Consider the following 230686-nt stretch of genomic DNA (forward strand, 5'->3'; position numbering starts at 1 on the left):
GCACTTAACGGCATCAGTTTTAATAAAGGCTGCTACACAGGTCAGGAGATGGTGGCGCGGGCAAAATTTCGCGGCGCCAACAAGCGGGCACTCTATTGGCTGGCGGGTACTTCACCGCGCGTGCCAGAAGCGGGCGAAGGCTTGGAACTGAAAATGGGTGAAAACTGGCGTCGCACCGGTACGATACTCGCCGCCAGCCAGTTAAGCGATGGCACACTTTGGGTGCAAGCGGTACTGAATAACGCTCTTGAAGCGGATAGCATATTGCGCGTGCGCGACGCAGCGGAAAGTCAGTTGAGTCTGCAACCACTGCCTTATTCATTGTCTGAATAATTTCACCACTGAGCACCGTTTCTGTTTCATCAAGAAACGGTGCCAGAGTGATATTTAGCGGCTAAACGTAAAGGTAGATCGCCAGAAAATGGCACAGACTGCCACCCAGCACAAAACCATGCCAGATGGCGTGGTTATACGGGATACGTTTACACACATAAAAAACCACGCCTAAGGTATACACTGCACCGCCCACCGCCAGTAAGGTGACACAACCCGGTGCTAACACCTGCACCAACTGATAAATCACAATCAGTGACAGCCACTCCATCACCAGATATGTCACCAGCGACAGCACTTCAAAACGATGCGCAAACGCCAGTTTAAATAACACGCCCACCAGCGCCATGCTCCAGATGACAATCATCAAGCGATGCGCCAACGGTGAATCCAACCCCACCAGCAAAAACGGCGTGTAGGTGCCCGCTATCAACAGATAGATGGCACAGTTATCGAACCGTTTGAGCCAGGGTTTAGCCCGTGGGCTGGGAATCGCATGGTAGAGCGTGGAGGCCAGAAACAGTAGAATAATGGTGCCGCCGTACAAACTGTAGCTGGCGATAGCCGTGCTCGTCGCGCCATTGTCCACCGCTTGCACCAGCAGCAGCACCAACCCAACAATCCCCAACACCACGCCAGCACCGTGACGGATACTGTTGGCTATCTCTTCCGCCAACGTATAACCCGCATTACTTTCTGATTTCACCATATTCCGTTTTTACTCCCGGCACGATTGGCTGTACAAACTTCATGCAATCTCATCGGGAAGAGTGTAATCGAGAATAGTTTCAGTGTACAAGTGTACGCTGAAACTATTATTCGATCTGCCTCGCTACTGAGCTTGAACAGAGACCGGTATCGGTCCGTGTTCCCTTTCGCCAGGAATAACATCATCAATACGCTGCATCATGTAGTCATAGAAGGGGTTGGAGGAAAGGCGCAACAACGTATCCAAATCAAGAATCAACACCCCGCGTTCTCCGCGCGCGGCAATACGCCCGAGTGGAATACCAAACTCATACGGCGGCGTAGAGAAACGGCCATAAAGCGAATCGCTGTCAGAAAATGGCAGCGCTACGTGCGATAACGAATAGACATCTTCAGGGTAATCCATCCCGAGATCGCGGCGCGTGACCTCCATGCTACCTGCTTTGGTGTCAAAGGCGACCGCCTTTGCGCTTTGTACCGATGCGTTAGTGATCACCGTGGTGCCGTACAAACGGGGGGTCGGCGGCAACCATTGCCCAATCGCCGATGCGGACGCATCACGCAGTAACAGACCAAAATTGATGGTGCGGTTGACATCAAACAGCACCAAATCATTGTCGTTTTTCGGCAACAGATTATAGAAGGCGCTGATCACCGCCCGCGTGCTGACGGTAAAATCCATCACCGACTGGAAGGTTAAAATCGGCGGCAGTTCCGATAGCCTGCGCTGCCGCGCTTCCTGTTCCAACTGTGACTGCAACACGCTGGTGAGCAGATAAGACTGGCGCGCACCGTTCACCGGGAAAGAGTTGTACTTGAACGGGTTGAATTCCGGCACAATACCAAGCCATGCCGCTTTGGCAAACGGCGGGAATATCGCGGGTAACCCAGCCAAACCGGCAAAACGCGCGTAAGCCGTAATGCCAATCATCGGAGAGATCAGGACCAGACGATCCGCCTTGGGCAACTTAGGATCGCTGAGCGTATCGAGCGCGTATTTCAGCGTTAGCGCCCCGCCGTTAGAAAAACCAACGATATGCAGCGGTAAGCGTTCTCCACCGTTCGCGGGCGTCACATAACGCGCAGCCTCGCGCACTGCTAAACGCGTGGCAGCCAACCAATCTTCCCAACGGACTTTGGTTAACGCACCGGGCACAGTACCATGCGCCGGAATACGCAGCCCGATAGCGACAAAGCCGTGCTGGCGATAAAGCTCAGCCACATTTCGCATACTGTAGGGAGAGTCGGTTAACCCATGCAAAAGCACCACCGCACCTTTGGGTTCGCCTTCCGGCATCAGTTCATAAGAGTGGTTCCAGTTATGAGCGAAGCGCCCCGGATAAACTGGGCTGCCGACAAAATAGCGGTTTAAGGCAACCTGCTCATCCCTGTCCAGCGTCTGGGTCACCTGCTCGGTCATCTCCTGAAACAAGTGATCCTCATGAGCCAAATATTGCTCCCAGTTGGCACGATCGAGTTGGTCAGGCGTCATCTCTGTCGGCACATAAATATGCCAGGGAGCCAGTGCGGGTCCCCGTTGTGAGTCAAACACCCGAATAACCAGAAACGTCAACGCAATGGCCAACACGATAACCACAGCATATTTGATCGTGCGTCGAATGATACGAATAGGCATCATTGCCCCCTTATTATTAGCGCTTTTATTGTGATTTTTACTTCGCCTTGTCACGGGCTCAATGCCAACCTCGCCTTGTGCATTGCGCACAGTGCATTTGGGAAGACCGGTAAAGCAGATTGTTTTGTGCCATGACTATAACGATAGTCGACAATTTTCCCTCCCGAAAGGTCTGTTATCAGACGGAATAGTCAGTGCCAAAGGGACATCATCGCGGAATAAAGCGTGTAAATTCTCACCAGCTTCCCCTACAATGAGCCGGTTTTGTTTGACTGCGCAGTGTTTGATACAGCCGCGTTTGACACATCAATGGATGTAAGGTGGTTTTGATGTCCCTGGCTTTACCCACTCTCGAGTTTGGTACGCTGACTGAAGTAGTTGGTTTCCTGATGGAAATTGATAAGCTAAAAAGCGTACAACGTCGTTCAAAAATCATCGGCAGTTCCCGTCACGAAGATTCCGCAGAGCACAGTTGGCACTTTGCCGTTGCCGCGATGAGCCTGGCACCCTACGCCAGTCAGGACGTGGATATTCAGCGCGTGATTCAAATGGCCTTGGTGCATGATATCGTCGAGATCGATGCTGGCGACGTGATGGTCTACGATCTGAGCGCTCGAGAAGCGATTCAGGCGCAGGAAGAAACCGCTGCGGTTCGGTTATTTGGCCTACTGCCCGAACCGCAACGTCAGCATTTTCTGCAACTGTGGCAAGAATATGAAGCAGGCGACACCGCGAACGCGCGTTTTGCACTGATGATCGACCGCATTATGCCTATCCTGATGAACCTGCATAACGGTGGGCAAAGCTGGGTGGAAAACGGCATCCGACTGGAGCAAGTATTGGGACGCGCCAGCTTTATCGCCGAGATCAATCCCGAACTGTGGCGCTACCTGAAAGATCATCTGGAAACCGCACAGGCCAAAGGGTGGTTGGGGTAATTCTCCGGCTTGCCTACCTCTGTCATTCCCGCGTAGGCGGGAATGACGAGAGAGTGCGAGTCATTGCGCAGGAAGCTACGCGTAATCGCCAATCGGTACGCAAGAGCAGAACAGGTTGCGATCGCCGTACACGTCATCGAGGCGTTTTACGCTCGGCCAGTATTTATGCTCAGCCCCCGCCGGAAACACCGCCAGTTCTCGACTGTAGGGATGCGACCACTCACTGACGATCTCCTGCTGGATATGCGGTGCATTCACCAACGGGTTGTCTTCCAGCGGCCATTCACCTTACGCCACCCGCTGAATTTCTGCACGGATCGCCAGCATCGCATCAATAAAGCGATCCAGCTCTACCTGACTTTCTGACTCCGTCGGCTCTTCCATCAGCGTTCCCGCCACTGGGAACGACATGGTCGGCGCGTGGAAGCCATAGTCGATCAAACGCTTGGCGATATCCATTTCGCTGATGCCAGTGCTCTCTTTCAGCGGACGAATATCCAGAATACACTCGTGCGCCACGCGGCCATCGCGGCCGGTGTAGAGCACCGGATAGGCATCCTTCAAACGCGTTGCAATGTAGTTGGCATTGAGGATCGCCACCTGACTGGCATTCTTCAGCCCTTCAGCACCCATCATGCGGATATACATCCAACTGATAGGCAGAATGGAGGCGCTGCCAAAAGGTGCGGCAGATACCGCGCCCTGCGTGGTGAGCAAACCCTCAATATGTACCACCTGATGCCCCGGCACGAACGGAGCCAGATGCGCTTTCACCCCGATCGGTCCCATACCCGGCCCGCCGCCACCGTGCGGAATGCAGAACGTTTTATGCAGGTTAAGGTGCGACACATCCGCGCCAATGTAGCCCGGCGTGGTGATACCTACCTATGCGTTCATGTTCGCGCCATCCAGATACACCTGTCCGCCGTGTTGATGGACAATCTGACACACTTCACGAATGGTCTCTTCATAGACACCGTGCGAGGAAGGATAGGTCACCATAATGCAGGAGAGGCGATCGCCCGCCTGCGCGGCCTTCTCCCGCAGATCGTGCAGATCGATATTCCCTTGTTTGTCACAAGCCACCACCTCTACCGCCATCCCGGCCATCTGTGCCGATGCCGGGTTAGTGCCGTGCGCAGAGCTTGGAATCAGACACAGCGTGCGCTGATCGTCACCTCGACTCTCATGGTAACGGCGAATTGCCAGCAAACCGGCATACTCGCCCTGCGCACCCGAGTTGGGCTGCATACACACGGCATCATAGCCAGTGAGTTGCACCAGCCAACCGGAAAGCTGTTCGATCATCAAACGATAACCTTGTGCCTGTTCCGGCGGGCAGAACGGATGCAGTTCAGCAAATTCGGGCCAAGTGATCGGCAGCATTTCCGCCGCCGCGTTCAGCTTCATGGTGCAGGAACCCAGCGGGATCATGGCACGGTTCAGCGCCAGATCTTTATGCGCCAAGCGATGCAGGTAACGCATCATCTCGGTTTCGCTGTGATAACGGTTGAACACCGGGTGGGTCAGAATGGCATCCGTGCGCAATAGCGCAGCAATGGACAGACCGTGATCGTCTCCCAGCAGCACGTCAAATAGCGCTGCGACATCTTCACGGGTTGTGGTTTCATCCAGCGTGATACCGACCCCGTGATAAAGATCGGTGCGCAGGTTGATCCCGGCATTCTGCGCGCGGGCGATAATGGCGTTCTTGTCTGTGACCTCAACCGCCAGCGTATCAAACCAGGTGGAGTGCCACAATTTCAAGCCGCCCTGTTGCAACCCGGCGGCCAGAATATCGGTTAAACGATGAATGCGTTCAGCGATACGCTTGAGCCCCTGCGGTCCATGATAAACCGCATAGAACCCAGCGATATTCGCCAGCAGCACCTGAGAGGTGCAGATGTTGGAGTTGGCTTTTTCGCGGCGGATGTGTGCTCACGCGTCTGCATCGCCATACGCAGCGCCGTATTACCTGCCGCATCGCGCGAAAAGCCGATAATACGACCCGGCATGGCGCGTTTATACTCATCCTTGCAGGCGAAGAAGGCCGCATGCGGACCACCGTAGCCCATCGGCACACCAAAACGCTGGGCGGAACCAAACACAATATCGGCTCCCTGCTTGCCCGGTGCGGCCAGCAGCACCAGAGCCATGATATCAGCAGCGGCGCTAACGATGATCTTGCGCGCATTCAGTTGCGCGATAAGATCAATATAATCATTCACTTAACCATAGGTGTTCACCTGCTGCAACAGCACGCCAAACACGCCTTCTGTTTCCAATGCGGCGGCGGCATCGCCGACCACAACTTCAAAACCAAAGGTCTTTGCACGAGTGCGCACCACATCCAGCGTTTGCGGATGCACATGCTCTGCCACGAAGAAGCGGTTAGCCTGCTTCAGCTTGCTGACGCGTTTGGCCATTGCCATCGCTTCCGCTGCCGCCGTCGCTTCATCCAACAGAGAGTCGGAGGCAAGCTCCAGTCCGGTCAAGTCCTGCGTCATCTGTTGAAAATTCAGCAAGGCTTCTAACCGCCCTTGCGAGACTTCAGGCTGGTAAGGCGTATAGGCGGTATACCAGCCGGGGTTTTCCAGCAAATTACGCAAGATCACCGGCGGCATATGCACAGCGGTGTACCCCATGCCGATATAGCTCTTATAGCGCTGGTTGCGGCTGGCAATCGACTTGAGCTCCGCCAACGCCTGATGTTCGGGCAGCGCATCACACACGGCTGGCGGGTTGGGCAACTGAATATCTGCCGGCACAATCTGTCGAATCAACGCCGACAATGAATCCGCACCGAGCGTTTCCAGCATGTGAGCCTGCTGCGCGGGCGTAGGGCCGATGTGACGCTCCACGAAAGCGGCGTCATGTTCGAGTTGGCTGAGAGTCTGGGTCATTAGGGATATTTCCTGCTTCAAGCGATTGTTATAGCAAGTGAACGTTCATGGCAAACAACAAGTGCGAACGCGGTAGACTGCGCTCAGTGTCTTACATTCTGACAAATCGGTTTACCCCGTGATGCGCAATAAAACCATCACGGGGTGACAAGATTATTCGTCTTCTTCTAACAGCGCCTGATAAGCCGTAGAATCCAGCAGATCGTTCAATTCGCTTTCATCAGATGCTTTGATGCTAAACAGCCAACCGTCGGCATAAGGCGCACTGTTGACCAGTTCCGGCTGCACTTCCAGCGCATCGTTCACTGCCACGATCTCAGCGCTCAACGGTGCATAGATATCTGAGGCGGCCTTGACCGACTCAGCAACAGCGCAGTCGTCACCCATCGCAACCTGAGTGCCAACGTCAGGCAAATCGACAAAAACCATGTTCCCCAACAGTTCCTGGGCATGTTCGGTAATACCGACACGATAGACACCCTCGCCTTCGGCCTGGACCCACTCATGGGATGAGGTGTATTTCAACTCGGTTGGGATTGTGCTGCTCATTGCCTGCTCTCCTTAAAAATCGCTTCGTCGTATCGAATCGCGCGATATCCGCCTTCCTGAAACGCTAAGGTGTTGCGGCATATATCGCGCTAACGTTAATCAATAATCATGGTCAGATCGGGGACAGCGTCAAACCAGTGCCTTTCCGCCACGAATAAATACCGGTTTGGTCACCTCTACGGGCACTTCGCGCTGGCGAATTTGCACCAACGCCGTTTCACCAATACCTTGCGGCACGCGAGCCAGCGCAATACTGAAGCCCAGCGTTGGAGAAAAGGTCCCGCTGGTTGGTAATGACTCCAATTAGTAGAACATGTGTTTTTCGATGAAGGCTCCGATGACTTTTTCGCGGATCTCGACGGAGCGCGAGAAGCAAATCGTTTTACGCGCCAGTCGTTTAATGCGGGTACGGAGCGTCAGGTTATTGCGCTCTATGCGTTGCGTGAAGATCTTGCCAGTCAGATGTTTCTGCTTCGGAACCTCTCTTGCATAGCTGCCCCAGTTGTCACTGGTAATCATGCCGATGTTGAACGGTGTCAACAGAGCCAGCAATTCACGGCAGGTCTCATCGGTTCGGGGGCCAAAAGTGTAGGCCAGAACACCGCCCGTTTTGGTATTGTAAGCGTACCAGAGCCAGTGCTGTAGTGCCTTATTGCCAACGAAGCTCCATTGCTCATCAAGTTCACAGATAAGGGCGACGTCGGCGTGAGCAACGGGAGAAGACGTTATCCTGCTGGGCGAGAGCTTTTTAAAGCCCGGATGACCGTATTGATGCCGATTTTCAACGTTCTGGCGGTATCGCGAACACCGGCACCGTTGAAGGCCATATCAACGATCTGCTCTTTGACTCCCGGCTTTCGCGCTTCATAGCGGTAGGTAAGCTGGAATACACGGCGACAGCACTGACACCGGAAGCGTTCGCGCTTAGTTGGACTAAGGCCATGTCGATAAACTTTATCTGAATGGCAGCGAGGGCAATGAACAAAAATAGTAACCACGTGGAAACCTCAAATAGCGGCAGAATATCACAAAAGCCAACTATTTGAAGGCATTACCGATTATGTCATGGTGCCAAAAACGCTAAAGATGACGACGATCACACCCACCTTGCGCTCACTGCCACCGCGTCACCACTGATGGCAACGAGGGGAAGGCAATTTTCCTGCCACATATCCATACTTATTAAAAGGGTAATATCCATTTATCAGCGATGCATCACGGCCTTTCCGTTATTGATGGCATAGAAGCTAACTCTATGAGGATTAACATTTCGCGCCATGAGGGCGTTTCCCGCCCCGATCGCTCGCGCTACCCGACCCTTTTCAGCACCCATTTAAAATCATAAATGTTATGGATATTACGACGATGACCCAAAGAATGATCCTTAACGAAACCTCGTATTTTGGTGCGGGGGCGGTTAACCATATCGTGGAAGAGATAACCCGGCGTGGTTTCCACAAAGCGTTGGTCGTCACTGACAAAGACCTAGTGAAATATGGTGTGGTGAGTAAAGTCATCACTCTGCTTGATCAAGCGGGCCTGCCCTACGAGGTTTACGATGACGTAGTGCCTAATCCCACTATTCGCGTGGTGACCGCAGGTATTGAGCGCTACAAGGCAGCGCAGGCCGATTACCTGATCGCTATTGGCGGCGGTTCGCCACAGGATACTTGTAAAGCGATTGGTATCATCATCAACAACCCGGAATATGCCGATGTACGCAGTCTGGAAGGCGTTGCGCCCACACGTCGTCCCAGTGTACCAATCTTCGCGATCCCGACCACCGCAGGCACCGCTGCAGAGGTCACGATTAACTACGTGATCACCGACGAAGAAAAACGTCGCAAATTCGTCTGCGTCGATCCGCATGAAATTCCTATTGTCTCGTTTATCGATGCCAACATGATGGCCAGCATACCCGCCTCACTGAAGGCGGCAACCGGCCTGGATGCCTTGACGCACGCGATTGAAGGTTTTACCACCAAAGGCGCGTGGGAGCTGACCGACATGCTGCATCTGAAGGCTATCGAAATCATCAGCCGTTCGCTGCGAGATTCCGTGGCAGGCCATGCCGCAGGCGTGGAGGCAATGGCCTTGGGACAGTACGTCGCCGGCATGGGCTTCTCCAACGTGGGTCTGGGATTGGTTCACGGTATGGCACACCCGTTGGGCGCTTTCTATGACACCCCGCACGGCGTGGCAAACGCAATCCTGCTGCCTCATATCATGGCGTTCAATGCTGACTACACCGGCGATAAATTCCGCCAGATTGCCGTTGTAATGTGCGTCCCGGGTGCACAAGAGATGCCGATTGCGCAAGCGCGGGAAGCCGCCATTGCCGCCGTGAAGCAACTTTCTCAGGATGTGGATATCCCAGCATGTCTGCGTCAAGTGGGCATGAAAGAAGAGGATATTCCGGCGTTGGCGCAGGCCGCTTTCGACGATGTTTGCACCGGCGGCAACCCACGTGATGTGACACTGGAGCAAATCAAGGCGCTATATCAGTCAATCTACTGATTCTCTCTCCGCAGGTTTCCCTTCATTATTTCCAGTCCCCCGGCATCGCTTGCCGGGGCTTATGCCAGTCCGTAAATGATATAAATTCACATATAATAGTGGTTGTCATTATCAATCATGAGTTTCATCATCCATAGAGGAGCGCAGCCATGCTAACCGCAATGATTACCGCATGCGGGTTATGGACATATCGTTATACACATCTTTCTAACGCACTGTTTAATCAATGAGTTACGGGTTTATCTCAGAGTGGCATTTTGAACCTCAAAAAGCCAATGGGATGGCTTGAATGCCTTAATTCACGGGGTTCTGAGCATCCTGTTCAAAAAATGGCCAAAAGATGTGTATAACGATATGGGTTATGGAGTGCCAGTTGGTGTCTGGGTAAACGCCTGAGCAGTGCCTGGGGTATTCTGCTACCCGCCGCACAGATGCCATTGCTCTGCTCGATCTTCAACTCAACAGTTGGAAGCTGATCGTAGCGATTGCGCTACTGGCGACCGACGTCATGCTGTTCCATCCTCGTTTGCGCCATTACCTGCTGCTGCCTTCCTGCATTGCACTGGCGGGCGGATTGAGCGCGTTGGTGGTGGCATTCCAAAGGACGTGGCCATAACGGACAATACGTCATGCAGTACCAAGAAAAATGTTTGATCGACACGAAGAAATAAAAATAAAAAAGAAGGGAAAAGCATTAAAAAATGGTGCGAAGAGAGGGACTTGAACCCTCACGTCCGAAGGACACTAACACCTGAAGCTAGCGCGTCTACCAATTCCGCCACCTTCGCAACGCCGTCACACGATATGCATCGTGTCACCACGGGGGCGAATTCTAGAGATTTTTTCAACAACTTCAATGATTATTTCCGCTTGGGTGCTGGGTTTGCTGCAAAAATCGTCATATTGACCTTATAAGGGACGCGCGAAGCACTCCCACAGCCAATCGATAAACACGCTGACGCTCGGCGCCAGGAAATGCCCTGCAGGGTACATGATGTACAACGGCATATCCGGTGGCGGCATCTCAGGCAGAACCTCCACCAGTTCACCGCTTTCCAGCCAGTGCCGCACGCCATAGCGCGGAGACTGGATCATTCCCAACCCGGCGCGACACGCCGCCACGTAGACATCCGCCCCGCTGACATCAATCTGGCTGTGCAGAGTTCGCTGCTCGCACACCCCCTGTGACATAAAATCCAGCGGATAGTGACGAGTCGTGCGCTGATAAAAATAGCCTACTGCCTGATGTGTGGCTAAATCATCCAGCATTTGCGGCATGCCATAGCGCTCAATGTAGTCTGCCGACGCACAGGTTACCTGCTCCAACGCGGGCAAATGGCGTGCAATCAACGATTCATCTTCCACCTGCCAGGCCCGCAGCACGCAGCCTACGCTCTCGCGCAGCACATCGATCGCTGCATCATTAGCGCTCAGACACAGCGTGATCTCGGGGTAGCGCTGATAAAACTGCGGCAGTGCAGGAATCACAATCTCACGCGCCAGTGAGTGTGGCATATCGACACGAATGCGCCCGGAAGGGCGCAATTTCTGGCGTGAGAACAGCGTATCCGTTTCGTCTATTTCCGCCAGCAATCGTAGGCAGCGCTGATAGTAAATCTCGCCTTCAGCCGTCACCTGTACCTGACGCGTGGTGCGCAGCAACAGTCGGACACCGAGGCGTGCCTCGAGTCGCTTGATCGTATGGCTGACAGTGGCACGCGGTAAATTCAGCTTTTCGGCTGCCCGACTGAAATTGCCCAGTTCGATAATCCGCACAAAGGTGCGCATCGCCTGAATATGATCCATCGACATCCTAATTGTTGGTGATTTTTGAACAGTGTTGCACATTATCCGCTATTTATCTTTATTCTCTGAACAATCACACTGCTTCCATCTTACGAGCGAGGGAGAACACACAATGCAACAACGTCAACTTGGCAAAACAGGACCGCTGGTTTCCAGCATCGGGCTTGGCTGCATGGGCATGAGCGATTTTTACTCGACCGCGCAGGATGAAAAAGAGGCCATCGCCACGCTGCACCGCGCGCTGGAACTGGGCGTCACGCTGCTGGATACCGCCGATATGTACGGCCCACACACCAATGAAGTGTTGGTTGGGCGCGCCATCAAAGGCAAACGCCAACAGGTGGTCCTTGCCACCAAGTTTGGGATAAGGCGCGATCCAAGCAACCCGCATGCACGCGGTGTCTGTGGTCGCCCGGATTATGTGCGCCAAGCGGTCGAAGGCAGCCTGAAGCGTCTTGGTGTCGACGAGATCGATCTTTACTATCAGCACCGCGTCGATCCGAGCGTACCGATTGAAGAAACCGTTGGCGCATTGAGCGATTTGGTGACCGCCGGCAAGATCCGCTATATCGGATTAAGTGAAGTGCCGGTTTCATTGTTGGAGCGCGCACACCGTGAACACCCGATTACCGCGCTGCAAACGGAGTATTCTCTCTGGACGCGCGATGTGGAAGCCAAGATCCTCCCGGCGTGCCGCCGGTTGGGGATTGGTTTTGTTCCCAATATCCCGCTCGGGCGTGGTTTTTTGAGCGGTACGTTACGCAGCCCGGAAGATTTGGCTCCGGATGATTTCCGCCGCACCAATCCGCGCTTTATGGGGGATAACTTTGCCAAAAACCTAGCGCTGGTTGAGCAAGTAGAAAAACTGGCGCGAGCAAAAGGCGTCACCTCTTCGCAGTTGGCACTGGCATGGGTATTGGCGCAGGGTGACGATATCGTGCCAATTCCGGGCACTAAACGCCGTCGCTATCTGGAAGAGAATATCGCCGCACTGGACGTTCAGCTAACACCAGAGGAACTGGCAGCGATTGAAGCCATCTTCCCCTTCGCCGCAGCAGCGGGCGATCGTTACGGCACGGAGAGCATGGCTACCATTAATAATCTCAGCTAACAGCGATGAGCACAAAAACACGCTGTCAGGTTACTGATAAACCACTTAAAACAGTCATTCTCGCCTACATCCCGTCATTCCAGCGCAGGCGGGAATCTCGTACAAACTAAACGCGTTTCTTCTGACAGAGATCCCCGGCTTTCGCCGAGGATGACAAGAGAGAAAGATCTCATCTTTATCAACCTGAGGCCTCGGTGTATCACCGAGGCCCCCATATGGTTAGCGCGCAGCCGGTTTGGCATGCTTACTGGCACGCGTTAATGTGGCCTGATACACCTTAAAGCGTCCGGTTTGCGCCAGTACTTCGTGGTTACCAAAAGTGGCATCCAGCAATGCCGGATAAGGCAGGAAGGCGTTAGCGACAATGCGTAACTGCCCGCCAATATTAAGGTGCTTGGGGGCTTCACGAATCAGACGATCGGCCGCACTCATGCTGGTTTGCAAGCCATCATGGAACGGTGGGTTGGAGACGATCAGGTCAAAACGTCCGGCAATATCCGAGTAGACGTCACTGGCAATCACATCGCCTTCCAATTCGTTTAATGTCAGCGTCGCACGGCTGGTCAACAACGCCGCCGCGTTGACATCACTCAGCGTCAAACGCAGCTTTGGCGACTGTTTTGCCAACACCGCCGCCACCACGCCACTGCCGCTGGCAATATCCAGCACCTTGCCTTTCATGTGCGGCGCAAAGGTAGATAACAGCAGCGCGCTGCCGACATCGAGACCATCACGGCTAAAGACACCGGGCAAGGTCGCGACCGGCACATCCTCAACGTAATAGCTGTCTTTCCAGTCATCAAGATTAAATTCAGCAGAAGCCTCTAATCGGCCATGATAAAGCCCACAGCGCCGCGCGCTGTCAATCTTGGTTAACGGTGCAAAGTCTTCGAGAATACCTTCCGCGCTACGCACACCGCTGCGGTTCTCCCCCACCACAAAAATCTCGCTGCCAACGGCAAGATGCGATAACAGGTTGGCGAGCTGGAACTGCGATTCCTGTTTGCTCTTCGGCCAGTAGTAAATCAGGGTATCGCAGGTGGCCACCTGCTCAGCATCCACCAGAAAACCAAACTGCGCGTTGTCGCCCATGGTTTTGTTCAGCGGCAGCCAATGGTTATATTGCGTGAGATGCGCGTGCACCTCCGCCGCGTCAAACTGCGCTGGTAACGTGTCTTGAATGTCGCCGGCAAACAGCACACGGCGGGAAATAAATTCGTCACTGTGGCGCAGTATCACTTCACTGGCGGGGGTTAATGCTGACATCAGGTGTTCACTCCTCAAAAATAGAACGGCGATTATACCCTAAATTATCCCGGTTGCAGGGGAGCAAAACGGCAAGAACGCTAACACAACGCAGCTGCCAGCCTTGAAGATGACGCACAGGTACACGAGATGACGCTCTATTAAGCCAGCGTTTATCAACGCGTTTGGCTGACCCGCTATTATTCCCATCGTTGGAACCTACATCGAAGGTGATGTAGCCCCCTGTAACACCAGACAGTAGCTGTATCTCCAGATAAGAGATAGGCTTAGATATATGTCTAACAATCATGCTAATTTTGAAATGACCGGGATCCTGTTAGGGCAAGAAGTCCGTAAGCGTAAAACTCCGCAAGAGAAAATCGCCATCATTCAGCAGACAATGGAGCCGGGGATGAACGTCTCCCATGTAGCCCGCCTGCATGGCATCCAGCCCAGCCTTTTGTTTAAGTGGAAGAAGCAATACCAGGAAGGAAGCCTCACCGCCGTTGCGGCCGGAGAAGAAGTGGTTCCAGCTTCGGCGCTGGCGACTGCCCTCAAGCAGGTCCGGGAGCTACAGCGCCTTCTGGGTAAGAAGACGATGGAAGTTGAGATCCTCAAAGAAGCAGTGGAGTACCGCCAGTCGCGAAAATGGATAGCGCACGCGCCCTTGTTGCCAAAGGACGGGGAATAGCTCTGGTCAGCCGCGCCATGAGCGTGTCGCGTGCGCAGCTGTCACTGCGGGTTAACCGTTCTGCCGACTGGCTGGACAGGCGCAGCAACCGGCGTAATGACGAAGCTGATGCTGAGATATTATCGGACATCTTCTGTATCATCAGCGACATGCCCAGTTACGGTTACCGCCGAGTGTGGGGTATCCTGGGTAAGCAACGTCGTGCAGAGGGACTTCCACCGGTGAACGCCAAACGGCTTTACAGGATAATGAGCGAGCATAACCTGCTGTTGTTGCATGATAAAACTGAACGTCCGAAGCGGGAGCATAAAGGCAAAATCGCGGTAGCAGAGAGCGATATGCGCTGGTGCTCAGATGGCTTCGAGTTCGGTTGTGACAACGGCGAGAAGCTGCGGGTGACGTTCGCACTGGACTGCTGCGACCGGGAGGCCATAGACTGGGCAGCGAGCACCAGGGGTTATGACAGTTCAACCGTGCAGGATGTGATGCTGAGGTCGGTGGAAAAACGCTTCGGTAGCGCGCTGCCGGATAAACCAGTGCAATGGCTGACGGATAATGGTTCAGCGTACACAGCGCATGAAACGCGGAAGTTCGCCAGAGAACTGAATCTGGAGCCCTGCACAACAGCAGTGAGCCGTCCACAGAGTAACGGCATGGCAGAAGGGTTCGTGAAGACGATGAAGGAAGATTACATTGCCTTCATGCCAAAACCCGATGTGCGAACAGCGCTGAAGAACCTTGCAGCGGCGTTCAATCATTACAATGAAAACCATCCGCACAGTGCGCTGGGATACAACTCCCCAAGAGAATATCGGCGCCAGCGGGCATCGTTAACTTAAGAGACAAAAGCTGTCCGGAGATGGTGGGTCAAGATCATTGGGAAAATAAACGTTCCCCTTTCAGATATGCCTCTCATCTGTAAGAAAAGTATCAAATCAATGTGATATTTAGAGAATTACACCAAAAAACCACCAACAATGAAAAAATAACCACATAAGTGTAAACAAATTTAAATATGCACTCTCTATAGTGGCCGCTTTGCTTTGGCAGCTAACCATTCCGTGGTGGCTGCCATCTTTGGGGACCCAATCATACTTGCGTGTCATCGCCAGACGCCAACGACGGGAAGAGAGAAAATGAGAAACTGGAACGAACCAAAAAGAAACAAAGCCCATATTGAGTTGATCCCAATGATCGACGTCATGATTTTTTTACTGGTGTTTTTCGTCCTGATCAGTATCAACGTCCTTCCTGCCACGGGTCTGAAAACCCAGCTTCCCTCTGCCAGCAGCGCCCAACAGCTAAAACCGAAGAAAAAAGCCATCGTCACTCTAGGTGAACAAGACCAACTGCAACTGGACGGTTCACCCATCCTGATTACCGATTTGGTCAGCACCTTAAAACAGCAGCAACAGGCTGGAGAGATCACCACCATTATCGTCAACAGCGATAAGCAGGTGGCGGTTGAGCGTCTGGTTACGGTGATGGATACCCTGCGTCAAGGTGGGTTTACCTCATATCGTTATACACATCTTTCTAACGCACTGTTTAATCAATGAGTTACGGGTTTATCTCAGAGTGGCATTTTGAACCTCAAAAAGCCAATGGGATGGCTTGAATGCCTTAATTCACGGGGTTCTGAGCATCCTGTTCAAAAAATGGCCAAAAGATGTGTATAACGATATGGCTTCACGCCTGCTGGCGGCTCAATTTCCTTGGCTATCACACAAGTCACTGCCAACCCGCAACGCAGCGACACTCGCTTCACGCGCAGCGCCTGTTTCACCGTACGCGCCTTCTGCCCCGCGCGAGCCGCCATAACGAATTGGATTTCTCCCACCGGCACGGTCTTTCCAACCTTCTGCCAAAGCTTCTCATTACAGTCCAGACTGCGATTATGAGTCGAGCGGATCAACCAGTCAGCCGGAGTGCCAAGGTCATCAGCGAGCTGCATCAACGCCTTGATATCCGCTTCGCGATCGGCTAAGTACACCAGACGTGTGTTTGGCAACTCCGAGGCGAGTTCAGCAACTTGCTCGTATCCCTCGAGCCAGCGCGTACTCTCCTTGAGCCCATCGCGTTTTCCGTCTGCATCCTTCGGCTCTCTTGCCCACATCCACGCATCCAGTACGCCCAACCCCACGCGATCCGGACTGACCGCGTAGGTCGGATGCAGGTACAGACCACGCCTGGCTTCGTAGTTCAAGGGACCCAAGCCTTGGATTTGCTGCCCGTTGAAGTCAAGCTCGGTAGTGTCTTGGATACACAGCACAACCTCGTGTTCTCGGATCCTTTCCTGCGTACGCTGCCAGTGAGGTTGCAGAATGTCTCGCCATTCGAATGCTTGGTTCTCCATGAAGCGGTAAGCACCCAGCGTCTCAGACCATCCGAGGCACGCATGCGGAATGCTGGCTTGCGGATTCTCAGCCAGTCGTATCAAAAGCCCTTTGGCGCGCTTATTGAGCCTCGTGTCACCAAGATTTACCCCTTCCAGTTCTTGGTGTGCCCAGCCATCTGAATCCCGTGTCATTTTTCAGCGCCGTAAATGGCGATAGTACACGTCGGTTTCACTTCATTTACAACCCCACCGGCTGCCTATTTCAGCCCGCTAACCCTTGGCATATAAGGCGTTGCGGACTTGTGTATAACGAGGTGGGTTTACCTCGGTTTCAATCGCAACGCGGAAGCAGTGACATGTATTGGCTTTATCGTTCACGTCATACCATCAGCTGGTTGCCGCTGCCCGTAGTGGCTGCATGTCTGATGGTGATGACACAGCAAAGCGCGCTCAATCAGCCCCAGTATGACGACAGTGTCATGGAGCTGTCGCTCGCCGATATCACACCGCCTGCGCCGCCCGAAGCGGTGATTCCCCCTGAACCGGAAATGCCCCCCGAGGAAACGTTGCCAGAGCCGGAGCCTGTCGAGACGCCAGAACCGATCGTTGAGGCACTGCCACCGAAAGCCGAACCGAAGCCGGAGCTCAAACCCGAGCCCAAACTGGTGCCCAAGCCAAAGCCTGCTCCAGCACCGCGCCTGTTACCACGCCCGTAAAAGCTGCCGTGGTAAAAGCCGCTGCGCCGCCGAAAGTGAACGCTCAGGCGTTGGAAAACAGCTATATCCAGGCGTTGCGTGGCCAGATTGAGCAGTTGAAGCGCTATCCAACGGGGCGTCAGGCGTCATTGGAGCGCCCGGAAGGAAACGTCGAAATCTGGCTGGAGGTCGATCGCAACGGCCGCGAGCTTAACAGCGGCATTAATCAGAAAACCGCCAGCATGCTGCTCAACCGAGCGGCAACCAGCACGTTACAGAGCATCACGCAGGTCAGGCTCTTTCCGGCAGAGGCGTTTGCCGGGCAAAACACCAAACGTTTTTTAGCCACATTCCACTATCAAGCGCAGTGAGCGCCTATACACAACATTGAATCAGGGTAATTAACACAATGAAATTATTCACAGATTCAAAGATATCTCTCTCCGTCGCGGCCGCGTTGTGGTCGGGAACCGTGCTGGCAAACGATGCAACAGACATCGGCTCCATTCAGGTAAAAGGTGCGCCGTTGGGTGAGGGGATGATGATTCAGGAAGAGAGTGCGAAATCTCGCTCGACGGTAACCAAAGAAGCGATGGATAAGATGCCTGCTACCGGTAACGCCATCGATAAGTTGAAATACACCGCCGGCATGAATGTCAGCAGTAATGACTCTACCGGCATGAGCGGTATCGATTACACCATGCGCGGTATGAGCAATGACCAGATCGGTCTTTCGGTTGATGGCATCCCGATGAACGATTCGGGCAGCTATAGCGTGTATGCCAACCAGTTGGGCGATGCGGAAAACTTTGAGCAGATTTTTGTGACCCAGGGTTCTTCAGAGATGAATGGCCCGCATATCGGCTCTAGCGGCGGCAATATCGGTCTGGTGACGAAACGTCCAGCCAAAGAGTTTGGCGGATTCATCAAACAGACCTTTGGTAGCAACAACCTGAGCAAATCACTGATTCGTTTGGAAACCGGGCTGCATGACGGCTTCAGTAGTTGGTTATCCTACTCTTACTCTTACTCTTACTCTTACTCTTACTCTTACTCTTACTCTTACTCTTACTCTTACTCTTACTCTTACTCTTACTCTTACTCCTACTCCTATACCGATGCCGATAAGTGGCGTGGCAAAGGAACCACCCGTTCCAACAAGCTGGAATGGAACGGCCTGTATGAAGATGACAACGGCAACAGCAGCAACCTGCTGGTTAAGTACAACAAGCAGGACATGAATAACTACAATACGCTGAGCAAAAGCACTTTCCTGAATCAGGGAGACCCTGTACATGATTCTGTGTAAATGCCTTTCTCAGTAGTGACCGTCCAGGCGGTCACCGAACTCGATAATAAAACGGCTCATTGCCATACGTCAGTCCCGCAGTGGCATCGTCCATTTCTGTTAGGCCGACTGGATTGCCAGCCACACCACCTTTTTCACTGCGTCGTCAGTCGGGAACACCTTGCGTTTTTTAATCGCATGCCGGATCACACTGTTCAGCTACTCGATGGCGTTGGTTGTGTCGATGACTTTGCGGATATCTGCCGGGTAAGCGAAGAACGTTGCCAGATTGCTCCAGTTCGTCTGCCAGCTCCGGCTTATCTGTGGATAGCGGCTGTCCCATGCGCTGGCGAATGCTTCCAGCGCCTGCTGACCTGCTTCTTCCGTAGCGGCCTGATAGATGGCTTTCAGGTCGCGTGTGACGGCTTTGTAGTCCTTCCAAGAGACGAACCTCAGGCTGTTGCGTACCATGTGCACGATGCACAGCTGGATGCGGGCTTCCGGATACACCGCGTTGATGGCGTCCGGGAAGCCTTTCAGACCGTCGACACAGGCGATGAGGATATCGTTCAGGCCGCGGTTTTTTAGTTCTGTCAGCACATTGAGCCAGAACTTCGCGCCCTCGTTTTCGGCCAGCCACATACCCAGCAGTTCTTTCTGGCCCTCGATGTTGATACCCAGTGCCAGGAACACGGATTTATTGATGACGCGACTGTCCTGCCGGACCTTCAGGATGATACAGTCAAGGTAAACAATGGGATAGACTGCATCCAGTGGACGATTTTGCCATTCAGTAACCTGTTCCATCACGGCGTCGGTGACCTTCGAGACCAGCGCCGGTGAGACATCCGCGTCATACAGCTCGTTGAACGCAGACGCTATCTCGCGGGTGGTCATCCCTCTGGCGTACAGGGGCAGGATTTGGTTATCCATCCCGGTGATCCGGGTCTGGTTTTTCTTCACCAGTTGTGGTTCGAAGGAGCCATCACGATCGCGCGGAGTACGTAGTTCCAGAGAGCCATCGCCGGTGGTCACGGTGTTTGTGGAATAGCCGTTGCGGGAGTTGGCCCCCGGTTTGGGCTGATTTTTATCGTAGCCCAGATGGTGGGACATTTCGGCGTTGAGAGCAGCCTCAACGCTGATTTTCTTCAGCAGGCGATCGAATTGGCTGAGATCGTCAGGGGGTTTTGAGATTTTTGGCCAGTTCGTTAGCCAGAGCCTGCAACTGTTTTTCGTCCATAAATTAACCTTTTTTTGATGTTGGATTGAACATATCAAAATCAGGCAATTACACAAATTTATGTACAGGGTCGCCAATAGCAACTGTATATTGCCAGACAGGCGTGCTCCCTGAGTTGATTCAGCAGCAGCCTGAGTGGTGTTGTCTTGTTGTTGTTGGATCATGGCTGAAATCTCTTGAAACAGCCTCATTTGTATCGGCTGTAACATTTCTATTGCGAGAGATTGCGCATCCAACAGTTGGGCATTTTTTGCCAGACTCACGGTTTGCTGGGTGATGGCGATATAGTCAGCGTAGGTTTTGTTAAAATTGTCGAGAGTTGCGAGCAAGTTCGGCAGCGAGATGTCTTCTTTTAAGCGTGTGAGCAGAAGATTGTTGCCTCCCAGCATTTGTTCGACTACCGCCTCACTTTCTGCCTGACTGTTAATATCATCCTTGAATGCCATGATTAATGCGGCTTTGGTGGCACTGTTTAAGTTATCTTTTAAATCCTGCATTGAAATAAGATTGGTTAAATGGTGTTTCTCATAATATTCAATGTGATCGCTTGTTTTACTCAACGCGATCCGTCCAAAGGCGGCAACCAGCAGGCCGATGACAATAATGGCAGAGAAGCCAGCGCCTAGCAGAACACCGAGAGAGATATTTGGTAATGACTCCAATTAGTAGAACATGTGTTTTTCGATGAAGGCTCCGATGACTTTTTCGTGGATCTCGACGGAGCGCGAGAAGCAAATCGTTTTACGCGCCAGTCGTTTAATGCGGGTACGGAGCGTCAGGTTATTGCGCTCTATGCGTTGCGTGAAGATCTTGCCAGTCAGATGTTTCTGCTTCGGAACCTCTCTTGCATAGCTGCTCCAGTTGTCACTGGTAATCATGCCGATGTTGAACGGTGTCAACAGTGTCAACAGAGCCAGCAATTCACGACAGGTCTCATCGGTTCGGGGGCCAAAAGTGTAGGCCAGAACACCGCCCGTTTTGGTATTGTAAGCGTACCAGAGCCAGTGCTGTAGCGCCTGACTGCCAACGAAGCTCCATTGCTCATCAAGCTCACAGATAAGGGCGACGTCGGCGTGAGCAACGGGAGAAGACGTTATCCTGCGGGGCGAGAGCTTTTTAAAGCCCGGATGACCGTATTGATGCCGATTTTCAACGTTCTGGCGGTATCGCGAACACCGGCACCGTTGAAGGCCATATCAACGATCTGCTCTTTGACTCCCGGCTTTCGAGCTTCATAGCGGTAGGTAAGCTGGAATACACGGCGACAGCACTGACACCGGAAGCGTTCGCGCTTAGTTGGACTAAGGCCATGTCGATAAACTTTATCTGAATGGCAGCGAGGGCAATGAACAAAAACAGTAACCACGTGGAAACCTCAAATAGTGGCAGAATATCACAAAAGCCAACTATTTGAAGGCGTTACCATCGAGTGGAAAGAGATTACCGTCTGATAACGGCAACGGGCGTTATCCCCTTATTCACGCGGCGTTTCATACGCAGGAAGAAAAATTATGATTAACGGTTGGACAGGTAATATATTACGTATCAACTCAACTTGAGCACCGGCACCATCAGCAAAGAGGATTCCAGCCAATATAAAAAGATGGTTGGCGGAATGGGCTTTGGCTATAAAATCATGTACGACGAGGTGCCAGCCGGAACAAAACCTTTCGATGAGGGCAATAAAGTCGTTTTCGCCGTCGGGCCGCTGACCGGTTCCGGCGCACCGTGCAGTTCACGCGTCAATATTACCTCACTGTCGACCTTTACCCGGGGCCATCTGGTTGTTGATGCGCATATGGGGGGATTCTTTGCCGCCTACATGAAATATGCGGGCTACGACGCCATTATTATTGAAGGCAAAGCGGAAAAACCGGTCTGGATTAATATTCAGAACGATGAAGTTAAAATTGAAAATGCCGCTTTCCTGTGGGGGAAAGGCACACGAGCCACCACCGAAGAAATTTGTCGCGCCACCAGTGAAGAAACCTGCGTCGCGGCTATCGGCCCGGCGGGGGAAAATCTGGTACCGCTCTCCAGCATTCTTAACAGCCGCAACCACAGCGGTGGCGCGGGCGTAGGTGCCGTACTCGGTTCCAAAAACCTCAAAGCCATCGCGGTGTGGGGTAGCCACGGCGTTAACATCGCTAATCGCGAAGAACTCAAAGCGCTCAACGAATACATGATGACGCAGCTCATCGGTGCCAACAATAACCACGTTGTCCCGAGCACGCCGCAGGCATGGGCTGAATATTCAGACCCGAAATCGCGCTGGACCGCACGCAAAGGTCTGTACTGGCAAGCGGCGGAAGGCGGCCCGATTGAAACCGGCGAAATCCCACCGGGCAACCAGAACACTGTCGGTTTCCGCACCATGAAATCCACCTTCGATCTGGGGCCAGCCGCGGAAAAATACACGGTGAAAATGGGCGGATGTCACTCCTGCCCGATCCGCTGTATGTCGCAGCTTAACGTGCCGCAAGCCAAGCAGTTTGGTGGGCCGACCACCGGCGGCAACACCTGTGTAGCCAACTTTGTGCACACCACCATTTTCCCCAACGGCCCCAAAGATATCGCTGAAAAAGGCGATGGCAACGTGGTCGGAAACCTGGTCGGTCTGAGCATCTTCGACGACATGGGATTGTGGTGTAACTACGGTCAATTGCACCGGGACTTTACCTACTGTCATACCCACGGCGTGTTCAAACGCGTATTGCTCGCCGAAGAGTATGAATCTATTCCCTGGAAGTTGATGGAAGAAGGCGATCCGAACTTTATCAAGGATATCTATACTCGATTAACTTGAAGTTGCATTTTTCAGCGTCTGGAAGTTGTCATTAATCCTGCGCGACAAGCCCCCCGCCAGTCCCGGTAATATATTGCGGAAGAAGTGGTGTATTTCCTGCCGAAACGCCTTTGGTGAAGCGAAGTAGCGGTTGTTTCTCACCTTTTCATTCATCACTTTCCACAGTCTTTCTATCGGGTTCAGATTCGGGCTGTAAGGCGGCAGATAGTGGAGGTCGATATTCATCACATATGCCCACTTTTTCACCAGCTCCGCCCGGTGGTAACCCGCTCCGTCGGGTATGATATGCACCTTCTGTCTTATCGGGTAAGTTTCCCGGATGGCGATAAAAAAGCGGGCGATATTGAGACTGTTGATGCTGTCGTACTCCCGAACCACCGTGCTGCCGATGTCGTTCAGGTTCAGGGCTCCCATGATGTTCAGACGGGTACGACTACCGGTGGTTTCCACTGGCTGAGATTTTTTTCCCGCAGGCATCCAGCCATATGCCAGTTTTGTTCCCTGTGTCGGGTGGACGCCATCGATGAACAGGATGGGTTCATCGTCACCGGCTTTTTGTTTCAGCTCGTTGTAGGTTTCCACAAACGCCTGCTGCGCTTCTGCACTGAATTTATGTGGGATACCGACAGGCTTTCGATAACTGAAGCCGTTGCGGTGCAGCCATTTAGTCATTCCCGGAACGGTGTAGCGGATACCCCACCAATCAACAACCTGTTCAATGATAGCCTGTGTAGTGGGAAGAAGGTTGTTCGTCAGAGATGTGGTGAGTTCAGCGGTTTGCTCTTCGCTGAGATGACTATCAGAGCCGCCATTCTCAGGCGCAAGTTTCTCACCCTTTAGCCAATCATTTAGATGACGGCGTACCGTGGTTTCGTGAATAAGTTGCGATTGTGCAATCATTCCTGGCGTCCAGCCATCGGCAGACAATAGGACACACCGTATCCGATCGCGCACATGATGGTCACGACTTGTTTGGTGAAGATTCCTTAACTTTTTTTTCTGCTCTTCAGTGGGATGAATGTTCATAACCATGAAATGGGTATTGTTCATGGAAAATCAAGCATCTTCAATGATTACGAGTATATCATCGCCTGGCCCACCGCATTGGCGAGTTCAGCCATTTGTCCGACGGATCCTATTTCATCGCGGAGCGCTGGAATCTGGGACCAGAATATTGGAATTACGCCAAAAACAAGCTGTGGTCGCCCATGGGCTTCCCGGTGCACCATGCCAACGAAGCTTCGGCACAGGTGGGGACCATCGTCAACTGCATGTTCAACCGTGATGCCATGACTCACACCCACATCAACTACATTGGCAGCGGCCTGCCGCTCAAGCTGCAAAAAGAGATCGCCGCTGAGCTGTTCGGCTCTGCTGATGCTTTTGACGAAACCAAAAACTACACCCCGATCAACCGCTACAAGATTGATTACGCCAAGTGGACGCTGCTGAGAAGCTGCCTGCACGACGCTGTGACGCTGTGTAACTGGGTGTGGCCGATGACGGTATCACCGCACAAAAGCCGGAACTATCGCGGCGATCTGGCAATGGAGGCGAAATTCTTTGCTACTGTGACCGGCGAAGATAACACCGAAGCCAGCCTCGATCTGGCAGCAGAACGTATCTTCACGTTACACCGCGCCTACACCGTGAAGCTGATGAACACCATGGATATGCGCCGTGAGCACGATCAGATTTGTGACTGGGTGTTCGATAAGGACCCGAAACTGCCCGCGTTCAGCGAAGGCACGGACAAGATGGATCGCGAGGACGTGCAGAAATCGTTGACGATGTTCTACAGCGCCATGGGCTGGGACCCTGAACTGGGCTGTCCGACGCGTGCCGTTTTGGAACGTCTTGATCTGAAAGAGGTAGCAGACGATTTGGCAGCGCACAACCTGTTGCCGGCCTGAGTACAAGGCATCAATCATGAAAACTGTTGTGGATAACGAAACAACGCCTCCTGATGAATTGCCGGATGCGACGCTTGCCGCCACAGAGGACGTTGCAGACAGCGATGCACCGGATATGCGCCGACGCAGGTTGTTGCTGCCGTTAAGCGGCGCACTGCGCGATGCACCGACAGCGCAGGAAACCACGCCGACTGAGGAAGCGCCCAAGGCCCCCTACCTCGTTCTGGCGGATTACCTGCGTGGCTGCTCTGCCAACGGCACGGTGGTGGATCGGCGCGAACTGTTAGCGCCGCCTTACGCGTTAACCGAAGAGGAGTTGGATGTCCTGTTGATGCAGATTCGTGCCGAAGAACAAGGCAGCGATATCGCTGAGATAGCGCAGCAGGACACTTGTTTCTACTACTCCGACCGTTACATGAGCCATAACTACGCGCGGATTTTGATCTTCACGCACGAGCAGGACGCCTGCGCTACGTTGGCGCAGACCGTCCGCTTTGAGTGCGAGACCTATCCGCGTCCGTTCAAGGCCGGCATGTTGGCGCTGCACCCGTATGGATTTGATGACGACAAGATAGCAAGCACGTTGCGCTTTCTCGCCGACACCGAGGCTTATCAGGATATTCACCAGGTGGAAGCCTCCAACGGTGCCATCTATCTGTACAGCGACCGCTACATGAGTGTCGGCAAAGCCCAAGGGCTCTGTGAATGGATTGAGGTGGAACAATATGAGAACCCCTAGCCCGCGCGCCCGGTATGCGTGGATCACAATGAATAACGTACTTTCTGGGAGGCATGGAAGATGACATGCTCACGCCGTAAATTTATCCTCGGCATGGGGTCGGTGATTTTTTTCAGCGCACCGGTTTTCTCGGCATTGGGTAAAGCGGAAAAAGGCGCCCCCGTGCGCTATGCCATGATCCATGATGAAGTGAAGTGCAACGGCTGTAATATCTGTACCGTTGCCTGTCATAAGGTCAATAAGGTACCTACCAGCGCGGCGCGCATGAGCATTGCGCACATTGCGATGACGCCGCCTGAGTCCGGTAATACCTATCACTTTTTCCGTCACTCTTGCCAGCAGTGCGAAGATGCACCGTGCATTACCGTCTGCCCGACGGGCGCATCCTACCGCGACGATAGCAACGGGATCGTGCGAGTGGATAAGCCCAAGTGCATTGGGTGCAGCTACTGCATCTCCGCATGCCCGTATCAGGTGCGCTATCTGAACCCCGTTACCCATGTGGCGGATAAATGCGACTTCTGTCTGGAATCGCGTCTGATGAAAGGATTCCCGCCCATTTGTGTCAGTGCCTGCCCACAAAATGCCCTGATTTTTGGAAGGGAGGACAGAGACGTGGTGCAGAACTGGCTGAAAACACACGACTACTATGAATATCAGTTGCCAAATGTGGGCAAACCGCACCTCTATCGTCGGCCGGGCCCCCATGAAGTGAAGAAGGTGAACGTATGAATATCATGCCTAACGCTGAGCAATTTCAGTCCCAGCTGTATCAGTATGTTTATCTCTACACCCCCGACTATTGGCCTATCTGGCTGATCCTGGCCGGCGTAGCGTTTGTCGGCATGCTGGGCGTGTTGGCGCTGCACGGTTTCCTGCGTTATCGCTTCGCTGCGCCGCATGCTGACGGACACGAGGAGAAGGTGTATCTCTACTCGCGGGCGGTACGTTTGTGGCACTGGAGCAACGCGCTGCTGTTTATCCTGTTGCTGGCGTGCGGTTTTATCAACCACTTTGCGCTGCTCGGCGCGCACGATACCGCGCTGCTGGTGTCACTGCACAGCCTGTGCGGCTATCTGTTGCTGGTGTGCTGGCTGGCGTTTGTGCTGATTAACGCGCTGGGTGGCAACGGGCACCACTACGTTATCGAGCGACAGGGATGGGGCCAGCGGGCTTTTCTGTAAGTGCGCTTTTATCTTTACGGCATTATCAAAGGTGAAGATCATCCGTTCCCGGCCACACCGCGCGCCAAGTTCAACCCGCTACAGCAGTTGGCTTATCTGGGGGTGATGTACAGTCTGGTGCCGCTACTGCTGCTCTCAGGCGTATTGTTGCATAACCCGCTGTGGCTGCCCGCCGGATGGGTCTTGGTGAAAGCCTGGCTGCTGCCGGTGCATTTTATGCTGGCGGTACTCAGCGTGTTCTTTATCTGTGGGTATCTCTATCTGTGCACCACAGGGCGCACGCCGACCCAGACCTTCCGTAGTATGGTCGATGGCTACCACAGGCACTAATGGAGCACCCATGATGCCGACCCATGGAGAACCGCACATAACTCGTGAGCAGTTGCGCGCGCTGCGCGTTAGCCGCGACTTGTATCGCTGGTTCCTGCAACGTTTTCCAACGGGCGGCAGCTATCAGGCGATTCACGAGGCGCTGATTGGCGATGGCCGCAGCGCCTGGCTGGAAAGTTTGGTGGATTATGCCTACGCGCACAACTTTGGCGCTCGGCCGTTTCTCGAACAGGAGATAGGCAGTGCGCGAACCCTGGCAGCGCAGCTGACACGCAGTCAGGCAGAACAGTTGCACATTACCCCACTCGGCCACGCCAGTGGCCGCTTCACGCCGATGCTGTCGTGTACCTTGCAATTTGCCAGCGCCGATCACGCTTTGAACATTGGCTGCTCCGGCTTTCAAAGCAATCTGGCCGCCACCGGCAACGGCAACTTTATCGGTCAATACGGTGATAACGGCAGCATCGCCAGCGCAGGCTACGGCTGCCAGTTGGTGAGCAGCGGCTTTGCCGCCAAAATGAGCAATACGGGACAGAACTGCCGCATCAGCGCGTTGGGCGATCGCGCGCGCATTGCCAACTGCGGCAATGCTACAAAAATCAGCAGCGCCGGTCGTGGCACCCACATCACCAGCAGCGGCAGACGCAATTACCTCGCCAGCCAAGGCGCTTCAACGCGCGTGGCGAATACCGGCGATGGCAGTCATATCCACACGCAGGGAGCGGGCAGTCGCATCACCAACAGCGGAGATAACGTCACGCTATAGGTCAGCGGTGCCGACAGCGTGTTTTGCTCTAGTGGCAGCGTGCAACAGTTCACGCTGGGCGTCGGTGGCTGTGCAGCACTCAGCTACCATGACGGCAAACGCCTGCGTTTTGTCACTGTAGTGGTCAACTAATATTGGCCACCGCATTAGACTGTATGTAGAACAGTCGCTCAGATTCGTTTGGAGTTAAGCCGCCGTTATACCAGTGAGGCCGGATAGCGCTGTAATACCCCGTGATGTAGCGGATAATCGCGTCCTGGGCTTCGCTGAAGCTGTTGTAACCCTTTGTCGGCACCCATTCTGTCTTCAGGCTGCGGAAGAACCGCTCCATTGGCGCATTATCCCAGCAGTTACCCCGCCGACTCATACTCTGCTTTATCCGGCAGCGCCACAGGGCTTGCCGGTATTGACGGCTGGTATAGTGGCTGCCCTGGTCGCTGTGGAACATGACTCCTGTTGGTTGTCCCCGGAGTTCCCAGGCCATCTGCAACGCTTTAACTGTCAGCGCCGAGTCCGGCGACGTCGACATGGCCCAGCCCACCGGTTTGCGGGCGAACAGATCTAGCACCACCGCAAGGTAAGCCCAGCATTTGCCCGTCCAGATGTAGGTCACATCGCCGCACCAGACCTGATCCGGCGCGGTAACCGCGAACTGGCGGTTGAGATAGTTCGGTATTTCAACGTGTTCATTGCCGCCGCGTTTGTATTTGTGAGCCGGTCGCTGGCAGCTGGCGATACCCAGCTCCTTCATCAGCTTGCCAGCCAGCCAGCGCCCCATTTTGACACCGGAGCTGCCGGTGACGATGGTCGCGATACTTCGAGCGCCGGCAGAGCCGCCGCTGGCGTTCCAGGCTTCCATGACGCGGCTACACTTAACCACGCGCTCACCGTCGGGTTCATTAGCGGAAGCCTGCCAGTGCCTGTAGCTGCTGCGATGTACCTCAAAAGTTTGGCACAACGCCGTGACCGGGTATCGCGCCCTCAGCCTGTCGACTACCGTGAACCGTTGAGTGAGTCCGACATTAAGAGCGCCGTAGCCTTTTTTAGGATTTCGTTCTCCATTTCAAGGCATTGGACTTTTTTCTTCATCTCACGCAGCTCGAGCTGTTCAGGGGTAAGAGGAAGTCCCGTTGGCGTTTTTCCCTGTCGTTCAAGGCGAAGCTTATTGACCCAGCGACTAATGGCAGAATGGCTGACATTAACCGCCTCTGCGGCCTTAACGTATGTGTAGCCGTGGTCGACAACCAGCTTTGCGGCTTCGAGCTTAAATTCCGCCGTAAAATGTTTACCCATGAGGTCACCTGTCGTGTTGATGAGGTGAGCATATCACCTCCGCTCAGGTGGCCAGTATCAGTGTGCCACTACACTTCGAGCGCACAGCACTCTATGCCGCGGAAAATGGCTTTACGGTGATCAGCAGTTCGCTCGGCATCTCGCGCTGGAAAAACATGCAGCAAATTAATGATTGCGGCCAGCGGGCCGCCTCACATTATCCGGGTATGGTGTACTGGGATTACAACTGGCGTAAAGGGGGCGGCTCTGCGCGCATGATAGAGATCAGCAAGCGGGAGCAATTTTATCAGCAAGAATACTGCGGTTGCGTTTATTCACTGCGCGACAGCAATCTGCACCGCAAATCGCAGGGCAGACCGCTGATTAAAATCGGGAAACTGTATTACGGTACTGACGAGCAATCGCACGGGTGATCCCGCACTCTACCTGTCATTCCCGCGAAAGCGGGAATCTCCTACAGGGGAAACGTGTTCCTTCTGCCAGAGATCCCCGGCTTTCGCCGAGGATGACGTGGGGGAAGCCGAAGACGATGTGGGGGAAAGCACCATTTCAGTACTCCCCCACCACCGTTACAGCCGTATCGGTTTGATATCCTAGATATCGTCGGCATACTCCTGAATAGTGCGGTCAGATGAGAAGTTATCCATATTGGCGATATTGAGGATGCTCCTGCGCGTCCATTCTTCCTGTGTGCGATAGAGGTCATCCACTCTGTCATGGGTATCGACATAGCTGCGATAATCCGCCAACAGTTGCCAATGGTCGCCAAAATTCACCAACGAATCAAACAAATCGCCGTAGCGTCTTGGATCGTTCGGGCTGAAAACCCCGGTGGCAATCTGCGTCAGCACCCGGCGTAGCTCCTCGTCCTTCTCGTAAATTTCACGCGGGTTATAGCCGTTCTTGCGCAGTGCCTCAACCTGTTCCGTGGTGTTGCCAAAAATAAACATGTTCTCTTCGCCAATGTGCTCCAACATTTCCACGTTGGCCCCATCGAGCGTACCGATGGTCAGTGCCCCATTGAGCGCAAATTTCATGTTACTGGTACCGGAGGCTTCGGTCCCCGCCAACGAGATCTGCTCAGACAGATCGGCTGCAGGAATGATGATCTGCGCCAGACTGACACTGTAGTTGGGAATAAACACCACCTTCAGCTTGTCATGCATGTCAGGATCATGGTTTATCACCGCCGCAACATCGTTGATCAGGTTGATGATGTGCTTCGCCATGTAGTACGCCGACGCCGCTTTACCCGCGAAAATTGCCACGCGCGGCACACGCTTGGCCTTGGGTTCATCCTTAATGCGGTTATACAGCGTGATAATGTGCAACAGATTGAGCAGTTGCCGTTTGTACTCATGAATGCGCTTGATCTGCACATCGAACAACGCTTCAGGATCGATCACCACATCCAGATGCTCGGCCACGTACTCCGCCAGACGTTGCTTGTTCGCCAGCTTCGCCTTACGCACCTTCTGCACAAACGCCGGGAAATCCGCCTGCGGCTTGATATCTTCCAACTGGATGAGGTTGGTACGCCAATTTTTACCAATCGCATCATCCAGCATTTTTGACAACGACGGGTTCGCCTGCGCCAGCCAGCGTCGCGGCGTGACACCGTTGGTCTTGTTGCAGAAGCGGCCGGTATAGATGCGTGCAAAATCCGCAAACAGTGACTGCACCATCAAATCGGAGTGCAGCTCCGATACACCGTTCACCTTGTGACTGGCGACCACCGCCAACCAGGCCATGCGCACCCGACGACCGTTGGTTTCATCAATGATGGAAACGCGCGCCAGCAGATCGTTATCTTTCGGGAATTTCTTTTGCACTTCTTCGAGAAAGTGCTCATTGATTTCAAAAATCAGTTGCAGATGGCGCGGCAAAATCTTGCCCAGCATGTCCACCGGCCAGGTTTCCAGCGCTTCCTGCATCAGCGTGTGGTTAGTGTAAGAGAAGACACTCGTCACCACCTGCCAGGCATCCAGCCATTTGAATTTGTGTTCATCGATCAGCAAGCGCATCAGCTCGGGGATCGCCAACACCGGATGGGTATCGTTGAGGTGAATGGCAAATTTATCCGCCAGGTTGTCATAGGTGTTGTGCATCATCCAGTGACGGCTGAGGATATCCTGCACCGTGGCAGACACCAGAAAATATTCCTGACGCAGGCGCAACTCGCGCCCGGAGTAGGTTGAATCATCGGGATAAAGCACCCGCGACACGTTCTCCGAGTGGTTTTTGTCCTCCACCGCAGCAAAGTAGTCACCCTGATTGAACTTGCCCAGATTGATTTCACTGCTGGCCTGCGCACTCCACAGCCGCAGCGTGTTGGTCGCATCCGTGTCGTAGCCAGGGATTATCTGATCATAGGCACTGGCAATGATCTCTTCGGTTTCCACCCAGCGCGCCTTACTCCCTTCCTGCTGTACACGCCCGCCAAAACGCACCGTATAGCGCGTACTGTGACGCAGGAATTCCCAGGCGTTACCCTATTCCAGACAATAGTCCGGGGATTCAGCCTGCTGACCGTTGACAATCTTTTGCGCAAACATGCCGTATTCATAGCGAATGCCATAACCACTGCCGGGCAGTGCCATCGTCGCCAGCGAATCCAGGAAGCAGGCCGCCAAACGCCCGAGGCCACCGTTACCCAGCCTGGGGTCGTTCTCTTCCTCGATCAGCTCATCCAGATCCAGCCCCATGTCGTCCAGAGCCTGCTTTAGATCCTCGTACAGCCCCATCGCCAGCAGCGCATTCGACAGCGTTCGTCCCAGCAGGAACTCCATCGAGAGATAGTAAACCTGTCGCACATCCTGCGAGAGCTGCGCTCGGTTGGAGCGTAGCCAGCGCTCCACCATGCGGTCGCGCACCGCGAGCAGCGTGGCGTTCAGCCACTCGTGCTTGTTGGCGATAGAGGGATCTTTACCTATGCTGAACATCAACTTATAGGCAATGGAATGCTTTAGCGCGTCCACGCTGAGCGTGGGTGAGTTGTAGATAAACGGAGAGTTCATTACGTTTATTCCCAATCATGAGTGTTACGACAAGCGTTGTTTGACCGAGATCGCTAACGCCCCTGCACGTTGTCCTCACCATGCAACGCACGGCTATACCCGTCATACGTCAAGTTGCAGGTGCGTTGGCTGCGTTCTCTCACCCGAATCACTTACCGGTGTAAGCTCATCGGGATTCCGTCACTTGCCACCTTCCCGCAACTCGAATTATTTAGGGTCATAAGCGCTGGTAAAGTGCACGATATGCCTGCGCAGCTACCTGCCAGCTAAAGTCCATCGCCATCGCCTGACGTTGCACATAACGCCACAGCGTGGGACGAGACCACAACACAAACACTCGGCGAATCGCTCGGGAAAGCGCGCCGACATTGCAATCGCTGAAGGAAAAACCAGTGGCAAGGCCATCGGCCAGATTCTCCAGCGAGCAATCCGCAACGGTATCCGCCAAACCGCCGGTATGACGCACCAGCGGCAGCGTACCGTACTTCAACCCATACAACTGCGTTAGCCCACAGGGCTCAAAACGGCTGGGCACCATGATGACATCAGCACCGCCAATAATGCGGTGCGAAAACGCTTTGTGATAGCCGATTTGGACTCCAAACCTGGCCGGGATATTCTGCCGCCGCTGCCAGGAATCCTTCCTGCAAATCAGCATCACCTGCGCCCAGTACCACCAATTGCGCCCCGTGATCCAACAGCTCCGGCACCGCCTCCAGCACCAAATCCAACCCTTTTTGATGCGTCAGGCGGCTGACGATGGCAAACACCGGGATTTTCTCATCCACGCTCAATCCCATGGAGATTTGCAGTTGGCGCTTGTTATGCGCCTTATTGACCAGCGTTTCACGGGCGTAAGGATGCGACAGTAGCGCATCGTGCGCCGGACTCCAGATGGCATCATCAACACCATTAAGAATGCCCGATAACCGTCCCTCCTCTTCCCGCGTCCGCAGCAGCCCTTCCATCCCGTAGCCAAATTCAGGCAAGGTGATTTCGTGAGCATAGGTCGGACTGACGGTGGTGACATGATCGGCATAATACAGCCCGGCCTTGAAGTAGGAGATCTGCCCGTAAAACTCCAGGCCGTACACCTGGAAAAAGTCACCCGGTGATCTTGACCCACCATCTCCGGACAGCTTTTGTATCTTAAGTTAACGATGCCCGCTGGCGCCGATATTCTCTTGGGGAGTTGTATCCCAGCGCACTGTGCGGATGGTTTTCATTGTAATGATTGAACGCCGCTGCAAGGTTCTTCAGCGCTGTTCGCACATCGGGTTTTGGCATGAAGGCGATGTAATCTTCCTTCATCGTCTTCACGAACCCTTCTGCCATGCCGTTACTCTGTGGACGGCTCACTGCTGTTGTGCAGGGCTCCAGATTCAGTTCTCTGGCGAACTTCCGCGTTTCATGCGCTGTGTACGCTGAACCATTATCCGTCAGCCATTGCACTGGTTTATCCGGCAGCGCGCTACCGAAGCGTTTTTCCACCGACCTCAGCATCACATCCTGCACGGTTGAACTGTCATAACCCCTGGTGCTCGCTGCCCAGTCTATGGCCTCCCGGTCGCAGCAGTCCAGTGCGAACGTCACCCGCAGCTTCTCGCCGTTGTCACAACCGAACTCGAAGCCATCTGAGCACCAGCGCATATCGCTCTCTGCTACCGCGATTTTGCCTTTATGCTCCCGCTTCGGACGTTCAGTTTTATCATGCAACAACAGCAGGTTATGCTCGCTCATTATCCTGTAAAGCCGTTTGGCGTTCACCGGTGGAAGTCCCTCTGCACGACGTTGCTTACCCAGGATACCCCACACTCGGCGGTAACCGTAACTGGGCATGTCGCTGATGATACAGAGGATGTCCGATAATATCTCAGCATCAGCTTCGTCATTACGCCGGTTGCTGCGCCTGTCCAGCCAGTCGGCAGAACGGTTAACCCGCAGTGACAGCTGCGCACGCGACACGCTCATGGCGCGGCTGACCAGAGCTATTCCCTGTCCTTTGGCAACAAGGGCGCGTGCGCTATCCATTTTCGCGACTGGCCGTACTCCACTGCTTCTTTGAGGATCTCAACTTCCATCGTCTTCTTACCCAGAAGGCGCTGTAGCTCCCGGACCTGCTTGAGGGCAGTCGCCAGCGCCGAAGCTGGAACCACTTCTTCTCCGGCCGCAACGGCGGTGAGGCTTCCTTCCTGGTATTGCTTCTTCCACTTAAACAAAAGGCTGGGCTGGATGCCATGCAGGCGGGCTACATGGGAGACGTTCATCCCCGGCTCCATTGTCTGCTGAATGATGGCGATTTTCTCTTGCGGAGTTTTACGCTTACGGACTTCTTGCCCTAACAGGATCCCGGTCATTTCAAAATTAGCATGATTGTTAGACATATATCTAAGCCTATCTCTTATCTGGAGATACAGCTACTGTCTGGTGTTACAGGGGGCTACATCATATGTACCGCTTATTCTCTCATTCCGCTCAGTAATCAGCATAGATACCGCTTCACACACATGTGTGTGTCCTTATTAATTCCTTCGAGCACGGGGCATCGGGCCGGTAAATGAAGCCGATACGCCGGGCGTAATGCTCAAATCCACCCTGCAATCGGGAAGCAAACCGGGATCAACCGTGTTGATCGTCGATGGGCGTTATAGCCCTATCACCGGGAGTGTTTTACTCGATAACGGACAGTCGGATGATGGTGCAATAGCCCGTATCCCCCAAGGGATACGGCGTTTTCTCTTACGACTCACCGCTAGCGTTGGCGAATACCGCCACCTAGCGGTTTGTTCTGGTTAATATTTGCAGTCAATGTATTTTGTAGGTCCTGAATCTTAGAAGATATCTTCTGCTTGCGGGTTGGTGCATCGTGCTTAACCGAAGCATTGTCAGTAATAGACGGTTGCGCATCAAAACGTTTAGCCATTGCCAACACATGTCCCGGCCCAGGGCTGATAGTGCGACGCATAGCCGACAGAGTCTTGTCAGACACACTGGATGACACATTGTCTGGCACAACATTCGCTCTAGAATGCACATTTTCTCTGCTCGCCTCAGCGCTGTACCATTGGGTCGGATGGGACAGAGCTGCATAGTCGAACTTAGAAACGCAATCCCCTGCCCCCGTCACCGTAACGAATGCATTAAAAAGATCTTTGTGTTGTCCATACAGTAAAAATGCGGCCTCTTTTTTATTTGCATTAAACGCATTAGCGAGTGCGTTTCCTGTTTGCATCGCCTTGATATTACGTTGCGGATTTTCGGTCATTTTTTGGCATAGATCGGCCAGACTCGTGAATGTTAGCGTTTTGTCTCGCAAAACCTTCGTGGCGGTTTCACCACGGAACTGCCCATTGGTTCCACTACGCGTATCAATCTTCACCCTGGAGATCGCCCGTCCTTCCATAGGATTGGTGATAAATAAGAGATCGTCACCCTGTCGAACCAGTGAAATATTATTTCATAACCAGCGCAATGAAATTTTAAGGGAACGCCTTTCAGCGATGAGGCATAAACAAAACACTGGCTGCTTGATACAGCAGTCAGTACAGCAATGAAGAATAGTGGCGGAGGCCAGAGAGATAGGCTTTATAGCAGGCCAGGCAATACAAGAATTAAAAAAAGACGTCAATCGACGTCTTTTCTTATTATTGGTACCGAGGACGGGACTTGAACCCGTAAGCCAAATAGGGCACTACCACCTCAAGGTAGCGTGTCTACCAATTCCACCACCTCGGCATCCGAAATCTTTCAGTTACTTGGGAATGTCACTCGCAGCCGCAGCCGGTGCTGCTGGCGTAGCAGGCTGTTCAAGCTGAGCCGGTTGGCTTAGATTATCCCACTCACTGCCGCCCTTGCTCTGATGTGAACTCATGTTCCCTAAGACCAAACTGAGGACGAAAAACAGCGTCGCCAATGCAGCGGTCATACGTGTCATAAAGTTACCGGAACCGCTCGAACCGAACAGCGTCGCAGACACCCCAGCTCCGAACGAGGCACCCATATCAGCACCTTTACCTTGTTGCAGCATGATCAGACCTACCAGGCCTAATGCAACCAACAGGAAAATGACTAAAAGAGCTTCGTACATGATAGTACCCGTAACTGTTTCCCCATCATCAGATGAGGAGGCTAAATTCTCGCGGCAAACCGCACACATCTCGCTCAGCGGACAGCATTTGTCCCTGGTAGAGCGGGTCTGAATACTAACTAAACCCACTGGGTGACGCAAGTGTATTTTAGAAAGATCAATGCGATTGCGGAAAAAAACGGCTAAACCCCTCAATGGGTACAGAGGCTGTCTCCTTTATAGACCACAAAGACAGCCCAATACCCGAGAAATTAATGCGCAGCCTTCACAATATCCGCAATCTGATTGGCAAGGCTGACAACCAGAGCTTCATCTTCCCCTTCGACCATAACGCGAATCAAAGGCTCTGTGCCAGACTTACGCAACAGTACGCGACCGCGTCCCGCCAGCGTTTTCTCCACCTCTGACACCACGTTTTTCACGGCGTCGCTTTCCAACGGATCGCTGCTGCCGGTGAAGCGCACGTTGACCAACACCTGCGGGAACAATTTCATGCCGCTACAGAGATCGTGCAGCGACATATGGTTGCGCACCATCGCCGTCAGCACCTGAAGGCCAGCAATGATACCGTCACCCGTGGTGGTTTTATCCAGCAGAATGACATGCCCGGAGTTCTCTGCGCCGATGCGCCAGCCCTTCTCCTGCATTTTTTCCAGCACATAGCGGTCGCCCACTTTGGCGCGAGCAAACGGAATACCCAGTTGCTTCAATGCCAGTTCCAAGCCCATGTTGCTCATCAGCGTCCCCACAGCACCGCCGCGCAGCTGCCCTTGGCGCAACCCTTCACGCGCAATGATATAGAGGATCTGATCGCCATCGACCTTATTGCCTCCATGATCCACCATGATCAACCGATCGCCATCGCCATCAAACGCCAGACCAACGTCCGCCTTTTCAGACAGCACGCGGGATTGAAGCTGACGCACATCTGTTGCACCGCAGGATTTGTTGATATTCATGCCGTCTGGCTCACAGCCAATGGCAATCACTTTTGCGCCAAGTTCACGCAACACGCTCGGAGCAATGTGGTAAGTAGCACCATTGGCGCAATCCACCACAATTTTTAACCCACTCAGGCTCAGTTCATTCGGGAACGTACTCTTACAAAACTCAATGTAGCGCCCGGCAGCATCCACGATTCGATTCGCTTTGCCCAATTCAGCTGATTCTACGCAGGTCAGCGGTTTATCCAGCTCCGCTTCGATGGCCTCTTCGACGTCATCCGGCAGTTTGGTGCCATCGATAGAGAAAAATTTGATGCCATTGTCGTAGTAGGGGTTGTGTGATGCAGAGATAACAATGCCCGCTTCAGCACGGAAAGTGCGCGTCAGATACGCCACGGCGGGTGTCGGCATCGGGCCGGTAAATGAAGCCGATAACCCAGCGGCGGCAAGCCCGGCTTCCAGCGCGGATTCCAGCATATAGCCAGAAATACGCGTGTCTTTTCCGATAATAATTTTGCGCGATCCGTGGCTCGCCAGCACCTTACCGGCTGCCCAACCAAGTTTTAACACGAAATCCGGGGTGATGGGCGTCTCGCCCACTTTGCCACGCACACCATCCGTACCAAAATATTTGCGGTTACTCATTCGTTATTATTCCTTCTCTGCCAACGTGGCTTCGACAACTCGCATCGCGTCAACCGTCGCTTTTACATCGTGTACGCGAATAATATGCGCGCCCTGCATGGCAGCAATGACCGCACAGGCGACGCTACCATGTACGCGCTGGAGCGGAGGAACATTAAGTAGCTGTCCCACCATGGATTTTCTCGACATCCCAACCAGCAGCGGTAAACCAAAATGATGCAACTCCTGCAAATGTGCCAGGAGGCGATAATTATGCGACAAATTCTTACCGAACCCGAACCCGGGATCCAGCAGCAGGCGATCTTTTTCAATGCCAACCTCGGCGCAACGTGCGATCTGCTGTTGGAAATAGGCGTTTACCTCGGCCACCACATCGTCATAGTGCGGGTTATGCTGCATGGTTTTCGGCTGGCCCTGCATATGCATCAGGCAAATCGGTAGCCCGGTTGCCGCCGCGGCTTCCAGTGCGCCCGGTTCCTGCAATGAACGAATATCGTTAATCAGATGCGCACCAGCCTGCGCCGCTGCGCTAATCACCTCGGGCTTGGACGTGTCAACCGAGAGCCAGGCATCAAAGCGCGCCGCCAAGGCTTCAACCACTGGGATAACGCGATCCAGTTCTTCCTGCACGCTGACATCCGCTGCACCGGGACGGGTAGATTCGCCACCGATATCAATCAGCATGGCCCCCGCGTTGACCATCTCTTGCGCATGGCGGATGGCTTCATCAAGAGCGGTGTATTTTCCGCCGTCGGAAAATGAATCCGGCGTAACGTTTAGAATCCCCATCACTTGAGGATGAGTGAGATCCAAAATGGCATCACGGGCAATTAGTTTCATCACCTTCTTCCTTTAACAGCCGGTTTATCAATAAAGAAAAACCCTGGCAAGCCAGGGTTTTAAAAGAGGGGGTCAACAGCGCTATGACCGGACAACACTGTGCACGCTGTGGGCTGCACTTATCGCTTATCAGCTTGGCTGTGCTGCGGTCGGCGTACCGCCACCGTTGCCCGGTTCATTGTTGCTGGCCGGTGCGCTTTCCCATCCCGCTGGCGGGTGCACGTCACGGCGTGACATCAAATCATCAATTTGCGGCGCATCGATAGTTTCGTACTTCATCAGCGCATCCTTCATCGAATGCAGCACGTCCATATTCGCCATCAACAGTTCACGTGCCCGCACGTAGTTACGCTCAATCAGCGATTTGACTTCCTGATCGATAATGCGCGCCGTTTCGTCAGACATGTGTTTGGCCTTGGCAACAGAACGGCCCAGAAACACTTCGCCATCTTCTTCTGCGTACAGCAACGGCCCCAGTTTTTCCGAGAAGCCCCACTGCGTTACCATGTTACGCGCAATAGACGTTGCCACTTTGATGTCGTTCGAGGCACCGGTGGATACCTTTTCTGCACCATAGATAATCTCTTCCGCCAGACGACCGCCGTACAGCGTAGAAATTTGGCTCTCCAGCTTCTGACGGCTGGCGCTGATCGCGTCGCCTTCGGGCAAGAAGAAAGTCACACCCAGCGCACGACCGCGCGGAATAATGGTAACTTTGTGCACCGGATCGTGCTCCGGCACCAGACGACCAATAATCGCATGGCCCGCTTCGTGATAAGCGGTAGACTCTTTCTGCGCTTCCGTCATGACCATAGAGCGGCGTTCTGCACCCATCATGATCTTGTCTTTGGCTTTCTCGAACTCCACCATGGAAACCACGCGTTTGTTACCGCGTGCAGCGAACAGTGCCGCTTCGTTCACCAGGTTTGCCAGATCGGCACCGGAGAAGCCTGGCGTACCGCGCGCAATCACCGAGGCATCCATATCCGTCGCCAAGGGAACGCGACGCATGTGCACTTTCAGGATCTGCTCACGACCACGAATATCCGGCAGACCAACCACTACCTGACGGTCAAAACGGCCCGGACGCAGCAATGCAGGGTCAAGCACGTCAGGACGGTTGGTGGCGGCAATCACGATAATGCCTTCATTGCCTTCAAAACCATCCATCTCAACCAGCATCTGGTTCAGGGTTTGTTCACGTTCATCATGACCACCGCCCAGACCCGCACCACGTTGGCGACCGACGGCATCGATTTCATCAATGAAGATGATACAAGGCGCGGCTTTTTTCGCCTGCTCGAACATGTCACGTACACGAGATGCACCGACACCCACGAACATTTCAACAAAGTCAGAACCGGAAATGGTGAAGAATGGCACCTTCGCTTCGCCGGCAATCGCCTTGGCAAGCAGGGTCTTACCTGTTCCCGGCGGCCCTACCATCAGGATGCCTTTCGGAATTTTACCGCCCAGTTTCTGGAAGCGGCTAGGCTCACGCAGGTATTCCACCAGTTCGCTCACTTCTTCTTTGGCTTCATCACAGCCAGCGACGTCAGCAAACGTGGTTTTAATTTGATCTTCGGTCAGCATGCGCGCTTTGCTTTTGCCAAAGGACATGGCGCCTTTACCGCCACCGCCTTGCATCTGACGCATGAAGAAAATCCAGACGCCAATCAGCAATAGCATCGGGAACCAGGAGATAAAGATCGATGCCAGCAGGCTAGGCTCTTCCGGCGGTTCACCAACCACTTTCACATTCTTGGTCAGCAGGTTATCCAGTAGCTTGGGATCGTTAACAGGAATGAAGGTGGTGTAGCGGTTGCCATCTTTTCTTGTAACGTTAATCTCACGCCCGTTAATACGTGTTTCACGGACCTGCTCCTGATTCACCTCTGTCAAGAAGGTAGAATAGTCCACCCGGCGGCCATTTGACTCGCTGGGCCCAAAGCTCTGGAATACGGACATCAGCACCACTGCGATGACGAGCCAGAGAATCAGGTTTTTAGCCATGTCACTCAATGGATTAACCTCATATTACAACTGTGTTAAAAAACAGCGTTAGGGTACTACAGTTTTCGCCCTGTCGCTACAATGTACACTTCACGAGAACGAGCACGCGAAGCATCAGGCTTACGAATCTTCACTGTTGTGAACAGAGAGCGAATTTGTCGCAGGTATTCATCAAAGCCATCTCCCTGAAAGACCTTCACCAGAAAACTTCCGCCCGGTGCCAGAACATCCCGACACATTTCCAACGCCAACTCAACCAGATACATGGCTCTTGGAATATCCACGGCGGGGGTCCCGCTCATGTTGGGTGCCATGTCTGACATCACAACCTGAACTTTATTATCCCCTACCCGCTCCATCAAGGCGCTAAGCACTAATTCATCACGGAAATCGCCTTGAAGGAAATCGACACCAACGATGGGATCCATTGGTAAAATATCGCACGCGATGATCCTGCCCGCATTGCCGATCTGCGTCACCACGTATTGAGACCATCCACCAGGCGCAGCGCCCAGATCCACCACAGTCATGCCCGGTTTAAACAGTTTGTCAGTGCGCTGTATTTCATCCAGTTTAAACCAAGCGCGGGAGCGTAGCCCTTTTTTCTGCGCCTGCTGTACATATTTATCGCTAAAGTGTTCCTGCAACCAGCGACTGGAGCTTGCAGAACGCTTTTTATTTGCCATCGGCTTTCCAACTTTTTGTTATGTACAACCAACTTGTCATGTACAACCTACTCGCTATAAAACATCAACGTGCCATTTACAACTGGTATTGCTCAACGACGCCGCTAAAGATCGGCCCATCAACGTCACCAAATTGGTTATAATGGTGAGATGGCGTTAGAATGACCCGTTTTCAATCCCAACCTAAGTAAAAAAGACACATGAATCTAAGCAACAAACAAAAACAGCACCTGAAAGGCTTGGCTCACCCGCTAAAACCAGTGGTTATGCTGGGTAACAGTGGCCTTACCGAAGGTGTTCTGGCCGAAATTGAACAATCGCTAGAACATCATGAGCTGATCAAAGTTAAAATTGCAACTGAAGATCGGGATACTAAGGCATTGATTGTTGAAGCCATTATCCGCGAAACCGGTGCCTGCAACGTTCAGGTTATCGGCCATACGCTGGTTCTGTATAGCCCGTCGAAAGAACGTAAAATTGTGTTACCCAAGTAACCAATTATATCACCGTGTTTCACATTAACGAAAAGGTGCCATGCCCGTTCGTTAGAGAAAAGGCCGCATGCGGCCTTTTGCTTTTCTTTACACAATTTGCCGATTTAATCGGCGAAATTACAGATATTGAACCTTCAGGATCTCATACTCGACCAGACCACCGGGCGTTCTGATGGTCACGACATCATCCTGCTCTTTGCCAATCAGCCCACGGGCAATCGGCGAATTCACAGAAATCAGGTTTTGTTTGAAATCCGCTTCATCATCACCCACGATGCGATAGGTCTGTTCTTCTTCTGTATCCAGGTTCATCACGGACACCGTTGCACCAAAAATGACGCGCCCACTGGCTGGCATCTTTGTCACATCAATCACTTGCGCATTGGACAACTTGGCTTCGATTTCCTGAATCCGGCCTTCGCAAAAACCCTGCTGTTCGCGCGCCGCATGGTACTCAGCGTTCTCTTTCAAATCACCGTGTTCACGAGCCTCAGCAATCGCCGCAATGATTTCCGGACGGAGAGTGCCTTTCAAGAATTCTAGCTCTTCACGTAGCTTTTCTGCACCACGCAATGTCATAGGAAATTGTTTCATATCTTCAAACCTCTAAGAAACTTGTAAGACGTTCATTATCGTCATCCTGACGCTTCAACGAACGATGCGACAGACGGTATGCCAGCGCTCCCTGGCGATAAACAAAAGTAACCTGACCCGGAACAAGGTTTCAGGTCAGGAGCGATTTTGCATTTTGATACGTATTTTAACCCAGAGTTCCATAAGGGTCATCGTTTACTTTAGACCGCATTGCGCCGTAGTATGACCCCACGTTACCCTGTTGTAAGCTGAGATTATGCGTTTTTTATCGACTTTTTCCGGACTTGCCTGCGCGGTTGTGCTACAGAGCGCTGTGTTACCCGCTCACGCAGCAAGCATTAACGATCACATTCAATACCTGCCGGATGGCGCTAATTTGGCGTTCTTGGCACAGAAAATAGGTGCCAGTGGTCCCGCAGTGGCTTACAACAGTGAACAAATGGCATTACCCGCCAGTACCCAGAAAGTGTTGACGGCGTTAGCCGCTTTGCTACAGCTAGGCCCAGATTACCGTTTCGTGACCACACTGGAAAGTCATGGTGCAGTAAGTGGCGGAAAATTGAACGGTAATTTGGTAGTGCGTTTCAGTGGCGATCCTACACTCAAGCGCCAACAGATCCGAATATGATCGCCGAATTGAAAAAACGCGGCGTACAAAGTATCGCCGGTGATGTGATCATCGATACCTCAGTGTTCGCCAGTCATGACAAAGCGCCGGGCTGGCCGTGGAACGATATGACACAGTGCTTTAGCGCACCGCCGGGCGCAGCCATTGTCGATCGCAACTGCTTTTCCGTCTCCCTCTACAGCGCGCCTAAAGCGGGCGACAACGCATTTATTCGCGTTGCTTCTTACTACCCGGTCCAGATGTTCAGTGAAGTGCGTACGCTAGCCAAAGGCTCATCTGATGGGCAATATTGCGAGCTGGACGTGGTACTGGGCGAATTAAACCGTTTCACACTGACCGGCTGTCTGATGCAACGTGCCGAACCGTTACCGTTGGCTTTCGCTATTCAGGATGGTGCCAGCTATGCTGGTGCCATTGTTAAAGATGAGCTTTTACAAGAAGATATCCGTATCACAGGCAGCTTACGCCGTCAGACACTATCAAGCCCCGCGGGTACCGTACTAGCTCAGACACAATCCGCACCGCTGCATGACCTTCTCACTATCATGCTGAAAAAATCCGACAACATGATTGCAGATACCGTTTTTCGCACCATCGGACATGAACGCTTCAGCGTGCCAGGCACCTGGCGCGCCGGAGCCGATGCGGTGCGTCAGGTACTGCGACAAAAAGCGGGCGTTAATCTGGATAACAGCATTGTCGTTGACGGCTCAGGACTGTCGCGCCATAACCTGATTTCACCCGCCACCATGATGCAGGCGCTGCAATACATTGCCCAGCACGATAACGAATTGAAGTTCATCGAGATGCTGCCTTTGGCAGGTTACAACGGTACCTTACAGTACCGTGCCGGATTACATGAAGCCGGCGTTGACGGCAAGGTTTCTGCGAAAACCGGTGCACTGCAAGGGGTGTATAACCTCGCGGGCTTTATCACCACGGCCAGCGGCCAGCGCATGGCTTTCGTGCAATTCCTATCTGGATATGCGGTGCCACCTGAAGATCAGCGCGCCCGCCGTGTACCACTGGCGCGCTTTGAAAGTCGTCTGTACAAAGATCTTTATCAGAACAATTGAGATAAAAAAAGCACGATCCCCAGGAGGGATCGTGCCCAGACGGCAGATAAATTCACTTAACTCTTTGTCATCCTAGGCGAAAGACGGAGGTGGGAAATGACCGTTTTAGGTACATTTCCTCCGTCACAGGAGGATCGCGGCCCGAGAATTATTTCTGGTAGATGATCTCGACGCCTTCGTCGTCATCTTCGTCCCAGTCGTCATCCCACTCTTCTTCGGCTTCATTTTCCACCGCCGCCAGCTGTTCACGATGATAGTCATCCCACATGAACTCAACTTTTTCAGGCCCTTTCTCTTCGATGGCCATGGCTTTCGGCTGTGTTTCCAGGAAGTTCATCACATCCCAGCACAGTGCGTTGACGCCAGAACTGTTGGCAGCAGAAATCAGGTAGTATTTACCTTCCCAACCTAATGCTTCCGCAATCGCTTTGGCACGCTGTTCAGCATCTTCTTTCTCGATCAGATCGACCTTGTTGAACACCAACCAACGCGGTTTTTCTGCCAGAGAAGCGCTGTATTGCTGCAACTCATTGACGATCACTTTGGCATTTTCTACCGGATCGGATTCGTCGATCGGCGCAAGGTCGATCAGGTGCAACAGCACGCGACAGCGTTCCAGATGTTTGAGAAAACGAATCCCCAGACCAGCACCTTCGGAAGCACCTTCGATCAACCCAGGAATATCGGCCACGACGAAGCTTTTCTCGCTGTCCATGCGCACCACACCCAGGCTAGGCACCAGTGTGGTGAAGGGATAATCCGCCACCTTGGGCTTAGCGGCGGACACCGAGCGGATAAACGTCGATTTACCGGCATTCGGCAGTCCCAGCATCCCGACATCCGCCAGCAGCAACAATTCCAGCATCAGAGAACGCTCTTCGCCTGCTGTACCGCTGGTTTTCTGGCGCGGTGCGCGGTTAACCGACGATTTGAAACGGGTATTACCCAGTCCGTGCCAGCCGCCTTTCGCCACCATCAAACGCTGCTCGTGGCGCGTCATATCACCCAGCACCTCTCCGGTGCTTTCGTCCAGCACACGCGTACCAATCGGCACCTTGATGGTGATATCTTTACCACGCTTGCCGGTGCAATCACGGCTTTGCCCGTTCTGACCGCGCTCTGCGCGATAAGATTTCTCAAAGCGAAAATCGATCAGCGTATTCAGGCTCTCATCCGCCAACAGATAAACGTCACCGCCGTCGCCGCCGTCGCCGCCGTCCGGACCACCATTGGGGATATATTTTTCACGACGGAAGCTAACACAGCCATTACCGCCGTCACCAGCTACCACCAGAATGGTAGCTTCATCTACAAACTTCATTCACTCTCTCCGCAACAACCTATAGAGATCACCGATCATCAGACGCCATGCATCAGGACATTGTCGGTGCTCTTTGGCGTGATGCTTTCATGGCATAGCGCGTGAATGATCGCCGCGCATCATGCAAAAAACGGAACTTAACAGAACCAGCCTCGCAAGGGAGCGGCATTGTACCCGCTTCCCGCGTTGATTTCATCTGTATTAAAAATAAACAGCGCACACAACCATCGATGGCGTCAGGCTAACACGCGTTACTTTGGCACCGGTATGACATTATCGCGTTTTCTTCCCGGAAAAAAACGGTGCCCAATCGCGGAAAACATGGCCCCGGATACCACCACAAACGCCCCGATATAACCAACAAGATTCAACGCCGGTGTGGCAAAATAGAGCGGCCACAGGATTGCCAGCAGGTCAGAGAACAACAGCGTGAACAGCGGCGTCAATGTAATAATGGCACTCACCTGGGCCGCCTGCCAGCGCGCCATCGATTCAGCCAATGCACCATAACCAACCAGTGTATTCAAACCGCAAAAAAGCAGACAAATCAACTGCCAGCGGGTCAGTTGAAAGATGGTCTCAGGTTGCGCCCACGGCGTAATACACAATACGCACAGAACATACAGCAGCAGTAAAATCTGTTGTGAGGACAAGCGGCGCAGCAATACTTTTTGTGCCACGCCGTAACTCACCCACACCGTGGCGGCACCCATTCCCAACAACACGCCAAGGGTGTAATCCGTCAGTCGGGTAAAAATCTCGATCAGACTGGCGTTGAAAAACAGCAACATACCGCACAGCAACATGATGGCACCGATAATCTGAGTGCCACGCATTTTCTCTTTCAGAATAAGCACGCTGGCGAACATCATTCCCACCGGGGAAAGTTGTCCAATCACTTGCGATGTGGTCGGGCTTAAAAACTTGAGTGAGGAGCTGAACAGCACAAAGTTACCCAGCAACCCGCCAGTGGCAATCAACAGCAACACCCACCAGCGCCGATGGCGAAAAAGACGCAACGGCGGTAGCTGACCACGAGAGAAAAGAATGATCCCAAGCCCGATCGAGGCCATAAAAAACCGATACCACACCACGGTATAGGGTTCCATGACAACAAGCACCTGCTTCATGGCAATGGGTAGTGCACCCCAGCATACTGCCGTCGTCAAGGCCAGGCTCAGCCCGATGCCAGCCTGCTGTTTCGTCTGCATGGTTCTCTCAGTTTATTGCGGGTGGTGAAAGGATATGGAAATGTAAAAAGCCCCGCAACGAATTGCGGGGCTTTATATCTGTCAGACCCGACGCGAAAAATTACTCAGCAACGATGCTGATGTATTTACGGTTTTTAGGGCCTTTAATTTCAAACTGAACTTTACCGTCAGCCAAAGCAAACAGAGTGTGGTCTTTACCGCAACCTACCTTGGTGCCAGCGTGGAATTTAGTACCACGTTGACGAACGATGATGTTGCCAGCTAGAACACTTTCACCGCCGAAACGTTTTACGCCCAGGCGTTGTGCGTTGGAATCTCGGCCGTTACGAGTCGAGCCGCCAGCTTTTTTGTGTGCCATTTAATCCGCTCTCCTAAGTCTTAAGCGCTGATGCCAGTAATTTTCACGTCAGTGAACCACTGACGATGGCCCGCTTGCTTACGGTAGTGTTTACGGCGACGGAATTTAACGATCGTTACTTTCTCACCGCGACCATGGGCAACAACTTCTGCCTTGATCTTGCCACCATCGACGAAAGGAACGCCGATTTTGATTTCTTCACCATCAGCAACCATCAGAACCTGGTCAAATTCAACAGCTTCACCAGTTGCGATGTCAAGCTTTTCCAAGCGAACGGTTTGACCTTCGCTTACTCGGTGTTGTTTGCCACCACTTTGGAAAACTGCGTACATATAAAACTCCACTTTCCGCGTACTCATATTGATTATTCGAGCACGCTATAAATATTCACAATATGGCGCGAATTCTACGCAAAAAACCTACCGATGACAAGTGCAGATTCGAGAGAATTGAAGAAAAAGAGTACAGGTTCTTCACGACCATTTATCTGTGCAATTTTTCAAGTACAATCAGTCCACAATAACCATTGAAGCCGGTATGGAACCGACCCTAACCACGGCGTACAGAAAAAGCACTGGCACAGATATGAATCTAGAACAGATCACAGCATTAGCTGCCCATGATATGAACGACGTCAATGGCGTTATTCTGGCACAACTCAATTCAGATGTTGTACTTATCAACCAGATTGGCAATTACATTATCGGTGGTGGCGGGAAGCGTATTCGTCCCATGATAGCCGTGCTGGCCGCCCGCGCGCTGGCGTATGAAGGTGATAAACATGTGACAGTCGCAGCATTGATTGAATTTATCCACACTGCCACGCTGCTGCATGATGATGTGGTGGATGAATCTGATATGCGTCGTGGCAAGGAAACTGCCAATGCCGCCTTCGGCAACGCGGCCAGTGTACTGGTTGGGGATTTCATCTATACGCGCGCGTTCCAGATGATGACCAGCCTGGGCTCGCTGCGCGTCCTGGCGCTGATGTCTGAGGCGGTCAACGTCATCGCTGAAGGTGAAGTGCTGCAACTGATGAACTGTAACGATCCGGATATCACCGAAGAGAGTTACATGCGCGTCATCTACAGTAAGACAGCGCGCCTTTTCGAAGCCGCAGCGCAAGCATCTGGGATTCTGGCGGGTGCGACCGATGAGCAGGAAAAAGCGTTACAGGAATACGGGCGTTATCTCGGCACGGCATTCCAACTGATTGACGATCTGCTGGATTACAGCTCCGACGGAAAAACCTTAGGTAAAAATACCGGTGACGACCTGAACGAAGGCAAGCCCACGCTGCCGCTGTTACACGCTATGCGCAACGGCAATAGCGAGCAATGTGCGATGATCCGCAAGGCGATCGAAGAGGGCAATGGTCGCCATCTTCTGGAACCGGTGCTTGCTGCCATGCAACAGTGCGGCTCGCTGGAATACACCCGGCAGCGTGCAGAGCAAGAGGCGGATAAAGCGATTTCCTCGCTTCAAGCGCTGCCGCCGAGCGCCTTCCGAGAGGCACTGGAAGGCCTGGCACATATTGCCGTTCAACGCGATTATTAATGCGTCCGTGCGCTATGTTGTCGATGCGTTGGGATCGCTTGCGATCTCGAGGCTTGACAACATGGCAATCGCGCCTTCGCGCAGCACAAAATCGATCAACGCTTCCTGCTCGTTGATCGAGAGTTTTTCAAATATCTGAATCCAGGAAGCCAGCAGCGGTTTGTCAAGTGTCGTATAAGCTGGCGGTGACATTTCCGCCATTTCACGAATCTGGAGCCGTTTGCGCACCTCCTGCGGTAAACTCTCTCGCGCATATTCAACGGCCCGCCCTTGCACCCCTTTTCGTTTACGTTTTTCCCAGCCTTCTTCTCTGGCGCGTTTGTTAAGGCCCTGTCTCGATTTTGGCAAACCTGCTATACCCAGTAGCTCCTGGGGCGTCAACCATGCTTTTTCCATTCGCAACATCCTCCATAAACGGCATTAACGCACGCCAAGGTGACGGCCGATGATCCACACCGTCGCCTTGGCTTCCAATAATAAAAACAAAAACAACAATAAATTTTCTAATAACGCGTAACCGTTACCGATTAAATTAGCGATTAGGTGTTATATATTGGACTAAAACGCGCGCTGACGTTGAAACGGGAACTGAACAAAGAAGGGAAAAAAATGACAGTCAAGCGGGGCGTACACCATCCGCAAAAATAGGGCATCAGTATAGATTCAGGTAGCAGAGGGGTCATCAGGCGCTGCGTCATCTGACGATGAAATCCGCAACTGAGACAACACAGAGGCCATACCGTAACGCAAAATATGCGCGACCAGCGCCTCTCTTTCTTGCTCAGAGCACTGTTGATAGATCTGAATCCAGACGGCTAGCATATCGGCCTGACGTACTGCGTAGGATGAGGGGGTTTCTTGCAGTGAAAGCGAATGCTGCACCAGCTCTGGCAGGCTATAAAGGGAGTATTCAACGCCGCGCCCTTGAACCCCTTTATGACGGCGTTTTTCCCACCCGTCTTCCCGAGCACGTTTATTTACGCCTTGCCGTGTTTTAGGCAATCCCGCCATCCCCAGCAATTCAGCAGTGGTGAACCACTCTTTTTTCATAGCCTTTCATCCTGATAGTGCGATGCATTACAAAATTTAATTTATTAGGAATGACGTTAAGGGATTTATTGAAAATATAATGCTATATTTTTTCCTAATTCCGTTCACGCATTCCATGCGTTTAACTGACGAGCTTTATTTATACCACCAATGGACCATTATCTTGTAGCAAGAAGGAAAGATTATGAGCGCAAGGAAACACGACTGGCACCCTGCCGATATCATTGCCGCACTCCGTAAAAAAGGCACCACGCTAGCGGCAGTCTCACGAGGAGCGGGATTAAGCTCCTCCACTCTAGCCAATGCGATATCACGCCCCTGGCCCAAGGGAGAATGGCTCATCGCCGAGGCAATCAACATTCACCCTGCTGAAATCTGGCCCAGCCGTTACTACGATCCGAAAAGTAACATGCTGATTGATAGGAAAAAATTTATCAGACCTGACGATCCTCACCCAAAATCCTGATATAAAAAAGCCGGAGCACCTTCTCTCCGGCTTATCACCATCTGGCGTTAAGACACCGATTAACAGCGTACTGAGCCACTCACAAAGGATTCGCCCAATTCGATATCCAGTCTCAGGGTGCCCAACATGTTATCCAGAGCCTGTTTTTCAAACGGGCTCAGTGCGCCAATGGACTTACGTTCAACGATGCCGGATTTGCCCAGCAACAGCGGCTGTGCGAAGAAACGGGCATGCTCGCCGTCACCTTCCACATAGGCGCATTCCACAACCCCATCGTCGCCTTGCAGAGCACGTACCAGAGACAGCCCAAAACGCGCCGCCGCCTGACCCATCGAGAGGGTTGCCGATCCGCCACCGGCCTTGGCTTCCACCACTTCCGTGCCCGCGTTCTGGATACGCTTGGTAAGATCCGCCACTTCCTGCTCGCTGAACGTTACACCAGGAATTTGTGACAACAGGGGAAGGATCGTCACACCAGAGTGCCCGCCAATCACAGGGACTTCAACCTCTTGCGGCAGCTTGCCTTTCAGTTCCGCCACAAAGGTATTCGAGCGGATAATATCCAGCGTGGTTACGCCGAACAGCTTGTTCTTGTCGTACACACCGACTTTTTTCAGTACTTCCGCGGCAATCGCCACCGTCGTGTTAACCGGGTTGGTAATGATACCAATGCAGGCTTTCGGGCTGGTACGGGCAATCTGTTCAACCAGATTGCGCACGATCCCCGCATTCACATTGAACAGATCGGAACGGTCCATGCCCGGCTTGCGAGCGACACCGGCCGAGATCAGAACGATGTCCGCACCGACCAGCGCAGGGGTGGCGTCTTCACCGCAAAAACCTTTGATGGATACTGCTGTAGGGATATGGCTCAGATCAACGGCGACGCCCGGCGTTACCGGAGCAATGTCATAAAGAGATAATTCTGAACCTGAAGGAAGCTGGGTTTTGAGCAGGAGCGCGAGAGCCTGACCGATACCGCCTGCTGCTCCGAGAACTGCAACTTTCATCCTAAACTCCTTATTATCGTAAAAGTAAAAATGCCGTGAATTTGTGCAATAAACCGCCAGACATGAATAAAATCAGGAGGTTTAAACGGCTTACCGAACGGATGCCGGCAATGCCGAGACCTCGATATCAGGTCATGGAAAAGAAAAAACTATGTCATTAATAATAAATCAAAATCTGCCGAGTGATTTGTAAGGTAAGTAAAGTTATAAGTAAGTGAGTAAATAATGCAGCGCGCATCACGTTCAGTACGATGGCGGCTACATTACACCGAACCGTGGCCAGTAAACAACCTCATTTTTATAACATTTTACTCACTTTTATGTAACTAAATGCTCATTTTTTTTCATCGATTACGTCGTTTAAACATTTTAGCGCAATTATCGTACTGCCCCCTACCGAGTCACTTCTTTAAGCGCCCATATTGCATAAAAATTCACCCAAATGCATAATGCACGCATCAACGATCACAACACACGGTGCAGAATGCGTAACTCCACGAAACAGGAAGATTTGGTCAAAGCGTTCAAGGCGCTGTTAAAGGAAGAGAAGTTTAGTTCTCAAAGCGAGATCGTGTTGGCGTTACAAGACGACGGTTTTGAAAATATAAACCAATCAAAAGTATCACGTATGCTGACTAAATTTGGCGCAGTGCGCACACGCAATGCCAAAATGGAGATGGTCTATTGCCTACCCGCAGAACTGGGTGTACCCACCACCACCAGCCCGCTGAAAAATCTGGTGCTGGATGTCGATTATAACGATGCTGTTGTGGTTATTCACACCAGTCCGGGTGCTGCGCAATTGATCGCTCGGTTGCTGGATTCACTGGGGAAATCAGAAGGGATTCTGGGCACCATTGCCGGGGATGACACCATTTTCACCACGCCAGCACGCGGCTTTAGCGTTAAGCAGTTGTTCGACGCCATTTTGACGCTGTTCGAACAGGACTGTAGTGACCCACAAAGATTGCTGACGCAGTGACTCACGCCAGATGAAGGTATCTGGCGTGGGGCTGGGTCAAACGGCAGGCAACTCAGCCAATGGCCAACGTGGACGCACGCTCACGCCCAATTCCTGACTTTGATTGTGTAAAAGCCTCACACTGCCCGCATAGGCAATCATCGCGCCATTATCGGTACAAAACTCAGGCCTCGCATAAAACACCGCCCCACCCCGTTTAGCCATGATCTCTGTCAGGCGAGCACGCAGCGTGCGGTTGGCACTGACGCCGCCAGCCATCACCAGACGTTTAAAGCCGGTCTCATCCAACGCTCGACGACATTTTATTGCTAACGTATCAACCACCGCATCTTCAAACGCGCGCGCAATATCAGCACGGGTTTGATCATCATTGCCATTGGCGCGAATAGTATTGGCGGCAAAGGTTTTCAAACCAGAAAAGCTAAAATCCAGCCCTTGTCTGTCGGTCATCGGGCGAGGAAAGGTAAAACGTGAGGCATCGCCACGCTGTGCCAGTTTGGACAACATCGGGCCTCCCGGGTAATCCAGTCCCAGCAGTTTTGCCGTTTTATCAAAGGCTTCACCAGCGGCATCGTCAACAGATTCTCCCAGCAACCGGTATTCACCGATGCCAGTGACGCTGATTAACTGCGTGTGACCGCCAGAAACCAATAGCGCGACGAAAGGAAATTCCGGCGGATTATCTTCCAGCATCGGGGCCAGCAAATGCCCTTCCATGTGGTGAACCGGAACCGCCGGCACGCCCCAGGCAAATGCCAGCGCACGCCCGACCGTTGCACCGACCAACAATGCGCCCACCAGTCCAGGACCGGCAGTGTAGGCCACACCATCGATGTCCGATGCGGACAAATCCGCCTCTTTCAGGGCTGCCTGAATCAGAGGAACCGTTTTACGCACGTGATCGCGCGAGGCCAGCTCCGGCACGACACCGCCATAATCAGCATGTAGTTTTACTTGGCTGTACAGTTGGTTAGCCAATAACCTGGCATCCGTGTCATAAATCGCCACCCCGGTTTCATCACAGGAGGTTTCAATACCCAATATGCGCATCGTTCTACCTAACGTTCGTTGCCACGCAAGCCGACATCCACTTGCCACTTGCTTCATACAACAGATAGTCTACCATTATCGGTTTGGATTTTCTGCTCTGCGTGCGCGTTGGGTGTTTTATGATCGCCGCAATGCTTTACAAGCGCATCACGTTTGCAGTAGAATTCCGCACCATTTTGAAAAGGCTGGCACAAGGCCAGCACATACCGAATTATTAAGGTGAGAGGCACATGCCGGTAATTAAAGTACGTGAAAACGAGCCGTTCGATGTAGCGCTGCGTCGCTTCAAACGTTCCTGTGAAAAAGCGGGTGTTCTGGCTGAAGTTCGTCGTCGTGAGTTCTATGAAAAACCGACAACCGAACGTAAACGCGCTAAAGCTTCTGCTGTGAAACGTCACGCGAAGAAACTGGCTCGAGAAAACGCACGCCGCACTCGTCTGTATTAATTTCTGGAGTCTTGGCCTCCACCGCGTGATTAATCCGCAGACTTAGCAGTTGCATACGAAGGCCGTGCTTTCCGAAAGGAAGCGCGGCTTGCTGTCGTTTATAAGCTATCGTTTATTTGTATTAAAAACAAGGGCTTATGGCTGGACGAATCCCACGCGTCTTTATCAATGACCTGCTGGCACGCACTGATATCGTCGATCTGATCGACGCGCGCGTGAAGCTCAAGAAGCAGGGCAAGAACTTTCACGCGTGCTGTCCGTTTCACCATGAGAAAACCCCGTCTTTCACCGTAAACGGTGATAAGCAGTTTTACCATTGCTTCGGCTGCGGCGCGCACGGCAATGCCATCGATTTTTTAATGAACTACGATCGCTTGGAGTTCGTTGAAAGTATCGAAGAATTGGCATCCATGCACAGTCTGGAAGTGCCTTATGAATCCGGCACTGGCACCACAGCGCTTGAACGCCATCAGCGTCAAAGCCTGTATGAACTGATGGGGCAACTGAGCGAGTTTTATCAACAGGCGTTAAACCAGCCAACGGCAGCCGCCGCCCAAGGTTATCTGGCACAACGCGGCCTGAGTGCCGAAGTGATTCGCCACTTCGCTATTGGCTTCGCTCCTGCCGGGTGGGACAACGTATTAAAGCGCTTTGGTCGTCACGATGAAGATCGTGAAACCCTGAGCGATGCGGGGATGCTGGTTAAAAATGAGCAAGGACGTACCTATGACCGCTTCCGTGAGCGCGTCATGTTCCCGATCCGCGATAAGCGCGGCCGCGTTATCGCCTTTGGCGGGCGCGTGTTGGGAGACGGATTGCCCAAATACCTGAACTCGCCGGAAACTGAAATTTTTCATAAAGGCCGCCAATTGTATGGCCTTTACGAAGCGCAACAAAATCACACGGAACTAAAACGTCTTCTTGTGGTTGAAGGTTATATGGACGTGGTGGCGCTGGCGCAATTCGGTATTGATTATGCCGTCGCGTCACTGGGCACTGCCACGACCGCAGACCATATTCAAATGATGTTCCGCGTTACCGATCAGGTGATTTGCTGCTATGACGGTGACCGCGCAGGCCGAGATGCCGCCTGGCGCGCCCTAGAAACGGCGCTACCCTATTTGAATGATGGTCGCCAGTTGCGCTTTATGTTTCTCCCTGATGGAGAGGATCCGGATACTCTGGTGCGTAAAGAGGGTAAACAAGCGTTTGAACAGAGGATGGAGCAGGCGCTGCCGCTCTCCACGTTCTTGTTTGATACCCTGCAACAGCAAGTGGATATGAGCTCTCCGGAGGGCAGAACCAAGCTCGGAAGAGATGCATTGCCGTTGATTGGTCAGGTGCCGGGAGAAACCCTGCGGCTGTATCTACGTCAACAGCTCGGCAACAAACTGGGGATTCTTGACGATCGCCAACTGGATAAACTGCTGCCAAAAATGGCAGAACAGGCGCAGCCTTACCAGCCGCCCCAACTAAAACGCACAACTATGCGTATACTAATAGGGTTGCTGGTACAAAATCCGCAGTTGGCAGCATTGGTGACGGCCCCGGAGGGGTTGGCAGCATCGAAGATGGCCGGTGTGCCACTGTTTATTGAGCTGGTGAAAGCGTGCCATGCGCAGCCCGGTTTGACAACGGGGCAGCTTCTGGAGCTTTACCGGGAGAATAAATCAGGCCCACAGCTTGAAACCATGGCAACCTGGAACCACATGATCGTTGAGGACAAGGTAGAAGAGACGTTTATCGATACCTTGACTACCCTATATAACCATATGTTAGAGGAGCGGCTGGAATCATTGATAGCACAGTCACGTTTGCGGGGGTTGACCGCAGAAGAACGTAACGAAGTGCACATGCTGAACCAGGCGCTTACAAGAAAGAACTGATTACAGAGGCTTAATTGCCGATAACCAGCAGGGTGAAGCCCTGCCAAAGCCGCTAGAAGGGGCTGCGGCGAGAAGAAGAAATACCCCGAATGTTATTGTTGGCTATACCCAATAGCTTTCAACGAACAGGCGAGCGAAAGGCACCTGCATCGTGAAAGATGACCGGTATAATTATGCCGACCGACACCAACCTAATACTCTGAAGTGTGGATACCGTCTTATGGAGCAAAACCCGCAGTCACAGCTGAAGCTACTTGTCACCCGTGGTAAGGAGCAAGGCTACCTGACCTATGCTGAGGTCAATGACCATCTGCCGGAAGATATCATCGATTCCGATCAGATCGAAGACATCATCCAGATGATTAATGACATGGGCATCCAGGTGATGGAAGAAGCACCGGATGCGGATGACCTGCTGTTGGCAGAAACTACGTCTGACACCGATGAAGATGCCGCAGAAGCTGCTGCTCAGGTGCTCTCAAGCGTAGAGTCCGAAATTGGGCGTACTACCGACCCGGTGCGCATGTACATGCGTGAAATGGGCACCGTTGAGTTGCTCACCCGCGAAGGTGAAATCGACATCGCCAAGCGGATCGAAGACGGTATCAACCAGGTTCAGTGTTCTGTTGCCGAATATCCTGAAGCGATCACTTATCTGTTGGAACAATACGATCGCGTCGAGGCCGAAGAAAGCCGCCTTTCCGATCTGATCACCGGGTTTGTCGATCCTAACGCCGAAGAAGATCTTGCGCCTACCGCAACCCACGTCGGCTCTGAATTGTCCAGCGAAGAGATGGACGATGATGACGACGAGGAGAGCGAAGACGACGACGATGCAGAAGAAGACAACAGCATCGATCCAGAGCTGGCACGTCAGAAATTTACCGAGCTGCGTGAACAGTACGAAGTCACACGTCAAACAATCAAAGCCCATGGCCGTAACCACGCTAAGGCCGCGGAAGAGATCCTGAAGCTCTCGGACATTTTCAAGCAGTTCCGTTTGGTGCCGAAACAGTTCGATTTCCTGGTCAACAGCATGCGCACCATGATGGATCGCGTTCGCACGCAAGAGCGTTTGATCATGAAACTCTGCGTTGAACAGTGCAAAATGCCGAAGAAAAACTTCGTCACGCTGTTCACCGGTAACGAAACCAATGACACCTGGTTCTCCGCCGCCAAGGCCATGAACAAGCCCTGGAGCGAGAAGCTGGTTGAAGTGGAAGAAGACGTGCAGCGCAGCTTGCAGAAACTGCATCAGATCGAAGAAGAAACCGGCTTGACTATCGAGCAGGTGAAAGACATCAACCGTTGCATGTCGATCGGTGAAGCCAAGGCACGCCGCGCCAAGAAAGAGATGGTCGAGGCGAACCTGCGTCTGGTGATTTCTATCGCCAAAAAGTACACCAACCGCGGTCTGCAATTCCTGGATCTGATTCAGGAAGGTAACATCGGTCTGATGAAGGCCGTAGACAAGTTTGAATACCGTCGTGGCTATAAGTTTTCTACTTATGCCACCTGGTGGATCCGTCAGGCGATCACCCGTTCTATCGCCGATCAGGCGCGTACCATCCGTATTCCTGTTCACATGATCGAAACGATTAACAAGCTGAACCGTATTTCGCGTCAGATGTTGCAGGAAATGGGGCGTGAGCCGACGCCAGAGGAACTTGCCGAACGCATGCTGATGCCGGAAGACAAGATCCGCAAGGTGCTGAAGATCGCCAAAGAGCCGATCTCCATGGAAACACAGATCGGTGATGATGAAGATTCACATCTGGGCGACTTCATCGAGGACACCACGCTGGAACTGCCGCTGGACTCTGCAACGTCAGAGAGCCTTCGTTCAGCCACCCACGATGTACTGGCTGGCCTGACCGCGCGCGAAGCCAAAGTACTGCGTATGCGTTTCGGTATCGACATGAACACCGACCACACGCTGGAAGAAGTGGGCAAACAGTTCGACGTTACGCGTGAACGTATTCGTCAGATTGAAGCCAAGGCGCTGCGCAAGCTGCGTCACCCAAGTCGTTCCGAAGTGCTGCGCAGTTTCCTGGATGATTAACAGCATCTAAATGGAAATAGGAAAAAGCCCTCACCATTGAGGGCTTTTTTATGGTAATTATAACGATAACAACGGGCTAAATAGCTGTTCCTAATACCGCTACACTTTTGCCTGTCCATGTTTTCCACTGGGAAACGGGCTGACGGTTTCCATGAAGCGGCGAACCTTGTTCAGTCACTGCCACATTGAACAGCATTGATGATTGCGGGTAATGGTTTCATGCAACGCCTGCCATAACCGCTCTACATGATTTACCCATGGTGAGTACACCGGCTGATAAATAACCCTGAATTTCGGGTTTTCTTCCAGCCAGCGCTGCGTCTCCCGGCTTTTGTGAATAATGTAGTTATCAACTATCAGCGTGAGCGTTTTTGCCCGTCTGTACGTTGCTCTCAGATGCTCTAACATACTGATAAACAAACACGAACTTTTACTGTTTCCTCCAACATCGCTGACTTTTCCCGTCCCGCTGTGTAATGCACCCGCCAGATAATATTTCTCGTTCTGGCCCGGCGTCACGATGCGTTTCTGCTTCCCGCGAACCTGCCAGTCCGCGCCAATTTTGGGATTCAGATGAATATCCACTTCGTCTTCGTAAAAGACGGGATGTTCCGCGCTGCATTGTTCCAGCGCCATCGCGATGGCCTCCATTTTTTCTTCCTTATGCGGGTCGCGGATACGCAGCGTAGGAGCTGCGCGTCGCCACACCAGACCGGCAGAAGGCCGCCAACGGCGCACCGTGGAAGCATGCAACTGGCAACCGGTTATCTCATTGATTTTTATCGCTAGCAGTTCCGTGCTCCAGCGCGAACGCTGATAGCCAAAATCATGAGGGGAACGCTTTACGAGCTGGATTAACAGTGCGCAGATCTGTTCAAACGGCCAGCGACGGCCACGACCGGGCCGCAGAGATTTGAGGCCTTCAATGCCGTACAGGGTGAGCCAGTTAATCCATCTGCCGATTGACGAACGGGCGCAGCAAAGCATTCTGGCGACATCGCTCACGCGCTCGCCCCGGTGCAACATCAGGATGTCGGTCAGCCTGCGGGCGTGATTCTTGTCACGCGTTTTATGGAGAGTTTTCTTCATCAGGCGTCGTTCGTTACGGGGTATCGGTGCTATGCTCGACATCGCTCAGTCCGGTTGATGATTTGGGATCTTTATCGATTGATCAGATCGCTCTACTCGGACTGAGTTCCCTTCAGGTGATCTACTATTCGGAACAGTTATTTAGGCTGCATACAAAACCAGCATACGGGCAACGTTGCTCTAGACCTGCCCCGCCATGTTACCGTATAATTCACGCCCACATGGCCCCTTAGCTCAGTGGTTAGAGCAGGCGACTCATAATCGCTTGGTCGTTGGTTCAAACCCAACAGGGGCCACCAAAATTTAGCTGATAAATCAGATGATTAAGCCACTTCTTGCGAGGTGGCTTTTTTGTTGATTGTGAGCATTGCCCTTTTCTGTTTCTCTCAAACCAAATACCATCCAATATTCCTCCCTTGACGCAAGGTTCGAAAAGCGAAAAATGTCCTCTAGTGGGAATGGGCATAACTTCAATTCTAAAGGTCTCTAATATTTTAAATGATAGCGATCAAATCTGGTGACAATCATTCATGAAACAATATATAAATTCCTAACACATTTATACATGAATGTTAAGTGTGCAAAAAACGACCAAAACTAAAATATTGAGATCTGCGAAAACCAAATGAAATTATTAAAAGATCTCAATTTGGAGTGATTTATTCTGTGACGACGAAAAATTGGCCTTTATAAAAGCGTCCAAATAAAGCCGTTCCTCATTAGATAAATCTTCGCGCAAATGAAATTTATGACGGTACGCGGCTTTGTTGAATAATAGGGAATCGTGCTGTTTTACTATGCCCATTTTGGTAGAAAATGCTTATCACCTCAGGCATTCCGTTTTCTCATGATGCTTAACTGCATGATTTTACGTTGCTGGAAACAATCGTTTTACTGGGCTGGTAGCATAAAATCTGTTTATTCAACAAAGCCACGGTACGCTCCTTTCTTCGCTTGCTCTATTTGATTATTTAAGGACGAAACACAGATGAATATTATTAGTCGTAGTGCAGCTTGCCTTCTTGTATCCACAACGCTGGTTCTTAGCGGTTGTGCCAACACGGGAAGTTCTCTGTTAGCAGGCACCAAACCAGATGCGCGATTAACAAGTGGTGAGCAATCGAAATTCTTTAGCGCTTCGGGCGCACAAGGCTGTGGTCTCGGTGCTCTGGCTGGGGCTGGTCTTGGCGCTCTGGCTGGCTCCCTAAAAGGCAATAGTAAAGATGCTTTGATCGGCGCAGCTATTGGTGGTGGTGCCGGTTGTGCTGTTGGTATGACAGCCAACTACTATCTCGACTCATTGCAAAAAGATTACGCAACGACGGGAGATCGCCTGAAAGCCATGGACACGGATATTAAGCTGTGTCCCTTAATTACATAACCTCTGGTAAAACAGGCGGATGCAGCCCAGTTTCAACATTGCCAGATAATTCCTCGCCGTTTTGTCGTAACGTGTCGCAATGCGACGGTATTCTTTCAGACGGCCAAAGCACCGCTCAACAACGTTCCGATTGCGGTAGGCGTCACGATCGAGCTTTGAACGACCATCCACCGCCATTTTTTCAGTGGATTTTCGGGGGATGACAGTTTTTATACCTCTGTTTTTCCGCTCGTTACGTAATACATGCCCGGAGTACGCCTTGTCAGCGAGTACCGCATGACCACGGCGTTTCATACTGCCGTTCTGGCGTTGAACACCAATACCGTCCAAAAGACGTAGTGCAAACTGACTTTCATGAGCCTGACCGGGGCTCAACACGATGTTTAACGGAAGACCACTTCCGTCTGTAGCCATATGGATTTTGGTGCCAAAACCACCTCGAGAGCGACCCAGCCCATTATCTCCGGTGATATCGGGATGTTTTTTTGAGCACCGGCAGCACATTTCAGAGCCCTGATATTGCTACCATCCAGCGCAGTCGCTGACCAGTCCACGAGGCCATGGGCATCAAGTGATGAAAGTAACTTATTGAAAATAATGTTAATGAATCCCGATTTTGACCATCGGTTAAAGCGGTTATAAACGGTTTTCCATGGGCCGTATCGCTCAGGTAAATAACGCCATGGGGCACCTGTAGTGGCACACTGATACTGGCCACCTGAGCGGAGGTGATATGCTCACCTCATCAACACGACAGGTGACCTCATGGGTAAACATTTTACGGCGGAATTTAAGCTCGAAGCCGCAAAGCTGGTTGTCGACCACGGCTACACATACGTTAAGGCCGCAGAGGCGGTTAATGTCATATCGTTATACACATCTTTCTAACGCACTGTTTAATCAATGAGTTACGGGTTTATCTCAGAGTGGCATTTTGAACCTCAAAAAGCCAATGGGATGGCTTGAATGCCTTAATTCACGGGGTTCTGAGCATCCTGTTCAAAAAATGGCCAAAAGATGTGTATAACGATATGGGTTAATGTCAGCCATTCTGCCATTAGTCGCTGGGTCAATAAGCTTCGCCTTGAACGACAGGGAAAAACGCCAACGGGACTTCCTCTTACCCCTGAACAGCTCGAGCTGCGTGAGATGAAGAAAAAAGTCCAATGCCTTGAAATGGAGAACGAAATCCTAAAAAAGGCTACGGCGCTCTTAATGTCGGACTCACTCAACGGTTCACGGTAGTCGACAGGCTGAGGGCGCGATACCCGGTCACGGCGTTGTGCCAAACTTTTGAGGTACATCGCAGCAGCTACAGGCACTGGCAGGCTTCCGCTAATGAACCCGACGGTGAGCGCGTGGTTAAGTGTAGCCGCGTCATGGAAGCCTGGAACGCCAGCGGCGGCTCTGCCGGCGCTCGAAGTATCGCGACCATCGTCACCGGCAGCTCCGGTGTCAAAATGGGGCGCTGGCTGGCTGGCAAGCTGATGAAGGAGCTGGGTATCGCCAGCTGCCAGCGACCGGCTCACAAATACAAACGCGGCGGCAATGAACACGTTGAAATACCGAACTATCTCAACCGCCAGTTCGCGGTTACCGCGCCGGATCAGGTCTGGTGCGGCGATGTGACCTACATCTGGACGGGCAAATGCTGGGCTTACCTTGCGGTGGTGCTAGATCTGTTCGCCCGCAAACCGGTGGGCTGGGCCATGTCGACGTCGCCGGACTCGGCGCTGACAGTTAAAGCGTTGCAGATGGCCTGGGAACTCCGGGGACAACCAACAGGAGTCATGTTCCACAGCGACCAGGGCAGCCACTATACCAGCCGTCAATACCGGCAAGCCCTGTGGCGCTGCCGGATAAAGCAGAGTATGAGTCGGCGGGGTAACTGCTGGGATAATGCGCCAATGGAGCGGTTCTTCCGCAGCCTGAAGACAGAATGGGTGCCGACAAAGGGTTACAACAGCTTCAGCGAAGCCCAGGACGCGATTATCCGCTACATCACGGGGTATTACAGCGCTATCCGGCCTCACTGGTATAACGGCGGCTTAACTCCAAACGAATCTGAGCGACTGTTCTACATACAGTCTAATGCGGTGGCCAATATTAGTTGACCACTACATTGATCTGTCCTTTCTTTAACGCATCCATCACTATAGCCTTTGGACCATCGGCAATAATGCGGCTTTTATCGATAATGATTAAACGATCTACCAGGGCCAGCATGGAAACGCGATGCGTCACCAACAGCAGCGTTTTGTTTTGCAACACTGGCTGTAATGCCTGTTTTAGGCGGTCTTCACTGGTGTTATCCATCGAACTTGTGGGTTCATCTAACACCATGATTGGCGGATCGAGCAACAGCGCGCGCGATGGCAACGGCTTGACGCTGACCGCCGGAGAGTTGCAAGCCGCGTTCCCCCACCTGCAAGTTATAGCCATCCGCATGCAGGCGCGCGAATTCGTTGACACCGGCGATTTCGGCGGCGCGCAGCATGGATTCATCATCAATATAGCGAGCACCGCTGATCAGATTATCGCGCAGAGTGCCGCTGATCAGTTGAATATCTTGCGGTACATAGCCAATGTTGTGGCTCAAATCGCTGACATCCAACTGACGTGTGTCCACGCCGTCGATCAAAATATTCCCTTCGCTTGGGGGATAAAGATTGACGATCAGTTTTTCCAGCGAACTTTTGCCTGAACCGCTGCGACCAATGATGCCAACTTTTTCACCTGCGGCGACAGAGAGATTGATGTTGTGCAAAGATCGGTGCTTCTGTTCAGGATAACTGAAGGTCACGTCACGGAATTCCAGTCCGCCTTGAATGCGTTCGCGTTTAAGCGGCCGCTCATTCTCTTGACGCTCTTGCGGCAATTGCATCATCTCTTCGGTGGTCGTCATGGTTATCTTGGCCTGCTGATAACGCGTGACCAGGCCCGATAGATGACCAAGGGGCGTAAGTGCGCGGCCACTGAGCATATAGCTGGCAATCAATCCCCCCATACTGAGTTTGCCGTCAATCAACAGGTAGACGCCCGCGATGATCATCACCACACCAGCGATTTTCTGGAACCCCAGCGTCAGGTTGACCGCCAGCGAAGAGAGCGCCTTGGCGCGCATTTCCAATCGACTAAGACTGCCCAGCGTTTGTTCCCAACTGTGCTGGCGCTCACTCTGAGCATTATTCACTTTCAGCGCATCCAGACTGCTGAGCGTTTCTATCAGGGTGGCTTGACGCTCGCTGGCCAGATCTATTGTTTTACTGATGGTTGCAACCAGCGGTTTTTGCAGCGCCCAGCTTACGGATAAGGCAATAGGGTAGGTGAGTATTGGCACCCACACCAGAGGACCGCCAATCAGGCCAATCACCAGCAACAGCAGCAGTGTGAACGGGAAATCTATCAGCGTGGTTAAGGCCAGCGATGAGAAGAAATTCCTTAATGATTGAAATTAATTAATATTTTTCGCAAAGCTGCCAACGCGGGCTGGTCGCGCAATCATCGACATCCCAATAATGCGTTCAAACAGTGAGGTGGAGATGATCAGATCGGTCTTTTTTCCTGCCATATCGAGGCAAATGCCACGTAGCGTTTTCAGAATGAGATCGAAAATAAACGCACCAATAACACCGATCGCCAGCACCCAAAGGGTTGCCGTTGCTTGATTGGGTACCACCCTGTCATACACATTCATCACGAACAGCGGCGTGGCGAGTGCGATGATATTGATAATAAAACTGGCCAGCACCGCATCGATATACAAGAAGCGTGACAGTCTCAGCGTGTCCTTGAACCAGGACTTGGTGTGTGGAATAAGCGATTCGTTTTGGATATCAAAGGCATGTCTCGGCTGAGTAAACAGTACCAGACCAAGATAATTCTGCTGAAGCGTGTTGCGATCGACGTGTATCTCGCCGCCTTCCGTCTCACTCGGCATGATGCGCGCTGAACCATCGTCGTTCCAGCCAAGCAGCACCGCTGAACGGCCTTCTCGCAGCAATAACATGGCAGGCAGTGACATGTCGGGAATGCCATCCAGCGGGCGTTTTAGTACCCGGCCTTGCATGCTGGCTGCACGTGGCAGCAATGACATTGTCAGGAGCTGTTTTGCCAAAGGAAGACCCGCAGTGAGCGTAGCGCGACTCGCAGGCTTGCCCTGTAGCGCACACAAAATCAACAAACCATCCAGTAATGGATCGTCATGACGGGTGCGAGGATCGTTGTGTTCATGCGCAACGGACGCTTCCGGAGTATCGATATCCTCGACGGAATGTAACTTCATCTCACTGATCTTCCCTTACATAACACAGTCTGCCGTGCTTACCACACGCGTGATACGTGAGGTAAAACACGGCAGACAAACGAGTCACGGCCTCGTGCAACCCACTGTCGTTTCCGACGCAGACGCTAGGCTGTGTCCCTTAATTACATAACCTCTGGTAAAACAGGCTGATGCAGCCCAGTTTCAACATTGCCAGATAATTCCTCGCCGTTTTGTCGTAACGTGTCGCAATGCGACGGTATTCTTTCAGACGGCCAAAGCACCGCTCAACAACGTTCCGATTGCGGTAGGCGTCACGATCGAGCTTTGAACGACCATCCACCGCCATTTTTTCAGTGGATTTTCGGGGGATGACAGTTTTTATACCTCTTTTTTTCAGCTTGTTACGTAATACATGCCCGGAGTACGCCTTGTCAGCGAGTACCGCATGACCACGGCGTTTCATACTGCCGTTCTGGCGTTGAACACCAATACCGTCCAAAAGACGTAGTGCAAACTGACTTTCATGAGCCTGACCGGGGCTCAACACGATGTTTAACGGAAGACCACTTCCGTCTGTAGCCATATGGATTTTGGTGCCAAAACCACCTCGAGAGCGACCCAGCCCATTATCTCCGGTGATATCGGGATGTTTTTTTGAGCACCGGCAGCACATTTCAGCGCCCTGATATTGCTACCATCCAGCGCAGTCGCTGACCAGTCCACGAGGCCATGGGCATCAAGTGATGAAAGTAACTTATTGAAAATAATGTTAATGACTCCCGATTTTGACCATCGGTTAAAGCGGTTATAAACGGTTTTCCATGGGCCGTATCGCTCAGGTAAATCACGCCATGGGGCACCAGAGCACAGCCCATATCGTTATACACATCTTTCTAACGCACTGTTTAATCAATGAGTTACGGGTTTATCTCAGAGTAGCATTTTGAACCTCAAAAAGCCAATGGGATGGCTTGAATGCCTTAATTCACGGGGTTCTGAGCATCCTGTTCAAAAAATGGCCAAAAGATGTGTATAACGATATGAGCACAGCCCCCAGAACATGCCATTGATAATCATGCGATGCTCAGCCCATGGGCGTCCGGCCTGTGGTGTTGCTGGTTCAGCAGGGAGTAAGGGCTGGATGATAGCCCATGCTTCATCGGGAAGGTCGTAGCGAGCCGTAGATCAAAATTATGTAGAAACAAACAGTTAGTATAACTCATGGGATTAAGGGACACAGCCTAGTTTAACGAAGGCAAATCCACATCTGCCGTGACGTTATCCAAACTTTGTCCTGCTGTTGGGCTCTGAATAGAAAGGTTGCGCAGCAGGTCTCCCATTCTGGCCTTGATACGATATTCGGTAAACCTCTCAATGAATTGAATCTCTACCAGACGACGTTGCGAGGTGAGAAGCTCATTTTAACTGTCCAGCAAATCCAGCAGTGTGCGTTCACCAATGCTGAATTGCTTTTGGTAGGCCGTGCGAACTTTCATACTGCGATCGGCATACTCAGCGGCGATGGGGATGTGCTGGCGGGCGTTATTCAGCGCGGTCCAGGCGAGACGCAACTCTTCGTTCAACTGACGCAGCGTGTTGTTGCGAATATCCTGTGCCTCTTTAATTTGATACGCTTTTGCATCCGCGTTGGCCTTGTTGCTTCCCCCTTGATAGAGGTTGTAACGCATTCTGACCATTGCCTGCCACTCGTTGCTTTGCCCGCGAACGCCATCCACGTTGTTATTCATATTGCGGTCGAGCTCGATGTTGACACGAGGATAATAGGAGGACTTTGCTGCCTCATATTGTTGTTGTGTCGCAGAGATGTCTGATTCGGCGGACTTGAGTATTGGGCTATTGGCCAGCATGACGCGCCGAGCTTCGGCCAGCGAGGCGGGAATGGTCAACAACGCGGTATCTGGTAGTATCAGGTTGTCGGGTTCGACACCCGTAACTCTAAAGTAGTTAGTCTTCGCATCATCAAGATTGGTCTGCTCGGTAAGCAGATAGTTCCTTGCCTGTGCCAAACGCGCCTCAGCCTGCTCGAGATCTGCTAGGCGCGCAACGCCTTGCTGGCTGCGCAGCCGGATCTGATCGTAGATACGCTCGTGGTTGGCGAGATTATTTTGCGCCAGTTTGACGAATTCTGCCCGTTGCAGCACATCGAGATACACCTGAATCGCATTCAAGGCCACGTTCTCAGACGTATTGAGTACCTTGTAGGCTCGTGAATTGACTGTTGCTCTCTGCCTACCAACTTCGCTCGACGTAGCAAATCCGTCAAACAGCGTTTGTTGTAAGGTGATACAGGATTCACTGCGTTGCAGTTCTGTTTTACCGCCACTCGCGCGTGTAGAAACGGTATCTGTCTCCTCACGACCGGTTCCTGCGTTCAAGTTGATTGACGGCAAATACCCGCCCTTGGCAGAGCGTAAATCATGATCGGCGGAAAGCCGACTGTTTACCGACGCGCTGACTTCGGGATGCGTGGCAAGAGTTTGTTTGATTACATCCTGTAAAGTCGAGGCGCTGGAAGGCTGTGCGACCATAATCCCTAAAGGTAAAAAAGCGTATCGAAATACAGGTAGCATAATGCTGTTTTCCTTTATGGCATGTAAACGCTGTGATTAATTTGAATGCTTGGTTTTTTTGTGATTATTCTTAATTTCCCATCCGGCGATTTTTTCTCAATAGAACGCCGTGAGAGTTTTTAAACTCATTTATTATCAGTTAATTGTGTTGTTATCTCATTCTGATTCAATGTTTGAGAAATATTTGATGCTCTTTGTATTAAAGTTTGTAGCAAGAATATTCCGAATTTTTTATGATTATGCTTAGCGAGTCAAGTGATTGACGCCTATACCGTCATTTTTTGCTCTGGCAAACCGGTTTTCTCCATCATGGTTAACCCATTAGCGTGCTAATTGGTTAACATTTTTGGAGCGCCTTTTTTTGCTTAAGCAAGTGTTCGGTCAACGCGCGTTGATTTATGACTGCACAGTTTCAAGGCCAGGAGAGCTAATCGCAGATTTACCCATCAGGATGATGTTGATATCCCCTTACAACAACTCAATATCTGTATAAAAATAATTATATATATCAAGGAGAAGCCGTAGTGAATAGCGTAATCGGTATCATTAAATTCGTTATCGGGCAAGTCTTCGTCATTTCTCTTGATGGCACACAGCGGTTATTAACAGCAGGTGACAAAATTTATCGTGGCGAAGAGATCGTCACGGGTGGCGACGGTTCCGTGTCTATCACGTTGCCGGACGGAAAAACCCTGGATGTTGGGAGAAACAGCCAGTGGAGTGACAACACCAACGTAATGCCGCAGGCCACAGCGCAAGACGCTCAGGATGTGGCAGCGTTACAGGATGCTATCGCACAAGGCGCAGACCCGACTCAAGTACTGGAAGCGCCAGCAGCGGGTAATACTGACATTGGTGAATCGGGCGACGGTGGTGGCAGTCACGTTAGTGCCGCCGATATGGTCTTTTCCCTGACTGGGCAAGTGGTAGAGGCAACCGCAGGTTATGACACCCAAGGGCTGGCATTTGCAGCGACGACCCTGTACATAAATTTGTGTAATTGCTTGATTTTGATATGTTCAATCCAACATCAAAAATAGGTTAATTTATGGACGAAAAACAGTTGCAGGCTCTGGCTAACGAACTGGCCAAAAATCTCAAAACCCCTGACGATCTCAGCCAATTCGATCGCCTGCTGAAGAAAATCAGCGTTGAGGCTGCTCTCAACGCCGAAATGTCCCACCATCTGGGCTACGATAAAAATCAGCCCAAACCGGGGGCCAACTCCCGCAACGGCTATTCCACAAACACCGTGACCACCGGCGATGGCCCTCTGGAACTACGTACTCCGCGCGATCGTGATGGCTCCTTCGAACCACAACTGGTGAAGAAAAACCAGACCCGGATCACCGGGATGGATAACCAAATCCTGTCCCTGTACGCCAGAGGGATGACCACCCGCGAGATAGCGTCTGCGTGAGCTGTATGACGCGGATGCCTCACCGGCGCTGGTCTCGAAGGTCACCGACGTCGTGATGGAACAGGTTACTGAATGGCAAAATCGTCCACTGGATGCAGTCTATCCCATTGTTTACCTTGACTGTATCATCCTGAAGGTCCGGCAGGACAGTCGCGTCATCAATAAATCCGTGTTCCTGGCACTGGGTATCAACATCGAGGGCCAGAAAGAACTGCTGGGTATGTGGCTGGCCGAAAACGAGGGCGCGAAGTTCTGGCTCAATGTGCTGACAGAACTAAAAAACCGCGGCCTGAACGATATCCTCATCGCCTGTGTCGACGGTCTGAAAGGCTTCCCGGACGCCATCAACGCGGTGTATCCGGAAGCCCGCATCCAGCAGTGCATCGTGCACATGGTACGCAACAGCCTGAGGTTCGTCTCTTGGAAGGACTACAAAGCCGTCACACGCGACCTGAAAGCCATCTATCAGGCCGCTACGGAAGAAGCAGGCCAGCAGGGGCTGGAAGCATTCGCCAGCGCATGGGACAGACGCTATCCACAGATAAGCCGGAGCTGGCAGACGAACTGGAGCAATCTGGCAACGTTCTTCTCTTACCCGGCAGATATCCGCAAAGTCATCGACACAACCAACGCCATCGAGTCGCCGAACAGTGTGATCCGGCATGCGATTAAAAAACGCAAGGTGTTCCCGACTGACGACGCAGTGAAAAAGGTGGTGTGGCTGGCAATCCAGTCGGCCTCACAGAAATGGACGATGCCACTGCGGGACTGGCGTATGGCAATGAGCCGTTTTATTATCGAGTTCGGTGACCGCCTGGACGGCCACTACTGAGAAAGGCATTTACACAGAATCATGTACAGGGTCCTGCTACACGTCAGAAGTATTCACTTCCTTCTCATGTTCCTTTCTGTACCAGTAGTAAGCCCCTTTGGCAATCAGGCGTAATTGCAGCACCAGGCGTTCTTCCAATTGCCGCCGCTGCTCAAGTCCAACGTCCAACGCCTCTGCGCCAGCGCTAAACACTATCGTGACCATGGCTTCAGACTGGGCCTCCGCAAATTCACGCGGGATATGATTTTCCACTTCAAGATAGTCCGCCAGTTCCGCAATAAAATGCTGGATTTCACGGGCTACAGCAGCACGAAACGCGGCGGAGGTGCCCGAACGTTCACGCAACAACAGACGGAACGCATTGGGGTTGTTGCCAATGAACTCCATAAAGGTGGCGACCGATGTGCGGATAACGCTGCCGCTTTTGGCAATGCGCTGGCGTGCCTGTCGCATCAGTTGACGCAACATCAGGCCGCTTTCATCGACCATCGTCAAACCCAATTCATCGACATCGCGGAAGTGGCGATAAAAAGAGGTGGGAGCGATGCCCGCCTCACGTGCGACTTCACGCAAGCTCAGGCTGGCGAAACTCCGTTCGGCACTGAGTTGACTGAAAGCAGCTTCGATTAAGGAACGGCGAGTGCGTTCTTTTTGTTGTGCTCTGACACCCATATTTTGTGTTCCGACACCCATATTCAGCTGACACCATCCGCTTTCCTCTCCAGGAAAGCACTATAGCAAACTTTACTTGCGACATACTGAGACAAAGTTTGCCATATTGAAAATGAGACAGAGGATTGTCATACCAGCAGCAGGGATAAATTGGGTTATGCACGCGGCAGTGTTACAATAGCGTTATCGGCTTGTATAAAAACAGGATTACCCTACCATGACACAACAAGCACAAACTCAGCAACCGTTTGATTATGATGCCATCATTATTGGTTCCGGCCCAGGCGGCGAAGGGGCCACGATGGGGCTGGTAAAGCAAGGTGCCAGAGTGGCCGTCATCGAGCGCTATAACAACGTCGGCGGTGGGTGCACACACTGGGGAACCATCCCCTCCAAAGCGTTGCGCCATGCCGTCAGCCGCATCATCGAATTTAACCAGAACCCGCTGTACAGCGATAATTCACGCCCTATTCGCTCCTCGTTCTCCGACATCCTGCACCACGCAGACAGCGTCATCGGCCAGCAAACCCGCATGCGTCAGGGTTTTTACGAACGTAACCATTGCGAAATATTTTCAGGTGAAGCGCATTTCATCGATGAGCACACTGTTGCCGTGCAGTACCCCGATAATATGCAAGATACGCTTACGGCCGCTCACATTATCATTGCCACCGGCTCACGTCCCTACCACCCGACAAACGTAGACTTTGCACATCCCCGTATTTACGACAGCGATTCCATTCTGGAACTGGATCACGAACCCCAGCACGTGATTATTTATGGCGCAGGCGTGATTGGCTGTGAATATGCCTCGATCTTTCGTGGCCTGAGCGTAAAAGTGGATCTGATCAACACCCGCGATCGTCTGCTGGCGTTTCTCGATCAGGAAATGTCTGACGCTCTGTCCTACCATTTTTGGAACAATGGCGTTGTCATTCGCCATAACGAAGAGTTCGAATCGATCGAAGGCACCGCTGACGGCGTCATTGTTCACCTTAAATCCAGTAAAAAGATGAAGGCCGACTGCTTGCTGTACGCCAATGGGCGCACCGGCAACACGGAGACGTTAGGGCTGGAAAAAATCGGTTTGGTGCCAGACGGACGCGGCCAGTTGAAAGTCAACAGCATGTACCAAACGGCACTGGCACACATCTACGCCGTGGGCGACGTCATCGGCTATCCCAGCCTGGCTTCAGCAGCCTACGATCAGGGACGATTGGCAGCGCAGGCCATCGTCAAAGGCGATGCCAGTGCACACCTCATCGAAGATATCCCAACGGGGATCTACACCATTCCGGAAATCAGTTCCGTAGGGAAAACCGAGCAGGAGCTTACGGCGATGAAAGTGCCCTATGAGGTTGGACGCGCGCAGTTCAAACATCTGGCGCGGGCGCAAATCGTTGGCATGAACGTGGGAGGACTGAAGATACTTTTTCACCGAGAAACCAGGCAAATCCTCGGTATTCACTGTTTTGGCGAGCGTGCTGCGGAGATTATTCACATCGGCCAGGCCATCATGGAGCAAAAAGGCGAAGGGAATACTATCGAATATTTCGTTAATACAACTTTTAATTACCCAACGATGGCCGAAGCTTACCGAGTGGCGGCACTTAATGGGTTAAACCGCCTGTTTTAATGCACTGTCCAAATAGTGCTGCATATGTTCCCGCACAGCGTCCGCCAGCTGTTCATAGCGACCGCGCAGTGGCGATCCTGGGCGGTACACCAGCGTGACAGTTCGCTTCGGCTCCGGCTTGTAGCACGGTAAATAACAGACACCATCACGCTGGCGCTCATGAGGCACCGCCAGTGAAGGCAGCAAGGTGATCCCACTGCCAGCGGCAACCATGTTGCGCAACGTTTCCAGGCTGGTGGCGCGAAAATGCGTATCTTCATCTGCCCCTGCCTGAAAGCAGAACCCCAATGCCTGATCGCGCAGGCAGTGCCCATCTTCCAGCATCAGCAGTTTTTCACCGGCCAGATCGGACATGGCAACACGCTCACGGTTTGCCCACGGATGATCCTGATAAATCGCCAGTTTCATTGGTTCATCAAACAGTGGTACTTCGATAAATGCTTCCGATTCCTTGACCATCGCGAGAATGGCGCAGTCCAGCTTGCCGCTATCCAGATGTGCCAGTAGTTGATGCGTCTGCGCTTCATGCAGGTACATTTCCAGCTTAGGAAACGTGCGATGCAGCATGGGAATGATATGCGGCAGTAGGTAGGGTCCAACGGTGGGGATAAGCCCAATATGCAGTGGACCAGACATGGTATCTCCCTGTTGGCTCGCCATCTCTTTAAGCACTTTGACTTCGCGCAGCACGGTCCTTGCCTGTTCGACCAGTAGCAAGCCAGCCTGAGTAAACAACACTTTTCTGCTGGTGCGCTCCAATAACATCACGCTAAGTTCATCTTCCAGTTTACGAATTTGACCGCTGAGTGTCGGTTGGCTGACATGACAGGAGTCCGCTGCACGCCGGAAATGACGGTGTTCAGCTAACGCCACCAGATACTCTAGATCCCGAATGTTCATTTATCATTATCCTTAACACGATAGCCAAAAACGATAGGTAGGATGTCAATCAATGGTAAGCCCTATCAACAAAGAAAACGTTTGGTTCCCGACAACAACGGTATCTTATCGGTTAAAAAATATAACCAGCGACGGCGTTAAGAAAATGAAATTTGTTTCACTATTGAAATTTTATAAAACCTTCAATGCTGGATAATCATAAGATGCCAAATATTAAAAACATACAAAGCCGACACGCTTTACCGAGGTAGTGGTAATAAAATAGCGCATCAATAATGACATAATTATTCTACCCTGCAACATATCAATGAAGCTTGAATAAAAAGTGGAATCGAGCCGGGCGCATCGCAGGCATCAGTAGCGAAATTTAGGCTGTGTCCCTTAATCCCATGAGTTATACTAACTGTTTGTTTCTAAATTATTTTGAACTATGGCTCGCTACGACCTTCCCGATGAAGCATGGGCTATCATCCAGCCCTTACTCCCTACTGAACCAGCAACACCACAGGCCGGACGCCCATGGGCTGAGCATCGCATGATTATCAATGGCATGTTCTGGGTGCTGTGCTCTGGTGCCCCATGGCGTGATTTACTTGAGCGATACGGCCCATGGAAAACCGTTTATAACCGCTTTAACCGATGGTCAAAATCGGGATTCATTAACATTATTTTCAATAAGTTACTTTCATCACTTGATGCCCATGGCCTCGTGGACTGGTCAGCGACTGCGCTGGATGGTAGCAATATCAGGGCGCTGAAATGTGCTGCCGGTGCTCAAAAAAACATCCCGATATCACCGGAGATAATGGGCTGGGTCGCTCTCGAGGTGGTTTTGGCACCAAAATCCATATGGCTACAGACGGAAGTGGTCTTCCGTTAAACATCGTGTTGAGCCCCGGTCAGGCTCATGAAAGTCAGTTTGCACTACGTCTTTTGGACGGTATTGGTGTTCAACGCGGCTTTGTTGAATAAATCAGAACTTGTAACGACTGTGCCCCAGGTCGATTGTTACGTGATGCGAATACTGTTCGGCATTCCTAATAGCGTGATCCGGTTAAGCGCTTTGACCATCGCCATGGCTTCACCCACCTGAGCATCGTAGTCACGCAGACTTAGATGACCACCCAGAAGCGTTTTGAACCGGAACATGGCCGTTTCAGCCACTGAGCGTCGGTGATAGCCCACTTTCTTTTTCCAGGTATCGTTGCTGCCGCTCAGGCGCTGATTTGCAACAGCGTGGTTACGCTCGTGGTAGTGGTCCGGCCAATATTGCGCCCCCCTTCGCGGCGGGATAAGCGGCCTTATTTTCTTCCTCAGCAGAGCATCATGGCAGTAACCTGTATCGTAAGCGCCGTCAGCCGATGCCTCTCTGATTTTCCGGTGGGTCTGGTTTATCAGTGCCGGTAGAGCCTGGGCATCAGTCGTACCACTGAGCGACAAATCCGCACAGATAATCTCATGCGTCGCACTGTCTACTGCCAGATGCAGCTTACGCCACACCCTGCGTCTGTCGGCACCATGCTGCCGGACTTTCCATTCGCCTTCGCCAAAGACCTTCAGGCCGGTTCCATCAATGACCAGATGTGAGATTTCACCACGGGTTGGCGTTTTTATGCTGATGTTCACTGTCTTTGCTCGCTTGCTGAGCAGCGAATAGTCTGGACAATGCAGCGACAATTTAATCAGTTTAAAAATCGAGTCAACAAAACCCTGTAAAGCCCTCAATGAAAGGCCAAACACGCGTTTCATCATCAGGACTGTGGTGATGGCCATATCTGAGTAGTGGAGCGGTCGTCCACGCCGTTCAGTAGTCGTTTTTTCCGTCCATGCAGCAATGGCTGATTCATCTAGCCATACGGTTAGAGAACCGCGCTGCTTGAGGGCCTTGTTATAGGAGGGCCAGTTAGTGATTTTAAAATTTTGTTTTGCCATGGAGACCTGATGTTGAAACAACTATGGTGATCTGATCCGATGATTAACCAAACTTTCTATTTATTCAACAAAGCCGTTCAACGCCAGAACGGCAGTATGAAACGCCGTGGTCATGCGGTACTCGCTGACAAGGCGTACTCCGGGCATGTATTACGTAACGAGCTGAAAAAAAGAGGTATAAAAACTGTCATCCCCCGAAAATCCACTGAAAAAATGGCGGTGGATGGTCGTTCAAAGCTCGATCGTGACGCCTACCGCAATCGGAACGTTGTTGAGCGGTGCTTTGGCCGTCTGAAAGAATACCGTCGCATTGCGACACGTTACGACAAAACGGCGAGGAATTATCTGGCAATGTTGAAACTGGGCTGCATCCGCCTGTTTTACCAGAGGTTATGTAATTAAGGGACACAGCCTAGTATTCCATCAGCTTCAATCGGGTTAATGTCCGAGAAATGCCGTAAACTGAGAAAGAATATTAGGCTTTGTTGAATAAATAGAAAGTTTGGTTAATCATCGGATCAGATCACCATAGTTGTTTCAACATCAGGTCTCCATGGCAAAACAAAATTTTAAAATCACTAACTGGCCCTCCTATAACAAGGCCCTCAAGCAGCGCGGTTCTCTAACCGTATGGCTAAATAACTGTTCCGAATAGTAGATCACCTGAAGGGAACTCAGTCCGAGTTGAGCGATCTGATCAATCGATAAAGATCCCAAATCATCAACCGGACTGAGCGATGTCGAGCATAGCACCGATACCCCGTAACGAACGACGCCTGATGAAGAAAACTCTCCATAAAACGCGTGACAAGAATCACGCTCGCAGGCTGACCGCCATCCTGATGTTGCACCGGGGCGAGCGCGTGAGCGATGTCGCCAGAATGCTTTGCTGCGCCCGTTCGTCAATCGGCAGATGGATTAACTGGCTCACCCTGTACGGCATTGAAGGCCTCAAATCTCTGCGGCCCGGTCGTGGCCGTCGCTGGCCGTTTGAACAGATCTGCGCACTGTTAATCCAGCTCGTAAAGCGTTCCCCTCATGATTTTGGCTATCAGCGTTCGCGCTGGAGCACGGAACTGCTAGCGATAAAAATCAATGAGATAACCGGTTGCCAGTTGCATGCTTCCACGGTGCGCCGTTGGCGGCCTTCTGCCGGTCTGGTGTGGCGACGCGCAGCTCCTACGCTGCGTATCCGCGACCCGCATAAGGAAGAAAAAATGGAGGCCATCGCGATGGCGCTGGAACAATGCAGCGCGGAACATCCCGTCTTTTACGAAGACGAAGTGGATATTCATCTGAATCCCAAAATTGGCGCGGACTGGCAGGTTCGCGGGAAGCAGAAACGCATCGTGACGCCGGGCCAGAACGAGAAATATTATCTGGCGGGTGCATTACACAGCGGGACGGGAAAAGTCAGCGATGTTGGAGGAAACAGTAAAAGTTCGTGTTTGTTTATCAGTATGTTAGAGCATCTGAGAGCAACGTACAGACGGGCAAAAACGCTCACGCTGATAGTTGATAACTACATTATTCACAAAAGCCGGGAGACGCAGCGCTGGCTGGAAGAAAACCCGAAATTCAGGGTTATTTATCAGCCGGTGTACTCACCATGGGTAAATCATGTAGAGCGGTTATGGCAGGCGTTGCATGAAACCATTACCCGCAATCATCAATGCTGTTCAATGTGGCAGTTACTGAACAAGGTTCGTCGCTTCATGGAAACCGTCAGCCCGTTTCCCAGTGGAAAACATGGACAGGCAAAAGTGTAGCGATATTAGGAACAGCTATTTAGATGAATCAGCCATTGCTGCATGGACGGAAAAAACGACTACTGAACGGCGTGGACGACCGCTCCACTACTCGGATATGGCCATTACCACAGTCCTGATGATGAAACGCGTGTTTGGCCTAATGAGATGGTCACCCCCACCCTGTGAGCGGTACGCTGACAGGGTGTTTCTTTATGGAGAAGGCCATCATGCAAAACGTCACGCTTATTGGTATCGATCTCGGCAAACATTCTTTTCACATTCATTGTCAGGATAAATCAGGCAAGGCATTACTGCGGAAAAAGTTTACCCGCACCAAACTCATCGAGTTTCTGGCTACGTGTACACCTACTACCGTTGTAATGGAAGCCTGCGCCGGTGCCCATTTTATGGCTCGTCGGATCAGTGGGCTGGGGCATGAAGTAAAGTTGATCTCTCCGCAGTTTGTCCGCCCTTTTGTCAAGAGCAACAAGAACGATTTCGTTGATGCCGAAGCAATATGCGAAGCCGGATCACGCCCTTCCATGCGGTTTGTGCAGCCAAGAACTGAGGCTCAGCAGGCTATGCGAGCCTTGCATCGCGTCAGGGAGTCGTTGGTCAGAGACAAAGTTAAAACGACTAACCAAATGCATGCTTTTTTACTGGAGTTTGGTCTCAGCATGCCGAAAGGTATTGCGGTAATCAAAAGGCTTTCAGCTGTTCTGGCTGATAATGACTTGCCACCTTATCTGGCACAGTTGCTGCTTCGATTACACGATCATTACCAATATTTGGTTGGGCAGATAGCAGAGCTCGAAAGAGAACTTGGGCAGGCACTCTCTCTAGATGAAACTGGCCAGCATTTAATGACCATCCCTGGTGTTGTACCGATAACAGCCAGCGTTTTGTCATCACAGTTAGGCGATGGCAAGCAATATGAAAACAGTCGTAATTTTGCCGCTTCCACCGGTCTTGTACCCCGCCAATACAGTACTGGAGGTGTAGTGGCACACTGATACTGGCCACCTGAGCGGAGGTGATATGCTCACCTCATCAACACGACAGGTGACCTCATGGGTAAACATTTTACGGCGGAATTTAAGCTCGAAGCCGCAAAGCTGGTTGTCGACCACGGCTACACATACGTTAAGGCCGCAGAGGCGGTTAATGTCAGCCATTCTGCCATTAGTCGCTGGGTCAATAAGCTTCGCCTTGAACGACAGGGAAAAACGCCAACGGGACTTCCTCTTACCCCTGAACAGCTCGAGCTGCGTGAGATGAAGAAAAAAGTCCAATGCCTTGAAATGGAGAACGAAATCCTAAAAAAGGCTACGGCGCTCTTAATGTCGGACTCACTCAACGGTTCACGGTAGTCGACAGGCTGAGGGCGCGATACCCGGTCACGGCGTTGTGCCAAACTTTTGAGGTACATCGCAGCAGCTACAGGCACTGGCAGGCTTCCGCTAATGAACCCGACGGTGAGCGCGTGGTTAAGTGTAGCCGCGTCATGGAAGCCTGGAACGCCAGCGGCGGCTCTGCCGGCGCTCGAAGTATCGCGACCATCGTCACCGGCAGCTCCGGTGTCAAAATGGGGCGCTGGCTGGCTGGCAAGCTGATGAAGGAGCTGGGTATCGCCAGCTGCCAGCGACCGGCTCACAAATACAAACGCGGCGGCAATGAACACGTTGAAATACCGAACTATCTCAACCGCCAGTTCGCGGTTACCGCGCCGGATCAGGTCTGGTGCGGCGATGTGACCTACATCTGGACGGGCAAATGCTGGGCTTACCTTGCGGTGGTGCTAGATCTGTTCGCCCGCAAACCGGTGGGCTGGGCCATGTCGACGTCGCCGGACTCGGCGCTGACAGTTAAAGCGTTGCAGATGGCCTGGGAACTCCGGGGACAACCAACAGGAGTCATGTTCCACAGCGACCAGGGCAGCCACTATACCAGCCGTCAATACCGGCAAGCCCTGTGGCGCTGCCGGATAAAGCAGAGTATGAGTCGGCGGGGTAACTGCTGGGATAATGCGCCAATGGAGCGGTTCTTCCGCAGCCTGAAGACAGAATGGGTGCCGACAAAGGGTTACAACAGCTTCAGCGAAGCCCAGGACGCGATTATCCGCTACATCACGGGGTATTACAGCGCTATCCGGCCTCACTGGTATAACGGCGGCTTAACTCCAAACGAATCTGAGCGACTGTTCTACATACAGTCTAATGCGGTGGCCAATATTAGTTGACCACTACAAGGGAAGAATACTCGTCTGGGTATTAGCAAGCGTGGAGATAAAAACCTTCGCCGATTGCTTGTTCAATGTGCGCGGGTATTTATCCTAAGAATTGACCATCAATCAGGGAGATTAGCTGATTGGGTAAGGTCTCAGTTGGGCAGGAAACATTCTTGCGTTGTGTGCTGTGCATTAGCAAATAAATTAGCTCGAATAGCTTGGGCAATAACGACACGAAATACCGTGTTTGAACAGTAATGTTGGTCTAACAGTCAGCAAGTTAACGAAGTTACCCATCTGGTTTTGCGAAGACTGATTATTGATGACATGAACGGCCTGACGGCCTGATATAAAACCAAAAAATGAAAATGGCTCAATGAAGCCGATGGCCTTTTTAGGAATATCAGGTGCGAAACTCATCGTGGCGCGGGCATCCTTGGCCATAAAGACGCCAGATAGATTTAAGCAAGCCCACCATTAATCAAAGATCAGTGTTGCAAAAATGGGGGTGACCATAGATTCATTGAGGGCTTTACAGGGTTTTGTTGACTCGATTTTTAAACTGATTAAATTGTCGCTGCATTGTCCAGACTATTCGCTGCTCAGCAAGCGAGCAAAGACAGTGAACATCAGCATAAAAACGCCAACCCGTGGTGAAATCTCACATCTGGTCATTGATGGAACCGGCCTGAAGGTCTTTGGCGAAGGCGAATGGAAAGTCCGGCAGCATGGTGCCGACAGACGCAGGATGTGGCGTAAGCTGCATCTGGCAGTAGACAGTGCGACGCATGAGATTATCTGTGCGGATTTGTCGCTCAGTGGTACGACTGATGCCCAGGCTCTACCGGCACTGATAAACCAGACCCACCGGAAAATCAGAGAGGCATCGGTTGACGGCGCTTACGATACAGGTTACTGCCATGATGCTCTGCTGAGGAAGAAAATAAGGCCGCTTATCCCGCCGCGAAGGGGGCGCAATATTGACCGGACCACTACCACGAGCGTAACCACGCTGTTGCAAATCAGCGCCTGAGCGGCAGCAACGATACCTGGAAAAAGAAAGTGGGCTATCACCGACGCTCAGTGGCTGAAACGGCCATGTTCCGGTTCAAAACGCTTCTGGGTGGTCATCTAAGTCTGCGTGACTACGATGCTCAGGTGGGTGAAGCCATGGCGATGGTCAAAGCGCTTAACCGGATCACGCTATTAGGAATGCCGAACAGTATTCGCATCAGGTAACAATCGACCTGGGGCACAGTCGTTACAAGTTCTGATTTATTCAACAAAGCCCAATGCAGGCAGTAGATTGAAAGAACGGTTTTCTGGCGTCATATTCCAATAATAAATGGCATTCGAGTCAGAAACATAATCTTGCACCGTATTCACGTTCAATGCTTTTGCCAGATAGTCGCGGTACGCGGAAATAAACCCGGAGCCGATAGTCATAACCGGATCGTAATCGCTCCGTGCAGCCATTTTATCCAGCGAGGCTCCTCGATAACGGCCGTCAGCACGGCTGACAGTATCGCCCTGCTCTGTCAGCAGTTTTTTAACAAACAGCGGGCCTGAAACGCGCAAATCGGCCTTAACCCATTCCCGTGCGGGTATACCGGTGTAGCGGGCAAGTTGCTCAGCAAGCTCTGCTTTCTGCGATTCTGGCAAGAGATTGCCCTGAGCCAACGCCTGTGCATAAGGACCAAGGGAAAACTGTTCAACCTCAGTCAGCAAATGATCCAGATTTTCTGCGACGTTTGCCGGATGCTGATAGTAATGAGCGATTGCCGCATAGGTTGGCAACGCCAGGTAATAGGGCTGATCGATGCCGGGGTTGGATTCAGGACGATCGATATCAATATCCTGGCTCAAATACGACCCTGTACATAAATTTGTGTAATTGCCTGATTTTGATATGTTCAATCCAACATCAAAAACAGGTTAATTTATGGACGAAAAACAGTTGCAGGCTCTGGCTAACGAACTGGCCAAAAATCTCAAAACCCCTGACGATCTCAGCCAATTCGATCGCCTGCTGAAGAAAATCAGCGTTGAGGCTGCTCTCAACGCCGAAATGTCCCACCATCTGGGCTACGATAAAAATCAGCCCAAACCGGGGTCCAACTCCCGCAACGGCTATTCCACAAACACCGTGACCACCGGCGATGGCCCTCTGGAACTACGTACTCCGCGCGATCGTGATGGCTCCTTCGAACCACAACTGGTGAAGAAAAACCAGACCCGGATCACCGGGATGGATAACCAAATCCTGTCCCTGTACGCCAGAGGGATGACCACCCGCGAGATAGCGTCTGCGTTCAACGAGCTGTATGACGCGGATGTCTCACCGGCGCTGGTCTCGAAGGTCACCGACGCCGTGATGGAACAGGTTACTGAATGGCAAAATCGTCCACTGGATGCAGTCTATCCCATTGTTTACCTTGACTGTATCATCCTGAAGGTCCGGCAGGACAGTCGCGTCATCAATAAATCCGTGTTCCTGGCACTGGGTATCAACATCGAGGGCCAGAAAGAACTGCTGGGTATGTGGCTGGCCGAAAACGAGGGCGCGAAGTTCTGGCTCAATGTGCTGACAGAACTAAAAAACCGCGGCCTGAACGATATCCTCATCGCCTGTGTCGACGGTCTGAAAGGCTTCCCGGACGCCATCAACGCGGTGTATCCGGAAGCCCGCATCCAGCTGTGCATCGTGCACATGGTACGCAACAGCCTGAGGTTCGTCTCTTGGAAGGACTACAAAGTCGTCACACGCGACCTGAAAGCCATCTATCAGGCCGCTACGGAAGAAGCAGGCTAGCAGGCGCTGGAAGCATTCGCCAGCGCATGGGACAGCAGCTATCCACAGATAAGTCGGAGCTGGCAGACGAACTGGAGCAATCTGGCAACGTTCTTCGCTTACCCGGCAGATATCCGCAAAGTCATCGACACAACCAACGCCATCGAGTAGCTGAACAGTGTGATCCGGCATGCGATTAAAAAACGTAAGGTGTTCCCGACTGACGACGCAGTGAAAAAGGTGGTGTGGCTGGCAATCCAGTCGGCCTCACAGAAATGGACGATGCCACTGCGGGACTGGCGTATGGCAATGAGCCGTTTTATTATCGAGTTCGGTGACCGCCTGGACGGTCACTACTGAGAAAGGCATTTACACAGAATCATGTACAGGATCACCGACAGCCATGCTGAGCTCTTCTGCACGCTCGGCCAGTGAACTGGCAGCTGCGGCGGATTCATTCACCAACGCCGCGTTCTGCTGTGTGACTGTCTCCATTTGTGAAATCGCCGTATTAATTTGCCCAATCCCTAAACTTTGCTCATGGCTGGCAGTTGAAATTTCGGTCACCAATGAGGCTACCTGCTTAATCTCCGCCACCACTTCTTGAATGGCATTACCTGCATTCCTGACGACATGGCGGCCTTGGCTTACTTGTTGAACCGAGGCGTTGATGAGCTTAGCCGCACTGGCACTGCGCTGCGCCAGCGAGCGCACCTCTCCGGCTACCACGGCAAAACCGCGCCCTTGTTCACCGGCTCTCGCCGCCTCTACCGCGGCGTTAAGTGCCAGAATATTGGTTTGAAACGATATGCCTTCAATCAAGTTAATGATGTTGGTAATTTTCTGTGATGAAGTCACCATCAACTCCATCGCGGCAGTCACCTCCACCATCATGTCTCCTCCCTTGACGGCCTGCTGAGAGGCAGAAACCGCCAGTTGGCTGGCATGTGCGGCATTGGTCGCATTCAGCGTCACCGACGATGTGATTTGCTCCATTGAGGCGGCAGTCTCTTCCAAAGAACTGGCCTGTTGGTCGGTGCGAGATGAGAGGTCGATATTACCGCTACTGATCTGGCCGGACGCCGTGGCAATGATATCGGCATTGCGGTGAACGCGTTCAACGATGCCGGTCAGGTTCAGCATCATCTCTTGTAACGCCGTCTGAAGCTGCCCCATTTCATCACGCGACGTGATCTCGACCTGGTGTGTAAGATCGCCACCCGCAACGCTCCTCGCCAATTCCACCGCATGTTTGATAGGAACTGCAATCGACATAATCAATCGCCAGCCGGAAAGCGCCACAATCAAGACACCGGCCTGATGTAGCCCCCTGTAACACCAGACAGTAGCTGTATCTCCAGATAAGAGATAGGCTTAGATATATGTCTAACAATCATGCTAATTTTGAAATGACCGGGATCCTGTTAGGGCAAGAAGTCCGTAAGCGTAAAACTCCGCAAGAGAAAATCGCCATCATTCAGCAGACAATGGAGCCGGGGATGAACGTCTCCCATGTAGCCCGCCTGCATGGCATCCAGCCCAGCCTTTTGTTTAAGTGGAAGAAGCAATACCAGGAAGGAAGCCTCACCGCCGTTGCGGCCGGAGAAGAAGTGGTTCCAGCTTCGGCGCTGGCGACTGCCCTCAAGCAGGTCCGGGAGCTACAGCGCCTTCTGGGTAAGAAGACGATGGAAGTTGAGATCCTCAAAGAAGCAGTGGAGTACCGCCAGTCGCGAAAATGGATAGCGCACGCGCCCTTGTTGCCAAAGGACGGGGAATAGCTCTGGTCAGCCGCGCCATGAGCGTGTCGCGTGCGCAGCTGTCACTGCGGGTTAACCGTTCTGCCGACTGGCTGGACAGGGGGCTACATCAAATCAATTTTAATTTAATGCTCATAGAAAAATCCCTGGATAGAAGATTCACCAGCATATCGATCCCAGGATTAAAGTATTCATAGCGTCTCAAAAAAAATTTAAAAAACAATGAACAACCCTATGAGATATATTTACTTGGTAATGCCTTCAAATAGTTGGCTTTTGTGATATTCTGCCGCTATTTGAGGTTTCCACGTGGTTACTGTTTTTGTTCATTGCCCTCGCTGCCATTCAGATAAAGTTTATCGACATGGCCTTAGTCCAACTAAGCGCGAACGCTTCCGGTGTCAGTGCTGTCGCCGTGTATTCCAGCTTACCTACCGCTATGAAGCGCGAAAGCCGGGAGTCAAAGAGCAGATCGTTGATATGGCCTTCAACGGTGCCGGTGTTCGCGATACCGCCAGAACGTTGAAAATCGGCATCAATACGGTCATCCGGGCTTTAAAAAGCTCTCGCCCCGCAGGATAACATCTTCTCCCGTTGCTCACGCCGACGTCGCCCTTATCTGTGAACTTGATGAGCAATGGAGCTTCGTTGGCAGTAAGGCGCTACAGCACTGGCTCTGGTACGCTTACAATACCAAAACGGGCGGTGTTCTGGCCTACACTTTTGGCCCCCGAACCGATGAGACCTGCCGTGAATTGCTGGCTCTGTTGACACCGTTCAACATCGGCATGATTACCAGTGACAACTGGGGCAGCTATGCAAGAGAGGTTCCGAAGCAGAAACATCTGACTGGCAAGATCTTCACGCAACGCATAGAGCGCAATAACCTGACGCTCCGTACCCGCATTAAACGACTGGCGCGTAAAACGATTTGCTTCTCGCGCTCCGTCGAGATCCACGAAAAAGTCATCGGAGCCTTCATCGAAAAACACATGTTCTACTAATTGGAGTCATTACCATTTACTTCTTATGCCCTTTAAAAAGGGGGCTATTCATACTAAAAAGGAAGTGCCTAGAGTTATATTATCAATGCAAGTAAAGTTATCGTTACATCAAAGCCATATGAAAAATAAGGTTTTTTGAATTCAGCGCTTCAAGCTACACTGCCATTATCGTGACTGATAAAGACGCCACCTTAACCATGACAGATGCCTCACACCCCCAATGGCAACTCTATATGCTGCGCACCGCTAACGGCGCGCTCTATACTGGTATCACGCGCGATGTGGCGCGCAGAGTGGCACAGCACCAGGATGGAAAAGGCGCAAAAGCACTGCGAGGGAAAGGCGAACTGACACTGGTCTATCACTGTGAAGTGGGGGATCACACCACGGCTTTACGGCTGGAATACCGCCTGAAGCAACTGAGCAAGCAGCAAAAAGAGAGGCTGGTGCGCGACCAGCCTACGACGCTCTCTGACTATATACGTGCTGATGTTCCCTAAAGCGCTCAGGGGAGAAAACGTTGGAAGGGCACAGCATAATCCACGATGCCACTCACGCCTTCAAAATGGTTATCGGAAAGCGGGTACATCTGGAATGCGTCATCACTATCAGGCCAGCGGCAGCGTAACTGCTGCTCCCGGGCAGGCACAAAACCAAAGCGAGCATAATAAGCGGGAGAACCGAGCACCACTACGGCGGTGTAACCAAACTCGTTTAGCGCATCCAGTCCTTCGTAAACCAGCTTTTCCCCCCATCCTTGACGGCGCAGCGTTTCATCTACCGCTAGCGGCCCCAAAGCGACCCACTGACGATCTTCCTCTGCAATGGTCACCGGGCTAAAAGCGACGTATCCCATCACCACGCCTTCGTCATCCGTAGCGACTACTCCAAGCGTTAACAGCCCGTCTTCCCGCAGTTGATGAACCATTTCGGCCTCTGCCGAGGTGGGAAACGCACGACGCAGCAGCGCATCAATACACGCTGCATCTACCGGAATTTCCACCCGTACTAACATGTGGTGGCCGCGCGATCGTCAGCGTGCATCGCGCCCTCATGTAATCCCGCCTCAACGAAATCGGCCAGACGCAGCAGGCCAATGCGCAACGGCGCTGGCATGGCATCGAGATCGATAGAATCCATCAGGTTTTTAACATACAGCCCCAGTTCAGTATCGCCTTCAATGCGCAAACGACGCTGGAAAAACAGCGTATCGGGATCTTCACGGCGTGCGGCGATCAATACCAGATCGTTGGCTTCAGCACTGAAGCTGACGTCTTCCACTTCATGCTGGCTCACCACCAGGCGATCGTCTCGCAATGTCACAAACCAGGTCAGCCCGACATCACGGACTTCCACTTTCAGCCAGCGTTCTGTCAGAAATGACAGCTCGCCTTCATCCAGCGCCTGCTGAAACTGCCAGCTCAGTACTCGCTCCAACACCTGCCGCTGTAAGGCAAATAGGGTGAACTTCAGAGGCTTACCTAACAAGCCCGGACCTTGACGCACAATCTGTGCCTGTAGTTTTTCCAACACTGATGTACCCCTTATAAAGCCATATCGTTATACACATCTTTTGGCCATTTTTTGAACAGGATGCTCAGAACCCCGTGAATTAAGGCATTCAAGCCATCCCATTGGCTTTTTGAGGTTCAAAATGCCACTCTGAGATAAACCCGTAACTCATTGATTAAACAGTGCGTTAGAAAGATGTGTATAACGATATGTTATAAAGCAAACCGTTCAATCCAAGCCACTCACCCGCTGAACGCAGGGTCCGCTCAGGCCATGCGCACCGCATGTGCTGCTTTTCTCATCACACTATTTTGCCACAGCCCAGTAAAGCAGACGCGATGCCGGGTCAATAATTTCATTATTATGCACGGAAATCTCGGTAATGCATGCAAGCAATCCCTATTCATTACACGATAAGCTGGCCTAAATCAAAGTCCTGCACCAGCGGGTTAATTAAGATTCCCTAACGTTAAAGAAGGGTCGTGCGTTGATATTCCCATTTTCCGCATGTCCCCGCCCTGCATCAGCCCTGACATGACATCAGGCTGTCTGATGAATGAGGAAACCCGTATGGAATTACTGTGCCCCGCAGGGAACATGCCCGCACTGAAAGCGGCAATTGATAACGGTGCCGACGCTGTTTACATCGGGCTAAAAGACGATACCAACGCACGCCACTTCGCTGGATTGAACTTCACGGACAAGAAGTTGCAGGAGGCGAGCGACTATGTGCATCGCCATCAGCGCAAATTGCATATCGCCATCAATACGTTTGCCCACCCAAACGGCTATCAACGCTGGGAGTGCGCTGTCGATATGGCGGCCAATATGGGGGCCGATGCGCTTCCTGGCTGATCTTGCCATGCTTGAGTATGCCGCAGAGCGCTATCCGCATATTGAACGGCACGTCTCTGTACAAGCATCTGCCACTAACGAAGAGGCAATTCGTTTTTATCAGCGCCATTTTGCAGTTCACCGCATCGTACTGCCTCGCGTATTGTCGATCCATCAGGTTAAGCAATTGGCGCGTACCAGCCCGGTGCCTCTGGATGTGTTCGCGTTCGGTAGCCTGTGCATCATGGCTGAAGGTCGCTGTTACCTCTCCTCCTACCTGACGGGGGAATCCCCCAATACCGTCGGTGCCTGTTCGCCCGCTCGTTTTGTGCGCTGGCAGCAAACCGAAAAAGGGATGGAATCGCGCTTGAATAATGTTCTGATCGACAGATATCAGGACGATGAAAATGCCGGTTATCCCACGCTGTGCAAAGGTCGCTATCTGGTGGGCGGCGAGCGTTACCACGCACTGGAAGAACCAACCAGCCTGAATACGCTGGAGTTACTGGAACTGATGGCAGCCAACATTGCCTCAGTGAAAATTGAAGGACGCCAGCGCAGCCCGGCCTATGTCAGCCAAATCACCCACGTCTGGCGACAAGCCATTGACCGTTGCATCGCGTCTCCCGGCACCTTCACCCCGAGTGCGGAGTGGATGTCAGCGCTCGGGGCAGTGGTGGAAGGCACGCAAACCACGCTGGGTGCGTACCACCGAAAATGGCAATAAGCGGCAGGTGAGAGAAGAAAACAGTATGAAATATGCGTTAGGTGCCATCCTCTACTATTGGCAAAAAACGGATGTGGAAGCCTTTTATCATGCAGCCAGCCAGAGCACGCCGATATTATCTATTTGGGTGAATCGGTGTGCAGTAAGCGGCGCGCCATCAAAGTGGGCGACTGGCTCGATCTGGCGAAACAACTCGCCGCCAGCGGTAAGCAAATTGTATTGTCTACGTTGGCGTTAATTCAGGCGCCCTCAGAACTCAGCGAATTGAAACGCTATGTGGAGAACGGGGAATTCCTGCTGGAAGCCAACGATCTCGGCGCGGTAAACATGGCTGCAGACCGGCATTTACCGTTTGTCGCGGGCCATGCGCTCAACTGCTACAACGCCTACACGCTGCGTCTATTGCATAAGCAAGGGATGATGCGCTGATGCATGCCGGTAGAACTTTCCCGCGACTGGCTGAGCGAACTGCTTGACCAATGCGATGAGCTCGGTTTTCGCCATCAGTTCGAGGTGGAAGTGCTGAGTTACGGGCACTTACCGCTGGCTTATTCAGCGCGCTGTTTCACCGCTCGCTCAGAAAACCGCTCCAAGGATGAGTGTGAAACCTGCTGCATCAAGTACCCGCAGGGGCGCGCCATGCTGTCGCAGGAAAACCAGCAGGTGTTTGTGCTCAACGGTATCCAGACGCAGAGCGGCTATTGCTATAACCTCGGCAACGAACTGGCGTCCATGCAAGGTCTGGTGGATATCGTTCGCTTGTCGCCACAGTCCTTGGATACGCTGACCTTGGTCGATAGCTTCCGGGCTAACGAGCAAGGCCAGGCACCACTGCCCCTGACGCAAGATGCCGATTGTAACGGCTACTGGCGACGCGTCGCCGGTCTGGAATTGGTGTCCTGACTGGCGTCGGGCGGTGATCCGCCCGATCGCCCGTTTTGAATATAAAAAAGTGCGGGCGTGCGCAATACTGTGAAAAAAACACAGTGAGCCTGCCGCAATGTCAACCGATACCCAAACAACACTATTTTCTCACGATATCCCGTTTTCCCTTCTGGATTTAGCGCCGATCCCACAAGGGGCGACGCCCAGAGATGCCTTTCATCATTCGCTCGATCTGGCGCAGCACGCGGAAAAATGGGGTTACCACCGCTATTGGTTAGCCGAGCACCACAACATGACCGGTATCGCCAGCGCCGCAACCTCGGTGCTGATCGGCTATCTTGCTTCCGGCACTGAACGCATCCGGCTAGGCTCCGGTGGCGTCATGCTGCCAAACCACTCCCCGCTGGTGATTGCCGAACAGTTCGGTACGCTGGAATCACTCTATCCCGGGCGTATCGATTTAGGCTTGGGACGCGCGCCGGGCACCGATCAGCGTACCATGATGGCCCTGCGTCACCACCAGAATGCGGAAATCGACGATTTCCCCCGCGATGTACAGGAATTACAACGCTATTTTGCTGATACTCAACCAGACCAAGCGGTGCGTGCGTACCGGGTCAAGGCTTACAGGTGCCCCTCTGGCTGTTGGGTTCCAGCCTCTACAGCGCGCAGTTAGCGGCAGCATTGGGATTACCGTTTGCCTTCGCCGCGCATTTCGCTCCGGATATGTTGCTTCAGGCAATGGCGCTATACCGGGAGAAATTCAAACCCTCCAGCACGCTGAACAAGCCCTATGCCATGGTGTGCGTGAACGTGATTGCGGCTGAAAGTGAGCGCGATGCGCGTTTCTTGTTCACCTCGGTACAACAGCAGTTTCTGAATTTGCGTCGTGGGCAACCTGGACCGCTGCCTGAGCCAGTGCAAGATATGGGTTCACTCTGGTCTCCAGCCGAACAGTTTGGTGTTGATCAAGCACTGCGTTTAGCGATCGTGGGTGACAACAGTAAAGTGCAGCATGGCTTGCGTAGTTTGCTGCGAGAGACGAAAGCAGACGAAAGCAGACGAAAGCAGACGAAATCATGATCAATGGGCAGATCTTTGATCATCAAGCACGAAAAGACTCTTTCGAGCGGATCATGCAGATACGTCAGTCACTTTTTGACTAGTCACGGAAGAGCAAGCGACAACGAGCGTGTCATCCCCGGCGTAGGCCGGGGATCTCTAACAGAAGGAAAGCGTTCAGCCTATCAGAGATTCCCGCCTACGCGGGAATGACAAGTGCCATCACCTGCTATCAGCCGTCATCGGCAAGCTGTCAAAGGTGCGCAGTGCCTTCTTACCGTAGGGATCGCCGATCAAACGTTTTGATTCTCGAAACGCAGGGCTGACCAGGCTTTTTTCCTGTTCCTGAAGATCGTAGCTGAGTCCTGCCAACGTTGACCAGGTATGCAGCAGATGCGCATTGCTGTATTTCCGGTTCACATAAGGGGCATAGTCGATCGGATGATCTTTCTGCCACTGTGGCGAATTCCAGAGAATGAATGGCACCGTGTACATGGTACGCGTCGGCGCAGATTCATTGCGTCCGAGCACGTTGTGCGGCGGCGTCTCGTAAACATCTTCACCGTGATCCGAGAAGTAGAGCAGGAAACCATTCGGCTGCGTTTTTTCAAAGGTGCGGATCAGCGTTTCGACCACATAATCGTTGTACAGCTCAGCATTGTCGTAATCATTGTAGACTTCAACATCGCTGTCACTCACGCCGTCAGGAATACCTTCTCGCCCGACAAATTTCGTTGTCTCTTCCGGATAACGAAATTTGTATTTCATGTGAGTACCTAACAGGTGCACCACAATGAACTTCTTCTCAGCGGGATCGGCCAATACCTTTTCAAACGGCGCGAACACCACGTCATCATACTGACGCGCGCTTTGAGTACGCTGATTGTTCATATAGAACTGTTCGTCTGTCTGCTGAGAGAACACTGTCAGCAACGTATTTCGTTTGGTCATGGTCTGCTGATTGGTGATCCAGAACGTTTTGTATCCGGCCTGTTTCATCATGTTCATCAACGAGGGTTTGGTCAGATAGAGATCCGGCTGCAACTCATCGGCAAACGTCAGCGCCTGCTGCAAGATTTCAATGGTGTACGGACGTGAGGTCACGACATCGTTGAACACCACCAGATTGGGATCGCTTTTACGCAACGCGTCTAGCCGCGGCGTGGTCTCACGACCATAGCCATATAGGCTCATGCGGCTACTGGTGGTTGACTCACCGATCACCAGCATCAGCGTGCGCGGCGTATCACCATTCGCGTCTTTCAGGTTTGCCAGCGGGGGCAACGCCGCATTCTGTTTGAGCATTTCTGTCATGCTTGCCAACTGCTGGCGGTACTCAACATAACCTGCAATATACTGCCACGGTGCGGTAGTGGACATACGGCTCGCCAGATAACCGCTGGCCTCTTCCAGTGTCTCACCCTCGTTATGCATTTTTTTATAAAGGGGAATACCAAACAGCACTACGGCAATTAAGGTGCATGCCGTCACTTTATATTTAAACGGCAGGTAAACTGGTCGCACTTTACGCCACAGAAACCCAACTATCACCGTATAAAAAATCAATATAGCCAAAACTTTCAGACTGAAATATTGACTTACATATTCACCAGCTTCTTTGCTATTAGACTCGAACATCACAAACATAACGCTTTGTGAAAACTCTTGTTTATATATCGAGTAATAACCCAGGGCGATCAAAGAGGTAGCCCATAACAGGATACCCAGTACGCTGCTAATGATTTTGGTTCTGGCAGGGAAAACGAAAACAGGGATCAGCCATAGCAAGCTGTAAAGTAACGAATCGCGTAATCCCGTGGTACCGCTATGACCGGTGAGAACAATGACAAGCTGGAGTGCACAGGAGAAAAACCAAAAATAGAGCAAAAGCCATCCGAGCGAACGCCAACTAAAGCGTTCCTTAACAAAGAGTTCAGACATATTTAATTCCACACAAGGTTGTTATTTTTTATGTAGCGCCAAATAGCACTACTTTAATGAGGTCTATTTTTTTAGTACCTCTCTTCCGGCACCGCAATAACCACGCCGAAGAGTTGGACTATCCCTTTAAAACCTTAAAACAAAATTAAGTTCAGCCGGTGAGTCAAAAAAAACGGCCCACCATTATCGGCGGGCCGCTGTTTATACCAAAAAAACACAAGGGTAAAAGTTATGTAAAGGACTATTTTATTCTTAGAAGCGAAGTGTTGAACTTCGCCTCAAAGATAAGCCAATACACCGATTACCTAATGTGATTTTTATTGACCAATATCAGCAGGACGGCGGCGCGGAGCGCGTTGACCTTCACTGCGTTGACCATCACGGTTGAAATTACGGTCACGACGTTCACCCTGACCTTCACGACGAGCATCACCCTGCCCACCGAATGAACGACGGCCACCGTCACGACGATCGCCAGCGCCAGAACGCGGTGCGCCACGGCTGTCACTACGCTCACGGCGTTCGAACGGCTGTGCATCACCGATCAGTTGCATGTTCATCGGCTTGTTCAAGATGCTCGTGCGGGTAAAATGCGTCAGCAGATCGCCCGGCATTCCCTTCGGCAATTCGATGGTAGAATGCGATGCGAACAGCTTGATGTTGCCGATGTAACCGCTGCTGATATCCCCTTCGTTGGCAATGGCACCAACGATGTGGCGAACTTCAACACCATCATCACGACCCACTTCGATGCGATACAGTTGCATCTCACCCACATCACGACGCTCACGGCGCTGCGGACGATCGCCATCATGACCCGGGCGACGATCGCCGCGGTCATTACGATCATCACGATCGTGGAATTCGCGGCGCGGACGACGCTCGATCACCGGTTCTGGCGGCAGGATCAGCGGACGTTCACCTTGTGCCATTTTCAACAATGCAGCCGCCAGCGTTTCAATATCCAGCTCTTCAGCCGGTTGCAGCTTAGCCAGCAACGCACGGTACATATCCAGATCGCTGCTTTCCAGTTGTGACTGCACTTTGGCGGCAAATTTCGCCAGACGGCGTTCGCCTAACAGTTCAACGTTCGGCAAATCGACTTCAGGGATCGTAAGCTTCATGGTGCGTTCAACGTTGCGCAGCAGGCGACGTTCACGGTTTTCCACGAACAGTAATGCACGACCTGCACGACCGGCGCGGCCAGTACGGCCAATACGGTGCACGTAGGATTCGGCATCCATCGGAATATCGTAGTTCACCACCAGACTGATACGTTCCACATCCAGACCGCGTGCCGCAACGTCGGTGGCGATCAGAATATCCAGACGACCATCTTTCAAGCGCTCCAGCGTCTGCTCACGCAGAGCCTGATTCATGTCACCGTTCAGCGCCGCGCTGTTGTACCCGCTACGCTCCAGGGCTTCAGCCACTTCCAGCGTGGCGTTCTTGGTACGCACGAAAATAATAGCGGCGTCAAAGTTTTCCGCTTCCAGGAAACGCACCAGCGCTTCGTTCTTACGCATACCGTGAACAGTCCAGTAGCTCTGGCTGATATCCGGGCGCGTCGTCACGCTTGATTGAATGCGCACTTCCTGCGGATCTTTCATAAAGCGGCGCGTAATACGGCGAATCGCTTCCGGCATGGTTGCCGAGAACAGTGCCGTTTGGTGCTGAGCCGGGATCTGGGCCATGATGCTTTCAACATCGTCAATGAAGCCCATACGCAACATTTCGTCAGCTTCATCCAGTACCAGACCGCTCAGGTTGGAGAGATCCAGCGTACCGCGTTTCAGGTGATCCAGCAGACGTCCCGGCGTACCGACCACAATTTGCGCACCCTGGCGCAGCGCACGCAATTGAACGTCGTAGCGCTGGCCGCCGTAGAGCGCTACCACACTCACACCGTGCATGTGTTTAGAGAAATCATTACAAGCTTCAGCCACCTGCACCGCCAACTCACGGGTCGGTGCCAGCACCAGCATTTGCGGCGCTTTCAGTTCAGGCTTGATATTGTGCAGCAGCGGTAATGAAAACGCTGCTGTCTTGCCGCTACCGGTCTGGGCCATACCCAGCACGTCGCGGCCATTAAGCAAATGAGGAATACATTCTGCCTGGATGGGAGAGGGTTTCTCATATCCCTGATCCGACAGTGCATTCAAAATAGGAGCGGACAGCCCCAGGTCAGCAAAAGAGGTTTCAAACTCTGCCATGTAAACGTGCCTCATAGTGAAATGGCGGCCAGTCTACACGTAACTTGTCGAGAAAATACTCAGTCATTTTCATTGAAAAGTGTGAACCGGCTAAAATTAGATTAAAAAACGAACAAAAAAGCCCTCGCCCGTTAAGGCGATGGAAACGATGGTTCCCGGCTGATTGCGTTCGTCAGCTATTGCTGGTCCGATCCTGATAGGTCGTCTTGCTATTGGCCTAACAATGCCAATTCCAACAATGCATAGCGGTGCTCAACAAAGTTATGTACGTTGTTGGCAACCGTCAGCTTGAACAGCGCCATGGCGTTGTTCTTGTCCCCCAGACTTAGGTAGTGCTTACCTAAATAGAAGTCAGTTTCACTGAGATGCTCAGCGAGCGAAGTGTTATCCGTTGCTTCTGCCTTCAGGCGCTCCATCAGCACAGCTTCACTGATGTTGCCCAGGTAGAATTCGACAATATTCCATCCCCAAGGACCTCTTTCTGCACTGTCATAACGCTTCTTCAGCGCGGCTTTGGCAGTATTGGGATCTATCTCCCGTTCAGCCAAATACAGCCATAACGTACGGAAAGGATCGTTCGGATCGTCTCGATAAAACGCCAGCAGATCATCCTGCGCTAACAGGTAACGACCGCCATAATACAAGGCGATGCCCCGGTTCAAACGCGCATAATTGTAAGTTGGATCAAGCTCTAGTACAGAATCAAACGCTTCATAGGCAGCATCAAAATTGCCTGCCTGCGTTAAATAAATGCCGAGATAGTTAAACACTTCCGGCATATCCGGACGGATTGATAGCGCCTGTGAAAAATCATTACGCGCTAACGCTCTCAGTCCGAGACTATCATACAGCACTCCGCGCTCATATAATAGCTGTGCGCGTTCGTCATCGGTTAACGCCCGACTGGCAAGAATTTGTTCCATGCGCGCCAAAATGACTTCCTGCTGTAAAGCAGGCTGCACTGGAATTGCAAATACCGCGTTTTTACGCCAATCCGTGTTGCTGCATCCTGCCAGCATAAGTGCTGTCGCAACATAACACCAGCGTAAGAAAGGCTTCATTTCCCACTCCCGAAGACAAACATTGGATGAACATCCTGTCCCCGCACACTCAATGTAAGGCTATACGTGCCTCACAAAATGCCCAACTCCCCGCCTGAGCGGGGAGTGGCAAAACAACAGCAAAACGGCTGTTATTCTTCCTCAGAAGGCGCTGTAGCAACATCCTGAGACTGAGCAGTTGCTTCCTTGATACTCAAACGTACACGGCCCTGACGGTCAACTTCCAGTACTTTAACCGGAACTTCCTGACCCATTTGCAGGTAGTCAGTGACTTTCTCAACACGCTTGTCAGCGATTTGAGAGATGTGTACCAGACCTTCTTTGCCGCCGCCAATAGCAACGAACGCGCCGAAATCAACGATGCGCGTTACCTTACCTTGGTAGACACGACCTACTTCGATTTCTGCGGTGATCTCTTCGATACGACGAATGGCATGACGCGCTTTCTCGCCGTCGGTTGCGGCAATTTTCACCGTACCGTCATCTTCGATCTCAATGGTGGTGCCCGTTTCTTCAGTCAACACACGGATCACTGAACCACCTTTACCGATCACGTCCTTGATCTTGTCGACGTTGATCTTGATGGTGTGGATACGCGGTGCAAACTGAGAAATATCGCCACGCGGCGCGCCGATGGCCTGTTCCATCACGCCCAGAATGTGCAGACGCGCACCTTTGGCCTGATTCAGTGCAACCTGCATGATTTCGCGGGTAATACCTTCAATTTTGATATCCATTTGCAGTGCAGTAACGCCTTCACGGCTACCGGCCACTTTGAAGTCCATATCGCCCAAATGATCTTCGTCACCCAGGATATCGGACAGCACTACAAAGTTATCGCCTTCTTTCACCAGACCCATCGCGATACCCGCAACGGCGGCTTTGATCGGCACGCCTGCATCCATCAGCGCCAGAGAAGCACCACAGACGGAAGCCATGGAAGAAGAACCGTTGGATTCTGTGATTTCAGAAACCACACGCACCGAGTACGGGAACTGAGCAGCAGTAGGCATAACAGCCAGCACACCACGTTTCGCCAGACGACCGTGACCAATTTCACGACGCTTCGGTGAGCCAACCATACCGGTTTCACCCACAGAGTACGGAGGGAAGTTGTAGTGCAGCAGGAAGCGATCGGTGGTTTCACCGGTCAATCCATCAATGTTCTGTGCATCACGCTCAGTACCCAGAGTTGCCGTTACCAGCGCCTGAGTTTCACCGCGGGTGAACAGCGCAGAACCGTGGGTTCTCGGCAGCACGCCAGTACGCACATCCAGCGCACGGATCATGTCTTTTTCACGGCCATCGATACGCGGTTCGCCACGCAGTACGCGGCTGCGCACTACATTTTTCTCGATGCTGCCCAGGATGTCCTGAATTTCATTGGCGTCCAGAGAATCATCAGAAGCCAGCAATTCAGCGCTAACCTCAGATTTGATAACGTCGATCTGCGCGTAACGCTCTTGCTTCTCGGTGATACGATACGCATCGCCCAGACGCGTCTCAGACAGCGCCTTCACGCGATCCAGCAGCGCAACGTTAACGGCAGGTGCCTGCCAATCCCAACGCGGTTTACCGGCTTCTTTCACCAGTTCATTGATGTTGTCGATAACCACCTGTTGCTGCTCATGACCAAACACCACGGCACCCAACATTTGATCTTCACTCAGCAGATCCGCTTCGGATTCCACCATCAGAACCGCGCCCTGCGTACCGGCAACCACCAGATCCAGACGGCTCTGTTTCAGTTCGTCAATGGTCGGGTTCAGCACAAACTGGTCATTGATGTAACCAACACGGGCAGCACCAATCGGTCCATTAAAAGGCAGACCAGACAGGCTCAGCGCCGCAGACGCACCGATCATTGCTACGATATCTGGGTTGATCTGCGGATTTACAGAAACCACCGTTGCGATAACCTGCACTTCATTGACAAAGCCATCAGCGAACAGCGGACGGATTGGGCGGTCGATCAGACGAGAAATCAGGGTTTCGCCTTCGCTCGGACGGCCTTCACGACGGAAGAATCCACCAGGGAAGCGACCCGCAGCGTAGGTACGCTCTTGATAGTTAACGGTCAGCGGGAAAAAGTCCTGACCTGGTTTGGCATTTTTCGCCCCGACAACGGTCACGAAAACTGCGGTGTCATCCATGCTTACCATAACGGCAGCAGTGGCCTGACGTGCCATCATGCCCGTTTCGAGCGTAACGGTATTCTGACCGTATTGAAACTTACGTACGATAGGATTTAGCAAAATAATATCCTTTACTCAGGGTTTATCATTCTCGGGTTTACCAGATGCCAGCCGATGTCGTTGTGTTCGGCACAGCGTCTCCCCGTTGATTACAAACCATCTCACTACATCCTCGCGACTAATGACAACCTTCACGTCAGGCTGGAACCAGTCCAGAAAGAGACATAAAGTTTCTCATTAGCCGCGCGAACCTCTGTAGCGAACGGCGACGACAAAGTCGGTAATACATTACTCTGTTTTGCAAGCACTTCCTAGAAGAAAGGGGCCCTATGAGGCCCCTTTCCACTGAAACTCGCCAGATTAGCGACGCAGACCCAGACGCTCGATCAGGGTAGCATAACGCGCTACATCTTTACGCTTCAGGTAGTCCAGCAGCTTACGGCGCTGAGAAACCATACGCAGCAGACCACGACGGCTGTGGTGATCCTTTTTGTGCTCGGAAAAGTGGCCTTGCAGATGGTTAATCTGCTCGGTCAACAGAGCAACCTGCACTTCGGTAGAACCACTGTCGTTAGTGCCACGACCGAATTCTGCGACGATTTTTGCTTTAGCTTCAACGCTTAGAGACATTGTAATACTCCAAAACAGTATAGATAAAAAAAACAGGTGCCGATCTCTAATTCAGCGACCTATGTAACCTATTAAAAATAAGCCGCGCCATTCTACTCTCAGCCATGGCCGATCGCAAGGCAGACACGGTAAGCCTTATTCCGAGAATTCGACCACCAGACGCTTGGGTGCCACGCGTCCAGCATCATCGATAATCCCCATACCAATGAACGCATGGGCATCACCTTCGGTGATGCGCACCATCCCTTCAGCGGGGACGTTAGCCGCCGCAACAGCCTGCCCGAGTTTAAGATAACCCGCCACAACTGGCGGCAGATTCACCTCAGGATAATTGCTGACCGGGCTGTCCATCGGCATCAGCAGCGGATCCAGCACCGCTTCAAGGGATTGCTCTTCCGCTTGCGCCAACAGGGCTTGCAGTTGATCCAATGTGACCATGCGCTCTGCCGGATAAGTGGCAACCTGCACGCGACGCAGATAAGTCACATGGGCACCACAGCCGAGCATTTCACCGAGATCGTCAATGATGGTACGAATGTAGGTGCCTTTGGAACAGTGAATTTCCAACTCCAGATCATCCCCATCGTAACGAATAAACAGCAGTTCATACACGGTAATATCGCGCGCTTCACGCGGGACTGTGATTCCCTGACGCGCATACTCATACAGCGGGCGGCTCTGATGTTTCAACGCGGAATACATCGATGGCACCTGCTGCGTGGTGCCACGAAAACGTTCCAGTGCCTCTGCCAACGCCTGCGCGGTAAACGTCACCGCGCGCGTTTCCACCACATTGCCATCGGCATCAGAGGTGTCGGTACGCTGCCCCAAACGGGCAATCACCCGGTAACGCTTATCCGAATCCAGCAAATACTGAGAGAACTTGGTGGCTTCTCCCAGGCAGATCGGCAGCATTCCGGTAGCCAGCGGATCCAGCGCACCGGTGTGTCCGGCACGGTTGGCATTAAAAATGCGTTTTACCTTTTGCAGCACATCATTGGATGACGCGCCTTGCGGTTTATCCAGCAATAATACGCCGTGGATATCACGGCCGCGACGACGAGGACGACTCATCAATCCTCCCGATCGTCGTCACCGTTGGCAGAACGCTTCTCGGCATCATTGCGCAAGACGTTGGTCACCAGGTTGGACATCCGCATCCCTTCCACCAACGAGTTGTCGTAGGCGAAAGTTAGTTCCGGCACCACGCGCAAACGCATTGCCTTACCGAGCAGTACACGAATAAAACCGGAGGCATCCTGCAATGCCTTGATGCCCGCTTTTACTTGCTCGGGTTCGTTATCGTTCAGAAACGTCACAAATACCTTGGCATACGCCAAATCGCGTGACAGATCGACACCAGAAACTGTCGCCATGCCAATGCGCGGATCCTTCACTTCACGCTGAAGAATAATGGCGATTTCTTTCTGCATCTCTTGCGACACGCGCTGAGTGCGACTGAATTCTCTAGCCATAATCGAGTCCTCAAGGAAAAATCAGGGGGCATTAGGCCATATCGTTATACACATCTTTCTAACGCACTGTTTAATCAATGAGTTACGGGTTTATCTCAGAGTGGCATTTTGAACCTCAAAAAGCCAATGGGATGGCTTGAATGCCTTAATTCACGGGGTTCTGAGCATCCTGTTCAAAAAATGGCCAAAAGATGTGTATAACGATATGGCATTAGGCCCCCTATAAGTCAATACGACGTGCAAACGTTGCGCGTCTCGTCCTACCCTGACAGGTTAGGCGATAGTACGTTTAATCTCGATAACTTCGAACACTTCGATGTTATCGCCAACACGCACGTCGTTGTAGTTCTTAACGCCGATACCACATTCCATGCCGTTACGCACTTCGTTAACGTCATCTTTGAAGCGGCGCAGAGATTCCAGCTCGCCTTCATAGATAACCACGTTGTCACGCAACACTCGAATCGGGTTGTGACGTTTCACGATACCTTCCGTCACCATACAGCCAGCGATTGCGCCAAACTTCGGTGATTTGAACACATCGCGAACTTCGGCCAGACCGATGATCTCTTGCTTGTATTCCGGTGCCAGCATACCGCTCATCGCCTGCTTCACTTCGTCGATCAGATCATAGATGACGGAGTAGTAACGCAGATCAAGACTTTCCGCTTCGACAATGCGACGAGCAGAAGCATCGGCACGAACGTTGAAGCCCAGAATGATAGCGTTGGATGCCGCAGCCAGCGTCGCGTCGGTTTCGGTGATCCCACCAACCCCGGAGCCCACAATCTTCACTTTCACTTCGTCGGTGGAGAGTTTCTGCAACGAATCGGCAATCGCTTCCACGGAGCCCTGAACGTCGGCTTTCATCACGATGTTCAGTTCGGACACTTCGCCTTCGGTCATGTTGGCGAACATGTTTTCCAGCTTGGATTTTTGCTGACGCGCCAGTTTCACTTCGCGGAACTTACCTTGACGATAGAGTGCCACTTCACGGGCTTTCTTCTCGTCACGCACCACGGTGGCTTCATCACCCGCAGCCGGAACACCGGACATGCCGAGGATTTCTACCGGAATGGACGGACCCGCTTCGGTAATTTCACGACCCAGCTCATCACGCATGGCACGCACGCGGCCATACTCAAAACCGCACAGCACGATATCGCCCTTGTTAAGCGTACCTTCGCGTACCAGTACCGTTGCTACCGGACCACGGCCTTTGTCCAGGAAGGATTCAATGACCACACCGCTTGCCATACCTTTACGGATAGCCGTCAGCTCCAGCACTTCTGCTTGCAGCAAAATCGCGTTAAGCAGATCATCAATGCCCGTACCGGCTTTGGCTGACACAGGAACAAACTGGCAATCGCCACCCCACTCTTCAGGGATGATGCCGTATTGCGTCAGTTCATTTTTGACGCGATCCGGATCGGCTTCTGGCTTGTCAATCTTGTTGACCGCAACCACCACCGGCACCTTGGCCGCTTTGGCGTGTTGAACGGCTTCGATGGTCTGCGGCATCACACCGTCATCGGCTGCAACCACCAACACCACGATATCCGTTGCCTGCGCACCACGTGCACGCATCGCGGTAAACGCGGCGTGGCCCGGGGTATCCAGGAAGGTGATCATGCCATTTTCAGTTTCAACGTGGTAGGCACCGATGTGCTGGGTGATCCCGCCCGCTTCGCCCGCCGCCACTTTGGTGGAGCGGATGTAGTCCAGCAGAGAGGTTTTACCGTGGTCAACGTGACCCATGATGGTCACGACCGGTGCGCGCGCTTCCGCAGCGACACCCGTATCACGGTCGCTCATTACCGCTTCTTCCAGCTCATTTTCGCGACGCAGGATGACCTTGTGGCCCATCTCTTCTGCCACTAATTGTGCCGTTTCCTGATCGATAACCTGGTTGATGGTCGCCATGGCACCCAGCTTCATCATCGCCTTGATGACCTGAGAACCTTTCACCGCCATCTTGTTCGCCAACTCAGCAACGGTAATGGTCTCGCCGATCATGACGTCACGGTTAACCGCTTGAACCGGCTTGTTAAAGCCCTGCTGCAACGAGCTAGGTTTACGTTTACCTTTGCCACCGCGAGTTGCGGCACGCGCTTCTTCACGGTCAGCCTTGCTTTCAGACAGGCGGTTGCCTTTCTTCTGCTTGGTGACTTTGACGCTGCGGGTGCGGCCACGAGGATTACTCTCGACTTCACGATCGTTTTCATCTTCTGCAACGCGGGCATGGTGGGAAGTGGTTACGTGATAGTCAGTGCTATCCTCTTCTTCACTGCTCGGCGTCTCGCTAGCCCATTTAGCGGAATTCTCTTCCGCCATGCGGCGTGCTTCTTCAGCAACGCGGCGGGCATCTTCCTCAACCTTCAGGCGGGCAGTTTCTTCAGTTTTTCGCTTCAGCTCAGCAGCCTCTGCCTCACGGCGGGCCTTCTCTGTCGCCGGAACAGATTTCGTCATACTGGTATTTTGATGATTGCTCAATTTGTCTTTTTCCGCTGCGTCACGCTTGGCTTGCTCTTCAGCTTCACGTTTCGCTTTTTCAGCCGCCTCGCGCTGAGCTTTTGCTTCAGCTTCGCGTTGGGCTTGTTCTTCAGCTTCACGTTGAGCCAGTTCTTCCGCTTCCTGCCGTGCACGCTCTTCTTCTTCAGCCTGCTGACTGTTCAGCGGATCGCGCTGAACATACGTGCGTTTTTTGCGGACTTCAATCTGCACTGATTTACTTTTTCCGCCAGTGCTCGGAATATTCAAGGTGCTACGCGTTTTACGTTGCAGAGTCAACTTACCGGCAGCAGAACCGCGTTCGCGATTCAAATGCGCCAGCAGCGTCTCTTTTTCCTGCTGGGACACGTTATCCGATGCAGACTTGGTAATTCCCGCATCAGCAAATTGCTGTATCAGGCGGTCTACCGGAGTCTGAATATCTACGGCCAGCGATTGTATGGTTACTTCTGTCATGCTGTTCCTTTCCTGCTACAGTGTCGTTATTCGTTTTCGTCGCCGAACCAGCAGATATTACGGGCGGCCATGATCAACTCACCGGCCTTCTCATCGTTCAGCCCTTCAATATCCGTCAGGTCGTCAACGCCCTGCTCAGCAAGATCTTCCAGCGTACATACTCCACGCGCGGCGAGAGTGAACGCCAACTCGCGCGGTAAACCCGGTAAACTGAGCAAATCTTCAGCCGGTTGGCCACTGCCACGGCTCTCTTCCTGCGCCAACGCCAATGTGGTCAATGCCGCTTTGGCACGCTCACGCAGTGCTTCGATGGTTTCCTCATCCAGACCATCGATCTCCTGGAGTTCCTTGATAGGCACATAGGCCAGTTCTTCAAGTGAGGAGAAACCTTCTTCAACCAGCACGGTGGCAAACTCTTCGTCGATATCCAAGTGCTTGGTAAAGACGTCAATTGCCGCGTGTGCTTCCGCCTGATGCTTGGCTTGCAGGTCTTCCACGGTCATCACGTTCAGTTCCCAGCGGTCATCTGAACGATGCTGTTTCAGCAGTTGGGAAGCCAGACGCACGTTCTGCCCGTTGCGGCCAATCGCCTGTGCCAGGTTGCTGGACTCTACGGCGATATCCATGGTGCAGGTATCTTCGTCAACCACGATGGAAACGACGTCTGCTGGTGCCATGGCGTTGATGACGAACTGTGCCGGATGATCGTCCCACAGAATGATATCAATGCGTTCGCCGCCCAGCTCGCTGGATACGGCCTGTACACGCGCACCGCGCATGCCAACGCACGCCCCCACCGGGTCGATACGCTTGTCGTTGGTTTTCACTGCGATTTTAGCGCGAGAACCCGGATCGCGAGCAGCCGCTTTGATCTCGATAACTTCTTCGCCAATTTCCGGCACTTCGATGCGGAACAGTTCCTCCAGCATTTCAGGGCGTGAACGGCTGACAAACAGCTGTGCGCCACGCGCTTCCGGTCTTACTGAGTACAGCACGCCGCGAATGCGGTCGCCCGGACGGAAATTTTCACGCGGCAGCATATCTTCACGGCCAATCACCGCTTCTGCGTTGTTGCCCAGATCCAACGAAATGTTGTCGCGGTTTACTTTTTTGACCACGCCAGTGACAATATCGCCTTCCTGCTCACGGAACTGATCGACCACCATGGCACGTTCAGCTTCACGTACTTTCTGTACGATAACCTGTTTGGCCGTTTGTGTGGTGATACGGTCAAACGTGACCGATTCGATCTGGTCTTCAATGTAACCGCCGAGTTCAATGCTCGGATCTTCAAATTGGGCCGCTTCCAACGTGATTTCACGCGTTGGTTGCGTTACTTCGTTAACAGCAACCCAACGGCGAAACGTATCGAAATCGCCGGTTTTGCGATCGATGCAAACTCGAACATCAATTTCCTGTTCGTATTTTTTCTTTGTCGCTGTCGCTAGCGCAGTTTCCAGTGCTTCAAAAATTTTTTCGCGCGGAACGGCTTTTTCGTTGGAAACTGCTTCAACAACAGCCAGAATCTCTTTGTTCATCCTAGTTGCCTCATCCAAACTTTAAAAGTGGGGTACCAGGTTCGCCTTCTGGATGTTGCTCAGTGCGAACACTTCATCTTTGCCTTCCACTGTTACGGTAATCATCTCACCTTCAACGGATTTGATAATTCCCGCCCATTTACGACGGTTTTGTACCGCCATGCGCAGCACCAGGGTCACTTCTTCGCCGAGGAAACGCACGTAATGTTCTGCGATGAATAAAGGACGATCCAGGCCAGGTGATGACACTTCCAGGTTATAGGCAACCGTAATGGGATCTTCGACATCCAGCACCGCACTCACCTGGTGGCTGACATCAGCACAATCATCAACTGTGATGCCGTCTTCACTATCAATATAGATACGCAGCGTCGATTGGCGACCACGGACAAACTCAACGCCCACCAATTCGTAGCCTAATGCTTCAACGGGTGCCGAGATCATCGCTGTCAATTTCTGTTCTAATGTGGACAAGCCCACCCCCAAGACATAAAAAAAGGGCTAAAAGCCCAGTCATGTTGTTGCCAAATAACAAAAAACCCCGAAATATCGGGGCTTTATGCAACTGGACCCTATATACCGCAACAGGCTGCGGCATTACTTCTCGCAAGGATTTTTTCAAAAAACCGCTGTGGGTGTCATAACCGCCACTCACAGTTCATTTGAAAAAAAACTTAAGCGAAAGAAGTGATTTGGTTGCGGGGGCCGGATTTGAACCGACGACCTTCGGGTTATGAGCCCGACGAGCTACCAGACTGCTCCACCCCGCGTCCGAAAACGTGGCAAATAGTACGCCGCCAAACGTGAAAAAGCAAGCTATCAATCAGAGATGATGCGAGGACAAGATCTGAAATCTTTCTCTATTTTATTGAAAAGAAAAGACAGTTGTCAACCCTTGAAAAACAGCCCGCCGCGCGCCCACAAAAAACAGAGAAAAACGGCTCATTCAGCCACGAAAACGCTGAAAAAAACAGCATTAAAGTCGTATGCCTTTTTTTAAGAAACCAAATTAGCAAAAAACGCTCCATATCGTAGTGCCGCGTGCCATTTAACACAACAAATAGCACACCGAATCAGCATTTAATCCTTACACATCGATCGCTTATTAATTTTGTAACCCAATGACTAAAAATGTAAATTTACCGTAAAATTAGAGCGTGATAATAAGGAAACGAAATTTACAACTATCACCATTTTTAGGAATTATGCTAATGACATCACCTTTTTTAGTAACATCTTGTTATGCGCAGCACAGCAAAATTAACACCAGGTTCAACAAACGTATCATCGCACTCTTGGTAAGCACCGCTATCACCGCCCCCACACTGGGCGGAGAGTTGCCTGGCGATGCCACGGTCGCAGCGGGTAACGTGTCGATTGGCGGAAACGGCAATGCGATGACGGTAACTCAGCAATCCAATACGGCCATTGTGAACTGGAGGGTCTTCTCTTGTTGTGGTGGCTGAAGGCATGATAATGGTGCATTTAATCGCCAGAGGTCACCGCCATGGACGAAAAGTCTCTCTACGCTCATATTCTCAACCTGTCCGTTCCGTGGCAGGTAAGGTCCCTTTCTCTCGATGAAAATGCCGGTTCTGTTACTGTCACTGTGGGAATCGCTGAAAACACCCGGTTAGCCTGTCCGACCTGCGGTAAATCCTGTTCTGTTCACGATCACCGTCATCGTAAATGGCGGCACATCGATACCTGCCAGTTCACCATGTAGTGGCACACTGATACTGGCCACCTGAGCGGAGGTGATATGCTCACCTCATCAACACGACAGGTGACCTCATGGGTAGACATTTTACGGCGGAATTTAAGCTCGAAGCCGCAAAGCTGGTTGTCGACCACGGCTACACATACGTTAAGGCCGCAGAGGCGGTTAATGTCAGCCATTCTGCCATTAGTCGCTGGGTCAATAAGCTTCGCCTTGAACGACAGGGAAAAACGCCAACGGGACTTCCTCTTACCCCTGAACAGCTCGAGCTGCGTGAGATGAAGAAAAAAGTCCAATGCCTTGAAATGGAGAACGAAATCCTAAAAAAGGCTACGGCGCTCTTAATGTCGGACTCACTCAACGGTTCACGGTAGTCGACAGGCTGAGGGCGCGATACCCGGTCACGGCGTTGTGCCAAACTTTTGAGGTACATCGCAGCAGCTACAGGCACTGGCAGGCTTCCGCTAATGAACCCGACGGTGAGCGCGTGGTTAAGTGTAGTCGCGTCATGGAAGCCTGGAACGCCAGCGGCGGCTCTGCCGGCGCTCGAAGTATCGCGACCATCGTCACCGGCAGCTCTGGTGTCAAAATGGGGCGCTGGCTGGCTGGCAAGCTGATGAAGGAGCTGGGTATCGCCAGCTGCCAGCGACCGGCTCACAAATACAAACGCGGCGGCAATGAACACGTTGAAATACCGAACTATCTCAACCGCCAGTTCGCGGTTACCGCGCCGGATCAGGTCTGGTGCGGCGATGTGACCTACATCTGGACGGGCAAATGCTGGGCTTACCTTGCGGTGGTGCTAGACCTGTTCGCCCGCAAACCGGTGGGCTGGGCCATGTCGACGTCGCCGGACTCGGCGCTGACAGTTAAAGCGTTGCAGATGGCCTGGGAACTCCGGGGACAACCAACAGGAGTCATGTTCCACAGCGACCAGGGCAGCCACTATACCAGCCGTCAATACCGGCAAGCCCTGTGGCGCTGCCGGATAAAGCAGAGTATGAGTCGGCGGGGTAACTGCTGGGATAATGCGCCAATGGAGCGGTTCTTCCGCAGCCTGAAGACAGAATGGGTGCCGACAAAGGGTTACAACAGCTTCAGCGAAGCCCAGGACGCGATTATCCGCTACATCACGGGGTATTACAGCGCTATCCGGCCTCACTGGTATAACGGCGGCTTAACTCCAAACGAATCTGAGCGACTGTTCTACATACAGTCTAATGCGGTGGCCAATATTAGTTGACCACTACATACCGTTACCCAACTGGTTATTAGCCACTGTCACGGTGGCTTTTTTATTTCTGCTTGGCTGGCACATGGAGCAGAAGAACGCCCTATTCGCTTTCATTGGTGGGGCCTGTTTCTTGTGGTATCTGGCTGAACTCGTTAAGCGGCTAATTGAATACTTCAAAGCAAGGTGATTGACATGGATGATTCCGACAACTTCCTCACTTTAAGGCAATTCTCCAAAAGGATAAATGTTTCTCCTAGGCTGTGTCCCTTAATTGCATAACTTCTTGTAAAAGAGGCGGATGCAGCCCAGTTTAACCATCGACAGATAATTCCTCGCCGTTTTGTCATAACGTGTGGCAATACGGCGGTATTCTTTTAATCGGCCAAAACATCTTTCCACTACATTGCGATGACGGTAAGCGCCACTGGCGAACCGTGAGCGCCCGTCCGAAGCCATTTTTTCATTCGTTTTTCGGGGGATGACTGCCTTTATCCCCTTTCGTTTCAGCTCGTTGCGTAGTACATGCCCTGAATAAGCTTTGTCAGCCAGCACCGCATAACCACGACGCTTCATGCTGCCATTCTGGCGCTGAACACCAATACCGTCCAGAAAACGTAATGCGAACTGGCTTTCGTGAGCCTGTCCGGGGCTCAGCAGGATGTTTAACGGGAGACCACTTCCGTCTGTTGCCAGATGGATTTTGGTGCCAAAACCACCGCGAGAGCGACCCAGACCGTTATCTCCGGCGATATCGGGATGTTTTTTTGAGCACCGGCAGCACATTTCAGCGCCCGGATATTACTGCCATCCAGCTCCGTGGCAGACCAGTCAACGAGACCATGCGCATCAAGAGCAGAAAGTAACCTGTTGAAAATAATGTTAATCACACCCGATTTTGACCACCGATTAAAGCGGTTATATACGGTTTTCCACGGACCATATCGCTCAGGTAAATCACGCAATGGAGCACCTGAGCACAGAATCCAGAACATACCATTGATGATTTTACGATGTTCTGCCCATGGACGTCCGGCACGTGGTATTGCTGGTTCAGCAGGCAGTAAAGACTGGATGATCATCCATGCTTCATCGGGAAGGTCGTAGCGAGCCATAGTTCAATATACTTTGGAAACATACGGTTACTATAACTCAGGTAATTAAGGGACACAGCCTAGTGCCATATACAGAGATCCTTTGCGCTACCACATGTTCAAAGTTGGCAGTAGATGGAGGGCCAACAAAGAAAGTCTGGAAAATTTCTATCGCAAAGTTAACAATGTTATCCGGCTGGCTGTGGTCGGTAAGGAAAAGAAATGCCGATCTACAAAAGAGGTAAAACGTATTGGGTGGACATCTCAGCGCCAGACGGATCGAGAATTAGACGATCTGCTTGCACCGAGGAAAAAGTAAAGGCGCAAGAGTATCACGATAAGCTAAGGCATGAAATGTGGCAGGTGTCTAGGCTGGACAAGATACCTGACCGCTTTTTCGAAGATATCGTCATACTCGCCTTGCGAGATGCGGAGAATCAGCCTTACTTTACCGACAAGCAAATCCAGGCCCGTTAATGGCTTTATGTGTTCCGGGGGAGGGTGATATCTACGATCTCAAGCGAGGAGATAGCGAACAACTTGCCAACGCATTCAACCGCTAGGAGGGTTAAGCTTTCCAACGCAACGCGCAATAGGTACAGGGCGTTCATCATGCGGGCTTTTTCTTTGGCAGTTAAAGCCGGTTGGGTGAGAAGCGCCCCGCACGTATCGTCTCAGAGGGAGCCAAAGGTGCGGGTTAGATGGATAGAAAAAGAGCAAGCAAGAGCGCTGATCAACTCCCTACGCCTTGGATGGATGAAGAGGGTTGTTGCTTTCGCGCTACTAACCGGGGCAAGGAAAGGAGAGATTTTCTCTCTTAAATGGGAAAGCGTCAACCTGTCACGCCGCATAGCTGTAGTGACTGCCGATAACGCTAAATCAGGAAAAGCCCGCCCGCTACCGCTAAACGATGAGGCGGTGCGTGTGATCACGGAGTGCAGCAAAGACTGCGATTATGTGTTTTCCGTTGATGGCAAGCAAAGAACGCAAATAAGTCGTGACGACTTTGCTAGGGCGCTGAACCTATCTGGGATCGCTGACTTTCGTTTTCACGACTTGCGGCACACATGGGCAAGCTGGCACGTACAGAACGATACGCCACTGATGACGCTAAAAGAGCTTGGCGGTTGGCAGAAACTTGAGATGGTCAATAAGTACGCCCACCTCAGCACCGAACATCTAAACAAATTTAGCGGTATTGTCACATTTTTGGCACAGAGCGATGCGTCAGGTGACGGACGACCTTATTTGTCAGTCGTAGGAAATTGATAACAAACGCATTAATTGTATTAGCTCAGACCTGATCTGACAGTTACCGGTTATTTATACAGGTGTCTGTCAGATTAAATCTGGTTCAGATTTTTTTCTGCCCAGACTCGTTTACCATCAAGTAACGTGGCCATTGGCGTACGCCCGCAGCACATTTTACCCTGATGAGTTCGCTCATTATTGTAATGCCACAACCAGTTGTCCAGATCCTTTTGTAGACTTTCTAGGTCCTCGTATAACTTCTTACGGAACGCAACCTGATAAAAATCCTGCAAAATAGTTTTATGGAAGCGCTCGCAGATACCGTTTGTCTGCGGAGACATCGCTTTCGTTTTCGTATGGTCTATATCGTTGATAGCCAAGTACAGCTGATAGTCATGTTGTTCCACTTTACCGCAGTACTCCGTCCCCCCTGTCCGTCAGTATTCTTAGCATTGGCAGCCCCTGAGCTTCGTAGAACGGCAGCACGCGATCATTGAGCAGGTCGGCGGCAGAGATCGGTGCTTTACTCGTGTAAAGCTTGCAGTGCGCCACTTTCGAGTACGTATCCACGAACGTCTGCTGGTAGATACGGCCAACACCTTTCAGATTACCCACGTAGAAGGTGTCCTGCGACCCCAGATAACCCGGGTGAGCAGTCTCTATTTCACCACAGGCTTCGTCGTCGTGCGCCTTCTTCTCCAGTGCAGCGATTTGAGCATCAGTAAGTACAATGCCTTCTCTGGCAACTTTTTCCTCAAGTGCCTTCAGGCGCTTACGAAAGTTTTCCAGATCGTGTCGTTGCCAGATGGAGCGCACACCGCTGCCAGAAATGAAGACGCCTTTTTTACGCAGCTGATTACTGGTCCGGTGCTGGCCATGAGCCGGGAACTCAATGGCGTAATCAACAACCGCACGTTCAGTGGCTTCATCAGCACGGTTTTTCAGGTTGGGAACCCGGCGGTTTTGGTTAACCAGAGCGTCAATGCCGCCTTCTGCCGCCAGTTCCTGATAGCGATAAAACGTGTCGCGTGACACCCCCATGATTTTACAGGCTTTTGATACGTTACCGAGTTCTTCGGCGAGATTGAGCAGGCCGGCTTTGTGTTTGATGATGGGATTGTTAGTATGAAGCATGAGAGTTACCTCGTGTTTTGTATAAGGATTCGACACCCATATCAAAACCGGTAACTCTCAACCTTTCAAGGTCCAGTGTCAGATCAAGTCGCGACTAATACACATTAATTAGTGTCGCATCTTTTTAACAAGCAACTTACACCGGAAAAACAGTCCGATGTTGTTATTGGTAAGTCAGTCAACACGCCAACAGATTGCACTCTGCGGCGCTATTATGCGTTTGTTTTCAAAAAATTTAAGCGTCATTGTCCGCCGCACTGGCGATGTGCTCCGCTTCAGCCACGGGATTATGCGTAATAAACATGGCATCGCCGTAACTGAAAAAGCGATACAGCTCGTTCACTGCCGCACGGTAAGCCGCCATGGTGTGCTGATAGCCCGCAAACGCTGACACCAGCATGATCAGCGTTGATTCTGGCAGATGGAAGTTAGTCACCAGCGCGTCGATCACGCGATAATGATAGCCGGGATAGATAAAAATTCGGGTATCATCGAAGAAAGGGGCAATCAGCGCATCTTGTGCTGCCTGCGCCGCACTTTCCAATGAACGCAGCGACGTGGTGCCAACAGCGATCACGCGATTACCGCGCGCTTTACACGCCAGCACAGCATCTACCACGTTCTGCGGCACTTCAGCATACTCCGCATGCATGATGTGATCTTCGATGGTATCAACCCGCACGGGCTGGAAAGTACCTGCGCCGACGTGTAGGGTGACAAACGCCATTTCAACCCCTTTCTCGCGCAATGCAGCCAGCAGAGGCTCATCAAAGTGCAGGCCCGCCGTCGGTGCGGCAACCGCACCGGGGCGCTGGCTATACACCGTTTGATACAGTTCACGATCGGCGTCTTCATCCGGTCGGTCAATGTAAGGCGGCAGCGGCATATGGCCGATGTCGTTTAATATCGTCAGCACATCGCGCGTATCATCAAAGTGCAGCTCAAACAGCGTATCGTGGCGCTGGGCCATCACCGCTTTGACGCTGCCGTCCTCTCCCAGCAACAGTTCCGTTCCCGGTTTGGGCGACTTGGACGCTTTAACATGTGCCAGCACACGCTGCGTATCCAGCACGCGCTCAACCAGCACTTCAATCTTGCCACCGCTGGCCTTTTGACCAAACAAACGAGCAGGAATGACGCGCGTATTGTTAAAAACCAGCAGATCGCCCGGTGCCAGCTTATCCAGCAAATCGGTGAAAACACCATGGGTCAAGGCTCCCGTCGGTCCGTCCAGCGACAGCAATCGGCAGCCGCTACGCTGCGCCTGCGGATAGTGCGCAATCAGCGCTTCGGGAAGTTCAAACGAAAAATCAGAGACTCGCATGGCTATTCACTTGGTTGTGCTATTTATAAAAGAGTGTTCGACAGGAACAGGTAAAAAAACGGCGGTCTAGTCTAGAGCCGTAAGCGCGCGGCTGCAACAAATAAGCAAACGGTGCATGAAATTGATGTAAACTGGCAGAATGAATTTTCTTGCTCATCTTCACTTGGCCACGCTAGCCGATAGTTCGCTTCTCGGCAACCTGATGGCAGACTTTGTGCGCGGTAACCCGCAACAAGGCTTTAGCGATGACGTGGTGTCAGGTATCCGCCTGCACCGCCGCATTGATGTGCTAACGGACAGCCAGGCCGAAGTAAAAGCCGCCGCCGCCCATTTCAGCGCCGATTACCGCCGCGTGGCGCCCATCACGCTTGACGTACTATGGGATGTAGTGGCACACTGATACTGGCCACCTGAGCGGAGGTGATATGCTCACCTCATCAACACGACAGGTGACCTCATGGGTAAACATTTTACGGCGGAATTTAAGCTCGAAGCCGCAAAGCTGGTTGTCGACCACGGCTACACATACGTTAAGGCCGCAGAGGCGGTTAATGTCAGCCATTCTGCCATTAGTCGCTGGGTCAATAAGCTTCGCCTTGAACGACAGGGAAAAACGCCAACGGGACTTCCTCTTACCCCTGAACAGCTCGAGCTGCGTGAGATGAAGAAAAAAGTCCAATGCCTTGAAATGGAGAACGAAATCCTAAAAAAGGCTACGGCGCTCTTAATGTCGGACTCACTCAACGGTTCACGGTAGTCGACAGGCTGAGGGCGCGATACCCGGTCACGGCGTTGTGCCAAACTTTTGAGGTACATCGCAGCAGCTACAGGCACTGGCAGGCTTCCGCTAATGAACCCGACGGTGAGCGCGTGGTTAAGTGTAGCCGCGTCATGGAAGCCTGGAACGCCAGCGGCGGCTCTGCCGGCGCTCGAAGTATCGCGACCATCGTCACCGGCAGCTCCGGTGTCAAAATGGGGCGCTGGCTGGCTGGCAAGCTGATGAAGGAGCTGGGTATCGCCAGCTGCCAGCGACCGGCTCACAAATACAAACGCGGCGGCAATGAACACGTTGAAATACCGAACTATCTCAACCGCCAGTTCGCGGTTACCGCGCCGGATCAGGTCTGGTGCGGCGATGTGACCTACATCTGGACGGGCAAATGCTGGGCTTACCTTGCGGTGGTGCTAGATCTGTTCGCCCGCAAACCGGTGGGCTGGGCCATGTCGACGTCGCCGGACTCGGCGCTGACAGTTAAAGCGTTGCAGATGGCCTGGGAACTCCGGGGACAACCAACAGGAGTCATGTTCCACAGCGACCAGGGCAGCCACTATACCAGCCGTCAATACCGGCAAGCCCTGTGGCGCTGCCGGATAAAGCAGAGTATGAGTCGGCGGGGTAACTGCTGGGATAATGCGCCAATGGAGCGGTTCTTCCGCAGCCTGAAGACAGAATGGGTGCCGACAAAGGGTTACAACAGCTTCAGCGAAGCCCAGGACGCGATTATCCGCTACATCACGGGGTATTACAGCGCTATCCGGCCTCACTGGTATAACGGCGGCTTAACTCCAAACGAATCTGAGCGACTGTTCTACATACAGTCTAATGCGGTGGCCAATATTAGTTGACCACTACAGGGACCATTTTCTTGCCCGTCACTGGACACGCGTGTGTCCGCAACAATCGCTGGAAGCGTTTGTCGCTACCGCTCGCACCCAGATAGAGCAACATCTGGCTGACACGCCGGAACGCTTTCAAAACCTGAATCACTATCTGTGGCGTGAACGTTGGCTGGAGCGCTACGCCGAATTGCCCTTTATTGCTGATGTGCTGCAACGCATGGCGATACGCCGCCCCCGGTTGGCGGCATTAGCAGGCTCATTTGAGGATATCGAGCGCCACTACACCGCCTTTGAAGACTATTTTTGGTGTTTCTATCCACGTATGATGGAACAGGCTCGTTTGCAACAACTGTAACGCTGTCGATTTATGCTGGGTATGACCAATCAATTCAATAGACAAAACCTATCTCATCAATCGGTCTGTTAACCTGTATTCATGAGGAAAGAAACCCTATACTGCCTGTTGTTTTTTCATCCTCGTCCTTTTAATCACTTTTATAGGAGTTATTATGGTCCTGGTAACGCGTCAAGCCCCTGACTTCACCGCTGCTGCCGTATTAGGCAATGGTGAAATCATTGAAAACTTCAATCTGAAAAAGCACATCAGCGGTAAAGCGGCAGTGATTTTCTTCTGGCCGATGGACTTTACCTTCGTCTGCCCGTCAGAACTGATCGCCTTTGACCACCGCTATAAAGAGTTTCAAGATCGCGGTGTAGAAGTGGTTGGCGTCTCTTTTGACTCCGAATTCGTTCACAACGCCTGGCGCAACACGCCGGTGAAAAGCGGCGGTATCGGCCCGGTGCAGTACGCCATGGTCGCCGACGTGAAGCGTGAAATCCAGAAAGCCTACGGCATTGAGCACCCGGATGCGGGCGTGGCACTGCGCGGTTCTTTCCTTGTCGACAAAGAAGGCGTGGTACGCCATCAGGTTGTCAACGATCTGCCGCTGGGCCGTAACGTTGATGAAATGCTGCGCATGGTTGATGCCCTGCAATTCCACGAAGAGCACGGCGAAGTGTGCCCGGCACAGTGGGAAAAAGGCAAATCCGGTATGGGCGCATCGCCAAATGGCGTTGCAAAATACCTTACGGAAAATGCCGACAAGCTGTAATCTCGTCCTTTTCCGCGACAACAAGCCGACGCTATGCCGTCGGCTTTTTTATTAGTAATGTTCAGAGAATAAAAAACGGGGCTTTCCGCCCCGTTTTTTCATTGCCGCTCAACCACGCTTACGCGTTGCCATTCGCCAGCTTCTGCCGTTTCTGTTTAAAGGCATAACTCAACAGCAGCAACGCAATCCACAACACGCCTACGTAGAGGGAAACACGCGTTTCTTCAAAGTAGCCAATCAGTCCGATAATAAACACCAGGAACACGATACCCACTACCGAAGATGCCACCCCACCCGGCAGCGGGAATGCCAGTGCCTTCACCTCGTTCTCACTCAAACGACGGCGGAACGCAATTTGCGAGCACAGGATCATGATCCACACCCATACGGTGGCAAAGGTTGCCAGCGATGCAATCACCAAAAACACTTTGCCCGGCATAATGTAGTTAAGGTAAACCGCCACCAGCAGCGCCGCCATCATTACAACGACCGTGACCCACGGAATACCGCGCTGCGACACTTTGGCAAAGACCTTGGGCGCGTTGCCCTGCTCAGCCATGCCGTGCATCGTGCTGCCCACGCCAAACACGTCGCAGTTAATCGCCGACAGAGACGCCGTGATGACCACAAAATTCAGAATGCCCGCTGCTGCAGTAATGCCGAGATGCTGGAAGGTCAACACAAACGGACTGCCGTTGGTACCCACCTGATTCCAGGGATAAATCGACATGATGACAAACAACGTACCCACGTAGAACCATATCGTTATACACATCTTTTGGCCATTTTTTGAACAGGATGCTCAGAACCCCGTGAATTAAGGCATTCAAGCCATCCCATTGGCTTTTTGAGGTTCAAAATGCCACTCTGAGATAAACCCGTAACTCATTGATTAAACAGTGCGTTAGAAAGATGTGTATAACGATATGACGTAGAACACCAGGATGCGCCACGGTGATCTTGACCCACCATCTCCGGACAGCTTTTGTCTCTTAAGTTAACGATGCCCGCTGGCGCCGATATTCTCTTGGGGAGTTGTATCCCAGCGCACTGTGCGGATGGTTTTCATTGTAATGATTGAACGCCGCTGCAAGGTTCTTCAGCGCTGTTCGCACATCAGGTTTTGGCATGAAGGCGATGTAATCTTCCTTCATCGTCTTCACGAACCGTTCTGCCATGCCGTTACTCTGTGGACTGCTCACTGCTGTTGTGCAGGGCTCCAGATTCAGTTCTCTGGCGAACTTCCGCGTTTCATGCGCTGTGTTCGCTGAACCATTATCCGTCAGCCATTGCACTGGTTTATCCGGCAGCGCGCTACCGAAGCGTTTTTCCACCGACCTCAGCATCACATCCTGCACGGTTGAACTGTCATAACCCCTGGTGCTCGCTGTCCAGTCTATGGCCTCCCGGTCGCAGCAGTCCAGTGCGAACGTCACCCGCAGCTTCTCGCCGTTGTCACAACCGAACTCGAAGCCATCTGAGCACCAGCGCATATCGCTCTCTGTGTAGTGGTCAACTAATATTGGCCACCGCATTAGACTGTATGTAGAACAGTCGCTCAGATTCGTTTGGAGTTAAGCCGCCGTTATACCAGTGAGGCCGGATAGCGCTGTAATACCCCGTGATGTAGCGGATAATCGCGTCCTGGGCTTCGCTGAAGCTGTTGTAACCCTTTGTCGGCACCCATTCTGTCTTCAGGCTGCGGAAGAACCGCTCCATTGGCGCATTATCCCAGCAGTTACCCCGCCGACTCATACTCTGCTTTATCCGGCAGCGCCACAGGGCTTGCCGGTATTGACGGCTGGTATAGTGGCTGCCCTGGTCGCTGTGGAACATGACTCCTGTTGGTTGTCCCCGGAGTTCCCAGGCCATCTGCAACGCTTTAACTGTCAGCGCCGAGTCCGGCGACGTCGACATGGCCCAGCCCACCGGTTTGCGGGCGAACAGATCTAGCACCACCGCAAGGTAAGCCCAGCATTTGCCCGTCCAGATGTAGGTCACATCGCGGCACCAGACCTGATCCGGCGCGGTAACCGCGAACTGGCGGTTGAGATAGTTCGGTATTTCAACGTGTTCATTGCCGCCGCGTTTGTATTTGTGAGCCGGTCGCTGGCAGCTGGCGATACCCAGCTCCTTCATCAGCTTGCCAGCCAGCCAGCGCCCCATTTTGACACCGGAGCTGCCGGTGACGATGGTCGCGATACTTCGAGCGCCGGCAGAGCCGCCGCTGGCGTTCCAGGCTTCCATGACGCGGCTACACTTAACCACGCGCTCACCGTCGGGTTCATTAGCGGAAGCCTGCCAGTGCCTGTAGCTGCTGCGATGTACCTCAAAAATTTGGCACAACGCCGTGACCGGGTATCGCGCCCTCAGCCTGTCGACTACCGTGAACCGTTGAGTGAGTCCGACATTAAGAGCGCCGTAGCCTTTTTTAGGATTTCGTTCTCCATTTCAAGGCATTGGACTTTTTTCTTCATCTCACGCAGCTCGAGCTGTTCAGGGGTAAGAGGAAGTCCCGTTGGCGTTTTTCCCTGTCGTTCAAGGCGAAGCTTATTGACCCAGCGACTAATGGCAGAATGGCTGACATTAACCGCCTCTGCGGCCTTAACGTATGTGTAGCCGTGGTCGACAACCAGCTTTGCGGCTTCGAGCTTAAATTCCGCCGTAAAATGTTTACCCATGAGGTCACCTGTCGTGTTGATGAGGTGAGCATATCACCTCCGATCAGGTGGCCAGTATCAGTGTGCCACTACACTGCTACCGCGATTTTGCCTTTATGCTCCCGCTTCGGACGTTCAGTTTTATCATGCAACAACAGCAGGTTATGCTCGCTCATTATCCTGTAAAGCCGTTTGGCGTTCACCGGTGGAAGTCCCTCTGCACGACGTTGCTTACCCAGGATACCCCACACTCGGCGGTAACCGTAACTGGGCATGTCGCTGATGATACGGAGGATGTCCGATAATATCTCAGCATCAGCTTCGTCATTACGCCGGTTGCTGCGCCTGTCCAGCCAGTCGGCAGAACGGTTAACCCGCAGTGACAGCTGCGCACGCGACACGCTCATGGCGCGGCTGACCAGAGCTATTCCCCATCCTTTGGCAACAAGGGCGCGTGCGCTATCCATTTTCGCGACTGGCGGTACTCCACTGCTTCTTTGAGGATCTCAACTTCCATCGTCTTCTTACCCAGAAGGCGCTGTAGCTCCCGGACCTGCTTGAGGGCAGTCGCCAGCGCCGAAGCTGGAACCACTTCTTCTCCGGCCGCAACGGCGGTGAGGCTTCCTTCCTGGTATTGTTTCTTCCACTTAAACAAAAGGCTGGGCTGGATGCCATGCAGGCGGGCTACATGGGAGACGTTCATCCCCGGCTCCATTGTCTGCTGAATGATGGCGATTTTCTCTTGCGGAGTTTTACGCTTACGGACTTCTTGCCTTAACAGGATCCCGGTCATTTCAAAATTAGCATGATTGTTAGACATATATCTAAGCCTATCTCTTATCTGGAGATACAGCTACTGTCTGGTGTTACAGGGGACTACATCAACCAGGATGCGCCACGGTACCGAGTTGATCGCGCGCGGAATGGATTTATGCGGATCTTTGGCTTCACCGGCGGTGATACCAATGATTTCGATACCGCCGTAGGCAAACATCACCAGTTGCAACGACAGGACCATGCCCATCACACCGTTAGTGAAGAAACCGCCGTGGCTCCACAGGTTACTGATTCCGGTTGGCTGGCCGCCGTTACCAATACCCCACACGATAATCCCAATGCCCGCCACGATCATGATGATAATGGTAGCGACCTTGAAGAACGAGAGCCAAAACTCCAACTCACCGAACACCTTCACGCTCATCAGGTTGATGGCCCCAATGATCAGCACCACGCTCAGAACCCAGATCCAATGCGGCACATCAGGGAACCAAACGCTCATGTAGATACCAAACGCGGTCACATCCGCGATGGCGACGATGAGGATCTCAAAGCAGTATGTCCATCCGGTGATGTAGCCCGCCATCGGCCCCAGGTAATCCTGCGCGTAGCGGGAAAAGGAGCTGGCCTGCGGGTTATTGACCGACATTTCTCCCAGCGCCCGCATGATGATATAGGCGATAACGCCGCCGATGATATAAGCCAACAGCACGCTTGGTCCTGCCATCTGAATGGCACTGGCCGAGCCATAAAACAGCCCGGTACCAATCGCCGATCCGAGTGCAATGAAGCGGATATGCCGCGTGCTTAACCCCACCTCGTTATACACATCTCTGTTCGTGCCTGAGCGCGCGTAGCGTTTCGGCGGCCGTCATGACTTTCTGCAAGCCTTTCCTGATAGTTTTTGCGCCTGGTTCACCGTCGCCTTTTCGAGCAAGAAAGCCTCCGAGTTGCGCAACTAAGCGCAATACTTCGTTTAGCTTAGGGCGGCCCTTGGGCATACGCTTGTTCATCAGTAGGTAAGCTCCATGAGTCTCGTCGGAATCAAAGAACAACATTGCGTCCAGCTCTGGACAGGTTCGTCCCATACGCATTAAATAGGCGATGCGCCATGCCACGATCATGAACAGCGCCAATGCCCGCTCAATGCGATCCACGGTCGATAACTGTAACGCTTCGACACAGCAGCCGTTCTTCAGCACATTGAAGAACATCTCGATTTCCCATCTAGCCCGATACCAGTCGATCAGCTCCACGATATCTTCTCGTCCTTCAGGTACGCGATTGCTCAGCAACCGCCACTCGACCGGCTTCACGCCTGCTGGCGGCTCAATTTCCTTGGCTATCACACAAGTCACTGCCAACCCGCAACGCAGCGACACTCGCTTCACGCGCAGCGCCTGTTTCACCGTACGCGCCTTCTGCCCCGCGCGAGCCGCCATAACGAATTGGATTTCTCCCACCGGCACGGTCTTTCCAACCTTCTGCCAAAGCTTCTCATTACAGTCCAGACTGCGATTATGAGTCGAGCGGATCAACCAGTCAGCCGGAGTGCCAAGGTCATCAGCGAGCTGCATCAACGCCTTGATATCCGCTTCGCGATCGGCTAAGTACACCAGACGTGTGTTTGGCAACTCCGAGGCGAGTTCAGCAACTCGCTCGTATCCCTCGAGCCAGCGCGTACTCTCCTTGAGCCCATCGCGTTTTCCGTCTGCATCCTTCGGCTCTCTTGCCCACATCCACGCATCCAGTACGCCCAACCCCACGCGATCCGGACTGACCGCGTAGGTCGGATGCAGGTACAGACCACGCCTGGCTTCGTAGTTCAAGGGACCCAAGCCTTGGATTTGCTGCCCGTTGAAGTCAAGCTCGGTAGTGTCTTGGATACACAGCACAACCTCGTGTTCTCGGATCCTTTCCTGCGTACGCTGCCAGTGAGGTTGCAGAATGTCTCGCCATTCGAATGCTTGGTTCTCCATGAAGCGGTAAGCACCCAGCGTCTCAGACCATCCGAGGCACGCATGCGGAATGCTGGCTTGCGGATTCTCAGCCAGCCGTATCAAAAGCCCTTTGGCACGCTTATTGGGCCTCGTGTCACCAAGATTTACCCCTTCCAGTTCTTGGTGTGCCCAGCCATCTGAATCCCGTGTCATTTTTCAGCGCCGTAAATGGCGATAGTACACGTCGGTTTCACTTCATTTACAACCCCACCGGCTGCCTATTTCAGCCCGCTAACCCTTGGCATATAAGGCGTTGCGGACTTGTGTATAACGAGGTGGCTTAACCCATATCGTTATACACATCTTTCTAACGCACTGTTTAATCAATGAGTTACGGGTTTATCTCAGAGTGGCATTTTGAACCTCAAAAAGCCAATGGGATGGCTTGAATGCCTTAATTCACGGGGTTCTGAGCATCCTGTTCAAAAAATGGCCAAAAGATGTGTATAACGATATGGGCTTAACCCACGCTTTAGCTTAGCGGATTGTTGTTCCATAAATTAAGCAGCCCTGTCTTACAAAAGAAAAACCACAGGCGACAGCCTGTGGTGAAAAATGCAGCATGAGTGCGTTATTGGTGCGCAGTCACTTCCTTACGCCCGCTTAGCCGGTCATAAATAACCGCAGCCAGCAACAACACCAGCGACGGTGGCAACCAGGCCAATCCTTGTTCACCCAAAGGCAAGCTCAGGCTCCAGGCTGGCAGCAATGACGCAAAGGTCGATGATTTTACCCCATCAATCAGGCCGAATAACAGGCTGATTAACATGACCGGGGCCACAATACGTGAAGCCTGATTCCAGCAGCGCAAAGTAAAACTCAGCAAAACCAGAATGATACAGGACGGATAGATCGCTGTCAGCACCGGAATGGAAAGCTGAATCAGATGACTTAATCCCAGATTGGCAACTAACGCAGAGAAGCCGCCCAGCACGAACACCAGCGTGCGATAGGAAAACGGCAAATATTGGGAGAAAAATTCGGCACAGGCGCAGGTCAGGCCAACCGCCGTCACCATGCAAGCGATAAAAATTAACAACGCCAGGAAGCCGCTACCCATGCTACCAAAGGTGTGCTGCACGTAAGCATGCAGGATTTCAGCACCGTTTTGCGCGTTAGGAATCAGTTCACCGCTCACAGAGCCCAGTTTAAACAGGCTCAGATAAACCAACGTCAACCCGACGCCGGCAATCAAACCGGCCCAGATGGTATAGCGGGTCAGCAGCGTAGCATCGGTCACGCCGCGTGAACGGGCAGCATTGACGATAACGATTCCGAATACCATGGCACCCAGAGTATCCATGGTCAGGTAACCGTTCACAAAACCGTTAGAAAACGGTACGGTTTGATAGGCTTCGGTCGCCGGGATCGGCGAACCCGCAGGCCATATCACCGCCGCTAATCCCAGCACGGCCAGTGTAAGAATTTTCAACGGTGCCAGCACATGGCCAACCGTATCCAGCAGACGACCCGAATAGAGAGAAATGCAGATCACTAACGAGAAATAGACCACGCTATAGATCAACAGCGGCGTGGCAGCATCGCCAAACAGCGGAGCCAACCCCACTTCGAAGGATACCGTAGCGGTGCGCGGCGTAGCGAACAGCGGTCCGACGGCCAGATAACACACGGTCGCCAGCAGAACGCCTGCCTTCTGGCCAATCGGGGAGCTCAGCGCATCGACGCCACCGCCCACGCGCGCCAACGCTACCACGGTCAACACCGGTAGGCCAACCGCAGTGAGCAAAAAGCCAAGCGCGGCGGTCCAGACGTGTTCACCGGCCTGTAAACCCACAATTGGCGGGAAAATGATGTTCCCCGCCCCGACAAACAGCGCAAAGGTCATAAATCCCAGCGCCACGATATCTTTGGATGTTAAACGATGACTCATAGTTACGTTGTGTTGCCTGTATATAAATGCGACAAAATGGGAAGACGAACTGCGGCGTGGTATAAATTATTCTTATCGCGCAGAAGTTATAGGGCGCTAAGTAAAACGTTTATAGCAATAAAAGACAAGTAGCGATCCAAAATGCGAAGTATTGCGCCAATCTAACAACAATAGTTAGCAGATAATATCACCACTCACACAACCTTCCGCACATGATTTGTGCATTTACCGTCTTTGCTTTGCAATAAAACTGTAGTGGTCAACTAATATTGGCCACCGCATTAGACTGTATGTAGAACAGTCGCTCAGATTCGTTTGGAGTTAAGCCGCCGTTATACCAGTGAGGCCGGATAGCGCTGTAATACCCCGTGATGTAGCGGATAATCGCGTCCTGGGCTTCGCTGAAGCTGTTGTAACCCTTTGTCGGCACCCATTCTGTCTTCAGGCTGCGGAAGAACCGCTCCATTGGCGCATTATCCCAGCAGTTACCCCGCCGACTCATACTCTGCTTTATCCGGCAGCGCCACAGGGCTTGCCGGTATTGACGGCTGGTATAGTGGCTGCCCTGGTCGCTGTGGAACATGACTCCTGTTGGTTGTCCCCGGAGTTCCCAGGCCATCTGCAACGCTTTAACTGTCAGCGCCGAGTCCGGCGACGTCGACATGGCCCAGCCCACCGGTTTGCGGGCGAACAGATCTAGCACCACCGCAAGGTAAGCCCAGCATTTGCCCGTCCAGATGTAGGTCACATCGCCGCACCAGACCTGATCCGGCGCGGTAACCGCGAACTGGCGGTTGAGATAGTTCGGTATTTCAACGTGTTCATTGCCGCCGCGTTTGTATTTGTGAGCCGGTCGCTGGCAGCTGGCGATACCCAGCTCCTTCATCAGCTTGCCAGCCAGCCAGCGCCCCATTTTGACACCGGAGCTGCCGGTGACGATGGTCGCGATACTTCGAGCGCCGGCAGAGCCGCCGCTGGCGTTCCAGGCTTCCATGACGCGGCTACACTTAACCACGCGCTCACCGTCGGGTTCATTAGCGGAAGCCTGCCAGTGCCTGTAGCTGCTGCGATGTACCTCAAAAGTTTGGCACAACGCCGTGACCGGGTATCGCGCCCTCAGCCTGTCGACTACCGTGAACCGTTGAGTGAGTCCGACATTAAGAGCGCCGTAGCCTTTTTTAGGATTTCGTTCTCCATTTCAAGGCATTGGACTTTTTTCTTCATCTCACGCAGCTCGAGCTGTTCAGGGGTAAGAGGAAGTCCCGTTGGCGTTTTTCCCTGTCGTTCAAGGCGAAGCTTATTGACCCAGCGACTAATGGCAGAATGGCTGACATTAACCGCCTCTGCGGCCTTAACGTATGTGTAGCCGTGGTCGACAACCAGCTTTGCGGCTTCGAGCTTAAATTCCGCCGTAAAATGTTTACCCATGAGGTCACCTGTCGTGTTGATGAGGTGAGCATATCACCTCCGCTCAGGTGGCCAGTATCAGTGTGCCACTACAAACCAGTATAAAAACGCGTAATACGCGCAAAATGGACATAAAAGATGCAGTGCTTCAGCATCAGAAGCGCTTTTTGCTGCAAAAGGGGACAAGTGGCAGGGGATTACGCGGTAAACGGAGTGAACGGATTTGCAGATTGGGACACCCCATGGCAAAACGTCGAGGATACACCGGGGATAACGTACGTCCCCGGTGTTATGCGCGGGTGTGTTACTTGCCCCACACGGCGGCAGCGGTATCCACAACCAGACGCAACTTGGCCCACTGTTGTGCTTCCGTCAGGCTATTGCCCTCTTCCGTGGAAGCAAAACCACACTGCGGGCTGAGGCAAAGTTGTTTGATATCGACATATTTCGCTGCTTCCGCGATGCGCGCTTTCAGTAAAGCCGGCTCTTCCAACTCGCCGTTTTTGGTAGTCACCAGGCCCAGCACCACTTGTTGGTGTCCCGGTTTGATGAAACGCAGCGGCTCGAACCCACCTGAGCGATCGTTATCGTACTCAAGGAAAAACTCATCCACATTGACTTCACCAAACAGGATAGATGCCACCGGCTCGTACCCGCCTTCAGAAATCCAGGTAGAGCGGAAGTTGCCGCGACATACGTGCAAACCGATCGTCAGGTCAGCAGGTTTACCGGCCAATGCTTTATTCAGCACATCAGCATAGATACGGGCCAGTTGTTCCGGATCTTCACCGCGTTCGCGAATTTGGCGTTTTTGATCGTCTGAGCACAGGTAAGCCCAGACGGTATCATCCAGTTGCAAATAGCGGCAGCCTGCGGCGTAGAAAGCATGAATCGCATCATGCCAGGTCTGCGCCAGATCGTCGAAATAAGCATCCAGCGTTGGATAAACCTGACTGTCGATAGCCTTGCGTCCGCCACGGAAATGGAACACGCTCGGGCTAGGAATTGTCATCTTGGCGGTCACATCACCCGCGATGCTGTTCAGGTAGCGAGAATGCTCCAGCATCGGGTGCTGAGTGTTAAAGCTGACTTTGCCCGTCACCTTGATGGCGCGGGACTTGGTTTGGATACCATTAAACTGAATACCGTGGTCCGCTTCGAAAGCCTCCACCCCGTTCAAACCTTCGAAAAAGTCGAAGTGCCACCAGGCGCGACGGAATTCACCGTCGGTGACAACCTGAAGCCCGGCTTCGCGTTTCAGCTCAACGGCACGCAGAATTTCTGCATCTTCCACGGCGCGCAGTTGCTCCGCATTAATGGTACCAGACTGGAATTGCAGGCGTGCTTCTTTGATTGCAACGGGACGCAACAGGCTGCCGACCACGTCAGCGCGAAAAGGGGGAAGTACTTTAGCCATGATAACCTCCTGATCTTTCGCAACAACGCCTTCACGTCACGGCGTGAGGCAAGCGGCATTGCAAAATAGTTTCAAAATAAATAGTCACGCCGTGAAGTAATCACGCCTTATGCTTATTTAGATATCTGGACGGCTATAAGGTAGGTGAATCCTGTCATGGCAACAGGTTGAGGGCAATAGAATAATTTTCACTTTCCGCGACTAACATGAATAAAATTCACGTCAGACTGATGACAAAGTCACTTTCCCCTCGTTATCCCCGGCTTTCTTCCTCGTTATCCTCGGCGAAAGTCGGGGATCTCTGACAGAATGAACACGTTTCACCTGCACGAGATTCCCACCTTCGCGGGAATGACGGTGATGGGCGAGAATAATGGCGTGTTACAAGCCGAGCTGCTGGCGTGCGTTAACCCGCACGTGCTCAGGTAAGTGAAGATAGCCATCCTGACTCACCAGACTTTGCCCAGCGGTAGACAGTACCCGATCCATAAAGGCGGCCGTCAGGCTATCCAGCACCTGCTCTGGCGCTTTGTTGACATAAATATAGATGTAGCGCGCATAGGGATAACGCCCGCTGCGAATATTGTCCACCGTCGGCGCAACATAGTCGTTTCCCTGCGCTGCCAGCGGCAGCATTTTCACTCCGCTGGCGCGAAAACCGATGCTAGCATAACCAATCGCCTGTGTGGAGGTGGCTACGGCCTTCACCACCGACGCAGAACCCGGTAGCTCATTTACCAGCGGTAAGAAATCACCACCGCACAACGCTTGCTGCTTAAAAAAACCATAGGTGCCTGACGCTGAGTTGCGCCCGTAGCGCAACACACGGCGCGATGCCCATTCCCCCGTCAGCCCAAGATCGCGCCAGTGGGTAACAGTTTGCGTCGCCCCGCAGCGATGAGTAATAGAGAACAGCGCATCGAGCTGTTGCACGTTCAAACCCGGCAGCGGATTATCCTGATTCACTAACACCACCAGCGCATCCATCGCCACCGGCACAGCCAGTGGTGGATACCCATAGAGTTGCACAAAGGCCTCAATCTCACTGGCCTTCATGGCACGGTTCATCGGACCGAGTTGTGCCGCGCCGGAGGCAAGTGCCGTGGGGGCCGATGACGATCCCGCCGCCTGCATCTGTACGTTAACGCTGGGATAATGCTGGTTGAAATCGGCGGCCCAAAACGCCATCAGCGTCGCCAGGGTATCAGATCCAGCACTGGAGAGATTACCCGCCAGCATTTGCTCACTGCGCGCAGTGTGGCTCCAGCCACTGAGTAACAGCGCAGCACAGAGCAATAAACCCTAAAAAAGCGGGGCTTGCATCATAGGTCAACTATCCATCAGGCCGAAGGGGTGGTGCTATTCTCCGACAGAGAGGCAGGAACAATCAACCGGTTAGGAAGCGTAAACATAAAACGCGCTCCGGCACCCGGTTCACTGAGGATCTCCAGCCGCGAATCATGATGGCTGAGCGCATGCTTAACGATGACAAGCCCCAATCCGCTGCCGCCCGTTTGGCGCGAGCGGGCTTTGTCCACACGATAAAAACGCTCCGTCAGGCGAGGGATGTGCTCGGCGGCGATACCAGGACCATTATCGCTGACCTGAAACTGCGCACCCTGCGTGATTTTTTGCCAGCACACTTCAATGCGCGTGCCTTCCGGCGTGTGATTAACCGCGTTGTACACCAGATTGGAGAAGGCGCTGTGCAACTGCTCTTCATTGCCGTAAACACTCAGCCCATCGTTGATGCGGAACACAATTTCGTGACGATCCTGACTCAGCGTCTGTGCTTCACGTTGTAGTATGCGCAGCATACGTGGCACATCGACCTTTTCCGCCAGATTGATCGGTGCAGCCGCTTCGATTTTCGATAACGTGAGCAACTGTTTCACCAACCCATCCATGCGCCGCGTCTGCTCCTGCATGGTTGAAAGCGCTTTGCTGCGTAAGGCACCGTCCAGCGAATCGTCCTGCATCATCTCCAGGTAACCTTGTAGCACGGTGAGCGGAGTGCGTAATTCATGACTGACGTTGGCGAAGAAATTACGCCGAGCCCCTTCCAGTTGGTGCATCTGGGTAATGTCGCGCACGACCATCAATAACTGCCCTTCCGAGTACGGCATAACACGGAATTCGACATGGTGTGAATTGATCAGTTGCAGGGTCAAGGCTCGGGAGAAATCCTGCTGACGCATGTATTGGGTGAACTCGGGATAGCGCAGCAAATTGAGGATATTCTGGACGTTATCTTCCGGCCAACGCAGGCTGAGCAAGTGCTGCGACAGACCGTTGCACCAGATAATGGTGCCCTCTTCGGTGGTGATCACCACACCATCGGGCAGCGACTCGGCACCGCTGCGAAAACGCTTGATCAGCAGAGCAAGCTCGCGCCGCCGCCGCCGATTGCGCAGTTGCATTTGATACAACCCGTAAAACAGCGGCTCCCAACTCCAGCGCCCGGGTGGCGATGTCATGCTGCGATCGACCCACAGCCAGTAGGAGAGTTTAAGCTGGTTGTAATAATTCCAGCCAAGCACCACCAGCACCGCCGCCAGCATAAACCAGGGCAGGTAGCCGAAAATCAGGCCGAGCAGCAGGGCTGGCAAGCAAAAAAAGGCCAGCTCCAATGCCAGCTTTTTCCACGAAAGACGTTCTAACACGTTAAAAATTCTCCGCTTTGGCGGTATTCAGCCACGATGTCGCGCTCGCTATGGCTCACGCGCACATCAATAACGCGTAGAAAAACGGTACCCCGTTCCCCGGACCGTTTGCACCATTTTATCGTGTCCGCTGGTTTCCAGCGCCTTGCGCAAGCGACGAATATGCACGTCCACAGTACGATCCTCAACATAAACGTTAGTTCCCCAAACGTTATTGAGCAACTGCTCGCGGCTGTATACACGCTCAGCGTGCGTCATAAAGAAATGCAGCAGTTTGAATTCGGCCGGCCCCATCTCCAGCGCGTGCTGTTCTGTGGTAACGCGATGCGAAGTTGGGTCCAGACTCAAGCCCCGCATTTCGATCACCTCTTCCACCGCCATGGGTGAAATACGGCGCATCACCGCCTTGATGCGTGCTACCAGTTCTTTGGGCGAAAACGGCTTGGTGATATAATCATCAGCGCCAACCTCAAGCCCGCGTACGCGATCTTCCTCTTCACCGCGCGCCGTCAACATCATAACCGGAATATCCCGCGTCAGCGCTTCGCGCTTCATGTGCTTGATAAACTGCAATCCCGAGCCACCTGGCAGCATCCAGTCCAGCAGTACCAGATCCGGATAGGGTTCGGACAAACGCGTTACAGCGCTGTCATAATCTTCCGCTTCAACGGACTGATAGCCGTTTTGCTCTAACACGAAGCACACCATTTCACAGATCGGCGCTTCATCTTCTACGACCAGTATGCGTCTTGCCATTGTCCATCCTGCCGTTAGTCAGCGTATGAAACACGTCAACAATAACGAAATCTCACCATTGCCCGCTTTACCTATAAAGGTGCCTGAGCTGCTTATCTTCTGCGGGCGAAAGCAGTATGCGTCAGTTTTATGACAGATTTATGAAAACCCAAACTGAAGGTAACACCCGATTTAGCGACTGTTTCCAAAATTTTCGCGGCGATAACGACAGCCGTCGCCCTCACTGCTTATAATCGCCCTACAGTAGATAGCACGTCTAACAGGAAACGCCATGCGTATCATTCACACCGCAGACTGGCATCTGGGCCAATATTTTTATACTAAAAGTCGCGCACCGGAGCATCAAGCGTTTCTCGACTGGCTCATCGAGCAGATAACCGAACATCAGGTCGATGCGCTGATTGTGGCGGGTGATATCTTTGATAACGGTTCGCCACCGAGCTACGCACGCGAGATGCTCAACCGGTTTGTGGTGGCATTGCGCACCACGGGATGCCAATTGGTGTTGCTGGCCGGAAACCACGATGCGGTGGCAACCTTAAATGAATCGCGCGATCTGCTAGCGTGCCTCAATACCCGTGTTATCGCCAACGCCACCGAGGATGTGACGCTGCAGGTCTTCACACTTAATACCCATCAAGGCGCGCCCGGTGCAATTCTGTGCGCGATTCCTTTTCTGCGTCCGCGCGACATCCTGCGCAGCCTGGCGGGTCAATCCGGCGTGGAAAAACAGATAGCCTTGCAAGACGCCATCAGTGAACACTACGCGCAATGCTATCAGCACGCCTGCGATTTGCGCGACACGCTAGCAATGCCCCTGCCGATTATCGCCACCGGACACCTGACCACCGTGGGGGTTACCGCCTCGGAAGCGGTACGCGAGATCTACATCGGCTCGCTTGATGTGTATTAGTCGCGACTTGATCTGACACTGGACCTTGAAAGGTTGAGAGTTACCGGTTTTGATATGGGTGTCGAATCCTTATACAAAACACGAGGTAACTCTCATGCTTCATACTAACAATCCCATCATCAAACACAAAGCCGGCCTGCTCAATCTCGCCGAAGAACTCGGTAACGTATCAAAAGCCTGTAAAATCATGGGGGTGTCACGCGACACGTTTTATCGCTATCAGGAACTGGCGGCAGAAGGCGGTATTGACGCTCTGGTTAACCAAAACCGCCGGGTTCCCAACCTGAAAAACCGTGCTGATGAAGCCACTGAACGTGCGGTTGTTGATTACGCCATTGAGTTCCCGGCTCATGGCCAGCACCGGACCAGTAATGAGCTGCGTAAAAAAGGCGTCTTCATTTCTGGCAGCGGTGTGCGCTCCATCTGGCAACGACACGATCTGGAAAACTTTCGTAAGCGCCTGAAGGCACTTGAGGAAAAAGTTGCCAGAGAAGGCATCGTACTTACTGATGCTCAAATCGCTGCACTGGAGAAGAAGGCGCACGACGACGAAGCCTGTGGTGAAATAGAGACTGCTCACCCGGGTTATCTGGGGTCGCAGGACACCTTCTACGTGGGTAATCTGAAAGGTGTTGGCCGTATCTACCAGCAGACGTTCGTGGATACGTACTCGAAAGTGGCGCACTGCAAGCTTTACACGAGTAAAGCACCGATCTCTGCCGCCGACCTGCTCAATGATCGCGTGCTGCCGTTCTACGAAGCTCAGGGGCTGCCAATGCTAAGAATACTGACGGACAGGGGGACGGAGTACTGCGGTAAAGTGGAACAACATGACTATCAGCTGTACTTGGCTATCAACGATATAGACCATACGAAAACGAAAGCGATGTCTCCGCAGACAAACGGTATCTGCGAGCGCTTCCATAAAACTATTTTGCAGGATTTTTATCAGGTTGCGTTCCGTAAGACGTTATACGAGGACCTAGAAAGTCTACAAAAGGATCTGGACAACTGGTTGTGGCATTACAATAATGAGCGAACTCATCAGGGTAAAATGTGCTGCGGGCGTACGCCAATGGCCACGTTACTTGATGGTAAACGAGTCTGGGCAGAAAAAAATCTGAACCAGATTTAATCTGACAGACACCTGTATAAATAACCGGTAACTGTCAGATCAGGTCTGAGCTAATACAGATAAACGCATGCTGGACACACTGTTTAAGCGTTGCATCGGCCATTGATCTTGACCCACCATCTCCGGACAGCTTTTGTCTCTTAAGTTAACGATGCCCGCTGGCGCCGATATTCTCTTGGGGAGTTGTATCCCAGCGCACTGTGCGGATGGTTTTCATTGTAATGATTGAACGCCGCTGCAAGGTTCTTCAGCGCTGTTCGCACATCGGGTTTTGGCATGAAGGCGATGTAATCTTCCTTCATCGTCTTCACGAACCGTTCTGCCATGCCGTTACTCTGTGGACGGCTCACTGCTGTTGTGCAGGGCTCCAGATTCAGTTCTCTGGCGAACTTCCGCGTTTCATGCGCTGTGTACGCTGAACCATTATCCGTCAGCCATTGCACTGGTTTATCCGGCAGCGCGCTACCGAAGCGTTTTTCCACCGACCTCAGCATCACATCCTGCACGGTTGAACTGTCATAACCCCTGGTGCTCGCTGCCCAGTCTATGGCCTCCCGGTCGCAGCAGTCCAGTGCGAACGTCACCCGCAGCTTCTCGCCGTTGTCACAACCGAACTCGAAGCCATCTGAGCACCAGCGCATATCGCTCTCTGCTACCGCGATTTTGCCTTTATGCTCCCGCTTCGGACGTTCAGTTTTATCATGCAACAACAGCAGGTTATGCTCGCTCATTATCCTGTAAAGCCGTTTGGCGTTCACCGGTGGAAGTCCCTCTGCACGACGTTGCTTACGCAGGATACCCCACACTCGGCGGTAACCGTAACTGGGCATGTCGCTGATGATACGGAGGATGTCCGATAATATCTCAGCATCAGCTTCGTCATTACGCCGGTTGCTGCGCCTGTCCAGCCAGTCGGCAGAACGGTTAACCCGCAGTGACAGCTGCGCACGCGACACGCTCATGGCGCGGCTGACCAGAGCTATTCCCCGTCCTTTGGCAACAAGGGCGCGTGCGCTATCCATTTTCGCGACTGGCGGTACTCCACTGCTTCTTTGAGGATCTCAACTTCCATCGTCTTCTTACCCAGAAGGCGCTGTAGCTCCCGGACCTGCTTGAGGGCACCTCGTTATACACAAGTCCGCAACGCCTTATATGCCAAGGGTTAGCGGGCTGAAATAGGCAGCCGGTGGGGTTGTAAATGAAGTGAAACCGACGTGTACTATCGCCATTTACGGCGCTGAAAAATGACACGGGATTCAGATGGCTGGGCACACCAAGAACTGGAAGGGGTAAATCTTGGTGACACGAGGCTCAATAAGCGCGCCAAAGGGCTTTTGATACGGCTGGCTGAGAATCCGCAAGCCAGCATTACGCATGCGTGCCTCGGATGGTCTGAGACGCTGGGTGCTTACCGCTTCATGGAGAACCAAGCATTCGAATGGCGAGACATTCTGCAACCTCACTGGCAGCGTACGCAGGAAAGGATCCGAGAACACGAGGTTGTGCTGTGTATCCAAGACACTACCAAGCTTGACTTCAACGGGCAGCAAATCCAAGGCTTGAGTCCCTTGAACTACGAAGCCAGGCGTGGTCTGTACCTGCATCCGACCTACGCGGTCAGTCCGGATCGCGTGGGGTTGGGCGTACTGGATGCGTGGATGTGGGCAAGAGAGCCGAAGGATGCAGACGGAAAACGCGATGGGCTCAAGGAGAGTACGCGCTGGCTCGAGGGATACGAGCGAGTTGCTGAACTCGCCTCGGAGTTGCCAAACACACGTCTGGTGTACTTAGCCGATCGCGAAGCGGATATCAAGGCGTTGATGCAGCTCGCTGATGACCTTGGCACTCCGGCTGACTGGTTGATCCGCTCGACTCATAATCGCAGTCTGGACTGTAATGAGAAGCTTTGGCAGAAGGTTGGAAAGACCGTGCCGGTGGGAGAAATCCAATTCGTTATGGCGGCTCGCGCGGGGCAGAAGGCGCGTACGGTGAAACAGGCGCTGCGCGTGAAGCGAGTGTCGCTGCGTTGCGGGTTGGCAGTGACTTGTGTGATAGCCAAGGAAATTGAGCCGCCAGCAGGCGTGAAGCCATATCGTTATACACATCTTTTGGCCATTTTTTGAACAGGATGCTCAGAACCCCGTGAATTAAGGCATTCAAGCCATCCCATTGGCTTTTTGAGGTTCAAAATGCCACTCTGAGATAAACCCGTAACTCATTGATTAAACAGTGCGTTAGAAAGATGTGTATAACGATATGGCGTGAAGCCGGTCGAGTGGCGGTTGCTGAGCAATCGCGTACCTGAAGGACGAGAAGATATCGTGGAGTTGATCGACTGGTATCGGGCTAGATGGGAAATCGAGATGTTCTTCAATGTGCTGAAGAACGGCTGCTGTGTCGAAGCGTTACAGTTATCGACCGTGGATCGCATTGAGCGGGCATTGGCGCTGTTCATGATCGTGGCATGGCGCATCGCCTATTTAATGCGTATGGGACGAACCTGTCCAGAGCTGGACGCAATGTTGTTCTTTGATTCCGACGAGACTCATGGAGCTTACCTACTGATGAACAAGCGTATGCCCAAGGGCCGCCCTAAGCTAAACGAAGTATTGCGCTTAGTTGCGCAACTCGGAGGCTTTCTTGCTCGAAAAGGCGACGGTGAACCAGGCGCAAAAACTATCTGGAAAGGCTTGCAGAAAGTCATGACGGCCGCCGAAACGCTACGCGCGCTCAGGCACGAACAGAGATGTGTATAACGAGGTGGCTTGAGGGCAGTCGCCAGCGCCGAAGCTGTAACCACTTCTTCTCCGGCCGCAACGGCGGTGAGGCTTCCTTCCTGGTATTGCTTCTTCCACTTAAACAAAAGGCTGGGCTGGATGCCATGCAGGCGGGCTACATGGGAGACGTTCGTCCCCGGCTTCATTGTCTGCTGAATGATGGCGATTTTCTCTTGCGGAGTTTTACGCTTACGGACTTTGTAGTGGCACACTGATACTGGCCACCTGATCGGAGGTGATATGCTCACCTCATCAACACGACAGGTGACCTCATGGGTAAACATTTTACGGCGGAATTTAAGCTCGAAGCCGCAAAGCTGGTTGTCGACCACGGCTACACATACGTTAAGGCCGCAGAGGCGGTTAATGTCATATCGTTATACACATCTTTTGGCCATTTTTTGAACAGGATGCTCAGAACCCCGTGAATTAAGGCATTCAAGCCATCCCATTGGCTTTTTGAGGTTCAAAATGCTACTCTGAGATAAACCCGTAACTCATTGATTAAACAGTGCGTTAGAAAGATGTGTATAACGATATGGGTTAATGTCAGCCATTCTGCCATTAGTCGCTGGGTCAATAAGCTTCGCCTTGAACGACAGGGAAAAACGCCAACGGGACTTCCTCTTACCCCTGAACAGCTCGAGCTGCGTGAGATGAAGAAAAAAGTCCAATGCCTTGAAATGGAGAACGAAATCCTAAAAAAGGCTACGGCGCTCTTAATGTCGGACTCACTCAACGGTTCACGGTAGTCGACAGGCTGAGGGCGCGATACCCGGTCACGGCGTTGTGCCAAACTTTTGAGGTACATCGCAGCAGCTACAGGCACTGGCAGGCTTCCGCTAATGAACCCGACGGTGAGCGCGTGGTTAAGTGTAGCCGCGTCATGGAAGCCTGGAACGCCAGCGGCGGCTCTGCCGGCGCTCGAAGTATCGCGACCATCGTCACCGGCAGCTCTGGTGTCAAAATGGGGCGCTGGCTGGCTGGCAAGCTGATGAAGGAGCTGGGTATCGCCAGCTGCCAGCGACCGGCTCACAAACACAAACGCGGCGGCAATGAACACGTTGAAATGCCGAACTATCTCAACCGCCAGTTCGCGGTTACCGCGCCGGATCAGGTCTGGTGCGGCGATGTGACCTACATCTGGACGGGCAAATGCTGGGCTTACCTTGCGGTGGTGCTAGATCTGTTCGCCCGCAAACCGGTGGGCTGGGCCATGTCGACGTCGCCGGACTCGGCGCTGACAGTTAAAGCGTTGCAGATGGCCTGGGAACTCCGGGGACAACCAACAGGAGTCATGTTCCACAGCGACCAGGGCAGCCACTATACCAGCCGTCAATACCGGCAAGCCCTGTGGCGCTGCCGGATAAAGCAGAGTATGAGTCGGCGGGGTAACTGCTGGGATAATGCGCCAATGGAGCGGTTCTTCCGCAGCCTGAAGACAGAATGGGTGCCGACAAAGGGTTACAACAGCTTCAGCGAAGCCCAGGACGCGATTATCCGCTACATCACGGGGTATTACAGCGCTATCCGGCCTCACTGGTATAACGGCGGCTTAACTCCAAACGAATCTGAGCGACTGTTCTACATACAGTCTAATGCGGTGGCCAATATTAGTTGACCACTACACTTCTTGCCCTAACAGGATCCCGGTCATTTCAAAATTAGCATGATTGTTAGACATATATCTAAGCCTATCTCTTATCTGGAGATACAGCTACTGTCTGGTGTTACAGGGGGCTACATCAACAATCGACCTGGGGCACAGTCGTTACAAGTTCTGATTTATTCAACAAAGCCCCCTTTCGCATTGAATTAATTGGAAAACATGGACTCTTACTCTGCACATTTTGGACAGAAGAAAATAACATGAAAAATCTGATAACAAGGGATAAAAAATTCTACTTCCCCTTGGGACAGCATTATTCTCAGCGTTATTTTGGTGATTTGTAATATTGGAATGAGAGCGAAATCTGATAATCAGTAAAAACGATTAAATAAACCCTATCCAAACAGAGATTAATTCTGCTTCCTGCTCGTTTATCTAGAATAAAATACTCACGAGGCATGTGATACACTTCGTTAGCATATCGCGGTATGGCACGCTGAATAATCAATCAGCACGGCTTGTTTTCGAACCACAATATTCATCAGGATAGACTATGTTGACGCTGCTGCATTTGCTCTCTTCCGTTGCACTACTGGTATGGGGTACCCATATCGTACGCACGGGTATTATGCGAGTTTATGGCGCAAACCTGCGCCGTATATTGAGTGCCAGCATCAAGAAAACCAGCATGGCGTTTCTTGCAGGGATCGGCGTAACAGCATTGGTGCAAAGCAGTAACGCCACCGCGCTGCTGGCCATCTCTTTTGTGTCGCAGCAATTGATTGCGCTTTCCCCTGCATTGGTGATTATGCTGGGGGCGGATGTCGGTACCGCGCTCATGGCGCGTATTCTGACATTCGACTTAGTCTGGCTTTCTCCCCTGTTGTTGCTCTGCGGGATCGTGGCATTTCTGTCTAACCGCAAGACTCGCATCGGCCAGTTGGGCCGTGTGGGCATCGGCCTTGGATTGATCCTGCTGGCGCTGGAATTGATCGTCGCAGCCGCAGCCCCCATCACCCATTCCAGCGCAATTCTGGTGATTTTCACCTCCATTTCGGATGACACGCTATTGGCGCTGCTGCTTGGAGCAGTTTTTGCCATGGTCAGCTATTCCAGCCTTGCCGCCGTGCTGCTGACGGCTACGCTGGCGGCGACCGCACTGCTTCCGCTGAAAATGGCACTGTGCATTGTGCTTGGCGCCAACCTCGGCAGCGGTGTGCTGGCGATACTCGGAGGACGCGGACAAAGTGCCAGCGCGCGACAATTGGTACTTGGCAGCATGTTGTTCAAGATTATCGGCTGCGTGTTGATTTTGCCTTGGCTGGCACCGCTAGCACAGTGGATTGGCAGCACGGACATTGCTTTTGACGAAGCCGTTATCTATTTTCATGTCGTCTATAACCTGCTGCGCTGCCTGCTGATGCTGCCGCTGGTGACCAGCATGGCACGTCTGTGTCGTCGTTTGGTGCCCCATGAGGATATGAATAACGCCACCGCCGCACCGCGCTATCTCGACAACAGCGCACTGGATACCCCTTCGCTTGCCCTCTCCAATGCGGTACGCGAAACGCTGCGACTGGGCGACGTAGTGGCACAAATGCTGGAACGTTTTCGCCTGGTGTTATTGGGCGACAGAGAGCAAAAACGCGAGATCAGTCGCCTTGATGAAGAAGCCGACATGCTTCACAGTGCCATCAAGCTCTATCTGGCACAGATTCGTCAAGACGATTTGGGAGAGGAAGATTCGCGCCGTTGGGCGGAAGTGATCGATACGGCGTTGAACCTGAAACAAGCAGGCGGCATCCTCGAACATATTTCTTCATCGTTCACCAACAAGGCGCTGGATGCCCGGCTATCCTTATCCTCCGAAGGTATGGAAGAACTGCTGGCGCTGCATCAACGTCTCACCAGCTCCCTCTCGCTGGCGATGTCGGTGTTTCTCACCGGAGACATGACCAACGCCAAACGCCTGCGCCGAGCCAAGCACCGTTTGATTCTGCTGGGAAGAAGCTACTCTCATGCGCACGTTGAACGTTTACACCAACAAAATCCGCAGAGTCTGGAAACCAGCTCACTGCATATGGGCTTGCTGGGGGATATTCGCCGTCTGAATTCACTGTTCTGTGCCGTGGCGTATCATGTGCTCGAACCGGACCCGGAAGATTCAGCAGAATAATCATTGGTACAACGAAAGAAGGGCAGCAAAAACGCAGCCCTTCTGCACATTTATCATTCATCCTGCGATAAATGTTATACCTCTAACGAACTCAACACGACTGAGGAAACGCGATTGCCAGTTCTTTATCCATGACGCATGGCGACGCACCGCCACCGCTACCGTTCCAGGTCGGTCCCATCGGCACTACGGGGATCGGCACGCTGACGGGGCCGTGTTTAACCGCTTCCTGCACAACGGTTTGTACTGCACCACTCACAGCACCGCCGGCAGCGCCAGCGATACCGCCCACAGCGCCAAACCCGGCCCCCCACGCCATATTTTCTCCTAAATAGCTGTTCCTAATACCGCTACACTTTTGCCTGTCCATGTTTTCCACTGGGAAACGGGCTGACGGTTTCCATGAAGCGGCGAACCTTGTTCAGTCACTGCCACATTGAACAGCATTGATGATTGCGGGTAATGGTTTCATGCAACGCCTGCCATAACCGCTCTACATGATTTACCCATGGTGAGTACACCGGCTGATAAATAACCCTGAATTTCGGGTTTTCTTCCAGCCAGCGCTGCGTCTCCCGGCTTTTGTGAATAATGTAGTTATCAACTATCAGCGTGAGCGTTTTTGCCCGTCTGAAAGAATACCGTCGCATTGCGACACGTTACGACAAAACGGCGAGGAATTATCTGGCAATGTTGAAACTGGGCTGCATCCGCCTGTTTTACCAGAGGTTATGTAATTAAGGGACACAGCCTAGTCCAACTAAGCGCGAACGCTTCCGGTGTCAGTGCTGTCGCCGTGTATTCCAGCTTACCTACCGCTATGAAGCGCGAAAGCCGGGAGTCAAAGAGCAGATCGTTGATATGGCCTTCAACGGTGCCGGTGTTCGCGATACCGCCAGAACGTTGAAAATCGGCATCAATACGGTCATCCGGGCTTTAAAAAGCTCTCGCCCCGCAGGATAACGTCTTCTCCCGTTGCTCACGCCGACATCGCCCTTATCTGTGAACTTGATGAGCAATGGAGCTTCGTTGGCAGTCAGGCGCTACAGCACTGGCTCTGGTAGGCTTACAATACCAAAACGGGCGGTGTTCTGGCCTACACTTTTGGCCCCCGAACCGATGAGACCTGCCGTGAATTGCTGGCTCTGTTGACACCGTTCAACATCGGCATGATTACCAGTGACAACTGGGGCAGCTATGCAAGAGAGGTTCCGAAGCAGAAACATCTGACTGGCAAGATCTTCACGCAACGCATAGAGCGCAATAACCTGACGCTCCGTACCCGCATTAAACGACTGGCGCGTAAAACGATTTGCTTCTCGCGCTCCGTCGAGATCCACGAAAAAGTCATCGGAGCCTTCATCGAAAAACACATGTTCTACTAATTGGAGTCATTACCATCACGCCGAGCCAATCCAGATCCTGAAAGGGCGCATTATCGTGATTGGTGCGCTGGTACTGCTGTATATTTTGCTGCTGTTTGTCCCTTTGGTCGGGTTGGCGGTATTGCTGGTGTTTACCGCACTTTTGCCGATGCTGATTATTCGTAACTGGCGCTATAACGCCATTATGACCAGTTATCGTGGCGTGCGTTTTAACTATTTGGGCAGCGTAAAACGTGGCTATTGGACGTTTTTTGCGGTTCCGTTATTAATGGTAGTAGTGCTGGTGCTGTTAATGACCACTGTCGGCAGTTTTTCTTCCTTCATCAGCAATGCGACACCACTAATTGTAGCTGCACTGCTTTACATCCCCGCGTTGATTGCGCTGCGCGGCGTGATGAAGTAGGGTCTTCTCTTGTTGTGGTGGCTGAAGGCATGATAATGGTGCATTTAATCGCCAGAGGTCACCGCCATGGACGAAAAGTCTCTCTACGCTCATATTCTCAACCTGTCCGTTCCGTGGCAGGTAAGGTCCCTTTCTCTCGATGAAAATGCCGGTTCTGTTACTGTCACTGTGGGAATCGCTGAAAACACCCGGTTAGCCTGTCCGACCTGCGGTAAATCCTGTTCTGTTCACGATCACCGTCATCGTAAATGGCGGCACCTCGATACCTGCCAGTTCACCACGCTGGTTGAAGCAGAGGTTCCCCGCATTATGTGTCCGGAGCATGGCTGCCAGACGTTGCCTGTTCCGTGGGCAGGGCCTGGCAGCCGGTATACGCTGCTGTTCGAATCGTTCGTGCTCTCATGGCTGAAAATCAGCACCGTTGATGCTGTCAGGAAACAACTTAAGCTCAGCTGGAATGCGGTTGACGGCATTATGATCCGGGTCGTTAAGCGAGGTCTTGCCCGGATAAAAAAGCCATTATCCTCCCGTCATATGAATGTGGATGAGGTCGCCTTTAAAAAAGGGCATCGTTACATAACGGTGATCTCCGATCGCGATGGACGGGCGCTGGCCTTAACGGATGATCGCGGCACAGAGAGTCCCGCCGGCTATCTTCGCACGCTCACTGACTGCATATTCGCATCGTGATCGATCAGTGATTCGCATGACAATCGATCACGATTTCGCATCTAAGGTCGATCACTGATTCGCGTCGTATCGATCACTCCGGGACTTAACTCTTCTAACCTCCTCTCCGTTCGCAGTTTCTACTGAAATGGAGATAACGATGGCCAGAAAGAGAAAAAGCAGGAGTCCCATGGAGACTTGTCTTCAGATCTTCAAACTCAAATTTGAGTGCAACCAGTCTAATCGCACCATCGCCGCTGCTCTTAGGGTCAGCCCTTCCACAGTTTATGAGGTGCTCTCCCGTTTTACCGCCGCATCGCTGTCGTGGCCATTGCCTGATGCGCTCTTGCCAGAAAAACTGGAAAAGATGCTGTTCCCCACCCGCAGAATGCGCACCTCGGAGCTTATCGCGCCAGACTGGCTGTATATCGATACCGAGCTAAGACGGCCAGGGGTTACCAGGCAGCTGTTGTGGATAGAATACAGCACCGAAACCGGAGAAATGGCGCTGGGCTACTCTCAGTTCTGCCGTTGTTATCGCCAATGGAAGAAATGCCAGAAACGCTCGATGCGCCAGACCCACCGTGCCGGTGAGAAGCTGTTCATCGACTTCTGCGGGCCCACGGTGCCGGTATCCGACCCCGATACGGGAAATGTGCGCCGGGTCGCCATCTTCGTCGCTGTCATGGGAGCGTCAAATTATACCTATGCAGAAGCCTGCCCCGGTCAGGACATGATGAGCTGGCTGAATGCTAACAGCCACTGCCTGACCTTCCTCGGCGGCGTTCCAGCCCTGCTGGTACCCGATAATCTGCGTAGCGCGGTGAGCAAAGCAGATCGCTACGAGCCGGTCATCAACGACAGCTATCAGTCTTTGGCCTCGCATTACAGCACGGTAGTGATGCCAGCCAGACCCTACAAACCGAAAGACAAGGCCAAAGTGGAAAACGGCGTCCTGCTGGTCGAAAGGTGGCTCCTGGCGCGAATACGCAATGAAACCTTCCATACGATGCATGCGCTCAACGTCAGGCTCAGTGAGCTGATGACCGAGCTGAATAACCGGCCAATGAAAGGTTATGGGGGCCAGAGCCGAGCGCAGCGCTTTGCGCTGCTCGATGCGCCGTGCCTGCAGCCGTTGCCAGCCATGCCCTATGAATACACCGAATACCGTGCGGTGAAGGTCGCTCCTGACTATCACGTCGAATACGACCGCCACTGGTACTCCGTTCCCCATGAGCTGGTTGGTGAAAGGCTGTCGGTAAAAGCGGGTCAGACGTTGGTCCAGGTCTGGCATAAGGGCCGCTGCGTGGCTCAGCACCCTCGCAGCGATCGGCAGTACAGCCACAGCACGAATCCGGCACACATGCCGGTCAATCACCGCGGGCACAGCAGCTGGACACCTGAAAAGCTGCTGGATAATGCCGCGAGAACCGGCAAGGCGACCCGGCAGGTGGTGGAAGCGATGCTAAACGCGAAGAATCATCCTGAGCAGGCTTATCGGGCTGTTCTCGGCCTACTGTCGCTCCAGAAAAAATACGGTGCCGAACGGCTGGAAAAAGCCTGTGACAAGGCCTGCGGGCTGAACCATCCGGAAAGGCGTTTTATCGAGAATCTGCTGCGTCACAACAGGGAGGGCATCGGAGAAACAGTTAAAGGAAATAGAGAGTTACAGCTTCCACTGGAGCACGAGAATCTGCGTGGTCCAAAATATTACCACTGAAAAAGGGAGTCGTTATGACTGATGACCTGCTAACCAAACTTAGAACGCTGAAGCTGTCGGCAATGGCCGATGGCATGATACGCCAGCGTGAGGCACCTGGTACATACAATGAGCTGGGGTTCGCAGAACGCCTGGGGTTACTTGTCGAAGAAGAGCTACTGAATCGTGAAAACAGCCGTGTTGGGCGGTTGAGAAAGCAGGCACGGTTGCGCCACGGTGCAACCCCTGAGGGTATGTACTATCCGGTCTCCCGAGGGTTAAAGGCCGAACAGATGCGCGAGCTTCTGAACGGGCATTACATCACCCACAGCAAGAATATCCTGATAACAGGGCCAACTGGCAGCGGAAAAAGCTGGGTAGGTTGTGCCCTGGGCGAGCAGGCGTGCCGGCAAAAGAGAAGCGTTCAATACTGGCGCATGGGTCGGCTGCTGGATCAGCTTGAGCAGGGCCGACTGGACGGCAGCTGGCTTAAGCAACTGAAACAGCTTCAAAAAATAGAGTTTCTTATCTTGGACGACCTTGGTCTTGAAGTTATCACAACGCGGCAATGCAATGACTTGCTGGAAATAACGGAAGAGCGATATGGGCAAACCAGCACGATCCTTATCAGCCAGTTGCCGGTGGAGCAATGGTACGGAGTGATGGAAAACCCGACGGCGGCAGATGCCTTCCTGGATCGGCTGATCCACAACTCTCACAGAGTGGAGCTTCAGGGAGAATCATTAAGGAAAAATAGCCTGGCAGTGGAAAGCGCAGAAGAAACACGCTAAAACGATAAAAAAGTTAGGTTCCCGGGTGATCGATTACGATGCGAAAACGTGATCGACCTTAGATGCGAATCGATGATCGATCGCATGCGAATACGCACCGCTCATTTCGACTTGCCGACTCCCTTCCTTAGGCCATATCGTTATACACATCTTTTGGCCATTTTTTGAACAGGATGCTCAGAACCCCGTGAATTAAGGCATTCAAGCCATCCCATTGGCTTTTTGAGGTTCAAAATGCCACTCTGAGATAAACCCGTAACTCATTGATTAAACAGTGCGTTAGAACGATGTGTATAACGATATGTCCTTAGGCGTGACAAATCACATTCACACCGCATTTTTACGCCATAACACGTTACAGGTCCCCCGCTGCCTGAGCGCATTGTTGTAGGCGGACCCGTTGGTGATTTTAAACTTTTGCTTTGCCATGGGGACCTGATGTTGAAACGAATGTAGTGATCAGAGCCGCCAGTCACCTAAAAGTTCTATTTATTCAACAAAGCCGCTTACCGTCATCGCAATGTAGTGGAAAGATGTTTTGGCCGATTAAAAGAATACCGTCGCATTGCGACACGTTACGACAAAACGGCGAGAAATTATCTGGCAATGTTGAAACAGGGCTGCATCCGCCTGTTTTACCAGAGGTTATGTAATTAAGGGACACAGCCTAGATGGGAAATCGAGATGTTCTTCAATGTGCTGAAGAACGGCTGCTGTGTCGAAGCGTTACAGTTATCGACCGTGGATCGCATTGAGCGGGCATTGGCGCTGTTCATGATCGTGGCATGGCGCATCGCCTATTTAATGCGTATGGGACGAACCTGTCCAGAGCTGGACGCAATATTGTTCTTTGATTCCAACGAGACTCATGGAGCTTACCTACTGATGAACAAGCGTATGCCCAAGGGCCACCCTAAGCTAAACGAAGTATTGCGCTTAGTTGCGCAACTCGCAGGCTTTCTTGCTCGAAAAGGCGACGGTGAACCAGGCGCAAAAACTATCTGGAAAGGCTTACAGAAAGTCATGACGGCCGCCGAAACGCTACGCGCGCTCAGGCACGAACAGAGATGTGTATAACGAGGTGGCCATAGACTGGGCAGCGAGCACCAGGGGTTATGACAGTTCAACCGTGCAGGATGTGATGCTGAGGTCGGTGGAAAAACGCTTCGGTAGCGCGCTGCCGGATAAACCAGTGCAATGGCTGACGGATAATGGTCCAGCGTACACAGCGCATGAAATGCGGAAGTTCGCCAGAGAACTGAATCTGGAGCCCTGCACAACAGCAGTGAGCAGTCCACAGAGTAACGGCATGGCAGAACGGTTCGTGAAGACGATGAAGGAAGATTACATCGCCTTCATGCCAAAACCCGATGAGCGAACAGCGCTGAAGAACCTTGCAGCGGCGTTCAATCATTACAATGAAAACCATCCGCACAGTGCGCTGGGATACAACTCCCCAAGAGAACATCGGCGCCAGCGGGCATCGTTAACTTAAGATACAAAAGCTGTCCGGAGATGGTGGGTCAAGATCATTGTGGCTAGGTAGTGATGTCAATGAAGGTGGACTGTAGAGTGCGGCTGCAACCAAAGAAGAAACACCTACGTAAATAAGTCCAGGATTTGCAGTGGTTACTCCAACAAGCATTGATGCGAATCCAATGCACGTTGCAGTGGTTCTAGGATTTTTTTTGACAAATTCAATTGCTGTATTTCCTATATTTGTGATTTTATTTGCTAGTGCTAATATTTTATTGTTGCTTGCGGATTGATTTACAGTGACATCATTCAATCTACTGTAATTGTTACTAATTCCACTAAATACGAAATTTGCCATGGATGTGATGTTCATTTTGTGTACTCCTCATGGAAATGTCGGTCTGTTTTTCTACTTCTATTTTTACTCCTTGTTTTTTTAAAAAACTATGGGGTTTTACACCGAAATCCGGCTTTGTTGAATAAATTGAATTACCCCGGATAAATTAGAGGCTACACTTTAAAAGTAGAGGTCTCTATGACAACGAGGCTTTGTTGAATAAATCAGAACTTGTAACGACTGTGCCCCATCGGGTCGATTGTTACGTGATGCGAATACTGTTCGGCATTCCTAATAGCGTGATCCGGTTAAGCGCTTTGACCATCGCCATGGCTTCACCCACCTGAGCATCGTAGTCACGCAGACTTAGATGACCACCCAGAAGCGTTTTGAACCGGAACATGGCCGTTTCAGCCGCTGAGCGTCGGTGATAGCCCACTTTCTTTTTCCAGGTATCGTTGCTGCCGCTCAGGCGCTGATTTGCAACAGCGTGGTTACGCTCGTGGTAGTGGTCCGGCCAATATTGCGCCCCCCTTCGCGGCGGGATAAGCGGCCTTATTTTTTTCCTCAGCAGAGCATCATGGCAGTAACCTGTATAGTAAGCGCCGTCAGCCGATGCCTCTCTGATTTTCCGGTGGGTCTGGTTTATCAGTGCCGGTAGAGCCTGGGCATCAGTCGTACCACTGAGCGACAAATCCGCACAGATAATCTCATGCGTCGCACTGTCTACTGCCAGATGCAGCTTACGCCACACCCTGCGTCTGTCGGAACCATGCTGCCGGACTTTCCATTCGCCTTCGCCAAAGACCTTCAGGCCGGTTCCATCAATGACCAGATGTGAGATTTCACCACGGGTTGGCGTTTTTATGCTGATGTTCACTGTCTTTGCTCGCTTGCTGAGCAGCGAATAGTCTTGTAGTGGTCAACTAATATTGGCCACCGCATTAGACTGTATGTAGAACAGTCGCTCAGATTCGTTTGGAGTTAAGCCGCCGTTATACCAGTGAGGCCGGATAGCGCTGTAATACCCCGTGATGTAGCGGATAATCGCGTCCTGGGCTTCGCTGAAGCTGTTGTAACCCTTTGTCGGCACCCATTCTGTCTTCAGGCTGCGGAAGAACCGCTCCATTGGCGCATTATCCCAGCAGTTACCCCGCCGACTCATACTCTGCTTTATCCGGCAGCGCCACAGGGCTTGCCGGTATTGACGGCTGGTATAGTGGCTGCCCTGGTCGCTGTGGAACATGACTCCTGTTGGTTGTCCCCGGAGTTCCCAGGCCATCTGCAACGCTTTAACTGTCAGCGCCGAGTCCGGCGACGTCGACATGGCCCAGCCCACCGGTTTGCGGGCGAACAGGTCTAGCACCACCGCAAGGTAAGCCCAGCATTTGCCCGTCCAGATGTAGGTCACATCGCCGCACCAGACCTGATCCGGCGCGGTAACCGCGAACTGGCGGTTGAGATAGTTCGGTATTTCAACGTGTTCATTGCCGCCGCGTTTGTATTTGTGAACCGGTCGCTGGCAGCTGGCGATACCCAGCTCCTTCATCAGCTTGCCAGCCAGCCAGCGCCCCATTTTGACACCGGAGCTGCCGGTGACGATGGTCGCGATACTTCGAGCGCCGGCAGAGCCGCCGCTGGCGTTCCAGGCTTCCATGACGCGGCTACACTTAACCACGCGCTCACCGTCGGGTTCATTAGCGGAAGCCTGCCAGTGCCTGTAGCTGCTGCGATGTACCTCAAAAGTTTGGCACAACGCCGTGACCGGGTATCGCGCCCTCAGCCTGTCGACTACCGTGAACCGTTGAGTGAGTCCGACATTAAGAGCGCCGTAGCCTTTTTTAGGATTTCGTTCTCCATTTCAAGGCATTGGACTTTTTTCTTCATCTCACGCAGCTCGAGCTGTTCAGGGGTAAGAGGAAGTCCCGTTGGCGTTTTTCCCTGTCGTTCAAGGCGAAGCTTATTGACCCAGCGACTAATGGCAGAATGGCTGACATTAACCGCCTCTGCGGCCTTAACGTATGTGTAGCCGTGGTCGACAACAGCAATGGCTGATTCATCTAGCCATACGGTTAGAGAACCCGCGCTGCTTGAGGGCATTGTTATAGTAGGGCCAGTTAGTGATTTTAAAATTTTGTTTTGCCATGGAGACCTGATGTTGAAACAACTATGGTGATCTGATCCGATGATTACCCAAACTTTCTATTTATTCAACAAAGCCGGTTTTACGGCGCACCGAATATCAGGTAGCAATAGGTTTCGTTGGCTTTACCCGGCTCAACCTCAACGCCGACGCGAGAACAGATATCAAAGGCCATATGTGCGCATTCGTGCGCCAGCGTTGACAATTTTCCATTGAATACGCCGATAATGTGCAACGTTCCGTTGGTACTGGTCATAGTATGAGATAGACCATTGCTGTTATTGTCATGCTGCTCTACGCCAAGTTTTCGGTGAATGTCTTGCCATGATTCAAAGTCACGGCAGAAGACGACTATGCCGCTGTCGAATAGCGGAACATTCATTTTCGGCAGTCTGCCGATGTTGAGTTTTTTCATGCTATCCTGACTAAAACTAAGGAGGTTGGGATAAATTACGTTATTGCTGTGCTGCCAATGTTGCTGGTCGGATGCGCGAAAGTTAGTGATTATCAGACCGGTTGTGAACAGCGTTATTCCAAGCTTAGCGACATGGCAACCTGTCTCGATATCAGCATTAAAAATGATTCTCGTATGTCCTCTGAACCGACGCCAAAAATGTACGTTCTGGCTGCCAAGTTCTTAGGTCAGAAAGTAGATATCGGAGAGATTAGCGACGCACAAGCACGCCTTGAATTGCAGAATCTTTATGTAAATATGCAGCGCCAAGAGAAAGCCGATGAAGCCGCTAGAGGTCAGGCATTCCAGCAGGCTCTTTGTAGTGGCACACTGATACTGGCCACCTGAGCGGAGGTGATATGCTCACCTCATCAACACGACAGGTGACCTCATGGGTAAACATTTTACGGCGGAATTTAAGCTCGAAGCCGCAAAGCTGGTTGTCGACCACGGCTACACATACGTTAAGGCCGCAGAGGCGGTTAATGTCAGCCATTCTGCCATTAGTCGCTGGGTCAATAAGCTTCGCCTTGAACGACAGGGAAAAACGCCAACGGGACTTCCTCTTACCCCTGAACAGCTCGAGCTGCGTGAGATGAAGAAAAAAGTCCAATGCCTTGAAATGGAGAACGAAATCCTAAAAAAGGCTACGGCGCTCTTAATGTCGGACTTACTCAACGGTTCACGGTAGTCGACAGGCTGAGGGCGCGATACCCGGTCACGGCGTTGTGCCAAACTTTTGAGGTACATCGCAGCAGCTACAGGCACTGGCAGGCTTCCGCTAATGAACCCGACGGTGAGCGCGTGGTTAAGTGTAGCCGCGTCATGGAAGCCTGGAACGCCAGCGGCGGCTCTGCCGGCGCTCGAAGTATCGCGACCATCGTCACCGGCAGCTCCGGTGTCAAAATGGGGCGCTGGCTGGCTGGCAAGCTGATGAAGGAGCTGGGTATCGCCAGCTGCCAGCGACCGGCTCACAAATACAAACGCGGCGGCAATGAACACGTTGAAATACCGAACTATCTCAACCGCCAGTTCGCGGTTACCGCGCCGGATCAGGTCTGGTGCGGCGATGTGACCTACATCTGGACGGGCAAATGCTGGGCTTACCTTGCGGTGGTGCTAGACCTGTTCGCCCGCAAACCGGTGGGCTGGGCCATGTCGACGTCGCCGGACTCGGCGCTGACAGTTAAAGCGTTGCAGATGGCCTGGGAACTCCGGGGACAACCAACAGGAGTCATGTTCCACAGCGACCAGGGCAGCCACTATACCAGCCGTCAATACCGGCAAGCCCTGTGGCGCTGCCGGATAAAGCAGAGTATGAGTCGGCGGGGTAACTGCTGGGATAATGCGCCAATGGAGCGGTTCTTCCGCAGCCTGAAGACAGAATGGGTGCCGACAAAGGGTTACAACAGCTTCAGCGAAGCCCAGGACGCGATTATCCGCTACATCACGGGGTATTACAGCGCTATCCGGCCTCACTGGTATAACGGCGGCTTAACTCCAAACGAATCTGAGCGACTGTTCTACATACAGTCTAATGCGGTGGCCAATATTAGTTGACCACTACAACCTGCCTGCTTGGGCTTAAAGAGCAGTTTTTCGCATTCTGACATGGTGAGTTTCACCTTAGAGAACCGTAGCCACTGAACATCCAGTCCGCCGGGCTTTTTAATCGTTGCCGTTATTTTGTACATAAGTCTCTCTGAGGTTGTTTATGCCGCTACACCGTTCATCATGACGCTTAACAGCCGTGGAAACAGGCTATCGTAGAAGTGTGGCTGCGTCTGGCGCGGATTGGCTGGGTCAGTGAGATTTTTGCCAAACTGCAAGCCTTTCTCTGTTAGCGACCAGAATAGTTTCTCTTTGTTGGGATGCTTGCTGCTGGGGCGTGACTTGCGCTCAACGAATCCGAGCAATTGCAGGCGCTTGAAACCTGACTGTGCGGTGTAGGGCTTGCCGTGCAGCATCAGCAGTTCGGTCAGGGAATGTGTGACTTCGCTTGAGCCGGTTACACTCATATCGTTATACACATCGTTCTAACGCACTTTTTAATCAATGAGTTACGGGTTTATCTCAGAGTGGCATTTTGAACCTCAAAAAGCCAATGGGATGGCTTGAATGCCTTAATTCACGGGGTTCTGAGCATCCTGTTCAAAAAATGGCCAAAAGATGTGTATAACGATATGGGTTACACTGCCCTCTGGCGCGTCTACGGCGTAGGCTGGCAGGATATCCGGCATGCCGAGGGAAGATTGTAGCTTTTTCATTGCACCCAGCATCGCGGAAGGCGCTATGCGCAGCTCTTGCTTGTAGAAAGCAATCATTGCCAATCCAGCCTGAACTTTTTCTACCAGTACGCCATTGCTGGACTTTACAGAATCACGGAATTGCTCATATACCTGAACCTCGAATGCGGGTTCTATCCATGCAGCATAGCGGATGGCGATAATTTCAACTGCCCAGCTCCCCGATTCCAGTCCCCCCTTGATGATGTTGACCGAAGCACTTTGCGATGCTTCGCTTACTTTTTGTACAAATGTACTAATGCCTTCGCTTCTTAGAAAGACAGAAGGTCGTTTCGATTCTGTCGCTTTACCTTGTGAAACAGCAGCTCGATGTAAATCATTCAGGCAGTAACGCCCGAAAGCGTCCTGACGGACGACGGTATTTTCAATGACAACTAATTTAGACATAACGATTTCTCCATAATTAAACGGATGTGGTTATCAGAGGGCTAACTTGTAAAATTTTGCAGATTGGCGGTCAGATCGCTTACACTTGGCTTAACACAGGAGGAGCCGCTATGGGCCAGGTTGCATTTGATACTCAAGAGTTCGTCGAGAAGCTGGAAAGCTCTGGTCTTAATAGAGAGCAGGCCAAGGCTATAACCCTTGTCGTGCGTCAGTCCCATGAGGTTGCAGACCTTGCTACCAAGCGTGACCTTGAAGACGTGCGCAAAGATTTAACTGTTCAGATAGCCGATGTCCGCAAGGATATTGACGCTCGCTTCGAGAAGCACGAAGCTCAGATGCAGGCTCGCTTCGAGAAAACTGAAGCTCAGATAGCCGATGTCCGTAAGGATATGCAATTAGTCCGCAAGGATTTACAGCTTGAGATGGCGGGTATTCGCTCAGAGCAGAAGTTAATTCGCTGGATGCTGAGCGCTGGAATTTTGGGTATTCTCTCTCTGGTTGTGAAAGCTTTTCTCGTTACGGCTCTTTAATCAATTCTGCCACTTGGGTCGGTAGCTCAGTGTGGAAGAGCGTACGTGTTCCCCAACCTTAAGATGCGGGTTCGATTCCTGCTCGACCTCCAGCTTTCAGCAACTCCCCCTCTCGCGTCAGGCGGAACCCGAGATTGTGTAGCCGCCTGACGACATGCATGGACTCATGCTGCTACCTTGGATAATTTCCTGATAGCCTCAAGTTCTCTTTCAAGTTCAGCCAGAAACTGCGTTAACGCCTCCTCTATTTCAGCAACCCGTTTATCGTCCTGATGAATTCTCAACTGGTAATAGGCAAGGTCTGGCGGTAGCCTGTCGTCATAGCTGACAAAATCACACCATTTCCTGCCCGTACACATCATTTGCGCATGCATCTGTAGGATGTATTGATTTTTCGGCTTACCGGTCCTGATGGTCTCTAAATGCGTCCATGTATTGGGGCACTTGATTTCAATCAGACCATCATCCCCCACAAGACCATCAGGTGATGCGCCAAATCCTACGATATCGGGGTGAAGAATAAACCCGACTTCCGTCACTTCTGCGTCAAACTGGTTAAGCAGGTACATCTCCCGCGCTACCGGTTCAAGTTCAGTGCCGCGCTGCATGGCGGCGTTTGAGTAACTTTCTTCGATCTTTCCGGTCAGGCGCTGGCAGATAAGCTCTGCCATATAGTTCTGGCGGCTGGCGGAATAGCCCGATTTGGTTTTTGCCATCACGTCAGATAAGCGACTGGCGGTCACGTTACCGCACCGGGCGGCAAACCATTCATCACTCCGCTGTTGCATGATTTAGCTCGCTATATTCTGCATCGACGGGAATGCTTTTCTTAATACGCTCTTTTTCTGCATTGCCGATAATCTGGCGTTCTTCCTGAGTGAGGCTCTTCCATGTCTCCGCGAAAACTTCCATGCTTAGCTGTGCCGCTTCTTCGCTCCGGGCAATGAGTGCAGGGCGGCGCTCGTCTGTTTGTTGTCCAACAACAACGCTTGCCGGGCTGCTTTCGATGATCCGCTCTGCTTCGTCGCTGTCGTAAATGCCAGCAAACCCAAATGCCAGGCGTGCACACTGAATAAGTGACTTGTGGCGCAGCATGCGGGTGGGGTGTGATTGCTACGGCTGGGTATTGCGCTTACACTCGCCCATGTATTCGGTGACTACAGTGGGGTGTTTGCGGTCTTTGCGGTAAATCTTGCAGGTGCAAGCCCCCTCTTCCTTGTCGTAGCCGAATTCCATTCCGTCGAACTGAGGATGTTCGTTAATGATCCGCGCCCATCCATCGACACCAACAACCGGGACAATCCCGCCCTTGTCAGGAAAGGCATAAATTTCTTTTGTCCACGGGTTGAGTCCGTACTGGTTGGCAACAATAAGCAGGGCGGTAAATTGCTCGTCCGTGACGTTACCCCCCTTGAACGCCGTATTCTTAAGGGTATTCATCAAGTCCGTACCTGGCTCCATACCGAGACGCTCAGCCAGCTTCCCTGCCATTGTTGCTAATGCTGTGCTCATGCTGCATCCTCCGTGCTGTTCTGCCTGTCGTAAATCCAGAGCGCCCGCTCAACCTTCACGCGGTGAAAAATGGCGTCGAATACTCGCTGACTCTCGGCTTCCTGATAATCAACATCGCTATCTTCCATGTACTCACAGGCTAGCGATGTGTAAGCGTCGGGCCAGTGCTTTCTAAGCGGATCACGAAACCTTTCGATAGACTTCTCCGCCAATTGCTCAGCCTCTGCGTAACAGTCCTCTGTTATTTCAGGCGGCATTTCTTCCATGATTTTCCGAATAGCCTGTATCTTTGATGGATTAAGCATTGGGGTTTCCCTTCTGATTAACCGTTGCAATAAGCTGCTCGAATAACCGTTGCAGCCAGCTTTTGTTTTTGAAGCTCTGGCCCGTGACGATATTTGAGCGGTGATGTTCGATTGACCGAATCGGGTCAAATTTAATTTCAGGACGCACGATGGGTGCGCCCGCGATAGCAAGTTCCATCGTGGCTTTCCTTGATTTGGATTGATGTATAATTTTGCCGACGAATATCGGCGCGGGTAATAAAGAGGCAGTTCTGTGTTATCTATTATCAGTGTGATGTTGATTGCGGTGATAAGCGGATGATGGGAATGCTGAAAGTGTTTCAGTCATACACTGGCGTTAATTTTTTCACCTGCTTTTTAAGCCACTTATTTTCTTCCGTTAGATAGAAAACAGTTGATTTATATACTCTTGTCTCATTGTCATCACAAGGCAGGATGTCAATACTCATCAAATAATGTGAATCATTAATATTATTGCTGCCGTTGGTGACAGCGACCATGTTACCGAAATCAGGATGATTGAAGGTCGTGATATGAGGTTTATTAAGTTGCATCATTTGTATTAGTCGCGACTTGATCTGACACTGGACCTTGAAAGGTTGAGAGTTACCGGTTTTGATATGGGTGTCGAATCCTTATACAAAACACGAGGTAACTCTCATGCTTCATACTAACAATCCCATCATCAAACACAAAGCCGGCCTGCTCAATCTCGCCGAAGAACTCGGTAACGTATCAAAAGCCATATCGTTATACACATCTTTCTAACGCACTGTTTAATCAATGAGTTACGGGTTTATCTCAGAGTGGCATTTTGAACCTCAAAAAGCCAATGGGATGGCTTGAATGCCTTAATTCACGGGGTTCTGAGCATCCTGTTCAAAAAATGGCCAAAAGATGTGTATAACGATATGATCAAAAGCCTGTAAAATCATGGGTGTGTCACGCGACACGTTTTATCGCTATCAGGAACTGGCGGCAGAAGGCGGCATTGACGCTCTGGTTAACCAAAACCGCCGGGTTCCCAACCTGAAAAACCGTGCTGATGAAGCCACTGAACGTGCGGTTGTTGATTACGCCATTGAGTTCCCGGCTCATGGCCAGCACCGGACCAGTAATCAGCTGCGTAAAAAAGGCGTCTTCATTTCTGGCAGCGGTGTGCGCTCCATCTGGCAACGACACGATCTGGAAAACTTTCGTAAGCGCCTGAAGGCACTTGAGGAAAAAGTTGCCAGAGAAGGCATCGTACTTACTGATGCTCAAATCGCTGCACTGGAGAAGAAGGCGCGGAGAAGAAGGCGCACGACGACGAAGCCTGTGGTGAAATAGAGACTGCTCACCCGGGTTATCTGGGGTCGCAGGACACCTTCTACGTGGGTAATCTGAAAAGGTGTTGGCCGTATCTACCAGCAGACGTTCGTGGATACGTACTCGAAAGTGGCGCACTGCAAGCTTTACACGAGTAAAGCACCGATCTCTGCCGCCGACCTGCTCAATGATCGCGTGCTGCCGTTCTACGAAGCTCAGGGGCTGCCAATGCTAAGAATACTGACGGACAGGGGGACGGAGTACTGCGGTAAAGTGGAACAACATGACTATCAGCTGTACTTGGCTATCAACGATATAGACCATACGAAAACGAAAGCGATGTCTCCGCAGACAAACGGTATCTGCGAGCGCTTCCATAAAACTATTTTGCAGGATTTTTATCAGGTTGCGTTCCGTGCATATTCGCATCGTGATCGATCAGTGATTCGCATGACAATCGATCACGATTTCGCATCTAAGGTCGATCACTGATTCGCGTCGTATCGATCACTCCGGGACTTAACTCTTCTAACCTCCTCTCCGTTCGCAGTTTCTACTGAAATGGAGATAACGATGGCCAGAAAGAGAAAAAGCAGGAGTCCCATGGAGACTTGTCTTCAGATCTTCAAACTCAAATTTGAGTGCAACCAGTCTAATCGCACCATCGCCGCTGCTCTTAGGGTCAGCCCTTCCACAGTTTATGAGGTGCTCTCCCGTTTTACCGCCGCATCGCTGTCGTGGCCATTGCCTGATGCGCTCTTGCCAGAAAAACTGGAAAAGATGCTGTTCCCCACCCGCAGAATGCGCACCTCGGAGCTTATCGCGCCAGACTGGCTGTATATCGATACCGAGCTAAGACGGCCAGGGGTTACCAGGCAGCTGTTGTGGATAGAATACAGCACCGAAACCGGAGAAATGGCGCTGGGCTACTCTCAGTTCTGCCGTTGTTATCGCCAATGGAAGAAATGCCAGAAACGCTCGATGCGCCAGACCCACCGTGCCGGTGAGAAGCTGTTCATCGACTTCTGCGGGCCCACGGTGCCGGTATCCGACCCCGATACGGGAAATGTGCGCCGGGTCGCCATCTTCGTCGCTGTCATGGGAGCGTCAAATTATACCTATGCAGAAGCCTGCCCCGGTCAGGACATGATGAGCTGGCTGAATGCTAACAGCCACTGCCTGACCTTCCTCGGCGGCGTTCCAGCCCTGCTGGTACCCGATAATCTGCGTAGCGCGGTGAGCAAAGCAGATCGCTACGAGCCGGTCATCAACGACAGCTATCAGTCTTTGGCCTCGCATTACAGCACGGTAGTGATGCCAGCCAGACCCTACAAACCGAAAGACAAGGCCAAAGTGGAAAACGGCGTCCTGCTGGTCGAAAGGTGGCTCCTGGCGCGAATACGCAATGAAACCTTCCATACGATGCATGCGCTCAACGTCAGGCTCAGTGAGCTGATGACCGAGCTGAATAACCGGCCAATGAAAGGTTATGGGGGCCAGAGCCGAGCGCAGCGCTTTGCGCTGCTCGATGCGCCGTGCCTGCAGCCGTTGCCAGCCATGCCCTATGAATACACCGAATACCGTGCGGTGAAGGTCGCTCCTGACTATCACGTCGAATACGACCGCCACTGGTACTCCGTTCCCCATGAGCTGGTTGGTGAAAGGCTGTCGGTAAAAGCGGGTCAGACGTTGGTCCAGGTCTGGCATAAGGGCCGCTGCGTGGCTCAGCACCCTCGCAGCGATCGGCAGTACAGCCACAGCACGAATCCGGCACACATGCCGGTCAATCACCGCGGGCACAGCAGCTGGACACCTGAAAAGCTGCTGGATAATGCCGCGAGAACCGGCAAGGCGACCCGGCAGGTGGTGGAAGCGATGCTAAACGCGAAGAATCATCCTGAGCAGGCTTATCGGGCTGTTCTCGGCCTACTGTCGCTCCAGAAAAAATACGGTGCCGAACGGCTGGAAAAAGCCTGTGACAAGGCCTGCGGGCTGAACCATCCGGAAAGGCGTTTTATCGAGAATCAGCTGCGTCACAACAGGGAGGGCATCGGAGAAACAGTTAAAGGAAATAGAGAGTTACAGCTTCCACTGGAGCACGAGAATCTGCGTGGTCCAAAATATTACCACTGAAAAAGGGAGTCGTTATGACTGATGACCTGCTAACCAAACTTAGAACGCTGAAGCTGTCGGCAATGGCCGATGGCATGATACGCCAGCGTGAGGCACCTGGTACATACAATGAGCTGGGGTTCGCAGAACGCCTGGGGTTACTTGTCGAAGAAGAGCTACTGAATCGTGAAAACAGCCGTGTTGGGCGGTTGAGAAAGCAGGCACGGTTGCGCCACGGTGCAACCCCTGAGGGTATGTACTATCCGGTCTCCCGAGGGTTAAAGGCCGAACAGATGCGCGAGCTTCTGAACGGGCATTACATCACCCACAGCAAGAATATCCTGATAACAGGGCCAACTGGCAGCGGAAAAAGCTGGGTAGGTTGTGCCCTGGGCGAGCAGGCGTGCCGGCAAAAGAGAAGCGTTCAATACTGGCGCATGGGTCGGCTGCTGGATCAGCTTGAGCAGGGCCGACTGGACGGCAGCTGGCTTAAGCAACTGAAACAGCTTCAAAAAATAGAGTTTCTTATCTTGGACGACCTTGGTCTTGAAGTTATCACAACGCGGCAATGCAATGACTTGCTGGAAATAACGGAAGAGCGATATGGGCAAACCAGCACGATCCTTATCAGCCAGTTGCCGGTGGAGCAATGGTACGGAGTGATGGAAAACCCGACGGCGGCAGATGCCTTCCTGGATCGGCTGATCCACAACTCTCACAGAGTGGAGCTTCAGGGAGAATCATTAAGGAAAAATAGCCTGGCAGTGGAAAGCGCAGAAGAAACACGCTAAAACGATAAAAAAGTTAGGTTCCCGGGTGATCGATTACGATGCGAAAACGTGATCGACCTTAGATGCGAATCGATGATCGATCGCATGCGAATACGCAGATAAGTTGTATTAGTCGCGACTTGATCTGACACTGGACCTTGAAAGGTTGAGAGTTACCGGTTTTGATATGGGTGTCGAATCCTTATACAAAACACGAGGTAACTCTCATGCTTCATACTAACAATCCCATCATCAAACACAAAGCCGGCCTGCTCAATCTCGCCGAAGAACTCGGTAACGTATCAAAAGCCTGTAAAATCATGGGTGTGTCACGCGACACGTTTTATCGCTATCAGGAACTGGCGGCAGAAGGCGGCATTGACGCTCTGGTTAACCAAAACCGCCGGGTTCCCAACCTGAAAAACCGTGCTGATGAAGCCACTGAACGTGCGGTTGTTGATTACGCCATTGAGTTCCCGGCTCATGGCCAGCACCGGACCAGTAATCAGCTGCGTAAAAAAGGCGTCTTCATTTCTGGCAGCGGTGTGCGCTCCATCTGGCAACGACACGATCTGGAAAACTTTCGTAAGCGCCTGAAGGCACTTGAGGAAAAAGTTGCCAGAGAAGGCATTGTACTTACTGATGCTCAAATCGCTGCACTGGAGAAGAAGGCGCACGACGACGAAGCCTGTGGTGAAATAGAGACTGCTCACCCGGGTTATCTGGGGTCGCAGGACACCTTCTACGTGGGTAATCTGAAAGGTGTTGGCCGTATCTACCAGCAGACGTTCGTGGATACGTACTCGAAAGTGGCGCACTGCAAGCTTTACACGAGTAAAGCACCGATCTCTGCCGCCGACCTGCTCAATGATCGCGTGCTGCCGTTCTACGAAGCTCAGGGGCTGCCAATGCTAAGAATACTGACGGACAGGGGGACGGAGTACTGCGGTAAAGTGGAACAACATGACTATCAGCTGTACTTGGCTATCAACGATATAGACCATACGAAAACGAAAGCGATGTCTCCGCAGACAAACGGTATCTGCGAGCGCTTCCATAAAACTATTTTGCAGGATTTTTATCAGGTTGCGTTCCGTAAGACGTTATACGAGGACCTAGAAAGTCTACAAAAGGATCTGGACAACTGGTTGTGGCATTACAATAATGAGCGAACTCATCAGGGTAAAATGTGCTGCGGGCGTACGCCAATGGCCACGTTACTTGATGGTAAACGAGTCTGGGCAGAAAAAAATCTGAACCAGATTTAATCTGACAGACACCTGTATAAATAACCGGTAACTGTCAGATCAGGTCTGAGCTAATACAGATAAGTGCTCATCACATCTCTCTTGGTTACATTGTTAATCCGATTCATCGCCACGCGCCAACGCTTGCCGCGTTAGCCTATTTTGCGGGCGCTATTCTTTCACCAGAAAACGTACTGTGCAAGCGATCGGCATATTCACCGTGTAAAAAATCGGTACTCATCCCTTTCTGTTGCAGGTTAAGTTCCAGCATGCGTAGCCGACGACACAGGTTTTCATGCGCTTCCGATTCAGGGAGCGTATTGGCGAGCAAATCGCGTAGCGTCAGGGCATCTTTACGCAATGCCAATTCCGGCGGCAGATAGCCCGCATTCTTCAGTAAACGGTATCCCGTGCGCAGATCTTCGGGTACAGCGCTATCATCGTCAAGTTGCAGGGGCTTTCCCGCACCGGGAAGATTATCAAACTCACCCGCTTGCTGTGCCGTCTGGATATGACGCTCGCACATCGCATCAATCCACCACATGTTCCCTCCTTCAAAAACGTCTCAAGCAAACGGTGCTCTTGGCAAACGTGATACGTTAACAAAGCCGCCATTTGCTAAACAATAGACGTAAAAAAACCGGGTTGCCCCGGTTTTTTTAACCCACAGCTGATGATTACTCAGCAGCAGCGGTTTCTTCTGCTTGTGCAACTGAACGATCAACCAGCTCGATGTAAGCCATCGGCGCGTTGTCGCCTGCACGGAAGCCACACTTCAGAATGCGAGTGTAACCACCGGCACGGCTCGCGAAACGCGGGCCCAGTTCATTAAACAGTTTTGCCACGATCTCGTTATCACGAGTACGGGCGAATGCCAGACGACGATTAGCAACGCTGTCGGTCTTGGCAAGAGTAATCAGCGGTTCAACAACACGGCGCAGCTCTTTTGCTTTTGGCAGGGTCGTCTTGATGATCTCATGACTAACCAAAGAACCAGCCATGTTACGGAACATAGCCTGACGATGGCTGCTGTTACGGTTCAGTTGACGACCACACTTACGATGGCGCATGACCTTATCCTTCTCAGTAAAACCTTAACCTGTGACCGGGTTATTCATCAGCAATGCTTGCCGGCGGCCAGTTTTCCAGGCGCATGCCCAGAGAAAGACCACGTGAGGCGAGCACATCTTTAATCTCGGTAAGAGATTTTTTACCCAGGTTAGGCGTTTTCAGCAATTCAACCTCGGTACGCTGTACCAGATCACCGATGTAGTGGATAGCTTCTGCCTTGAGGCAGTTAGCAGAGCGGACAGTCAATTCCAGATCGTCAACAGGGCGCAGCAGGATCGGATCGAATTCAGGTTTCTCTTCTTTCACTTCAGGCTGACGTACATCACGTAAATCAACAAAAGCTTCCAGTTGTTCAGCCAGAATGGTTGCCGCACGGCGGATCGCCTCTTCAGGATCGATCGTGCCATTGGTTTCCATTTCGATGACCAGCTTGTCCAGGTCGGTACGTTGTTCAACACGAGCTGCTTCAACATTGTAGGCAATACGCTCTACCGGGCTGTAGCAAGCATCGACCAACAAACGGCCAATCGGGCGCTCATCTTCTTCCGTATGAATACGGGCAGAAGCCGGCACATAACCACGACCACGTTGAACTTTGATACGCATGCTAATAGCTGCGTTTTCATCGGTCAGATGGCAGATCACGTGCTGCGGCTTGACGATTTCGACATCACCATCATGGGTGATGTCTGCTGCAGTCACAGGGCCAATGCCAGATTTATTCAGGGAAAGGATAACTTCATCTTTACCTTGAACTTTCACCGTCAGCCCTTTCAGGTTGAGCAGGATTTCCAGGATATCTTCCTGTACGCCTTCTTTGGTGCTGTACTCGTGCAGTACACCATCAATATCAACCTCGGTCACCGCGCAACCTGGCATGGATGAAAGCAGAATACGGCGCAGTGCGTTGCCAAGCGTATGGCCGAAACCACGCTCTAACGGCTCAAGGGTCACCTTGGCGTGCGTCGAACTGACTTGCTCGATATCGACCAGGCGCGGTTTTAGAAACTCTGTCACAGAACCCTGCATTGTGTCCTCTCTTTGGTACTAAGCTTTACTTGGAGTAAAGCTCGACGATCAGGTGTTCATTAATGTCCGCAGACAGATCGGTACGTTCAGGAATACGTTTGAACACACCTTCCATCTTGGCAGCATCAACTTCCAGCCAAGTCGGCTTTTCACGCTGTTCAGCCAGCTCCAATGCTGCTTTCACGCGAGATTGCTTTTTAGCTTTCTCACGGATGCTGACGACATCATTCGGTGATACCTGATAAGAAGCGATGCTGACAACGCGACCGTTTACCATAACAGCTTTGTGGCTTACCAACTGACGCGCTTCCGCACGAGTGGCGCCGAAGCCCATACGATAAACCACGTTATCCAGACGTCCTTCCAGCAGTTGTAGCAGGTTTGCACCTGTGTTGCCTTTCAGACGAGCAGCTTCTTTATAGTAGTTACGGAATTGACGCTCCAGAACACCGTAGATACGGCGAACTTTTTGTTTTTCACGCAACTGCACGCCATAATCAGACAGACGCGGTTTACGCGCACCGTGCTGACCAGGGCCTTGTTCGATCTTACACTTGGAATCGATCGCGCGAACACCGGACTTAAGGAACAGGTCGGTGCCTTCACGACGGCTCAGCTTGAGCTTAGGACCCAAATATCTAGCCATTTTCTTTCTCCAACTATCCTAAAAGCGGCGTTATACGCGACGCTTTTTCGGCGGACGACAACCGTTATGGGGGATCGGAGTCACATCAGTAATATTAGTGATGCGGAAACCAGCCGCGTTCAGAGCGCGGATAGTAGACTCACGGCCCGGACCAGGTCCTTTAACCATAACTTCCAAGTTCTTGATACCGTATTCTTTCACGGCTTCAGCGCAACGTTCAGCAGCTACCTGAGCGGCGAACGGCGTAGATTTACGAGAACCACGGAAACCGGAACCACCGGCTGTTGCCCAACCCAGCGCGTTACCCTGACGATCGGTAATGGTCACGATGGTGTTGTTAAAAGAAGCATGGATATGAGCCACACCGTCAGAAACTTGTTTTCTTACACGCTTACGTGCACGAATAGGTGCTTTTGCCATTATTCAATCACCCCGATTATTTCTTGATCGGTTTGCGCGGACCCTTACGGGTACGGGCGTTGGTCTTAGTACGCTGACCGCGCACTGGCAGAGCACGACGATGACGCAAACCGCGATAGCAACCAAGGTCCATCAGGCGCTTGATGCTCATGCTGATTTCACGGCGCAGATCACCTTCGACAACGAATTTGGCAACTTCTACACGCAGCGTTTCGATTTGCTCTTCAGACAGCTCACTGATCTTAACATCTTCAGTAATACCCGCCGCAGCACAAATGGCCTTGGAACGAGTCTTACCGACGCCATAGATCGAGGTTAACGCGATCACGGCATGTTTCTGATCAGGAATGTTAATGCCTGCTATACGGGCCACTATGCACTCCTATTATTCAATATGTACGCTCCATGCTGAAAAGCCCGTTTTCAGGATACTCAAATGGAAACGCACAGACATACAAAAGATTGGCTGGCTAATCTAGCCAGCTCAATCCAACTTTGCAAGAAAAATATGCGAGATAATCAGCCTTGGCGCTGTTTATGCTTCGGCTCGGCGCTGCAAATCACACGAACGACACCGTTACGCTTAACGATTTTGCAGTTACGACATAATTTCTTGACGGAAGCACGAACTTTCATTTTTACTCTCCGTAACTTCTCAAGCAACCCAATTAGCGGTTATAGCCTTTAAGATTTGCTTTCTTCAATGCAGACTCATACTGACTTGACATCATCAGAGTTTGCACTTGAGCCATAAAGTCCATGATGACCACGACGACGATCAACAGGGATGTACCCCCAAAATAGAAGGGAACCTTCATCGCATCACGCATGAACTCCGGGATAAGGCAGATAAAGGTAATGTACATTGCGCCGACCAGAGTCAGGCGGGTCATCACCTTATCGATGTATTTCGCCGTTTGCTCTCCCGGACGAATTCCTGGCACGAATGCACCGGACTTCTTCAGGTTATCTGCTGTTTCGCGCGGGTTGAAAACCAACGCCGTGTAGAAGAAACAGAAGAAGATGATTGCAGTCGCATAGAGTAGCACATAAAGCGGTTGTCCGGGCTGCAAATACATCGAAATAGTTGTCAGCCAGTTCCAACCGGTACCGCCCCCAAACCACGATGCAATCGTCGCAGGGAACAGGATGATGCTGGAGGCGAAAATTGCCGGGATAACCCCTGCCATGTTCACTTTCAGCGGTAAGTGCGTACTCTGTGCTGCATAAACCCGACGACCTTGCTGACGCTTTGCGTAGTTAACGACGATACGACGTTGGCCACGCTCAATGAAAACAACGAAGAAGGTTACTGCAAACACTAAAACTGCAACCAACAGCAGCACGAGGAAGTGCAGGTCGCCTTGCCGAGCTTGCTCGATAGTGTGGGCAATTGCCGGCGGTAAGCCCGCAACGATACCCGCAAAGATCAAGATAGATATACCGTTACCGATACCGCGCTCAGTAATCTGTTCGCCCAGCCACATCAGGAACATGGTCCCGGTCACCAGACTTACAACAGCCGTAAAGTAAAATGCAAAGCCCGGATTAATCACCAGGCCCTGCATTCCTGGCATATTCGGTAAACCGGTAGCAATACCGATTGACTGAAATATGGCCAGTACTAACGTACCGTAACGGGTGTACTGGCTAATCTTGCGACGGCCAGCCTCCCCCTCTTTCTTGATTTCCGCCAACGTGGGGTGAACCACCGTCAGCAGCTGGATAATGATAGAGGCCGAAATGTACGGCATAATACCCAGCGCAAAGATAGAAGCACGGCTGAGAGCACCACCAGAGAACATGTTGAACATTTCAATGATGGTGCCACGCTGTTGTTCGAGCAATTTGGCAAGCACAGTGGCATCAATACCAGGGATCGGAATAAAAGAGCCGATACGGAAAACGATAAGCGCGCCGATTACAAACAGCAGTCTGCGTTTCAGCTCGCCAACGCCACCCTTAGCACTTTGAAAATCTAATCCTGGTTGCTTAGCCATCTGCTACTTATTCCTCAATTTTACCGCCAGCAGCTTCGATAGCAGCACGCGCGCCTTTGGTCACACGCAGACCACGAATCGTTACCGGACGGGATACTTCACCAGACAGGATCACTTTCGCGAACTCGATCTGAACGCCGATAACGTTAGCAGCCTTCAGCGTGTTCAGGTCAACGATGTCGCCATCTACGCGAGCCAAATCGGACAGACGGATTTCCGCTGTGATCATCGCTTTGCGAGAGGTAAAGCCGAATTTCGGCAGACGACGATACAACGGCATCTGACCACCTTCGAACCCACGACGTACGCCACCGCCAGAACGAGACTTCTGACCTTTGTGACCACGACCGCCGGTTTTACCGAGGCCAGAACCGATACCACGACCTAAACGCTTCGGCGCGTGCTTCGCGCCTTCGGCCGGAGACAGAGTATTCAAACGCATCTGTTACTCCTCCACTTTAACCATGTAGTAAACCGCGTTGACCATACCACGTACAGCAGGCGTATCTTCACGCTCAACGGTATGACCAATACGACGCAGACCCAGGCCAAGCAGCGTTGCCTTATGTTTCGGCAGACGACCGATTGCACTACGGGTTTGAGTAATTTTAATAGTCTTAGCCATGGTCAATTATCCCAGAATGTCGTCAACGGATTTGCCACGCTTGGCAGCAACCATTTCCGGGGAATTCATATTAGCCAAGCCATCGATAGTTGCACGAACCACGTTAATCGGGTTGGTGGAACCATAGGCTTTAGCCAATACGTTATGAACCCCAGCAACTTCCAGAACGGCGCGCATTGCACCGCCGGCGATGATACCGGTACCTTCGGAAGCAGGCTGCATGAATACGCGAGACCCAGTGTGAGCACCTTTAACCGGGTGCTGCAGGGTGCCGCCATTCAGCGCGACATTCAACATGTTGCGACGGGCTTTTTCCATCGCTTTCTGGATTGCTGCCGGAACTTCACGCGCTTTCCCGTAACCAAAACCAACGCGACCGTTGCCATCACCCACTACAGTCAGTGCGGTGAAGCTGAAAATACGACCACCTTTAACGGTTTTAGATACGCGATTTACCGCGATCAGCTTTTCCTGCAGTTCGCCAGCTTGTTTTTCGATGTGTGCCATCTTACACCTCTACCTTAGAACTGAAGGCCAGCTTCACGAGCAGCATCTGCCAGTGCCTGGACGCGACCATGATATTGGAACCCAGAACGGTCAAAGGACACATCTTTAATGCCTTTTTCCAATGCGCGCTCAGCGACTGCTTTACCTACAGCAGCAGCGGCATCTTTGTTGCCGGTGTACTTCAGTTGTTCTGCGATAGCTTTTTCTACAGTAGAAGCGGCTACCAGGATTTCAGAACCGTTCGGTGCGATAACCTGCGCATAAATATGGCGAGGGGTACGATGTACCACCAGGCGAGTCGCTCCCAATTCCTGGAGTTTGCGACGTGCGCGGGTTGCACGACGGATACGAGCTGATTTCTTATCCATAGTGTTACCTTACTTCTTCTTAGCCTCTTTGATACGCACGACTTCGTCGGCGTAACGGACACCCTTGCCTTTGTAAGGCTCAGGACGACGGTAAGCGCGCAGATCAGCTGCAACCTGACCGATAACCTGCTTATCAGCACCTTTCAGTACGATTTCAGTTTGAGTCGGGCATTCAGCTGTGATACCAGCCGGCAGCGCGTGGTCAATCGGGTGTGAGTACCCCAGAGACAAATTCACGACATTGCCTTTAACTGCGGCACGGTAACCTACGCCAACCAGTTGAAGCTTCTTGGTGAAGCCTTCGGTAACACCGATAACGACTGCGTTCAGCAGTGCACGCGCGGTGCCTGCCTGTGCCCAACCGTCTGAAAAACCTTCGCGCGGAGCGAAAGTCAGAGCGTTGTCAGCCACAGTAACTTCAACAGCATCGTTGATGGTACGAGTCAGCTCGCCGTTTTTACCCTTGATCGAAATAACCTGACCGTTGAGTTTTACCTCTACGCCGGCAGGAATGACGACGGGTGCTTTTGCAACACGAGACATTCTTTCCTCCGATTAAGCTACGTAGCAGATAATCTCGCCACCAAGACCAGCCTGGCGCGCTGCACGATCAGTCATAACACCTTTAGAGGTAGAAACAACCGCGATTCCTAAACCAGCCATAACTTTCGGCAGTTCATCTTTTTTCTTATAGATGCGCAGACTTGGGCGGCTGATACGCTGAATGCTTTCTACCACTGCCTTGCCCTGGAAGTATTTCAGAGAAATTTCCAGTTCAGGCTTGGTGTCGCCTTCGATTTTGTAATCTTGAATATAACCTTCTTCCTTAAGCACTTTGGCGATTGCCACTTTCAGCTTGGAGGAAGGCATGGTTATCGCAACTTTGTTCGCGGCCTGACCGTTGCGTATACGGGTCAGCATGTCTGCGATCGGATCTTGCATGCTCATCTGTCTTTACTCCCGTGATTCAATTGGTGACAATTACCAGCTAGCCTTTTTCAGACCCGGAATTTCACCGCGCATGGCGGCTTCACGGACCTTGATACGGCTCAACCCGAACTTCCGCAGGAAAGCGTGCGGACGACCTGTCTGGCGGCAGCGGTTACGCTGACGGGACGGGCTGGAATCACGCGGCAGAGTCTGCAGCTTGAGAACAGCATCCCAACGATCTTCGTCGGATGAGTTCACATTGGAGATGATAGCTTTCAATTCAATGCGTTTAGCAAAGAATTTATTAGCCAATTTCACGCGTTTGACTTCGCGTGCTTTCATGGATTGCTTAGCCATTAGTAACCCTACCTTACTTGCGGAACGGGAAGTTAAAGGCGGCCAGCAGCGCGCGGCCTTCATCATCGGATTTCGCAGTGGTGGTAATGGTAATGTCCAAACCACGAACGCGATCGACTTTGTCATAGTCGATTTCCGGGAAGATGATCTGCTCACGCACGCCCATGCTGTAGTTGCCACGGCCATCGAAGGACTTGGCAGACAGACCGCGGAAGTCACGAATACGCGGTACAGCAATCGAAATCAGGCGCTCAAGGAACTCCCACATGCGTTCGCCACGCAGAGTTACTTTACAGCCGATCGGATAGCCCTGGCGGATTTTGAAGCCTGCAACAGATTTGCGTGCTTTGGTGATCAGCGGTTTTTGACCGGAGATAGCTGCCAGATCGGCTGCGGCGTTATCCAGCAGCTTCTTGTCAGCGATCGCTTCACCAACACCCATATTCAGGGTGATCTTCTCGACCCGAGGGACTTGCATGACAGAATTGTAGCTAAACTGAGTCATCAGTTTGCTAACCGCTTCGTCTTTGTAGTAATCATGCAGTTTCGCCATCGTACTACTCCAAATTACTTGATAGTTTCGCTAGTAGATTTAAAGAAACGGACTTTTTTGCCGTCTTCGAATCTAAAGCCTACACGGTCAGCCTTGCCAGTTGCCGCATTGAACAGTGCAACGTTGGAAAGCTGGATTGCAGCTTCTTTTTCAACGATGCCACCCGGTTGGTTCAGGGCCGGAACCGGCTTCTGATGTTTCTTAACCAGATTGATACCTTCAACAACGATCTTGCTGGAAGACAGAACATTCTTAACTTTACCGCGCTTACCTTTATCTTTGCCGGTCAGCACGATAACTTCGTCATCACGACGGATTTTCGCTGCCATGGTTCGCTCCTTAGAGTACTTCTGGTGCCAGAGAGATAATTTTCATGAACTTTTCAGAACGCAGTTCACGAGTTACCGGCCCAAAAATACGCGTACCGATAGGCTGCTCGCTGTTATTGTTCAGAATAACGCATGCATTGCCATCGAAGCGAATGACAGAACCGTCCGGGCGACGAACACCCTTCTTGGTGCGCACAACAACCGCCTTCAGAACATCGCCTTTCTTCACCTTACCGCGAGGAATTGCTTCCTTGATGGTAATTTTGATGATATCGCCGACGCCTGCGTAGCGACGGTGCGAGCCACCTAGAACCTTGATACACATTACGCGACGTGCACCGGAGTTATCGGCCACGTTCAGCATAGTCTGTTCTTGGATCATTTTAGTGCTCCGCTAATGTCAACTACTACTTTTCAAACCCTTACGGGTCGTTTTTAGAACCCTTACGGGTCATTAATACCCAAGAATCGAGGGCGCAGTATTATAACACCGCTTTTCGACCAAGTGTAGAAAAAATAAACGGCCCTTTGCAGAGCCGTTTATCGTTTTCAAGAAGAGCAATACTGTATTACAGAATCGCTTTCTCTACAACGCGAACCAACGTCCAAGACTTAGTTTTGGACAGCGGACGGCATTCGCGGATTTCAATCACGTCACCGATACCGCATTCGTTGTTCTCATCATGTACGTGCAGTTTGGTCGTACGTTTGATGAATTTCCCATACAGCGGGTGTTTCACAAAACGTTCGATTGCAACAACCATGGATTTCTCCATTTTGTCGCTCACAACACGACCTTGCAGAGTACGGATATTATCGCTCATTACGCACCCGCCTTCTGAGTCAGTAAAGTCTTAACACGTGCAATATTGCGACGCACTTGTTTTACCAGGTGAGTCTGTTGCAACTGACCACTGGCCGCTTGCATACGCAAGTTAAATTGCTCGCGCAGCAGTTCGAGCAGCTCGGTGTTCAGCTCTTCAACGCTCTTTTCACGCAGCTCATTTGCTTTCATTACATCACCGTCTTAGTTACAAAGGTGGTTTTGATCGGCAGTTTCGCTGCTGCCAGTTGGAATGCCTCACGGGCTAACTCTTCCGGCACACCGTCCATTTCGTACAGGACTTTACCTGGCTGAATCAAGGCAACCCAATATTCCACGTTACCTTTACCTTTACCCATACGTACTTCAAGCGGTTTCTCGGTAATTGGTTTGTCCGGGAATACTCGGATCCAAATTTTACCTTGACGCTTAACAGCACGGGTCATGGCACGACGTGCAGCTTCGATTTGGCGAGCGGTCAGGCGACCACGACCAACAGCTTTCAGACCGAAAGTACCGAAGCTGACATCCGTACCGGCAGCCAGACCGCGGTTACGGCCTTTGTGCATCTTACGGAATTTTGTACGCTTTGGTTGTAACATCAGCGACTCTCCTTACTTGCGGCCTTTACGCTGCTGCTTTTTAGGTTGAGCAGCCGGTTTTTCCGGTTGTTCAACGGCAGCCATACCACCCAGGATCTCACCTTTGAAGATCCACACTTTCACACCGATAACACCGTAAGTGGTGTGTGCTTCGGACGTGTTGTAGTCGATATCCGCACGCAGCGTGTGCAACGGAACGCGACCTTCGCGGTACCATTCGGTACGTGCGATTTCAGCACCGCCCAGGCGGCCACTGACTTCAACTTTAATGCCCTTGGCACCCAGACGCATGGCGTTCTGAACGGCACGCTTCATCGCACGACGGAACATCACACGACGTTCCAGCTGAGAAGTGATGCTGTCAGCAACCAGTTTCGCGTCCAGTTCCGGCTTGCGAACTTCCGCGATGTTGATCTGTGCAGGGACGCCAGCGATATCCGCTACGACTTTGCGCAGTTTTTCAACATCTTCACCTTTTTTACCGATAACGATGCCCGGACGAACGGTGTGAATGGTCACACGGATGCTCTTGGCCGGACGTTCGATAACGATACGAGAGACGGAGGCTTTCTCCAGTTCTTTCGTCAGGTATTTACGAACTTTAAAATCGCTGTCCAGGTTGTCAGCGAATTCTTTGGTATTCGCATACCAGGTAGAGTTCCAAGGTTTGACAATACCCAGGCGAATACCATTAGGATGTACTTTCTGACCCATTGCTAGTCTCCAGAGTCTCAGCGATCGGACACAACCACAGAAATGTGGCTGGTACGCTTCAGGATGCGATCCGCACGACCTTTAGCACGCGGCATAATGCGCTTCATGCTCGGGCCTTCGTCTACGAAGATTTTCGCAACTTTCAGATCATCAATGTCAGCGCCATCGTTGTGCTCTGCGTTGGCAATGGCAGACTCCAGTACTTTTTTAACCAGACCAGCAGCTTTCTTGTTGGTGTAGGTCAGAATTTCCAGAGCTTGCGACACTTTCTTACCGCGAATCAGGTCAGCCACCAGGCGAACCTTTTGAGCAGAAGAACGAGCATGAAGATGTTTAGCGATAGTTTCCATCTCTTCCTCCTACCTTATTTTTTCTTGGCTTTTTTATCAGCCGCGTGGCCGCGATAAGTACGAGTCGGCGCGAATTCACCCAGTTTGTGACCGACCATTTCATCGGAAACAAACACCGGAACGTGCTGACGACCATTATGGACAGCGATGGTCAAACCGATCATAGTTGGAAAGATCGTTGAACGACGGGACCAAGTGCGCAGAGGCTTCTTGTCACCGCTTTCCACCGCTTTCTCTACCTTCTTCAGCAAGTGCAGGTCAATAAAAGGACCTTTCTTGAGAGAACGTGGCATGGTTTATCCTCTAATATTATTTAGTACGGCGACGTACGATGAATTTATCAGTACGCTTGTTGCTGCGAGTCTTCTTACCTTTGGTCTGAATGCCCCACGGTGAAACCGGGTGCTTACCAAAGTTACGACCTTCACCACCACCGTGCGGGTGGTCGACTGGGTTCATTGCCGTACCGCGAACGGTAGGACGAACACCACGCCAGCGTGCAGCACCAGCTTTACCCAGAACGCGCAGCATATGCTCAGCGTTACCTACTTCGCCCAGCGTAGCGCGGCAGTCAGATTCGACTTTACGCATTTCACCAGAACGCAGACGCAGGGTCACGTACGCGCCGTCACGTGCAACGATCTGCACGTAAGCACCAGCAGAACGCGCCAGCTGACCGCCTTTACCCGGCTTCATTTCCACGTTGTGAACGGTGGAACCGACCGGAATATTGCGCATCGGCAACGTGTTACCAGCTTTGATAGCAGCATCAACGCCAGACTGGATCTGATCACCGGCTTTCAGGCCTTTCGGCGCCAGGATGTAACGGCGTTCGCCGTCTTTGTACAGAACCAGAGCGATGTTGGCGGAACGGTTCGGATCATATTCCAAACGTTCTACAACAGCAGGGATACCATCTTTGTTACGTTTGAAGTCAACAATACGGTATTGCTGTTTGTGGCCACCACCGATATGACGGGTAGTGATGCGGCCATTGTTGTTACGGCCACCGGATTTGCTGCTTTTTTCCAGCAACGGGGCATAAGGTTTGCCCTTGTGCAGCTCAGGGTTAACCACTTTAACAACGTGGCGACGACCCGGAGATGTCGGTTTACATTTAACAATTGCCATTGTTCTTTACTCCTCCGACTTACTCTGCGCCGCCGATGAAGTCCAGATTCTGGCCTTCTTTCAGGGTGACGTAAGCTTTTTTCCAGTCGCTACGACGACCGATACGCTGTCCATGACGTTTCGTTTTCCCTTTAACCAGCAGGGTACGAACTTCATTGACTTCGACTTCAAACAGTTTCTGCACAGCAGCTTTGATTTCTGCTTTGGTCGCGTCTTTAGCAACTTTGAGCACGATGGTGTTGTGTTTTTCCATCGCAGTAGACGCTTTTTCAGAAACGTGAGGTGCAGTCAGCACCTTAAGCAGACGTTCTTCACGGATCATGCCAGCATCTCCTCAACTTGCTTAACAGCGTCAGCCGTCATTACGACTTTGTCGAAGGCGATCAGGCTAACCGGATCGATACCTGCTACATCACGTACGTCAACCTTGTACAGGTTGCGTGCAGCCAGGAACAGATTTTCATCCAGTTCACCGGTGATGATCAGCACGTCGTCCAGCGCCAGGTCTTTCAGTTTCTGTGCCAGCAGCTTGGTTTTCGGTGCTTCAACAGAGAACTTCTCGACAACGATCAAACGATCCTGACGTACCAGCTCGGACAGGATGCTTTTCAGCGCGCCGCGGTACATCTTTTTGTTTACTTTTTGACTGTGGTCCTGAGGCTTGGCAGCAAAGGTCACACCACCGGAACGCCAGATCGGGCTCTTGATAGAACCTGAACGCGCACGGCCAGTACCTTTCTGACGCCACGGTTTTTTACCGGAACCAGTTACTTCAGCACGGGTCTTCTGAGCACGAGTCCCTTGACGGTCACCAGCTGCATAAGCAACAACAACCTGGTGTACCAGCGCTTCGTTGAAATCACGACCGAAGGTAGTTTCGGAAACAGTCAGCGCGCTTTGCGCGTCTTTCAATACTAATTCCATTGCTATCCCCTTACGCCTTCACAGCCGGTTTAACGATCAGGTCGCTACCGGTTGCACCCGGGACAGCACCTTTCACCAGCAGCAGGTTGCGCTCAGCGTCAACGCGTACTACGTCCAGACTCTGAACGGTTACACGCTCGTTGCCCAGCTGACCAGCCATTTTCTTGCCTTTGAACACTTTGCCCGGAGTCTGGTTCTGACCGATAGAACCCGGAACGCGGTGAGACAAGGAGTTACCGTGGGTAGCATCCTGAGTACGGAAGTTCCAGCGTTTAACAGTACCCGCGAAACCTTTACCTTTGGACGTACCAGTAACGTCAACTTTTTTCACGTCAGCGAAAATTTCAACGCTGATGCTTTGGCCTACGGTGAACTCTTCGCCTTCAGACAGACGGAATTCACGCAGGACGCGGCCAGCTTCAACACCCGCTTTAGCAAAATGACCTGCTTCCGGCTTGGTAACACGGTTTGCTTTTTTAGCACCGGTAGTTACCTGTACAGCCTGGTAGCCATCATTAGCCAGGTCTTTAACCTGAGTAACGCGGTTTGCTTCAATTTCGATAACGGTTACAGGGATAGAAACGCCGTCTTCAGTGAAGATGCGGGTCATGCCCACTTTTTTACCGACTAAACCAATCATTGTATCAACCTCTCAATCGCTTGATGACCTGATTAACCCAGGCTGATCTGCACGTCTACACCGGCAGCCAGGTCCAGACGCATCAGAGCATCAACGGTTTTCTCGGTTGGCTCAACGATGTCAACCAGACGCTTGTGAGTGCGAATTTCGTACTGATCGCGAGCGTCTTTGTTGACGTGCGGGGAGATCAGAACGGTAAAGCGCTCTTTGCGGGTCGGCAGCAGGATCGGACCACGTACTTGCGCACCAGTGCGCTTGGCCGTCTCAACGATTTCCGCGGTTGCTTGATCGATCAGGCGATGATCAAACGCTTTCAGGCTGATACGGATTCTTTGGTTCTGCATGAGACCAGAGCTCCAATTATTTATAAACGTAAATGATTACTCCTCGCACCCATTTCGATTGATGGGGGAGTGTAATCGTTCGGCCATAACTCCCAAATCGGGAGTATTGTTGACCCATGCCTATTGCATGGCGTCTCTGTTCGTAAATGTACTGCATATACATGCACTACATTTAACGTAACAGGCACGACTTAATTCGGACGGGCCCGCGCATTATACGTAAATCTGTTCAGGAAGCAACCGCGTTTTACAGAATCATGCCTCTTTTAGCTGCGCTTGCAAATAATTAGTGATGTAGCCCCCTGTAACAGCAGACAGTAGCTGTATCTCCAGATAAGAGATAGGCTTAGATATATGTCTAACAATCATGCTAATTTTGAAATGACCGGGATCCTGTTAGGGCAAGAAGTCCGTAAGCGTAAAACTCCGCAAGAGAAAATCGCCATCATTCAGCAGACAATGGAGCCGGGGATGAACGTCTCCCATGTAGCCCGCCTGCATGGCATCCAGCCCAGCCTTTTGTTTAAGTGGAAGAAGCAATACCAGGAAGGAAGCCTCACCGCCGTTGCGGCCGGAGAAGAAGTGGTTCCAGCTTCGGCGCTGGCGACTGCCCTCAAGCAGGTCCGGGAGCTACAGCGCCTTCTGGGTAAGAAGACGATGGAAGTTGAGATCCTCAAAGAAGCAGTGGAGTACCGCCAGTCGCGAAAATGGATAGCGCACGCGCCCTTGTTGCCAAAGGACGGGGAATAGCTCTGGTCAGCCGCGCCATGAGCGTGTCGCGTGCGCAGCTGTCACTGCGGGTTAACCGTTCTGCCGACTGGCTGGACAGGCGCAGCAACCGGCGTAATGACGAAGCTGATGCTGAGATATTATCGGACATCCTCCGTATCATCAGCGACATGCCCAGTTACGGTTACCGCCGAGTGTGGGGTATCCTGGGTAAGCAACGTCGTGCAGAGGGACTTCCACCGGTGAACGCCAAACGGCTTTACAGGATAATGAGCGAGCATAACCTGCTGCTGTTGCATGATAAAACTGAACGTCCGAAGCGGGAGCATAAAGGCAAAATCGCGGTAGCAGAGAGCGATATGCGCTGGTGCTCAGATGGCTTCGAGTTCGGTTGTGACAACGGCGAGAAGCTGCGGGTGACGTTCGCACTGGACTGCTGCGACCGGGAGGCCTGTAGTGGCACACTGATACTGGCCACCTGATCGGAGGTGATATGCTCACCTCATCAACACGACAGGTGACCTCATGGGTAAACATTTTACGGCGGAATTTAAGCTCGAAGCCGCAAAGCTGGTTGTCGACCACGGCTACACATACGTTAAGGCCGCAGAGGCGGTTAATGTCAGCCATTCTGCCATTAGTCGCTGGGTCAATAAGCTTCGCCTTGAACGACAGGGAAAAACGCCAACGGGACTTCCTCTTACCCCTGAACAGCTCGAGCTGCGTGAGATGAAGAAAAAAGTCCAATGCCTTGAAATGGAGAACGAAATCCTAAAAAAGGCTACGGCGCTCTTAATGTCGGACTCACTCAACGGTTCACGGTAGTCGACAGGCTGAGGGCGCGATACCCGGTCACGGCGTTGTGCCAAACTTTTGAGGTACATCGCAGCAGCTACAGGCACTGGCAGGCTTCCGCTAATGAACCCGACGGTGAGCACGTGGTTAAGTGTAGTCGCGTCATGGAAGCCTGGAACGCCAGCGGCGGCTCTGCCGGCGCTCGAAGTATCGCGACCATCGTCACCGGCAGCTCTGGTGTCAAAATGGGGCGCTGGCTGGCTGGCAAGCTGATGAAGGAGCTGGGTATCGCCAGCTGCCAGCGACCGGCTCACAAATACAAACGCGGCGGCAATGAACACGTTGAAATACCGAACTATCTCAACCGCCAGTTCGCGGTTACCGCGCCGGATCAGGTCTGGTGCGGCGATGTGACCTACATCTGGACGGGCAAATGCTGGGCTTACCTTGCGGTGGTGCTAGACCTGTTCGCCCGCAAACCGGTGGGCTGGGCCATGTCGACGTCGCCGGACTCGGCGCTGACAGTTAAAGCGTTGCAGATGGCCTGGGAACTCCGGGGACAACCAACAGGAGTCATGTTCCACAGCGACCAGGGCAGCCACTATACCAGCCGTCAATACCGGCAAGCCCTGTGGCGCTGCCGGATAAAGCAGAGTATGAGTCGGCGGGGTAACTGCTGGGATAATGCGCCAATGGAGCGGTTCTTCCGCAGCCTGAAGACAGAATGGGTGCCGACAAAGGGTTACAACAGCTTCAGCGAAGCCCAGGACGCGATTATCCGCTACATCACGGGGTATTACAGCGCTATCCGGCCTCACTGGTATAACGGCGGCTTAACTCCAAACGAATCTGAGCGACTGTTCTACATACAGTCTAATGCGGTGGCCAATATTAGTTGACCACTACAGCCATAGACTGGGCAGCGAGCACCAGGGGTTATGACAGTTCAACCGTGCAGGATGTGATGCTGAGGTCGGTGGAAAAACGCTTCGGTAGCGCGCTGCCGGATAAACCAGTGCAATGGCTGACGGATAATGGTTCAGCGTACACAGCGCATGAAACGCGGAAGTTCGCCAGAGAACTGAATCTGGAGCCCTGCACAACAGCAGTGAGCCGTCCACAGAGTAACGGCATGGCAGAACGGTTCGTGAAGACGATGAAGGAAGATTACATCGCCTTCATGCCAAAACCCGATGTGCGAACAGCGCTGAAGAACCTTGCAGCGGCGTTCAATCATTACAATGAAAACCATCCGCACAGTGCGCTGGGATACAACTCCCCAAGAGAATATCAGCGCCAGCGGGCATCGTTAACTTAAGATACAAAAGCTGTCCGGAGATGGTGGGTCAAGATCACTTGCAAATAATTAGGTATATTAGTCGCGACTTGATCTGACACTGGACCTTGAAAGGTTGAGAGTTACCGGTTTTGATATGGGTGTCGAATCCTTATACAAAACACGAGGTAACTCTCATGCTTCATACTAACAATCCCATCATCAAACACAAAGTCGGCCTGCTCAATCTCGCCGAAGAACTCGGTAACGTATCAAAAGCCTGTAAAATCATGGGGGTGTCACGCGACACGTTTTATCGCTATCAGGAACTGGCGGCAGAAGGCGGCATTGACGCTCTGGTTAACCAAAACCGCCGGGTTCCCAACCTGAAAAACCGTGCTGATGAAGCCACTGAACGTGCGGTTGTTGATTACGCCATTGAGTTCCCGGCTCATGGCCAGCACCGGACCAGTAATCAGCTGCGTAAAAAAGGCGTCTTCATTTCTGGCAGCGGTGTGCGCTCCATTTGGCAACGACACGATCTGGAAAACTTTCGTAAGCGCCTGAAGGCACTTGAGGAAAAAGTTGCCAGAGAAGGCATCGTACTTACTGATGCTCAAATCGCTGCACTGGAGAAGAAGGCGCACGACGACGAAGCCTGTGGTGAAATAGAGACTGCTCACCCGGGTTATCTGGGGTCGCAGGACACCTTCTACGTGGGTAATCTGAAAGGTGTTGGCCGTATCTACCAGCAGACGTTCGTGGATACGTACTCGAAAGTGGCGCACTGCAAGCTTTACACGAGTAAAGCACCGATCTCTGCCGCCGACCTGCTCAATGATCGCGTGCTGCCGTTCTACGAAGCTCAGGGGCTGCCAATGCTAAGAATACTGACGGACAGGGGGACGGAGTACTGCGGTAAAGTGGAACAACATGACTATCAGCTGTACTTGGCTATCAACGATATAGACCATACGAAAACGAAAGCGATGTCTCCGCAGACAAACGGTATCTGCGAGCGCTTCCATAAAACTATTTTGCAGGATTTTTATCAGGTTGCGTTCCGTAAGACGTTATACGAGGACCTAGAAAGTCTACAAAAGGATCTGGACAACTGGTTGTGGCATTACAATAATGAGCGAACTCATCAGGGTAAAATGTGCTGCGGGCGTACGCCAATGGCCACGTTACTTGATGGTAAACGAGTCTGGGCAGAAAAAAATCTGAACCAGATTTAATCTGACAGACACCTGTATAAATAACCGGTAACTGTCAGATCAGGTCTGAGCTAATACAAATTAGGCAACCCGAGGCGCGCTATCAGGTCAAGTTCCGTCTCAATCCAGTCGATGTGCCCTTCTTCATCAGCCAGGATTTCAATCAGCATATCGCGGCTGACATAATCGCGCACCGAATCCATATACGCGATCCCCTCGCGCAAATCCTTGGCGCCATCCAATTCCAGTTTCAGGTCAGAACGCAGTATCTCTTCAACATCTTCACCAATATTGAGCTTTCCGAGATCTTGCAGGTTGGGAATCCCTTCAAGAAACAGGATACGCTCTATATAACGGTCGGCATGTTTCATTTCATCGATGGATTCATGGTATTCGTGCTGGTCAAGACGGGTCAGTCCCCAGTTTTTAAACATACGGGCATGCAAAAAGTACTGGTTAATCGCAACCAGTTCATCACCCAGCAACTTATTTAGATGTGCTATGACTTTTTTATCGCCTTTCATGACATTACTCCTTCGCTCCAGGTCTTAAAAGTGTAGAACTGGAGGGAGGAGAGTCAACGAAATCACCTATATTTTGTGCGGTTTCAATAAAAGCGGCAATTACGCAACGTCAGAAATAGGTGACAACATCGCCTGCTCTTCTTCCATAATCAGGCGAGCCTGACGAATACACTTGCCGCAGTCACTGCCAATAGGCATTAACTGGCGCAGTTGATTGAGCGAGCGGGGTTGATGTTGGCGAACGGCGTGCCGAATAACTTTATCGGAAATTGCATTACACAGGCAGACATACATACAGGATAACTCATTCTCTCAGTCGCGGACATACACCCTCTTTCGTTGCTACCTTCCGCACGGCAGTCGAAAAAGTGACTATAAAACAGTCAATTAGAGTGTAAGTAAGAATGGTTTCCATTTCAATTATAGTTTTGTCAACGCTATAAAAAAAGGACACCGAAGTGTCCTTTTTCTTACGCTATCGCTAGCGCACGGGTGTTACTCGCGTATTGGCGATTAAGCCATAACTTTAGCAACAACGCCCGCACCAACAGTACGGCCGCCTTCACGGATTGCGAAACGCAAACCGTCGTCCATCGCGATCGGGTGGATCAGGGTAACAACCATTTTGATGTTGTCGCCCGGCATTACCATTTCAACGCCTTCCGGCAGTTCGATGGTGCCCGTTACGTCAGTAGTACGGAAGTAGAACTGAGGACGGTAGCCTTTGAAGAACGGCGTATGACGGCCACCTTCATCTTTGCTCAGGATATACACTTCAGATTCGAACTTGGTGTGAGGCTTGATGGAGCCCGGCTTAGCCAGTACCTGACCACGTTCGATTTCTTCACGTTTGATACCACGCAGCAGAACACCAACGTTCTCACCCGCACGGCCTTCGTCCAGCAGTTTGCGGAACATTTCAACGCCAGTACAAGTCGATTTCGCAGTATCTTTGATACCAACGATTTCAACTTCTTCACCCACTTTAACGATACCGCGCTCTACACGACCGGTAACCACAGTACCACGGCCGGAGATGGAGAATACGTCTTCGATAGGCAGCAGGAACGGACGGTCAATCGCACGCTCTGGTTCTGGGATGTAGGAATCCAGGTAGCCAGCCAGTTCGATGATTTTTGCTTCCCACTCAGCGTCGCCTTCCAGTGCTTTCAGCGCTGAACCACGAACGATCGGGGTATCATCACCCGGGAAGTCGTACTGAGATAGCAGTTCACGGACTTCCATTTCAACCAGTTCCAGCAGCTCTTCGTCATCAACCATGTCACATTTGTTCAGAAACACGATGATGTACGGAACGCCTACCTGACGACCCAGCAGGATGTGCTCACGAGTCTGCGGCATCGGGCCGTCAGTCGCAGCAACTACCAGGATCGCGCCGTCCATCTGGGCAGCACCGGTGATCATGTTTTTCACGTAGTCGGCGTGTCCCGGGCAGTCAACGTGTGCGTAGTGACGGGTTGGGGTGTCGTATTCAACGTGAGAGGTGTTGATGGTGATACCACGTGCTTTTTCTTCCGGCGCGTTATCGATCTGATCGAATGCACGCGCGCTACCGCCGTAGGTTTTAGCCAGTACGGTGGTGATCGCTGCGGTCAGCGTGGTTTTACCATGGTCAACGTGGCCGATAGTACCGACGTTAACGTGGGGTTTTGTACGTTCAAATTTTTCTTTAGACACGGCTATATTCCTTACTCAAATACCCTCCCCTGAGGAGAGGGCATGGGATCAATGTATTAGGCTTGGTAATTATTTACCACGAGCTTCAATAACGGCCTGAGCAACGTTGTTCGGCGCATCATCGTACTTCAGGAACTCCATGGAGTAAGAAGCACGGCCTTTGGTCAGAGAACGCAATTGAGTTGCGTATCCGAACATTTCAGACAGCGGAACTTCGGCATGAATCACAACGCCAGTGACGTTAGATTCCTGACCACGCAGCATACCACGACGACGGCTAAGGTCACCGATTACGTCACCGGTGTTCTCTTCCGGCGTTTCTACTTCAACCTTCATGATCGGCTCAAGCAGAACAGGTTTTGCTTTTTTGAAGCCATCTTTAAAGGCGATAGACGCAGCCAGTTTAAACGCCAGTTCAGAGGAGTCAACGTCATGGTAAGAACCGAAGTGCAGACGCACGCCGAGATCGACCACCGGGTAACCCGCCAGCGGGCCCGCTTTCAGCTGTTCCTGAATACCTTTATCAACGGCAGGGATGTATTCACCAGGAATTACACCACCTTTGATGTCGTTGATGAACTCGTAGCCTTTCGGATTTGAGCCCGGCTCCAGCGGATACAGGTCGATAACCACGTGACCATACTGACCACGACCACCAGACTGCTTGGCGTGTTTACCTTCGATATCGGTAACTTTCGCGCGAATCGCTTCACGGTAAGCAACCTGAGGTTTACCGACGTTCGCTTCAACGTTGAACTCACGTTTCATACGGTCAACGATGATGTCGAGGTGCAGCTCACCCATACCGGCGATGATGGTCTGGTTGGATTCTTCATCAGTCCATACGCGGAAGGACGGGTCTTCTTTCGCCAGACGGCCCAGAGCCAGACCCATTTTTTCCTGGTCAGCTTTGGTTTTCGGCTCAACGGCGATAGAGATAACCGGCTCCGGGAACTCCATACGTTCCAGGATGATCGGAGAATCCGGATCGCACAGGGTATCCCCAGTGGTCACGTCTTTCAGACCGATGGCTGCCGCGATGTCACCAGCGCGAACTTCTTTGATCTCTTCACGTTTGTTAGCGTGCATCTGAACAATACGACCGAAACGCTCACGCGCCGCTTTCACGGAGTTCAGCACGGTATCACCGGAGTTAACCACACCGGAGTACACGCGGAAGAACGTCAGGTTACCTACAAACGGGTCGGTAGCAATTTTGAATGCCAGCGCAGAGAACGGCTCATCATCACTTGCGTGACGTTCAGCCGGCGTGTCTTTACCATCATCCAGCATACCGTTGATCGCCGGTACATCGACCGGAGATGGCAGGTAATCAACTACCGCATCCAGCATCGCCTGTACACCTTTGTTTTTAAAGGCAGAACCACAGGTAACCAGGATGATTTCGTTGTTCAGAACGCGCTGACGCAGAGCTTTTTTGATCTCTTCTTCAGTCAGTTCTTCACCGCCCAGGTATTTCTCCATCAGCTCTTCGGAAGCTTCCGCAGCGGATTCGATCAGGTTCTGGTGCCATTCGTCAGCCAGTTCCAGCATATCAGCAGGGATGTCTTCGTATTCGAAGGTGACGCCTTGGTCGGCTTCGTTCCAGTTGATCGCTTTCATTTTCACCAGGTCAACAACACCGGTGAAACCTTCTTCAGCACCAATCGCCAATTGCAGCGGAACCGGGTTCGCGCCCAAACGGGATTTGATCTGACCAACGACCTTCAGGAAGTTCGCGCCCATACGGTCCATTTTGTTAACGAACGCGATGCGCGGAACTTTGTATTTGTTAGCCTGACGCCATACGGTTTCAGACTGCGGCTGAACACCACCAACAGCACAGTAAACCATGACTGCACCATCAAGAACACGCATGGAACGTTCTACTTCGATAGTGAAGTCAACGTGTCCCGGGGTGTCGATGATGTTTACGCGGTGCGGCTCAAACTGCTTCGCCATACCAGACCAGAACGCAGTAGTCGCAGCGGAGGTAATGGTAATCCCACGCTCTTGTTCCTGCTCCATCCAGTCCATCGTGGCGGCGCCGTCGTGAACTTCACCGATTTTGTGGTTTACACCTGTGTAGAACAGAATACGTTCAGTCGTGGTGGTTTTACCGGCGTCGATGTGTGCACTGATACCGATGTTACGGTAGCGTGCAATGGGTGTTGTACGAGCCATTTGTTTCCTCTATATCTTCGGACGTTCAATTCATCAGTTAACACAAACGGGCGGGCTGCAAAGCACGCCCGCCTGGTTAGCCCGCGGGAATTACCAGCGGTAGTGAGCGAACGCCTTGTTGGCTTCGGCCATGCGGTGAACGTCTTCACGTTTCTTAACAGCAGTACCTTTGTTGTCTGCTGCATCAGAAAGTTCGTTCGCCAGGCGCAAAGCCATCGATTTATCACCGCGTTTACGAGCAGCTTCAACGATCCAACGCATTGCCAAAGCATTACGACGGACCGGACGGACTTCAACCGGAACCTGGTAAGTTGAACCACCTACACGGCGGGACTTAACTTCGACAGTCGGACGAACGTTGTCCAGAGCGACTTCGAAAGCTTCCAGTTCGTTTTTACCAGAACGCTGTGCCAGGGTTTCCATCGCGGTATAGACGATTGCTTCTGCGGTAGATTTTTTACCGTCTACCATCAGAATGTTTACAAATTTGGCCAGTAATTCAGATCCGAACTTAGGATCCGGCAGAATTTTACGTTGACCAATGACGCGACGACGTGGCATGGAAATACTCCGTTGTTAATTCAGGATTGTCCAAAACTCTACGAGTTTAGTTTGACATTTAAGTTAAAACGTTTGGCCTTACTTAACGGAGAACCATTAAGCCTTGGGACGCTTAACGCCGTACTTGGAACGGCTCTGCTTACGATCTTTAACACCAGAGCAGTCCAGTGCACCACGTACGGTGTGGTAACGCACACCCGGGAGGTCTTTAACACGACCGCCACGGATCAGGATCACGGAGTGTTCCTGCAAGTTGTGACCTTCACCACCGATGTAGGAAGTCACTTCAAAACCGTTAGTCAAACGCACACGGCATACTTTACGCAGTGCGGAGTTTGGTTTTTTCGGAGTGGTGGTATATACGCGAGTACATACACCACGTTTTTGCGGGCACGCTTCCAGCGCAGGAACGTTGCTTTTTGCAACCTTCAGAGAGCGCGGTTTGCGAACCAGCTGGTTAATTGTTGCCATTAAAAACTCCTGGTTTTTTTCGCTTCGTAAACACGTGATAAATCGCCCCATATATTACAGAGTAAAATATGGGGACGCAGAATTTTAGGGCTGACGGTGAAAGGAGTCAAGAAATAGTCAAAATTTCAGCATCACCACGCCAGTTGCACAGCGTGTTGGGCGGTCAGCCGGACAAATTCAGTATAGTCGACCAGTAGAATACTGGTTGATATTTGTTCTGCCAACCCACGGGCATTCACATCTTCCTGCAACGCGTAGACAGGAATGCCCAATGCCAGCAGGCGCGCCACCACGTTCCCCTGCCCCAACGCGGCAATAACGCCGTCTTGCAGCAGCAGCAGCGCATCCTGTGGCAACACACAACGCAACATAGAGTCTATATCGGTGTGATAGGGCGAACGGGAAAGCGTGTGCAAGCGCGTTTTCAGAGGTTGGGTCACAGGCTGCATAAGCGTAGCTCTCTCAAATAAAACACTCTCAAATTAAAACGTAAGGACAGTGTCATAGTCGGCAAGCGTTGCACGCAGGGCATCCGGCGCAAGACGTTCAACATCAATCACCCATGCCGTATCCGCGTTCAGGCCGCGCTGATCGGCAGACACCGCGCACAGATAGCAGCGCTCGATATCGTACAGCGGTAGCACGCCAAACGTGGCAATGTAGTTACGCATCAGAATGGTGTAAGGTTGCTGGCCGGGCAACAGTTGCAGCACACCGTCACCGATAAAAAACACACCAATATCATCGCTCAGCGCCGAGGTGGCCAATAAGGCATCCAGCCCTTCTCGCCCCGACGCGTCGCCGTGCGGAGCATGGGTAAACAAAAAAGCGATGCGTTTCATTATCGCTCCTTAAAACTGTACGACGCGATCGCACGTCAACACGGACTGAGCCAGTTCACCTAACCCGCTCAGTGAAAAACCCGGTTGCAGATTAGAGGCAGGCAGTTCGAGCAGCCTTGCCTGTTCACAGTCCGTGATACCGCGACGCAGTGCGGCAGCCACGCAAACATTCAGCGTCACCTGGTGCATTGCCCCCAACTGCTGCCACGCACCCGTCAAATCGAACTCGTCATTCGCGGGAGACGTCAGTTGACTGGCGTTCAGCACCCCCTCCCGATAAAAAAATACGCTTTCCAGGCTGTGCCCTTGTGCAATCAAAGCCCGGGCAAACAGCAGCGCGCTACTCGCCTGCTGCGTACCGTATGCCGGGCCTGTCACCAAGAGGCAATAACGCAACATTAGCGGTCATGCCCGCTGAAATCACCGTTTTTAAACTGGCGAATGTAGAGGTAAACGGTGTGCTTGGAAATATTCAAGCGATCCGCCACCTGATTGATCGCGTCTTTTATATCGAAAATACCCTTTTCATAGAGGTTCAGCACAATTTGCCGGTTCTTGGCATTGTTAGAAACGTTGCGATCCGCGTTCACTTCTTCAATAGAGAATTCGAGCGTCTGCGCAACGAGATCGTCCACGGAGGAGGCAAAGTTCACCGAGGAGGCCACTTCATGGGTTTCCGGCGGAATAAATGTCTGCACAATCTGGGAAAAAGGCACATCAAGGTTCATGTTGATGCACAGAAGGCCGATCACACGTTGCTCGCGGTTACGAATAGCGATAGTGACTGATTTCATCAGCACACCGCTTTTGGCTCGAGTGAAGTACGCTTTGGATACGCTACTGTCTTCTCCCGCCATATCATGCAGCATACGCAACGCCAGATCGGTAATCGGTGAACCGATTTTACGCCCGGTGTGTTCGCCGTTGGCAATGCGCACTGCAGAGCATTTAAGATCTTCTAACGCGTGCAACACGATTTCACAGTGTTCACCGATCAGCATCGCCAGACCGTCTACCACCGCCTCGTAAGATTTCAGGATCTCATGGTCCGTCGGGTTAAACGGCCGTTCCTCCAGCAAATCAAGTTCATTTGATTCGCCAGACACAAGCGAATTTGACATGGCTGACACCATCCTCGACATCATCTATTTAATGGCCTTAAACGTTTAGGCACTCACCATCGACAGGACATTAAGTGTATTAGCTCAGACCTGATCTGACAGTTACCGGTTATTTATACAGGTGTCTGTCAGATTAAATCTGGTTCAGATTTTTTTCTGCCCAGACTCGTTTACCATCAAGTAACGTGGCCATTGGCGTACGCCCGCAGCACATTTTACCCTGATGAGTTCGCTCATTATTGTAATGCCACAACCAGTTGTCCAGATCCTTTTGTAGACTTTCTAGGTCCTCGTATAACGTCTTACGGAACGCAACCTGATAAAAATCCTGCAAAATAGTTTTATGGAAGCGCTCGCAGATACCGTTTGTCTGCGGAGACATCGCTTTCGTTTTCGTATGGTCTATATCGTTGATAGCCAAGTACAGCTGATAGTCATGTTGTTCCACTTTACCGCAGTACTCCGTCCCCCTGTCCGTCAGTATTCTTAGCATTGGCAGCCCCTGAGCTTCGTAGAACGGCAGCACGCGATCATTGAGCAGGTAGGCGGCAGAGATCGGTGCTTTACTCGTGTAAAGCTTGCAGTGCGCCACTTTCGAGTACGTATCCACGAACGTCTGCTGGTAGATACGGCCAACACCTTTCAGATTACCCACGTAGAAGGTGTCCTGCGACCCCAGATAACCCGGGTGAGCAGTCTCTATTTCACCACAGGCTTCGTCGTCGTGCGCCTTCTTCTCCAGTGCAGCGATTTGAGCATCAGTAAGTACGATGCCTTCTCTGGCAACTTTTTCCTCAAGTGCCTTCAGGCGCTTACGAAAGTTTTCCAGATCGTGTCGTTGCCAGATGGAGCGCACACCGCTGCCAGAAATGAAGACGCCTTTTTTACGCAGCTCATTACTGGTCCGGTGCTGGCCATGAGCCGGGAACTCAATGGCGTAATCAACAACCGCACGTTCAGTGGCTTCATCAGCACGGTTTTTCAGGTTGGGAACCCGGCGGTTTTGGTTAACCAGAGCGTCAATGCCGCCTTCTGCCGCCAGTTCCTGATAGCGATAAAACGTGTCGCGTGACACCCCCATGATTTTACAGGCTTTTGATACGTTACCGAGTTCTTCGGCGAGATTGAGCAGGCCGGCTTTGTGTTTGATGATGGGATTGTTAGTATGAAGCATGAGAGTTACCTCGTGTTTTGTATAAGGATTCGACACCCATATCAAAACCGGTAACTCTCAACCTTTCAAGGTCCAGTGTCAGATCAAGTCGCGACTAATACAAATCATTACAATGAAAACCATCCGCACAGTGCGCTGGGATACAACTCCCCAAGAGAATATCGGCGCCAGCGGGCATCGTTAACTTAAGATACAAAAGCTGTCCGGAGATGGTGGGTCAAGATCAACTGGGGCAGCTATGCAAGAGAGGTTCCGAAGCAGAAACATCTGACTGGCAAGATCTTCACGCAACGCATAGAGCGCAATAACCTGACGCTCCGTACCCGCATTAAACGACTGGCGCGTAAAACGATTTGCTTCTCGCGCTCCGTCGAGATCCACGAAAAAGTCATCGGAGCCTTCATCGAAAAACACATGTTCTACTAATTGGAGTCATTACCCGCAGTTGGTCGCAACAGCCTGGGCATCCGCATCCACGTTTCGTGGTTCAGACAAACGCGGTGGCGCTAACGGCGCGCGTATGCGTCTTGCACCACAGAACAATTGGGATGTAAACCAACCTGCACAGTTGGCGCAGGTGTTGAGCGCTCTGGAACACGTGCAACAGGCATTTAATGACGCTCAATCAGGCAACAAACGCGTTTCATTGGCCGATATCATCGTGCTGGGTGGCGTCGTGGGCGTTGAACATGCTGCGCAACGCGCAGGCCAATCGGTCAGCGTTCCTTTTACTCCAGGGCGTATGGATGCCTCTCAGGCGCAAACCGATGTCGCCTCATTCGACGTACTTGAACCCATTGCCGATGGTTTCCGCAACTATCAAAAAGCGCAATACAGCATCAGTCCAGAAGCATTGCTAGTGGACAAGGCGCAGTTGCTTACCCTTACAGCACCGGAAATGACCGTATTGCTCGGCGGGTTGCGCGTACTGAATATCAATACCGGGCAAACAGCGCACGGTGTCTTTACCCAACGCCCAGGCACCTTGACCACTGATTTCTTCATCAACTTGCTGGATATGAATACCACTTGGCACCCGATTGATGCATCGCACACACTGTTTGAAGGGCGCGATCGCACCACGGGTCAGCCAAAATGGACAGGAACACGCGTAGATCTGATTTTCGGTTCACACTCACAGCTACGGGCGCTGGCAGAGGTTTACGCCAGTGCTGATGCGCAGGCATCGTTTGTGCACGATTTCGTGGCTGTCTGGAATAAAGTGATGAATCTGGATCGTTTCGATCTGGTGTAGAGGTTATTCGGAGCTAGGGTCGTGCAGTAAGGCTCTTCTGGCGTCCCAACATGGTCTTAGGGCCATGTTGGGGCATAACCACAGAGCGGATTGCCGCCAGTGGCGTAATTCCGCTCATCAGTTTTACAAAGTAACAGGCAATCCCTTTGACAACTCCGCCATCCAAGAAAAAGTGCAAAGTCCAGGTTCCTGTCGTCATCAGCAGAATAGTTAAGACAAACACGCTAAACCACTTCTGTCGTTGCATAAATACCTCACGCTAAAATGGCACACAATAAAAAAAGTGGCACACAATAAAACGTGCCGAAATTTGATACCAAGTAAACAAGAAATACATACCAGCATATACTACAACAGAGTGATAATTGCAGTACGAAAATATGTAGGATTTCTTACTTTTCGGAATAAGCAACCACCATAACCCTATCTGTAAGCACTATGTTCTTGCTGGTTTGACGTTTCTTTTTTCTGCACCAGGTTATACCATCCAAAAGATGACCCTTCCTGCGGAGAGCCGGCAATGACGTTGCAAATTGGAATTTATGTTTTTGATAATGTTGAGGTATTAGATTTTTCAGGGCCCTATGAAGTTTTTACCTGCGCAACGCGTGTGGCGGGTGGATCCGAACCGCGTTTTAGCGTGTTCACGCTCGGAGAAAAGCGTGCCTCAGTGCGCGCACGTGCTGGATTAAAGATTGTAGTGGTCAACTAATATTGGCCACCGCATTAGACTGTATGTAGAACAGTCGCTCAGATTCGTTTGGAGTTAAGCCGCCGTTATACCAGTGAGGCCGGATAGCGCTGTAATACCCCGTGATGTAGCGGATAATCGCGTCCTGGGCTTCGCTGAAGCTGTTGTAACCCTTTGTCGGCACCCATTCTGTCTTCAGGCTGCGGAAGAACCGCTCCATTGGCGCATTATCCCAGCAGTTACCCCGCCGACTCATACTCTGCTTTATCCGGCAGCGCCACAGGGCTTGCCGGTATTGACGGCTGGTATAGTGGCTGCCCTGGTCGCTGTGGAACATGACTCCTGTTGGTTGTCCCCGGAGTTCCCAGGCCATCTGCAACGCTTTAACTGTCAGCGCCGAGTCCGGCGACGTCGACATGGCCCAGCCCACCGGTTTGCGGGCGAACAGGTCTAGCACCACCGCAAGGTAAGCCCAGCATTTGCCCGTCCAGATGTAGGTCACATCGCCGCACCAGACCTGATCCGGCGCGGTAACCGCGAACTGGCGGTTGAGATAGTTCGGTATTTCAACGAGTTCATTGCCGCCGCGTTTGTATTTGTGAGCCGGTCGCTGGCAGCTGGCGATACCCAGCTCCTTCATCAGCTTGCCAGCCAGCCAGCGCCCCATTTTGACACCAGAGCTGCCGGTGACGATGGTCGCGATACTTCGAGCGCCGGCAGAGCCGCCGCTGGCGTTCCAGGCTTCCATGACGCGACTACACTTAACCACGCGCTCACCGTCGGGTTCATTAGCGGAAGCCTGCCAGTGCCTGTAGCTGCTGCGATGTACCTCAAAAGTTTGGCACAACGCCGTGACCGGGTATCGCGCCCTCAGCCTGTCGACTACCGTGAACCGTTGAGTGAGTCCGACATTAAGAGCGCCGTAGCCTTTTTTAGGATTTCGTTCTCCATTTCAAGGCATTGGACTTTTTTCTTCATCTCACGCAGCTCGAGCTGTTCAGGGGTAAGAGGAAGTCCCGTTGGCGTTTTTCCCTGTCGTTCAAGGCGAAGCTTATTGACCCAGCGACTAATGGCAGAATGGCTGACATTAACCGCCTCTGCGGCCTTAACGTATGTGTAGCCGTGGTCGACAACCAGCTTTGCGGCTTCGAGCTTAAATTCCGCCGTAAAATGTTTACCCATGAGGTCACCTGTCGTGTTGATGAGGTGAGCATATCACCTCCGATCAGGTGGCCAGTATCAGTGTGCCACTACACTTTTGTTTCGGGCGGGGATCATGTGCTGGTGACCGGTTCCGTCTACGAACCGACCCAGGCATTCTGCGATAACGTGCTGAGCAAATTCAATGTTGCCACCAGCTACTTTGATCCACTTATCGGTGCCGGTATTGCTGACCTGATTCAGGAAAACACCAAAGTGGTGTTTCTCGAATCTCCCGGTTCAATCACCATGGAAGTGCACGATGTGCCAGCCATCGTCAGCGCAGTGCGTCGTGTTAATCCCGACATCGTGATCATCATGGATAACACCTGGGCGGCAGGCATTCTGTTTAAAGCACTCGAGTTTGGGATTGATATCTCCGTGCAGTCCGGTACCAAATATATTGTTGGCCACTCAGATGCCATGCTGGGTAACGCTGTTGCCAACGCACGCTGCTGGGATCAGTTGCGTGAGCACTCCTATCTGATGGGACAAATGGTCGATGCCGATACCGCTTACGTCGCCAGTCGCGGCCTGCGCACCCTTGGGGTTCGCCTCAAGCAGCATCAGGAGAGCAGCCTGCGCATCGCCCATTGGCTCGCTGAACGGCCAGAAGTGGCGGTCGTCAACCATCCGGCACTGCCGAGCTGTAAAGGACATGCGTTTTATGCCCGTGATTTCACCGGATGTAACGGATTGTTCTCGTTTGTGCTGAAGCAAAAGCTGAGCAAGGAGCAACTGTCCGACTATCTGGATAATTTTGTGCATTTCAGCATGGCCTATTCTTGGGGTGGTTTCGAATCCCTGATCTTGGCTAATCAGCCGGAGGATCTGGCTTCGATTCGTCCCGCTGGCGGCATTGACTTCACCGGCACACTTATTCGGTTACATATCGGGCTTGAAGACTGTGATGATCTGATCGATGATTTGACAGCCGGATTCAACAGAATTCACAAAATGTGACGGCGATATCCCTTGATATGGCTGCGGTGGTGTGTGTAAAGCGTGTATGATGAACGGAATAAGCAAGACAAAAAAACCGCTTTACACGAATAACAGAGCTTACGTCTGTCGCCGAAAGGCGTTCGTATTGGCGACACTAAGATCTTGGCCCTACGCTATTGCTTAGCGACACAGATTGATCCGTTCGGCGTTTGTGCGAGCAGGGTTGTACTTTGGGCCCCTACACCTGGCAGGAAGTAATATGAGTGTGGTTCACGACATCATTCAGGCGCTGTGGCAGCAAGATTTCAGTGCGTTGGCCGACCCCAATGTTATCTGGGTTATTTACGGCATTCTTTTCACGACATTATTTCTGGAAAATGGCTTACTGCCGGCCTCATTTCTGCCGGGAGACAGCCTGTTGCTGCTGACCGGGGCCATGATCGCCAAAGGCGTGATGAGCTTCGTACCCACCATGTTCCTGCTTACCATCGCGGCCAGTCTCGGCTGCTGGCTCAGCTACCTGCAAGGTCGCTGGTTGGGAGATACGCGCATCGTGAAAGGGTGGCTGCTGCAACTACCCGCATACTATCATCAACGCGCCTATCATATGTTCCATCGTCACGGTCTGGTGGCGTTGCTGATTGGCCGTTTTCTGGCTTTTATCCGCACCCTGTTGCCGACCATGGCGGGAATTTCTGGCCTCAACAGCCTGCGTTTTCAGTTGCTTAACTGGCTCAGCGGCTTTCTGTGGGTGTTTGGTATCGTCACACTGGGCTATGCTATTAGCCATGTGCCACTGGTCAAGCGCTATGAAGACCAGGTGATGACCGCGCTGATCATTCTCCCCATTGTGTTACTGATCAGTGGATTGGTTGGCATGCTGGTAATGTTGTGGCACAGAAGGCGCTCCGCCGCCTAACGCAGGACCTCTCCAGGCTCTTATTCAACGATACCCGCTGCCCTCTGATTTTCTTGATGTTACGCGCAAGAAAAGCAGGTACCGTTATATCTCCTCGCCGCTTTGCTGCTATTTTCGGCTAGACTTAACCGACATGTCCTGTCCATTACGAACAGGGTTGAAGGGATACCATTCATCACCGTATCCGGTGGCTGAAATCCAACCGAGCCCTTGCCGACCTCGGCAAGGAGGATTCTCGAATAAAGGAGAATGACATGACAACGCAACCCATGATCAAACTGGCCGACGGCAACATCATGCCACAGCTCGGCCTGGGCGTGTGGCAAGCGACACACGATCAAACGGTAGCTGCGGTGACCGATGCGCTACAGACCGGCTACCGCGCCATTGATACTGCCGCGATTTACAAAAATGAAGCAGGCGTTGGAGAGGCGCTACAGGCCAGTACGCTGCCCCGCGATCAGTTGTTTATCACCACTAAACTGTGGAATACCGATCAGTCCGATCCGCAAAAGGCACTGGAAGAGAGCCTGCAAAAGCTGCGGCTGGATTTTGTCGATCTCTACCTGATCCACTGGCCGGTGCCGGATCAGGATACCTATGTTGATGCCTGGCGCGGCCTGCTGCGTTTGCAGGAGCAGGGGCTGGTTAAAAGCATTGGCGTGAGCAATTTTCATCCACACCATTTACAACACCTGAAAGCAGAAACCGGCGTATTTCCGGTCATCAATCAGGTTGAGCTACACCCTTTATTCCAGCAGCGCCAATTACACGCCTGGAATGCCACGCATCAGATTCAAACCGAGTCCTGGAGTCCGCTGGCACAAGGGGGAGAAGGGGTATTCGAGCAACCGCTGATCCGTCAGCTCGCGCTGAAATACGACAAAACGCCTGCGCAGATTGTGATCCGCTGGCACCTGGATTCTGGTCTGGTGGTGATCCCGAAATCCGTTACCCCCGCGCGCATCCGAGAAAATTTCGATGTGTTCGATTTCCGTCTCGACAAAGACGAACTGGGCGAGATCGCCAAGCTGGATGCAGGCAAACGGCTGGGACCAGACCCGGATGTCCAACGCACCACTTTTCCGACCAAAGACTAACGTGGTTTCCGCCACTGTGAGTGGCGGAAATCCTTTTTTCCGCTGCACTCGCCCCCCTCTTAAGATCGCTATCAAATAACAATCAGAATTCCCTCCAACATTAACAGACACCAAACGAGCTTCCCGCATCCATTGATCGGGTAAAGACCCTACCACATGATTCATGGCGCAGTTCAGGCGTTCGAGTAATACCCAAACCCTACGAATGATGGAGATGTTACCGATGAAAAATGCAATCAAATATCTGCTTCTGGCGAGCATATTGAGCCTTACCGCGGGCGTTAACGCGCACATAGGCCACGATCGGATGTATTTCGACGACCCGGCAACAGGTCCGGATGTAGGTACAGCGGAGTGGGTACGCTGCCAGGCCCGAGGCGGTTGTCAGTAATCTGACGAGACAGCCAGCCTCAATGGCACTGAGGCTGGCTGAAACACGGATTCAGTCCGATATCTGTATTTCGTAAATATCACTGCGACAGTAAATTTCACAATATTCGAGCAAGCCATTTTGCGCATTATAGGTATGCTAGCGATAAAACAGCAGCGGCATGCCTGGCTGAATGTTTAACAAACGCGCTGTTTCAGCCTGACAGGCAATCGCCTTGATGCGCACCTTCTTTTTCGCCGGGAGAATTCCACGCTCAGCCCAGTATTGATAGAGCGAATGCTCCAGAATTTCCGGCGCAGGCAACAACGCCAACGGGATCCATGTCGTTTCCAGCGACACGGGTTCACCGTTGATCAATCGTACACGCCGCAGTTTGGTCACGCGCTCACCTTTCAAAGCAGGAACGCTGCTGGCGACGTCATCCGGCAACAGCGTGGTGGTGCGCTCCAGCCAGCGATTACCGGCAATACCTCCGGCTTGCAACACCAGCTTGGTGAACCCGGCTTCTTCATCATCCAGTGAATAGTCAAGATGCTGGCTGATGCGCGTCCCGACGCCCTGCTGGCGCACAATCAATCCTTTTTCTTCCAACAGCGACAATTCGCGAGAGACCGTAATGCGAGAAATATCCAACTGCTGCGCGATCGCACGTTCAGCAGGAAAAAACTGCCCCGCCAGCGCTTTGTTCTGGTTAATACCCTGCTCCAAAACCATCGCCAATTGCATATAGCGCGGCGCTGTAGAGGGTTTCTCAAGTGTTTGCCTGACCCAACGAAATAGCTCCTGCATAGTACGGCCTTATAGTGTTTTTTTACGCCACGGGAAGCATCCCCCCGACAGGTGTCAACATGGCAAGAGCACATTACCACGAAACAAGACTCATGATGTAGTCCCCTGTAACACCAGACAGTAGCTGTATCTCCAGATAAGAGATAGGCTTAGATATATGTCTAACAATCATGCTAATTTTGAAATGACCGGGATCCTGTTAGGGCAAGAAGTCCATAAGCGTAAAACTCCGCAAGAGAAAATCGCCATCATTCAGCAGACAATGGAGCCGGGGATGAACGTCTCCCATGTAGCCCGCCTGCATGGCATCCAGCCCAGCCTTTTGTTTAAGTGGAAGAAGCAATACCAGGAAGGAAGCCTCACCGCCGTTGCGGCCGGAGAAAAAGTGGTTCCAGCTTCGGCGCTGGCGACTGCCCTCAAGCAGGTCCGGGAGCTACAGCGCCTTCTGGGTAAGAAGACGATGGAAGTTGAGATCCTCAAAGAAGCAGTGGAGTACCGCCAGTCGCGAAAATGGATAGCGCACGCGCCCTTGTTGCCAAAGGACGGGGAATAGCTCTGGTCAGCCGCGCCATGAGCGTGTCGCGTGCGCAGCTGTCACTGCGGGTTAACCGTTCTGCCGACTGGCTGGACAGGCGCAGCAACCGGCGTAATGACGAAGCTGATGCTGAGATATTATCGGACATCCTCCGTATCATCAGCGACATGCCCAGTTACGGTTACCGCCGAGTGTGGGGTATCCTGCGTAAGCAACGTCGTGCAGAGGGACTTCCACCGGTGAACGCCAAACGGCTTTACAGGATAATGAGCGAGCATAACCTGCTGTTGTTGCATGATAAAACTGAACGTCCGAAGCGGGAGCATAAAGGCAAAATCGCGGTAGCAGAGAGCGATATGCGCTGGTGCTCAGATGGCTTCGAGTTCGGTTGTGACAACGGCGAGAAGCTGTGGGTGACGTTCGCACTGGACTGCTGCGACCGGGAGGCCATAGACTGGGCAGCGAGCACCAGGGGTTATGACAGTTCAACCGTGCAGGATGTGATGCTGAGGTCGGTGGAAAAAAGCTTCGGTAGCGCGCTGCCGGATAAACCAGTGCAATGGCTGACGGATAATGGTTCAGCGTACACAGCGCATGAAACGCGGAAGTTCGCCAGAGAACTGAATCTGGAGCCCTGCACAACAGCAGTGAGCCGTCCACAGAGTAACGGCATGGCAGAACGGTTCGTGAAGACGATGAAGGAAGATTACATCGCCTTCATGCCAAAACCCGATGTGCGAACAGCGCTGAAGAACCTTGCAGCGGCGTTCAATCATTACAATGAAAACCATCCGCACAGTGCGCTGGGATACAACTCCCCAAGAGAATATTGGCGCCAGCGGGCATCGTTAACTTAAGATACAAAAGCTGTCCGGAGATGGTGGGTCAAGATCACTATGAGATTTACGTGAAGAACGATCACACGCTGGATTACCGCATTCACAGCGGCATCGTCGCTAACCGTTGGGTCAAGGATCAGTTTGCCCACATCGTTCGCGTTGCCCACAGCGTTTATAAAATTTCGTGGACGGAACCGACGGGCACGACCCTGTACATAAATTTGTGTAATTGCCTGATTTTGATATGTTCAATCCAACATCAAAAACAGGTTAATTTATGGACGAAAAACAGTTGCAGGCTCTGGCTAACGAACTGGCCAAAAATCTCAAAACCCCTGGCGATCTCAGCCAATTCGATCGCCTGCTGAAGAAAATCAGCGTTGAGGCTGCTCTCAACGCCGAAATGTCCCACCATCTGGGCTACGATAAAAATCAGCCCAAACCGGGGGCCAACTCCCGCAACGGCTATTCCACAAACACCGTGACCACCGGCGATGGCCCTCTGGAACTACGTACTCCGCGCGATCGTGATGGCTCCTTCGAACCACAACTGGTGAAGAAAAACCAGCCCCGGATCACCGGGATGGATAACCAAATCCTGTCCCTGTACGCCAGAGGGATGACCACCCGCGAGATAGCGTCTGCGTTCAAAGAGCTGTATGACGCGGATGTCTCACCGGCGCTGGTCTCGAAGGTCACCGACGCCGTGATGGAACAGGTTACTGAATGGCAAAATCGTCCACTGGATGCAGTCTATCCCATTGTTTACCTTGACTGTATCATCCTGAAGGTCCGGCAGGACAGTCGCGTCATCAATAAATCCGTGTTCCTGGCTCTGGGTATCAACATCGAGGGCCAGAAAGAACTGCTGGGTATGTGGCTGGCCGAAAACGAGGGCGCGAAGTTCTGGCTCAATGTGCTGACAGAACTAAAAAACCGCGGCCTGAACGATCGCCTGTGTCGACGGTCTGAAAGGCTTCCCGGACGCCATCAACGCGGTGTATCCGGAAGCCCGCATCCAGCTGTGCATCGTGCACATGGTACGCAACAGCCTGAGGTTCGTCTCTTGGAAGGACTACAAAGCCGTCACACGCGACCTGAAAGCCATCTATCAGGCCGCTACGGAAGAAGCAGGCCAGCAGGCGCTGGAAGCATTCGCCAGCGCATGGGACAGCCGCTATCCACAGATAAGCCGGAGCTGGCAGACGAACTGGAGCAATCTGGCAACGTTCTTCGCTTACCCGGCAGATATCCGCAAAGTCATCGACACAACCAACGCCATCGAGTCGCTGAACAGTGTGATCCGGCATGCGATTAAAAAACGCAAGGTGTTCCCGACTGACGACGCAGTGAAAAAGGTGGTGTGGCTGGCAATCCAGTCGGCCTAACAGAAATGGACGATGCCACTGCGGGACTGGCGTATGGCAATGAGCCGTTTTATTATCGAGTTCGGTGACCGCCTGGACGGTCACTACTGAGAAAGGCATTTACACAGAATCATGTACAGGGTCACGGGCACCGATGTCAGCCTGATCGTGAATCTGGGCGATCGCCTGTTCCACGGCACCATCTTCTTCCCGCGTTGGGTTATCAACGATCCGCAAAAAACCGTGTGCTTCCAAAACGATCATATCCCAACCATGGAAGCCTACCGCGCTGCGGGCCCGGCCTACCCAACGGAAGTGATCGACGAGTTTGCCACTATTACTTTTGTGCGTGATTGCGGCCCCGATAACGAAAGCGTGATCGCTTGCCCGGCCAGCGAACTGCCGGCCAATTTTCCTGAAAAGCTGAAGTAAACGATACTGCAGTCACGTAAGGAACGTCATGAAAATAAAACAGATTGCCGTGATTGGCGCGATGGTGATAGGCATTGCCTCCACGTCCTCCAATGCTGCCCCACAGCAACTCCCCGGCTACACTCCCGGTGTCGAAGTCACTCAGATTGCCGCTACCCGCGGACAAATCGATACCATCAGTAATGTGATTTACAGCCAGATCAAAGGCCCACGTGCGGTTCGTCAGTTAAGGATGTCGTTTCTTATCCCGCGTACTGCTGCCCCCAAATCGGCTATTGTCTATTTTCCCGGCGGCGGTTTTACCTCTGCCGATCATGAGAAATTTATCGAAATGCGTATGGCACTAGCGCAGGCTGGTTTTGTGGTCGCTGCCGCATAATATCGCACGGTGCCAGACACCTTCCATGCGCCAGTACAAGACGGTAAAGCCGCTGTGCGCTACCTGCGCGAACACGCCGCAGAATATGGCATCGACCCGCAACGCATCGGCGTATTGGGCGATTCTGCGGGTGGATATCTGGCACAAATGCTGGGTGTAACCAAGGGTGAAAACATCTTCGATAAAGGGGATTATCTCAACCAATCCTCGGATGTACAGGCCGTGGTAACCCTCTATGGGCTCTCCAATCTGCTCAACATCGGCGCAGGCTTCCCAGAGAATATTCAGGATGTACACCGCTCACCGGCTTCAACCGAAGCACTGTTAGTTAACGGTGCAGCCTTCCGCGATTTCCCCGGTGCTGCTATCGGAAAGGATGAGAAAAAAGCCCTTAACGCTAGCCCCATGGGGCACATTAGCGGCAAAAAACCGCCGTTCCTGATCATGCACGGCAGCGCGGATACGCTGGTTTACCCGGTACAAAGTGCTCAGTTGTTTAAGGCATTATAAAGAGGGCGGAAATCCAGCAGAGTATGTGTTGCTGGAAGGGGCGAATCACGGCGATTTGCCGTGGTATCAAGAGCCGCTGATTCATTGTGTGGTGGAGTGGTTCAAACAAACGCTGAAGGTTTCTGCTGCCACACCTGGCGTGGCACGCCAAGTAACCCAAACGCCAATCTGTAATACAAAACAGAGGGGGACCAGCGTTCCCTTAGACGACTGGCAAAGTCACTTTCCCCCTCGTCATCCTCGGCGAAAGCCGGGGATCTCTGTGAGAAGAAACGTGTTTCGTCTGCGCGGGAATGACTGTTTTGGGCGGAAATGACGGTGGACATTGGGCTGTTTGTCAGCAACCTCAGGGGTCTACGCCCCCTTATAGTGCCATTTTACTGCACCACCAACTGTCCGGTGGAACCACAATCCGCCATCTCCAGCGTGTGGCTGTAGTAGAGGAACGGGAATGATGCCGATGACGATTGGGTGAAATAAACCAACAGTTCAGCATCGCCGTCCACCCACACCGTGTCTTTCCAGCCACTTTGATCGGCAGCAGGAGCCGCGCCGTTGATGCTGCGCACCAGAAACATCGCGCCCTGAATGTGGAACGGCTGTGGTGAATCGGCGTGAACGATCCAGCGTTCACAGCGTCCTTCCTGCGTCTGTACATCCGTGCGAGTCATATCCCACATCGCACCGTTAATTCCCGGCAGACTATCACCCAGACGGAACTCCCGCGTCCGACTGATATTAGCAGGCAGCACAATATCCGTCAGCAAACGGGCGGGAAGATTGTTCGTCACCAGTGGCAGCAAACCGGTAGGTTTTAACGTCAGTATCTGCGTTGACACCAGGATGCTGGAGGGCTCAAACAAGCCACGCAGTCGTTCCATCAACGTTGCCGCATCGCCTGCCGTCAAGGTCACTTCACCGCCCTGGGACATATCAATCAGAATTTCACGGCGTTCACCCGGCGCAAGGGAAACCTGATTCAGCGCCAACGGCAGCGGTAAAAAACCCAAATCGCTGGCGATAAGGTACATCGGACGGCCGTCGCTCAGTCGCATCACGTAACGGCGCGCATTCGACGCATTCAGCAAACGCAGACGCACCCAACCGCGTGAGACTTCGACAAACGGTTCTTGCACACCGTTTACCAGCAACGTATCACCGACGAAGCCTCCGCTGCTGGGCGGGTTGTAGACCGGAACGCCAAAGTTATCCAGGCGTTTATCCTGAATAATCAGAGGAAAATCATCCACGCCGTAGTGATTCGGAATAGGCAGGCTCTTGCTGGTGCTGTCTTCTACCAGCCAAAGTCCGGCCAGTCCCTGATAAACGTGAGGTGCCATACGATTCGGCGTATTGGCGTGATACCAGCAGGTAGCCGCTGCCTGCCGAATCGGCAGCACGGGAGCCCAGTCGGTCCCCGGAGAGATCATTCGCCCAGCGCCGCCCATCAACGGGCCTGGCACCTGCAAGCCGCTGACGGTCATGGAGACCGGCTCATTCAGGCGGTTGCCGTAGATCAGTTTAACATCATCGCCGCTGAACACTTTTACCGTCGGGCCGAGGTAGCGTCCGTTAACGCCCCACACCGAGGTTTTACGGTCACCCGAAAACGCCCAGTGCGCGCGTTGCATGGTCAAAAAAAGTGGTTGCCCGCGGCGAGACTCCAACAGCGGCGGGATGGGTAGCGCATTTTGCTTACCCTTTGCCTGCGCCGTCGCAGGTAGTCCGCTTGCACACACCATAAGCCCCGATGCCTGAATAAACTGACGGCGGCTAAGTGACATAAAAACTCCGTAATCTTGCTAACCAACCGTGTACGCCCGCCAACGCAGAGGGCGTAAAAAACATTAACGCTTCGCCGCTTTCTCCCGCTCAGCCACTTCAGCATTCAGTTCAACCAAACGCGCTGCCATCACATCATGACAATGCGCGGCCAGCTCTCGTACCTGCTCTTTACCGTATGCAGAGGCATCAATCGGTGGCAGCATTTCAACGATAACATGACCGTTATTCCACCGGTTCAGTTTGACTTTATTGTGCGTATCGGTCACACAAATCGGCACAATCGGTACGCCTGCACTAATCGCGGCATGGAACGCTCCGGTCTTGAACGGCATTAGCCCACGACCACGGCTGCGCGTGCCTTCTGGAAACATCCAGACAGAAATATTGCACTCTTTGATGTGTTGAACGACTTGCGCAATAGTGCCGTGCGCCTTGGCGCGGTTTTCTCTGTCAATCAGCAAGTTACCTGCCAGCCAGTAGAGCGGACCAAAGAACGGGATCCACACCAGGCTTTTTTTACCGACCGTAACCGTGCCAGGCTGCACCGCATTTGCCGCCGTCACCATATCGTAGTTGTTCTGATGGTTGGCAATGTAAATGCAGTTGCCATAGTTTCCCGCATCCGCAGGCACTCTGACTTCTACTTTTAGACCAAACAGGGTAGAGAGACGCCCAAACGCATGACCAAAGGTCGCCACGTGGCGCGGATTCTTCGGGCTAAACAGGCAGTAAATTGTACCGAACAGGCAAATCAGAATGGAAAAAATCACCACTACCACAAAACGGATAATGAATAACATAACGACCTCATAAGCCAACCACCGCCGCTAGTATAGCGACTTCGGCATAAAACACACGGGTAATCCTTTGCCGTGGTACCCGCGCCATCGGCCAGGTAACAAAGGGGGAGATGCCTGATACCGCCATCGGGTGATATCAGGCAACGCATTACTCCTCGCTGTCATCCTTTGGCGCTGGAGGCGCATCAACCTCAATGCGGTCAATGTGTTGCAGCCCACGCAGCAAGGTGCCTTTACGGCCCCGCTCACCGTGATGTTCGCTTGCACGCACCACAATTTTGCGCTTACCGGAATACAGTTTCACCGTCGCTTGCGACCACACCGCCAACAGGAGAGCCAAGCGATCCTTGCCTTCCGCAAAGTCCGCCGAGGAGATGGAGATGATCTTGTTGCCTTTGCCTTTCGACAACTGGGGCAGATCGGACACCGGGAACACCAACACGCGACCCGCGGCAGTGACAGCCATCAGCAGGTCGTCTTCGCGCTCTATCACGATCGGTGCCAGCGCTTTGGCGTTGTCCGGCAGCGTGATCATCGCCTTACCGGCACGGTTACGCGCCACCAGATCGTTGAACGTACAAACAAACCCGTAGCCAGCATCGGACGCCATCAACAGGCGCTGTTCATCCGCGGCCATCAGCACATGCTCAATACTGGCACCCGGCGGCGGCGTCAGTTTGCCCGTCAGCGGTTCACCCTGACCGCGCGCCGACGGCAACGTGATCGGATCGAGCGCATAGCTACGTCCCGTGGAGTCGATAAACACCACCGGCTGGTTACTCTTGCCGCGCGCGGCGGCGCGGAAGCTATCGCCCGCTTTAAAGCTCAACCCGGAAGGATCGATATCATGCCCTTTCGCGCTACGCACCCAGCCCATCTCTGACAATACGATTGTTACCGGTTCAGACGATACGAAATCGTGCTCACTCATGGCCTTGGCTTCCGCACGCTCATGCAGCGGCGAACGGCGATCGTCGCCATACAATTCAGCATCCGACTGAATCTCTTTTTTCAGCAGATTGTTAAGCTTGCGTTCTGATGCCAGCAGCGCCTGAAGCTGATCGCGCTCTTTTTCCAAATCGTGTTGCTCGCCACGGATTTTCATCTCTTCCAGGCGCGCCAAATGCCGCAATTTTAATTCCAGAATGGCTTCAGCCTGGGTATCACTCAGGCCATAGCGGCGCATCAGTTCCGCTTTGGGCTCATCCTCGGTGCGGATGATATGGATAACGTCATCAATGTTCAGGAACGCAATCAACAAACCTTCCAGAATGTGCAAACGCTTGAGCACTTTTTCCAGACGGTAGTTCAGGCGGCGGCGCACCGTATCACGGCGGAACACCAGCCATTCGCTCAGGATCTCCACCAGCCCTTTCACAGCGGGACGGTTATCCAGACCGATCATGTTCATGTTGATGCGGTAGCTTTTTTCCAGATCGGTGGTGGCAAACAGGTGATTCATTACCTGATCGAGGTCGATCCGGTTAGATCGCGGCACCAGAACCAGACGCGTCGGATTTTCATGATCCGATTCATCGCGTAAATCATCGATCATCGGCAGCTTTTTCGCCCGCATTTGGCTGGCGATCTGCTCTAACACTTTCGCCCCCGAGACCTGATGCGGCAACGCGGTGATCACCACTTCGCCGTCTTCTTTCTTCCACAGAGCACGCATCCGCACGGAACCACGCCCCTGCTCATAGACGCGCCGCAGCTCATCACGCGGCGTGATGATTTCAGCTTCCGTGGGGAAATCCGGCCCCTGGACGAACTGCAACAGATCGTCGAGCGATGATTCCGGTTTTTCCAGCAGCGCAACGGCGGCAGCCGCCACTTCACGCACGTTATGCGGTGGGATATCCGTCGCCATCCCGACCGCGATGCCAGTGGTGCCGTTAAGTAAAATGTTGGGCAAACGCGCAGGCAACATTTTCGGCTCCTGCAAGGTGCCGTCAAAGTTGGGCTGGTACTCTACGGTGCCTTGCCCAAACTCGCCCAGCAGCACTTCGGCGTATTTGGAGAGGCGCGATTCGGTATAACGCATCGCCGCAAAGGATTTCGGATCGTCCGGAGCCCCCCAGTTCCCTTGGCCGTCCACCAGCGGATAGCGGTAAGAGAAAGGCTGCGCCATCAGCACCATTGCTTCATAGCAGGCGCTGTCACCGTGCGGATGGTATTTCCCGAGCACGTCCCCCACGGTACGGGCGGATTTTTTAAACTTGGCGCTGGCGCTCAATCCCAGTTCCGACATCGCATACACGATGCGGCGTTGCACCGGCTTAAGGCCGTCACCAATAAAAGGCAGCGCCCTGTCCATGATGACGTACATGGAGTAGTTCAGGTACGCATTTTCTGTAAACGTATGCAGCGCAAGACGTTCTGCGCCGTCATGAGTTATCTCACTCATCGATAATCCTTACGCGGTGACTCAATGATCATGCTAAAACAGGTCATCTAAAAAGGCTTAATTCCCGCAACGCGCGCGGTAATGTATGCGCAGATAGTACAGCATCTTGCCAGCCACTGTCACAAACCTCAGGTGTCTTCCTCCCTTAACACTTCATCAATCGCCGTTGAGTTCCTTCATTAAGAAATCTTAATGCCGCAATCGTGGTGATAATGATTATACTTGCTATATACTTGATGTAGCCCCCTGTAACACCAGACAGTAGCTGTATCTCCAGATAAGAGATAGGCTTAGATATCATATCGTTATACACATCTTTCTAACGCACTGTTTAATCAATGAATTACGGGTTTATCTCAGAGTGGCATTTTGAACCTCAAAAAGCCAATGGGATGGCTTGAATCATATCGTTATACACATCTTTTGGCCATTTTTTGAACAGGATGCTCAGAACCCCGTGAATTAAGGCATTCAAGCCATCCCATTGGCTTTTTGAGGTTCAAAATGCCACTCTGAGATAAACCCGTAATTCATTGATTAAACAGTGCGTTAGAAAGATGTGTATAACGATATGAGTCCAACTAAGCGCGAACGCTTCCGGTGTCACTGCTGTCGCCGTGTATTCCAGCTTACCTACCGCTATGAAGCGCGAAAGTCGGGAGTCAAAGAGCAGATAGTTGATATGGCCTTCAACGGTGCCGGTGTTCGCGATACCGCCAGAACGTTGAAAATCGGCATCAATACGGTCATCCGGGCTTTAAAAAGCTCTCGCCCCGCAGGATAACGTCTTCTCCCGTTGCTCACGCCGACGTCGCCCTTATCTGTGAACTTGATGAGCAATGGAGCTTCGTTGGCAGTCAGGCGCTACAGCACTGGCTCTGGTACGCTTACAATACCAAAACGGGCGATGTTCTGGCCTACACTTTTGGCCCCCGAACCGATGAGACCTGCCGTGAATTGCTGGCTCTGTTGACACCGTTCAACATCGGCATGATTACCAGTGACAACTGGGGCAGCTATGCAAGAGAGGTTCGGAAGCAGAAACATCTGACTGGCAAGATCTTCACGCAACGCATAGAGCGCAATAACCTGACGCTCCATACCCGCATTAAACGACTGGCGCGTAAAACGATTTGCTTCTCGCGCTCCGTCGAGATCCACGAAAAAGTCATCGGAGCCTTCATCGAAAAACACATGTTCTACTAATTGGAGTCATTACCGTTGATGGCGTGGCTGGTCACGTTCTGCCTTGGCATGACGCTGACGGGAAAATGGACCCGCCCCCCTAGCACAGACGCCCCCTCAACCTAAATAGCTGTTCCTAATACCGCTACACTTTTGCCTGTCCATGTTTTCCACTGGGAAACGGGTTGACGGTTTCCATGAAGCGGCGAACCTTGTTCAGTAACTGCCACATTGAACAGCATTGATGATTGCGGGTAATGGTTTCATGCAACGCCTGCCATAACCGCTCTACATGATTTACCCATGGTGAGTACACCGGCTGATAAATAACCCTGAATTTCGGGTTTTCTTCCAGCCAGCGCTGCGTCTCCCGGCTTTTGTGAATAATGTAGTTATCAACTATCAGCGTGAGCGTTTTTGCCCGTCTGTACGTTGCTCTCAGATGCTCTAACATACTGATAAACAAACACGAACTTTTACTGTTTCCTCCAACATCGCTGACTTTTCCCGTCCCGCTGTGTAATGCACCCGCCAGATAATATTTCTCGTTCTGGCCCGGCGTCACGATGCGTTTCTGCTTCCCGCGAACCTGCCAGTCCGCGCCAATTTTGGGATTCAGATGAATATCCACTTCGTCTTCGTAAAAGACGGGATGTTCCGCGCTGCATTGTTCCAGCGCCATCGCGATGGCCTTCATTTTTTCTTCCTTATGCGGGTCGCGGATACGCAGCGTAGGAGCTGCGCGTCGCCACACCAGACCGGCAGAAGGCCGCCAACGGCGCACCGTGGAAGCATGCAACTGGCAACCGGTTATCTCATTGATTTTTATCGCTAGCAGTTCCGTGCTCCAGCGCGAACGCTGATAGCCAAAATCATGAGGGGAACGCTTTACGAGCTGGATTAACAGTGCGCAGATCTGTTCAAACGGCCAGCGACGGCCACGACCGGGCCGCAGAGATTTGAGGCCTTCAATGCCGTACAGGGTGAGCCAGTTAATCCATCTGCCGATTGACGAACGGGCGCAGCAAAGCATTCTGGCGACATCGCTCACGCGCTCGCCCCGGTGCAACATCAGGATGGCGGTCAGCCTGCGGGCGTGATTCTTGTCACGCGTTTTATGGAGAGTTTTCTTCATCAGGCGTCGTTCGTTACGGGGTATCGGTGCTATGCTCGACATCGCTCAGTCCGGTTGATGATTTGGGATCTTTATCGATTGATCAGATCGCTCAACTCGGACTGAGTTCCCTTCAGGTGATCTACGATTCGGAACAGTTATTTAGCGTAATTGTCACTGTGAGAGGCATACAGCTTTTAGTACCATAGCGGTATAAAATAGTAGAGCCTGTGTATTTATTTACGTTACGCCTGATAACAATTCGCATAATAGCGCGCAGCCCACTGGTAGCTGAAAAGCCAGGGGCGGTAGCGTGGTCATTTTCTGGTTTATATGCCTTAACTCATATCGTTATACACATCTTTCTAACGCACTGTTTAATCAATGAGTTACGGGTTTATCTCAGAGTGGCATTTTGAACCTCAAAAAGCCAATGGGATGGCTTGAATGCCTTAATTCACGGGGTTCTGAGCATCCTGTTCAAAAAATGGCCAAAAGATGTGTATAACGATATGGGCTTGAATGCCTTAATTCACGGGGTTCTGAGCATCCTGTTCAAAAAATGGCCAAAAGATGTGTATAACGATATGGCTTAGATATATGTCTAACAATCATGCTAATTTTGAAATGACCGGGATCCTGTTAGGGCAAGAAGTCCGTAAGCGTAAAACTCCGCAAGAGAAAATCGCCATCATTCAGCAGACAATGGAGCCGGGGATGAACGTCTCCCATGTAGCCCGCCTGCATGGCATCCAGCCCAGCCTTTTGTTTAAGTGGAAGAAGCAATACCAGGAAGGAAGCCTCACCGCCGTTGCGGCCGGAGAAGAAGTGGTTCCAGCTTCGGCGCTGGCGACTGCCCTCAAGCAGGTCCGGGAGCTACAGCGCCTTCTGGGTAAGAAGACGATGGAAGTTGAGATCCTCAAAGAAGCAGTGGAGTACCGCCAGTCGCGAAAATGGATAGCGCACGCGCCCTTGTTGCCAAAGGACGGGGAATAGCTCTGGCCAGCCGCGCCATGAGCGTGTCGCGTGCGCAGCTGTCACTGCGGGTTAACCGTTCTGCCGACTGGCTGGAAAGGCGCAGCAACCGGCGTAATGACGAAGCTGATGCTGAGATATTATCGGACATCCTCCGTATCATCAGCGACATGCCCAGTGACGGTTACCGCCGAGTGTGGGGTATCCTGCGTAAGCAACGTCGTGCAGAGGGACTTCCACCGGTGAACGCCAAACGGCTTTACAGGATAATGAGCGAGCATAACCTGCTGTTGTTGCATGATAAAACTGAACGTCCGAAGCGGGAGCATAAAGGCAAAATCGCGGTAGCAGAGAGCGATATGCGCTGGTGCTCAGATGGCTTCGAGTTCGGTTGTGACAACGGCGAGAAGCTGCGGGTGACGTTCGCACTGGACTGCTGCGACCGGGAGGCCATAGACTGGGCAGCGAGCACCAGGGGTTATGACAGTTCAACCGTGCAGGATGTGATGCTGAGGTCGGTGGAAAAACGCTTCGGTAGCGCGCTGCCGGATAAACCAGTGCAATGGCTGACGGATAATGGTTCAGCGTACACAGCGCATGAAACGCGGAAGTTCGCCAGAGAACTGAATCTGGAGCCCTGCACAACAGCAGTGAGCCGTCCACAGAGTAACGGCATGGCAGAACGGTTCGTGAAGACGATGAAGGAAGATTACATCGCCTTCATGCCAAAACCCGATGTGCGAACAGCGCTGAAGAACCTTGCAGCGGCGTTCAATCATTACAATGAAAACCATCCGCACAGTGCGCTGGGATACAACTCCCCAAGAGAATATCGGCGCCAGCGGGCATCGTTAACTTAAGAGACAAAAGCTGTCCGGAGATGGTGGGTCAAGATCACAACAGGGTGACGCGATTCGTTACTGGCACTATTCCGATATCGCCAGCCAACGTTATGACGTACCCGATGTTCCCATGCAGGGTGACATGGACCCGTTTTTCTTCCTGAGTAAAAAGAAAAACTTCATTCCGCATACCTATCCTTGCCGGGTAGACCTCCAGCAGCGCTATCTGGAGAAGAAACCACAGCCGTTCGGCGCGTTCGAGCTGACTCAATGGTGGTTCCCGTTTGGTTCTGACCGCGTAGACCTTTCTGGTTTCTGGTTCCGCCCCACCCGCATCGGAGCCTGGGCACAAACCTGGCTGGAAGCCGAAACCGCCGGTGAGGTGACTCTGCGGTTCACCACCTGCGGCGGCGGCATCGTGCAGGTGAATGGCGAAGATGTCGCCTGGAGCGCTGCTTATCAGCGCAATTTGGAAAACACCATTGAGGTCTCCGTTTCTTTAAGATCGGAGCTAAACGATGTTCGGGTTTGGTTTGACGATCTGGCAGAGCGGGATATTCGCTTTTTCTTCCAACTCGATTACGTGGCGGGCATACCGGTCAATGTGGCGCTGGTCTCACCGGTTTGCGCATCGTGCGTAGCGGAAATGGAGGCGCTGTTGGAAGGGGTGTCCTTCGAATACTCAGCCTACAGCCATGGGGATATCAACCTCTGCTTCCCCGCGCCTGCGACCCAGCCGCTAACCATCGCCTGCCGTGTACTGGCCGATTTTATTTAGCTGGATAGCCCTATTGAGTTGGAAACCGAATTGCGTCCGGGCCAACAGATAGCGCGTATTGCCAATACGGCGCAGCTCCCAGCGGATTTCCGCAACTTTGTGATTACGCTCTCAAGCGGAGAGTTATCAATAAGCCGCACCCTTGGTGTCGAGATTTGTCATGCCACCGCGCAGCAGATTGTGCCAGAGACCTTAGCAGCGCGTATTGCCGAAGCGCTGCACACAGTCGCCACGCAAGGGGAGTACAGCAGTGTTAAAGCGTTAGCCAGACTGGCCTGCGGCATGGCCGATGAGGAAACCCACGCCATGCTGGAGGGGGTATTGCCTTCGGTGCTGGATTGTCATGACTGTGCCGATTTCACGCTAGTGCCGTTGCTGTGGTGCCGCATCGCCTGGGGTGATGCCATCGCACCGCCCACCCGGGAAAAAATCGATGCCGCCATTCTGCATTTCCGCTACTGGATGGATGAACCGGGCAACGACGTACAATGGTACTTCTCGGAAAACCATGCGCTGCTGTTTCACACTGCCGCCTATCTGTCGGGCAGCTTTTTCCCACAGGCCACGTTCGTGCGAGCCAACCGCAGCGGGAGCCAGCAGGCTGCCGCCGGCAAGCAGCGGGTGCTCGATTGGCTCACTCATTTTGAATCCTGTGAGATGGCCGAGTGGAACTCTGCCCCCTATTTCCCAGTGGATTTGAAAGGGTTGACCGCGTTGGCTGCGCTTTCTCCCGACGCAGATATTGCCGCACGCAGCGGCCGCGCTATCCAACGGTTGATTGAGCAAATCGCCCGCTCCTGTCATCAGGGCATGCTGACCGCCTCCCAGGGGCGCTCTTACGAACACACGCTGCGCGCCGGACGCTCATTGGAACTGGCCGCAATTTCGCGCCTGTTGTGGGGCAAAGGCAACTACGGCTGCGGCTTCCACGCCTTGCCGCAGTTGGCGCTACTGCTGCGCGACCACGGCTTGACCCTCGATCCGGCACTGGCTGAGGTTGCGGTGTGGCAGAAACAGACGGCGCAAGAGTGGTGCTTTGCCCAAGGGGCTAATCGCATTGCCAAACTGTACCACTACAAAACCCGCCATGTGGCAATGGGCTCCATTGCCAGTTATCGCTGGGGCGAATGGGGATATCAGGAGACGCCGTTGCATCTGCGGATTGGTGATATTCCCGAAGCGCAGGTGTGGATCAACCATCCCGGTGAAACCATACACGGCGGATTCGGCAGACCCTCCTACTGGGGCGGTTGCGGTACGCTGCCGCGCGTCCAGCAGTATCGTGGGCTAGCGGTACTGACCTTCACTACCCACGAAGGGCAACCGACGTTTACCCACGCCTGGCTACCGCAGCACATCTTTAACGATGTGCGTATCAGCCCTGAGCGCATCGCGTTGCAAAGCGGCGCAGGCATGGCGCTGTTGTTCGGCTCTCAACCCTTCCACATTGTGGAATCAGGCCCGACGCGCCACTGTGAAGTACAACAGCACGGCAAAACAACCACCTGGCTGGTGCGCCTGAATGATGCCGCAGACATTCAGTCGCTGGACAGCTTTACGCAGACTTTCGCCGAACTTACCGTGCAACACGAGGCCGATGGCACCCTGCGCGTCCTCGGTCCGGTCTACGGTGAAGTGCGCTTTCTACCGGATGGCCGCGTGGAGGCGCAAGGCCGCACCCTTGATCCCGATGCCTGGAGCGTGGCCGGTACGCACTGCGAACTGACGCTTTAGCCTTTTTTCATCACGCAACACCACTCTACCCTAACCATCAACCGCTCAGGCCACTGGCCTGAGCTGGAAAATCACTATGGACACTCAAGTTAGCCAAAAAGAAGCTGCTGTCCCTCACGGCGACATCCAAACCACCGCCAGCGCGCCCCCCAAAGGCCGCTATCGCTGGACTATCTGCTCGATGCTGGTGTTCGCCACCACGGTGAACTACATGGACCGCCAACTGCTCGGGTTGCTGGCGCCGATGCTGCAAAAAGATATCGGCTGGACGCAAATGGAGTACAGTTGGCTGGTAAACGCCTTCACCATTGCCTACGGCGCGGGCACGCTGATTTGCGGCCGTATCATTGACAAGCTCGGCACCAAAATCAGTTACGCCGTGGCGATGGTTGTCTGGAGCGCCGCCGTTAACCTTGGCGTCGTTGTCTCCCCTGCCTTGATTCCTTTTATCGCCATTCATTACGGCTGGCACGGGGCGTTTCTGATTCTGGGTGCAGTGGGTTTTGTCTGGCTTATCCCGTGGTTTTTCCTGTTTGGCAAACCGCAAGATAAAGCCTCTGCCGAGGAACTGGCCTGGATCCGTCAGGACAAAGAAGAGCATGTCAGCGTGGAATCCATCAAATGGACGCACCTACTGCGCTACCGTCAACTCTGGGCCTTTGCATTGGGCAAGATGCTGACCGATCCCATCTGGTGGTTCTTCCTGTTCTGGCTGCCAAAATGGCTGAACGAAACCCGTGATATCAATATGGCTGGATTGGGTGTGCCGTTGATCATGATCTATCTGTTTGCTATTGGCGGCAGTCTGGGCGCAGGCTGGTTGCCCGGCAAGCTGATGAGTATGGGATTCAGCGCCGCGAAAGCGCGCAAAACCACCATGCTGATTTGCGCCTGTGCGGTCATTCCTATTTTTGCCGCGACTCAGGTCGAAAGCTTGTGGCTGGCCGTTGCCCTCGTCGGGTTGGCTGCTGCTGCGCACCAAGGCTGGTCAGCAAACCTGCTGACATCGGTATCCGATTTGTTCCCCAACGCGGCGGTGGGTTAGGTCGTCGGAATCGGTAGCACCTTTGGCATGATCGGCAGCGTGATCTTCTCTACGGTGATCGGTGCCGTACTCGAAGCATCAGGCAATTATTGGGCGCTGTTCGCCATCAGCTCCGTGGCCTATCTGGTCGCCGGGGGCGTGATGTACCTGCTGCTGATCCCCACGATGGAGCGGGCGAAATTCAAATAACAGCGTAACAAGCGCTGCACCACATCATGAGGGCATTCGCCCTCATGATGCGTTTAACGCCGCCACGGACTGACGCTCGACCATGGTGCACGCCAGTTCTATACGCCGCGGAATCGTCACGTTGCCAACAATGATGTCCTGCAACAACTCCAGCGCAATAACGCCGATTTCCTGCACCGGCAAATGCACAGTGGTCCGCGGCGGCGACGCAAACTCGGCCTGCGGCAAGTCGTTCATACCCACCACCGAGATATCCCCCGGCACATCCAGACCTAAGCGCTGTAACCCACTAATGGCCACCTCGTTATACACAAGTCCGCAACGCCTTATATGCCAAGGGTTAGCGGGCTGAAATAGGCAGCCGGTGGGGTTGTAAATGAAGTGAAACCGACGTGTACTATCGCCATTTACGGCGCTGAAAAATGACACGGGATTCAGATGGCTGGGCACACCAAGAACTGGAAGGGGTAAATCTTGGTGACACGAGGCTCAATAAGCGCGCCAAAGGGCTTTTGATACGGCTGGCTGAGAATCCGCAAGCCAGCATTACGCATGCGTGCCTCGGATGGTCTGAGACGCTGGGTGCTTACCGCTTCATGGAGAACCAAGCATTCGAATGGCGAGACATTCTGCAACCTCACTGGCAGCGTACGCAGGAAAGGATCCGAGAACACGAGGTTGTGCTGTGTATCCAAGACACTACCAAGCTTGACTTCAACGGGCAGCAAATCCAAGGCTTGAGTCCCTTGAACTACGAAGCCAGGCGTGGTCTGTACCTGCATCCGACCTACGCGGTCAGTCCGGATCGCGTGGGGTTGGGCGTACTGGATGCGTGGATGTGGGCAAGAGAGCCGAAGGATGCAGACGGAAAACGCGATGGGATCAAGGAGAGTACGCGCTGGCTCGAGGGATACGAGCGAGTTGCTGAACTCGCCTCGGAGTTGCCAAACACACGTCTGGTGTACTTAGCCGATCGCGAAGCGGATATCAAGGCGTTGATGCAGCTCGCTGATGACCTTGGCACTCCGGCTGACTGGTTGATCCGCTCGACTCATAATCGCAGTCTGGACTGTAATGAGAAGCTTTGGCAGAAGGTTGGAAAGACCGTGCCGGTGGGAGAAATCCAATTCGTTATGGCGGCTCGCGCGGGGCAGAAGGCGCGTACGGTGAAACAGGCGCTGCGCGTGAAGCGAGTGTCGCTGCGTTGCGGGTTGGCAGTGACTTGTGTGATAGCCAAGGAAATTGAGCCGCCAGCAGGCGTGAAGCCGGTCGAGTGGCGGTTGCTGAGCAATCGCGTACCTGAAGGACGAGAAGATATCGTGGAGTTGATCGACTGGTATCGGGCTAGATGGGAAATCGAGATGTTCTTCAATGTGCTGAAGAACGGCTGCTGTGTCGAAGCGTTACAGTTATCGACCGTGGATCGCATTGAGCGGGCATTGGCGCTGTTCATGATCGTGGCATGGCGCATCGCCTATTTAATGCGTATGGGACGAACCTGTCCAGAGCTGGACGCAATGTTGTTCTTTGATTCCGACGAGACTCATGGAGCTTACCTACTGATGAACAAGCGTATGCCCAAGGGCCGCCCTAAGCTAAACGAAGTATTGCGCTTAGTTGCGCAACTCGGAGGCTTTCTTGCTCGAAAAGGCGACGGTGAACCAGGCGCAAAAACTATCTGGAAAGGCTTGCAGAAAGTCATGACGGCCGCCGAAACGCTACGCGCGCTCAGGCACGAACAGAGATGTGTATAACGAGGTGGCTCTAACCCCGGCCCCAAGGCGGCTACAAACGCCAGTGCCAGCACCAGACTGGGGAAGGAGATAAAGATATCGGTGATGCGCATCAGGATGGTATCGACGATGCCACCGTAGTAGCCCGCCACCACGCCGAGCATCAAGCCGATCGGACCAACGGTTACCGACACCAGCGCCACAATGTACAGCGTGATGCGTGAGCCATACACCAGACGGCTATACACATCGCGCCCAAACTCATCGGTACCAAACCAATGGGTGGCCCCCGGCGCTTGCAGGGCATTTGCCAGGTCTTGTACTAGGCTGTGTCCCTTAATCCCATGAGTTATACTAACTGTTTGTTTCTAGATCATTTTGAACTATGGCTCGCTACGACCTTCCCGATGAAGCATGGGCTATCATCCAGCCCTTACTCCCTGCTGAACCAGCAACACCACAGGCCGGACGCCCATGGGCTGAGCATCGCATGATTATCAATGGCATGTTCTGGGGGCTGTGCTCTGGTGCCCCATGGCGTGATTTACCTGAGCGATACGGCCCATGGAAAACCGTTTATAACCGCTTTAACCGATGGTCAAAATCGGGAGTCATTAACATTATTTTTAATAAGTTACTTTCATCACTTGATGCCCATGGCCTCGTGGACTGGTCAGCGACTGCGCTGGATGGTAGCAATATCAGGGCGCTGAAATGTGCTGCCGGTGCTCAAAAAAACATCCCGATATCACCGGAGATAATGGGCTGGGTCGCTCTCGAGGTGGTTTTGGCACCAAAATCCATATGGCTACAGACGGAAGTGGTCTTCCGTTAAACATCGTGTTGAGCCCCGGTCAGGCTCATGAAAGTCAGTTTGCACTACGTCTTTTGGACGGTATTGGTGTTCAACGCCAGAACGGCAGTATGAAACGCCGTGGTCATGCGGTACTCGCTGACAAGGCGTACTCCGGGCATGTATTACGTAACGAGCGGAAAAACAGAGGTATAAAAACTGTCATCCCCCGAAAATCCACTGAAAAAATGGCGGTGGATGGTCGTTCAAAGCTCGATCGTGACGCCTACCGCAATCGGAACGTTGTTGAGCGGTGCTTTGGCCGTCTGAAAGAATACCGTCGCATTGCGACACGTTACGACAAAACGGCGAGGAATTATCTGGCAATGTTGAAACTGGGCTGCATCCGCCTGTTTTACCAGAGGTTATGTAATTAAGGGACACAGCCTAGTTGGAATCATACGGTTGTGCATGCCACCCGTGGTTATCGCTATTTCATTACCCGAAATGGCTGGGATCCCACGCGGAGAGCGACACGCGCAGATTTTGAAGATGCACCTTTTGCCAGCGTTATAAATCGGACTCCGCCTCTGAATACCATGCCGATGCAAACCATCAAATTGCCGACAGATAGAACGGGCCATCATATTATTCTCTCGGTATGGATGGTGTCAGACACGGGGGCTGGTTTTTATTCTGCCTTCGACGTTAACTTCGTCGGTGGCGGCGGCGGCGAGACGGAAAATCCGGCGCCGTGGTCTCCGAATAGCGTGTTTTATCCTGTGGGCGTTTATGTTTCGCACAACGGGGGGATTTATCGCTGCCGGAGCGCTCATACATCCAATAGCGGCTGGGCACCAGGAGTTGCCTTTACCCTTTGGGTTTATGTCAGGCCGATGGTTTAGATCATCGCATTTCACACTACACTTGCAAACCGGGCACTGAGGTGTCCGGTTTTTTTGTTAATTACATAATGTATTGAAAAATAATAATAAAAAGTTATTCATTGCCTAAGCACCTACAAGCACAGTAGCCTACAGCATCTCTTTTTCGCGTAAACTTGCCCCATGCTACTACTCATCGATAACTACGACTCCTTCACCTACAACCTCTACCAGTACTTTTGTGAACTGGGCGCAGAGGTGTTGGTTAAACGCAACGACGCCCTGACGTTGGCGGACATTGAAGCGCTGGCCCCTACGCATCTGGTGATCTCCCCCGGTCCTTGCACACCGGATGACGCGGGTATTTCTCTGGCAGCGATTCGCCATTTTGCAGGCAAACTGCCCATTCTGGGCGTGTGTCTCGGCCATCAGGCGATGGGGCAGGCATTTGGTGCGCGTGTGGTGCGGGCGCGCCAGGTGATGCATGGAAAAACCTCCGTAATACAGCACACCGGGAGCGGCGTTTTTAGCGGGTTGGCGCTGCCATTAACGGTGACGCGCTACCACTCTTTGGTGATCGATCCCGCTTCTTTGCCCGTCGAATTTGACGTCACGGCCTGGACAGAGCGTGAAGGTGAGCGTGATGAAATCATGGGAATGCGCCACCGTACCTTGCCGTTAGAAGGGGTGCAGTTTCACCCTGAGAGTATTCTGAGTGAGCAAGGGCATCAATTGTTGCAGAACTTCCTTAATACCTGAGGTTATCAGCATCGGTTGCGATAAAACGGACGGTAATGACTCCAATTAGTAGAACATGTGTTTTTCGATGAAGGCTCCGATGACTTTTTCGTGGATCTCGACGGAGCGCGAGAAGCAAATCGTTTTACGCGCCAGTCGTTTAATGCGTGTACGGAGCGTCAGGTTATTGCGCTCTATGCGTTGCGTGAAGATCTTGCCAGTCAGATGTTTCTGCTTCGGAACCTCTCTTGCATAGCTGCCCCAGTTGTCACTGGTAATTATGCCGATGTTGAACGGTGTCAACAGAGCCAGCAATTCACGGCAGGTCTCATCGGTTCGGGGGCCAAAAGTGTAGGCCAGAACACCGCCCGTTTTGGTATTGTAAGCGTACCAGAGCCAGTGCTGTAGCGCCTGACTGCCAACGAAGCTCCATTGCTCATCAAGTTCACAGATAAGGGCGACGTCGGCGTGAGCAACGGGAGAAGACGTTATCCTGCGGGGCGAGAGCTTTTTAAAGCCCGGATGACCGTATTGATGCCGATTTTCAACGTTCTGGCGGTATCGCGAACACCGGCACCGTTGAAGGCCATATCAACGATCTGCTCTTTGACTCCCGGCTTTCGCGCTTCATAGCGGTAGGTAAGCTGGAATACACGGCGACAGCACTGACACCGGAAGCGTTCGCGCTTAGTTGGACTAAGGCCATGTCGATAAACTTTATCTGAATGGCAGCGAGGGCAATGAACAAAAACAGTAACCACGTGGAAACCTCAAATAGCGGCAGAATATCACAAAAGCCAACTATTTGAAGGCATTACCAAACGGACTGTCATAACGCGCTATTTTATAACCTTGCGTATTGATTTTTTATGCATATTTTATGATTATATTTTCACTTTAAGCGGTGTGGACGAAAGCAAATGACAACAGATTCAAAGGCGGTAACTCGGGCGACGCATGACAAAGTGATTCTACCCGTATACGCACCGGCGCAATTTGTGCCGGTTAAAGGCAAAGGTAGCCGCGTATGGGATCAGCAGGGGCGAGAGTATATCGACTTTGCCGGTGGGATTGCGGTAACGGCATTGGGTCATTGCCATCCGGCGTTGGTGGCGGCGTTAAAGCAGCAGGGTGAAACGCTGTGGCACACCAGCAATATCTTCACCAATGAGCCAGCGTTGCGTCTGGCCAGCAAACTGATCGACGCCACCTTTGCCGAGCGCGTGTTCTTTGTTAACTCTGGTGCGGAAGCCAACGAAGCGGCTTTCAAGCTGGCTCGTCACTATGCGATTAAACGCCACAGCCCGTATAAAACCAAAATCATTGCGTTCTACAATGCGTTTCACGGCCGTACTTTGTTCACCGTTTCTGTAGGTGGGCAGGCGAAATACGCCGATGGCTTCGGACCAAAACCGGCCGATATCGTACACGTGCCGTTCAACGATCTGGCCGCAGTAAAAGCGGTGATGGATGACCACACCTGCGCCGTGGTGCTGGAGCCGATTCAGGGCGAGGGTGGCATTACACCGGCCACGCCGGAATTCCTCAAAGGCGTGCGTGAACTGTGCGATCAGCATCACGCTCTGCTGGTGTTTGATGAAGTGCAAAGCGGCATGGGGCGTTCTGGCAAGTTGTTTACCTACATGCACTATTGCGTGACGCCGGATATTCTCACTACGGCGAAAGCGTTGGGCGGCGGTTTTCCCATCAGCGCCATGCTGACCACTGAAGAAGTCGCCTCTGTGATGACCGTCGGCGTACACGGCACCACTTACGGCGGTAACCCGCTGGCTTGTGCGGTGGCTGAAGCAGCATTGGACACCATCAACACCCCGCTGGTGCTTTCCGGTGTACAAGCGCGCCACGAGCGTTTCGTTTCGATTCTTCAGGCAATTAATGAAGAGCACGGTATTTTTGAGCAGATTCGCGGTATGGGCCTGCTGATTGGCGCAGAACTGAAGCCAAAATGGCACGGTCAGGCGGGCAAATTCCTTGCCGCTGCTGCAGAGCAAGGCGTGATGGTGCTGGTCGCGGGACCTAACGTGATGCGTTTTGTGCCGTCGCTGGTGATTGATCTGGAAGATATCGATCAGGGCATGGCGCGGTTCGCGCGGGCAGTGGAAGCGGTAGTAAAAGCGGCGTAGCTCGCCGAGTCAAAAAGCACGCTGCGCGGTGCGCAACGTGCTTTTGTCTAAACGGCGCTGGTGATATCAGCGTGTGCCGTACACCACGATGGTTTTGCCGTGTGCCGAGATCAGATTCTGATCTTCCAGCATTTTCAGAATACGGCCTACCGTTTCGCGAGAACAGCCAACAATCTGACCAATTTCCTGACGCGTGATCTTGATTTGCATCCCATCCGGGTGCGTCATGGCATCGGGTTGCTTCGCCAGGTTCAACAGCGTCTGCGCAATGCGGCCCGTGACATCCAGGAAGGCCAGGTTGCCCACTTTCTGAGACGTCACCTGGAGGCGACGCGCCATCTGTGAGGAAAGACGCATCAGAATATCCGGGTTGACCTGGATCAACTGACGGAATTTTTTATAGGAGATTTCAGCGACTTCACAGGCAGTTTTTGCCCGCACCCATGCACTGCGTTCCTGGCCCTCTTCGAACAGGCCTAGTTCCCCAATAAAATCCCCCTGGTTGAGGTAGGAGAGGATCATTTCCTTGCCTTCTTCATCCTTGATCAGCACAGCCACTGAGCCTTTCACGATGTAGTAAAGCGTTTCTGCCTTTTCACCTTGGTGAATCAGCGTGCTCTTCGATGGATACTTGTGAATATGACAATGAGAAAGGAACCATTCAAGAGTCGGGTCTGTCTGCGGTTTGCCGAGAACCATTCGCTGTTATCCTCTGTTGTAATTCACTGCGCAAATTACAGGGTTCAGAGTTCCCTGTACGGCGTATTAACGTGCTAGTAGTAAAAATTCCGTGTTGGCGGACTGACGTCAGGGAATATACTGGCCTCTGTATGGCGACGTCACGACCCGTTCTTACCGTCAGTATAAAACTGAAGGAACGGATTCTATTCCTGTTTGTAACACAGCTTGACGAGCCTGTCTCGTGTTGTCTCGCTTCAGCATGATTAAGCTCTTGTTATCGGCGGTTTTTATATATAACAGTGAGTAATTTTCAAATAAATTTGAGGAGTTGTGGATGCAAGCGCGCGTAAAATGGGTCGAAGATCTGACCTTTCTCGGTGAGTCGTCATCCGGGCATCAGATCCTAATGGATGGCAATGCTGGTGATAAAGCTCCCAGTCCGATGGAGATGGTGTTGATGGCGGCAGGAGGTTGTAGCGCCATTGATGTGGTGTCCATTTTGCAAAAGGGTCGCAATACGATTACCGGGTGTGAAGTCAAATTATCCTCCACGCGTCGTGAAGAAGCGCCGCGTCTGTTTACCCATATCAACCTGCATTTTGTCGTCACGGGCGTGGGGTTGACGGATAAAGTGGTTGAACGGGCGGTATCGCTGTCGCATAGTTTTCTGGCGGGCTGTGTGTTTTATCTCAGCCCACGCTACGCCCTTCTGCCAGCTGTTTTACCAACGGTGCCATGATCAGTTCCATGGCGAGTCCCATTTTCCCCCCCGGCACCACCAGCGTATTGATGTGTGAAATAAACGAGCCTTGCAGCATGGCCAGTAGGTAGGGATAGTCAATATGCTCGACGCCCTGGAAATGGATCACCACAAAGCTCTCGTCCAGCGAAGGGATCGCCTTGGCTGCAAAGGGGTTTGAGGTATCGATAGTCGGTACGCGCTGGAAGTTGATATGGGTGCGAGAAAACTGCGGCGTGATATAGGTGATGTAATCCTCCATGGAACGCACCACCGAATCCATCACTGCTTCACGTGAGTGACCGCGTTCGTTGATCTCGCGAACCAGCTTTTGAATCCATTCCAGATTTACGATGGGGACCACGCCGACCAGTAGGTCAACGTGCTGGGCAACATCGTACTGGTCGGTGACCACCGCGCCGTGCAGACCCTCATAAAACAGCATATCGGTAGGATGCTGCATCGGCTCCCACGGAGTAAAGGTACCGGGCACTTGATTGTAGGGGATCGCCTCATCGTAAGTGTGCAGGTATTTGCGTGTTTTTCCTGTACCGTTGCGGCCATATTCAATAAACGCCTGTTCAAGCAGGCTGAAATCATTGGCCTCTGGGCCGAAATAGCTGATATGGCGGCCCAAATCTTTCGCTTTGCGAATCGCCATGTCCATTTCTGGCCGGGTATAACGGTGAAAGCTATCGCCTTCCAGTGAAGCGGCTTTTATCTGCAACTGCTGGAAGATCTTCCTGAACGCGAGGCTGGTCGTGGTGGGGCCTGCTCCACTGGAGCCGGTAACGGCAATGATCGGGTGTCATTGCGACATGCGGTTGCACTCCGTCGGATTAGGCGTTTGACTAACATGGCTCTCACTGTATAACAGACCCGGTGACGCAAGACGACCCCCCGCGCGTCAGGAAACGACGATTTATCACGTTACGGCGTATTTTCGTTTAGCTGGGTGCGCGGCATGATATTCAGCGTTTCATGCAGCTCTGACCACACCAGCACCACGTCGCCCGAGGCAAGCTGGCGACGAATATCCCTGACTTTTTCCTCCAGTGAACGCTCCTGCTCGCCGTAATCTGTGCCTTCACGTAATACAAAGGATTCAATAATATTTTGCAGCGTATCGCTATCAAGCTGCTGCCAGGGAATCATCATGCTGTTGCCTCCGCGGTGTCCGCCGATAGAAAGCGCGTGAACCAGGCCGGAATGCGTTGTTCCAGCCACATTTCCGGTTTCAGTAATGTACCACCGACAAACCCGACGTGCCCGCCGTGCGCTGTCAGTTGGTATTCGATGGTGTCGGGCAGGTGGCTGATGTTCGGGATCACCTCGGGTGTCATAAAAGGATCGTCCTGCGCATGGATGATCAGCGTCGGCGTGCGAATGGTGGGCAGCAACGTCAGTGCACTGCACTGACTGGTAGTAGTCGGCAGCATCCTGAAAACCATGAATACGGGCGGTGATCGCATCATCAAACTCACGCAATGCCTTTATACGTTGCAACTGTGCCGGGATAATCGGTAACGAACCCGGATAGCATGCCAGCTTACGCCGGGCATTCTGCTTTAGCTGTCCGACCAGATAGCGCTGATAAATACGGGAAAATCCCTTTTCTATCCTGCGGCTACAGGCGTCGAGATGAAACGGCGCGGAGACTATCGCCGCAGCTGATAGCAACCGGGCTTCTTCCCGTTTAGCCAGCAGGCAAGCCAGCATATTGCCGCCCAGAGAAATGCCGATGGCAGCAGTCGGTGCTTCGCCTAGCGTATCCCGCATCCAGCGCAGCAGATAGCTGCCATCATCGGTTTCACCAGAATGGTAGATACGATTCAGACTGTTGGGACGGCCGCTACAGCCGCGAAAATGCATAATCACCGCCAGCCGCCTTGCTCACGGCACGCTTGTAACAAACCGTGCGCATAGGGGCTGTGAAAGCTGCCTTCCAGACCGTGGAATAGCACCACGCGAGGTTTATAGCGCGCGCTTTGCGGCGCTTCGCTCCAGGCCAGATCGACAAAATCGCCGTCAGGCAGATCGAGTTGTTGCCACACCGGCTGCAAACGGGCACGGCGGCGAATAAAGCGCGGCAACAGCGTTTGTATATGCGGGTTATCAGCCCCGCGTAACGGGCGAAATGTTGAGGACAACATGGGAATCGAAACGACCTCGGGAAATAATTGTGCGATATTCATAACACTGCGCTAACCTGCTTGCGCCGCTCAGCGAGCATTGCAGTGTAACAGGCAGGCTAACGTTCAGTCAGGTCAATAAATCATACCGTAACGGTGGGGACAAGGGGAAGTCAAAACGTGGAACAGGGCTTATTTTTATCGATGTTGGCTTTTCTCTGGGTGGCGGCGATCACGCCTGGCCCGAATAACATGCTGCTGACGACCTCCGGTGCCAACTTCGGCTTTATGCGATCGCTGTGGCTGATGGTGGGTATCATGCTCGGCATGCAGAGCATTTTACTGCTGGTGGCATTTGGCGTGGGCGGCATGATCCTGCTCTATCCCTCGTTGCACCTGATACTTAAAGTACTCGGCAGTCTCTACCTGCTGTGGCTGGCGTGGAAAATTGCCACGGCGGCCTACGAGCGGCTGGAGGCCAGTGCACCGCAGCCGCAGCCGCTGCGACTGTATCAAGGCTGGCTGCTTCAATTTCTAAATCCCAAAGCCTGGCTAATGGCGCTGGGTTCGGTCGCAAGTTTCAGTCTGGCGGGCAGCGGCTATAACCATTCGGTGCTGCTGATAAGTTTTGGCATTGTGTTGGTTAATCTGGTTTCAGGCGTTATCTGGCTGGGTTTCGGCACGGCGATTGGCCGTTTATTGCGTAGCCGCAAAGCATGGGTGATTTTTAACGTCTCGATGGGCGTGCTTACCACGGCCTGTGTACTGCTGATCTGGCACTAGCGGAGCCAGCCCGTCATCCTCGGCGTAAGCCGAGGATCTCAGTGAGAATAAACGCGTATCTTCTGCGAGAGATTCCCGCCTCCGCGGGAATGACGGAGGTAGTGGGAATGACTGGCGGGACGTAAGTAACTGCTCATGCCCAGTGCTGTACTACCCCTCATTCAGCATCTGTTCTAGCTGCTCTTGCGCGTCCAGCCAGGCCATCTCTGCCTCTTCCTGTTCGCTTTTGAGTTTGGCCTGCTGCTGCAGGCATTCCGTCAGTTCGGCTTTGCGACTTTGGTCGTACAGTTCGCTGTCCGATAAACGCGCTTCGACTTTTGCCAACGCATCGGAGAGTTTCTCCATCTGCTGCTCATACTGAGTAATCTTTTTACGCAACGGTTGGGTTTGGGTGCGCAGCTCCGCTTTTGATCTTTGCGTGCCTGTGCGTTGTTGGTTGAGGCGGGTTTCTCGACGGATTCAGCGGCGCTGTTTTGGCGCTGTACGTCCGTTAGCCATTGCTGGTAATCCTCCAGGTCGCCATCAAACGGCTCCACTTTGCGATCGTGTACCAGATAGAGATCGTCTGTGGTGGATCGGATCAGATGTCGATCGTGGGAGACCACCACTAGCGCGCCTTCGAAATCGATCAACGCTTCTGTCAGTGCCTGACGCATGTCCAGATCGAGATGGTTGGTCGGTTCATCGAGCAACAGCAGGTTAGGGCGCTGCCACACGATCAATGCCAGCACCAAACGGGCTTTTTCACCGCCTGAGAAACGCTCGGTCACTTCCGTCACTTTGTCGCCCTGAAAACCGAATCCGCCGAGATAATCGCGCAGTTGCTGCTCGGTTTCCCGCTCCGCCAAACGGACCAGATGTTGCAGCGGGGATTCATCCGCACGCAGAAACTCAAGCTGATGCTGGGCGAAATAGCCGAGCTTAACGCCCTTCGCCAGCCCGATTTCGCCGTGCAACGGGGCCAGTTCGCCCGCTAGCAACTTGATCAGTGTCGATTTACCGGCACCATTGTGCCCCAGCAGGCCAATGCGTGAACCCGGCACCAGATTGAGCTTGATGGATTCCAGAATCAGTTTGTCACCGTAGCCTGCGCTCACCTTCTCCATGCGTAGCAACGGGTTCGGCAGCCACTTTGGCGCACGGAAACTGAAACGGAACGGGTTATCGACGTGTGCCGGGGCAATAAGCTCCATGCGCTCCAGCATTTTAATCCGGCTTTGCGCCTGCTTGGCTTTGGTAGCTTGTGCGCGGAAGCGATCGATATAGTGTTGCAAGTGCGCCACGCGCTCTTGCTGATGCTCATACAACGCCTGCTGCTGCGCTAAACGCGTAGCGCGCTGGCGTTCGAACGAGGAGTAGTTCCCGGTGTATTCGAACAGCGTCTCCTGCTCGATGTGCAGGATCTTGTTGACGATAGGATCGAGGAAGTCGCGATCGTGGGAGATCAGCACCAGTGTTCCCGGATAGCTTTTCAGCCATTTCTCCAGCCAGATCACCGCGTCCAGATCGAGGTGGTTGGTCGGTTCGTCGAGCAGCAGCAGGTCGGAGCGGCAAATCAGCGCCTGGGCCAGATTAAGGCGCATACGCCATCCGCCTGAAAAATCACGTACCGGCTGCTGCAATTGGGCCTGGGTAAAGCCAAGGCCATCGAGCAGGCTGGCGGCGCGTGCCGGAATACTCCAGGCTTGAATCGCATCCAGTTTGCCGTGTACACGGGCGATGGCGTTACCATCGTTAATGTCGTTGGCGTGTTGAAGTTCAGCTTCTAACTGGCGAAATTCACGATCGCCGTCAATAACATAGTCAATGGCATGCACATCCAGCGCGGGCGTTTCCTGATTGACCCAGGTCAGTGCCCAGTTACTCGGAAACGTGGCGCTGCCGCCATCGGCACCGATCTCGCCTTTTAGCAACGAAAGTAGCGTGGACTTGCCGCAGCCGTTTTTACCGACCAATCCAACCTTCTGGCCTGGATTGATGGTGGCGGTGGCGTTATCAAGCAAGACACGCACGCCGCGCCGAATTTGCAAAGCGGAGAAAACAATCATAAAGCGTCACATGTTCAGAGTATGTTAAATTATCACGGTTATCTTGGGACCGCGAACGTCCTGTTTGTCGTATCGTTATCGCGCAGCATGGTAGCGGAAAACCGCGCTCATGACGACGCTTTGGAGGGGAATGATGTCGCAGCCACCGAAGATTTTGCTGCTGTATGCCCATCCGGAATCGCAAGACTCGATAGCCAACCGGGTTTTGCTACAACCGGTGCATCAGTTAGCCCATGTTACCGTACACGATCTGTACGCTCACTATCCGGACTTTTTTGTTGATATTCACTACGAGCAACAGCTGCTACGCGAACATCAGGTGATTGTGTTTCAGCATCCACTCTATACCTACAGTTGCCCGGCGCTGCTAAAGGAGTGGTTTGACCGCGTGCTGTCGCGCGGGTTTGCCAATGGTATCGGCGGTAATGCATTGGCGGGCAAATATTGGCGTTCGGTAATCACCACGGGTGAGCCGGAAGAGAGCTACCACCTGGAAGGTAATAACCGCTTCAGTATGGAAGAGGTGCTGCGTCCGTTTGAAATGACGGCGGCCATGTGTCGTATGCATTGGCTACCGCCGCTGATGGTCTATTGGGCGCGCAGGTTGCCCGCCGATGTACTGGCAAGCTATGCCGAGGCGTATAGCGAATGGCTGGCTTCCCCGTTACCCAAAATGGAGGGTGAGTGATGGAGAGTTCCCCCCTGCTGAGTGCGGGCATTCTGTTTCTGTTTGTCGCTGTACTGATGGTACCTATCGCCAGCCGATTGGGCATTGGTGCGGTATTGGGGTATTTGATTGCAGGTATCGCCATTGGTCCTTGGGGGCTGGGCTTTATCCGCGACGTTGACGCTATCCTGCATTTCTCTGAGCTTGGCGTGGTGTTCCTGATGTTTATCATCGGGCTGGAGCTGAATCCGCAAAAGTTATGGACATTACGGCGATCCATCTTCGGGATTGGTGCCGCGCAGGTTGGGTTCAGCGCGGCGGTCCTTGGCGGCTTACTCTACCTGACCGGCTTTTCCTGGCAATCAGCGCTGATTGGTGGCGTTGGGTTGGCAATGTCTTCCACCGCGATGGCGCTGCAATTGATGCGCGAGAAAGGAATGAACCGCAGCGAATCCGGCCAGTTGGGTTTCGCAGTGCTTCTGTATCAGGACTTGGCGGTCATCCCCGCTCTGGCGTTGGTGCCGGTGCTGGCCGGTGTGCAGGGCGAAGTGACCGACTGGAAAGACGTTGCCATCAAGGTCGCGGCCTTTATCGGCATGTTGATCGGTGGACGCTATCTGGTGCGTCCGCTATTCCGGTTTATAGCCGCCTCCGGCGTGCGTGAAGTGTTTACCGCCGCGGCGCTGTTGCTGGTGCTTGGCTCTGCGGTCTTTATGGATGCGCTGGGCTTCTCCATGGCGTTGGGCACCTTTATCGCAGGCGTGTTGCTGGCGGAAAGTGAGTATCGCCACGAACTGGAAATTTCCATCGAGCCTTTTAAGGGATTGCTGCTCGGACTGTTTTTTATCTCCATGGGCATGGCGCTCGATCTGGGGGTGTTGTTTACCCACATCGACGAAGTGTTGTTGGGAGTATTCCTTCTGGTCACGGTGAAGGGCATCGTGCTGTACGTATTGGCTCGTGTGAACCGGATGCGGCGTTCTGAACGGCTTCAGTTCGCCGGGGTGCTGAGTCAGGGCGGGGAGTTTGCGTTTGTGCTGTTTTCTGCGGCAGCAGCGCACAGGGTGTTACAGGGGGAACAGCTTCCGTTGCTGCTGGTTACGGTAACCCTCTCCATGATGACCACGCCGCTGCTGATGCAGGGTATAGACCGCATTCTGGCGCATCGTTATAACGCTACGGAGGAGCATGACGAAAAGCCTTATGTGCAAGATGACGAGCCGCAGGTGATCATTGTCGGGTTTGGGCGTTTTGGGCAGGTGATCGGGCGTTTGCTGATGGCGAACAAAATGCGCATCACGGTATTGGAACGTGATATCAGCGCCGTCAGCCTGATGCGCAGCTATGGTTACAAAGTGTACTACGGTGATGCCACTGAACTGGAACTGCTGCGGGCGGCCGGCGCTGAACAGGCGAGCGCGATTGTGATCACTTGTAATGAGCCGGAAGACACTATGGCCATTGTGCACCTGTGCCAAAAGCATTTTCCCAATCTGGAAATTCTGGCGCGGGCGCGCGGACGTGTTGAAGCCCATGAATTATTGCAGTCTGGTGTCAAACATTTCGCGCGTGAAACCTTTTCGAGTGCGCTGGAACTGGGGCGTAAAACGTTGACGTCGGTGGGGATGCATCCTCATCAGGCTTATCGGGCACAGCAGCATTTTCGGCGCTTGGATATGCGCATGCTGCGTGAATTGATGCCGATACGTCAGGGGGATGCCGATGTGGCGCAGGTTTCGCGCGTCAAGGAAGCGCGGCGGGAGCTGGAAGACATTTTCCAACGCGAAATGCAGCACGAGCGCCGTCGTCTGGATGACTGGGATGAGTACGAATAGCATGGGAAGGCAAGATGCAACGTAAACGGTTTATCGCGGGTGCCGTGTGTCCTCAATGTCAGGCGCAGGATACGCTGGCCGTAGGGCAGGAAGCTCATGTAGATGTGGTCACCTGCGTCAAGTGCGGCTATCGTCAGTGCCAGTCAGATCCGCCTCCTGCTGCGCCAGAGCGGCAGGGCGAGCATATCATCGGCATTTTTCATCCTGATTGATTGGTGGGTCATTTTTTTATCCCAGACGGTACATGGGGGGTTTTTCAGCTACAATTTGCGCCAGTTTTGATTTCCAACGGTAGGAGATGTCATGAAAGTTGCAAAAAATCTGGTGGTCAGCCTGGCCTACCAGGTACGTAAAGAAGATGGTGTATTGGTTGATGAGTCTCCGGTGAGCGCGCCGTTGGACTACCTGCACGGTCACGGTTCCCTGATTTCTGGCCTGGAAAAAGCGCTTGAAGGCCGCGAAGTGGGTGACAAGTTTGACGTTGCTGTCGGCTCTAACGACGCCTACGGCGAATACGATGAAAACCTGGTGCAGCGCGTACCGAAAGACGTATTCATGGGCGTTGATGAGCTGCAAGTGGGCATGCGTTTCCTGGCTGATACCGATCAGGGTCAGGTACCGGTTGAAATCACTGAAGTGGAAGATGACCACGTAGTGGTTGACGGTAACCACATGCTGGCAGGTCAAAACCTGAAGTTCAACGTCGAAGTGGTTGCTATCTGTGAAGCCACGGAAGAAGAGATCGCACACGGTCACGTACACGGCGAGCACGATCACCATCATTAGCACGGTGAAGGTTGTTGTGGTGGTCATGGTCACGATCACGAACACGAACACGGTAAAGGCGGCTGCGGCGGTCATGGCGGCTGCGGTTGCCATTGATTTTCGGCGTATGCTCGTGAGGCGTGTCCTCACCGTTACAAACCCGGCGCGCCAGGCGCGGCCGGGGTTTTTTTTGTGTTACAACCTGCGCCATTAGCACTGAACATGTTGATTTTAGCCATCTTTCATCGTGTTATTTTCGTATTACGCTTTCCTGCTTTTCTGCCCAACTAGGGATGTTCATCACATAACCGGTTAAAAGCCTCGGAGGACTTATTGACACTTATCGGTGCTTTGGTGAACAATATGCAAACGTTCCTGAGAACGTTATATTAATAAAATATACCCTAGAACATCCAGGAAAGAGAACCTCTACCATGATCAACATGAATATCGAGTTACGTGGCCTGAACCCTACACCCTTCACGCCCCTTCATCGTGATGCTGAACTGCCGCACGTCGGCTAATGGCATGCAGAGCCGCTGTGCAAGCGTATCGCGGCTAACACACTATCCTTTTTGGAGAACAAACTATGTCAACGCATGACATGAGTGCCGGTGTGATCAATGCAAACGCCAGTACTGTCGCCGCAAGCGGGACATCCAATGCCGAATTGGTCGCCCGTCTTGAACGGATGCCGATCACACGTCAACTGCTGACCATACGCGTGGTGGTCGGTCTTTCTACCTTTTTTGATGCTTATACCGTACTGGCTATCGCCTTCGCCATGCCACAGCTCGCCTCGGAATGGGGGTTGAGCGCAGCAGATATCGGCCTGATTATTGCTGCCAGCTATGTTGGGCAACTGTTTGGTGCCGTTTTCTTCGGTTCTCTGGCCGAGAAAATTGGGCGATTGGGCGTGTTGAAGATCACTATCATCCTGTTTGTGATCATGGATGCGGCCTGTCTATTTGCCTGGAGTGGACTGTCGATGATGGTCTTTCGCTTTTTGCAAGGGGTTGGGATTGGCGCGGAAGTACCCGTGGCGAGTTCCTATATCAATGAATTTGTTGGTGCCAAAAAGCGTGGGCGTTTCTTCCTGCTGTACGAGGTGATTTTCCCTATCGGTATGATGTTTGAAGGAATTGCGGGGTATTTTCTGGTCCCTGTTTATGGCTGGAAAGCCATGTTCATCGTCGGCCTTATTCCGTCGATAATCACGGTTCCCCTGCGTTGGCTAATGCCAGAATCGCCGCGTTGGTTAGCCTCGAAAGGCCGTTTAGCCGAAGCTGATAAAGTGGTGAGTAAACTGGAAAACGAGGTGCTGCGTCGCGGGGGAACGTTACCTGAACCGGTTATTCGTACTATAGAGAAAAAAACCGTTACCAGTGAAGGGTGGCGTTAGCTGTTTACCGGCATCTACCGCAAGCGGACCTTCACCATTTGGGCGCTGTGGGTGTGTGGCTATATGATTAACAACGGTCTGGTGACCTGGCTGCCTACGCTGTACAAAAGTGTATTCGGATTACCGATTCAAACGGCACTGGCTTACGGTTGGACGACCTCGGCGTTTGGAGTGTTAGCCTCGATCGTTTGTGCATTGTCGATTGATAAGGTTGGGCGCAAGGCCTGGTATGCCACTGGTTACCCTGACGTTACTGGGTGCAACCAATCCGTTGCAAATTGTGGTATGTGCCACTGCTGCTTATGCCATATTGCAAACCATCACTTTCTCGCTTTACCTCTATTCTTCAGATCCTTACCCAACGCGGTTGCGTGCGATTGGTACCAGTTTGGGCAGCGCCTGGCTGCGCGCCGGTTCTGCTGTGGGACCGATCCTGGTTGGGTTTATTGTCGGCAACGTTGGTATTCGCTACGTGTTTATCGCTTTTGCGCTGATTGCCCTGATAGGGGCGGTAGTGACAATGAGTTATGCCATTGAAACCAAAGGTCAAGTGCTAGGCTGTGTCCCTTAATTACATAACCTCTGGTAAAACAGGCGGATGCAGCCCAGTTTCAACATTGCCAGATAATTCCTCGCCGTTTTGTCGTAACGTGTCGCAATGCGACGGTATTCTTTCAGACGGCCAAAGCACCGCTCAACAACGTTCCGATTGCGGTAGGCGTCACGATCGAGCTTTGAACGACCATCCACCGCCATTTTTTCAGTGGATTTTCGGGGGATGACAGTTTTTATACCTCTGTTTTTCCGCTCGTTACGTAATACATGCCCGGAGTACGCCTTGTCAGCGAGTACCGCATGACCACGGCGTTTCATACTGCCGTTCTGGCGTTGAACACCAATACCGTCCAAAAGACGTAGTGCAAACTGACTTTCATGAGCCTGACCGGGGCTCAACACGATGTTTAACGGAAGACCACTTCCGTCTGTAGCCATATGGATTTTGGTGCCAAAACCACCTCGAGAGCGACCCAGCCCATTATCTCCGGTGATATCGGGATGTTTTTTGAGCACCGGCAGCACATTTCAGCGCCCTGATATTGCTACCATCCAGCGCAGTCGCTGACCAGTCCACGAGGCCATGGGCATCAAGTGATGAAAGTAACTTATTGAAAATAATGTTAATGACTCCTGATTTTGACCATCGGTTAAAGCGGTTATAAACGGTTTTCCATGGGCCGTATCGCTCAGGTAAATCACGCCATGGGGCACCAGAGCACAGCCCCCAGAACATGCCATTGATAATCATGCGATGCTCAGCCCATGGGCGTCCGGCCTGTGGTGTTGCTGGTTCAGCAGGGAGTAAGGGCTGGATGATAGCCCATGCTTCATCGGGAAGGTCGTAGCGAGCCATAGTTCAAAATGATGTAGAAACAAACAGTTAGTATAACTCATGGGATTGATGTAGCCCCCTGTAACACCAGACAGTAGCTGTATCTCCAGATAAGAGATAGGCTTAGATATATGTCTAACAATCATGCTAATTTTGAAATGACCGGGATCCTGTTAGGGCAAGAAGTCCGTAAGCGTAAAACTCCGCAAGAGAAAATCGCCATCATTCAGCAGACAATGGAGCCGGGGATGAACGTCTCCCATGTAGCCCGCCTGCATGGCATCCAGCCCAGCCTTTTGTTTAAGTGGAAGAAGCAATACCAGGAAGGAAGCCTCACCGCCGTTGCGGCCGCAGAAGAAGTGGTTCCAGCTTCGGCGCTGGCGACTGCCCTCAAGCAGGTCCGGGAGCTACAGCGCCTTCTGGGTAAGAAGACGATGGAAGTTGAGATCCTCAAAGAAGCAGTGGAGTACCGCCAGTCGCGAAAATGGATAGCGCACGCGCCCTTGTTGCCAAAGGACGGGGAATAGCTCTGGTCAGCCGCGCCATGAGCGTGTCGCGTGCGCAGCTGTCACTGCGGGTTAACCGTTCTGCCGACTGGCTGGACAGGCGCAGCAACCGGCGTAATGACGAAGCTGATGCTGAGATATTATCGGACATCCTCCGTATCATCAGCGACATGCCCAGTTACGGTTACCGCCGAGTGTGGGGTATCCTGCGTAAGCAACGTCGTGCAGAGGGACTTCCACCGGTGAACGCCAAACGGCTTTACAGGATAATGAGCGAGCATAACCTGCTGTTGTTGCATGATAAAACTGAACGTCCGAAGCGGGAGCATAAAGGCAAAATCGCGGTAGCAGAGAGCGATATGCGCTGGTGCTCAGATGGCTTCGAGTTCGGTTGTGACAACGGCGAGAAGCTGCGGGTGACGTTCGCACTGGACTGCTGCGACCGGGAGGCCATAGACTGGGCAGCGAGCACCAGGGGTTATGACAGTTCAACCCTGCAGGATGTGATGCTGAGGTCGGTGGAAAAACGCTTCGGTAGCGCGCTGCCGGATAAACCAGTGCAATGGCTGACGGATAATGGTTCAGCGTACACAGCGCATGAAACGCGGAAGTTCGCCAGAGAACTGAATCTGGAGCCCTGCACAACAGCAGTGAGCAGTCCACAGAGTAACGGCATGGCAGAACGGTTCGTGAAGACGATGAAGGAAGATTACATCGCCTTCATGCCAAAACCCGATGTGCGAACAGCGCTGAAGAATCTTGCAGCGGCGTTCAATCATTACAATGAAAACCATCCGCACAGTGCGCTGGGATACAACTCCCCAAGAGAATATCGGCGCCAGCGGGCATCGTTAACTTAAGATACAAAAGCTGTCCGGAGATGGTGGGTCAAGATCAAACTTGAAGTTGCATTTTTCAGCGTCTGGAAGTTGTCATTAATCCTGCGCGACAAGCCCCCCGCCAGTCCCGGTAATATATTGCGGAAGAAGTGGTGTATTTCCTGCCGAAACGCCTTTGGTGAAGCGAAGTAGCGGTTGTTTCTCACCTTTTCATTCATCACTTTCCACAGTCTTTCTATCGGGTTCAGATTCGGGCTGTAAGGCGGCAGATAGTGGAGGTCGATATTCATCACATATGCCCACTTTTTCACCAGCTCCGCCCGGTGGTAACCCGCTCCGTCGAGTATGATATGCACCTTCTGTCTTATCGGGTAAGTTTCCCGGATGGCGATAAAAAAGCGGGCGATATTGAGACTGTTGATGCTGTCGTACTGTAGTGGCACACTGATACTGGCCACCTGAGCGGAGGTGATATGCTCACCTCATCAACACGACAGGTGACCTCATGGGTAAACATTTTACGGCGGAATTTAAGCTCGAAGCCGCAAAGCTGGTTGTCGACCACGGCTACACATACGTTAAGGCCGCAGAGGCGGTTAATGTCAGCCATTCTGCCATTAGTCGCTGGGTCAATAAGCTTCGCCTTGAACGACAGGGAAAAACGCCAACGGGACTTCCTCTTACCCCTGAACAGCTCGAGCTGCGTGAGATGAAGAAAAAAGTCCAATGCCTTGAAATGGAGAACGAAATCCTAAAAAAGGCTACGGCGCTCTTAATGTCGGACTCACTCAACGGTTCACGGTAGTCGACAGGCTGAGGGCGCGATACCCGGTCACGGCGTTGTGCCAAACTTTTGAGGTACATCGCAGCAGCTACAGGCACTGGCAGGCTTCCGCTAATGAACCCGACGGTGAGCGCGTGGTTAAGTGTAGCCGCGTCATGGAAGCCTGGAACGCCAGCGGCGGCTCTGCCGGCGCTCGAAGTATCGCGACCATCGTCACCGGCAGCTCCGGTGTCAAAATGGGGCGCTGGCTGGCTGGCAAGCTGATGAAGGAGCTGGGTATCGCCAGCTGCCAGCGACCGGCTCACAAATACAAACGCGGCGGCAATGAACACGTTGAAATACCGAACTATCTCAACCGCCAGTTCGCGGTTACCGCGCCGGATCAGGTCTGGTGCGGCGATGTGACCTACATCTGGACGGGCAAATGCTGGGCTTACCTTGCGGTGGTGCTAGATCTGTTCGCCCGCAAACCGGTGGGCTGGGCCATGTCGACGTCGCCGGACTCGGCGCTGACAGTTAAAGCGTTGCAGATGGCCTGGGAACTCCGGGGACAACCAACAGGAGTCATGTTCCACAGCGACCAGGGCAGCCACTATACCGGCCGTCAATACCGGCAAGCCCTGTGGCGCTGCCGGATAAAGCAGAGTATGAGTCGGCGGGGTAACTGCTGGGATAATGCGCCAATGGAGCGGTTCTTCCGCAGCCTGAAGACAGAATGGGTGCCGACAAAGGGTTACAACAGCTTCAGCGAAGCCCAGGACGCGATTATCCGCTACATCACGGGGTATTACAGCGCTATCCGGCCTCACTGGTATAACGGCGGCTTAACTCCAAACGAATCTGAGCGACTGTTCTACATACAGTCTAATGCGGTGGCCAATATTAGTTGACCACTACACTGGAGCCCTGCACAACAGCAGTGAGCCGTCCACAGAGTAACGGCATGGCAGAACGGTTCGTGAAGACGATGAAGGAAGATTACATCGCCTTCATGCCAAAACCCGATGTGCGAACAGCGCTGAAGAACCTTGCAGCGGCGTTCAATCATTACAATGAAAACCATCCGCACAGTGCGCTGGGATACAACTCCCCAAGAGAATATCGGCGCCAGCGGGCATCGTTAACTTAAGAGACAAAAGCTGTCCGGAGATGGTGGGTCAAGATCAGTATAACTCATGGGATTAAGTGTATTAGCTCAGACCTGATCTGACAGTTACCGGTTATTTATACAGGTGTCTGTCAGATTAAATCTGGTTCAGATTTTTTTCTGCCCAGACTCGTTTACCATCAAGTAACGTGGCCATTGGCGTACGCCCGCAGCACATTTTACCCTGATGAGTTCGCTCATTATTGTAATGCCACAACCAGTTGTCCAGATCCTTTTGTAGACTTTCTAGGTCTTCGTATAACTTCTTACGGAACGCAACCTGATAAAAATCCTGCAAAATAGTTTTATGGAAGCGCTCGCAGATACCGTTTGTCTGCGGAGACATCGCTTTCGTTTTCGTATGGTCTATATCGTTGATAGCCAAGTACAGCTGATAGTCATGTTGTTCCACTTTACCGCAGTACTCCGTCCCCCTGTCCGTCAGTATTCTTAGCATTGGCAGCCCCTGAGCTTCGTAGAACGGCAGCACGCGATCATTGAGCAGGTCGGCGGCAGAGATCGGTGCTTTACTCGTGTAAAGCTTGCAGTGCGCCACTTTCGAGTACGTATCCACGAACGTCTGCTGGTAGATACGGCCAACACCTTTCAGATTACCCACGTAGAAGGTGTCCTGCGACCCCAGATAACCCCACCTCGTTATACACAAGTCCGCAACGCCTTATATGCCAAGGGTTAGCGGGCTGAAATAGGCAGCCAGTGGGGTTGTAAATGAAGTGAAACCGACGTGTACTATCGCCATTTACGGCGCTGAAAAATGACACGGGATTCAGATGGCTGGGCACACCAAGAACTGGAAGGGGTAAATCTTGGTGACACGAGGCTCAATAAGCGTGCCAAAGGGCTTTTGATACGGCTGGCTGAGAATCCGCAAGCCAGCATTCCGCATGCGTGCCTCGGATGGTCTGAGACGCTGGGTGCTTACCGCTTCATGGAGAACCAAGCATTCGAATGGCGAGACATTCTGCAACCTCACTGGCAGCGTACGCAGGAAAGGATCCGAGAACACGAGGTTGTGCTGTGTATCCAAGACACTACCGAGCTTGACTTCAACGGGCAGCAAATCCAAGGCTTGGGTCCCTTGAACTACGAAGCCAGGCGTGGTCTGTATCTGCATCCGACCTACGCGGTCAGTCCGGATCGCGTGGGGTTGGGCGTACTGGATGCGTGGATGTGGGGCAAGAGAGCCGAAGGATGCAGACGGAAAACGCGATGGGATCAAGGAGAGTACGCGCTGGCTCGAGGGATACGAGCGAGTTGCTGAACTCGCCTCGGAGTTGCCAAACACACGTCTGGTGTACTTAGCCGATCGCGAAGCGGATATCAAGGCGTTGATGCAGCTCGCTGATGACCTTGGCACTCCGGCTGACTGGTTGATCCGCTCGACTCATAATCGCAGTCTGGACTGTAATGAGAAGCTTTGGCAGAAGGTTGGAAAGACCGTGCCGGTGGGAGAAATCCAATTCGTTATGGCGGCTCGCGCGGGGCAGAAGGCGCGTACGGTGAAACAGGCGCTGCGCGTGAAGCGAGTGTCGCTGCGTTGCGGGTTGGCAGTGACTTGTGTGATAGCCAAGGAAATTGAGCCGCCAGCAGGCGTGAAGCCGGTCGAGTGGCGGTTGCTGAGCAATCGCGTACCTGAAGGACGAGAAGATATCGTGGAGCTGATCGACTGGTATCGGGCTAGATGGGAAATCGAGATGTTCTTCAATGTGCTGAAGAACGGCTGCTGTGTCGAAGCGTTACAGTTATCGACCGTGGATCGCATTGAGCGGGCATTGGCGCTGTTCATGATCGTGGCATGGCGCATCGCCTATTTAATGCGTATGGGACGAACCTGTCCAGAGCTAGACGCAATGTTGTTCTTTGATTCCGACGAGACTCATGGAGCTTACCTACTGATGAACAAGCGTATGCCCAAGGGCCGCCCTAAGCTAAACGAAGTATTGCGCTTAGTTGCGCAACTCGGAGGCTTTCTTGCTCGAAAAGGCGACGGTGAACCAGGCGCAAAAACTATCTGGAAAGGCTTGCAGAAAGTCATGACGGCCGCCGAAACGCTACGCGCGCTCAGGCACGAACAGAGATGTGTATAACGAGGTGAGATAACCCGGGTGAGCAGTCTCTATTTCACCACAGGCTTCGTCGTCGTGCGCCTTCTTCTCCAGTGCAGCGATTTGAGCATCAGTAAGTACGATGCCTTCTCTGGCAACTTTTTCCTCAAGTGCCTTCAGGCGCTTACGAAAGTTTTCCAGATCGT

General features: G+C 52.4%; 178 protein-coding genes, 4 tRNA genes and 82 pseudogenes (2 of these 264 only partly in view). 115 read left to right on the forward strand and 149 right to left on the reverse strand.

The features are described from left to right. Window positions 1-333 carry the 3' portion of a tRNA-modifying protein YgfZ gene (gene ygfZ, locus ACWWJF_RS02460; protein WP_455868599.1) on the forward strand. It extends 669 nt beyond the left edge of the window, so the window shows 333 of its 1002 coding nt (coding positions 670-1002); its start codon lies off the left edge, out of view; its stop codon occupies window positions 331-333. A gap of 61 nt (window positions 334-394) precedes the next feature. On the opposite strand, the gene trhA is transcribed toward ygfZ, so the two are convergent. Together trhA and ACWWJF_RS02470 are read right to left on the reverse strand one after the other, a co-directional pair. Then, window positions 395-1042 carry a PAQR family membrane homeostasis protein TrhA gene (gene trhA, locus ACWWJF_RS02465; RefSeq protein ID WP_455868600.1) on the reverse strand — a complete coding sequence of 216 codons (648 nt, stop codon included), beginning with the start codon at window positions 1040-1042 and terminating at the stop codon, window positions 395-397. A gap of 123 nt (window positions 1043-1165) precedes the next feature. Further along, on the reverse strand, window positions 1166-2677 hold the full coding sequence (locus ACWWJF_RS02470) for an alpha/beta hydrolase (protein WP_455868601.1): 1512 nt from the start codon (window positions 2675-2677) through the stop codon (window positions 1166-1168). A 329-nt stretch (window positions 2678-3006) separates the two neighbouring features. On the opposite strand from ACWWJF_RS02470, the gene ACWWJF_RS02475 reads away from it, so the two are divergent. Further along, entirely contained in the window at window positions 3007-3615 is a 609-nt protein-coding gene (locus ACWWJF_RS02475) for an HD domain-containing protein (RefSeq protein ID WP_455868602.1), read from the forward strand. A gap of 75 nt (window positions 3616-3690) precedes the next feature. On the opposite strand, the pseudogene gcvP reads toward ACWWJF_RS02475, so the two are convergent. The 4 genes and pseudogenes from gcvP to ACWWJF_RS02495 all read right to left on the reverse strand — a co-directional run bounded on the left by gcvP (window position 3691) and on the right by ACWWJF_RS02495 (window position 8065). After that, a pseudogene (gcvP, locus tag ACWWJF_RS02480) lies at window positions 3691-6518 on the reverse strand (aminomethyl-transferring glycine dehydrogenase). Between the two features lie 153 nt (window positions 6519-6671). Continuing rightward, entirely contained in the window at window positions 6672-7067 is a 396-nt protein-coding gene (gene gcvH / locus ACWWJF_RS02485) for a glycine cleavage system protein GcvH (RefSeq protein WP_455868603.1), read from the reverse strand. A 129-nt stretch (window positions 7068-7196) separates the two neighbouring features. Continuing rightward, window positions 7197-7367 (reverse strand): annotated as a pseudogene (locus ACWWJF_RS02490) (glycine cleavage T C-terminal barrel domain-containing protein); the annotation flags it as partial. Window positions 7368-7370: 3 nt separating this feature from the next. Further along, a protein-coding gene (locus ACWWJF_RS02495; protein WP_455868604.1) for an IS1 family transposase occupies window positions 7371-8065 on the reverse strand; the annotation gives its coding sequence in 2 pieces (ribosomal slippage) (window positions 7371-7822 and window positions 7822-8065; 696 coding nt in all). A gap of 367 nt (window positions 8066-8432) precedes the next feature. Between ACWWJF_RS02495 and fucO the strand changes: the two genes are divergently transcribed. Both fucO and ACWWJF_RS02505 read left to right on the forward strand, forming a co-directional pair. Beyond that, window positions 8433-9584 (forward strand): lactaldehyde reductase, encoded by a 1152-nt coding sequence (gene fucO / locus ACWWJF_RS02500; protein ID WP_455870896.1) that lies wholly within the window; start codon window positions 8433-8435, stop codon window positions 9582-9584. 380 nt (window positions 9585-9964) lie between these two features. Further along, window positions 9965-10200 (forward strand): annotated as a pseudogene (locus ACWWJF_RS02505) (DUF1435 domain-containing protein). A gap of 86 nt (window positions 10201-10286) precedes the next feature. On the opposite strand, the gene ACWWJF_RS02510 reads toward ACWWJF_RS02505, so the two are convergent. Together ACWWJF_RS02510 and ACWWJF_RS02515 are read right to left on the reverse strand one after the other, a co-directional pair. Then, window positions 10287-10372 (reverse strand) — tRNA-Leu (locus ACWWJF_RS02510). Window positions 10373-10493: 121 nt separating this feature from the next. After that, window positions 10494-11390 (reverse strand): LysR family transcriptional regulator, encoded by an 897-nt coding sequence (locus ACWWJF_RS02515; protein WP_455870897.1) that lies wholly within the window; start codon window positions 11388-11390, stop codon window positions 10494-10496. A gap of 112 nt (window positions 11391-11502) precedes the next feature. On the opposite strand from ACWWJF_RS02515, the gene ACWWJF_RS02520 reads away from it, so the two are divergent. Next, window positions 11503-12501 carry an aldo/keto reductase gene (locus ACWWJF_RS02520; protein ID WP_455868605.1) on the forward strand — a complete coding sequence of 333 codons (999 nt, stop codon included), beginning with the start codon at window positions 11503-11505 and terminating at the stop codon, window positions 12499-12501. Window positions 12502-12720: 219 nt separating this feature from the next. On the opposite strand, the gene rsmC is transcribed toward ACWWJF_RS02520, so the two are convergent. Then, on the reverse strand, window positions 12721-13767 hold the full coding sequence (gene rsmC, locus ACWWJF_RS02525; RefSeq protein ID WP_455868606.1) for a 16S rRNA (guanine(1207)-N(2))-methyltransferase RsmC: 1047 nt from the start codon (window positions 13765-13767) through the stop codon (window positions 12721-12723). Between the two features lie 301 nt (window positions 13768-14068). Between rsmC and ACWWJF_RS02530 the strand changes: the two genes are divergently transcribed. Continuing rightward, window positions 14069-15276, forward strand: a protein-coding gene (locus ACWWJF_RS02530; protein ID WP_455870898.1) for an IS3 family transposase whose coding sequence is annotated in 2 segments (ribosomal slippage) — window positions 14069-14390 and window positions 14390-15276 — 1209 coding nt in all. Because the reading frame shifts where the segments join, the coding sequence is not laid out codon by codon here. Between the two features lie 297 nt (window positions 15277-15573). Further along, window positions 15574-15996: an ExbD/TolR family protein gene (locus ACWWJF_RS02535; RefSeq protein WP_455868607.1), complete on the forward strand. Its 423-nt coding sequence runs from the start codon at window positions 15574-15576 to the stop codon at window positions 15994-15996. Between the two features lie 116 nt (window positions 15997-16112). Here the strand turns inward: ACWWJF_RS02535 and ACWWJF_RS02540 are convergent. Then, window positions 16113-16967: pseudogene (locus ACWWJF_RS02540) on the reverse strand (IS4 family transposase); the annotation flags it as partial. Window positions 16968-17131: 164 nt separating this feature from the next. On the opposite strand from ACWWJF_RS02540, the pseudogene ACWWJF_RS02545 reads away from it, so the two are divergent. Together ACWWJF_RS02545 and ACWWJF_RS02550 are read left to right on the forward strand one after the other, a co-directional pair. Next, window positions 17132-17841, forward strand: a pseudogene (locus ACWWJF_RS02545) (energy transducer TonB). 38 nt (window positions 17842-17879) lie between these two features. Further along, window positions 17880-18755: pseudogene (locus ACWWJF_RS02550) on the forward strand (TonB-dependent receptor plug domain-containing protein); the annotation flags it as partial. 93 nt (window positions 18756-18848) lie between these two features. Here the strand turns inward: ACWWJF_RS02550 and ACWWJF_RS02555 are convergent. The 3 genes and pseudogenes from ACWWJF_RS02555 to ACWWJF_RS02565 all read right to left on the reverse strand — a co-directional run bounded on the left by ACWWJF_RS02555 (window position 18849) and on the right by ACWWJF_RS02565 (window position 21364). After that, window positions 18849-19998, reverse strand: a pseudogene (locus ACWWJF_RS02555) (IS256 family transposase). A 173-nt stretch (window positions 19999-20171) separates the two neighbouring features. Then, window positions 20172-20660 (reverse strand): annotated as a pseudogene (locus ACWWJF_RS02560) (methyl-accepting chemotaxis protein); the annotation flags it as partial. Further along, window positions 20661-21364, reverse strand: a protein-coding gene (locus tag ACWWJF_RS02565) for an IS1 family transposase (RefSeq protein ID WP_455868608.1) whose coding sequence is annotated in 2 segments (ribosomal slippage) — window positions 20661-21121 and window positions 21121-21364 — 705 coding nt in all. Because the reading frame shifts where the segments join, the coding sequence is not laid out codon by codon here. A gap of 145 nt (window positions 21365-21509) precedes the next feature. On the opposite strand from ACWWJF_RS02565, the pseudogene ACWWJF_RS02570 reads away from it, so the two are divergent. After that, window positions 21510-22798, forward strand: a pseudogene (locus ACWWJF_RS02570) (aldehyde ferredoxin oxidoreductase N-terminal domain-containing protein); the annotation flags it as partial. Here the strand turns inward: ACWWJF_RS02570 and ACWWJF_RS02575 are convergent. Next, on the reverse strand, window positions 22796-23830 hold the full coding sequence (locus tag ACWWJF_RS02575; protein ID WP_455870899.1) for an IS630 family transposase: 1035 nt from the start codon (window positions 23828-23830) through the stop codon (window positions 22796-22798). The pseudogene ACWWJF_RS02570 and the gene ACWWJF_RS02575 overlap by 3 nt on opposite strands. A gap of 56 nt (window positions 23831-23886) precedes the next feature. Here ACWWJF_RS02575 and ACWWJF_RS02580 point away from each other — a divergent pair. From ACWWJF_RS02580 to ACWWJF_RS02600, 5 genes and pseudogenes are all read left to right on the forward strand, one after another. Beyond that, window positions 23887-24717 (forward strand): annotated as a pseudogene (locus ACWWJF_RS02580) (aldehyde ferredoxin oxidoreductase C-terminal domain-containing protein); the annotation flags it as partial. Window positions 24718-24733: 16 nt separating this feature from the next. Then, window positions 24734-25456, forward strand: coding sequence for a YdhW family putative oxidoreductase system protein (locus ACWWJF_RS02585; RefSeq protein WP_455868609.1), 723 nt, complete (start codon window positions 24734-24736; stop codon window positions 25454-25456). Between the two features lie 60 nt (window positions 25457-25516). Continuing rightward, window positions 25517-26188 carry a 4Fe-4S dicluster domain-containing protein gene (locus ACWWJF_RS02590; RefSeq protein WP_455868610.1) on the forward strand — a complete coding sequence of 224 codons (672 nt, stop codon included), beginning with the start codon at window positions 25517-25519 and terminating at the stop codon, window positions 26186-26188. Then, window positions 26185-26970: pseudogene (gene phsC, locus ACWWJF_RS02595) on the forward strand (thiosulfate reductase cytochrome B subunit). Before ACWWJF_RS02590 ends, phsC begins: the two are co-directional and overlap by 4 nt. A 10-nt stretch (window positions 26971-26980) precedes the next feature. Beyond that, window positions 26981-27736: a protein YdhT gene (locus ACWWJF_RS02600; protein WP_455868611.1), complete on the forward strand. Its 756-nt coding sequence runs from the start codon at window positions 26981-26983 to the stop codon at window positions 27734-27736. Window positions 27737-27860: 124 nt separating this feature from the next. Here the strand turns inward: ACWWJF_RS02600 and ACWWJF_RS02605 are convergent. Continuing rightward, a protein-coding gene (locus ACWWJF_RS02605; protein ID WP_455868400.1) for an IS3 family transposase occupies window positions 27861-29029 on the reverse strand; the annotation gives its coding sequence in 2 pieces (ribosomal slippage) (window positions 27861-28774 and window positions 28774-29029; 1170 coding nt in all). A gap of 68 nt (window positions 29030-29097) precedes the next feature. On the opposite strand from ACWWJF_RS02605, the pseudogene ACWWJF_RS02610 reads away from it, so the two are divergent. Next, window positions 29098-29442: pseudogene (locus ACWWJF_RS02610) on the forward strand (epoxyqueuosine reductase QueH); the annotation flags it as partial. A gap of 180 nt (window positions 29443-29622) precedes the next feature. Here ACWWJF_RS02610 and glgP read toward each other — a convergent pair. From glgP to rlmE, 10 genes and pseudogenes are all read right to left on the reverse strand, one after another. Further along, window positions 29623-32046 (reverse strand): annotated as a pseudogene (glgP, locus tag ACWWJF_RS02615) (glycogen phosphorylase). 217 nt (window positions 32047-32263) lie between these two features. After that, a pseudogene (gene glgA / locus ACWWJF_RS02620) lies at window positions 32264-33149 on the reverse strand (glycogen synthase GlgA); the annotation flags it as partial. Window positions 33150-33195: 46 nt separating this feature from the next. Then, a protein-coding gene (locus ACWWJF_RS02625; protein WP_455870900.1) for an IS3 family transposase occupies window positions 33196-34403 on the reverse strand; the annotation gives its coding sequence in 2 pieces (ribosomal slippage) (window positions 33196-34082 and window positions 34082-34403; 1209 coding nt in all). A gap of 395 nt (window positions 34404-34798) precedes the next feature. Beyond that, window positions 34799-35449 carry a hypothetical protein gene (locus tag ACWWJF_RS02630; protein ID WP_455868612.1) on the reverse strand — a complete coding sequence of 217 codons (651 nt, stop codon included), beginning with the start codon at window positions 35447-35449 and terminating at the stop codon, window positions 34799-34801. A 245-nt stretch (window positions 35450-35694) separates the two neighbouring features. Then, window positions 35695-35781 (reverse strand) — tRNA-Leu (locus ACWWJF_RS02635). 16 nt (window positions 35782-35797) lie between these two features. Further along, the gene (secG, locus tag ACWWJF_RS02640; RefSeq protein WP_455868613.1) at window positions 35798-36133 is read right to left on the reverse strand and encodes a preprotein translocase subunit SecG; all 336 of its coding nucleotides are present in this window, start codon (window positions 36131-36133) and stop codon (window positions 35798-35800) included. Between the two features lie 251 nt (window positions 36134-36384). Continuing rightward, entirely contained in the window at window positions 36385-37722 is a 1338-nt protein-coding gene (gene glmM, locus ACWWJF_RS02645; protein WP_455868614.1) for a phosphoglucosamine mutase, read from the reverse strand. A gap of 6 nt (window positions 37723-37728) precedes the next feature. Continuing rightward, window positions 37729-38562 (reverse strand): dihydropteroate synthase, encoded by an 834-nt coding sequence (gene folP, locus ACWWJF_RS02650; RefSeq protein ID WP_455870901.1) that lies wholly within the window; start codon window positions 38560-38562, stop codon window positions 37729-37731. Window positions 38563-38691: 129 nt separating this feature from the next. Beyond that, entirely contained in the window at window positions 38692-40584 is a 1893-nt protein-coding gene (gene ftsH, locus ACWWJF_RS02655; RefSeq protein ID WP_455868615.1) for an ATP-dependent zinc metalloprotease FtsH, read from the reverse strand. Between the two features lie 47 nt (window positions 40585-40631). Then, window positions 40632-41261 (reverse strand): 23S rRNA (uridine(2552)-2'-O)-methyltransferase RlmE, encoded by a 630-nt coding sequence (gene rlmE, locus ACWWJF_RS02660; RefSeq protein WP_264625620.1) that lies wholly within the window; start codon window positions 41259-41261, stop codon window positions 40632-40634. Window positions 41262-41461: 200 nt separating this feature from the next. On the opposite strand from rlmE, the gene yhbY reads away from it, so the two are divergent. Then, a complete protein-coding gene (yhbY, locus tag ACWWJF_RS02665) occupies window positions 41462-41755 on the forward strand; it encodes a ribosome assembly RNA-binding protein YhbY (protein ID WP_455868616.1) in 294 nt (97 codons plus the stop codon). Between the two features lie 117 nt (window positions 41756-41872). On the opposite strand, the gene greA is transcribed toward yhbY, so the two are convergent. Continuing rightward, window positions 41873-42349: a transcription elongation factor GreA gene (gene greA / locus ACWWJF_RS02670; RefSeq protein ID WP_455868617.1), complete on the reverse strand. Its 477-nt coding sequence runs from the start codon at window positions 42347-42349 to the stop codon at window positions 41873-41875. Between the two features lie 256 nt (window positions 42350-42605). Here greA and dacB point away from each other — a divergent pair. Continuing rightward, window positions 42606-44053: pseudogene (dacB, locus tag ACWWJF_RS02675) on the forward strand (serine-type D-Ala-D-Ala carboxypeptidase). Between the two features lie 148 nt (window positions 44054-44201). On the opposite strand, the gene cgtA reads toward dacB, so the two are convergent. The 4 genes from cgtA to rplU all read right to left on the reverse strand — a co-directional run bounded on the left by cgtA (window position 44202) and on the right by rplU (window position 47275). Further along, a complete protein-coding gene (cgtA, locus tag ACWWJF_RS02680) occupies window positions 44202-45374 on the reverse strand; it encodes an Obg family GTPase CgtA (RefSeq protein WP_455868618.1) in 1173 nt (390 codons plus the stop codon). Window positions 45375-45625: 251 nt separating this feature from the next. Continuing rightward, window positions 45626-46585: a DMT family transporter gene (locus ACWWJF_RS02685; protein ID WP_455868619.1), complete on the reverse strand. Its 960-nt coding sequence runs from the start codon at window positions 46583-46585 to the stop codon at window positions 45626-45628. Window positions 46586-46685: 100 nt separating this feature from the next. Further along, window positions 46686-46943, reverse strand: coding sequence for a 50S ribosomal protein L27 (gene rpmA / locus ACWWJF_RS02690; protein WP_455868620.1), 258 nt, complete (start codon window positions 46941-46943; stop codon window positions 46686-46688). Between the two features lie 20 nt (window positions 46944-46963). Further along, window positions 46964-47275, reverse strand: a complete 312-nt coding sequence (rplU, locus tag ACWWJF_RS02695; protein ID WP_455870902.1) for a 50S ribosomal protein L21 — start codon at window positions 47273-47275, stop codon at window positions 46964-46966. 253 nt (window positions 47276-47528) lie between these two features. Here rplU and ispB point away from each other — a divergent pair, with 253 nt between their 5' ends. Beyond that, a complete protein-coding gene (gene ispB, locus ACWWJF_RS02700; protein WP_455868621.1) occupies window positions 47529-48500 on the forward strand; it encodes an octaprenyl diphosphate synthase in 972 nt (323 codons plus the stop codon). A 12-nt stretch (window positions 48501-48512) separates the two neighbouring features. On the opposite strand, the gene ACWWJF_RS02705 is transcribed toward ispB, so the two are convergent. Beyond that, a complete protein-coding gene (locus ACWWJF_RS02705; RefSeq protein ID WP_455868622.1) occupies window positions 48513-48896 on the reverse strand; it encodes a DNA-binding protein in 384 nt (127 codons plus the stop codon). A 267-nt stretch (window positions 48897-49163) separates the two neighbouring features. Continuing rightward, the gene (locus tag ACWWJF_RS02710; RefSeq protein ID WP_455868623.1) at window positions 49164-49550 is read right to left on the reverse strand and encodes a DNA-binding protein; all 387 of its coding nucleotides are present in this window, start codon (window positions 49548-49550) and stop codon (window positions 49164-49166) included. A gap of 184 nt (window positions 49551-49734) precedes the next feature. Between ACWWJF_RS02710 and ACWWJF_RS02715 the strand changes: the two genes are divergently transcribed. Further along, a complete protein-coding gene (locus ACWWJF_RS02715) occupies window positions 49735-50016 on the forward strand; it encodes a helix-turn-helix domain-containing protein (RefSeq protein WP_455868624.1) in 282 nt (93 codons plus the stop codon). 59 nt (window positions 50017-50075) lie between these two features. On the opposite strand, the gene mdh is transcribed toward ACWWJF_RS02715, so the two are convergent. Beyond that, complete coding sequence (mdh, locus tag ACWWJF_RS02720) at window positions 50076-51026, reverse strand: malate dehydrogenase (protein WP_455868625.1); 951 nt, start codon at window positions 51024-51026, stop codon at window positions 50076-50078. 484 nt (window positions 51027-51510) lie between these two features. On the opposite strand from mdh, the gene argR reads away from it, so the two are divergent. Further along, window positions 51511-52008 (forward strand): transcriptional regulator ArgR, encoded by a 498-nt coding sequence (gene argR / locus ACWWJF_RS02725; protein WP_455870903.1) that lies wholly within the window; start codon window positions 51511-51513, stop codon window positions 52006-52008. A gap of 36 nt (window positions 52009-52044) precedes the next feature. Here argR and tsaD read toward each other — a convergent pair whose 3' ends face one another. Beyond that, the gene (gene tsaD, locus ACWWJF_RS02730) at window positions 52045-53058 is read right to left on the reverse strand and encodes a tRNA (adenosine(37)-N6)-threonylcarbamoyltransferase complex transferase subunit TsaD (RefSeq protein WP_455868626.1); all 1014 of its coding nucleotides are present in this window, start codon (window positions 53056-53058) and stop codon (window positions 52045-52047) included. Window positions 53059-53288: 230 nt separating this feature from the next. Between tsaD and rpsU the strand changes: the two genes are divergently transcribed. From rpsU to rpoD, 3 genes are all read left to right on the forward strand, one after another. Continuing rightward, entirely contained in the window at window positions 53289-53504 is a 216-nt protein-coding gene (gene rpsU, locus ACWWJF_RS02735) for a 30S ribosomal protein S21 (protein ID WP_001144069.1), read from the forward strand. A 137-nt stretch (window positions 53505-53641) separates the two neighbouring features. Next, window positions 53642-55390 carry a DNA primase gene (dnaG, locus tag ACWWJF_RS02740; protein WP_455868627.1) on the forward strand — a complete coding sequence of 583 codons (1749 nt, stop codon included), beginning with the start codon at window positions 53642-53644 and terminating at the stop codon, window positions 55388-55390. Window positions 55391-55610: 220 nt separating this feature from the next. Further along, a complete protein-coding gene (rpoD, locus tag ACWWJF_RS02745) occupies window positions 55611-57452 on the forward strand; it encodes an RNA polymerase sigma factor RpoD (protein ID WP_455868628.1) in 1842 nt (613 codons plus the stop codon). A gap of 99 nt (window positions 57453-57551) precedes the next feature. On the opposite strand, the pseudogene ACWWJF_RS02750 reads toward rpoD, so the two are convergent. After that, window positions 57552-58583 (reverse strand): annotated as a pseudogene (locus ACWWJF_RS02750) (IS630 family transposase). Between the two features lie 181 nt (window positions 58584-58764). Between ACWWJF_RS02750 and ACWWJF_RS02755 the strand changes: the two are divergent. Next, window positions 58765-58840, forward strand: a tRNA-Ile gene (locus ACWWJF_RS02755). A 689-nt stretch (window positions 58841-59529) separates the two neighbouring features. Continuing rightward, window positions 59530-59922: a hypothetical protein gene (locus ACWWJF_RS02760; RefSeq protein ID WP_455868629.1), complete on the forward strand. Its 393-nt coding sequence runs from the start codon at window positions 59530-59532 to the stop codon at window positions 59920-59922. Here the strand turns inward: ACWWJF_RS02760 and ACWWJF_RS02765 are convergent. After that, window positions 59911-60617 (reverse strand): annotated as a pseudogene (locus ACWWJF_RS02765) (IS5 family transposase); the annotation flags it as partial. The gene ACWWJF_RS02760 and the pseudogene ACWWJF_RS02765 overlap by 12 nt on opposite strands. Before the next feature lie 70 nt (window positions 60618-60687). On the opposite strand from ACWWJF_RS02765, the gene ACWWJF_RS02770 reads away from it, so the two are divergent. Together ACWWJF_RS02770 and ACWWJF_RS02775 are read left to right on the forward strand one after the other, a co-directional pair. Next, window positions 60688-60810 carry a hypothetical protein gene (locus tag ACWWJF_RS02770; RefSeq protein WP_455868630.1) on the forward strand — a complete coding sequence of 41 codons (123 nt, stop codon included), beginning with the start codon at window positions 60688-60690 and terminating at the stop codon, window positions 60808-60810. 147 nt (window positions 60811-60957) lie between these two features. Next, window positions 60958-62036: pseudogene (locus ACWWJF_RS02775) on the forward strand (IS3 family transposase); the annotation flags it as partial. On the opposite strand, the pseudogene ACWWJF_RS02780 reads toward ACWWJF_RS02775, so the two are convergent. From ACWWJF_RS02780 to ACWWJF_RS02795, 4 pseudogenes are all read right to left on the reverse strand, one after another. Continuing rightward, a pseudogene (locus tag ACWWJF_RS02780) lies at window positions 62029-64207 on the reverse strand (type I secretion system permease/ATPase). The pseudogenes ACWWJF_RS02775 and ACWWJF_RS02780 overlap by 8 nt on opposite strands. A 139-nt stretch (window positions 64208-64346) precedes the next feature. Beyond that, window positions 64347-65059: pseudogene (locus tag ACWWJF_RS02785) on the reverse strand (IS5 family transposase); the annotation flags it as partial. Window positions 65060-65230: 171 nt separating this feature from the next. Then, a pseudogene (locus ACWWJF_RS02790) lies at window positions 65231-65368 on the reverse strand (transposase); the annotation flags it as partial. A 62-nt stretch (window positions 65369-65430) separates the two neighbouring features. Beyond that, window positions 65431-66738 (reverse strand): annotated as a pseudogene (locus ACWWJF_RS02795) (TolC family outer membrane protein). A gap of 566 nt (window positions 66739-67304) precedes the next feature. Between ACWWJF_RS02795 and ACWWJF_RS02800 the strand changes: the two are divergent. After that, complete coding sequence (locus ACWWJF_RS02800; protein ID WP_455868631.1) at window positions 67305-67820, forward strand: retention module-containing protein; 516 nt, start codon at window positions 67305-67307, stop codon at window positions 67818-67820. 8 nt (window positions 67821-67828) lie between these two features. Continuing rightward, window positions 67829-69032 (forward strand): annotated as a pseudogene (locus tag ACWWJF_RS02805) (IS256 family transposase). A gap of 36 nt (window positions 69033-69068) precedes the next feature. On the opposite strand, the gene fabR reads toward ACWWJF_RS02805, so the two are convergent. Further along, window positions 69069-69704, reverse strand: coding sequence for an HTH-type transcriptional repressor FabR (gene fabR, locus ACWWJF_RS02810; RefSeq protein WP_196907442.1), 636 nt, complete (start codon window positions 69702-69704; stop codon window positions 69069-69071). Window positions 69705-69921: 217 nt separating this feature from the next. Here fabR and sthA point away from each other — a divergent pair, with 217 nt between their 5' ends. Beyond that, on the forward strand, window positions 69922-71340 hold the full coding sequence (gene sthA, locus ACWWJF_RS02815) for a Si-specific NAD(P)(+) transhydrogenase (protein ID WP_455868632.1): 1419 nt from the start codon (window positions 69922-69924) through the stop codon (window positions 71338-71340). On the opposite strand, the gene oxyR is transcribed toward sthA, so the two are convergent. Next, a complete protein-coding gene (gene oxyR, locus ACWWJF_RS02820; RefSeq protein WP_455868633.1) occupies window positions 71323-72240 on the reverse strand; it encodes a DNA-binding transcriptional regulator OxyR in 918 nt (305 codons plus the stop codon). The genes sthA and oxyR overlap by 18 nt on opposite strands. 430 nt (window positions 72241-72670) lie before the next feature. Here oxyR and ACWWJF_RS02825 point away from each other — a divergent pair. After that, a pseudogene (locus ACWWJF_RS02825) lies at window positions 72671-73197 on the forward strand (IS5 family transposase); the annotation flags it as partial. A gap of 51 nt (window positions 73198-73248) precedes the next feature. Here the strand turns inward: ACWWJF_RS02825 and ACWWJF_RS02830 are convergent. Then, window positions 73249-74172 (reverse strand): IS5 family transposase, encoded by a 924-nt coding sequence (locus tag ACWWJF_RS02830; protein ID WP_455868634.1) that lies wholly within the window; start codon window positions 74170-74172, stop codon window positions 73249-73251. A gap of 75 nt (window positions 74173-74247) precedes the next feature. Between ACWWJF_RS02830 and ACWWJF_RS02835 the strand changes: the two are divergent. The 6 genes and pseudogenes from ACWWJF_RS02835 to ACWWJF_RS02860 all read left to right on the forward strand — a co-directional run. Beyond that, window positions 74248-74574, forward strand: a pseudogene (locus ACWWJF_RS02835) (transposase); the annotation flags it as partial. Window positions 74575-74909: 335 nt separating this feature from the next. After that, complete coding sequence (locus ACWWJF_RS02840; protein WP_455868635.1) at window positions 74910-75941, forward strand: IS630 family transposase; 1032 nt, start codon at window positions 74910-74912, stop codon at window positions 75939-75941. A gap of 16 nt (window positions 75942-75957) precedes the next feature. Then, window positions 75958-76083, forward strand: a pseudogene (locus ACWWJF_RS02845) (transposase); the annotation flags it as partial. 67 nt (window positions 76084-76150) lie between these two features. Beyond that, window positions 76151-76921, forward strand: a pseudogene (locus ACWWJF_RS02850) (IS110 family RNA-guided transposase); the annotation flags it as partial. A gap of 72 nt (window positions 76922-76993) precedes the next feature. Beyond that, window positions 76994-78162 (forward strand): IS3 family transposase gene (locus ACWWJF_RS02855; protein ID WP_455868400.1). Its coding sequence is split into 2 segments (ribosomal slippage): window positions 76994-77249 and window positions 77249-78162, totalling 1170 coding nucleotides; the frame shifts between segments, so codons are not numbered across the junction. 9 nt (window positions 78163-78171) lie between these two features. Beyond that, window positions 78172-78408 (forward strand): annotated as a pseudogene (locus ACWWJF_RS02860) (transposase); the annotation flags it as partial. Here ACWWJF_RS02860 and ACWWJF_RS02865 read toward each other — a convergent pair. After that, entirely contained in the window at window positions 78355-78594 is a 240-nt protein-coding gene (locus ACWWJF_RS02865; protein WP_455868636.1) for a hypothetical protein, read from the reverse strand. The pseudogene ACWWJF_RS02860 and the gene ACWWJF_RS02865 overlap by 54 nt on opposite strands. Window positions 78595-78673: 79 nt before the next feature. On the opposite strand from ACWWJF_RS02865, the pseudogene ACWWJF_RS02870 reads away from it, so the two are divergent. Then, window positions 78674-79389: pseudogene (locus ACWWJF_RS02870) on the forward strand (IS5 family transposase); the annotation flags it as partial. A gap of 36 nt (window positions 79390-79425) precedes the next feature. On the opposite strand, the gene ACWWJF_RS02875 reads toward ACWWJF_RS02870, so the two are convergent. Continuing rightward, a complete protein-coding gene (locus tag ACWWJF_RS02875; protein WP_455868637.1) occupies window positions 79426-80016 on the reverse strand; it encodes a hypothetical protein in 591 nt (196 codons plus the stop codon). Between the two features lie 76 nt (window positions 80017-80092). On the opposite strand from ACWWJF_RS02875, the pseudogene ACWWJF_RS02880 reads away from it, so the two are divergent. Then, a pseudogene (locus tag ACWWJF_RS02880) lies at window positions 80093-81301 on the forward strand (IS256 family transposase). A 9-nt stretch (window positions 81302-81310) separates the two neighbouring features. Here the strand turns inward: ACWWJF_RS02880 and ACWWJF_RS02885 are convergent. Continuing rightward, window positions 81311-82243 carry a methyl-accepting chemotaxis protein gene (locus ACWWJF_RS02885; protein ID WP_455870904.1) on the reverse strand — a complete coding sequence of 311 codons (933 nt, stop codon included), beginning with the start codon at window positions 82241-82243 and terminating at the stop codon, window positions 81311-81313. A gap of 107 nt (window positions 82244-82350) precedes the next feature. Between ACWWJF_RS02885 and ACWWJF_RS02890 the strand changes: the two are divergent. From ACWWJF_RS02890 to ACWWJF_RS02900, 3 genes and pseudogenes are all read left to right on the forward strand, one after another. Beyond that, window positions 82351-82799 (forward strand): annotated as a pseudogene (locus tag ACWWJF_RS02890) (transposase); the annotation flags it as partial. A 208-nt stretch (window positions 82800-83007) separates the two neighbouring features. Beyond that, window positions 83008-83702 (forward strand): IS1 family transposase gene (locus tag ACWWJF_RS02895; RefSeq protein WP_455868638.1). Its coding sequence is split into 2 segments (ribosomal slippage): window positions 83008-83251 and window positions 83251-83702, totalling 696 coding nucleotides; the frame shifts between segments, so codons are not numbered across the junction. A gap of 197 nt (window positions 83703-83899) precedes the next feature. Then, window positions 83900-84202, forward strand: a complete 303-nt coding sequence (locus ACWWJF_RS02900; RefSeq protein ID WP_455870905.1) for a GIY-YIG nuclease family protein — start codon at window positions 83900-83902, stop codon at window positions 84200-84202. A 5-nt stretch (window positions 84203-84207) separates the two neighbouring features. Here the strand turns inward: ACWWJF_RS02900 and ACWWJF_RS02905 are convergent, their stop codons facing one another. Further along, window positions 84208-84717, reverse strand: a complete 510-nt coding sequence (locus ACWWJF_RS02905) for a GNAT family N-acetyltransferase (RefSeq protein WP_455868639.1) — start codon at window positions 84715-84717, stop codon at window positions 84208-84210. After that, on the reverse strand, window positions 84711-85235 hold the full coding sequence (ubiT, locus tag ACWWJF_RS02910; protein ID WP_455868640.1) for a ubiquinone anaerobic biosynthesis accessory factor UbiT: 525 nt from the start codon (window positions 85233-85235) through the stop codon (window positions 84711-84713). The genes ACWWJF_RS02905 and ubiT overlap by 7 nt, the downstream gene beginning before the upstream one ends. 549 nt (window positions 85236-85784) lie before the next feature. On the opposite strand from ubiT, the pseudogene ubiU reads away from it, so the two are divergent. The 3 pseudogenes from ubiU to ACWWJF_RS02925 all read left to right on the forward strand — a co-directional run bounded on the left by ubiU (window position 85785) and on the right by ACWWJF_RS02925 (window position 88826). Then, window positions 85785-86775 (forward strand): annotated as a pseudogene (gene ubiU / locus ACWWJF_RS02915) (ubiquinone anaerobic biosynthesis protein UbiU). Between the two features lie 25 nt (window positions 86776-86800). Continuing rightward, window positions 86801-87678 (forward strand): annotated as a pseudogene (locus tag ACWWJF_RS02920) (U32 family peptidase). A gap of 97 nt (window positions 87679-87775) precedes the next feature. Then, window positions 87776-88826: pseudogene (locus ACWWJF_RS02925) on the forward strand (luciferase-like monooxygenase). A gap of 118 nt (window positions 88827-88944) precedes the next feature. Here ACWWJF_RS02925 and cptA read toward each other — a convergent pair. The 11 genes from cptA to ACWWJF_RS02980 form a co-directional block, all read right to left on the reverse strand. After that, entirely contained in the window at window positions 88945-90663 is a 1719-nt protein-coding gene (gene cptA, locus ACWWJF_RS02930; RefSeq protein WP_455868641.1) for a phosphoethanolamine transferase CptA, read from the reverse strand. Window positions 90664-90980: 317 nt separating this feature from the next. Continuing rightward, on the reverse strand, window positions 90981-92876 hold the full coding sequence (locus ACWWJF_RS02935; protein WP_455868642.1) for a DEAD/DEAH family ATP-dependent RNA helicase: 1896 nt from the start codon (window positions 92874-92876) through the stop codon (window positions 90981-90983). 209 nt (window positions 92877-93085) lie between these two features. After that, entirely contained in the window at window positions 93086-93937 is an 852-nt protein-coding gene (gene nlpI / locus ACWWJF_RS02940; RefSeq protein ID WP_455868643.1) for a lipoprotein NlpI, read from the reverse strand. A 131-nt stretch (window positions 93938-94068) separates the two neighbouring features. Continuing rightward, window positions 94069-96192 (reverse strand): polyribonucleotide nucleotidyltransferase, encoded by a 2124-nt coding sequence (gene pnp / locus ACWWJF_RS02945; RefSeq protein WP_455868644.1) that lies wholly within the window; start codon window positions 96190-96192, stop codon window positions 94069-94071. Between the two features lie 300 nt (window positions 96193-96492). Further along, entirely contained in the window at window positions 96493-96762 is a 270-nt protein-coding gene (rpsO, locus tag ACWWJF_RS02950; protein WP_455868645.1) for a 30S ribosomal protein S15, read from the reverse strand. Between the two features lie 135 nt (window positions 96763-96897). After that, window positions 96898-97836, reverse strand: coding sequence for a tRNA pseudouridine(55) synthase TruB (truB, locus tag ACWWJF_RS02955; protein ID WP_455870906.1), 939 nt, complete (start codon window positions 97834-97836; stop codon window positions 96898-96900). Further along, entirely contained in the window at window positions 97836-98237 is a 402-nt protein-coding gene (gene rbfA / locus ACWWJF_RS02960) for a 30S ribosome-binding factor RbfA (RefSeq protein WP_455868646.1), read from the reverse strand. Before rbfA ends, truB begins: the two co-directional genes overlap by 1 nt. Window positions 98238-98510: 273 nt before the next feature. Beyond that, window positions 98511-101204, reverse strand: coding sequence for a translation initiation factor IF-2 (gene infB / locus ACWWJF_RS02965; RefSeq protein ID WP_455868647.1), 2694 nt, complete (start codon window positions 101202-101204; stop codon window positions 98511-98513). 26 nt (window positions 101205-101230) lie between these two features. Then, window positions 101231-102742, reverse strand: coding sequence for a transcription termination factor NusA (gene nusA / locus ACWWJF_RS02970; protein WP_455868648.1), 1512 nt, complete (start codon window positions 102740-102742; stop codon window positions 101231-101233). A 21-nt stretch (window positions 102743-102763) separates the two neighbouring features. Continuing rightward, window positions 102764-103216, reverse strand: coding sequence for a ribosome maturation factor RimP (rimP, locus tag ACWWJF_RS02975; RefSeq protein ID WP_438814037.1), 453 nt, complete (start codon window positions 103214-103216; stop codon window positions 102764-102766). Between the two features lie 219 nt (window positions 103217-103435). Then, a tRNA-Met gene (locus tag ACWWJF_RS02980) sits at window positions 103436-103512 on the reverse strand. A gap of 737 nt (window positions 103513-104249) precedes the next feature. Between ACWWJF_RS02980 and ACWWJF_RS02985 the strand changes: the two are divergent. Both ACWWJF_RS02985 and ACWWJF_RS02990 read left to right on the forward strand, forming a co-directional pair. Beyond that, window positions 104250-104459, forward strand: a pseudogene (locus ACWWJF_RS02985) (transposase family protein); the annotation flags it as partial. A gap of 77 nt (window positions 104460-104536) precedes the next feature. Next, window positions 104537-105705 (forward strand): IS3 family transposase gene (locus ACWWJF_RS02990; protein ID WP_455868649.1). Its coding sequence is split into 2 segments (ribosomal slippage): window positions 104537-104792 and window positions 104792-105705, totalling 1170 coding nucleotides; the frame shifts between segments, so codons are not numbered across the junction. A 258-nt stretch (window positions 105706-105963) separates the two neighbouring features. Here ACWWJF_RS02990 and ACWWJF_RS02995 read toward each other — a convergent pair. Next, window positions 105964-106808, reverse strand: a protein-coding gene (locus ACWWJF_RS02995; protein WP_455868650.1) for an IS5 family transposase whose coding sequence is annotated in 2 segments (ribosomal slippage) — window positions 105964-106463 and window positions 106463-106808 — 846 coding nt in all. Because the reading frame shifts where the segments join, the coding sequence is not laid out codon by codon here. Between the two features lie 201 nt (window positions 106809-107009). Between ACWWJF_RS02995 and ACWWJF_RS03000 the strand changes: the two are divergent. Next, a pseudogene (locus ACWWJF_RS03000) lies at window positions 107010-108056 on the forward strand (tyrosine-type recombinase/integrase). A gap of 74 nt (window positions 108057-108130) precedes the next feature. Here the strand turns inward: ACWWJF_RS03000 and ACWWJF_RS03005 are convergent. After that, a pseudogene (locus ACWWJF_RS03005) lies at window positions 108131-109172 on the reverse strand (IS481 family transposase). 235 nt (window positions 109173-109407) lie between these two features. Then, entirely contained in the window at window positions 109408-110496 is a 1089-nt protein-coding gene (gene queA / locus ACWWJF_RS03010) for a tRNA preQ1(34) S-adenosylmethionine ribosyltransferase-isomerase QueA (protein WP_455868651.1), read from the reverse strand. Window positions 110497-110635: 139 nt separating this feature from the next. On the opposite strand from queA, the pseudogene ACWWJF_RS03015 reads away from it, so the two are divergent. The 4 genes and pseudogenes from ACWWJF_RS03015 to ACWWJF_RS03030 form a co-directional block, all read left to right on the forward strand. Beyond that, window positions 110636-110881: pseudogene (locus tag ACWWJF_RS03015) on the forward strand (ACP phosphodiesterase); the annotation flags it as partial. A 72-nt stretch (window positions 110882-110953) separates the two neighbouring features. Further along, a protein-coding gene (locus ACWWJF_RS03020) for an IS3 family transposase (protein ID WP_455868400.1) occupies window positions 110954-112122 on the forward strand; the annotation gives its coding sequence in 2 pieces (ribosomal slippage) (window positions 110954-111209 and window positions 111209-112122; 1170 coding nt in all). After that, window positions 112109-112471, forward strand: a pseudogene (locus tag ACWWJF_RS03025) (ACP phosphodiesterase); the annotation flags it as partial. The gene ACWWJF_RS03020 and the pseudogene ACWWJF_RS03025, both read left to right, overlap by 14 nt. Before the next feature lie 154 nt (window positions 112472-112625). Continuing rightward, window positions 112626-113228, forward strand: coding sequence for a peroxiredoxin C (locus ACWWJF_RS03030; protein WP_455868652.1), 603 nt, complete (start codon window positions 112626-112628; stop codon window positions 113226-113228). 118 nt (window positions 113229-113346) lie between these two features. On the opposite strand, the gene ACWWJF_RS03035 is transcribed toward ACWWJF_RS03030, so the two are convergent. The 12 genes and pseudogenes from ACWWJF_RS03035 to phoB all read right to left on the reverse strand — a co-directional run bounded on the left by ACWWJF_RS03035 (window position 113347) and on the right by phoB (window position 126799). Continuing rightward, complete coding sequence (locus tag ACWWJF_RS03035) at window positions 113347-113997, reverse strand: hypothetical protein (protein WP_455870907.1); 651 nt, start codon at window positions 113995-113997, stop codon at window positions 113347-113349. 223 nt (window positions 113998-114220) lie between these two features. Then, window positions 114221-114730: pseudogene (locus ACWWJF_RS03040) on the reverse strand (DDE-type integrase/transposase/recombinase); the annotation flags it as partial. A 10-nt stretch (window positions 114731-114740) separates the two neighbouring features. After that, a protein-coding gene (locus tag ACWWJF_RS03045; RefSeq protein WP_455868653.1) for an IS3 family transposase occupies window positions 114741-115909 on the reverse strand; the annotation gives its coding sequence in 2 pieces (ribosomal slippage) (window positions 114741-115654 and window positions 115654-115909; 1170 coding nt in all). A gap of 77 nt (window positions 115910-115986) precedes the next feature. Further along, a pseudogene (locus tag ACWWJF_RS03050) lies at window positions 115987-116681 on the reverse strand (transposase); the annotation flags it as partial. A 90-nt stretch (window positions 116682-116771) separates the two neighbouring features. Next, a pseudogene (locus tag ACWWJF_RS03055) lies at window positions 116772-117494 on the reverse strand (amino acid permease); the annotation flags it as partial. Continuing rightward, the gene (locus ACWWJF_RS03060) at window positions 117487-118818 is read right to left on the reverse strand and encodes an IS4 family transposase (RefSeq protein ID WP_455868654.1); all 1332 of its coding nucleotides are present in this window, start codon (window positions 118816-118818) and stop codon (window positions 117487-117489) included. The pseudogene ACWWJF_RS03055 and the gene ACWWJF_RS03060, both read right to left, overlap by 8 nt. A gap of 418 nt (window positions 118819-119236) precedes the next feature. Beyond that, window positions 119237-120556, reverse strand: coding sequence for a branched-chain amino acid transport system II carrier protein (gene brnQ, locus ACWWJF_RS03065; RefSeq protein ID WP_455868655.1), 1320 nt, complete (start codon window positions 120554-120556; stop codon window positions 119237-119239). A gap of 259 nt (window positions 120557-120815) precedes the next feature. After that, a protein-coding gene (locus ACWWJF_RS03070) for an IS3 family transposase (protein ID WP_455868400.1) occupies window positions 120816-121984 on the reverse strand; the annotation gives its coding sequence in 2 pieces (ribosomal slippage) (window positions 120816-121729 and window positions 121729-121984; 1170 coding nt in all). A gap of 283 nt (window positions 121985-122267) precedes the next feature. Beyond that, window positions 122268-123380: a cobalamin-independent methionine synthase II family protein gene (locus ACWWJF_RS03075; protein ID WP_455868656.1), complete on the reverse strand. Its 1113-nt coding sequence runs from the start codon at window positions 123378-123380 to the stop codon at window positions 122268-122270. A gap of 381 nt (window positions 123381-123761) precedes the next feature. Further along, window positions 123762-124676 carry a PstS family phosphate ABC transporter substrate-binding protein gene (locus ACWWJF_RS03080; protein WP_455868657.1) on the reverse strand — a complete coding sequence of 305 codons (915 nt, stop codon included), beginning with the start codon at window positions 124674-124676 and terminating at the stop codon, window positions 123762-123764. 44 nt (window positions 124677-124720) lie between these two features. Beyond that, entirely contained in the window at window positions 124721-126043 is a 1323-nt protein-coding gene (gene phoR, locus ACWWJF_RS03085; RefSeq protein ID WP_455868658.1) for a phosphate regulon sensor histidine kinase PhoR, read from the reverse strand. Between the two features lie 66 nt (window positions 126044-126109). Continuing rightward, window positions 126110-126799, reverse strand: a complete 690-nt coding sequence (phoB, locus tag ACWWJF_RS03090) for a phosphate response regulator transcription factor PhoB (RefSeq protein WP_455868659.1) — start codon at window positions 126797-126799, stop codon at window positions 126110-126112. 271 nt (window positions 126800-127070) lie between these two features. On the opposite strand from phoB, the pseudogene sbcD reads away from it, so the two are divergent. Together sbcD and ACWWJF_RS03100 are read left to right on the forward strand one after the other, a co-directional pair. Continuing rightward, window positions 127071-127709 (forward strand): annotated as a pseudogene (gene sbcD / locus ACWWJF_RS03095) (exonuclease subunit SbcD); the annotation flags it as partial. Window positions 127710-127806: 97 nt separating this feature from the next. Then, entirely contained in the window at window positions 127807-128847 is a 1041-nt protein-coding gene (locus ACWWJF_RS03100; RefSeq protein ID WP_455868660.1) for an IS481 family transposase, read from the forward strand. Between the two features lie 140 nt (window positions 128848-128987). Here ACWWJF_RS03100 and ACWWJF_RS03105 read toward each other — a convergent pair. Beyond that, window positions 128988-129967, reverse strand: a pseudogene (locus ACWWJF_RS03105) (IS3 family transposase); the annotation flags it as partial. Window positions 129968-130091: 124 nt separating this feature from the next. Between ACWWJF_RS03105 and ACWWJF_RS03110 the strand changes: the two are divergent. Beyond that, window positions 130092-130925, forward strand: a pseudogene (locus tag ACWWJF_RS03110) (IS4 family transposase); the annotation flags it as partial. 180 nt (window positions 130926-131105) lie between these two features. Then, window positions 131106-131603 (forward strand): annotated as a pseudogene (locus tag ACWWJF_RS03115) (IS4 family transposase); the annotation flags it as partial. Between the two features lie 8 nt (window positions 131604-131611). Here ACWWJF_RS03115 and ACWWJF_RS03120 read toward each other — a convergent pair. Further along, window positions 131612-131836 (reverse strand): annotated as a pseudogene (locus ACWWJF_RS03120) (transposase); the annotation flags it as partial. A 60-nt stretch (window positions 131837-131896) separates the two neighbouring features. Here ACWWJF_RS03120 and ACWWJF_RS03125 point away from each other — a divergent pair. From ACWWJF_RS03125 to ACWWJF_RS03135, 3 genes and pseudogenes are all read left to right on the forward strand, one after another. Beyond that, window positions 131897-132052, forward strand: coding sequence for a hypothetical protein (locus ACWWJF_RS03125; protein ID WP_455868661.1), 156 nt, complete (start codon window positions 131897-131899; stop codon window positions 132050-132052). Window positions 132053-132166: 114 nt separating this feature from the next. Next, a pseudogene (locus ACWWJF_RS03130) lies at window positions 132167-133245 on the forward strand (IS3 family transposase); the annotation flags it as partial. A 541-nt stretch (window positions 133246-133786) separates the two neighbouring features. Then, complete coding sequence (locus tag ACWWJF_RS03135; protein WP_455868662.1) at window positions 133787-135409, forward strand: Na/Pi cotransporter family protein; 1623 nt, start codon at window positions 133787-133789, stop codon at window positions 135407-135409. Window positions 135410-135500: 91 nt separating this feature from the next. On the opposite strand, the gene ACWWJF_RS03140 is transcribed toward ACWWJF_RS03135, so the two are convergent. After that, the gene (locus ACWWJF_RS03140; RefSeq protein ID WP_455870908.1) at window positions 135501-135779 is read right to left on the reverse strand and encodes an E492 group microcin; all 279 of its coding nucleotides are present in this window, start codon (window positions 135777-135779) and stop codon (window positions 135501-135503) included. Further along, window positions 135760-136047 (reverse strand): annotated as a pseudogene (locus tag ACWWJF_RS03145) (transposase); the annotation flags it as partial. The pseudogene ACWWJF_RS03145 and the gene ACWWJF_RS03140, both read right to left, overlap by 20 nt. On the opposite strand from ACWWJF_RS03145, the pseudogene ACWWJF_RS03150 reads away from it, so the two are divergent. The 6 genes and pseudogenes from ACWWJF_RS03150 to istB (ACWWJF_RS03175) form a co-directional block, all read left to right on the forward strand. Further along, a pseudogene (locus ACWWJF_RS03150) lies at window positions 136031-136150 on the forward strand (IS5/IS1182 family transposase); the annotation flags it as partial. The pseudogenes ACWWJF_RS03145 and ACWWJF_RS03150 sit on opposite strands and share 17 nt — an antisense overlap. 12 nt (window positions 136151-136162) lie before the next feature. After that, window positions 136163-136794, forward strand: a pseudogene (locus tag ACWWJF_RS03155) (IS1 family transposase); the annotation flags it as partial. Window positions 136795-136819: 25 nt separating this feature from the next. Then, window positions 136820-137197 (forward strand): annotated as a pseudogene (locus ACWWJF_RS03160) (DUF898 family protein); the annotation flags it as partial. Between the two features lie 66 nt (window positions 137198-137263). Further along, window positions 137264-137869, forward strand: a pseudogene (locus ACWWJF_RS03165) (helix-turn-helix domain-containing protein); the annotation flags it as partial. A gap of 187 nt (window positions 137870-138056) precedes the next feature. After that, window positions 138057-139586, forward strand: a complete 1530-nt coding sequence (gene istA, locus ACWWJF_RS03170; RefSeq protein ID WP_455868471.1) for an IS21 family transposase — start codon at window positions 138057-138059, stop codon at window positions 139584-139586. A gap of 14 nt (window positions 139587-139600) precedes the next feature. Then, the gene (gene istB / locus ACWWJF_RS03175) at window positions 139601-140356 is read left to right on the forward strand and encodes an IS21-like element helper ATPase IstB (protein WP_455868472.1); all 756 of its coding nucleotides are present in this window, start codon (window positions 139601-139603) and stop codon (window positions 140354-140356) included. Window positions 140357-140686: 330 nt separating this feature from the next. On the opposite strand, the pseudogene ACWWJF_RS03180 reads toward istB (ACWWJF_RS03175), so the two are convergent. Next, window positions 140687-140785 (reverse strand): annotated as a pseudogene (locus ACWWJF_RS03180) (IS5/IS1182 family transposase); the annotation flags it as partial. Window positions 140786-140851: 66 nt separating this feature from the next. On the opposite strand from ACWWJF_RS03180, the pseudogene ACWWJF_RS03185 reads away from it, so the two are divergent. The 3 pseudogenes from ACWWJF_RS03185 to ACWWJF_RS03195 form a co-directional block, all read left to right on the forward strand. Then, window positions 140852-141013: pseudogene (locus tag ACWWJF_RS03185) on the forward strand (transposase); the annotation flags it as partial. A 12-nt stretch (window positions 141014-141025) separates the two neighbouring features. Further along, window positions 141026-141433: pseudogene (locus tag ACWWJF_RS03190) on the forward strand (IS4 family transposase); the annotation flags it as partial. Between the two features lie 7 nt (window positions 141434-141440). Continuing rightward, window positions 141441-141851 (forward strand): annotated as a pseudogene (locus ACWWJF_RS03195) (integrase core domain-containing protein); the annotation flags it as partial. Here the strand turns inward: ACWWJF_RS03195 and ACWWJF_RS03200 are convergent. The 4 genes and pseudogenes from ACWWJF_RS03200 to ACWWJF_RS03215 all read right to left on the reverse strand — a co-directional run bounded on the left by ACWWJF_RS03200 (window position 141843) and on the right by ACWWJF_RS03215 (window position 144727). Further along, window positions 141843-142190, reverse strand: a complete 348-nt coding sequence (locus ACWWJF_RS03200) for a hypothetical protein (RefSeq protein ID WP_455868663.1) — start codon at window positions 142188-142190, stop codon at window positions 141843-141845. The pseudogene ACWWJF_RS03195 and the gene ACWWJF_RS03200 sit on opposite strands and share 9 nt — an antisense overlap. Before the next feature lie 241 nt (window positions 142191-142431). Further along, window positions 142432-143082 (reverse strand): annotated as a pseudogene (locus ACWWJF_RS03205) (IS5 family transposase); the annotation flags it as partial. 12 nt (window positions 143083-143094) lie between these two features. Beyond that, window positions 143095-144315: pseudogene (locus tag ACWWJF_RS03210) on the reverse strand (transposase); the annotation flags it as partial. A gap of 79 nt (window positions 144316-144394) precedes the next feature. Next, the gene (locus ACWWJF_RS03215) at window positions 144395-144727 is read right to left on the reverse strand and encodes a hypothetical protein (RefSeq protein ID WP_455868664.1); all 333 of its coding nucleotides are present in this window, start codon (window positions 144725-144727) and stop codon (window positions 144395-144397) included. A 57-nt stretch (window positions 144728-144784) separates the two neighbouring features. On the opposite strand from ACWWJF_RS03215, the gene ACWWJF_RS03220 reads away from it, so the two are divergent. Together ACWWJF_RS03220 and ACWWJF_RS03225 are read left to right on the forward strand one after the other, a co-directional pair. Continuing rightward, complete coding sequence (locus tag ACWWJF_RS03220; protein WP_455868665.1) at window positions 144785-145114, forward strand: hypothetical protein; 330 nt, start codon at window positions 144785-144787, stop codon at window positions 145112-145114. Between the two features lie 43 nt (window positions 145115-145157). Continuing rightward, a protein-coding gene (locus tag ACWWJF_RS03225; protein ID WP_455868400.1) for an IS3 family transposase occupies window positions 145158-146326 on the forward strand; the annotation gives its coding sequence in 2 pieces (ribosomal slippage) (window positions 145158-145413 and window positions 145413-146326; 1170 coding nt in all). Here the strand turns inward: ACWWJF_RS03225 and ACWWJF_RS03230 are convergent. From ACWWJF_RS03230 to ACWWJF_RS03240, 3 genes are all read right to left on the reverse strand, one after another. Then, window positions 146290-146460, reverse strand: a complete 171-nt coding sequence (locus tag ACWWJF_RS03230; RefSeq protein ID WP_455868666.1) for a DUF1187 family protein — start codon at window positions 146458-146460, stop codon at window positions 146290-146292. The genes ACWWJF_RS03225 and ACWWJF_RS03230 overlap by 37 nt on opposite strands. 18 nt (window positions 146461-146478) lie before the next feature. Next, complete coding sequence (locus ACWWJF_RS03235; RefSeq protein WP_455868667.1) at window positions 146479-146784, reverse strand: hypothetical protein; 306 nt, start codon at window positions 146782-146784, stop codon at window positions 146479-146481. A 105-nt stretch (window positions 146785-146889) separates the two neighbouring features. Beyond that, window positions 146890-147459, reverse strand: a complete 570-nt coding sequence (locus tag ACWWJF_RS03240; RefSeq protein WP_455868668.1) for a KilA-N domain-containing protein — start codon at window positions 147457-147459, stop codon at window positions 146890-146892. 110 nt (window positions 147460-147569) lie between these two features. Between ACWWJF_RS03240 and ACWWJF_RS03245 the strand changes: the two genes are divergently transcribed. Continuing rightward, window positions 147570-147989 (forward strand): coiled-coil domain-containing protein, encoded by a 420-nt coding sequence (locus ACWWJF_RS03245; RefSeq protein ID WP_455870909.1) that lies wholly within the window; start codon window positions 147570-147572, stop codon window positions 147987-147989. Between the two features lie 164 nt (window positions 147990-148153). Here ACWWJF_RS03245 and ACWWJF_RS03250 read toward each other — a convergent pair whose 3' ends face one another. From ACWWJF_RS03250 to ACWWJF_RS03270, 5 genes and pseudogenes are all read right to left on the reverse strand, one after another. Further along, on the reverse strand, window positions 148154-148777 hold the full coding sequence (locus ACWWJF_RS03250) for a lambda exonuclease family protein (RefSeq protein WP_455868669.1): 624 nt from the start codon (window positions 148775-148777) through the stop codon (window positions 148154-148156). Between the two features lie 163 nt (window positions 148778-148940). Next, window positions 148941-149501: pseudogene (bet, locus tag ACWWJF_RS03255) on the reverse strand (phage recombination protein Bet); the annotation flags it as partial. After that, the gene (locus tag ACWWJF_RS03260; protein ID WP_455868670.1) at window positions 149498-149806 is read right to left on the reverse strand and encodes a hypothetical protein; all 309 of its coding nucleotides are present in this window, start codon (window positions 149804-149806) and stop codon (window positions 149498-149500) included. The gene ACWWJF_RS03260 and the pseudogene bet, both read right to left, overlap by 4 nt. Further along, window positions 149799-149984, reverse strand: coding sequence for a hypothetical protein (locus tag ACWWJF_RS03265; protein WP_438816323.1), 186 nt, complete (start codon window positions 149982-149984; stop codon window positions 149799-149801). Before ACWWJF_RS03265 ends, ACWWJF_RS03260 begins: the two co-directional genes overlap by 8 nt. 142 nt (window positions 149985-150126) lie before the next feature. Continuing rightward, the gene (locus ACWWJF_RS03270) at window positions 150127-150363 is read right to left on the reverse strand and encodes a hypothetical protein (RefSeq protein ID WP_455868671.1); all 237 of its coding nucleotides are present in this window, start codon (window positions 150361-150363) and stop codon (window positions 150127-150129) included. 358 nt (window positions 150364-150721) lie between these two features. Here ACWWJF_RS03270 and ACWWJF_RS03275 point away from each other — a divergent pair. The 4 genes and pseudogenes from ACWWJF_RS03275 to ACWWJF_RS03290 all read left to right on the forward strand — a co-directional run. After that, a pseudogene (locus ACWWJF_RS03275) lies at window positions 150722-151576 on the forward strand (IS481 family transposase); the annotation flags it as partial. 141 nt (window positions 151577-151717) lie between these two features. Further along, on the forward strand, window positions 151718-153247 hold the full coding sequence (gene istA / locus ACWWJF_RS03280) for an IS21 family transposase (protein ID WP_455868672.1): 1530 nt from the start codon (window positions 151718-151720) through the stop codon (window positions 153245-153247). Window positions 153248-153261: 14 nt separating this feature from the next. Continuing rightward, window positions 153262-154017 carry an IS21-like element helper ATPase IstB gene (istB, locus tag ACWWJF_RS03285; RefSeq protein ID WP_455868472.1) on the forward strand — a complete coding sequence of 252 codons (756 nt, stop codon included), beginning with the start codon at window positions 153262-153264 and terminating at the stop codon, window positions 154015-154017. A 206-nt stretch (window positions 154018-154223) separates the two neighbouring features. Beyond that, complete coding sequence (locus ACWWJF_RS03290) at window positions 154224-155264, forward strand: IS481 family transposase (protein WP_455868673.1); 1041 nt, start codon at window positions 154224-154226, stop codon at window positions 155262-155264. Between the two features lie 136 nt (window positions 155265-155400). Here the strand turns inward: ACWWJF_RS03290 and ACWWJF_RS03295 are convergent, their stop codons facing one another. From ACWWJF_RS03295 to rpsJ, 29 genes are all read right to left on the reverse strand, one after another. Beyond that, entirely contained in the window at window positions 155401-155787 is a 387-nt protein-coding gene (locus ACWWJF_RS03295; protein ID WP_455868674.1) for a DnaJ family domain-containing protein, read from the reverse strand. A 133-nt stretch (window positions 155788-155920) separates the two neighbouring features. Continuing rightward, on the reverse strand, window positions 155921-156313 hold the full coding sequence (gene rplQ, locus ACWWJF_RS03300) for a 50S ribosomal protein L17 (RefSeq protein WP_455868675.1): 393 nt from the start codon (window positions 156311-156313) through the stop codon (window positions 155921-155923). Between the two features lie 40 nt (window positions 156314-156353). Continuing rightward, on the reverse strand, window positions 156354-157343 hold the full coding sequence (locus ACWWJF_RS03305; protein ID WP_455868676.1) for a DNA-directed RNA polymerase subunit alpha: 990 nt from the start codon (window positions 157341-157343) through the stop codon (window positions 156354-156356). A 25-nt stretch (window positions 157344-157368) separates the two neighbouring features. Continuing rightward, window positions 157369-157989 (reverse strand): 30S ribosomal protein S4, encoded by a 621-nt coding sequence (gene rpsD / locus ACWWJF_RS03310; RefSeq protein ID WP_195316370.1) that lies wholly within the window; start codon window positions 157987-157989, stop codon window positions 157369-157371. A 30-nt stretch (window positions 157990-158019) separates the two neighbouring features. Further along, a complete protein-coding gene (gene rpsK, locus ACWWJF_RS03315) occupies window positions 158020-158409 on the reverse strand; it encodes a 30S ribosomal protein S11 (protein ID WP_002919257.1) in 390 nt (129 codons plus the stop codon). Between the two features lie 16 nt (window positions 158410-158425). Then, a complete protein-coding gene (rpsM, locus tag ACWWJF_RS03320) occupies window positions 158426-158782 on the reverse strand; it encodes a 30S ribosomal protein S13 (RefSeq protein WP_455868677.1) in 357 nt (118 codons plus the stop codon). A gap of 146 nt (window positions 158783-158928) precedes the next feature. Further along, window positions 158929-159045: a 50S ribosomal protein L36 gene (gene rpmJ / locus ACWWJF_RS03325; protein ID WP_002227352.1), complete on the reverse strand. Its 117-nt coding sequence runs from the start codon at window positions 159043-159045 to the stop codon at window positions 158929-158931. Window positions 159046-159077: 32 nt separating this feature from the next. Then, complete coding sequence (gene secY / locus ACWWJF_RS03330) at window positions 159078-160409, reverse strand: preprotein translocase subunit SecY (RefSeq protein ID WP_222158726.1); 1332 nt, start codon at window positions 160407-160409, stop codon at window positions 159078-159080. A 7-nt stretch (window positions 160410-160416) separates the two neighbouring features. Beyond that, window positions 160417-160851, reverse strand: a complete 435-nt coding sequence (gene rplO / locus ACWWJF_RS03335; protein WP_455868678.1) for a 50S ribosomal protein L15 — start codon at window positions 160849-160851, stop codon at window positions 160417-160419. 3 nt (window positions 160852-160854) lie between these two features. Beyond that, entirely contained in the window at window positions 160855-161034 is a 180-nt protein-coding gene (gene rpmD, locus ACWWJF_RS03340) for a 50S ribosomal protein L30 (RefSeq protein WP_038016616.1), read from the reverse strand. A gap of 6 nt (window positions 161035-161040) precedes the next feature. Further along, window positions 161041-161541: a 30S ribosomal protein S5 gene (gene rpsE / locus ACWWJF_RS03345; protein ID WP_222158728.1), complete on the reverse strand. Its 501-nt coding sequence runs from the start codon at window positions 161539-161541 to the stop codon at window positions 161041-161043. Window positions 161542-161555: 14 nt separating this feature from the next. After that, a complete protein-coding gene (rplR, locus tag ACWWJF_RS03350; protein WP_080884204.1) occupies window positions 161556-161909 on the reverse strand; it encodes a 50S ribosomal protein L18 in 354 nt (117 codons plus the stop codon). 9 nt (window positions 161910-161918) lie between these two features. Further along, a complete protein-coding gene (gene rplF, locus ACWWJF_RS03355) occupies window positions 161919-162452 on the reverse strand; it encodes a 50S ribosomal protein L6 (protein ID WP_430360362.1) in 534 nt (177 codons plus the stop codon). 12 nt (window positions 162453-162464) lie between these two features. Beyond that, window positions 162465-162857: a 30S ribosomal protein S8 gene (gene rpsH, locus ACWWJF_RS03360; protein ID WP_222158730.1), complete on the reverse strand. Its 393-nt coding sequence runs from the start codon at window positions 162855-162857 to the stop codon at window positions 162465-162467. A gap of 33 nt (window positions 162858-162890) precedes the next feature. Then, window positions 162891-163196 carry a 30S ribosomal protein S14 gene (gene rpsN, locus ACWWJF_RS03365; RefSeq protein ID WP_222158731.1) on the reverse strand — a complete coding sequence of 102 codons (306 nt, stop codon included), beginning with the start codon at window positions 163194-163196 and terminating at the stop codon, window positions 162891-162893. A gap of 13 nt (window positions 163197-163209) precedes the next feature. Then, complete coding sequence (gene rplE, locus ACWWJF_RS03370; RefSeq protein WP_455868679.1) at window positions 163210-163749, reverse strand: 50S ribosomal protein L5; 540 nt, start codon at window positions 163747-163749, stop codon at window positions 163210-163212. A 14-nt stretch (window positions 163750-163763) separates the two neighbouring features. Beyond that, window positions 163764-164078 carry a 50S ribosomal protein L24 gene (rplX, locus tag ACWWJF_RS03375; protein WP_222158733.1) on the reverse strand — a complete coding sequence of 105 codons (315 nt, stop codon included), beginning with the start codon at window positions 164076-164078 and terminating at the stop codon, window positions 163764-163766. Window positions 164079-164088: 10 nt separating this feature from the next. Then, window positions 164089-164460 (reverse strand): 50S ribosomal protein L14, encoded by a 372-nt coding sequence (gene rplN / locus ACWWJF_RS03380; protein ID WP_023479426.1) that lies wholly within the window; start codon window positions 164458-164460, stop codon window positions 164089-164091. 187 nt (window positions 164461-164647) lie between these two features. Next, on the reverse strand, window positions 164648-164902 hold the full coding sequence (gene rpsQ / locus ACWWJF_RS03385; protein ID WP_455868680.1) for a 30S ribosomal protein S17: 255 nt from the start codon (window positions 164900-164902) through the stop codon (window positions 164648-164650). After that, window positions 164902-165093, reverse strand: a complete 192-nt coding sequence (gene rpmC, locus ACWWJF_RS03390) for a 50S ribosomal protein L29 (RefSeq protein ID WP_024107517.1) — start codon at window positions 165091-165093, stop codon at window positions 164902-164904. The genes rpsQ and rpmC overlap by 1 nt, the downstream gene beginning before the upstream one ends. Continuing rightward, on the reverse strand, window positions 165093-165503 hold the full coding sequence (gene rplP, locus ACWWJF_RS03395; RefSeq protein ID WP_009111208.1) for a 50S ribosomal protein L16: 411 nt from the start codon (window positions 165501-165503) through the stop codon (window positions 165093-165095). Before rplP ends, rpmC begins: the two co-directional genes overlap by 1 nt. A gap of 12 nt (window positions 165504-165515) precedes the next feature. Continuing rightward, window positions 165516-166217 carry a 30S ribosomal protein S3 gene (rpsC, locus tag ACWWJF_RS03400; RefSeq protein WP_455868681.1) on the reverse strand — a complete coding sequence of 234 codons (702 nt, stop codon included), beginning with the start codon at window positions 166215-166217 and terminating at the stop codon, window positions 165516-165518. A 17-nt stretch (window positions 166218-166234) separates the two neighbouring features. Beyond that, window positions 166235-166567 (reverse strand): 50S ribosomal protein L22, encoded by a 333-nt coding sequence (gene rplV / locus ACWWJF_RS03405; RefSeq protein ID WP_196908040.1) that lies wholly within the window; start codon window positions 166565-166567, stop codon window positions 166235-166237. Window positions 166568-166581: 14 nt separating this feature from the next. Beyond that, complete coding sequence (rpsS, locus tag ACWWJF_RS03410) at window positions 166582-166860, reverse strand: 30S ribosomal protein S19 (RefSeq protein ID WP_161133058.1); 279 nt, start codon at window positions 166858-166860, stop codon at window positions 166582-166584. A 16-nt stretch (window positions 166861-166876) separates the two neighbouring features. Further along, window positions 166877-167698 carry a 50S ribosomal protein L2 gene (gene rplB, locus ACWWJF_RS03415; RefSeq protein ID WP_455868682.1) on the reverse strand — a complete coding sequence of 274 codons (822 nt, stop codon included), beginning with the start codon at window positions 167696-167698 and terminating at the stop codon, window positions 166877-166879. A 19-nt stretch (window positions 167699-167717) separates the two neighbouring features. Beyond that, the gene (rplW, locus tag ACWWJF_RS03420; RefSeq protein WP_195316357.1) at window positions 167718-168020 is read right to left on the reverse strand and encodes a 50S ribosomal protein L23; all 303 of its coding nucleotides are present in this window, start codon (window positions 168018-168020) and stop codon (window positions 167718-167720) included. Further along, on the reverse strand, window positions 168017-168622 hold the full coding sequence (rplD, locus tag ACWWJF_RS03425) for a 50S ribosomal protein L4 (protein WP_455868683.1): 606 nt from the start codon (window positions 168620-168622) through the stop codon (window positions 168017-168019). The genes rplW and rplD overlap by 4 nt, the downstream gene beginning before the upstream one ends. A 10-nt stretch (window positions 168623-168632) precedes the next feature. Further along, entirely contained in the window at window positions 168633-169262 is a 630-nt protein-coding gene (rplC, locus tag ACWWJF_RS03430; protein ID WP_195316355.1) for a 50S ribosomal protein L3, read from the reverse strand. Window positions 169263-169294: 32 nt separating this feature from the next. Continuing rightward, window positions 169295-169606 (reverse strand): 30S ribosomal protein S10, encoded by a 312-nt coding sequence (gene rpsJ, locus ACWWJF_RS03435; RefSeq protein WP_455868684.1) that lies wholly within the window; start codon window positions 169604-169606, stop codon window positions 169295-169297. 381 nt (window positions 169607-169987) lie between these two features. Between rpsJ and ACWWJF_RS03440 the strand changes: the two are divergent. The 4 genes and pseudogenes from ACWWJF_RS03440 to ACWWJF_RS03455 form a co-directional block, all read left to right on the forward strand. Further along, a pseudogene (locus ACWWJF_RS03440) lies at window positions 169988-170787 on the forward strand (transposase); the annotation flags it as partial. A 73-nt stretch (window positions 170788-170860) separates the two neighbouring features. Further along, window positions 170861-172029, forward strand: a protein-coding gene (locus ACWWJF_RS03445; RefSeq protein WP_455868685.1) for an IS3 family transposase whose coding sequence is annotated in 2 segments (ribosomal slippage) — window positions 170861-171116 and window positions 171116-172029 — 1170 coding nt in all. Because the reading frame shifts where the segments join, the coding sequence is not laid out codon by codon here. 8 nt (window positions 172030-172037) lie between these two features. Continuing rightward, window positions 172038-172448: pseudogene (locus ACWWJF_RS03450) on the forward strand (integrase core domain-containing protein); the annotation flags it as partial. Between the two features lie 155 nt (window positions 172449-172603). After that, the gene (locus tag ACWWJF_RS03455; protein ID WP_455868509.1) at window positions 172604-173644 is read left to right on the forward strand and encodes an IS481 family transposase; all 1041 of its coding nucleotides are present in this window, start codon (window positions 172604-172606) and stop codon (window positions 173642-173644) included. A 50-nt stretch (window positions 173645-173694) separates the two neighbouring features. Here the strand turns inward: ACWWJF_RS03455 and bfr are convergent, their stop codons facing one another. The 11 genes from bfr to ACWWJF_RS03510 form a co-directional block, all read right to left on the reverse strand. Beyond that, window positions 173695-174147: a bacterioferritin gene (bfr, locus tag ACWWJF_RS03460; protein WP_455868686.1), complete on the reverse strand. Its 453-nt coding sequence runs from the start codon at window positions 174145-174147 to the stop codon at window positions 173695-173697. A 99-nt stretch (window positions 174148-174246) separates the two neighbouring features. Further along, window positions 174247-174441 carry a bacterioferritin-associated ferredoxin gene (gene bfd / locus ACWWJF_RS03465; RefSeq protein ID WP_264626615.1) on the reverse strand — a complete coding sequence of 65 codons (195 nt, stop codon included), beginning with the start codon at window positions 174439-174441 and terminating at the stop codon, window positions 174247-174249. Between the two features lie 219 nt (window positions 174442-174660). Further along, on the reverse strand, window positions 174661-175845 hold the full coding sequence (tuf, locus tag ACWWJF_RS03470; RefSeq protein WP_455868687.1) for an elongation factor Tu: 1185 nt from the start codon (window positions 175843-175845) through the stop codon (window positions 174661-174663). A gap of 69 nt (window positions 175846-175914) precedes the next feature. Then, window positions 175915-178029 carry an elongation factor G gene (fusA, locus tag ACWWJF_RS03475; RefSeq protein ID WP_455868688.1) on the reverse strand — a complete coding sequence of 705 codons (2115 nt, stop codon included), beginning with the start codon at window positions 178027-178029 and terminating at the stop codon, window positions 175915-175917. 90 nt (window positions 178030-178119) lie between these two features. Next, complete coding sequence (gene rpsG, locus ACWWJF_RS03480; protein ID WP_455868689.1) at window positions 178120-178590, reverse strand: 30S ribosomal protein S7; 471 nt, start codon at window positions 178588-178590, stop codon at window positions 178120-178122. A gap of 96 nt (window positions 178591-178686) precedes the next feature. Beyond that, entirely contained in the window at window positions 178687-179061 is a 375-nt protein-coding gene (gene rpsL / locus ACWWJF_RS03485; protein ID WP_195315730.1) for a 30S ribosomal protein S12, read from the reverse strand. 131 nt (window positions 179062-179192) lie between these two features. Further along, window positions 179193-179501: a sulfurtransferase complex subunit TusB gene (gene tusB, locus ACWWJF_RS03490; protein WP_455868690.1), complete on the reverse strand. Its 309-nt coding sequence runs from the start codon at window positions 179499-179501 to the stop codon at window positions 179193-179195. A 42-nt stretch (window positions 179502-179543) separates the two neighbouring features. Further along, a complete protein-coding gene (gene tusC, locus ACWWJF_RS03495) occupies window positions 179544-179903 on the reverse strand; it encodes a sulfurtransferase complex subunit TusC (protein ID WP_455868691.1) in 360 nt (119 codons plus the stop codon). Window positions 179904-179912: 9 nt separating this feature from the next. Continuing rightward, on the reverse strand, window positions 179913-180302 hold the full coding sequence (tusD, locus tag ACWWJF_RS03500) for a sulfurtransferase complex subunit TusD (protein WP_455868692.1): 390 nt from the start codon (window positions 180300-180302) through the stop codon (window positions 179913-179915). Next, window positions 180302-181024, reverse strand: coding sequence for a helix-turn-helix transcriptional regulator (locus ACWWJF_RS03505; RefSeq protein ID WP_455868693.1), 723 nt, complete (start codon window positions 181022-181024; stop codon window positions 180302-180304). The genes tusD and ACWWJF_RS03505 overlap by 1 nt, the downstream gene beginning before the upstream one ends. Before the next feature lie 133 nt (window positions 181025-181157). Beyond that, the gene (locus ACWWJF_RS03510) at window positions 181158-182198 is read right to left on the reverse strand and encodes an IS481 family transposase (protein ID WP_455868694.1); all 1041 of its coding nucleotides are present in this window, start codon (window positions 182196-182198) and stop codon (window positions 181158-181160) included. 225 nt (window positions 182199-182423) lie between these two features. Between ACWWJF_RS03510 and ACWWJF_RS03515 the strand changes: the two are divergent. The 3 genes and pseudogenes from ACWWJF_RS03515 to ACWWJF_RS03525 form a co-directional block, all read left to right on the forward strand. Further along, window positions 182424-182624: pseudogene (locus ACWWJF_RS03515) on the forward strand (IS1 family transposase); the annotation flags it as partial. A gap of 13 nt (window positions 182625-182637) precedes the next feature. Further along, window positions 182638-183453: pseudogene (locus tag ACWWJF_RS03520) on the forward strand (peroxidase family protein); the annotation flags it as partial. Window positions 183454-183979: 526 nt separating this feature from the next. Beyond that, window positions 183980-184165, forward strand: coding sequence for a hypothetical protein (locus ACWWJF_RS03525; RefSeq protein WP_455868695.1), 186 nt, complete (start codon window positions 183980-183982; stop codon window positions 184163-184165). Here the strand turns inward: ACWWJF_RS03525 and ACWWJF_RS03530 are convergent. After that, window positions 184158-185326, reverse strand: a protein-coding gene (locus ACWWJF_RS03530; RefSeq protein WP_455868696.1) for an IS3 family transposase whose coding sequence is annotated in 2 segments (ribosomal slippage) — window positions 184158-185071 and window positions 185071-185326 — 1170 coding nt in all. Because the reading frame shifts where the segments join, the coding sequence is not laid out codon by codon here. The genes ACWWJF_RS03525 and ACWWJF_RS03530 overlap by 8 nt on opposite strands. A 72-nt stretch (window positions 185327-185398) precedes the next feature. Here ACWWJF_RS03530 and metC point away from each other — a divergent pair. From metC to dkgA, 3 genes and pseudogenes are all read left to right on the forward strand, one after another. After that, window positions 185399-186307: pseudogene (gene metC / locus ACWWJF_RS03535) on the forward strand (cystathionine beta-lyase); the annotation flags it as partial. 241 nt (window positions 186308-186548) lie between these two features. Continuing rightward, window positions 186549-187208: a DedA family protein gene (locus ACWWJF_RS03540; RefSeq protein WP_455868697.1), complete on the forward strand. Its 660-nt coding sequence runs from the start codon at window positions 186549-186551 to the stop codon at window positions 187206-187208. Window positions 187209-187462: 254 nt separating this feature from the next. Further along, window positions 187463-188308 carry a 2,5-didehydrogluconate reductase DkgA gene (gene dkgA, locus ACWWJF_RS03545; protein ID WP_455868698.1) on the forward strand — a complete coding sequence of 282 codons (846 nt, stop codon included), beginning with the start codon at window positions 187463-187465 and terminating at the stop codon, window positions 188306-188308. Window positions 188309-188837: 529 nt separating this feature from the next. Here dkgA and ACWWJF_RS03550 read toward each other — a convergent pair. After that, a complete protein-coding gene (locus ACWWJF_RS03550; RefSeq protein ID WP_455868699.1) occupies window positions 188838-189488 on the reverse strand; it encodes a GntR family transcriptional regulator in 651 nt (216 codons plus the stop codon). 184 nt (window positions 189489-189672) lie between these two features. Between ACWWJF_RS03550 and ACWWJF_RS03555 the strand changes: the two genes are divergently transcribed. The 5 genes and pseudogenes from ACWWJF_RS03555 to ACWWJF_RS03575 all read left to right on the forward strand — a co-directional run bounded on the left by ACWWJF_RS03555 (window position 189673) and on the right by ACWWJF_RS03575 (window position 193724). Further along, a protein-coding gene (locus ACWWJF_RS03555; protein WP_455870910.1) for an IS3 family transposase occupies window positions 189673-190880 on the forward strand; the annotation gives its coding sequence in 2 pieces (ribosomal slippage) (window positions 189673-189994 and window positions 189994-190880; 1209 coding nt in all). A 35-nt stretch (window positions 190881-190915) separates the two neighbouring features. Further along, window positions 190916-191086 (forward strand): annotated as a pseudogene (locus ACWWJF_RS03560) (phenolic acid decarboxylase); the annotation flags it as partial. A 53-nt stretch (window positions 191087-191139) separates the two neighbouring features. Then, window positions 191140-192340 (forward strand): annotated as a pseudogene (locus ACWWJF_RS03565) (IS256 family transposase). Between the two features lie 33 nt (window positions 192341-192373). Beyond that, window positions 192374-192661 (forward strand): annotated as a pseudogene (locus ACWWJF_RS03570) (phenolic acid decarboxylase); the annotation flags it as partial. Window positions 192662-192722: 61 nt separating this feature from the next. Next, window positions 192723-193724 (forward strand): annotated as a pseudogene (locus ACWWJF_RS03575) (alpha/beta hydrolase fold domain-containing protein). 203 nt (window positions 193725-193927) lie between these two features. Here ACWWJF_RS03575 and ftsP read toward each other — a convergent pair. The 3 genes from ftsP to parC all read right to left on the reverse strand — a co-directional run bounded on the left by ftsP (window position 193928) and on the right by parC (window position 198542). Continuing rightward, a complete protein-coding gene (ftsP, locus tag ACWWJF_RS03580; protein ID WP_455868700.1) occupies window positions 193928-195334 on the reverse strand; it encodes a cell division protein FtsP in 1407 nt (468 codons plus the stop codon). A 63-nt stretch (window positions 195335-195397) separates the two neighbouring features. Then, window positions 195398-196135: a 1-acylglycerol-3-phosphate O-acyltransferase gene (locus tag ACWWJF_RS03585; protein WP_455868701.1), complete on the reverse strand. Its 738-nt coding sequence runs from the start codon at window positions 196133-196135 to the stop codon at window positions 195398-195400. Between the two features lie 148 nt (window positions 196136-196283). After that, entirely contained in the window at window positions 196284-198542 is a 2259-nt protein-coding gene (parC, locus tag ACWWJF_RS03590; protein WP_455868702.1) for a DNA topoisomerase IV subunit A, read from the reverse strand. Window positions 198543-199116: 574 nt separating this feature from the next. Between parC and ACWWJF_RS03595 the strand changes: the two are divergent. After that, window positions 199117-199748 (forward strand): annotated as a pseudogene (locus ACWWJF_RS03595) (IS1 family transposase); the annotation flags it as partial. 124 nt (window positions 199749-199872) lie between these two features. On the opposite strand, the gene ACWWJF_RS03600 reads toward ACWWJF_RS03595, so the two are convergent. Then, window positions 199873-200904: an IS630 family transposase gene (locus ACWWJF_RS03600; protein WP_455868703.1), complete on the reverse strand. Its 1032-nt coding sequence runs from the start codon at window positions 200902-200904 to the stop codon at window positions 199873-199875. A 380-nt stretch (window positions 200905-201284) separates the two neighbouring features. On the opposite strand from ACWWJF_RS03600, the gene ACWWJF_RS03605 reads away from it, so the two are divergent. The 6 genes from ACWWJF_RS03605 to ACWWJF_RS03630 all read left to right on the forward strand — a co-directional run bounded on the left by ACWWJF_RS03605 (window position 201285) and on the right by ACWWJF_RS03630 (window position 206404). Further along, complete coding sequence (locus tag ACWWJF_RS03605) at window positions 201285-201437, forward strand: hypothetical protein (protein ID WP_455868704.1); 153 nt, start codon at window positions 201285-201287, stop codon at window positions 201435-201437. Between the two features lie 31 nt (window positions 201438-201468). Continuing rightward, window positions 201469-202676 (forward strand): IS3 family transposase gene (locus ACWWJF_RS03610; RefSeq protein ID WP_455870911.1). Its coding sequence is split into 2 segments (ribosomal slippage): window positions 201469-201790 and window positions 201790-202676, totalling 1209 coding nucleotides; the frame shifts between segments, so codons are not numbered across the junction. Between the two features lie 112 nt (window positions 202677-202788). Then, on the forward strand, window positions 202789-203436 hold the full coding sequence (locus ACWWJF_RS03615) for a hypothetical protein (RefSeq protein WP_455868705.1): 648 nt from the start codon (window positions 202789-202791) through the stop codon (window positions 203434-203436). Between the two features lie 18 nt (window positions 203437-203454). Further along, window positions 203455-205170: a hypothetical protein gene (locus ACWWJF_RS03620; protein ID WP_455868706.1), complete on the forward strand. Its 1716-nt coding sequence runs from the start codon at window positions 203455-203457 to the stop codon at window positions 205168-205170. A 76-nt stretch (window positions 205171-205246) separates the two neighbouring features. Next, on the forward strand, window positions 205247-206215 hold the full coding sequence (locus tag ACWWJF_RS03625; RefSeq protein ID WP_455868707.1) for an MFS transporter: 969 nt from the start codon (window positions 205247-205249) through the stop codon (window positions 206213-206215). Between the two features lie 27 nt (window positions 206216-206242). Beyond that, window positions 206243-206404, forward strand: a complete 162-nt coding sequence (locus ACWWJF_RS03630; RefSeq protein WP_455868708.1) for a hypothetical protein — start codon at window positions 206243-206245, stop codon at window positions 206402-206404. Window positions 206405-206446: 42 nt separating this feature from the next. Here the strand turns inward: ACWWJF_RS03630 and ACWWJF_RS03635 are convergent, their stop codons facing one another. Continuing rightward, window positions 206447-206716 (reverse strand): substrate-binding domain-containing protein, encoded by a 270-nt coding sequence (locus ACWWJF_RS03635; protein WP_455868709.1) that lies wholly within the window; start codon window positions 206714-206716, stop codon window positions 206447-206449. A gap of 110 nt (window positions 206717-206826) precedes the next feature. Here ACWWJF_RS03635 and ACWWJF_RS03640 point away from each other — a divergent pair, with 110 nt between their 5' ends. Continuing rightward, the gene (locus tag ACWWJF_RS03640; protein WP_455868710.1) at window positions 206827-208158 is read left to right on the forward strand and encodes an IS4 family transposase; all 1332 of its coding nucleotides are present in this window, start codon (window positions 206827-206829) and stop codon (window positions 208156-208158) included. On the opposite strand, the pseudogene ACWWJF_RS03645 reads toward ACWWJF_RS03640, so the two are convergent. Then, window positions 208136-208463, reverse strand: a pseudogene (locus ACWWJF_RS03645) (ABC transporter permease); the annotation flags it as partial. The gene ACWWJF_RS03640 and the pseudogene ACWWJF_RS03645 sit on opposite strands and share 23 nt — an antisense overlap. A 59-nt stretch (window positions 208464-208522) precedes the next feature. Between ACWWJF_RS03645 and ACWWJF_RS03650 the strand changes: the two are divergent. From ACWWJF_RS03650 to ACWWJF_RS03660, 3 genes and pseudogenes are all read left to right on the forward strand, one after another. Then, window positions 208523-209367 (forward strand): IS5 family transposase gene (locus tag ACWWJF_RS03650; protein WP_455868711.1). Its coding sequence is split into 2 segments (ribosomal slippage): window positions 208523-208868 and window positions 208868-209367, totalling 846 coding nucleotides; the frame shifts between segments, so codons are not numbered across the junction. Between the two features lie 24 nt (window positions 209368-209391). Further along, window positions 209392-209835 (forward strand): annotated as a pseudogene (locus ACWWJF_RS03655) (lytic polysaccharide monooxygenase); the annotation flags it as partial. A 162-nt stretch (window positions 209836-209997) separates the two neighbouring features. Beyond that, window positions 209998-210573 (forward strand): aminodeoxychorismate synthase component II, encoded by a 576-nt coding sequence (locus ACWWJF_RS03660; protein ID WP_455868712.1) that lies wholly within the window; start codon window positions 209998-210000, stop codon window positions 210571-210573. A 45-nt stretch (window positions 210574-210618) separates the two neighbouring features. On the opposite strand, the gene ACWWJF_RS03665 is transcribed toward ACWWJF_RS03660, so the two are convergent. Next, window positions 210619-211313, reverse strand: a protein-coding gene (locus ACWWJF_RS03665; RefSeq protein WP_455868713.1) for an IS1 family transposase whose coding sequence is annotated in 2 segments (ribosomal slippage) — window positions 210619-211070 and window positions 211070-211313 — 696 coding nt in all. Because the reading frame shifts where the segments join, the coding sequence is not laid out codon by codon here. A 159-nt stretch (window positions 211314-211472) separates the two neighbouring features. Between ACWWJF_RS03665 and argD the strand changes: the two genes are divergently transcribed. Beyond that, window positions 211473-212696: a bifunctional acetylornithine/succinyldiaminopimelate transaminase gene (gene argD / locus ACWWJF_RS03670; protein ID WP_455868714.1), complete on the forward strand. Its 1224-nt coding sequence runs from the start codon at window positions 211473-211475 to the stop codon at window positions 212694-212696. A 66-nt stretch (window positions 212697-212762) separates the two neighbouring features. On the opposite strand, the gene crp is transcribed toward argD, so the two are convergent. Beyond that, window positions 212763-213395, reverse strand: a complete 633-nt coding sequence (crp, locus tag ACWWJF_RS03675) for a cAMP-activated global transcriptional regulator CRP (protein WP_012764006.1) — start codon at window positions 213393-213395, stop codon at window positions 212763-212765. Between the two features lie 316 nt (window positions 213396-213711). On the opposite strand from crp, the gene ACWWJF_RS03680 reads away from it, so the two are divergent. Further along, a complete protein-coding gene (locus tag ACWWJF_RS03680) occupies window positions 213712-214116 on the forward strand; it encodes an OsmC family protein (protein ID WP_455868715.1) in 405 nt (134 codons plus the stop codon). On the opposite strand, the gene ACWWJF_RS03685 is transcribed toward ACWWJF_RS03680, so the two are convergent. The 3 genes and pseudogenes from ACWWJF_RS03685 to ACWWJF_RS03695 form a co-directional block, all read right to left on the reverse strand. Continuing rightward, the gene (locus ACWWJF_RS03685) at window positions 214067-214918 is read right to left on the reverse strand and encodes a phosphoribulokinase (protein ID WP_455870912.1); all 852 of its coding nucleotides are present in this window, start codon (window positions 214916-214918) and stop codon (window positions 214067-214069) included. The two genes, ACWWJF_RS03680 and ACWWJF_RS03685, sit on opposite strands and share 50 nt — an antisense overlap. 128 nt (window positions 214919-215046) lie before the next feature. After that, complete coding sequence (locus tag ACWWJF_RS03690) at window positions 215047-215274, reverse strand: YheU family protein (protein ID WP_196908059.1); 228 nt, start codon at window positions 215272-215274, stop codon at window positions 215047-215049. After that, a pseudogene (locus ACWWJF_RS03695) lies at window positions 215271-216266 on the reverse strand (hydrolase). Before ACWWJF_RS03695 ends, ACWWJF_RS03690 begins: the two are co-directional and overlap by 4 nt. A gap of 162 nt (window positions 216267-216428) precedes the next feature. On the opposite strand from ACWWJF_RS03695, the gene ACWWJF_RS03700 reads away from it, so the two are divergent. After that, on the forward strand, window positions 216429-217031 hold the full coding sequence (locus ACWWJF_RS03700; protein ID WP_455868716.1) for a LysE family translocator: 603 nt from the start codon (window positions 216429-216431) through the stop codon (window positions 217029-217031). A gap of 150 nt (window positions 217032-217181) precedes the next feature. Here ACWWJF_RS03700 and ACWWJF_RS03705 read toward each other — a convergent pair. Next, a pseudogene (locus tag ACWWJF_RS03705) lies at window positions 217182-219079 on the reverse strand (ABC transporter ATP-binding protein). A 133-nt stretch (window positions 219080-219212) separates the two neighbouring features. Between ACWWJF_RS03705 and kefG the strand changes: the two are divergent. The 6 genes and pseudogenes from kefG (at window position 219213) to ACWWJF_RS03735 (ending at window position 224319) form a co-directional block, all read left to right on the forward strand. Then, on the forward strand, window positions 219213-219767 hold the full coding sequence (kefG, locus tag ACWWJF_RS03710) for a glutathione-regulated potassium-efflux system ancillary protein KefG (protein ID WP_455870913.1): 555 nt from the start codon (window positions 219213-219215) through the stop codon (window positions 219765-219767). Then, window positions 219767-221581: a glutathione-regulated potassium-efflux system protein KefB gene (gene kefB / locus ACWWJF_RS03715; RefSeq protein ID WP_455868717.1), complete on the forward strand. Its 1815-nt coding sequence runs from the start codon at window positions 219767-219769 to the stop codon at window positions 221579-221581. The genes kefG and kefB overlap by 1 nt, the downstream gene beginning before the upstream one ends. A gap of 14 nt (window positions 221582-221595) precedes the next feature. After that, a complete protein-coding gene (locus ACWWJF_RS03720; RefSeq protein ID WP_455868718.1) occupies window positions 221596-221793 on the forward strand; it encodes a YheV family putative zinc ribbon protein in 198 nt (65 codons plus the stop codon). A 91-nt stretch (window positions 221794-221884) separates the two neighbouring features. Beyond that, a pseudogene (slyD, locus tag ACWWJF_RS03725) lies at window positions 221885-222463 on the forward strand (peptidylprolyl isomerase). After that, window positions 222372-222560: a hypothetical protein gene (locus ACWWJF_RS03730; protein ID WP_455871270.1), complete on the forward strand. Its 189-nt coding sequence runs from the start codon at window positions 222372-222374 to the stop codon at window positions 222558-222560. Before slyD ends, ACWWJF_RS03730 begins: the two are co-directional and overlap by 92 nt. A 390-nt stretch (window positions 222561-222950) precedes the next feature. Then, window positions 222951-224319 (forward strand): annotated as a pseudogene (locus ACWWJF_RS03735) (MFS transporter). Here ACWWJF_RS03735 and ACWWJF_RS03740 read toward each other — a convergent pair. Continuing rightward, window positions 224316-225159, reverse strand: a protein-coding gene (locus tag ACWWJF_RS03740) for an IS5 family transposase (protein WP_455868719.1) whose coding sequence is annotated in 2 segments (ribosomal slippage) — window positions 224316-224814 and window positions 224813-225159 — 846 coding nt in all. Because the reading frame shifts where the segments join, the coding sequence is not laid out codon by codon here. The pseudogene ACWWJF_RS03735 and the gene ACWWJF_RS03740 overlap by 4 nt on opposite strands. Before the next feature lie 137 nt (window positions 225160-225296). Here ACWWJF_RS03740 and ACWWJF_RS03745 point away from each other — a divergent pair. Then, window positions 225297-226504, forward strand: a protein-coding gene (locus ACWWJF_RS03745; protein ID WP_455870914.1) for an IS3 family transposase whose coding sequence is annotated in 2 segments (ribosomal slippage) — window positions 225297-225618 and window positions 225618-226504 — 1209 coding nt in all. Because the reading frame shifts where the segments join, the coding sequence is not laid out codon by codon here. Here ACWWJF_RS03745 and ACWWJF_RS03750 read toward each other — a convergent pair. Beyond that, window positions 226501-226917, reverse strand: a pseudogene (locus ACWWJF_RS03750) (IS630 family transposase); the annotation flags it as partial. The gene ACWWJF_RS03745 and the pseudogene ACWWJF_RS03750 sit on opposite strands and share 4 nt — an antisense overlap. A gap of 71 nt (window positions 226918-226988) precedes the next feature. Between ACWWJF_RS03750 and ACWWJF_RS03755 the strand changes: the two are divergent. Further along, window positions 226989-228157 (forward strand): IS3 family transposase gene (locus tag ACWWJF_RS03755; protein WP_455868720.1). Its coding sequence is split into 2 segments (ribosomal slippage): window positions 226989-227244 and window positions 227244-228157, totalling 1170 coding nucleotides; the frame shifts between segments, so codons are not numbered across the junction. Window positions 228158-228165: 8 nt separating this feature from the next. Then, window positions 228166-228396 (forward strand): annotated as a pseudogene (locus tag ACWWJF_RS03760) (integrase core domain-containing protein); the annotation flags it as partial. 115 nt (window positions 228397-228511) lie between these two features. Here ACWWJF_RS03760 and ACWWJF_RS03765 read toward each other — a convergent pair. After that, window positions 228512-229063 (reverse strand): annotated as a pseudogene (locus ACWWJF_RS03765) (integrase core domain-containing protein); the annotation flags it as partial. A 126-nt stretch (window positions 229064-229189) separates the two neighbouring features. Here ACWWJF_RS03765 and ACWWJF_RS03770 point away from each other — a divergent pair. Then, window positions 229190-230522 (forward strand): annotated as a pseudogene (locus tag ACWWJF_RS03770) (IS4 family transposase). On the opposite strand, the pseudogene ACWWJF_RS03775 reads toward ACWWJF_RS03770, so the two are convergent. Next, window positions 230523-230686, reverse strand: a pseudogene (locus tag ACWWJF_RS03775) (helix-turn-helix domain-containing protein); its annotated part runs 340 nt beyond the window's last position; the annotation flags it as partial.

Source organism: Symbiopectobacterium sp. Eva_TO (assembly GCF_053848865.1).

Bases quoted from the DNA above. Each gene is read 5' to 3' on its own strand.
- rpoD (WP_455868628.1), top strand. From the start codon at position 55,611: ATGGAGCAAAACCCGCAGTCACAGCTGAAGCTACTTGTCACCCGTGGT.
- istB (WP_455868472.1), top strand. From the start codon at position 153,262: ATGACTGATGACCTGCTAACCAAACTTAGAACGCTGAAGCTGTCGGCA.
- ACWWJF_RS03125 (WP_455868661.1), top strand. From the start codon at position 131,897: ATGGGTAAACATTTTACGGCGGAATTTAAGCTCGAAGCCGCAAAGCTG.
- rplV (WP_196908040.1), bottom strand. From the start codon at position 166,567: ATGGAAACTATCGCTAAACATCTTCATGCTCGTTCTTCTGCTCAAAAG.
- queA (WP_455868651.1), bottom strand. From the start codon at position 110,496: ATGCGAGTCTCTGATTTTTCGTTTGAACTTCCCGAAGCGCTGATTGCG.
- rplC (WP_195316355.1), bottom strand. From the start codon at position 169,262: ATGATTGGTTTAGTCGGTAAAAAAGTGGGCATGACCCGCATCTTCACT.
- ACWWJF_RS03510 (WP_455868694.1), bottom strand. From the start codon at position 182,198: ATGCTTCATACTAACAATCCCATCATCAAACACAAAGCCGGCCTGCTC.
- ACWWJF_RS02585 (WP_455868609.1), top strand. From the start codon at position 24,734: ATGAAAACTGTTGTGGATAACGAAACAACGCCTCCTGATGAATTGCCG.
- rpsU (WP_001144069.1), top strand. From the start codon at position 53,289: ATGCCGGTAATTAAAGTACGTGAAAACGAGCCGTTCGATGTAGCGCTG.
- rpsD (WP_195316370.1), bottom strand. From the start codon at position 157,989: ATGGCTAGATATTTGGGTCCTAAGCTCAAGCTGAGCCGTCGTGAAGGC.
- ACWWJF_RS03260 (WP_455868670.1), bottom strand. From the start codon at position 149,806: ATGCTTAATCCATCAAAGATACAGGCTATTCGGAAAATCATGGAAGAA.
- ACWWJF_RS03455 (WP_455868509.1), top strand. From the start codon at position 172,604: ATGCTTCATACTAACAATCCCATCATCAAACACAAAGTCGGCCTGCTC.
- ACWWJF_RS03200 (WP_455868663.1), bottom strand. From the start codon at position 142,190: ATGGCAAATTTCGTATTTAGTGGAATTAGTAACAATTACAGTAGATTG.
- ACWWJF_RS03030 (WP_455868652.1), top strand. From the start codon at position 112,626: ATGGTCCTGGTAACGCGTCAAGCCCCTGACTTCACCGCTGCTGCCGTA.
- ACWWJF_RS02575 (WP_455870899.1), bottom strand. From the start codon at position 23,830: ATGAACATTCATCCCACTGAAGAGCAGAAAAAAAAGTTAAGGAATCTT.
- rpsO (WP_455868645.1), bottom strand. From the start codon at position 96,762: ATGTCTCTAAGCGTTGAAGCTAAAGCAAAAATCGTCGCAGAATTCGGT.
- ACWWJF_RS02760 (WP_455868629.1), top strand. From the start codon at position 59,530: ATGAATATTATTAGTCGTAGTGCAGCTTGCCTTCTTGTATCCACAACG.
- rlmE (WP_264625620.1), bottom strand. From the start codon at position 41,261: ATGGCAAATAAAAAGCGTTCTGCAAGCTCCAGTCGCTGGTTGCAGGAA.
- secY (WP_222158726.1), bottom strand. From the start codon at position 160,409: ATGGCTAAGCAACCAGGATTAGATTTTCAAAGTGCTAAGGGTGGCGTT.
- crp (WP_012764006.1), bottom strand. From the start codon at position 213,395: ATGGTTCTCGGCAAACCGCAGACAGACCCGACTCTTGAATGGTTCCTT.
- ACWWJF_RS03140 (WP_455870908.1), bottom strand. From the start codon at position 135,779: ATGGACAGGCAAAAGTGTAGCGGTATTAGGAACAGCTATTTAGGAGAA.
- ACWWJF_RS03230 (WP_455868666.1), bottom strand. From the start codon at position 146,460: ATGTACAAAATAACGGCAACGATTAAAAAGCCCGGCGGACTGGATGTT.
- mdh (WP_455868625.1), bottom strand. From the start codon at position 51,026: ATGAAAGTTGCAGTTCTCGGAGCAGCAGGCGGTATCGGTCAGGCTCTC.
- rbfA (WP_455868646.1), bottom strand. From the start codon at position 98,237: ATGGCTAGAGAATTCAGTCGCACTCAGCGCGTGTCGCAAGAGATGCAG.
- ACWWJF_RS02935 (WP_455868642.1), bottom strand. From the start codon at position 92,876: ATGGCAGAGTTTGAAACCTCTTTTGCTGACCTGGGGCTGTCCGCTCCT.
- ACWWJF_RS02685 (WP_455868619.1), bottom strand. From the start codon at position 46,585: ATGCAGACGAAACAGCAGGCTGGCATCGGGCTGAGCCTGGCCTTGACG.
- ACWWJF_RS02715 (WP_455868624.1), top strand. From the start codon at position 49,735: ATGAGCGCAAGGAAACACGACTGGCACCCTGCCGATATCATTGCCGCA.
- rplO (WP_455868678.1), bottom strand. From the start codon at position 160,851: ATGCGTTTGAATACTCTGTCTCCGGCCGAAGGCGCGAAGCACGCGCCG.
- ACWWJF_RS03100 (WP_455868660.1), top strand. From the start codon at position 127,807: ATGCTTCATACTAACAATCCCATCATCAAACACAAAGCCGGCCTGCTC.
- ACWWJF_RS03600 (WP_455868703.1), bottom strand. From the start codon at position 200,904: ATGTCGAGCATAGCACCGATACCCCGTAACGAACGACGCCTGATGAAG.
- ACWWJF_RS03540 (WP_455868697.1), top strand. From the start codon at position 186,549: ATGAGTGTGGTTCACGACATCATTCAGGCGCTGTGGCAGCAAGATTTC.
- argR (WP_455870903.1), top strand. From the start codon at position 51,511: ATGCGTAACTCCACGAAACAGGAAGATTTGGTCAAAGCGTTCAAGGCG.
- rpsN (WP_222158731.1), bottom strand. From the start codon at position 163,196: ATGGCTAAGCAATCCATGAAAGCACGCGAAGTCAAACGCGTGAAATTG.
- ACWWJF_RS03505 (WP_455868693.1), bottom strand. From the start codon at position 181,024: ATGTCAAATTCGCTTGTGTCTGGCGAATCAAATGAACTTGATTTGCTG.
- ACWWJF_RS03640 (WP_455868710.1), top strand. From the start codon at position 206,827: ATGACACGGGATTCAGATGGCTGGGCACACCAAGAACTGGAAGGGGTA.
- rplN (WP_023479426.1), bottom strand. From the start codon at position 164,460: ATGATCCAAGAACAGACTATGCTGAACGTGGCCGATAACTCCGGTGCA.
- ACWWJF_RS02905 (WP_455868639.1), bottom strand. From the start codon at position 84,717: ATGTTAGTACGGGTGGAAATTCCGGTAGATGCAGCGTGTATTGATGCG.
- ACWWJF_RS03240 (WP_455868668.1), bottom strand. From the start codon at position 147,459: ATGTCTAAATTAGTTGTCATTGAAAATACCGTCGTCCGTCAGGACGCT.
- ACWWJF_RS02770 (WP_455868630.1), top strand. From the start codon at position 60,688: ATGGGTAAACATTTTACGGCGGAATTTAAGCTCGAAGCCGCAAAGCTG.
- rpsJ (WP_455868684.1), bottom strand. From the start codon at position 169,606: ATGCAGAACCAAAGAATCCGTATCAGCCTGAAAGCGTTTGATCATCGC.
- ACWWJF_RS02535 (WP_455868607.1), top strand. From the start codon at position 15,574: ATGAGAAACTGGAACGAACCAAAAAGAAACAAAGCCCATATTGAGTTG.
- phoB (WP_455868659.1), bottom strand. From the start codon at position 126,799: ATGGCAAGACGCATACTGGTCGTAGAAGATGAAGCGCCGATCTGTGAA.
- fusA (WP_455868688.1), bottom strand. From the start codon at position 178,029: ATGGCTCGTACAACACCCATTGCACGCTACCGTAACATCGGTATCAGT.
- ACWWJF_RS02600 (WP_455868611.1), top strand. From the start codon at position 26,981: ATGATGCCGACCCATGGAGAACCGCACATAACTCGTGAGCAGTTGCGC.
- ispB (WP_455868621.1), top strand. From the start codon at position 47,529: ATGAATCTAGAACAGATCACAGCATTAGCTGCCCATGATATGAACGAC.
- ACWWJF_RS03075 (WP_455868656.1), bottom strand. From the start codon at position 123,380: ATGGCTAAAGTACTTCCCCCTTTTCGCGCTGACGTGGTCGGCAGCCTG.
- rpsQ (WP_455868680.1), bottom strand. From the start codon at position 164,902: ATGAGCGATAATATCCGTACTCTGCAAGGTCGTGTTGTGAGCGACAAA.
- ACWWJF_RS03295 (WP_455868674.1), bottom strand. From the start codon at position 155,787: ATGTGGTGGATTGATGCGATGTGCGAGCGTCATATCCAGACGGCACAG.
- truB (WP_455870906.1), bottom strand. From the start codon at position 97,836: ATGAGTCGTCCTCGTCGTCGCGGCCGTGATATCCACGGCGTATTATTG.
- tusD (WP_455868692.1), bottom strand. From the start codon at position 180,302: ATGTTGCGTTATTGCCTCTTGGTGACAGGCCCGGCATACGGTACGCAG.
- parC (WP_455868702.1), bottom strand. From the start codon at position 198,542: ATGAGTGAGATAACTCATGACGGCGCAGAACGTCTTGCGCTGCATACG.
- rplQ (WP_455868675.1), bottom strand. From the start codon at position 156,313: ATGCGCCATCGTAAGTGTGGTCGTCAACTGAACCGTAACAGCAGCCAT.
- rpsH (WP_222158730.1), bottom strand. From the start codon at position 162,857: ATGAGCATGCAAGATCCGATCGCAGACATGCTGACCCGTATACGCAAC.
- ACWWJF_RS03305 (WP_455868676.1), bottom strand. From the start codon at position 157,343: ATGCAGGGTTCTGTGACAGAGTTTCTAAAACCGCGCCTGGTCGATATC.
- ACWWJF_RS02520 (WP_455868605.1), top strand. From the start codon at position 11,503: ATGCAACAACGTCAACTTGGCAAAACAGGACCGCTGGTTTCCAGCATC.
- rplB (WP_455868682.1), bottom strand. From the start codon at position 167,698: ATGGCAATTGTTAAATGTAAACCGACATCTCCGGGTCGTCGCCACGTT.
- glmM (WP_455868614.1), bottom strand. From the start codon at position 37,722: ATGAGTAACCGCAAATATTTTGGTACGGATGGTGTGCGTGGCAAAGTG.
- secG (WP_455868613.1), bottom strand. From the start codon at position 36,133: ATGTACGAAGCTCTTTTAGTCATTTTCCTGTTGGTTGCATTAGGCCTG.
- rpsL (WP_195315730.1), bottom strand. From the start codon at position 179,061: ATGGCAACAATTAACCAGCTGGTTCGCAAACCGCGCTCTCTGAAGGTT.
- rpsS (WP_161133058.1), bottom strand. From the start codon at position 166,860: ATGCCACGTTCTCTCAAGAAAGGTCCTTTTATTGACCTGCACTTGCTG.
- ACWWJF_RS03550 (WP_455868699.1), bottom strand. From the start codon at position 189,488: ATGCAGGAGCTATTTCGTTGGGTCAGGCAAACACTTGAGAAACCCTCT.
- dkgA (WP_455868698.1), top strand. From the start codon at position 187,463: ATGACAACGCAACCCATGATCAAACTGGCCGACGGCAACATCATGCCA.
- greA (WP_455868617.1), bottom strand. From the start codon at position 42,349: ATGAAACAATTTCCTATGACATTGCGTGGTGCAGAAAAGCTACGTGAA.
- rplP (WP_009111208.1), bottom strand. From the start codon at position 165,503: ATGTTACAACCAAAGCGTACAAAATTCCGTAAGATGCACAAAGGCCGT.
- rpsC (WP_455868681.1), bottom strand. From the start codon at position 166,217: ATGGGTCAGAAAGTACATCCTAATGGTATTCGCCTGGGTATTGTCAAA.
- istA (WP_455868471.1), top strand. From the start codon at position 138,057: ATGGAGACTTGTCTTCAGATCTTCAAACTCAAATTTGAGTGCAACCAG.
- rplW (WP_195316357.1), bottom strand. From the start codon at position 168,020: ATGATCCGTGAAGAACGTCTGCTTAAGGTGCTGACTGCACCTCACGTT.
- tusC (WP_455868691.1), bottom strand. From the start codon at position 179,903: ATGAAACGCATCGCTTTTTTGTTTACCCATGCTCCGCACGGCGACGCG.
- ACWWJF_RS03625 (WP_455868707.1), top strand. From the start codon at position 205,247: ATGGACACTCAAGTTAGCCAAAAAGAAGCTGCTGTCCCTCACGGCGAC.
- ACWWJF_RS03615 (WP_455868705.1), top strand. From the start codon at position 202,789: ATGCAGGGTGACATGGACCCGTTTTTCTTCCTGAGTAAAAAGAAAAAC.
- nusA (WP_455868648.1), bottom strand. From the start codon at position 102,742: ATGAACAAAGAGATTCTGGCTGTTGTTGAAGCAGTTTCCAACGAAAAA.
- gcvH (WP_455868603.1), bottom strand. From the start codon at position 7,067: ATGAGCAGCACAATCCCAACCGAGTTGAAATACACCTCATCCCATGAG.
- ACWWJF_RS03270 (WP_455868671.1), bottom strand. From the start codon at position 150,363: ATGATGCAACTTAATAAACCTCATATCACGACCTTCAATCATCCTGAT.
- rsmC (WP_455868606.1), bottom strand. From the start codon at position 13,767: ATGTCAGCATTAACCCCCGCCAGTGAAGTGATACTGCGCCACAGTGAC.
- ACWWJF_RS03630 (WP_455868708.1), top strand. From the start codon at position 206,243: ATGATCGGCAGCGTGATCTTCTCTACGGTGATCGGTGCCGTACTCGAA.
- nlpI (WP_455868643.1), bottom strand. From the start codon at position 93,937: ATGAAGCCTTTCTTACGCTGGTGTTATGTTGCGACAGCACTTATGCTG.
- brnQ (WP_455868655.1), bottom strand. From the start codon at position 120,556: ATGAGTCATCGTTTAACATCCAAAGATATCGTGGCGCTGGGATTTATG.
- rpsE (WP_222158728.1), bottom strand. From the start codon at position 161,541: ATGGCACACATCGAAAAACAAGCTGGCGAACTGCAGGAAAAGCTGATC.
- rpsG (WP_455868689.1), bottom strand. From the start codon at position 178,590: ATGCCACGTCGTCGCGTCATTGGTCAACGTAAAATTCTGCCGGATCCT.
- ACWWJF_RS02515 (WP_455870897.1), bottom strand. From the start codon at position 11,390: ATGGATCATATTCAGGCGATGCGCACCTTTGTGCGGATTATCGAACTG.
- ACWWJF_RS03265 (WP_438816323.1), bottom strand. From the start codon at position 149,984: ATGGAACTTGCTATCGCGGGCGCACCCATCGTGCGTCCTGAAATTAAA.
- ACWWJF_RS03060 (WP_455868654.1), bottom strand. From the start codon at position 118,818: ATGACACGGGATTCAGATGGCTGGGCACACCAAGAACTGGAAGGGGTA.
- rplX (WP_222158733.1), bottom strand. From the start codon at position 164,078: ATGGCAGCGAAAATCCGTCGTGATGACGAAGTTATCGTGCTGACCGGC.
- ACWWJF_RS03690 (WP_196908059.1), bottom strand. From the start codon at position 215,274: ATGATGATTCCCTGGCAGCAGCTTGATAGCGATACGCTGCAAAATATT.
- ACWWJF_RS03660 (WP_455868712.1), top strand. From the start codon at position 209,998: ATGCTACTACTCATCGATAACTACGACTCCTTCACCTACAACCTCTAC.
- bfd (WP_264626615.1), bottom strand. From the start codon at position 174,441: ATGTATGTCTGCCTGTGTAATGCAATTTCCGATAAAGTTATTCGGCAC.
- folP (WP_455870901.1), bottom strand. From the start codon at position 38,562: ATGAAACTAATTGCCCGTGATGCCATTTTGGATCTCACTCATCCTCAA.
- sthA (WP_455868632.1), top strand. From the start codon at position 69,922: ATGACACAACAAGCACAAACTCAGCAACCGTTTGATTATGATGCCATC.
- infB (WP_455868647.1), bottom strand. From the start codon at position 101,204: ATGACAGAAGTAACCATACAATCGCTGGCCGTAGATATTCAGACTCCG.
- rplR (WP_080884204.1), bottom strand. From the start codon at position 161,909: ATGGATAAGAAATCAGCTCGTATCCGTCGTGCAACCCGCGCACGTCGC.
- ACWWJF_RS02900 (WP_455870905.1), top strand. From the start codon at position 83,900: ATGACAGATGCCTCACACCCCCAATGGCAACTCTATATGCTGCGCACC.
- yhbY (WP_455868616.1), top strand. From the start codon at position 41,462: ATGAATCTAAGCAACAAACAAAAACAGCACCTGAAAGGCTTGGCTCAC.
- cgtA (WP_455868618.1), bottom strand. From the start codon at position 45,374: ATGAAGTTTGTAGATGAAGCTACCATTCTGGTGGTAGCTGGTGACGGC.
- ACWWJF_RS03290 (WP_455868673.1), top strand. From the start codon at position 154,224: ATGCTTCATACTAACAATCCCATCATCAAACACAAAGCCGGCCTGCTC.
- rplU (WP_455870902.1), bottom strand. From the start codon at position 47,275: ATGTACGCAGTTTTCCAAAGTGGTGGCAAACAACACCGAGTAAGCGAA.
- rplE (WP_455868679.1), bottom strand. From the start codon at position 163,749: ATGGCGAAACTGCATGATTACTACAAAGACGAAGCGGTTAGCAAACTG.
- ACWWJF_RS03135 (WP_455868662.1), top strand. From the start codon at position 133,787: ATGTTGACGCTGCTGCATTTGCTCTCTTCCGTTGCACTACTGGTATGG.
- ACWWJF_RS03215 (WP_455868664.1), bottom strand. From the start codon at position 144,727: ATGAAAAAACTCAACATCGGCAGACTGCCGAAAATGAATGTTCCGCTA.
- ACWWJF_RS03250 (WP_455868669.1), bottom strand. From the start codon at position 148,777: ATGCAACAGCGGAGTGATGAATGGTTTGCCGCCCGGTGCGGTAACGTG.
- fabR (WP_196907442.1), bottom strand. From the start codon at position 69,704: ATGGGTGTCAGAGCACAACAAAAAGAACGCACTCGCCGTTCCTTAATC.
- bfr (WP_455868686.1), bottom strand. From the start codon at position 174,147: ATGAAAGGCGATAAAAAAGTCATAGCACATCTAAATAAGTTGCTGGGT.
- ACWWJF_RS02710 (WP_455868623.1), bottom strand. From the start codon at position 49,550: ATGAAAAAAGAGTGGTTCACCACTGCTGAATTGCTGGGGATGGCGGGA.
- rpmD (WP_038016616.1), bottom strand. From the start codon at position 161,034: ATGGCTAAGACTATTAAAATTACTCAAACCCGTAGTGCAATCGGTCGT.
- ACWWJF_RS02840 (WP_455868635.1), top strand. From the start codon at position 74,910: ATGTCGAGCATAGCACCGATACCCCGTAACGAACGACGCCTGATGAAG.
- kefB (WP_455868717.1), top strand. From the start codon at position 219,767: ATGGAGAGTTCCCCCCTGCTGAGTGCGGGCATTCTGTTTCTGTTTGTC.
- ACWWJF_RS03720 (WP_455868718.1), top strand. From the start codon at position 221,596: ATGCAACGTAAACGGTTTATCGCGGGTGCCGTGTGTCCTCAATGTCAG.
- istA (WP_455868672.1), top strand. From the start codon at position 151,718: ATGGAGACTTGTCTTCAGATCTTCAAACTCAAATTTGAGTGCAACCAG.
- oxyR (WP_455868633.1), bottom strand. From the start codon at position 72,240: ATGAACATTCGGGATCTAGAGTATCTGGTGGCGTTAGCTGAACACCGT.
- ACWWJF_RS02705 (WP_455868622.1), bottom strand. From the start codon at position 48,896: ATGGAAAAAGCATGGTTGACGCCCCAGGAGCTACTGGGTATAGCAGGT.
- ACWWJF_RS02475 (WP_455868602.1), top strand. From the start codon at position 3,007: ATGTCCCTGGCTTTACCCACTCTCGAGTTTGGTACGCTGACTGAAGTA.
- tsaD (WP_455868626.1), bottom strand. From the start codon at position 53,058: ATGCGCATATTGGGTATTGAAACCTCCTGTGATGAAACCGGGGTGGCG.
- kefG (WP_455870913.1), top strand. From the start codon at position 219,213: ATGTCGCAGCCACCGAAGATTTTGCTGCTGTATGCCCATCCGGAATCG.
- ACWWJF_RS02590 (WP_455868610.1), top strand. From the start codon at position 25,517: ATGACATGCTCACGCCGTAAATTTATCCTCGGCATGGGGTCGGTGATT.
- istB (WP_455868472.1), top strand. From the start codon at position 139,601: ATGACTGATGACCTGCTAACCAAACTTAGAACGCTGAAGCTGTCGGCA.
- cptA (WP_455868641.1), bottom strand. From the start codon at position 90,663: ATGTCTGAACTCTTTGTTAAGGAACGCTTTAGTTGGCGTTCGCTCGGA.
- argD (WP_455868714.1), top strand. From the start codon at position 211,473: ATGACAACAGATTCAAAGGCGGTAACTCGGGCGACGCATGACAAAGTG.
- ACWWJF_RS03585 (WP_455868701.1), bottom strand. From the start codon at position 196,135: ATGTTATTCATTATCCGTTTTGTGGTAGTGGTGATTTTTTCCATTCTG.
- ACWWJF_RS03220 (WP_455868665.1), top strand. From the start codon at position 144,785: ATGTTGCTGGTCGGATGCGCGAAAGTTAGTGATTATCAGACCGGTTGT.
- ACWWJF_RS03245 (WP_455870909.1), top strand. From the start codon at position 147,570: ATGGGCCAGGTTGCATTTGATACTCAAGAGTTCGTCGAGAAGCTGGAA.
- ftsP (WP_455868700.1), bottom strand. From the start codon at position 195,334: ATGTCACTTAGCCGCCGTCAGTTTATTCAGGCATCGGGGCTTATGGTG.
- ACWWJF_RS03235 (WP_455868667.1), bottom strand. From the start codon at position 146,784: ATGAGTGTAACCGGCTCAAGCGAAGTCACACATTCCCTGACCGAACTG.
- ACWWJF_RS02470 (WP_455868601.1), bottom strand. From the start codon at position 2,677: ATGCCTATTCGTATCATTCGACGCACGATCAAATATGCTGTGGTTATC.
- rpsK (WP_002919257.1), bottom strand. From the start codon at position 158,409: ATGGCAAAAGCACCTATTCGTGCACGTAAGCGTGTAAGAAAACAAGTT.
- trhA (WP_455868600.1), bottom strand. From the start codon at position 1,042: ATGGTGAAATCAGAAAGTAATGCGGGTTATACGTTGGCGGAAGAGATA.
- rplD (WP_455868683.1), bottom strand. From the start codon at position 168,622: ATGGAATTAGTATTGAAAGACGCGCAAAGCGCGCTGACTGTTTCCGAA.
- dnaG (WP_455868627.1), top strand. From the start codon at position 53,642: ATGGCTGGACGAATCCCACGCGTCTTTATCAATGACCTGCTGGCACGC.
- ACWWJF_RS02865 (WP_455868636.1), bottom strand. From the start codon at position 78,594: ATGGCCAAGGATGCCCGCGCCACGATGAGTTTCGCACCTGATATTCCT.
- rpmA (WP_455868620.1), bottom strand. From the start codon at position 46,943: ATGGCACACAAAAAAGCTGGCGGCTCGACTCGTAACGGCCGAGATTCC.
- rpmJ (WP_002227352.1), bottom strand. From the start codon at position 159,045: ATGAAAGTTCGTGCTTCCGTCAAGAAATTATGTCGTAACTGCAAAATC.
- ACWWJF_RS02630 (WP_455868612.1), bottom strand. From the start codon at position 35,449: ATGGAAGGACGGGCGATCTCCAGGGTGAAGATTGATACGCGTAGTGGA.
- ACWWJF_RS02830 (WP_455868634.1), bottom strand. From the start codon at position 74,172: ATGGCAAAACAAAATTTTAAAATCACTAACTGGCCCTCCTATAACAAG.
- rplF (WP_430360362.1), bottom strand. From the start codon at position 162,452: ATGTCTCGTGTTGCAAAAGCACCCGTCGTCATTCCTGCCGGCGTAGAG.
- ACWWJF_RS03680 (WP_455868715.1), top strand. From the start codon at position 213,712: ATGCAAGCGCGCGTAAAATGGGTCGAAGATCTGACCTTTCTCGGTGAG.
- rpmC (WP_024107517.1), bottom strand. From the start codon at position 165,093: ATGAAAGCAAATGAGCTGCGTGAAAAGAGCGTTGAAGAGCTGAACACC.
- fucO (WP_455870896.1), top strand. From the start codon at position 8,433: ATGACCCAAAGAATGATCCTTAACGAAACCTCGTATTTTGGTGCGGGG.